210 protein-coding genes, 5 tRNA genes, 3 rRNA genes and 11 pseudogenes (2 of these 229 cut by a window edge) are annotated in these 230,686 nt (G+C 40.9%); 145 read left to right on the plus strand and 84 right to left on the minus strand.

Annotated elements, in window-relative coordinates:
- From ACGTJS_RS05090 to ACGTJS_RS05110, 5 genes are all read left to right on the plus strand, one after another.
- Positions 1–1,364, plus strand: the 3' portion of a protein-coding gene (locus ACGTJS_RS05090) for an SWIM zinc finger domain-containing protein (protein ID WP_410473014.1). 160 nt of this gene lie to the left of the window's left edge; only the last 1,364 of its 1,524 coding nucleotides appear in the window; its start codon lies off the left edge, out of view; it ends in the stop codon at positions 1,362–1,364.
- On the plus strand, positions 1,358–2,851 hold the full coding sequence (locus ACGTJS_RS05095) for a DUF5691 domain-containing protein (protein WP_410473015.1): 1,494 nt from the start codon (positions 1,358–1,360) through the stop codon (positions 2,849–2,851). The genes ACGTJS_RS05090 and ACGTJS_RS05095 overlap by 7 nt, the downstream gene beginning before the upstream one ends.
- A gap of 23 nt (positions 2,852–2,874) precedes the next feature.
- Entirely contained in the window at positions 2,875–3,234 is a 360-nt protein-coding gene (locus ACGTJS_RS05100) for a hypothetical protein (protein ID WP_410473016.1), read from the plus strand.
- Between the two features lie 48 nt (positions 3,235–3,282).
- The gene (locus tag ACGTJS_RS05105) at positions 3,283–4,362 is read left to right on the plus strand and encodes an AAA family ATPase (protein ID WP_315041752.1); all 1,080 of its coding nucleotides are present in this window, start codon (positions 3,283–3,285) and stop codon (positions 4,360–4,362) included.
- A 122-nt stretch (positions 4,363–4,484) separates the two neighbouring features.
- Positions 4,485–6,953: a DUF5682 family protein gene (locus tag ACGTJS_RS05110; RefSeq protein ID WP_410473017.1), complete on the plus strand. Its 2,469-nt coding sequence runs from the start codon at positions 4,485–4,487 to the stop codon at positions 6,951–6,953.
- A 41-nt stretch (positions 6,954–6,994) separates the two neighbouring features.
- On the opposite strand, the gene ACGTJS_RS05115 is transcribed toward ACGTJS_RS05110, so the two are convergent.
- Entirely contained in the window at positions 6,995–7,837 is an 843-nt protein-coding gene (locus ACGTJS_RS05115) for an integrase core domain-containing protein (RefSeq protein ID WP_410471877.1), read from the minus strand.
- 104 nt (positions 7,838–7,941) lie between these two features.
- Between ACGTJS_RS05115 and ACGTJS_RS05120 the strand changes: the two genes are divergently transcribed.
- Complete coding sequence (locus tag ACGTJS_RS05120; RefSeq protein ID WP_410473018.1) at positions 7,942–9,165, plus strand: VWA domain-containing protein; 1,224 nt, start codon at positions 7,942–7,944, stop codon at positions 9,163–9,165.
- 23 nt (positions 9,166–9,188) lie between these two features.
- Here the strand turns inward: ACGTJS_RS05120 and ACGTJS_RS05125 are convergent, their stop codons facing one another.
- From ACGTJS_RS05125 to ACGTJS_RS05150, 6 genes are read right to left on the minus strand one after another with little or no spacing between them, the layout of a single operon-like run.
- A complete protein-coding gene (locus ACGTJS_RS05125; protein WP_410473019.1) occupies positions 9,189–10,031 on the minus strand; it encodes an integrase core domain-containing protein in 843 nt (280 codons plus the stop codon).
- A gap of 44 nt (positions 10,032–10,075) precedes the next feature.
- Positions 10,076–10,204 (minus strand): hypothetical protein, encoded by a 129-nt coding sequence (locus ACGTJS_RS05130; RefSeq protein WP_410473020.1) that lies wholly within the window; start codon positions 10,202–10,204, stop codon positions 10,076–10,078.
- 9 nt (positions 10,205–10,213) lie between these two features.
- Positions 10,214–10,975, minus strand: a complete 762-nt coding sequence (gene cmoA / locus ACGTJS_RS05135) for a carboxy-S-adenosyl-L-methionine synthase CmoA (RefSeq protein ID WP_315041748.1) — start codon at positions 10,973–10,975, stop codon at positions 10,214–10,216.
- A gap of 36 nt (positions 10,976–11,011) precedes the next feature.
- The gene (locus ACGTJS_RS05140; RefSeq protein ID WP_410473021.1) at positions 11,012–11,467 is read right to left on the minus strand and encodes a PIN domain-containing protein; all 456 of its coding nucleotides are present in this window, start codon (positions 11,465–11,467) and stop codon (positions 11,012–11,014) included.
- The gene (locus ACGTJS_RS05145) at positions 11,467–11,685 is read right to left on the minus strand and encodes a hypothetical protein (protein ID WP_410473022.1); all 219 of its coding nucleotides are present in this window, start codon (positions 11,683–11,685) and stop codon (positions 11,467–11,469) included. The genes ACGTJS_RS05140 and ACGTJS_RS05145 overlap by 1 nt, the downstream gene beginning before the upstream one ends.
- A gap of 54 nt (positions 11,686–11,739) precedes the next feature.
- Entirely contained in the window at positions 11,740–11,958 is a 219-nt protein-coding gene (locus tag ACGTJS_RS05150) for a DUF2788 domain-containing protein (protein ID WP_315042653.1), read from the minus strand.
- Between the two features lie 288 nt (positions 11,959–12,246).
- Between ACGTJS_RS05150 and argS the strand changes: the two genes are divergently transcribed.
- The gene (gene argS / locus ACGTJS_RS05155) at positions 12,247–14,064 is read left to right on the plus strand and encodes an arginine--tRNA ligase (RefSeq protein WP_410473023.1); all 1,818 of its coding nucleotides are present in this window, start codon (positions 12,247–12,249) and stop codon (positions 14,062–14,064) included.
- A 58-nt stretch (positions 14,065–14,122) separates the two neighbouring features.
- On the plus strand, positions 14,123–14,869 hold the full coding sequence (locus ACGTJS_RS05160; protein ID WP_315042655.1) for an SPOR domain-containing protein: 747 nt from the start codon (positions 14,123–14,125) through the stop codon (positions 14,867–14,869).
- 65 nt (positions 14,870–14,934) lie between these two features.
- On the opposite strand, the gene sat is transcribed toward ACGTJS_RS05160, so the two are convergent.
- A complete protein-coding gene (gene sat, locus ACGTJS_RS05165) occupies positions 14,935–16,176 on the minus strand; it encodes a sulfate adenylyltransferase (protein ID WP_410473024.1) in 1,242 nt (413 codons plus the stop codon).
- A gap of 198 nt (positions 16,177–16,374) precedes the next feature.
- Here sat and ACGTJS_RS05170 point away from each other — a divergent pair, with 198 nt between their 5' ends.
- The 6 genes and pseudogenes from ACGTJS_RS05170 (at position 16,375) to ACGTJS_RS05195 (ending at position 23,454) form a co-directional block, all read left to right on the plus strand.
- Positions 16,375–18,072, plus strand: a complete 1,698-nt coding sequence (locus ACGTJS_RS05170) for a nitrite/sulfite reductase (protein WP_410473025.1) — start codon at positions 16,375–16,377, stop codon at positions 18,070–18,072.
- Positions 18,073–18,074: 2 nt separating this feature from the next.
- On the plus strand, positions 18,075–18,653 hold the full coding sequence (locus ACGTJS_RS05175) for a DUF934 domain-containing protein (RefSeq protein WP_410473026.1): 579 nt from the start codon (positions 18,075–18,077) through the stop codon (positions 18,651–18,653).
- Between the two features lie 62 nt (positions 18,654–18,715).
- Entirely contained in the window at positions 18,716–19,372 is a 657-nt protein-coding gene (locus ACGTJS_RS05180) for a phosphoadenosine phosphosulfate reductase family protein (RefSeq protein WP_410473027.1), read from the plus strand.
- 128 nt (positions 19,373–19,500) lie between these two features.
- Positions 19,501–20,319, plus strand: a pseudogene (locus ACGTJS_RS05185) (IS5 family transposase).
- A 56-nt stretch (positions 20,320–20,375) separates the two neighbouring features.
- Positions 20,376–21,776: a siroheme synthase CysG gene (cysG, locus tag ACGTJS_RS05190; RefSeq protein WP_410473028.1), complete on the plus strand. Its 1,401-nt coding sequence runs from the start codon at positions 20,376–20,378 to the stop codon at positions 21,774–21,776.
- Between the two features lie 160 nt (positions 21,777–21,936).
- On the plus strand, positions 21,937–23,454 hold the full coding sequence (locus ACGTJS_RS05195; protein ID WP_410473029.1) for an NAD-dependent succinate-semialdehyde dehydrogenase: 1,518 nt from the start codon (positions 21,937–21,939) through the stop codon (positions 23,452–23,454).
- A gap of 60 nt (positions 23,455–23,514) precedes the next feature.
- Here the strand turns inward: ACGTJS_RS05195 and ACGTJS_RS05200 are convergent, their stop codons facing one another.
- Positions 23,515–24,066: a hypothetical protein gene (locus ACGTJS_RS05200; protein ID WP_410473030.1), complete on the minus strand. Its 552-nt coding sequence runs from the start codon at positions 24,064–24,066 to the stop codon at positions 23,515–23,517.
- Positions 24,067–24,277: 211 nt separating this feature from the next.
- On the opposite strand from ACGTJS_RS05200, the gene argA reads away from it, so the two are divergent.
- The 8 genes from argA (at position 24,278) to ACGTJS_RS05240 (ending at position 30,898) form a co-directional block, all read left to right on the plus strand.
- Entirely contained in the window at positions 24,278–25,684 is a 1,407-nt protein-coding gene (argA, locus tag ACGTJS_RS05205; RefSeq protein WP_410473031.1) for an amino-acid N-acetyltransferase, read from the plus strand.
- Positions 25,685–25,702: 18 nt separating this feature from the next.
- Entirely contained in the window at positions 25,703–26,128 is a 426-nt protein-coding gene (locus ACGTJS_RS05210; RefSeq protein ID WP_410473032.1) for a YraN family protein, read from the plus strand.
- A 186-nt stretch (positions 26,129–26,314) separates the two neighbouring features.
- Positions 26,315–27,328 (plus strand): lysozyme inhibitor LprI family protein, encoded by a 1,014-nt coding sequence (locus ACGTJS_RS05215; protein WP_410473033.1) that lies wholly within the window; start codon positions 26,315–26,317, stop codon positions 27,326–27,328.
- 35 nt (positions 27,329–27,363) lie between these two features.
- Positions 27,364–28,044, plus strand: a complete 681-nt coding sequence (pgsA, locus tag ACGTJS_RS05220; protein ID WP_410473034.1) for a CDP-diacylglycerol--glycerol-3-phosphate 3-phosphatidyltransferase — start codon at positions 27,364–27,366, stop codon at positions 28,042–28,044.
- 62 nt (positions 28,045–28,106) lie between these two features.
- Positions 28,107–29,405 (plus strand): TolC family outer membrane protein, encoded by a 1,299-nt coding sequence (locus ACGTJS_RS05225; protein ID WP_410473035.1) that lies wholly within the window; start codon positions 28,107–28,109, stop codon positions 29,403–29,405.
- Between the two features lie 78 nt (positions 29,406–29,483).
- Positions 29,484–29,957 carry a phosphate signaling complex PhoU family protein gene (locus tag ACGTJS_RS05230; protein WP_410473036.1) on the plus strand — a complete coding sequence of 158 codons (474 nt, stop codon included), beginning with the start codon at positions 29,484–29,486 and terminating at the stop codon, positions 29,955–29,957.
- Positions 29,897–30,199 (plus strand): phosphate signaling complex PhoU family protein, encoded by a 303-nt coding sequence (locus tag ACGTJS_RS05235; protein WP_410473229.1) that lies wholly within the window; start codon positions 29,897–29,899, stop codon positions 30,197–30,199. The genes ACGTJS_RS05230 and ACGTJS_RS05235 overlap by 61 nt, the downstream gene beginning before the upstream one ends.
- 33 nt (positions 30,200–30,232) lie before the next feature.
- Entirely contained in the window at positions 30,233–30,898 is a 666-nt protein-coding gene (locus ACGTJS_RS05240) for a phosphoglycolate phosphatase (RefSeq protein WP_315044098.1), read from the plus strand.
- A gap of 69 nt (positions 30,899–30,967) precedes the next feature.
- Here ACGTJS_RS05240 and ACGTJS_RS05245 read toward each other — a convergent pair whose 3' ends face one another.
- Positions 30,968–31,336, minus strand: coding sequence for a DUF2147 domain-containing protein (locus tag ACGTJS_RS05245; protein WP_315044101.1), 369 nt, complete (start codon positions 31,334–31,336; stop codon positions 30,968–30,970).
- Between the two features lie 148 nt (positions 31,337–31,484).
- Complete coding sequence (locus ACGTJS_RS05250) at positions 31,485–32,393, minus strand: DNA/RNA non-specific endonuclease (RefSeq protein WP_410473037.1); 909 nt, start codon at positions 32,391–32,393, stop codon at positions 31,485–31,487.
- A gap of 101 nt (positions 32,394–32,494) precedes the next feature.
- Here ACGTJS_RS05250 and ACGTJS_RS05255 point away from each other — a divergent pair.
- From ACGTJS_RS05255 to ACGTJS_RS05275, 5 genes and pseudogenes are all read left to right on the plus strand, one after another.
- Positions 32,495–32,585, plus strand: a tRNA-Ser gene (locus ACGTJS_RS05255).
- 95 nt (positions 32,586–32,680) lie between these two features.
- Positions 32,681–33,358 (plus strand): annotated as a pseudogene (locus ACGTJS_RS05260) (IS1595 family transposase).
- 126 nt (positions 33,359–33,484) lie between these two features.
- Complete coding sequence (locus ACGTJS_RS05265) at positions 33,485–33,601, plus strand: MerR family DNA-binding transcriptional regulator (RefSeq protein WP_410472895.1); 117 nt, start codon at positions 33,485–33,487, stop codon at positions 33,599–33,601.
- A gap of 1 nt (position 33,602) precedes the next feature.
- Positions 33,603–34,772, plus strand: coding sequence for an RNA-guided endonuclease InsQ/TnpB family protein (locus tag ACGTJS_RS05270; RefSeq protein ID WP_410473038.1), 1,170 nt, complete (start codon positions 33,603–33,605; stop codon positions 34,770–34,772).
- Positions 34,773–35,226: 454 nt separating this feature from the next.
- Positions 35,227–35,505 carry a GNAT family N-acetyltransferase gene (locus ACGTJS_RS05275; RefSeq protein WP_410473039.1) on the plus strand — a complete coding sequence of 93 codons (279 nt, stop codon included), beginning with the start codon at positions 35,227–35,229 and terminating at the stop codon, positions 35,503–35,505.
- 83 nt (positions 35,506–35,588) lie between these two features.
- Here the strand turns inward: ACGTJS_RS05275 and ACGTJS_RS05280 are convergent, their stop codons facing one another.
- The 4 genes from ACGTJS_RS05280 to ACGTJS_RS05295 form a co-directional block, all read right to left on the minus strand.
- Positions 35,589–36,809 (minus strand): NAD(P)/FAD-dependent oxidoreductase, encoded by a 1,221-nt coding sequence (locus ACGTJS_RS05280; RefSeq protein WP_315042847.1) that lies wholly within the window; start codon positions 36,807–36,809, stop codon positions 35,589–35,591.
- A complete protein-coding gene (locus ACGTJS_RS05285) occupies positions 36,796–37,302 on the minus strand; it encodes an acyl-CoA thioesterase (protein ID WP_410473040.1) in 507 nt (168 codons plus the stop codon). Before ACGTJS_RS05285 ends, ACGTJS_RS05280 begins: the two co-directional genes overlap by 14 nt.
- Positions 37,303–37,339: 37 nt before the next feature.
- Positions 37,340–37,480 carry a hypothetical protein gene (locus tag ACGTJS_RS05290; RefSeq protein ID WP_410473041.1) on the minus strand — a complete coding sequence of 47 codons (141 nt, stop codon included), beginning with the start codon at positions 37,478–37,480 and terminating at the stop codon, positions 37,340–37,342.
- A 64-nt stretch (positions 37,481–37,544) separates the two neighbouring features.
- Positions 37,545–38,444: an acyl-CoA thioesterase gene (locus tag ACGTJS_RS05295; RefSeq protein WP_410473042.1), complete on the minus strand. Its 900-nt coding sequence runs from the start codon at positions 38,442–38,444 to the stop codon at positions 37,545–37,547.
- Between the two features lie 125 nt (positions 38,445–38,569).
- Between ACGTJS_RS05295 and plsB the strand changes: the two genes are divergently transcribed.
- Entirely contained in the window at positions 38,570–41,206 is a 2,637-nt protein-coding gene (gene plsB, locus ACGTJS_RS05300; RefSeq protein ID WP_410473043.1) for a glycerol-3-phosphate 1-O-acyltransferase PlsB, read from the plus strand.
- Positions 41,207–41,232: 26 nt separating this feature from the next.
- Here the strand turns inward: plsB and ACGTJS_RS05305 are convergent, their stop codons facing one another.
- Positions 41,233–41,592 (minus strand): hypothetical protein, encoded by a 360-nt coding sequence (locus ACGTJS_RS05305; RefSeq protein ID WP_410473044.1) that lies wholly within the window; start codon positions 41,590–41,592, stop codon positions 41,233–41,235.
- 119 nt (positions 41,593–41,711) lie between these two features.
- Here ACGTJS_RS05305 and ACGTJS_RS05310 point away from each other — a divergent pair, with 119 nt between their 5' ends.
- Complete coding sequence (locus tag ACGTJS_RS05310; RefSeq protein WP_410473045.1) at positions 41,712–43,172, plus strand: phosphomannomutase CpsG; 1,461 nt, start codon at positions 41,712–41,714, stop codon at positions 43,170–43,172.
- Between the two features lie 93 nt (positions 43,173–43,265).
- On the opposite strand, the gene ACGTJS_RS05315 is transcribed toward ACGTJS_RS05310, so the two are convergent.
- The 4 genes and pseudogenes from ACGTJS_RS05315 to ACGTJS_RS05330 form a co-directional block, all read right to left on the minus strand.
- Entirely contained in the window at positions 43,266–43,619 is a 354-nt protein-coding gene (locus ACGTJS_RS05315) for a hypothetical protein (protein WP_315042836.1), read from the minus strand.
- Between the two features lie 119 nt (positions 43,620–43,738).
- A pseudogene (gene lnt / locus ACGTJS_RS05320) lies at positions 43,739–45,316 on the minus strand (apolipoprotein N-acyltransferase).
- A 29-nt stretch (positions 45,317–45,345) separates the two neighbouring features.
- A complete protein-coding gene (locus ACGTJS_RS05325; protein WP_315042851.1) occupies positions 45,346–46,227 on the minus strand; it encodes a CBS domain-containing protein in 882 nt (293 codons plus the stop codon).
- A 135-nt stretch (positions 46,228–46,362) separates the two neighbouring features.
- On the minus strand, positions 46,363–46,854 hold the full coding sequence (locus ACGTJS_RS05330) for a YcgN family cysteine cluster protein (RefSeq protein ID WP_315042834.1): 492 nt from the start codon (positions 46,852–46,854) through the stop codon (positions 46,363–46,365).
- A gap of 109 nt (positions 46,855–46,963) precedes the next feature.
- On the opposite strand from ACGTJS_RS05330, the gene ACGTJS_RS05335 reads away from it, so the two are divergent.
- The 3 genes from ACGTJS_RS05335 to ACGTJS_RS05345 all read left to right on the plus strand — a co-directional run bounded on the left by ACGTJS_RS05335 (position 46,964) and on the right by ACGTJS_RS05345 (position 50,725).
- On the plus strand, positions 46,964–47,698 hold the full coding sequence (locus ACGTJS_RS05335) for a dienelactone hydrolase family protein (RefSeq protein ID WP_315042832.1): 735 nt from the start codon (positions 46,964–46,966) through the stop codon (positions 47,696–47,698).
- A gap of 333 nt (positions 47,699–48,031) precedes the next feature.
- Positions 48,032–50,089, plus strand: coding sequence for a PIN domain-containing protein (locus ACGTJS_RS05340; RefSeq protein ID WP_410473046.1), 2,058 nt, complete (start codon positions 48,032–48,034; stop codon positions 50,087–50,089).
- Between the two features lie 276 nt (positions 50,090–50,365).
- Positions 50,366–50,725, plus strand: a complete 360-nt coding sequence (locus tag ACGTJS_RS05345; RefSeq protein ID WP_410473047.1) for a helix-turn-helix domain-containing protein — start codon at positions 50,366–50,368, stop codon at positions 50,723–50,725.
- 111 nt (positions 50,726–50,836) lie between these two features.
- On the opposite strand, the gene ACGTJS_RS05350 is transcribed toward ACGTJS_RS05345, so the two are convergent.
- Positions 50,837–52,000 (minus strand): RNA-guided endonuclease InsQ/TnpB family protein, encoded by a 1,164-nt coding sequence (locus ACGTJS_RS05350; RefSeq protein WP_410473048.1) that lies wholly within the window; start codon positions 51,998–52,000, stop codon positions 50,837–50,839.
- 1 nt (position 52,001) lies between these two features.
- Positions 52,002–52,139, minus strand: coding sequence for a MerR family transcriptional regulator (locus ACGTJS_RS05355; RefSeq protein WP_410473049.1), 138 nt, complete (start codon positions 52,137–52,139; stop codon positions 52,002–52,004).
- Here ACGTJS_RS05355 and ACGTJS_RS05360 point away from each other — a divergent pair.
- A complete protein-coding gene (locus tag ACGTJS_RS05360; protein ID WP_410473230.1) occupies positions 52,130–52,978 on the plus strand; it encodes an RNA-guided endonuclease TnpB family protein in 849 nt (282 codons plus the stop codon). The genes ACGTJS_RS05355 and ACGTJS_RS05360 overlap by 10 nt on opposite strands.
- Positions 52,979–53,388: 410 nt before the next feature.
- Here the strand turns inward: ACGTJS_RS05360 and ACGTJS_RS05365 are convergent, their stop codons facing one another.
- From ACGTJS_RS05365 to trpR, 5 genes are all read right to left on the minus strand, one after another.
- Positions 53,389–54,042, minus strand: a complete 654-nt coding sequence (locus tag ACGTJS_RS05365; protein WP_410473050.1) for an anthranilate synthase component II — start codon at positions 54,040–54,042, stop codon at positions 53,389–53,391.
- Between the two features lie 12 nt (positions 54,043–54,054).
- On the minus strand, positions 54,055–54,798 hold the full coding sequence (locus ACGTJS_RS05370; protein ID WP_315043174.1) for a hypothetical protein: 744 nt from the start codon (positions 54,796–54,798) through the stop codon (positions 54,055–54,057).
- 2 nt (positions 54,799–54,800) lie between these two features.
- A complete protein-coding gene (locus ACGTJS_RS05375) occupies positions 54,801–56,189 on the minus strand; it encodes an anthranilate synthase component I family protein (protein ID WP_315043175.1) in 1,389 nt (462 codons plus the stop codon).
- 473 nt (positions 56,190–56,662) lie between these two features.
- Complete coding sequence (locus tag ACGTJS_RS05380) at positions 56,663–57,505, minus strand: integrase core domain-containing protein (RefSeq protein ID WP_410471877.1); 843 nt, start codon at positions 57,503–57,505, stop codon at positions 56,663–56,665.
- A 122-nt stretch (positions 57,506–57,627) separates the two neighbouring features.
- Positions 57,628–57,927: a trp operon repressor gene (gene trpR, locus ACGTJS_RS05385; RefSeq protein WP_410473051.1), complete on the minus strand. Its 300-nt coding sequence runs from the start codon at positions 57,925–57,927 to the stop codon at positions 57,628–57,630.
- Positions 57,928–58,212: 285 nt separating this feature from the next.
- Here trpR and ACGTJS_RS05390 point away from each other — a divergent pair, with 285 nt between their 5' ends.
- Positions 58,213–59,697, plus strand: coding sequence for a C13 family peptidase (locus ACGTJS_RS05390; protein ID WP_410473052.1), 1,485 nt, complete (start codon positions 58,213–58,215; stop codon positions 59,695–59,697).
- 9 nt (positions 59,698–59,706) lie between these two features.
- Here the strand turns inward: ACGTJS_RS05390 and ACGTJS_RS05395 are convergent, their stop codons facing one another.
- The 3 genes from ACGTJS_RS05395 to rpmB all read right to left on the minus strand — a co-directional run bounded on the left by ACGTJS_RS05395 (position 59,707) and on the right by rpmB (position 61,528).
- Entirely contained in the window at positions 59,707–60,924 is a 1,218-nt protein-coding gene (locus tag ACGTJS_RS05395; RefSeq protein ID WP_410473053.1) for a glycosyltransferase family 4 protein, read from the minus strand.
- Positions 60,925–61,094: 170 nt separating this feature from the next.
- The gene (rpmG, locus tag ACGTJS_RS05400) at positions 61,095–61,250 is read right to left on the minus strand and encodes a 50S ribosomal protein L33 (protein ID WP_019519042.1); all 156 of its coding nucleotides are present in this window, start codon (positions 61,248–61,250) and stop codon (positions 61,095–61,097) included.
- Positions 61,251–61,291: 41 nt separating this feature from the next.
- Positions 61,292–61,528: a 50S ribosomal protein L28 gene (rpmB, locus tag ACGTJS_RS05405; RefSeq protein WP_315043180.1), complete on the minus strand. Its 237-nt coding sequence runs from the start codon at positions 61,526–61,528 to the stop codon at positions 61,292–61,294.
- Positions 61,529–61,988: 460 nt separating this feature from the next.
- On the opposite strand from rpmB, the gene nhaA reads away from it, so the two are divergent.
- A complete protein-coding gene (gene nhaA / locus ACGTJS_RS05410) occupies positions 61,989–63,215 on the plus strand; it encodes a Na+/H+ antiporter NhaA (RefSeq protein ID WP_410473054.1) in 1,227 nt (408 codons plus the stop codon).
- 109 nt (positions 63,216–63,324) lie between these two features.
- Here the strand turns inward: nhaA and uvrC are convergent, their stop codons facing one another.
- Positions 63,325–65,172, minus strand: a complete 1,848-nt coding sequence (gene uvrC, locus ACGTJS_RS05415) for an excinuclease ABC subunit UvrC (protein ID WP_410473055.1) — start codon at positions 65,170–65,172, stop codon at positions 63,325–63,327.
- A gap of 168 nt (positions 65,173–65,340) precedes the next feature.
- On the opposite strand from uvrC, the gene ACGTJS_RS05420 reads away from it, so the two are divergent.
- Positions 65,341–65,487 carry a hypothetical protein gene (locus tag ACGTJS_RS05420; protein WP_315043183.1) on the plus strand — a complete coding sequence of 49 codons (147 nt, stop codon included), beginning with the start codon at positions 65,341–65,343 and terminating at the stop codon, positions 65,485–65,487.
- Between the two features lie 10 nt (positions 65,488–65,497).
- A complete protein-coding gene (locus ACGTJS_RS05425) occupies positions 65,498–66,274 on the plus strand; it encodes a hypothetical protein (RefSeq protein WP_410473056.1) in 777 nt (258 codons plus the stop codon).
- Between the two features lie 32 nt (positions 66,275–66,306).
- On the opposite strand, the gene yjgA is transcribed toward ACGTJS_RS05425, so the two are convergent.
- Positions 66,307–66,816, minus strand: coding sequence for a ribosome biogenesis factor YjgA (gene yjgA, locus ACGTJS_RS05430; protein ID WP_410473057.1), 510 nt, complete (start codon positions 66,814–66,816; stop codon positions 66,307–66,309).
- Between the two features lie 337 nt (positions 66,817–67,153).
- On the opposite strand from yjgA, the gene ACGTJS_RS05435 reads away from it, so the two are divergent.
- Both ACGTJS_RS05435 and ACGTJS_RS05440 read left to right on the plus strand, forming a co-directional pair.
- Entirely contained in the window at positions 67,154–67,273 is a 120-nt protein-coding gene (locus ACGTJS_RS05435) for a helix-turn-helix domain-containing protein (RefSeq protein WP_410473058.1), read from the plus strand.
- The gene (locus ACGTJS_RS05440; protein WP_410473231.1) at positions 67,270–67,788 is read left to right on the plus strand and encodes an RNA-guided endonuclease TnpB family protein; all 519 of its coding nucleotides are present in this window, start codon (positions 67,270–67,272) and stop codon (positions 67,786–67,788) included. The genes ACGTJS_RS05435 and ACGTJS_RS05440 overlap by 4 nt, the downstream gene beginning before the upstream one ends.
- A gap of 181 nt (positions 67,789–67,969) precedes the next feature.
- Here ACGTJS_RS05440 and rapZ read toward each other — a convergent pair whose 3' ends face one another.
- The 4 genes from rapZ to ACGTJS_RS05460 form a co-directional block, all read right to left on the minus strand.
- A complete protein-coding gene (gene rapZ, locus ACGTJS_RS05445; protein ID WP_410473059.1) occupies positions 67,970–68,842 on the minus strand; it encodes an RNase adapter RapZ in 873 nt (290 codons plus the stop codon).
- Between the two features lie 2 nt (positions 68,843–68,844).
- Positions 68,845–69,705 carry a pantoate--beta-alanine ligase gene (panC, locus tag ACGTJS_RS05450; protein ID WP_315044065.1) on the minus strand — a complete coding sequence of 287 codons (861 nt, stop codon included), beginning with the start codon at positions 69,703–69,705 and terminating at the stop codon, positions 68,845–68,847.
- Between the two features lie 17 nt (positions 69,706–69,722).
- The gene (panB, locus tag ACGTJS_RS05455) at positions 69,723–70,556 is read right to left on the minus strand and encodes a 3-methyl-2-oxobutanoate hydroxymethyltransferase (protein WP_410473060.1); all 834 of its coding nucleotides are present in this window, start codon (positions 70,554–70,556) and stop codon (positions 69,723–69,725) included.
- Between the two features lie 79 nt (positions 70,557–70,635).
- Positions 70,636–71,655 (minus strand): 5'-nucleotidase, encoded by a 1,020-nt coding sequence (locus tag ACGTJS_RS05460; protein ID WP_410473061.1) that lies wholly within the window; start codon positions 71,653–71,655, stop codon positions 70,636–70,638.
- Between the two features lie 218 nt (positions 71,656–71,873).
- Between ACGTJS_RS05460 and ACGTJS_RS05465 the strand changes: the two genes are divergently transcribed.
- A complete protein-coding gene (locus tag ACGTJS_RS05465) occupies positions 71,874–73,109 on the plus strand; it encodes a sugar transporter (RefSeq protein ID WP_410473062.1) in 1,236 nt (411 codons plus the stop codon).
- A gap of 330 nt (positions 73,110–73,439) precedes the next feature.
- On the opposite strand, the gene ACGTJS_RS05470 is transcribed toward ACGTJS_RS05465, so the two are convergent.
- Positions 73,440–74,516 carry a lysylphosphatidylglycerol synthase domain-containing protein gene (locus ACGTJS_RS05470; RefSeq protein WP_410473063.1) on the minus strand — a complete coding sequence of 359 codons (1,077 nt, stop codon included), beginning with the start codon at positions 74,514–74,516 and terminating at the stop codon, positions 73,440–73,442.
- 166 nt (positions 74,517–74,682) lie between these two features.
- Here ACGTJS_RS05470 and ACGTJS_RS05475 point away from each other — a divergent pair, with 166 nt between their 5' ends.
- The 4 genes from ACGTJS_RS05475 (at position 74,683) to ACGTJS_RS05490 (ending at position 79,352) form a co-directional block, all read left to right on the plus strand.
- Entirely contained in the window at positions 74,683–75,297 is a 615-nt protein-coding gene (locus tag ACGTJS_RS05475; protein WP_315043884.1) for a YqiA/YcfP family alpha/beta fold hydrolase, read from the plus strand.
- Between the two features lie 267 nt (positions 75,298–75,564).
- Positions 75,565–75,852 carry a barstar family protein gene (locus tag ACGTJS_RS05480; RefSeq protein ID WP_315043882.1) on the plus strand — a complete coding sequence of 96 codons (288 nt, stop codon included), beginning with the start codon at positions 75,565–75,567 and terminating at the stop codon, positions 75,850–75,852.
- A gap of 150 nt (positions 75,853–76,002) precedes the next feature.
- On the plus strand, positions 76,003–77,889 hold the full coding sequence (parE, locus tag ACGTJS_RS05485; protein WP_315043880.1) for a DNA topoisomerase IV subunit B: 1,887 nt from the start codon (positions 76,003–76,005) through the stop codon (positions 77,887–77,889).
- Between the two features lie 182 nt (positions 77,890–78,071).
- On the plus strand, positions 78,072–79,352 hold the full coding sequence (locus ACGTJS_RS05490; RefSeq protein WP_410473064.1) for a lytic murein transglycosylase: 1,281 nt from the start codon (positions 78,072–78,074) through the stop codon (positions 79,350–79,352).
- A 243-nt stretch (positions 79,353–79,595) separates the two neighbouring features.
- Here the strand turns inward: ACGTJS_RS05490 and ACGTJS_RS05495 are convergent, their stop codons facing one another.
- The gene (locus ACGTJS_RS05495; protein WP_410473065.1) at positions 79,596–80,678 is read right to left on the minus strand and encodes a zinc-dependent alcohol dehydrogenase family protein; all 1,083 of its coding nucleotides are present in this window, start codon (positions 80,676–80,678) and stop codon (positions 79,596–79,598) included.
- Positions 80,679–80,881: 203 nt separating this feature from the next.
- Between ACGTJS_RS05495 and ACGTJS_RS05500 the strand changes: the two genes are divergently transcribed.
- Positions 80,882–81,931, plus strand: coding sequence for an ATP-grasp domain-containing protein (locus ACGTJS_RS05500; RefSeq protein ID WP_410473066.1), 1,050 nt, complete (start codon positions 80,882–80,884; stop codon positions 81,929–81,931).
- A 36-nt stretch (positions 81,932–81,967) separates the two neighbouring features.
- Here ACGTJS_RS05500 and ACGTJS_RS05505 read toward each other — a convergent pair whose 3' ends face one another.
- Entirely contained in the window at positions 81,968–83,065 is a 1,098-nt protein-coding gene (locus ACGTJS_RS05505; protein WP_410472852.1) for an IS4 family transposase, read from the minus strand.
- Positions 83,066–83,470: 405 nt separating this feature from the next.
- Positions 83,471–84,367 (minus strand): IS982 family transposase, encoded by an 897-nt coding sequence (locus tag ACGTJS_RS05510; protein WP_410471537.1) that lies wholly within the window; start codon positions 84,365–84,367, stop codon positions 83,471–83,473.
- Between the two features lie 176 nt (positions 84,368–84,543).
- Here ACGTJS_RS05510 and ACGTJS_RS05515 point away from each other — a divergent pair, with 176 nt between their 5' ends.
- Positions 84,544–85,395 (plus strand): restriction endonuclease subunit S, encoded by an 852-nt coding sequence (locus ACGTJS_RS05515; RefSeq protein WP_410473232.1) that lies wholly within the window; start codon positions 84,544–84,546, stop codon positions 85,393–85,395.
- A gap of 135 nt (positions 85,396–85,530) precedes the next feature.
- On the opposite strand, the gene ACGTJS_RS05520 is transcribed toward ACGTJS_RS05515, so the two are convergent.
- Together ACGTJS_RS05520 and ACGTJS_RS05525 are read right to left on the minus strand one after the other, a co-directional pair.
- Positions 85,531–85,791, minus strand: a complete 261-nt coding sequence (locus tag ACGTJS_RS05520) for a type B 50S ribosomal protein L31 (protein ID WP_315042901.1) — start codon at positions 85,789–85,791, stop codon at positions 85,531–85,533.
- A gap of 213 nt (positions 85,792–86,004) precedes the next feature.
- Entirely contained in the window at positions 86,005–87,849 is a 1,845-nt protein-coding gene (locus tag ACGTJS_RS05525) for a M61 family metallopeptidase (protein WP_410473067.1), read from the minus strand.
- A gap of 190 nt (positions 87,850–88,039) precedes the next feature.
- On the opposite strand from ACGTJS_RS05525, the gene ACGTJS_RS05530 reads away from it, so the two are divergent.
- From ACGTJS_RS05530 to ccmE, 3 genes are all read left to right on the plus strand, one after another.
- Positions 88,040–88,843, plus strand: coding sequence for a heme ABC transporter permease (locus ACGTJS_RS05530; protein WP_410473068.1), 804 nt, complete (start codon positions 88,040–88,042; stop codon positions 88,841–88,843).
- Positions 88,844–88,849: 6 nt separating this feature from the next.
- The gene (gene ccmD / locus ACGTJS_RS05535; RefSeq protein ID WP_410473069.1) at positions 88,850–89,044 is read left to right on the plus strand and encodes a heme exporter protein CcmD; all 195 of its coding nucleotides are present in this window, start codon (positions 88,850–88,852) and stop codon (positions 89,042–89,044) included.
- A gap of 280 nt (positions 89,045–89,324) precedes the next feature.
- A complete protein-coding gene (gene ccmE / locus ACGTJS_RS05540) occupies positions 89,325–89,798 on the plus strand; it encodes a cytochrome c maturation protein CcmE (protein WP_315042916.1) in 474 nt (157 codons plus the stop codon).
- Between the two features lie 72 nt (positions 89,799–89,870).
- Here ccmE and ACGTJS_RS05545 read toward each other — a convergent pair whose 3' ends face one another.
- Complete coding sequence (locus ACGTJS_RS05545; RefSeq protein WP_315042906.1) at positions 89,871–90,761, minus strand: LysR family transcriptional regulator; 891 nt, start codon at positions 90,759–90,761, stop codon at positions 89,871–89,873.
- 258 nt (positions 90,762–91,019) lie between these two features.
- On the opposite strand from ACGTJS_RS05545, the gene ACGTJS_RS05550 reads away from it, so the two are divergent.
- The 9 genes and pseudogenes from ACGTJS_RS05550 (at position 91,020) to ACGTJS_RS05590 (ending at position 103,555) form a co-directional block, all read left to right on the plus strand.
- Positions 91,020–92,735, plus strand: a complete 1,716-nt coding sequence (locus ACGTJS_RS05550; RefSeq protein ID WP_315042907.1) for an AMP-binding protein — start codon at positions 91,020–91,022, stop codon at positions 92,733–92,735.
- A gap of 70 nt (positions 92,736–92,805) precedes the next feature.
- A complete protein-coding gene (locus ACGTJS_RS05555; RefSeq protein ID WP_410473070.1) occupies positions 92,806–94,572 on the plus strand; it encodes an AMP-binding protein in 1,767 nt (588 codons plus the stop codon).
- A 133-nt stretch (positions 94,573–94,705) separates the two neighbouring features.
- Entirely contained in the window at positions 94,706–95,602 is an 897-nt protein-coding gene (locus tag ACGTJS_RS05560) for an IS982 family transposase (protein WP_410471537.1), read from the plus strand.
- 164 nt (positions 95,603–95,766) lie between these two features.
- Positions 95,767–96,483 carry a ribonuclease PH gene (gene rph / locus ACGTJS_RS05565; protein WP_410473071.1) on the plus strand — a complete coding sequence of 239 codons (717 nt, stop codon included), beginning with the start codon at positions 95,767–95,769 and terminating at the stop codon, positions 96,481–96,483.
- 1 nt (position 96,484) lies between these two features.
- Complete coding sequence (locus ACGTJS_RS05570) at positions 96,485–96,964, plus strand: hypothetical protein (RefSeq protein WP_410473072.1); 480 nt, start codon at positions 96,485–96,487, stop codon at positions 96,962–96,964.
- A 223-nt stretch (positions 96,965–97,187) separates the two neighbouring features.
- A complete protein-coding gene (gene recA, locus ACGTJS_RS05575; RefSeq protein ID WP_410473073.1) occupies positions 97,188–98,246 on the plus strand; it encodes a recombinase RecA in 1,059 nt (352 codons plus the stop codon).
- A 98-nt stretch (positions 98,247–98,344) separates the two neighbouring features.
- A complete protein-coding gene (gene parC / locus ACGTJS_RS05580; protein WP_410473074.1) occupies positions 98,345–100,573 on the plus strand; it encodes a DNA topoisomerase IV subunit A in 2,229 nt (742 codons plus the stop codon).
- A 429-nt stretch (positions 100,574–101,002) separates the two neighbouring features.
- Positions 101,003–102,140 (plus strand): annotated as a pseudogene (locus ACGTJS_RS05585) (ISAs1 family transposase).
- Positions 102,141–102,289: 149 nt separating this feature from the next.
- Positions 102,290–103,555, plus strand: a complete 1,266-nt coding sequence (locus tag ACGTJS_RS05590; protein ID WP_410473075.1) for an RNA-guided endonuclease InsQ/TnpB family protein — start codon at positions 102,290–102,292, stop codon at positions 103,553–103,555.
- Between the two features lie 50 nt (positions 103,556–103,605).
- On the opposite strand, the gene fghA is transcribed toward ACGTJS_RS05590, so the two are convergent.
- Together fghA and ACGTJS_RS05600 are read right to left on the minus strand one after the other, a co-directional pair.
- Complete coding sequence (gene fghA, locus ACGTJS_RS05595; RefSeq protein ID WP_410473076.1) at positions 103,606–104,445, minus strand: S-formylglutathione hydrolase; 840 nt, start codon at positions 104,443–104,445, stop codon at positions 103,606–103,608.
- An 18-nt stretch (positions 104,446–104,463) separates the two neighbouring features.
- Positions 104,464–105,573, minus strand: coding sequence for an S-(hydroxymethyl)glutathione dehydrogenase/class III alcohol dehydrogenase (locus tag ACGTJS_RS05600; RefSeq protein WP_410473233.1), 1,110 nt, complete (start codon positions 105,571–105,573; stop codon positions 104,464–104,466).
- A 152-nt stretch (positions 105,574–105,725) separates the two neighbouring features.
- On the opposite strand from ACGTJS_RS05600, the pseudogene ACGTJS_RS05605 reads away from it, so the two are divergent.
- Positions 105,726–106,041: pseudogene (locus ACGTJS_RS05605) on the plus strand (IS1595 family transposase); the annotation flags it as partial.
- 382 nt (positions 106,042–106,423) lie between these two features.
- Here ACGTJS_RS05605 and ACGTJS_RS05610 read toward each other — a convergent pair.
- The 3 genes from ACGTJS_RS05610 to rlmD form a co-directional block, all read right to left on the minus strand.
- Positions 106,424–106,500, minus strand: a tRNA-Val gene (locus ACGTJS_RS05610).
- Between the two features lie 86 nt (positions 106,501–106,586).
- Positions 106,587–107,000 carry an Ohr family peroxiredoxin gene (locus ACGTJS_RS05615; protein ID WP_315043306.1) on the minus strand — a complete coding sequence of 138 codons (414 nt, stop codon included), beginning with the start codon at positions 106,998–107,000 and terminating at the stop codon, positions 106,587–106,589.
- A gap of 86 nt (positions 107,001–107,086) precedes the next feature.
- Positions 107,087–108,610 carry a 23S rRNA (uracil(1939)-C(5))-methyltransferase RlmD gene (gene rlmD, locus ACGTJS_RS05620; protein ID WP_410473077.1) on the minus strand — a complete coding sequence of 508 codons (1,524 nt, stop codon included), beginning with the start codon at positions 108,608–108,610 and terminating at the stop codon, positions 107,087–107,089.
- A 211-nt stretch (positions 108,611–108,821) separates the two neighbouring features.
- On the opposite strand from rlmD, the gene ACGTJS_RS05625 reads away from it, so the two are divergent.
- The 46 genes from ACGTJS_RS05625 (at position 108,822) to ACGTJS_RS05850 (ending at position 145,206) form a co-directional block, all read left to right on the plus strand.
- Complete coding sequence (locus ACGTJS_RS05625; RefSeq protein ID WP_315043304.1) at positions 108,822–109,466, plus strand: glutathione S-transferase family protein; 645 nt, start codon at positions 108,822–108,824, stop codon at positions 109,464–109,466.
- Between the two features lie 199 nt (positions 109,467–109,665).
- Positions 109,666–111,027, plus strand: a complete 1,362-nt coding sequence (locus ACGTJS_RS05630) for an MFS transporter (RefSeq protein ID WP_410473234.1) — start codon at positions 109,666–109,668, stop codon at positions 111,025–111,027.
- A gap of 215 nt (positions 111,028–111,242) precedes the next feature.
- Entirely contained in the window at positions 111,243–111,968 is a 726-nt protein-coding gene (ssb, locus tag ACGTJS_RS05635) for a single-stranded DNA-binding protein (protein ID WP_315043303.1), read from the plus strand.
- 110 nt (positions 111,969–112,078) lie between these two features.
- Positions 112,079–112,720, plus strand: coding sequence for an HAD-IIIA family hydrolase (locus tag ACGTJS_RS05640; protein WP_315043302.1), 642 nt, complete (start codon positions 112,079–112,081; stop codon positions 112,718–112,720).
- 29 nt (positions 112,721–112,749) lie between these two features.
- Positions 112,750–114,240: a ribonuclease G gene (rng, locus tag ACGTJS_RS05645; protein ID WP_410473078.1), complete on the plus strand. Its 1,491-nt coding sequence runs from the start codon at positions 112,750–112,752 to the stop codon at positions 114,238–114,240.
- Between the two features lie 353 nt (positions 114,241–114,593).
- Positions 114,594–114,905, plus strand: a complete 312-nt coding sequence (gene rpsJ, locus ACGTJS_RS05650) for a 30S ribosomal protein S10 (protein ID WP_007115544.1) — start codon at positions 114,594–114,596, stop codon at positions 114,903–114,905.
- 54 nt (positions 114,906–114,959) lie between these two features.
- On the plus strand, positions 114,960–115,598 hold the full coding sequence (rplC, locus tag ACGTJS_RS05655) for a 50S ribosomal protein L3 (protein WP_410473079.1): 639 nt from the start codon (positions 114,960–114,962) through the stop codon (positions 115,596–115,598).
- Between the two features lie 14 nt (positions 115,599–115,612).
- Positions 115,613–116,215 (plus strand): 50S ribosomal protein L4, encoded by a 603-nt coding sequence (rplD, locus tag ACGTJS_RS05660; RefSeq protein WP_410473080.1) that lies wholly within the window; start codon positions 115,613–115,615, stop codon positions 116,213–116,215.
- On the plus strand, positions 116,212–116,535 hold the full coding sequence (gene rplW / locus ACGTJS_RS05665) for a 50S ribosomal protein L23 (protein ID WP_410473081.1): 324 nt from the start codon (positions 116,212–116,214) through the stop codon (positions 116,533–116,535). The genes rplD and rplW overlap by 4 nt, the downstream gene beginning before the upstream one ends.
- A gap of 12 nt (positions 116,536–116,547) precedes the next feature.
- On the plus strand, positions 116,548–117,378 hold the full coding sequence (gene rplB / locus ACGTJS_RS05670; RefSeq protein WP_410473082.1) for a 50S ribosomal protein L2: 831 nt from the start codon (positions 116,548–116,550) through the stop codon (positions 117,376–117,378).
- Positions 117,379–117,389: 11 nt separating this feature from the next.
- On the plus strand, positions 117,390–117,665 hold the full coding sequence (gene rpsS, locus ACGTJS_RS05675) for a 30S ribosomal protein S19 (protein ID WP_410473083.1): 276 nt from the start codon (positions 117,390–117,392) through the stop codon (positions 117,663–117,665).
- A 10-nt stretch (positions 117,666–117,675) separates the two neighbouring features.
- Positions 117,676–118,005: a 50S ribosomal protein L22 gene (rplV, locus tag ACGTJS_RS05680; protein ID WP_410473084.1), complete on the plus strand. Its 330-nt coding sequence runs from the start codon at positions 117,676–117,678 to the stop codon at positions 118,003–118,005.
- A 1-nt stretch (position 118,006) separates the two neighbouring features.
- Complete coding sequence (gene rpsC / locus ACGTJS_RS05685) at positions 118,007–118,780, plus strand: 30S ribosomal protein S3 (protein WP_410473085.1); 774 nt, start codon at positions 118,007–118,009, stop codon at positions 118,778–118,780.
- Positions 118,781–118,783: 3 nt separating this feature from the next.
- Positions 118,784–119,197: a 50S ribosomal protein L16 gene (rplP, locus tag ACGTJS_RS05690; protein WP_410473086.1), complete on the plus strand. Its 414-nt coding sequence runs from the start codon at positions 118,784–118,786 to the stop codon at positions 119,195–119,197.
- Entirely contained in the window at positions 119,197–119,388 is a 192-nt protein-coding gene (rpmC, locus tag ACGTJS_RS05695; RefSeq protein WP_009767225.1) for a 50S ribosomal protein L29, read from the plus strand. Before rplP ends, rpmC begins: the two co-directional genes overlap by 1 nt.
- Before the next feature lie 2 nt (positions 119,389–119,390).
- Complete coding sequence (gene rpsQ / locus ACGTJS_RS05700) at positions 119,391–119,663, plus strand: 30S ribosomal protein S17 (RefSeq protein ID WP_410473087.1); 273 nt, start codon at positions 119,391–119,393, stop codon at positions 119,661–119,663.
- A gap of 117 nt (positions 119,664–119,780) precedes the next feature.
- Complete coding sequence (gene rplN, locus ACGTJS_RS05705; RefSeq protein WP_007115555.1) at positions 119,781–120,149, plus strand: 50S ribosomal protein L14; 369 nt, start codon at positions 119,781–119,783, stop codon at positions 120,147–120,149.
- Between the two features lie 8 nt (positions 120,150–120,157).
- Positions 120,158–120,472, plus strand: coding sequence for a 50S ribosomal protein L24 (gene rplX, locus ACGTJS_RS05710; protein WP_410473088.1), 315 nt, complete (start codon positions 120,158–120,160; stop codon positions 120,470–120,472).
- A 19-nt stretch (positions 120,473–120,491) separates the two neighbouring features.
- Positions 120,492–121,031 carry a 50S ribosomal protein L5 gene (gene rplE / locus ACGTJS_RS05715; protein ID WP_410473089.1) on the plus strand — a complete coding sequence of 180 codons (540 nt, stop codon included), beginning with the start codon at positions 120,492–120,494 and terminating at the stop codon, positions 121,029–121,031.
- An 18-nt stretch (positions 121,032–121,049) separates the two neighbouring features.
- The gene (gene rpsN / locus ACGTJS_RS05720; protein ID WP_410473090.1) at positions 121,050–121,355 is read left to right on the plus strand and encodes a 30S ribosomal protein S14; all 306 of its coding nucleotides are present in this window, start codon (positions 121,050–121,052) and stop codon (positions 121,353–121,355) included.
- Between the two features lie 11 nt (positions 121,356–121,366).
- On the plus strand, positions 121,367–121,765 hold the full coding sequence (gene rpsH, locus ACGTJS_RS05725; RefSeq protein ID WP_410473091.1) for a 30S ribosomal protein S8: 399 nt from the start codon (positions 121,367–121,369) through the stop codon (positions 121,763–121,765).
- Between the two features lie 75 nt (positions 121,766–121,840).
- A complete protein-coding gene (rplF, locus tag ACGTJS_RS05730) occupies positions 121,841–122,374 on the plus strand; it encodes a 50S ribosomal protein L6 (protein WP_410473092.1) in 534 nt (177 codons plus the stop codon).
- Positions 122,375–122,385: 11 nt separating this feature from the next.
- Positions 122,386–122,736 carry a 50S ribosomal protein L18 gene (gene rplR, locus ACGTJS_RS05735; protein WP_410473093.1) on the plus strand — a complete coding sequence of 117 codons (351 nt, stop codon included), beginning with the start codon at positions 122,386–122,388 and terminating at the stop codon, positions 122,734–122,736.
- 2 nt (positions 122,737–122,738) lie between these two features.
- Positions 122,739–123,236: a 30S ribosomal protein S5 gene (gene rpsE, locus ACGTJS_RS05740; protein WP_315042043.1), complete on the plus strand. Its 498-nt coding sequence runs from the start codon at positions 122,739–122,741 to the stop codon at positions 123,234–123,236.
- An 18-nt stretch (positions 123,237–123,254) separates the two neighbouring features.
- On the plus strand, positions 123,255–123,434 hold the full coding sequence (gene rpmD / locus ACGTJS_RS05745) for a 50S ribosomal protein L30 (RefSeq protein ID WP_315042045.1): 180 nt from the start codon (positions 123,255–123,257) through the stop codon (positions 123,432–123,434).
- Positions 123,434–123,874, plus strand: coding sequence for a 50S ribosomal protein L15 (rplO, locus tag ACGTJS_RS05750; protein WP_315042046.1), 441 nt, complete (start codon positions 123,434–123,436; stop codon positions 123,872–123,874). Before rpmD ends, rplO begins: the two co-directional genes overlap by 1 nt.
- Before the next feature lie 6 nt (positions 123,875–123,880).
- Positions 123,881–125,197 (plus strand): preprotein translocase subunit SecY, encoded by a 1,317-nt coding sequence (gene secY, locus ACGTJS_RS05755; protein ID WP_315042048.1) that lies wholly within the window; start codon positions 123,881–123,883, stop codon positions 125,195–125,197.
- A 28-nt stretch (positions 125,198–125,225) separates the two neighbouring features.
- A complete protein-coding gene (gene rpmJ, locus ACGTJS_RS05760; protein ID WP_009767238.1) occupies positions 125,226–125,342 on the plus strand; it encodes a 50S ribosomal protein L36 in 117 nt (38 codons plus the stop codon).
- Positions 125,343–125,484: 142 nt separating this feature from the next.
- The gene (gene rpsM, locus ACGTJS_RS05765) at positions 125,485–125,841 is read left to right on the plus strand and encodes a 30S ribosomal protein S13 (protein WP_410473094.1); all 357 of its coding nucleotides are present in this window, start codon (positions 125,485–125,487) and stop codon (positions 125,839–125,841) included.
- Between the two features lie 20 nt (positions 125,842–125,861).
- Entirely contained in the window at positions 125,862–126,251 is a 390-nt protein-coding gene (rpsK, locus tag ACGTJS_RS05770) for a 30S ribosomal protein S11 (protein WP_410473095.1), read from the plus strand.
- 10 nt (positions 126,252–126,261) lie between these two features.
- On the plus strand, positions 126,262–126,903 hold the full coding sequence (rpsD, locus tag ACGTJS_RS05775; RefSeq protein ID WP_410473096.1) for a 30S ribosomal protein S4: 642 nt from the start codon (positions 126,262–126,264) through the stop codon (positions 126,901–126,903).
- 33 nt (positions 126,904–126,936) lie between these two features.
- Complete coding sequence (locus ACGTJS_RS05780) at positions 126,937–127,944, plus strand: DNA-directed RNA polymerase subunit alpha (protein ID WP_315042061.1); 1,008 nt, start codon at positions 126,937–126,939, stop codon at positions 127,942–127,944.
- 18 nt (positions 127,945–127,962) lie between these two features.
- Complete coding sequence (gene rplQ, locus ACGTJS_RS05785) at positions 127,963–128,322, plus strand: 50S ribosomal protein L17 (RefSeq protein ID WP_315042063.1); 360 nt, start codon at positions 127,963–127,965, stop codon at positions 128,320–128,322.
- A 173-nt stretch (positions 128,323–128,495) separates the two neighbouring features.
- A complete protein-coding gene (locus ACGTJS_RS05790; RefSeq protein WP_410473097.1) occupies positions 128,496–129,062 on the plus strand; it encodes a DUF4126 domain-containing protein in 567 nt (188 codons plus the stop codon).
- 191 nt (positions 129,063–129,253) lie between these two features.
- The gene (gene folC, locus ACGTJS_RS05795) at positions 129,254–130,540 is read left to right on the plus strand and encodes a bifunctional tetrahydrofolate synthase/dihydrofolate synthase (protein ID WP_410473098.1); all 1,287 of its coding nucleotides are present in this window, start codon (positions 129,254–129,256) and stop codon (positions 130,538–130,540) included.
- A 113-nt stretch (positions 130,541–130,653) separates the two neighbouring features.
- The gene (locus ACGTJS_RS05800) at positions 130,654–131,910 is read left to right on the plus strand and encodes a LysM peptidoglycan-binding domain-containing protein (protein ID WP_410473099.1); all 1,257 of its coding nucleotides are present in this window, start codon (positions 130,654–130,656) and stop codon (positions 131,908–131,910) included.
- A gap of 77 nt (positions 131,911–131,987) precedes the next feature.
- Positions 131,988–132,063: transfer RNA gene (locus tag ACGTJS_RS05805), tRNA-Trp, on the plus strand.
- Positions 132,064–132,128: 65 nt separating this feature from the next.
- Positions 132,129–132,593: a preprotein translocase subunit SecE gene (secE, locus tag ACGTJS_RS05810; protein WP_410473100.1), complete on the plus strand. Its 465-nt coding sequence runs from the start codon at positions 132,129–132,131 to the stop codon at positions 132,591–132,593.
- Positions 132,594–132,697: 104 nt separating this feature from the next.
- Positions 132,698–133,231, plus strand: coding sequence for a transcription termination/antitermination protein NusG (gene nusG, locus ACGTJS_RS05815; protein WP_315042074.1), 534 nt, complete (start codon positions 132,698–132,700; stop codon positions 133,229–133,231).
- Positions 133,232–133,391: 160 nt separating this feature from the next.
- The gene (rplK, locus tag ACGTJS_RS05820; RefSeq protein ID WP_410473101.1) at positions 133,392–133,823 is read left to right on the plus strand and encodes a 50S ribosomal protein L11; all 432 of its coding nucleotides are present in this window, start codon (positions 133,392–133,394) and stop codon (positions 133,821–133,823) included.
- Positions 133,823–134,521 carry a 50S ribosomal protein L1 gene (gene rplA, locus ACGTJS_RS05825; RefSeq protein ID WP_410473102.1) on the plus strand — a complete coding sequence of 233 codons (699 nt, stop codon included), beginning with the start codon at positions 133,823–133,825 and terminating at the stop codon, positions 134,519–134,521. The genes rplK and rplA overlap by 1 nt, the downstream gene beginning before the upstream one ends.
- A gap of 253 nt (positions 134,522–134,774) precedes the next feature.
- Entirely contained in the window at positions 134,775–135,278 is a 504-nt protein-coding gene (gene rplJ, locus ACGTJS_RS05830; RefSeq protein ID WP_315042080.1) for a 50S ribosomal protein L10, read from the plus strand.
- Positions 135,279–135,341: 63 nt separating this feature from the next.
- Positions 135,342–135,713, plus strand: a complete 372-nt coding sequence (rplL, locus tag ACGTJS_RS05835; protein WP_315042082.1) for a 50S ribosomal protein L7/L12 — start codon at positions 135,342–135,344, stop codon at positions 135,711–135,713.
- A 395-nt stretch (positions 135,714–136,108) separates the two neighbouring features.
- Positions 136,109–140,227, plus strand: a complete 4,119-nt coding sequence (gene rpoB / locus ACGTJS_RS05840; RefSeq protein ID WP_410473103.1) for a DNA-directed RNA polymerase subunit beta — start codon at positions 136,109–136,111, stop codon at positions 140,225–140,227.
- A gap of 97 nt (positions 140,228–140,324) precedes the next feature.
- Positions 140,325–144,560 (plus strand): DNA-directed RNA polymerase subunit beta', encoded by a 4,236-nt coding sequence (gene rpoC / locus ACGTJS_RS05845; protein ID WP_410473104.1) that lies wholly within the window; start codon positions 140,325–140,327, stop codon positions 144,558–144,560.
- Positions 144,561–144,681: 121 nt separating this feature from the next.
- The gene (locus ACGTJS_RS05850) at positions 144,682–145,206 is read left to right on the plus strand and encodes a DUF6586 family protein (protein WP_410473105.1); all 525 of its coding nucleotides are present in this window, start codon (positions 144,682–144,684) and stop codon (positions 145,204–145,206) included.
- 52 nt (positions 145,207–145,258) lie between these two features.
- Here the strand turns inward: ACGTJS_RS05850 and ACGTJS_RS05855 are convergent, their stop codons facing one another.
- The gene (locus tag ACGTJS_RS05855) at positions 145,259–147,970 is read right to left on the minus strand and encodes a penicillin-binding protein 1A (protein ID WP_410473106.1); all 2,712 of its coding nucleotides are present in this window, start codon (positions 147,968–147,970) and stop codon (positions 145,259–145,261) included.
- Between the two features lie 200 nt (positions 147,971–148,170).
- Between ACGTJS_RS05855 and ACGTJS_RS05860 the strand changes: the two genes are divergently transcribed.
- The 11 genes and pseudogenes from ACGTJS_RS05860 to ACGTJS_RS05910 all read left to right on the plus strand — a co-directional run.
- Complete coding sequence (locus ACGTJS_RS05860) at positions 148,171–149,223, plus strand: pilus assembly protein PilM (protein WP_410473107.1); 1,053 nt, start codon at positions 148,171–148,173, stop codon at positions 149,221–149,223.
- A complete protein-coding gene (locus ACGTJS_RS05865; RefSeq protein WP_410473108.1) occupies positions 149,223–150,047 on the plus strand; it encodes a PilN domain-containing protein in 825 nt (274 codons plus the stop codon). Before ACGTJS_RS05860 ends, ACGTJS_RS05865 begins: the two co-directional genes overlap by 1 nt.
- A gap of 3 nt (positions 150,048–150,050) precedes the next feature.
- A complete protein-coding gene (locus ACGTJS_RS05870; protein WP_410473109.1) occupies positions 150,051–150,803 on the plus strand; it encodes a type 4a pilus biogenesis protein PilO in 753 nt (250 codons plus the stop codon).
- On the plus strand, positions 150,790–151,317 hold the full coding sequence (locus tag ACGTJS_RS05875) for a pilus assembly protein PilP (RefSeq protein WP_410473110.1): 528 nt from the start codon (positions 150,790–150,792) through the stop codon (positions 151,315–151,317). The genes ACGTJS_RS05870 and ACGTJS_RS05875 overlap by 14 nt, the downstream gene beginning before the upstream one ends.
- Positions 151,318–151,341: 24 nt before the next feature.
- Complete coding sequence (gene pilQ / locus ACGTJS_RS05880; protein WP_410473111.1) at positions 151,342–153,504, plus strand: type IV pilus secretin PilQ; 2,163 nt, start codon at positions 151,342–151,344, stop codon at positions 153,502–153,504.
- 104 nt (positions 153,505–153,608) lie between these two features.
- Complete coding sequence (locus tag ACGTJS_RS05885) at positions 153,609–154,202, plus strand: shikimate kinase (protein WP_315042229.1); 594 nt, start codon at positions 153,609–153,611, stop codon at positions 154,200–154,202.
- 36 nt (positions 154,203–154,238) lie between these two features.
- The gene (gene aroB, locus ACGTJS_RS05890) at positions 154,239–155,309 is read left to right on the plus strand and encodes a 3-dehydroquinate synthase (RefSeq protein WP_410473112.1); all 1,071 of its coding nucleotides are present in this window, start codon (positions 154,239–154,241) and stop codon (positions 155,307–155,309) included.
- A 17-nt stretch (positions 155,310–155,326) separates the two neighbouring features.
- Complete coding sequence (locus tag ACGTJS_RS05895; protein WP_410473113.1) at positions 155,327–156,301, plus strand: hypothetical protein; 975 nt, start codon at positions 155,327–155,329, stop codon at positions 156,299–156,301.
- Between the two features lie 196 nt (positions 156,302–156,497).
- Positions 156,498–160,967: a glutamate synthase large subunit gene (gene gltB, locus ACGTJS_RS05900; RefSeq protein WP_410473114.1), complete on the plus strand. Its 4,470-nt coding sequence runs from the start codon at positions 156,498–156,500 to the stop codon at positions 160,965–160,967.
- An 83-nt stretch (positions 160,968–161,050) separates the two neighbouring features.
- Positions 161,051–162,472, plus strand: a complete 1,422-nt coding sequence (locus ACGTJS_RS05905) for an FAD-dependent oxidoreductase (protein WP_410473115.1) — start codon at positions 161,051–161,053, stop codon at positions 162,470–162,472.
- 110 nt (positions 162,473–162,582) lie between these two features.
- Positions 162,583–162,795, plus strand: a pseudogene (locus ACGTJS_RS05910) (lipocalin family protein); the annotation flags it as partial.
- A gap of 60 nt (positions 162,796–162,855) precedes the next feature.
- Here ACGTJS_RS05910 and fdxA read toward each other — a convergent pair.
- The 3 genes and pseudogenes from fdxA to ACGTJS_RS05925 form a co-directional block, all read right to left on the minus strand.
- Positions 162,856–163,179, minus strand: a pseudogene (gene fdxA / locus ACGTJS_RS05915) (ferredoxin FdxA).
- A 70-nt stretch (positions 163,180–163,249) separates the two neighbouring features.
- Positions 163,250–166,207 (minus strand): DNA mismatch repair protein MutS, encoded by a 2,958-nt coding sequence (mutS, locus tag ACGTJS_RS05920; RefSeq protein WP_410473116.1) that lies wholly within the window; start codon positions 166,205–166,207, stop codon positions 163,250–163,252.
- A gap of 9 nt (positions 166,208–166,216) precedes the next feature.
- Positions 166,217–167,215 carry an adenosine deaminase gene (locus ACGTJS_RS05925; RefSeq protein ID WP_315042241.1) on the minus strand — a complete coding sequence of 333 codons (999 nt, stop codon included), beginning with the start codon at positions 167,213–167,215 and terminating at the stop codon, positions 166,217–166,219.
- A 193-nt stretch (positions 167,216–167,408) separates the two neighbouring features.
- Here ACGTJS_RS05925 and secA point away from each other — a divergent pair, with 193 nt between their 5' ends.
- The 13 genes from secA to ACGTJS_RS05990 all read left to right on the plus strand — a co-directional run bounded on the left by secA (position 167,409) and on the right by ACGTJS_RS05990 (position 184,294).
- On the plus strand, positions 167,409–170,216 hold the full coding sequence (gene secA / locus ACGTJS_RS05930; protein ID WP_315042245.1) for a preprotein translocase subunit SecA: 2,808 nt from the start codon (positions 167,409–167,411) through the stop codon (positions 170,214–170,216).
- 21 nt (positions 170,217–170,237) lie between these two features.
- Positions 170,238–170,648, plus strand: a complete 411-nt coding sequence (locus ACGTJS_RS05935; RefSeq protein WP_315042248.1) for a hypothetical protein — start codon at positions 170,238–170,240, stop codon at positions 170,646–170,648.
- A 126-nt stretch (positions 170,649–170,774) separates the two neighbouring features.
- Entirely contained in the window at positions 170,775–171,464 is a 690-nt protein-coding gene (gene phoB, locus ACGTJS_RS05940; protein ID WP_315042251.1) for a phosphate regulon transcriptional regulator PhoB, read from the plus strand.
- A gap of 108 nt (positions 171,465–171,572) precedes the next feature.
- Positions 171,573–171,995, plus strand: a complete 423-nt coding sequence (locus ACGTJS_RS05945; RefSeq protein WP_410473117.1) for a hypothetical protein — start codon at positions 171,573–171,575, stop codon at positions 171,993–171,995.
- Positions 171,996–172,493: 498 nt separating this feature from the next.
- Positions 172,494–174,021: ribosomal RNA gene (locus tag ACGTJS_RS05950) — 16S ribosomal RNA — on the plus strand.
- A gap of 54 nt (positions 174,022–174,075) precedes the next feature.
- Positions 174,076–174,152 (plus strand) — tRNA-Ile (locus ACGTJS_RS05955).
- A 3-nt stretch (positions 174,153–174,155) separates the two neighbouring features.
- Positions 174,156–174,231: transfer RNA gene (locus tag ACGTJS_RS05960), tRNA-Ala, on the plus strand.
- Positions 174,232–174,523: 292 nt separating this feature from the next.
- A 23S ribosomal RNA gene (locus ACGTJS_RS05965) occupies positions 174,524–177,375 on the plus strand.
- 124 nt (positions 177,376–177,499) lie between these two features.
- Positions 177,500–177,612: ribosomal RNA gene (gene rrf, locus ACGTJS_RS05970) — 5S ribosomal RNA — on the plus strand.
- Together the 16S, 23S and 5S rRNA genes with 2 tRNA genes alongside form the textbook arrangement of a ribosomal RNA operon.
- 166 nt (positions 177,613–177,778) lie before the next feature.
- Positions 177,779–178,672 carry a restriction endonuclease gene (locus ACGTJS_RS05975; protein WP_315042944.1) on the plus strand — a complete coding sequence of 298 codons (894 nt, stop codon included), beginning with the start codon at positions 177,779–177,781 and terminating at the stop codon, positions 178,670–178,672.
- Entirely contained in the window at positions 178,669–182,955 is a 4,287-nt protein-coding gene (locus ACGTJS_RS05980; RefSeq protein ID WP_410473118.1) for an Eco57I restriction-modification methylase domain-containing protein, read from the plus strand. Before ACGTJS_RS05975 ends, ACGTJS_RS05980 begins: the two co-directional genes overlap by 4 nt.
- A gap of 20 nt (positions 182,956–182,975) precedes the next feature.
- A complete protein-coding gene (gene ccmA, locus ACGTJS_RS05985) occupies positions 182,976–183,590 on the plus strand; it encodes a heme ABC exporter ATP-binding protein CcmA (protein WP_315042948.1) in 615 nt (204 codons plus the stop codon).
- 11 nt (positions 183,591–183,601) lie between these two features.
- Positions 183,602–184,294, plus strand: coding sequence for a heme exporter protein CcmB (locus tag ACGTJS_RS05990; RefSeq protein WP_315042950.1), 693 nt, complete (start codon positions 183,602–183,604; stop codon positions 184,292–184,294).
- Between the two features lie 27 nt (positions 184,295–184,321).
- Here ACGTJS_RS05990 and ACGTJS_RS05995 read toward each other — a convergent pair whose 3' ends face one another.
- Entirely contained in the window at positions 184,322–185,083 is a 762-nt protein-coding gene (locus tag ACGTJS_RS05995; protein WP_315042952.1) for an endonuclease/exonuclease/phosphatase family protein, read from the minus strand.
- Positions 185,084–185,232: 149 nt separating this feature from the next.
- Here ACGTJS_RS05995 and ACGTJS_RS06000 point away from each other — a divergent pair, with 149 nt between their 5' ends.
- The 6 genes from ACGTJS_RS06000 (at position 185,233) to ACGTJS_RS06025 (ending at position 192,032) form a co-directional block, all read left to right on the plus strand.
- Positions 185,233–187,359, plus strand: a complete 2,127-nt coding sequence (locus ACGTJS_RS06000) for a M3 family metallopeptidase (protein ID WP_410473119.1) — start codon at positions 185,233–185,235, stop codon at positions 187,357–187,359.
- A gap of 11 nt (positions 187,360–187,370) precedes the next feature.
- Positions 187,371–187,610: a YheV family putative metal-binding protein gene (locus tag ACGTJS_RS06005; RefSeq protein ID WP_410473120.1), complete on the plus strand. Its 240-nt coding sequence runs from the start codon at positions 187,371–187,373 to the stop codon at positions 187,608–187,610.
- Positions 187,611–187,789: 179 nt separating this feature from the next.
- On the plus strand, positions 187,790–189,013 hold the full coding sequence (locus ACGTJS_RS06010; RefSeq protein ID WP_410473121.1) for a hypothetical protein: 1,224 nt from the start codon (positions 187,790–187,792) through the stop codon (positions 189,011–189,013).
- Positions 189,014–189,047: 34 nt separating this feature from the next.
- Positions 189,048–189,542 carry a hypothetical protein gene (locus ACGTJS_RS06015; RefSeq protein WP_315042959.1) on the plus strand — a complete coding sequence of 165 codons (495 nt, stop codon included), beginning with the start codon at positions 189,048–189,050 and terminating at the stop codon, positions 189,540–189,542.
- Between the two features lie 381 nt (positions 189,543–189,923).
- Positions 189,924–191,366 (plus strand): lipopolysaccharide biosynthesis protein, encoded by a 1,443-nt coding sequence (locus ACGTJS_RS06020; protein WP_315042960.1) that lies wholly within the window; start codon positions 189,924–189,926, stop codon positions 191,364–191,366.
- Positions 191,367–191,477: 111 nt separating this feature from the next.
- A complete protein-coding gene (locus ACGTJS_RS06025; RefSeq protein ID WP_315042962.1) occupies positions 191,478–192,032 on the plus strand; it encodes a c-type cytochrome in 555 nt (184 codons plus the stop codon).
- 55 nt (positions 192,033–192,087) lie between these two features.
- Here ACGTJS_RS06025 and ACGTJS_RS06030 read toward each other — a convergent pair whose 3' ends face one another.
- Positions 192,088–192,381, minus strand: coding sequence for a hypothetical protein (locus ACGTJS_RS06030; protein ID WP_315042964.1), 294 nt, complete (start codon positions 192,379–192,381; stop codon positions 192,088–192,090).
- 80 nt (positions 192,382–192,461) lie between these two features.
- Here ACGTJS_RS06030 and ACGTJS_RS06035 point away from each other — a divergent pair, with 80 nt between their 5' ends.
- Together ACGTJS_RS06035 and ACGTJS_RS06040 are read left to right on the plus strand one after the other, a co-directional pair.
- A complete protein-coding gene (locus tag ACGTJS_RS06035) occupies positions 192,462–192,599 on the plus strand; it encodes a MerR family transcriptional regulator (protein ID WP_410472593.1) in 138 nt (45 codons plus the stop codon).
- 1 nt (position 192,600) lies between these two features.
- Entirely contained in the window at positions 192,601–193,764 is a 1,164-nt protein-coding gene (locus tag ACGTJS_RS06040) for an RNA-guided endonuclease InsQ/TnpB family protein (protein ID WP_410473122.1), read from the plus strand.
- A gap of 98 nt (positions 193,765–193,862) precedes the next feature.
- Here the strand turns inward: ACGTJS_RS06040 and ACGTJS_RS06045 are convergent, their stop codons facing one another.
- The 24 genes and pseudogenes from ACGTJS_RS06045 to ACGTJS_RS06160 all read right to left on the minus strand — a co-directional run bounded on the left by ACGTJS_RS06045 (position 193,863) and on the right by ACGTJS_RS06160 (position 217,269).
- Positions 193,863–194,429 (minus strand): NAD-dependent epimerase/dehydratase family protein, encoded by a 567-nt coding sequence (locus tag ACGTJS_RS06045; RefSeq protein WP_315044250.1) that lies wholly within the window; start codon positions 194,427–194,429, stop codon positions 193,863–193,865.
- A 254-nt stretch (positions 194,430–194,683) separates the two neighbouring features.
- Positions 194,684–195,313: an ATP-binding cassette domain-containing protein gene (locus ACGTJS_RS06050; protein ID WP_315044252.1), complete on the minus strand. Its 630-nt coding sequence runs from the start codon at positions 195,311–195,313 to the stop codon at positions 194,684–194,686.
- A gap of 13 nt (positions 195,314–195,326) precedes the next feature.
- A complete protein-coding gene (gene modB, locus ACGTJS_RS06055) occupies positions 195,327–196,016 on the minus strand; it encodes a molybdate ABC transporter permease subunit (RefSeq protein ID WP_315044255.1) in 690 nt (229 codons plus the stop codon).
- A 3-nt stretch (positions 196,017–196,019) separates the two neighbouring features.
- Positions 196,020–196,769, minus strand: coding sequence for a molybdate ABC transporter substrate-binding protein (modA, locus tag ACGTJS_RS06060; RefSeq protein WP_315044258.1), 750 nt, complete (start codon positions 196,767–196,769; stop codon positions 196,020–196,022).
- A 43-nt stretch (positions 196,770–196,812) separates the two neighbouring features.
- Positions 196,813–197,655: an integrase core domain-containing protein gene (locus ACGTJS_RS06065; RefSeq protein WP_410471877.1), complete on the minus strand. Its 843-nt coding sequence runs from the start codon at positions 197,653–197,655 to the stop codon at positions 196,813–196,815.
- Positions 197,656–197,706: 51 nt separating this feature from the next.
- Positions 197,707–198,198, minus strand: coding sequence for a molybdenum cofactor biosynthesis protein MoaE (locus ACGTJS_RS06070; RefSeq protein ID WP_410473123.1), 492 nt, complete (start codon positions 198,196–198,198; stop codon positions 197,707–197,709).
- A 1-nt stretch (position 198,199) separates the two neighbouring features.
- Entirely contained in the window at positions 198,200–198,451 is a 252-nt protein-coding gene (gene moaD, locus ACGTJS_RS06075) for a molybdopterin converting factor subunit 1 (RefSeq protein ID WP_410473124.1), read from the minus strand.
- Positions 198,438–198,923: a cyclic pyranopterin monophosphate synthase MoaC gene (gene moaC / locus ACGTJS_RS06080; protein ID WP_410473125.1), complete on the minus strand. Its 486-nt coding sequence runs from the start codon at positions 198,921–198,923 to the stop codon at positions 198,438–198,440. The genes moaD and moaC overlap by 14 nt, the downstream gene beginning before the upstream one ends.
- A gap of 60 nt (positions 198,924–198,983) precedes the next feature.
- Positions 198,984–199,652, minus strand: a pseudogene (locus tag ACGTJS_RS06085) (IS1595 family transposase).
- Between the two features lie 32 nt (positions 199,653–199,684).
- Positions 199,685–200,272, minus strand: a complete 588-nt coding sequence (locus ACGTJS_RS06090) for an AAA family ATPase (protein WP_410473126.1) — start codon at positions 200,270–200,272, stop codon at positions 199,685–199,687.
- Positions 200,273–200,521: 249 nt separating this feature from the next.
- Entirely contained in the window at positions 200,522–200,755 is a 234-nt protein-coding gene (locus ACGTJS_RS06095) for a hypothetical protein (RefSeq protein WP_315042291.1), read from the minus strand.
- Positions 200,756–200,764: 9 nt separating this feature from the next.
- A complete protein-coding gene (locus ACGTJS_RS06100) occupies positions 200,765–201,355 on the minus strand; it encodes a molybdenum cofactor guanylyltransferase (RefSeq protein WP_315042293.1) in 591 nt (196 codons plus the stop codon).
- Entirely contained in the window at positions 201,348–201,878 is a 531-nt protein-coding gene (gene moaB / locus ACGTJS_RS06105; RefSeq protein ID WP_315042295.1) for a molybdenum cofactor biosynthesis protein B, read from the minus strand. Before moaB ends, ACGTJS_RS06100 begins: the two co-directional genes overlap by 8 nt.
- Before the next feature lie 157 nt (positions 201,879–202,035).
- Positions 202,036–202,725: pseudogene (locus ACGTJS_RS06110) on the minus strand (MOSC domain-containing protein).
- Between the two features lie 13 nt (positions 202,726–202,738).
- Positions 202,739–203,224: a hypothetical protein gene (locus ACGTJS_RS06115; RefSeq protein ID WP_315042297.1), complete on the minus strand. Its 486-nt coding sequence runs from the start codon at positions 203,222–203,224 to the stop codon at positions 202,739–202,741.
- A gap of 3 nt (positions 203,225–203,227) precedes the next feature.
- Positions 203,228–204,343 carry a GTP 3',8-cyclase MoaA gene (moaA, locus tag ACGTJS_RS06120; protein ID WP_410473127.1) on the minus strand — a complete coding sequence of 372 codons (1,116 nt, stop codon included), beginning with the start codon at positions 204,341–204,343 and terminating at the stop codon, positions 203,228–203,230.
- 125 nt (positions 204,344–204,468) lie between these two features.
- Positions 204,469–205,758: a gephyrin-like molybdotransferase Glp gene (gene glp, locus ACGTJS_RS06125; RefSeq protein ID WP_410473128.1), complete on the minus strand. Its 1,290-nt coding sequence runs from the start codon at positions 205,756–205,758 to the stop codon at positions 204,469–204,471.
- Positions 205,759–205,794: 36 nt separating this feature from the next.
- Positions 205,795–206,691 (minus strand): peptidylprolyl isomerase, encoded by an 897-nt coding sequence (locus ACGTJS_RS06130; protein WP_410473235.1) that lies wholly within the window; start codon positions 206,689–206,691, stop codon positions 205,795–205,797.
- Positions 206,692–207,225: 534 nt separating this feature from the next.
- Positions 207,226–207,933 (minus strand): respiratory nitrate reductase subunit gamma, encoded by a 708-nt coding sequence (gene narI, locus ACGTJS_RS06135; RefSeq protein ID WP_315042302.1) that lies wholly within the window; start codon positions 207,931–207,933, stop codon positions 207,226–207,228.
- Complete coding sequence (gene narJ, locus ACGTJS_RS06140) at positions 207,930–208,820, minus strand: nitrate reductase molybdenum cofactor assembly chaperone (protein WP_315042304.1); 891 nt, start codon at positions 208,818–208,820, stop codon at positions 207,930–207,932. The genes narI and narJ overlap by 4 nt, the downstream gene beginning before the upstream one ends.
- 6 nt (positions 208,821–208,826) lie before the next feature.
- Complete coding sequence (narH, locus tag ACGTJS_RS06145; RefSeq protein ID WP_315042307.1) at positions 208,827–210,362, minus strand: nitrate reductase subunit beta; 1,536 nt, start codon at positions 210,360–210,362, stop codon at positions 208,827–208,829.
- 230 nt (positions 210,363–210,592) lie between these two features.
- Complete coding sequence (locus tag ACGTJS_RS06150) at positions 210,593–214,348, minus strand: nitrate reductase subunit alpha (RefSeq protein WP_410473129.1); 3,756 nt, start codon at positions 214,346–214,348, stop codon at positions 210,593–210,595.
- Positions 214,349–214,485: 137 nt separating this feature from the next.
- Entirely contained in the window at positions 214,486–215,832 is a 1,347-nt protein-coding gene (locus ACGTJS_RS06155; RefSeq protein ID WP_410473130.1) for a NarK family nitrate/nitrite MFS transporter, read from the minus strand.
- A 189-nt stretch (positions 215,833–216,021) separates the two neighbouring features.
- Complete coding sequence (locus tag ACGTJS_RS06160; RefSeq protein ID WP_410473236.1) at positions 216,022–217,269, minus strand: MFS transporter; 1,248 nt, start codon at positions 217,267–217,269, stop codon at positions 216,022–216,024.
- A gap of 322 nt (positions 217,270–217,591) precedes the next feature.
- Between ACGTJS_RS06160 and ACGTJS_RS06165 the strand changes: the two genes are divergently transcribed.
- Together ACGTJS_RS06165 and narL are read left to right on the plus strand one after the other, a co-directional pair.
- Positions 217,592–219,577 carry a histidine kinase gene (locus ACGTJS_RS06165; RefSeq protein WP_410473131.1) on the plus strand — a complete coding sequence of 662 codons (1,986 nt, stop codon included), beginning with the start codon at positions 217,592–217,594 and terminating at the stop codon, positions 219,575–219,577.
- 82 nt (positions 219,578–219,659) lie between these two features.
- Positions 219,660–220,325, plus strand: coding sequence for a two-component system response regulator NarL (gene narL / locus ACGTJS_RS06170; protein WP_410473132.1), 666 nt, complete (start codon positions 219,660–219,662; stop codon positions 220,323–220,325).
- A gap of 9 nt (positions 220,326–220,334) precedes the next feature.
- Here narL and ACGTJS_RS06175 read toward each other — a convergent pair whose 3' ends face one another.
- A complete protein-coding gene (locus ACGTJS_RS06175; protein ID WP_315042315.1) occupies positions 220,335–221,156 on the minus strand; it encodes a Crp/Fnr family transcriptional regulator in 822 nt (273 codons plus the stop codon).
- Between the two features lie 232 nt (positions 221,157–221,388).
- On the opposite strand from ACGTJS_RS06175, the gene can reads away from it, so the two are divergent.
- The gene (can, locus tag ACGTJS_RS06180; protein WP_410473133.1) at positions 221,389–222,045 is read left to right on the plus strand and encodes a carbonate dehydratase; all 657 of its coding nucleotides are present in this window, start codon (positions 221,389–221,391) and stop codon (positions 222,043–222,045) included.
- 27 nt (positions 222,046–222,072) lie between these two features.
- Here can and ACGTJS_RS06185 read toward each other — a convergent pair.
- The 4 genes and pseudogenes from ACGTJS_RS06185 to ACGTJS_RS06200 form a co-directional block, all read right to left on the minus strand.
- A pseudogene (locus ACGTJS_RS06185) lies at positions 222,073–222,216 on the minus strand (IS5/IS1182 family transposase); the annotation flags it as partial.
- 24 nt (positions 222,217–222,240) lie between these two features.
- The gene (locus tag ACGTJS_RS06190; RefSeq protein WP_410473134.1) at positions 222,241–223,224 is read right to left on the minus strand and encodes an IS256 family transposase; all 984 of its coding nucleotides are present in this window, start codon (positions 223,222–223,224) and stop codon (positions 222,241–222,243) included.
- A 62-nt stretch (positions 223,225–223,286) separates the two neighbouring features.
- Positions 223,287–223,613, minus strand: a pseudogene (locus ACGTJS_RS06195) (transposase); the annotation flags it as partial.
- Between the two features lie 325 nt (positions 223,614–223,938).
- Positions 223,939–224,460, minus strand: a complete 522-nt coding sequence (locus tag ACGTJS_RS06200; protein WP_410473135.1) for a GbsR/MarR family transcriptional regulator — start codon at positions 224,458–224,460, stop codon at positions 223,939–223,941.
- Positions 224,461–224,618: 158 nt separating this feature from the next.
- Here ACGTJS_RS06200 and era point away from each other — a divergent pair, with 158 nt between their 5' ends.
- The 3 genes from era to pdxJ are packed head-to-tail and all read left to right on the plus strand — an operon-like array spanning position 224,619 to position 227,156.
- Positions 224,619–225,626, plus strand: coding sequence for a GTPase Era (era, locus tag ACGTJS_RS06205; RefSeq protein ID WP_410473136.1), 1,008 nt, complete (start codon positions 224,619–224,621; stop codon positions 225,624–225,626).
- Between the two features lies 1 nt (position 225,627).
- Positions 225,628–226,395 carry a DNA repair protein RecO gene (recO, locus tag ACGTJS_RS06210; protein ID WP_315041155.1) on the plus strand — a complete coding sequence of 256 codons (768 nt, stop codon included), beginning with the start codon at positions 225,628–225,630 and terminating at the stop codon, positions 226,393–226,395.
- A 17-nt stretch (positions 226,396–226,412) separates the two neighbouring features.
- Positions 226,413–227,156, plus strand: a complete 744-nt coding sequence (gene pdxJ / locus ACGTJS_RS06215; protein WP_410473137.1) for a pyridoxine 5'-phosphate synthase — start codon at positions 226,413–226,415, stop codon at positions 227,154–227,156.
- Between the two features lie 7 nt (positions 227,157–227,163).
- Here the strand turns inward: pdxJ and ACGTJS_RS06220 are convergent, their stop codons facing one another.
- Complete coding sequence (locus ACGTJS_RS06220; RefSeq protein WP_410473138.1) at positions 227,164–227,697, minus strand: Tfp pilus assembly protein FimT/FimU; 534 nt, start codon at positions 227,695–227,697, stop codon at positions 227,164–227,166.
- Positions 227,698–228,101: 404 nt separating this feature from the next.
- Here ACGTJS_RS06220 and ACGTJS_RS06225 point away from each other — a divergent pair, with 404 nt between their 5' ends.
- Positions 228,102–229,391, plus strand: a complete 1,290-nt coding sequence (locus ACGTJS_RS06225; protein WP_410473139.1) for an OmpA family protein — start codon at positions 228,102–228,104, stop codon at positions 229,389–229,391.
- 82 nt (positions 229,392–229,473) lie between these two features.
- A protein-coding gene (gene typA, locus ACGTJS_RS06230; RefSeq protein WP_410473140.1) for a translational GTPase TypA crosses the window boundary here: on the plus strand, positions 229,474–230,686 show its 5' portion. It continues 629 nt past the right edge of the window; only the first 1,213 of its 1,842 coding nucleotides appear in the window; its start codon is at positions 229,474–229,476; its stop codon lies off the right edge, out of view.

The following is a 230,686-nucleotide window of genomic DNA, read 5'->3' on the forward strand; positions in this document are numbered from 1 at the left end:
ATTACACGGTGGTGGATTTGGGCGATAACGGCTACAAATGCACCTGCCCTTCTCGCAAATTCCCCTGCAAACACGCTTTAGCACTCATGATGTTATACGTTGCCGATGCCACGCCTTTTGTGCCAAGCGACACGCCAACATGGGTTGTTGATTGGCTTGGCAGACGCAGAAAAACCAACAAAACCGCCACGCTTGCCGAAAAAACAGACAACAGCGAAAATGTGCAAAATAGCGACAACAGCCCAAGTCTTGCCGACATGATAACGATGGGAAATGCCGAGCCTGTGCTATCGGCAGAAGAGCTTGCCAAAAAACAACAAGCCCAAGCCAAACGTGCCGAAAAAACCAAAGCCGACACGGACGCAAGAATTAGTGCAGGACTTGTTGAGCTACAAAACTGGCTACAAGACCAGTTACGCATGGGCATCATGGCGTTTATGGACAACGCCAGTAGCAAATGCCGACAAATTTCCGCTCGCCTAAACGATGCCAAAGCGTCCACCCTTGCCAGTCGCATTGATGAACTGCCTGCTCAGCTTGCCGAGTGCGAACGAGCCAATCAGCCAAACCTTGTCATTCAAGCCTTTGGCAAATGGGTGCTACTGTGTCAAGCGTGGTTTGCCAATCCTGACGACCCAGACACACGCCGAGCCATTGCCACCAGTGAAACCAAAGACAAAATTTTGGCAAATGACAACGCCCCAAAACAAACAGGCATTTGGCACAACGTGGGCGAGATTAGCGAAGTTCGCAAAGACGGCTTAATCAGTCATGCCACTTGGCTTGTCAAAATGAATGACGTCAATACCACCAACAATTCACCGCATTTTGCCCTACTCTTAGATTATCATCACCCCAGTACAGGACAAGGTCATATCGGTATTGGTGTGGGTGATTTTGTCGTGGGTGAGCTGTGTTTTTATCCCAGTCGTCAGCCACTTAGGGGATTTTTTATTCAGCAAGAAATAGTGTCTTGTGAAATTGACAAAACCTTTAGTCCACTTGATGGTGAACCAAATCACACGATTAGTCCAACCAAAAATTTATTACCACCGAGCTTAATCTATCCCACACCGTCTTTATCTTTGTTTGAAAGTTATCAACAATATTTGAGTAATTTGCCGTGGGCGGAAGTCATGCCGTACATTTTGACCAAAGGGCGTGTGGTGAAAACCCATGAAAAATCCAACAAACAGCCCTATTGGTGGGTGGGCGATGATGGCACAACGGTCAAACTTAGCAACGCCGATTTGCCAAAATTAACCCAAGCCACGCCCATCAGCCACGCCTTTATCCTGTGGGACGGACTGCACGGACGGCTACTTGGGATCGCAAGCGATGAATGGGGATTTTTGTCATGTTAAACACCACAAACACAGCCACCACCACGTACGCCCAATTGCAAAAAATCTACACTCGTTGGCTGGTGGGCGATAATTTGGGCGTATCTGTTGCCGATTTGCCGTCCGATTTTGCCGAGATTTTGCAAGCGTGCGATGATGACAAACACGATTTGTTTTGTTTGGCACTTGCCAGTCAATTTCAAAGTTTGATGTATTTGCACACGCCAACAGGCAAATTAAACGCCTTGCCAGTTTTGCCGACTTTGGATAAATTAACCGTTTTGCCAAAAGACTTGCAACCATTAGCAAGACGCATTCTCAAAAATATGTCCAATAAACATTATCAACATTGGTATTTGTTTTTGCGATTTTTGGCAAATCGTGGCTACGCTCTACCGCCAACCGACTGTTTGGACATTTTATCTGCCTTGCAAAAACGCCTTGATGACAAAATTCCGATTGGCTATTTGCCGTGGCTAAACTGGTTAAATGGCGATAAATCTGGGCAAGCGATTGACGATGAAGTCAATGGCGACAACTGGGACGAGTGGTATCCTGCCGAGCGAGCCAAACGCCTAAAACAAATGCGAAACACCAACGCCAAAGGCGTGCTTGAGCTTTTTGACACCCATTTTGGCAAACACCCTGCTGATGAACGCTTGCGACTGCTTGAGTGCATGGCGGTCAATTTGTCGCTTGATGATGAAACGTTTTTGCGTGGTTTGTTGTCCGACCGCTCGCAAAAAGTTGCTAATCTTGCTAGGCAGTTTTTGGCACGGCTTGGCTCATCTGATGGCACACAAGGTGGCACGGACGCAGAAAAAGAGCAATTTGCCAAAGAGCTTGCCGAAATGTTTGAGCTAAAAACCAACCCTTTAAACAAACGCTATTTAGCCCCCAAAAAACTCAAAAGTGGCAAACAAATATCAATCCGTACCGAGCAGTTAAAAACGGTGCATTTGCCTTATTTTGCCAAAGCGTTTGGGCTAAGTATCACCGAGTTGATACAGCTTTGGGAGTTTAGGGGCAATGATTATCGCCAAGAAAATGACAATCTTAGTCTGGTGCAAAACATGACAGCGACTTTGACGGACGCTGATTTTGCGGTATTGGTGGAGCAGTTGTGCAAACAGTTAAAAAATGACAACCAAGTGTATTCATTGATTGTTGTTTTGGAAAAACGACTTGATGAGCCACTGCGAGAAATGCTCACCAAGCGTTTATTGCACATCGGTGCCGAGTTTGAAAACATTGCCAATTATGCCAGTGAGCAATGGGTGTTTGATGATTTTGATAAATTGATGCAATCGCCAAGCTGGAAAAGTCTGTCAAAACGCATTAGCGACTGCCATTGGATTGGCGTTGAGTTATATACGTTGAGCATGATGGTGTCGCAACAGGTGGCAAGGGCATTGTTTGATAAGCTCATTGAGATGGGCGTGCCAAGAGCGGATAATGGTTTGATGGTGTTAAATTTAAATCAACGATTGAGAGAAGTGGAGAATTAAAAATAGCGAAATTAAAAAAGACCTTGCCGAAAAATGTACTGGATTTAGTTGTTAATAAAGACTGGGATACGTTAAAAGAAGAACTTTTAAAATGTGAGCCAATGGCGTATCAGCATTTTGGTGCAGGCAATAGCTTAAAAGCGAAGCATATTTTATTTGTCTGTGGGTCAGGAGATATTAAAGCTAATCATTTTGATTTTAATGATAAATTTTGGCAAAGTTTACTCAATTATTATATTTCAATGAATCAAACTGACGTTGTTAAAGTTTTACTAGAAAAAGGCTTTGACCCAAATTTAAATGACGATTTAGAAAACAAACTCAATCAATTAGAACAATTTGAACTTAAACTTTACGAACTAATGCAATTTGAACCGCAATAATTTTTACCATTTTCACCAAATTTTAAACCTTTAAAAAGGAAAACTTGCATGACCGACATTTTACGCCAACCAGCCGAAATCATCTACCAAGGCGAACTAGACGCACTAAAACGTGATGACACAGGCAATAAACCTGCCAACTGGCAACTCTCGCCCCAAGCTGTTGTCAAATACCTGATGGGTGGCACAACCAGCGATGGCACAGTCATCAGCGAAAAATACGTGGGCAATCGCCGACTGATTGAAACGGCAGTCGCCACGCTTGCCACCGACCGAGCGTTACTTTTGCTAGGCGTACCGGGAACGGCAAAATCGTGGGTGTCCGAACATTTGTCAGCAGGTATCTCAGGCGACAGCACTCGTGTTATCCAATGCACCGCAGGCACGGACGAAAACCAAATCCGATACGGCTGGAACTACGCCCAACTGCTCGCCAAAGGCCCTAGCCGTGAAGCCCTTGTCCCCACACCGCTATACCGTGCGATGGAAGAAGGCACGCTTTGCCGACTAGAAGAGCTTACTCGCATGGGATCGGACGTGCAGGACACCTTGATTACCATTTTGTCCGAAAAAATGTTGCCAATTCCAGAGCTTAATGACGCAATTTTTGCCAAAAAAGGCTTTAACATCATCGCCACCGCCAACAACCGTGATAAAGGCGTAAACGAACTGTCGTCCGCTCTCAAACGGCGTTTTAACGTGGTGGTGTTGCCCTTGCCAGACGATATGCAAGAAGAAATCCGTATCGTGGCAAGACGAGTCAGCGAAATGGGCGAAAGTCTTGATTTGCCTGTGCCAAAAAATGCGGTGGACGAGATTGAAAAAGTCATCACCATTTTCCGTGAACTGCGTGGGGGCGAAACCCTAGACGGCAAAACCGTGCTAAAATCACCGACAGGCAACCTATCTACTGCCGAAGCCATTGCGGTGATGGTTGGCAGTCTTAGTCAAGCCAACTGGTTTGGCAAGGGCGAATTGTCAGCCGAAACCATCAGCACCAATTTGATTGGGGCGATCGTCAAAGACCCTGTGCAAGACAAGGCGGTATTGGAAGAATATTTGGAAACGGTACTCAAAAAACGCAAAGATTATGCCCAGTTTTATCATCATTTGAATGATGTTTTATAAAAACTAATGTGCCAAAAAAATTTACCCCCACCCCAGCCCTCCCCCAAAGGTGGAGGGAATTCCCTTCCCTAATGGAGGGGTTAGGGGAGGGAAAAGATTAACACGCTAAAAGGTTATTTATCGTGTCAAAACCAAACAAAAACACCTATTATCTTGGCATTCGTCATCATGGCGTTGGTTCTAGCACTCGGCTGTTGTCGGTGTTAAACAAACTCAAACCTGCCAAAGTGCTGATTGAAGGGGCGAGCGACTGTAGCGAGCTTTTAGCCCTGCTTGCCCATCGGCAGATGAAACCACCTGTTGCCTTGCTTGCCTATGCCACCGATTATCCAGAATCGCATTTTTATTATCCTTTTGCCGAATTTTCGCCAGAATATCAAGCAACTGTATGGGCGATGAAATATGGGGCAGACGTGGCGTTTATTGATTTGCCTGTGGCGGTCAAACTTGCCAAACAAGTGGCGGACATTGAAAAAGCCAAACAAGCCCAATTGGACAATGAAAACCAAACGGACAATGATGGCGAAACTGACGAAACCGAAACGGACGCTAACACCGATTTTGCCGAAACACAAAAAAGTGAGTTATCAGACGATGATAAATTGACCTTACGCCTAAAACATGACCCCATTTGCGTGTTGGCACAGTTGGCAGGGTATGGCGATGGTGAAGATTGGTGGAATGACACCATTGAGCAAAATCGTGAAGCGGACGATTTAGCCGATGATTTGGCAACTTTTGATGCGGTGGGCGATGCCATGTTTGCCTTACGCCAAAAACTCTTAGAACGTGATGACATTCAAACCCATCTTGATGATGACATTGGTGATGATGAGCGTGAAGCCTATATGCGTCAGCAAATTGCTAGTCATCAAAAAACTGCCCACAATGATGACGTGATTGTGGTGGTGTGTGGGGCGTGGCACGTCCCTGCTCTTGACCCTAAGCGGTTTGCCGAATTGACCGACAAAGACGGCAACGCCCTAACTTTTAACAGCAAAAACGACAACGCCATCATCAAAACCTTGCCAAAAAAACTTGCCCAATCAAAGGTAAAAACCACTTGGATTCCGTGGACTTCACCACGTTTGGCAAGCTCGCAAGGCTATAGGGCAGGGGTAAAAGCCCCCATGTGGTACTTACACCTGTGGCAAAACCGAGAATATGCTGAAATTTATGAACATTGGCTCAGTCTTGTCGCCAATCGTTTGCGTGAACAAGGTCATGTCATCTCTACAGCGTCCGTCATTGAAGCGGTACGCCTAAGCCAGATGCTTGCGGTGGTGCGTGGTCGCCCATCGGTCGGCTTTGAAGAGTTGATTGACAGCAGTATCGCTTGTTTGTGTTTTGGCGAGCCGTTGTTGTGGCAACAGCTTGAACAATCGCTACTGCTTGGCAATCAGGTCGGACAAATTCCAGACGATATGCCCCTTGCACCGCTGTTGGAAGATTTACAGCGTTTGCAAAAACAAACCAAACTTGCCCCAGAGAGCCTTGCCAAAGAAATTTCGGTAGATTTACGCAGTGAAATTGGCTTAAAAAAATCGCACTTGTTGCACCGTTTGCAAATTTTGGGCGTGCCTTGGGGCAAAGTGCTGAACAGCGGTGGCAGTCGTGGTACGTTTCGTGAAAAGTGGTTGTTAAAATGGAAACCTGAATTTGCGGTGGCGTTGGTGGAAAATTTGGTGTACGGCAACACCATTTTGCAAGCGTCCGCCAACAAACTTGCCGAAACCATGCAAAAAACCACCAAATTAAACCAACTGGTCAGCGATGTACAGCTTGCCCTACAAGCCGATTTGACCCATACTGCAAGCGTGGGACTGGAGCGACTTGGCGTATTGGCAAACCAAACGGACAATACCGATGAGCTTTTGCAAAGCCTATCGCCTTTGGTGCATTTAGAGCGTTATGGGACGGCTCGTGCCATGTCGCTTGCTCAAGTGGGCGAATTGGTGCGACAGCTTGCCATTAAAGTGGCAATCGCCCTGCCGTATGCGTGCCGAAATCTTGACAACGAAACCGCCGAACGCCTGCACGAGCTGATAAAAAACGCTCATCATGCCCTACTACTTGGCGAAGTGGAAAGCGATGTCATGGACGTGTGGTGGCAAGCGTTGGCGGAGATTAGCGATGGTTTGCACCAACACAGCCAAGCCAGCAAAATGTTGGTTGGTTTGTGTAATCTATTGCTATATCAAGCGGAAAAAATTGACAGCGAACAACTAGAAGAGCGACTACAAAAAGCCCTATCGTCCGCTTTTGCTACCCAAGATTCGGCACAATTTTTTGTGGGGTTTTTTAAGGGCGTGAGCAAAAATTTGTTGTATGATGACGTGTTGTTGCAAGCGGTGCAAAATTGGCTCACTCGTTTAAATGGTGATGAATTTGTGGAATATTTGCCCCTGTTTCGCCGTGTGTTTGCTGACCTTGACCCCATCGAACGCAAGCATTTACTAGAAAAAGCCACCAAAGGCAAGGCGGTGGAAAATACCCAGCAACTTAATCAAGCCATGTATCCGCTTTTGCAAACGCATTTAACGGTTTTGCAAAAATTGCTGGGTGGGGATAAAAATTGGGCGAGTGGTTAAATTTTGAAAAATAATTGCATTTAGCCTAAAGTGTAAGAACCTCAAGCGTTATTTACACTTTGTTTAAAATAAAACTCCAACCACTCATAAGGAGTAAAGGTTTGAGTTTTGCCAGTAATATCATCTTTTTTAGTTAAAGATGAATGGGGTTTAACGGTATTATAGAAATTAAGAAATCTTGTTAATTCTTGCTTTCTATGTTCACTACCTGTAAATTCACATTGTTCATGCCACATTTCCATGAGCGTACGTATTACTCGTTCTGCTTTACCATTGGTTTGTGGTTTGGCAACTTTGGTGAATTTCTGATTGATGTTGTTATCATAACAGGCTTTGACAAATTCATGGTCTTTTGTGCCTTTATATTCTGTGCCATTGTCAGAATAAATCACCTCAATCGTATAAGGGCAAGGTTTAATAACTTGTTCTGTCAGAAACTTAGCCGCACTAAAAGCTGTTTTGTCTGGCATAATACAAGCATACAGTTCACGAGAATAATCATCAATGGCAACAAACAGATATTCTCTAGGGCTGTTGCTATTTTGTCCTTTGAGCAGTGGTAGGCGTTTTGTATCTACGTGTACCATCTCACCAGGATAGGATTTATTATAACGCTTGGCTTGTTTTTTGAGTTTGTCTTGTATACTCTTTTCAACTTTAGCTAAGCGTTTAATGCCAAATTTCGCTTGTTTAAAGCGATTATTGACACTGGTTTGTGGTTTTAGTAACTTCACTCTAGCAAGTTTCAATACCTTGTAGATTGTTGGTCTTGATACTTTGTATTCTTCAGCAAGTGATGTTACGCTTTGTTTGTTTTGATGATAGGCTATCCAAATAGCTTCTCTTTCAAACGGTAGCAGTCTGGTGTTTTTATGTATGTTCATTTGCAGTATTTTATCCTAAATACTGTAAATAACGCTAGGATATCTTACACCTAAAGTTTATGGAAAGCCCCTACATTTCAATAACTTAAAAAAAGAAAACCATTATGAACGACATCACCGAACCACAACTTGACGAAACTCAAACCCCAACCAATCAAGACGAACAATCCCGCCGTTGGCAACTGGTATTAGGCGTTGATGACGACCAACGCCCCCTAAACAGCCACGACCAACGTCTATCCCAAGCCCTAAATATGCTTTATGACAACGATTCATCTGGCAAAAAAGGACGTGGCGGACTGGGACGCTCTGCCCCAAACGTTGCCAAATGGCTAGGTGATATCAGAGAATTTTTTCCAAGCTCGGTGGTGCAAGTGGTGCAAAAAGACGCTTTTGAGCGGTTAAATTTGACCCAAATGCTCTTAGAACCTGAATTTTTGGCAGTGATGGAAGCGGATGTGCATTTGGTGGCGGATTTGGTGAGTTTACGTTCCGCCATGCCAGAAAAAACCCTAGAAACCGCTCGCCAAGTGGTGAAAAAAGTTGTTGATGAACTCATGGCTCGCCTTGAACAACAAACCACCGAAGCCATTCGTGGGGCGGTCAATAAATCCAAACGCACCCACCGCCCACGTTTTAACGACATTGACTGGACAAAAACCATCGGAGCAAACCTACGCCATTATCAGCACAGCCATCAGACCATCATTCCTGAAAAACTGGTCGGCTATCTTCGCCAAAGCAAACGCATGACCGACCTTGATGAAGTGGTGCTGTGCGTTGACCAATCTGGAAGTATGGCAAGCTCAGTGGTGTATAGTGCGATTTTTTCGGCGGTGATGGCATCAATTCCTAGCGTCAAAACCAAACTGGTGTGCTTTGATACGGCGATTTTTGACTTGACTGATGATTTAGAAGACCCTGTCAGCGTGCTGTTTGGCGTGCAATTGGGCGGTGGCACGGACATCAACCAAGCGGTGGCGTATTGTGCCAATAAGATTGAAACGCCAAGCAAAGCCCATTTGGTGCTAATCACCGATTTGTACGAAGGCGGAAATGCCAAAGAACTGGTGAGCCGTGTCGCCACCTTACAAAAACAAGGGGTAAATGTGATAATCCTGCTTGCTCTAAGCGATGACGGCAGACCGTCTTATGACGCTGATTTGGCAGGCGTGTTTGCCAGTATGAGAATCCCTGTGTTTGCCTGTACGCCAGACCAATTTCCAGACTTGATGGCAACGGCTCTAAAACGTGAAGACGTGATGGCGTGGGCATCTGACCAAGATATTAAGGTGGTGAGAGGAAGTGATGAGGTAAAGGTAGTGTAGGTATTACATAAACTGTAAGAACCTCAAGCGTTATTTACACTTTGTTTAAAATAAAACTCCAACCACTCATAAGGAGTAAAGGTTTGAGTTTTGCCAGTAATATCATCTTTTTTAGTTAAAGATGAATGGGGTTTAACGGTATTATAGAAATTAAGAAATCTTGTTAATTCTTGCTTTCCATGTTCACTACTTGTAAATTCACATTGTTCATGCCACATTTCCATGAGCGTACGTATTACTCGTTCTGCTTTACCATTGGTTTGTGGTTTGGCAACTTTGGTGAATTTCTGATTGATGTTGTTATTATAACAGGCTTTGACAAATTCATGGTCTTTTGTGCCTTTATATTCTGTGCCATTGTCAGAATAAATCACCTCAATCGTATAAGGGCAAGGTTTAATAACTTGTTCTGTCAGAAACTTAGCCGCACTAAAAGCTGTTTTGTCTGGCATAATACAAGCATACAGTTCACGAGAATAATCATCAATGGCAACAAACAGATATTCTCTAGGGCTGTTGCTATTTTGTCCTTTGAGCAGTGGTAGGCGTTTTGTATCTACGTGTACCATCTCACCAGGATAGGATTTATTATAACGCTTGGCTTGTTTTTTGAGTTTGTCTTGTATACTCTTTTCAACTTTAGCTAAGCGTTTAATGCCAAATTTCGCTTGTTTAAAGCGATTATTGACACTGGTTTGTGGTTTTAGTAACTTCACTCTAGCAAGTTTCAATACCTTGTAGATTGTTGGTCTTGATACTTTGTATTCTTCAGCAAGTGATGTTACGCTTTGTTTGTTTTGATGATAGGCTATCCAAATAGCTTCTCTTTCAAACGGTAGCAGTCTGGTGTTTTTATGTATGTTCATTTGCAGTATTTTATCCTAAATACTGTAAATAACGCTAGGATATCTTACACATAAACATTTATCACAAAAACATTTAAAAATACCGCCAAGTTTTGTGCATAAATTGGATAATGTCGTTTAAACGGCAACAAAAATTTGCCATGAATGTCAGCAAAAATCGCAAAACGGAGCATTTTTCTCTCCTACTTAAACGCCACCACAGACGCAAAATTTAAAAACATAAACCACGTCAAACTTCGCTCAAACCCTGCCTCTGCCAGCCTTTCGTGATGAAATTCTAGCGTGTCGGTAATTAGCACATTTTCTAGGGCGTTGCGTTTGCCACTGATTTCCATTTCACTATAGTCATTGGCTCGTTTAAAATCATAATACCGCTCCACACGCCACGCATCGTCTTGCTCGTCCGTTAGGTGCGTTTTTTCGGTCAAAATCAAAATGCCACCGTCTGTAAGTGCATCATAACATTTTTTTAATAAAATCAACCGCTTATCCACAGGCAAAAACTGCAAAGTCAAATTTAGCACAATCATATCGCACGGCTCAAACACCACATCGCACACATCAGCACAAACCAAATTAATGTCATGCGTGGGAAAATGCTCATCAAGCACGGTTTTTGCCTTGTCAATCATCGGCTGTGAAATGTCAATGGCAAAAATTTGCAAATCATCTGGGGCAAACTCCCCTGCCAAAGCAAAGCTCACCGCACCGAGCGAACAGCCCAAATCATACACACGGCTGACTTTTTTGCCATTGGTGCCAACTTGACGAAAATTGCAATGGCGTTTGGCAAAAATCGGCAACATCGCAAGCATTTGCCCATACCCCGGCACGCTACGGCGTATCATATCAGGAAAACAGGCGACCACTTGTTCATCAAAGCTAAAGCGAGCAGATTTGTCAAGCGGTGTGGTAAATAAGGTATCGTGGTTATTTTTTTTCATGGTTTTTTATGGTTTTTTGTCATCAAGTTTTTGGATTTATTCTAAACTGTCTAAAATTAACAGATGATGTTGCGTTGCATTTTTGACAATATGATAATCAATTCGCTTGTCAAAAGTTACCAAAACGGCTTGATTTGCCACCGCCAAAGCGAGCAAATACCCATCGGTCAGTTGTCTATGCCCTTGCAAATGTCGCCAATTAAAAATTTCATGTTGAATCACATCTAATTCACAAGTCAAAAACTGATGACGAGTCTTAACAATTGCCTTATCAAAAATCTGTTGAATATCACTAAAACTATAATTTGCAGGATAACTTGGCAAAGACAAAATCCTTAAACACGCCATTTGCGTGATTGTACAACTCAGCCATACTTTATTTTGAGCAATAATATGATGAGAAAACCACTTTTTTACCAACGAATGATTGGCATTTTTATTGTCAAATAAAGCCACTAAAACATTGGCATCAAGTAAAAATTTTGTCGTCATTAAATGCCTTCTTGTTCACGAAGCTGGTTAATAAAATCATTCGTTACAACTTGTCTAGTTTGCGACAATACTTCAAACGGCAATTCAATTTCAGGATTTTTTCTATTTTCTAAATAATTTTTTAATAAATCGGCAATGACCGATGAGCGTTTGTTTTCGGGGACTTGTTGATAAAAGTCATGAATTAACTCATCAGAAAAATCTAACGTCATTTGCATGATTTGCTCCTTTTTGATGAAATTGATAAAGTGATAGAAAATTTAAACAAAAGTTTACAACGTGCGTGAAAAATAATATTCCAACACCATTTTTATCAAAAATCCAAAAAATCCACCGCCCAATGCGACAAAAATCCAAAACGTGCCTTGTTTGCCCGCTTTATTTTTTTTGGATAAATCCCACATAATAAAAAATAAAAATGCAATAAAAACAGGAACTAACACATTCATACCAAGTTTGGTAATGGTTTCATTTGAAATAAGAAATAACATTCGTTCACCTTTTTAATCATGTTATGTTGGGCGATTTTTTACTTTTTTTAATAGGCTTGTATAATTTTTTTGTAAAATCATTCGCCCAAATGGTTGCTAAAAAATTTAAAATTGCGGTTATTATACTCCAAAATTAACCTGACTGCTTTATCACTGACAATTTATCATGGAAAAACCATGAAAAATTACGAAAAATTACCGAAAAAATAATTATTTTGTTATAATTTAGCACGTTTATTTTTTTAACAATTTTTTTATACATTTTACAAAATTTTAATGAGAAATATTATGTCAGAACAAGTTCCTGTGATTGAAGAATCTTTACAAGCGGTGATTGAGACGCTAAAAGCACAACAAGTTTTGCCAGAAGATTGGCAAAATAACAGCACGATTAGTCGCACCAAAGACCAAGCCCACGGCGATTTTGCCAGTAATTTGGCGATGGTCGCCTCAAAAGTGGCTGGGATGAAACCACGAGAGCTTGCCGAAAAAATCGTAAGCCTAATCCCAAGTCATGACAATATTGCCAAAATTGAGATTGCTGGGGCGGGTTTTATTAACTTTTTCTTAAATGACAATGCACGTTTTGCGGTGCTTGACAACATTATGCAGTTAAAAGGCGAGTTTGGCACGAGCCAAGATTTTGCAGGCAAAAAAATTCAAGTAGAATTTGTGTCCGCCAACCCAACGTCAAGCCTACACGTGGGACATGGGCGTGGGGCGGCGTTTGGCATGAGCGTTGCCAATTTGCTTGAAGCGGTCGGCTACCAAGTCGGACGTGAGTATTACGTCAATGATGCAGGTCGTCAGATGGATATTTTGGCGACCAGCACCTATTTGCGTTATCTTGAGTTGTGTGGTGAGCCGATTGTTTTCCCAACAAATGCCTATCAAGGTGATTATGTCAAAGACATTGCCAAGCCGATTTTTGCTGATTTTGGCGATAAATTAAAAACTAATTGGCAAAATATGCTTGCCAATGTGCCTAATGATGCGGTGTACAAAACTGATGACAAAGGTGAAAAAGCACTGGTTTCTGGCGATAAAGAAGGGCATATTGACGGTTTAATTGACAATGCCAAAGCCAATTTGGGCGACAATTACAAGATTTTTCATGAAAAAGCCTTATACAGCATTTTGACCGATATTCAAGATGATTTGGCAGATTTTAACGTACATTTTGACCAATGGTTTAGCGAAAAATCAATTCAAGACGACATTTTGCCTGCGTTGGATTTGCTTAACGAACGTGGTTTTTTGTATGAAAAAGACGGCAATTTGTGGTTTAAATCTACCGAATTTGGCGATGAAAAAGACCGTGTCGTTCGCCGTGCCAACGGACAATTTACCTATTTTGCGCCCGATATCGCCTATCACAAAAATAAACTTGACCGTGGTTTTGACCGCATTATTGACGTGTGGGGGTCAGACCATCACGGCTATATCAAGCGTGTGAAATCAGCACTCACAGCGATGGGCTATGACGAAAATAAAATGGACGTGATTTTGGTGCAGTTTGTGACGCTATGGCGTGGCGAAGAGCAAGTACAAATGTCTAGCCGTTCTGGGCAGTTTGTGACTTTGCGTGAACTGCGTGAAGAAGTTGGCAACGATGCGGCACGTTTTTATTATGTCGCTCGCAAACCTGAACAACATATTGATTTTGATTTGGAATTGGCAAAATCGCAAAGCAAAGATAATGCCGTTTATTATATCCAGTACGCTCACGCACGGATTTGTAGTATCTTGGAGCGACTAGAAACGCATGGTCTAAGTGCCGATGATACGCTCGGCAAACAGTACCAATCGCTTTTAACCAAGCCGATTGAAACCGATTTAATCAGCCTGTTATCCGCCTATCCAGACACGCTCAAACGCTCGGCAACCCAATATGAACCCCATATTTTGACCAATTATCTAAAAGATTTGGCAAGTTTGTTTCACGCATGGTATAACGACAATCGCATTTTGCCAAAAGAAGACGAAATCGGCGACCAAGACAAGCTACACCTAATGCAAGCTCGTTTGCGTTTGTCAAAAGCGGTGCGTCAAGTGGTGCAAAATGGCTTAACATTGTTGGGGCTTTCTGCACCGACCAGTATGTAGTTTTATTTATCATATTGTTAATAAATTTTATCAATCTAAACCCCACAAGGAGCAAATCATGTCAAAACAAGGAGCGACCCCAAAAGAGCCGTCAAACAGTATGGCAACCTTTGCAAAAATCTTGGTGGGGTTTTTGATTGCGGTATTGGTTGGGCTGTTTTTGTATTTGTTAAATCCATCGGACAAAAAGCCAAACGTTGTAGCTGATGACATCGTCAAACCCAAACAGACCCAAACCGAACAGCCCGAATACGACTTTTATGAACTGCTACCAGAGCAACAAGTCACAGGCGTGCCGACAAAGCCGATTGCCAGTCAAATCGCACTATCAACCAAACCTGATGCGGTAGTAACAGGCAAACAACAAGCCAAATCCCAAAAAACAGACGACAATAAAACTGACACCGTCAACACCGATAAAAATCCAAATTCTGCCGAAACTGACAATCCAATGATGGCAGATGTGGCGATTGAAAATCCCACGGATAATCCAATTTTATCCAACAAAAGTCAGCTAGAAATACAAACCAGTAAAAAAGTCGTGATTGTGAATAGCGAACCGTCAAAAACGTATATTTTGCAGATTAACAGCTTTGACAATGCGGACGAAGCTGATACACGCCGAGCCGAAGTGTTGATGGCAGGGGTAGATGCCCAGATTGTCAAAAAACGTTTGGACGATGGCAGTATGCTTTATCAAGTGATTTCACGACAAATGCCGAATAATGAAATGGCAACCCAAGCCCAACGCCGATTACAAAACAGTGGCATTGACTCATTGATTGTGGAACAGCGTAGAAAATAATAAAAAAACCGATAGCAATTATCGGTTTTTTTATGGCTTAATGGTCTACAAATTTTAAAAAAAGTTTATAAACCTTGATAATATTCTTTTAAAATCGCTAAAACTTCTGGACGGCTAAAGGTGTCTGGCACGTCTTCGCCATTGCTAAGGGCGGTGCGTAGTTTTGTGCCAGAGATTTTAACGTGATTGCTCTCGTCATGTGGACAGGTTTTGGTGCTTGCCATGCCGTTACACGCTGTGCAATAAAACGTCCAGTCAATTTTTAAAGGTTTGGTCAAAAGAGCATCTTTTGGCAAGGTGTCAAAGATTTTTTGTGCATCAAACGCCCCATAATAATCGCCCACGCCTGCATGGTCTCGCCCCACAATCAAATAACTACAGCCATAATTTTGGCGGAACAGGGCATGAAGTAGGGCTTCTTTTGGGCCTGCGTAACGCATATCAAGCGGATAGCCTGCTTGTATCACGGTGTCTTTTTTAAAGTAATTGTCAATAAGCGTGGCAATGGCTTTTTGGCGGACGCTTGCAGGAATGTCGCCAGCTTTTAGCTTGCCAAGTAATGAGTGAATCATCACACCATCAGTAATTTCTAGGGCGATTTTGGCAAGATATTCATGCGAGCGGTGCATCGGATTGCGAGTTTGGAACGCTGAGATAGTTTTCCAGCCTTTTTGTTTAAACAAGGCACGAGTTTGGGCAGGGGTTTTGTAAATTTCTGGATAATCTTTGACAAATTCGCCTTGACTAAACACTTGCACTTTGCCACCGATATACACTTCACCGTTATCCAACACTTGTTTGACACCAACGTGGGCAGTGTCGTCCGTGCCAAAGACTTGACGGCATTCGTGGGCTTTGTTTGGCGTAAAAATACTGCTAACGGTGATTGTTCCCATCAATTCATCACCATCATCGGCATGAGAATAAAGGGCAAGCGTATCGCCAAGTTTAATGGTGTCGGCTGTGGCTTTATCCACGCTTAGGGTAATGGGAATTGGAAAGAAAACACCTTGATAATCGCCGTCCACACCGCCTTGCGTTAAGGTCATGTTGTCCACCACGCCTTGATAATCGGTTTCGCCCATAAAGCCATCAAGCGGTGTAAATCCGCCAATGCCTAGCATAATCAAATCGCCACGCTCACGAGATGATAGGGTGATTTTTGGCAAAGTTTTGGCGGTGCTAATGGCATTGGCAAGCTCATTGCCTGTTAGGGCAAGGGGTTTTAAAACAGGACTGCCGTGCGGTGGCACAAGTTCGGTATAAATGTCGTCATTGCTAAAAATGTTGGCGTTGGTTTGGCTCATAATTTTTCCTACTGTTTTTTTGCTTAAAGTTTTTTTGCTTAAAATTGGTGAGTATAGGCTAATCTATTTTTTTTAAAAATACCTATGCAGTAAACGCCTTTTTATATGCCGTTATAGAATTTAGAGATATAAAAAATTGGCATTAACATAATAAGCAATTTTTAGCCAAATCGCCATAAAAAAATATTAGGATTTATCATGTACGTATATTCTTATGCCGACCAAGCATTGGTCAATGAACGAGTGGCTCAGTTTCGCCACCAAACTGAGCGTTTTTTGGCAGGGCAGGTGCCAGAAGAGCAGTTTTTGCCCTTGCGATTACAAAACGGCTTATACATTCAACGCCATGCCCCCATGCTCCGTATTGCCATTCCTTATGGATTGCTTGCAAGTTATCAACTTCGCACGCTTGCCAACATTGCCACCGACTTTGACCGTGGTTATGGGCATTTTACCACTCGCACCAACATGCAGTTAAATTGGGTAAAATTAGAAGACGTGCCAGACATTTTGCAAGTGCTTGCCGACAACCAAATGCACGCCATTCAAACATCTGGCAACTGCATTCGCAACACCACCACCGACCCTTATGCGGGTATTCATGCTGATGAAATTGCTGACCCACGTCCGTATTGTGAAATTATCCGTCAATGGAGTACCTTTCACCCAGAGTTTGCCTATTTGCCACGCAAATTTAAAATTGCGGTGATTGGCACAACTGCCGACCGTGCCGCCACGCAAGTGCATGACATTGGATTGCACATTGTCAAAAATGACGCAGGTGATATTGGTTTTGAAGTGATTGTGGGCGGAGGTCTTGGGCGTACACCGATGATTGGCAAGGTGATTAACGAATTTTTGCCAAGAGAACATTTGCTGAGCTATCTTGATGCGATTTTGCGTGTGTATAACTTGCAAGGCAGACGTGATAACAAATTTAAAGCCCGTATCAAAATTTTGGTGGAAAGTGTTGGTAAAGAAGAATTTGCACGGCTTGTTGATGAAGAATGGCAATACAGCAAAGATGGCGATTTGACCTTGAGCGATGAACATTTTGCCAAAGCCGAAAGTTATTTTACCGAGCCAAATTATCAAAGTTTTGACGTGCTTGCTGTCAACGGCGAACTGCAAAAACATCTTGATAATGACAAAGATTTTGCCGACTGGTACAAGCATAACACCCAAGCCCACAAAATTAGCGGTTATAAAGCGGTGATTTTGTCGCTAAAAGCTGGCGTAGTTACCCAAAATGGCGTGTCAAAATATATACCAGCTGGCGATTTAACCAGTGAACAAATACTGGTACTTGCGGACTTGGCGGAGGAGTATAGCTTTGGTGAAATTCGCATTACTCATCAGCAAAATATGGTATTGGGCGATGTGGAAATTGGCAAATTATATGATGTTTGGCAAGCCTTACAAAAAATCGGCTTGGCGCGTGCCAATATCGGCACGCTGACTGACATGATTGTCTGCCCTGGCTTTGACTACTGTGCGTTGGCGAATGCGACCACGCACAACATTGCCGAGTCCATTGAACGTAAGTTTGACGATTTGGATTATTTGTACGATTTGGGCGAGATTCGGCTCAATATGTCAGGCTGTATGAACGCCTGTGCGCACCACCATGTGGGCGATATTGGCATTTTGGGCGTGGACAAAAAAGGCGAGCATTGGTATCAAATCAGCCTTGGCGGTAGCTCTGGCAGTGATGCCAAATTGGGCGATATTTTGGGCAAAGCCGTCCCTGCCGATGAAGTGGCAAACACCATCGCCACCATCATGACAGTGTACAAAAACGAGCGTCAAGACAATGGCGATGAGCCAGAAAGCTTTGGTGAGATGCTGAAACGAGTAGGGATTGCACCGTTCAAATCAGCGGTTTATGGGGGTTAAGCATGAACATTATTTTTGCCAATAAAAATGGCGACAGTTATCAAAAATCAAGCCAAATTTATCTCATTGCAAATACCGAGCCAACTGCCGATAACAATGCGTGGGCGGGATTTGAGCCAAATTTTATCAGCACAAGCCAAGCCCAAACGCTTGTGAAAGATGACAATACGTTGGTGTTAAATGTGCTAAGTGATGAGATTGACGGCAATGCCAATGGTTTGTTATTAACCGCTGACGACAGTTTTGCTCAAGTGCAAACAGTTTTACAAACGCATCAATTGGCAAACGCTTTGCCAAACATTGTCATTTATCAAAAAGTGTTTAGTGATGGGCGAGTGTTTAGTTTAATTCGTCAATTACGCAAGCATGGCTTTGATGGCAATATTTTTATCGCTGGTAATTTTGGACACGACCAAACCGCTTATTTTAGTAATGCAGGCGTGTCGGCATTTGTCGTGGCAGATGATGATGTTGCCTTAGCCCAAATTGTGCTAAAAACACTAAACGACTTAGCGTCCGCCCATCATGGCACATCGGTAAACAGTTTGCCAATGTTTCGTCAATTTTCAAATTTATTTTAAAAACCGTAACCGTAGGGGCGTAATGCTTACGCCCAATCAATTTTTCAAAACAGGAGACAGTCATGTCAAAAACCATCGTAACCGAGCAAAACCTTGCCGAATACAACGCCAAACTTCAAGGCAAAACCCCAAAAGAAATTGTGGAATGGGCATTATCCATCGCCAAAAACCCAATCATCACCACCAATTTTCGCCCATTTGAAGCGTCTATTTTGCACCTTGTCAGCGGTGTTAAGCCTGACATCACGGTGCTGTTTGTGGACAGTGGTTATAACACCGTGCAAACCTACCAACACGCCCAAAAAATCATCAAAGATTTAAACCTATCGGTCAAAACCTTTATCCCTGCCCAAACTCGTGCCTTTCGTGATGTGGCAATGAACGGCATTCCAGATGTGGACAGCGATTTGCATGGCGAATTTACCGAGCAGGTCAAACTTGAGCCGTTTCGCCGAGCCTTAGCCGAGCTTGCCCCAGACGTGTGGTTTAACGCCATTCGAAAAGACCAAACCGAGTTTCGTGGGGCGTTGGACGTGCTGTCTTTGTCAAAAGATGGCGTGCTAAAAGTTGCGCCGCTGTTTAACGCTACCGCAGACGAGCTGGACGCTTATCAAAAAGATAACGGCTTGCCAACCCTTGCCGAGTATGGCGAAGATGATTATTTTGACCCAACCAAAGCCCTTGCCCACCGTGAATGCGGTTTGCATACGCAAATTTGATTTACCGTAGGGGCTTATTGCATAAGCCCTTTTGACGCATATTCAATATTTTATTTTAAAATAGACCTCTTTCCAAACCTTAATAGTGATTTGGTATAATACTGATTTTTAGAAAAAACAGCAAAAGCATGATACCCGAACAAGCAGAAAAACTCAGTGACGCACAATTTAAACGCTACTTTGGCATCCAAAGAAGTACCTATACTCATATGCTCACCATACTACAAGAAGCATACAACGAACAACACAAAAAAGGTGGCAGGAAAAATGAAATCAGCCTAGAAAACAAGCTCATGCTGACTTTGAGTTACTACCGAGAATATCGCACCCAATTTCACCTAGGGCAAGACTTTGGTATCAGTGAAAGTGCTGTCTGTAAAACCATCAAATGGGTAGAAAGCATACTGATAGCCCACAAAGACTTTGCCCTACCTAGCAAAAAGGCTTTATGGCAAGACCCAAACCTTGAAACCGTACTGATAGACGCAACCGAAGTACCTTGTGAGCGACCCAAAAAAGCAACGCAGGCAATACTCAGGTAAAAGAAACACCACACCTTAAAAGCACAAATCGTTGTCGATAAAAACAGCAAAAAAATACTTTGTACCCATTTTAGCAAAGGTAAAACCCATGACTTTAAACTTTACCAATACTCAAAAATGCGTATAAAGCCTAGTATCTTAATCCAAGTAGATTCGGGCTATCAAGGCATACACAAACACCATGCCAATAGCAAATTCCCAAAAAAGAAAACCAAGCTTAATCCACTATCTAAAGTTGACAAACAAGCCAATCGAGAATTAGCTTCTGAACGGGTAACCAATGAACATGTTATCGGCAAAATCAAACGTTTTAAAATCCTAGCCTGTCGTTATCGTAATCGCAGAAAACGCTTTGGCTTAAGGGTTAATTTGATTTGTGCCATTTATAATTTCGAGTTGGGTTAGTTTGGAAAGAGGTCTAATGATTGAAAAGTTGTAAAAAAGTTGTAAAAAGGAAACTCATGAACACCTTGCCCTTATTTTTTAATTTGACCAATAAAGACGTGCTTATTGTTGGCGGTGGCGATGTCGCTTATCGTAAGGCAAGCCTTGTCATGTTGGCAAGGGCAAGGGTATTTGTGGTGGCAAAATCCGTTGATGAGAAGTTTTTTGAACTTTTACCAAGCGAGCAGATTTTGCAAAAAAGCTATGATAAGGAGGATTTAGCCCTTGCCAATTTTGCCATCATCATTGTGGCAACGGACGACAACGCCTTAAACCGCCAAATTTATACAGATGCTCACGCCAAACATATCCCTGTCAATGTAGTGGATACCCCAGAGCTTTGCGATTTTATTTTTCCTGCCATTGTCGATAGAAGTCCTTTGGTTATTGGCATAACGAGTAACGGCAAAGCCCCTGTGTTAGCAAGGCTTGTGCGTGCCAAAATTGAGAGTATGTTACCGCAAAACTTAAGCCACATTGCCAAAGTGGCAGGGGAATTTCGCCAAACGGTCAAAGAGAAATTGCCAAATATGAATTTAAGACGCAAATTTTGGGAAAAAATCTTTGCCGATAGTCTAAACGAAACAGCGGTAAACCCACGTTTAAACAACGCCACAACGCACGGCAAGCAAGCATTGACGGCTGATGATTTGGCGGTCGCTTTGGCGGATTTTGAACAAAATTTAACCGGTACGCACACAGGCGAAGTCTATATCGTTGGTGCAGGGGCAGGTGGGGCAGATTTGCTGACTTTTAAAGCCTTGCGTCTCATGCAACAAGCCGATATCGTGCTGTATGATGCCCTTGTGCCACAAGAGATTGTGGATTTGTGTCGCCGTGATAGCGATAAAATTTTTGTGGGCAAAAAACGCAGTAACCACACCAAAACCCAAGACGAGATTAATGAACTGCTTGTGTTTCATGCCAAAGCGGGTAAGCGAGTGTTACGCCTAAAAGGGGGCGACCCGTTTATTTTTGGGCGTGGCGGTGAAGAAATGCTGGCGTGCCGTCAAGCAGGCGTGCCGTATCAAGTGGTGAGTGGCATCACGTCTGCTTTGGCGGCATCAAATGGGGCAGGCATTCCGCTTACTCATCGTGGCGTGGCAACGTCTGTGCGGTTTTTGACAGCGTGTTATCAAAGCGATGAATATCTTGATGAGCTAAAAAGTCTATACCACAAGGACGAAACGTTGGTGTTTTATATGGGGCTACACGCCTTAGCACCGCTTTGCCAAAACCTTGTAAAGGCAGACGTACCACAGCATACGCCTGTTGCCATTGTGTCTAATGCAGGGCGAGAAAATCAGCAGGTTTTGACAGGCACGCTTGATGATATTGTTGCAAAGCAAGCGGTCGCTCAATTACCTGCCCCTGCGGTGATTATTGTTGGGGAAGTGGTGGCTTTATATGGTGCTTAAATCCAAAAATGTTCCACGTGGAACATTTTTTTTGGAAGTTTTTTACATGAACACTACATTTGATAAATTTTTGCAACGCATAGCCTAATGACGAAAAGCGGTTTTGGGTGTAAACTTTATGCAAACTCATTTGTAAAATTTGTAAAAAAGGAAAACCATCATGGCAAAATCAAGTAAAACTTCCAAAAAAACCGCAAAAACTGCAAAACCCAAAAAATCCACTTTAAAATTAAAAAACAAAGCCTTGTTAAAACAAGCCTGTTTTATCAATAATGACTGGAAAACTGCCAAAACAGGCGAGATGATAGATGTCGTCAATCCCTTTGACGGTAGCCTTGTCGGACAAGTACCGAGCCTATCCAAAGCCGAAGTCAAAAAAGCCGTTACCCATTCACAAAAAGCCCAAAAAGACTGGGCGAAAAAAACCGCCTTTCACCGTGCTGAATTGCTCCACAAATGGGCGGATTTGATTGAACAAAACAAACAAGACCTTGCCATTATGATGACTGCCGAGCAGGGCAAACCCATCAAAGAATCGCTTGGCGAGATTGATTATGCCAATAGCTATATCCGCTTTTTTGCCGAAGAGGGCAAGCGAGTGTACGGCGACACCTTGCCAAATGACAAAGACGACTTGCGTTATGTCGTGCTAAAACAGCCTGTGGGCGTGTGTGCTTCGGTGACACCGTGGAATTTTCCGTCCGCCATGATTACTCGTAAAGTCGCCCCAGCCTTGGCGGTCGGCTGTAGCATGATTGTTAAACCTGCCACCCAAACGCCTTTTTCGGCATTGGCATTGGGCGAATTGGCATTGCAAGCGGGCTTCCCTAAAGGATTATTGCAAATCGTTACTGGCAAATCGGACGTGGTCGGCGGGGTTTTGACTAGCGATGAACGCATTGCCAAATTTTCATTCACAGGCTCAACCGAAGTTGGGCGAAAGCTGATGGCACAATGTGCAGAAACTGTCAAAAAAATGTCTATGGAATTGGGTGGAAATGCCCCATTTATCATTTTTGACGATGCCGATTTGCAAAAAGCGTGTGATGGCTTAATTGCATCAAAATACCGCAACGCAGGGCAAACCTGCGTGTGTGCCAACCGCATTTATGTGCAAAACAGCATTAAGGATAAATTTGTAAAACTTTACCAAAAACAAGTTGAACAATTAAAAGTCGGCAACGGCATGAACAAAAACACCGACATTGGGGCGTTGATTAACCAAGATGCGATGAAAAAAGCCCAAAGCCTAATCAAAGATGCCACCGACAAAGGGGCAAAACTTGTAACAGGAGGCAAGGTGCATTCATCATCAAAACTGTGCTTGACCCCTGCAATTTTGGACAATGTTGATGAGAGCATGGCGATGGCAAGCACCGAGATTTTTGCCCCTGTAACTGCCATTTATGGCTTTGATACTGAAGACGAAGTGATACAGCGTGCCAATGATACCATTTTTGGGTTGGCGTGTTATTTTTATACCAATGATTTACAGCGGTCTTGGCGAGTGTCCGAGCAGTTGGAATACGGCATTGTTGGACAAAATACAGGGCTGATTTCTACCGCTGTTGCACCGTTTGGTGGGGTGAAACAGTCAGGTTTTGGGCGTGAGGGTTCAAAATATGGCGTGGAAGAATATTTAACCACCAAATATTGGGCAATCAATGTTGCTGATTAAATTAAATAGAACGTACGCAAAAAAAAGGTTTGTTAAAAAACAAACCTTTTTTTATAAACTTTATTTTACACGAACACGGTATTTCACCGTTGCCACTTCGTTTAATCCCAAGCCTTCAATGTCCCATTGAACCGCTTTATAAAAATGGGTTGCCACAGGTTGCATAACGCCACCGACGTTGGTTCTTAATGGCAAATACTGAAAATTCACGCCATCAATGCTACCTTTGGCACGATTTGGTGATAAGGTCTCAGTGCTAAGTAGTTCGGTATTCGCAGGGATATCCAGCGTTACAGTCGCATTGCGGATACGCTCTGGGCTGTTGTTCACCACATAGCCACGGTACTCAATCACATTGCCTGATGTCAGTTGGGTTTGGTTGGTGATTGGGCTTAGCACTTCTTGCCCTTGTGCATCCGTTGCCACGGCTGAAGCCAAAATACGGGTGTTGAGCTGGGTGTTAGCCGTTGGCATGGCAGTAGGGTTTAAATCGGTGGTGGCAAGCCCTGATGCAGGTAGTACTGCCAATGCTTGAGCCGATACAAGGCTTGCAACGATGCCAAGGCTTGCCAGTGTGCTGTTTTTTGTCAAAGATTTGTTGAATAATTTCATAAAAACTCCAAGATTTATTAAAAAAATTTTCGTTAGCATAACAAAATTTTGGCAAAAACACATCATAAACTTGTTAAAATTGACAGCGTTGTAACAAATAAAAACAGGCGAGCGAAATTTTGTAATATTTTTTTGAAATTTTTAAAATAAAACTTGTTTTTTTGGCAAAATTTGTTACCTTATTTTTTTTGATAAAAACTAAAAAAACGCCATGAACCAACACTTATCACCAAATTCTACCAACCTTGAAAATAGCGACCATATTCACTGGTTTCGCCATGTCGCTCCTTATATTAACACGCACCGTAACAAAACCTTTGTGGTGATGTTTGGTGGTGAGGCGGTCAGTCATGCCAATTTTCATGATATGATTTATGATTTTGCGTTGCTTCACAGTTTGGGGATTCGCCTTGTGTTGGTGCATGGTTCTCGTCCGCAGATTGATGGCAATTTGCAACAGGCGGATATCACCACGCCTTTTTATAAAAATTTACGCATTACCCCAAAAACTGCTTTACCCCATGTGCTAAATGCGGTCGGCTCAATACGGCTACAGATAGAGGCGTTGTTTTGTATGGGCTTGGCAAATTCACCCATGTACGGCTCAAAAATCAACGTGGTGTCGGGCAATTTTGTGACCGCACGTCCTTATGGCGTTCATGATGGCGTGGATTATCAATTCACAGGCGAGGTGCGGAGCATTGACAGCCAAGCGATTGCCAACAGTTTATCACAAGGGCATATCGTGCTGTTAGGCTCAATGGGCTATTCGGCGACAGGCGAGGTGTTTAACCTACTTGCCGAAGAAGTGGCGGTACAAACGGCGATTGCCTTGCAAGCGGATAAATTGATTTTACTTGGCAAAAATGCAGGCGTGTACGATATTAGCCAACATTTGATAAGAGAAATAACCGATAAACAAGCCCAAATTTTGCTAAACGATTTGACAAATGTTAAACAAATGGAAGAAACTGCAAATTTTGAACAGCTAGAAAGCCAGCGTTTTTTACAATCGGCAATCACCGCTTGCCAAAAAAATGTGTCACGCACCCATATTTTATCTTATGCAAAAAAAGGGGCGTTGTTAGAAGAATTGTTTACCCATGATGGTTCAGGCACGTTGATTAGCCAAAGTGCGTATGACGAAATCCGCCCTGCTAGCATTGCCGATATTGGTGGTTTGTTACAATTATTAGAACCATTGGAACAGCAAGGGATATTGGTTCGCCGTTCCAAAGAACGCCTTGAAAGTGAGATTGACAAATTTTGTATCATTGAGCGAGATGGCATGGTGATTGGTTGTGGGGCGTTGTATCCGCTACAGGCGGACGTAGGCGAGATTTTTCAAGGCGAAATCGCCTGTATCGCCATTCACCCAAACTATCGGCAGGGCAATCGTGGGGCGGATTTGATAGCATTTTTGCAAAAACAAGCAAAAATCCAGCACATCAGCGAATTATTCGTTTTGACCACTCGCACCGCCCATTGGTTTATGGAATTAGGCTTTGCCGAAGTCCCTGCTGAACGCTTGCCAAAGGCACGGTTTGCCAATTATAACCACGAACGAAAATCCAAAGTATTGTTAAAAGTGTTAAACCAAAACACCGTAAAAATTTAAAAAAAATAAACAAAAATCATGAAATTAACCGCACCAAAACAACGACAAGGCGAATATTTTGAACAATTGGCTTGTGAATTTTTACAACAGCAAGGCTTGGTTTTGGTATGTCAAAATTGGCATTACAAAAATATGGGTGAGTTGGATTTGGTGATGATAGACAACCAAAAACAGTACCCAAAACAGCCTGATTGCCTTGTTATTGTAGAAGTGCGACAACGCAAAACCGGTCAATTTGGCACAGCGGACGACAGCATTACCAAAACCAAACAAAAAAAATTAATCAAAACCACGCAAGCCTTTTTGCAATGTTTTCCACAATATCAGGACTTTGACGTGCGGTTTGATGTGGTGAGTTTTGATGGTGTAAATGATGGTAATAAGGGCGAAAAAGCCTTGTTATTACCCAGTTGGCTAAAATCAGCGTTTATTGTCGGTGAATAATTTGCTACAATAAATCAAATTCTAATCTCAACTTAAAATATAAGTCATTAAGTTTATTACCCCCTCCCCCTTGCGAAGCAGTGCTTCTCACCCCCAAAGGTGAAGGTAACTCCCCTCCCTATGAGAGGGGCTGGGGGAGGGTGTTGAGAATGAGATAAATTCAAATACACTTTTAAGGAAAATGGTATGTTAAAAAAATCTGTATTCGCTTTGGCGTTGGTGTCCGCTTTGGGTTTGACAGGGTGCGACAAAATCAAAGCCATGACCCAAAAAACGGTGGCGTGTAACGACCCTGTCGCCTTAGAATTGATTGAAGAACAATTACAAAAAGACATTTTATCCGCCACCAAAAATTATTTGCAATTTAACAATAACAATGTGGATATCGCCTTGATAAAACAGGCGGTCAGCCATTTAAAAGTGAGTGTGGATAACATTGGCAACGGTGAAAAAGATGGCAATAGCAGTAAAAACATCTGTACAGGCGAGCTGATTGTCGGATTAAACAAATCCATGCTAGAACGTGCCGAAGAGGTGCGTAAAGCCAATGGCGAGTTACCGATTCAAGATTTTGCCTTTCGCCAAGACATTGAGCTGTTAGGTACACAAGTTCAGCACCAGTTAAAATACAGCACACAGCCGACAGACACCGCCGACAAAGTCAGCGTTGAGCTGATGGACGTGAATAATCTACAAGAATTTATTGCCAAAATCATCGTGGATGCAAGCCAACAAGGGGATTTGTTACCTATTGAAAACACCGCATCAGCAGTCGCCAGTACAACAACGGTGGCTTCAGTGGTCGTTGCATCTGCACCAACGCCAACTGTACCGCAGACACCATCAGCAGTCGGGCCTGCAGGGACAACTGCCGATGACGAAGCAGAACCAGAAATAGACACAGAAGCCATCAGCCAAGCGGAATTGGCAAAAATCAAACGTGAACAGGCAAAAGCCAAAGCCCAAGTGGATTTTAAACGCAAAGAATTTAATGAATTGTGGAATTCTGCCAGTGCCGAAGCCCAAGAGTCTTTGACCGATGACCAAAAACAATGGGTGATTGACCGTGATGCCACCTGTACCGAAGAAGCCCAAGATGCCGAACCCGCTTATCAAGAAACCGTCAGAATGCAATGCGTAGCAAGACTGCTGGGCGAGCGGTATTATGAAGTTAAAGAATATTTTAATAATTATGAATAATACAAAACAACCATGAATAATCAAGGCAACTACCCATGAGCCAAACCGACAAACAGCCAAATTCAGCCAGCCAAGCTGTCGCCACCGCTCAGACGAGTATTTTTAATCTGCCCAATAATCTCACCATTGCACGCATTGTGATGATTCCGTTATTTGTGGCGATTGCGTACTGGCCGCCTGCGATGGGGATTAATCAGCCACCGATTAGCGATAATACCATTGCCAACATCGGTATGTATCACTTTAGCGACAGTCTATTACGGCATTTTTTATTGACGGCGGTGTTTGTGTTGGCGGCGATAACCGATTGGCTAGACGGTTATTTTGCCAGAAAATTAAACTTAAGTTCGGCATTTGGGCGGTTTCTCGACCCTGTGGCGGATAAGTTGATGGTGGCAGGCGCTTTGATTATCCTTGTGCAATGGCACCCTGATATTATCATGGCGATTTCGGCAATTGTGATTATTTCTCGTGAAATTGCGGTGTCAGCGTTGCGAGAGTGGATGGCAGAGCTTGGCAATCGCACCAGTGTGGCGGTGTCGTATGTTGGCAAACTCAAAACCACCTTTCAGATGATAGCCATTACCGTATTGTTGTTAAATTGGCAATCGTTGGAAAAACTTGGTTATATTTTGATGATAATTTCGGTGGTTTTGACCTTGTGGTCTATGATGATTTATTTAAAAGCGGCGTGGCCGTATCTAAAACAGCCCTAAGGCTGTCAGTTTTTTGGGCTTTTTATAATATGCATTTTTTATTAAAAAATCTTGCAAAATCATTGGGTTGTGTTTTTTTAACCATCGGTTTAAGCACATCTGTATATGCAGAAAACCTGTGGCAACTGTACCAATCTGCCCAACGCTACAACGGCAGATGGGCAAGCCAACAATATGACTACCTTGCCAATGCGGTAAATGAAGATTTGGCAAAGGGGGATTTGTTGCCACAAATTGGCTTGCAAGCAGGCATAAAGCGTAACCATTTTTACCCAGAAAATGACAACATTCCTGATATGGGTAGCCAAACCAGTCAAATTGGGGTAGGGCTACGTCAAGCCTTGTTTCGTGCGGACAAATGGGCGACTTTGGAAAAAGCCAAAATTAGCCAAGATATCAACGAAATTCAACTGTTACAGCAACAGCAAACCTTGGCAGAACAAGTTATCAAAGCTTATTTTGGTGTGCTACAAGCCCAAGCGATGACCGAAAGTCTGACCGCTGAATACACCGCTTTAAAAGCCCAAAATGACATGATGCAAGCTCGCTTACAGCAAGGCGTGGTCGCACGTGTGGACACCGAAGAAACTTACGCCCAATTACAAAGCGTGCAAGCCTTGTTAGCCAACAATGATGTGGCGATTTTGAACGCCAAACAGCAGTTGTCGCTTTTGACAGGCAAGGTGATTGACGAAATTTCGCCTTTAAAAACAGATTTTAAGGCGGATTTGGTTGCCGAAAAAAGCCTTGAAAACTATTTGAACATTGCCCAACAACAAAATTTTGATTTGTTATTAGCCCAAGCCCAAGTCGCCCTTGCCCACAAAAATCAAGATTATTTAAAATCCAACTTATACCCAAAAGTTGACCTTGTTGCCGATGTCGGCTGGCAAGACACGGATAACAATGCGTTATTAACCAGTAACGGCACAAATTATGGCATTGGCGTGGAGCTTGAATTACCGCTTTACACAGGCGGACGCACGCTCAAAGGACTGCAACAAGGGGCGTATCAGACCGAATCGGCAATCAGCCAATTACGCTTTGCCAACCAAAGCGTGATGACCCAAACCAGCCAAGCCTACCTAAACCTAGTCGCCCAAAAAGCGACCATCACCGCCCAACAAACCGCCGTCAATGCCAATCAAAAAGTCGCCACCGCCACCCAAACAGGCTACGACTTGGGCGTGCGGTCTATGGTGGACACCTTGCTCGCCCAGCGTCAATATCACAATGCCAAACGTCAGTTGATAACGGCGTATTTTGATTATCTGACCGCCTATGTGGACTTGCAAAAAGCCACAGGACAGCTTAATAATGACACTGTACAACGCCTAAATGCCGTTTTAAAAACTGATTAAACTTTTGTCATCATTTTGTCTTATTTGTTCGTTAAAATTTAGCATGAATTTTTTTAACAATTGATAAACGGAGTGATGATGAATATTATTGGTGAACATTTGTCAAAAAGTTATGACAACGATTTAAAAAATTTGGTGAAGCAATTTTTAAACATGGACGAAATGGCTCAAGCCAACGTTACCGAAGCTCTGCAAGCCTTGATGGACACAGACGGCACTGGCACTTTGGCAAACAAAGTCATTGACGCTGACAGTCATATCAACCTTGCTGAACAAGAATTGAACGATATGGTCGTCAAAGTTTTGGTAAAATGCCAACCTGCCACCACCGATTTACGCCTGATTATGGCGATTAGCAAATGCGTGCGGACGTGGAACGCATTGGCGATGAAACCAAAAAAATCGCCAAAATGGCACGCAAAGACACCAAAACAGGGCAAGCCCCCATCGGTTATTCAGAAGCCTACCAAATCGGCAAAAACGTGCAAAATATGCTCAATGACGTGCTATATGCCTTTGCCAAATTTGATGCCGACACCGCCCAAAAAGTGATAGCCCAAGACCAAGAAATTGACGATATGTACAAATCTGCTTCTCGTGCCGTTTTGACTTACGTCATGGAAGACAGCCGAAATGTCGCCAAAATCATTGATATCATGTGGGTATTACGCTCGCAACATGGCAGAACAGCTACTTTACTGTATCACAGACGAAGATGTGCGTTACCAAAAATCCGCTGCAACAAACCACAAATAACTAAACAAACATTGCCAATTTCACACGCTTTTTGTTAAACTGTTGTTTTGATTAAAACAAAGGATAAACGTATGAAAAATGCCTTGTTAATTTTTGATTTGGACGGCACGCTCATTGACAGCGTGCCAGATATCGCCATTGCGGTCAATCAGACCTTAAGCGATTTGCAACGCCAAAATTTTGACGAAAATCAAATCCGTAACTGGGTCGGCAATGGTGCAAAAGTGCTGATACAACGAGCTTTGACCGCAAGCCAAAGCACAGACGTGGATGAAATAATACTTGATAACGCATTGCAACGCTTTTTTTATCATTATGCCCAAAAAACTTGTGAAAAAACAATCCCTTATCAAGGCGTAACAGACGGCTTAAACCGCCTAAAACAAGCGGGCTATACCTTAAGCATTGTTACCAATAAACCTGCACAATTTGTCCCTGCGATTGTACAAACCTTGGGCTGGCAAGGGCTGTTTAGTCATATTTTGGGTGGCGACAGTCTGCCTGTCAAAAAACCCGACCCATTGCCACTGCTGACAACTTGTCAGACCTTAGGCTTTGACGTGGCGGACAGTTATATGATTGGCGATTCAAAAAATGATGTGTTAGCAGGCAAAAACGCAGGCATGACGACTTTGGCGTTGTCTTATGGTTATAATTATGGCGAAGATATTCGCAGTTTTGAGCCTGATATGACTTTTGATAGTTTTGCAGACTTGACACAATATTTATTAAACTAAGATTAAAAACTGACAAAAACAAAAAAACCTTAACAACATTGTTAAGGTTTTTTATGGATTTTGGAAAAATTATTTTAATTTTTTCCAGTTCTGTGTACCTTTTAGGGTAGAAATGGTTAGCGTATTGCCACTGACAGTGATGTTTGCACCCACTGAAAAGCCCCAGCGTGGGTCTTTGGCTTTGCCTTTGTATTTGCCACCGCCTTGAGAAGTCAAGTTCATCAATGCGGTTTTGCCAACGTATTGTTTGGCTTTTTCGGTGTTACCAGCCACGATAGTGCCATTGAAAGCATTGCCAGATTGGGTGATTTTGACTTGGGCTTTGGCTTGACCGTCTTCGTAGGTTTGCCATGTGCCAACGATTGGGTCGGCTGCCATTGCAGAGATACTTAGGGCAGAAAGACCTGCAAAAATGATAGATTTGGTAGATAGTTTCATCACAAATTCCTTTTGGTTGTGAAAAGAAAGGATTGAAGTTTTATTATAGCGAAAATTTAATCTAGGTAAAGCGTTTTTTTAGTTTTTTAGCAGTTATTTTGTAAAAAATGTTACCTATCGTTTACAGTTGTATGCTTTTTGGGTGGCGTCAATTTTTTAGCACACTTGCTAACCATTCTAATAATGCCAATGCAAGATTTATCAAAAATACCCAAAATGTGTGATTGTCTTGGTTTTTGGGTTTGCTTTTTGGTGTGTCATCTAAATTTTCGGTGGGTAGGGGCATGGCGATTTTTTGCACCGATGGGTCAACGCTTGGCATGACATCAACGCTGATACGCATTGCCAATTCGTCCAAACTAATCACTTCTACCAGACCGCTGTCATTATTTGGCGAAAAATAAACGCCCGCTTGGTTAAGACTTGGGATATAAATCGCTTTGTACAAATGGGTCGGTACAAGGATTTTGTTGTTAAGTTTTTTGATATTTTTGCCCCAAAAAGCCGTCCCTGTTACCACATAAACATCGCCATATTTTAAGGTCAAATAGCGAGTGCGAGTTTCAAGACTTCGCCAAAGACTGCGATTGTGATTAGGGTTTTGTGGCACGATATTGGCAAGGCTAAAGCTGTCGTATTGTTGCTCAGGCGTTGCCATATCGCCATTTGGGGCGAGATGTCCACGGTCATAAGGCATTTTTTTATAGTCATTTAACGTTGCTTTAACACGGTTTGGCAGTTGGCTTTCTTCGTGAAAACTGTCTTTTCGCTCAAGGGTTTGGGCTTGCTCCAATCGTTGTTTTGTCAAATGCTCTGCCGACCATAACGCAACCTTACCCACGCCTGTGTAGCCGACGGCAAATCCATCAAAACACAAATAATAAATGTCAAAATTGTTTTGGCTTAAATATTGTGGGGTGGTTTGTCCGTAATACTGATTGCCACAGTCATGGGTGTGTTTTTTTTGGAAAAAAACATCGTCTTCGGCAACGGCTGGATTGATACTGCCAAACGTAATAAAATAAACAAATGTTGTATAAATAAAAGTTTTTGACATGACGGCGTGAATTGATTGAATAATTTTGCTAATTATACATGACAATGGCGAATTTTTTCGGTAAAATATGCTTCTATTCTATACTTTGTTAATTTTCTTTTGGTAACATGGCTGAGTGGTTGAAAGCGCACGCCTGGAAAGTGTGTATACGTTAATAGCGTATCGAGAGTTCGAATCTCTCTGTTACCGCCAAATTTTAAATCTAATTTTACTCTAAATCATCAACAATTCAAAATATTTTAAATTTTGGGGCTGTACTAGATTAGCTATCATATTATACTAAAAATATGAAGCTAACACATTGTAGATTAAGTAAAAAAGTACAGAAAAAACCACTTGAATGTTTTGTACTAGAAGTTACTGCTCGAGCAGCAGCTGATTTACTGCAAATTCAACATAATACAGCAGCCTTATTTTACCATAAAATAAGACTTGTGATAGAATACAATCTTATCCTTGAAGCTCATGAAACCTTTGACGGTGAAATAGAATTAGATAAAAGCTATTTCGGCGGTATTCGTAAAGTCAAACGTGGTCGTGGTGCAGGTGGAAAGACTGCTGTCTTTGGTCTTTTAAAACGTAATGGCAAGGTTTATACTGTCGTTGTCAAAGACACTAAACAAACCACGTTAATGCCCATTATCACAAGTAAAATCAAGCCTGACAGCGTTGTTTACACTGATAGTTATAGAAGTTACAATGCTCTTGATGTCAATGATTTTAAACACTTTAGAATTAATCATTCAAAAGAGTTTGCAGATAAAAGCAACAAGCTAAATCACATCAACGGTATTGAAAACTTCTAGAATCAAGCCAAGCGTGTTTTAAGAAAATACAACGGTATTGACAAGAAAAACTTTCATCTTTTTATTAAAGATGAGAAGCACTGCTTCGCAAGGTTTAGATTTAATTATGGTTCACCATCTAATCAACTTAAAATATTGAGAAAATGGTGTGAAATTTAACTCCAATCTAGTACAGCCCCTTTTTATCAGTTGAGCCATCATTAGATAATCTATGCGGTTTATTATCAAAAATAGGGTTTGAAACTGCTTCTTGAAATCTAACCAAATCCATCTTAGAATATCCAAATGAACAGATTAATTAGTATCAACGAAGCATCAAAACAACTTGGCGTATCTATCTCAACATTACGCAGATGGGACGAAAGCGGTGTACTTGTTGCCGAAAGAACGCCAAGGTACTAGAATGACCCTAATACGTGGACACATCATCGCCCTAGACCCAACGAATAAACAAGCAACCTACTTTGCAAAGGCTTGCGGTGTAGCCCGTCTTGCCTATAACTGGGCGTTAGATAATTGGCAAAAACAATACCAAGCCGATAAAACTTATCGTGATGAATGCTTGAAAAATGGCATAGAAATTGATGAAACCAAACTTAACAAACCATCACAAGGCAAACTTAGAAAACAACTAAATAGCATAAAAAGACAACAATTCCCCTTTATGCTCGAAGTAACCAAATGCAGCCCACAACTTGCCATCATACAACTAGGAGACGCATTCAAACGCTTTTTTAAAGGCGAAAGCAAATACCCACAATTTAGAAAAAAAGGCGTAAATGATAGATTTAGCCTATCTAACGACCAATTTAAACTTATTGACATCAATAACAAATCTTTTATCAAAGTCCCTAATCTTGGACTTGTTAAAATGCGTGAAAACTTGCGTTTACAAGGTAAAATATTATCCGCCAAAATCTTTAAACAAGGCGAAAAATGGTTTGTATCAGTTGCCGTTGAATTACAAGACATCATCAAACCACAACCCAAAACAGACAAACAAGTTGGTATTGATTTAGGAATAACAGACCTTGCCACCTTGTCAAATGGTGAAAAAATCCAAGCACCAAAACCATTAAAAAACAAACTCAAACAACTAAGACGATTAAATAAAAGTTTAAGCCGAAAACAAAAAGGCTCAAAAAACCGTGAAAAAGCAAAAACCAAGCTATCACGGCTACACTTTAAAATCAGCAATATCAGAAAAGACTTTTTACACAAGCTAACCACAAGCCTTGTTAAGTCTTATGATGTGATTTGTCTTGAAAACTTAAATATCAAAGGCATGGTAAAAAACCGTAAACTTAGCCGTGCGATTAATGATTTGGGTTTTTACGAATTTAAAAGACAACTGATTTATAAAGCGAACCAATGGGGCAAGACCATTAAAGAGTTAGACCGCTTTTATCCATCAAGTAAAACCTGTTCATGTTGTGGCTTTATCATGGATAAAGCAAATTTGACACTGGCTGTCAGATATTGGACTTGCCCGAACTGTCAAACACTCCACGACCGTGATGTGAATGCGAGCATTAATATTTTAAATCATGCAACTAAGGTTTTAACCAATTAGCCGTAAGTTCTACGGTGATAGCCTATGGAGTTGATGTAAGTCCAAGTTCAAATGAATAAGGCAAACAACGGTAAAGTAGGAAGAAAACGCTAAATTTGCCTATAGGTAGATTTGGATAGGTTTTTCGGAACGGTGTCCAGCTTCAACAGTAATACCGTTTGCCATTAAATAGTTTGCAAAATCTTGTTCAGGAGTTGGCACGCTTGGGCGAATCGTCCATTTGGCAACAGCTTCTTTATTTTGTTCATGGGCATACCAAATCTTATGCTAGTTATCAAATTTTACAATAATCACTGTTATCTAACCTGCTCATTATTTTAATCTTTACAAAAAACGCTCCAACATTTGGGGCATTTTTTTACGAATTTTTAACAAAAAACAGCTACCACAAAAACGACCAATTTGTTAAATTGATAACATAATTAACCACAAATGAACGAATAAGGATACAACCATGACCATCACCCACAACACCACAACCCACCGCTTTGAAACCACCATAGACGGACACACCGCCTACCTAAGCTACCGCTCCCTAAACGATGACCTATTAGACTACGACCACACTATTGTTCCAGACGCACTCGGCGGACGTGGTATCGGCAAACAACTGGCACAAACTGCCTTAGACTACGCCCAGCAAAACAACAAGAAAATCCGCCCCAGTTGCTCATTTGTCGCCCATTTTATCAACAAAAATCCACAATACCAAAACCTTGTTGATAACGCTTAAAGATAGTTTTTTGTGCTAGCATAAATGTTGTAGGGGCGTATTCAATACGCCCCTACAGTATGAAAATAATTGAATGCAGATGTTTAGACCACTTCCCCAGCGACAAAGCCACTCGCCCATGCCCATTGAAAATTATAACCGCCAAGCCAGCCTGTCACATCCAACACTTCGCCAATAAAGTACAAGTTCGGTTGCAGTTGGCTTTGCATGGTTTTTGATGAAATATGACTGGTATCCACACCGCCACGCGTGATTTCTGCGGTGCGATAGCCTTCTGTGCCTGATGGTTTTAGTTGCCATGCGTTCAGCGTTTTGCCGATATTTTGTAGCGTTTCGTCTTTGATATTGGCAAGTTCAATGTCGCTAAATTTATCAAAAATAAAATTTTGTAAAGTATTTACTAATTTTTTTGGCAAATCAAAATTGTTATGAATGACGGTGCGAATCAACTGTTTTGGGTGGCTTTTTTTGTGTTTTAATAAAAAATCTGCCATGTTTTGTTGAGCAAATAAATTGATAAAAATCGGCTCGCCCATTTGCCAATAATTTGACAATTGTAAACAAGCAGGACCTGACAAACCACGATGGGTAAACAATATCGGCAACGCAAAACTGGCTTTATCATTAAAAGCGATAATATCAAGGCTCGTGCCTGCTAGGGTTTTAAAGGCTTCGCCAAGTTTGTCAGTAAAGGTAAACGGCACAAGCCCTGCGGACGTGGGGACAATCGTATGTCCAAACTGCTCGGCGACTTGGTAGCCAAAACCTGTCGCCCCCATCGTGGGAATAGACAGCCCGCCTGTGGCAATCACCAATGATTGACAAGTCACCGTCATTTTGTCGGTAGTGATGTGAAAGCCTTGATTGTCCGCTTGTGCGGTGATTTGGTTGATTTGGGTTTTTAGGCTGATTTTGACGTGATTTTGTTCGCATTCGTTTAACAACATTTGTAAAATATCATTGGCAGAATTTTCACAAAATAATTGTCCATTATCCTTTTCTTGATAAGCAATGCCGTGTTGGTTTACCAAACCGATAAAATCCCAGTTCAGATAACGGGACAATGCCGATTTGCAAAAGTGCGGATTTTGGCTCAGATAGTGGCGGTTTTCAATGTCATAATTGGTAAAATTACAGCGTCCGCCACCGCTCATCAGGATTTTTTTGCCTGCTTTGTTGGCGTGGTCTAGCACCAGCACCTTGCGTCCACGTTTGCCTGCGGTCATCGCACAAAACAGCCCAGACGCACCTGCACCGATGATGACGACATCGGTTTCAACCGTTGTTAAATTAGGATTGTGCATGAGAAATGGTATTGTTGTCTAGTTGCATAAATTGTTGTTTTTCGGTGTCGGTAATGGGGCGTTTGTTTTCGCCTTTTTCATCAAAAAATACAATCACCGTTTCGGCGGTTGCCACTATGGCTTGTTGTTTTTGGCTAAAAAACAGATACTCATTGACAATGCTCGTGTTACCGATTTTTTTGCAACGAATACCGATAAATAACGTGTCTGGAAAGGTGACAGGGCGTAAATATTGACATGATGAACTCGCCAAAATAGTGTAGCTATTTTCATCAAATAAGTGAAGCTGTTCTAAATAATGAATACGAGCGGATTGGGCGTAATCGTAATATCGCACGTTATTGACGTGGGCGAATGCGTCCATATCGCCCCATTGCACTTTCTGTTCGTAAATCACGCCAAAGTCGGCAAGTGGGTGGCTTTCGCCTTGATTTAGGTGGTCTTGGATAGATTGGGCGATGTGTTCGTTGATGGCGGGTTGTTTAAATGGCATGGTTGTTTCCTTGTTTTTTTGATAAATTTTTATGCAATTAAGAACCTGTATTCACAACATTATGCAATAAATTTTTACAGGTTTTTAACAAATATTTATTGGCTTTTGCATGAAAAATGGCTAAATCTTGCTTTTCTTCGTCAAAAACTTGTTTGATAGAATAACTATCAAACTGCATTTTTTCCTTGAAAAGCTGGCGATTTATCTTATTTTTCATTGAAAAAACGTTATGAATACAGGTTCTAAAGCGTTTGGTTTAATCGCATCAGTCCTTCTTGTTGGGTGGTGGCAATCAGTTTGCCATTTTGCCAAAATTGCCCATGATTTAAGCCTTTGGCGTTGGATGTGGTATCGCTCCACATATCGTACAACAGCCAGTCATTTAAGTCAAAAGGGCGGTGAAAGTGCATACTGTGGTCAATGCTCGCTGCCTGTAGCCCTTTGGTCATGTAGCTGACACCATGCGACATAAAACCTGTGCCGACCAAATAAAAATCGGACGAAAACGCCAACAACGCCTGCTGAATCTGAATAGACTGCTTGCCAAGCTCCACAATGCGTAGCCAGTTGGCTTGTTTTGGGGGCATGGGGGCTGGGTGAATGGGGTCACGTGGGGCGACAGGCTTGATTTCTACATGGCGTTTTCGCATATAGCGAGCCTGTAGTGCAGGCGGAATTTTGCCGACAAATTGGTCTTTGAGTTGTTGTTCATTTAACAATTGTTCGTGATTTGGATAATTTGGCATGGTTTCTTGATAATCCAAGCCATCTTCATAACGCCCAAACGATGCCATCATGCTAAAAATAATTTGTGGTTTTTGGTTATCATCGTACTGCCGAGCCGTTACCCTACGAGCGGACAAACTTTTACCATCTCGCATTTTTTCCACTTGATAGAACACAGGGCGAAACGCATCACCGCCCCGCAAAAAATAACCGTGCAAACTGTGGCAAGGGCGGTCATTATCCACCGTATGGCTCGCTGATATCAAGGCTTGCGCCAAGACTTGCCCGCCAAAAATTCTTGTCCCAACATAGTCATGACTTTGACCGACAAACACATCATCGTCATGGGGAATGAGGGTTAAAGTTTCTAATAATTGTTCAACAAGTGTTAATTCTTCTGGTTTTTTATTTAACATTTGTTCAGCCTTTTACAAATTTTTCAAAAAAAACCTTATTATACATCAAAAATTTTCCTATAATATACGCAAATTTGTTAATCTATGCCACATCTATTCACGATATCTTTTTATCAAGGTCAATCATGCAAAATCAAAAAAACGGCTCAATGTTGAATAATTTGTATAAAAAAATTTCAGGCAACCTGCTAGGGCTGGCGGTCAAGTCGCAGTTAATTGGCGATATTCCAACGCTTAACCCAACGACAACACCTGACAACCCAAACAGTGATGACACCGCCGTTTTGACTTTTTATGTGCTAAAAGAATATTCTCGTAGCAACAGTTTGTTAATTGACCTTGAAACCGCAGAGCATAATTTGCCAAAGGCTTTGAACCCTGTGCAAGCCTCAGCATTTGGCATTGATGAAAACAGTGCGATGATTTTTTTGCACCACCCAAAAAGCAAAAAACACAATGGCAAAACTTTGTATTCACCACGTCTGTTGCGTTTGATTGAAGCGGTGAAAAACCACCCAACTTTGCAAATTCAGTTTATTCCTGTGTCTATTTTGTGGGGGCGAGCACCTGAAAAAGAGGATTCTTGGTTTAATTTATTGACCGCTGACGAATGGAAAGCACCAAGCATTAGCAAACAATTGTTTAATATTGGGGTAAAAGGACGTGATACCTTTGTGCAGTTTCATCAACCCAAAGATTTACGCACCATTTTGCAAAGTGAAAATGACAAATTTGCCGAAATGCAGGTTTCTCAAGATTTGGTGTCGCATGATATGGCAGTAGAGTTGGTCGCCCAAAAAATTCATGCACGTTTGCTCGGTTATTTGGACAAGCAACAAGAGGCGATTTTGGGTCCTGATTTGTCCGACCGCCGTAATGAGTTGGACAAGATTTTAAACACGTCTGCCATTCGTCATGCCATTGAAGTGGATAGCCAAGAAAATAACCGCCATCTTCACGAAAGTCGCCAGTTGGCTCGTGGTTATTTAAAAGAGATTACCAGTGATTATTCGTATGCGATGATTCGGTTTTTTGACCACTTTTTGACATGGCTTTGGACGCAGTTGTACGATGGCGTTCAAGTACAGCATTTTGAGCGTGTGCGAGAGGTCGCCTTAAACCATGAAGTCATTTATGTGCCGTGTCATCGCAGTCATATTGATTATTTGTTACTGTCGTATGTGATTTATAAGCGAGGTTTGCGTATTCCAAACATTGCTGCGGGCGACAATCTAAATATGCCTGTGGTCGGGCAGTTGTTGCGAAATGGCGGGGCGTTTTTTATGCGTCGCAGTTTTCGTGGTAATGCCTTGTACAGTGCGGTGTTTCGTGAATATATGCACAGTATGATTCAGCGTAATACGCCGATTGAATATTTTATTGAAGGCGGTCGTTCTCGCTCTGGTCGCTTATTGCCACCCAAAAAAGGCATGATTGCCATGACAGTGCAAAGCCATCTTCGCCAAGCTGGCAAGCCGATTGTATTTATTCCAACCTATATCGGCTATGAACGGATTGTGGAAGGGGCAACTTATGTTGATGAATTAAAAGGCAAACCCAAAGAATCCGAATCATTATTGGGCTTGTTAAAAACGGGCAAAAAATTAGAAAAAATTTTTGGTACAGTTCATGTCAGTTTCGGTCAGCCGTTGCACCTTGACGACTTTATGCAAAAATACCACGTCGCTCCAAACAGTCTACCAAACGACCGTAGCGACAGTGAAATCCCAGACAATATCAGCCAAATGATTGACAACATCGGTGTCAAAATCATGCAACGCATTAACCGCTCGGCGGTGATAAATCCTGTTACCTTGCTGTCGCTGGTGCTACTGGACACGCCACACGGTGCATTGGACGAACAAAGCTGTCTTGAGCAGCTTGCCCTGTATCAGCGATTGGCTCGTACCTTGCCGTATGACGAAGATGTTACCATTACGGACGCATCGCCACAGTCCATTATCAATTATGGCATTCAGCTAAAACTGATTGAAAAAACGCCACACGTGTTGGGCGATTTGGTACGCATTGCCGAACGCCAGGCCCCATTGTTAAGTTATTTTCGCAACAACATTTTGCACGTATATATCTTGTTGTCGCTGTGTGCAAGCCTTGTTAAACGTAACGGTCATATCACCGTCGCCAATATTGAAAACGTGGTGGGTATCATTTATCCGTTTTTACAAGCCGAATTATTTTTAAAATATCCTGCTCGCACTTTAAAAGATAACTTAAAAGAACATTTAACCACATTAATCAATGAAAACATCATCGTGGATAAAGGCATGAATGACAAAGGCGAACATTGGCTCACCACACCTGACCCAAATACTCGCAATTATCAACAACTAACCGTGCTTGCCAATGCAGTAGAGCACAGTCTTGAGCGGTATTTTATGATATTAGCCTTGTTAAGTCAGCAAGGCTCAAACAAACTTACCAAAGAGCAAGTCGTGGACTTAGGGCATTTGCTCGGTCAGCGGTTGTCGGTGATTTATGAAGATGATATTCCCGACTTTTTTGATAGAGCGTTGTTTGCAAGCTTTTTGGACACGTTGGAGCGACTGGAATATATCCGCCTAAATGATGGCGTGATTAACTTTGATAATCGCATTGACAAAATGGCAAAAAGTGCTGGCTTTATTTTAGACCTTGATGTCATGCACATTTTGCAACAAATTGCCCAATTAAATGATGAGGAAATTGGACGCACCTTGCAAGAAATCCAAGCCAAAAAACAAAAAAAATCCAAGAAAAAATAAACACAAATAGGTTAATGAAGATTAACCTATTTTTTTATCTTTTTTTTGGTGTGTTGTAACATTTCCATCAATTTTTCAATGCGAGTGGTGGCACGGTACGCCAACAATGCCAAAATCATATTGACAAGCATCACCACGCCCAACGCCATCGGCACAGCTTGGCTACCTGCTTGGGCGTAATAAATCCCTACTGCCAGACACAGCACCGCACCGATGTAGTGAAAGTTGCTCACTTTGCCCATACGTTTGTACATATGTTGAATTTGATTGACGTTGATGACATGAATTTTGACATTGCTGTTTAATTCTTCACGCACTTTTTTGATGATTTCTTCTAACTCTTGTTCACTAGGGGGTTTTTTTTGGGGATTGTTGTTTTCGCTCATGGCTGACTTTTGCCTATATTTTTTGTTGATGACATATTATAATGGGTGTTGTGATATGATAATACAAGCCAATTTCTTTTGGCAAATTTTAACACAAATCATTGTAAAAAGGTAACATCATGCAAAACTTCCCCCCAATCTCAATCACTTGTTTCAAAGCCTACGACATTCGTGGCGAGTTAAACGTAAACCTTGACAACGACATCGCCTACCGTGTCGGACGAGCGTTCGCCCAATATCTAAAAATGAGTGAACAAGCCAACAGCCAAACCAAAAACGCCATTGTCATCGGCTCAGACATTCGCCAATCTAGCGAAAGCCTAAAAAAATCTGCCATTGACGGCATTTTGGACGCAGGCGTGGACGTGATTGACTTGGGCATGACAGGCACAGAAGAAGTCTATTTTTTCACCAGCCACTATCAAGCCATGGGCGGTATTGAAGTAACCGCAAGCCACAACCCCATCAACTTTAACGGCATGAAACTGGTACGAGAGAACTCAAAACCAATCAGTAGCCAAACAGGGCTTGCCGACATTCAAAAAATCGCTGAAAGTGGCGAATTTGCAGACGTTGCCAATCGTGGCGATTACCAACTAAAAACCGACAAAACCGCCTATATAGACCATTTGATGAGTTATATTGATATAAAAAATGTATCAAACCTTGCCAACCCATTAAAAATCGTTATCAATAGCGGAAACGGCAGTGCAGGGCCTGTGGTGGATTTATTGGTGGAGCGTTTGGAAAACACAAGTTTAGAATTTATCAAACTTCATCACGAACCAGACGGCAGTTTTCCAAACGGTATCCCAAACCCAATGATTATCGCCAATCGCAAACCAACCGAAGAAAAACTGCTTGCCGAAAAAGCGGATTTGGCGATTGCGTTTGACGGTGATTTTGACCGTTGTTTCTTTTTTGACGAAAATGGACGTTTTATTGAAGGCACATACCTTGTTGGCGTGTTGGCACAGGCGTTTTTGGACAAAGAGCAGGGAGCGAGCATTGTCTATGACCCACGCAATATTTTGAACACCGAAAGCATTATCCACAACGCCAACGGCAAGGCGGTGATGAGCCAATCTGGGCATTCATTTATCAAAGAAATCATGCGTCAGACAGAGGCGGTGTACGGTGGCGAAATGTCGGCACATCACTATTTCCGTGATTTTAACTACTGCGATAGCGGTATGATTACTTGGCTATTGGTGGTGGAATTGTTGGCAAAATCTGGCAAAAAATTCTCACAATTGGTTGATGAAATGATTGATAGTTTCCCAATTTCTGGCGAAATTAATTTTAAACTAAACGGCATTACCGCCAAAGAATTGTTGGCAAAATTAAAAGAAAACCCAAATCAATTTGACGAAAATTCCCAAGAAAATGCAAAGCTAGATGAACTAGACGGTTTATCGGTGAATTTTGACAAATGGCGATTTAATATGCGTGCGTCAAATACCGAGCCGTTGGTGCGGTTAAATGTGGAAACGATTGGCGATAAAGAGTTGTTAAATGCCAAAACCACGCAAATTTGCGATTGGATTATTGCCAATGGTGGGGTGAATGCCGACCATTAAGCGTTTAGTTTTATCACAAAAAAAGCCATTCAATTAAGAATGGCTTTTTTATGGTTTTTTGAAAAAAATTGAATTTGTCAAAAAATGTTTAGATTAGTTGGTCGCTGAAGCAATCGGTGCTTGTACATCAACGGTTTCGTCAGTGTTGGCTTCAATTTTTTCGGCAGCTGATGCAACTTTTTCTTTGTTTTCTTCAACCACTTCGGCTTTGGCGGTTGCCGTTGTACTTGCTGGGGTGCTTGCAGCAGCAGTTGCGGTGGCTGTTTCGGTAACGGCTGGCGTGCTTGCGTTAGCGTTTAATTGCTCTTTGGTGAAGTGCTGACCTGCTGGACGCATAAATGCCGTTACGCCAACCAACGCCACAATAGCTAAAAACGCTACTGAACCGATTAAGGTGTGTAGCAGTTCTTTTTTGATATCATTTTCCACAACGTCATGATGAGACATGATAAACCTCACTTAAATTTTTAACCAGATGGTAATATTATACGAAATTTCTGTATCATTATATACTAAATTTTTACAGCATTGTATAAAACCTTATTAATTTTATGGTTTTTTTTGTATTATCGGCGTTTTTTTGGGCTATTTTGCTTGCTTAATACACTGATAAGGAACAAAAAACCGCTTAACAGTAATATCGGATAACTGCCCCAACGCATAAATGGCGTGTTGCCTGTGCGAGATTGGATTTCGCCACGCAGGACAGTTGATTGAAACTGTGGTGCTTTAGCAACGATTTGTCCTTTGTCGTTGATGATGGCGGTTACGCCTGTGTTGGTGGCACGCACGAACCAGCGTCCTGTTTCTATCGCACGCATTTGCACCATTTGTAAGTGTTGCAACGGGCCTGCCGATGTGCCAAACCATGCATCATTAGAAACGGTTAGCAAAAAGTCGCTGTGTTTGGCATTTTGGCGAGTGGTGTCAGGATAAGCAACTTCATAACAAATTGCCACGCCAACACGGTTATTTTTGGCGGATAAAGGCGGTTGATTGGCTTTGCCTTCGCTAAAACTAATCGCACCGCCCATCAAGTCTGGCAATGCCCAATTTAACAAGCCTTCAAACGGTACATATTCGCCCACAGGGACAAGGTTTTGTTTTTTGTACAAGCCTTCGGCATTCGCCCCCAACGCAATCACGCTGTTATAATACGGTGGGTGTTTGTCGGTTGCCGAGTTATATTCGCTGTTATCCACATAGGGTATGCCTGTTATCCAACTGGTGTTGGTTTGTTTGGCAATATTGGCAACTTCGCTGATAAACTCCCAAGCGTCAAGCTGGGTCATCGGAATGGACGCTTCTGGCTAGACCACGATGTCTTGCCCCCATTCGCTTTGCGATAACGTGGCGTAGATTTCTAGGGTTTTTGATTGATAAGAGGTAAGCCATTTTAAATCTTGCGGAATGTTGCCTTGAATTAATGACACCTTGAGATTTGGGCTGTTTTTGGCTTGCGTCCACGCAGGATTAATCAACCACAACGCCACACTTGCCACCAATAGCACACTGGCTAAAATGACAAATTGATAACGTTTGCGAATGGTTTCTACCAAACTTGCCGATACAAATACCGACAAAAAACTAATCGCCAATACGCCAAAAATTGGAGCAAGGCTATTTATCCACATTTGTTCGGTATAAGCATAACCCACAAATAACCAAGGAAAACCTGTAAAAAGCCAAGTTTTTAGCCATTCTTGTAGCACCCAAAGCGATGCAAAGCTAAAAGGTTGTTTGGCGGTATACTTGTTAAAAACCCATGCCAACAAGCCATGAAACAAGCCCATGACAAGCCCCATCACCGCAATCATCAAAACTGCCAAAACCGCAGGCGTGTTGCCATATTGGTGAATGGACGTGTACAGCCAAAACGCCCCCACGCACCAAAGCCCCATGCCGTACATCTCACCAATCAAAAACGCACGAGCATGCGTCATCGGTGCTAGTAGCAAGGCATACAGCACCAAAGGCGAAATCAACGCAACGAACCACAATTGATAAGGGGCTAACGCAAACATAAACATCGCCCCAGCCAGCCATGCAATTATCAAACGTGGCAACAGGGCAAATTCATTGATACCGCTGTCATGGCTTTGGGCGGTCAGTTGTTTTTTTAAAGATTGGGTATTTAAACGCATAATTTACAAAATCAGATTGGTTGGCAAGACTAACCATTATACCCTTTTACCAATTCAATTTCTTGAATAAATCGCTCATCAGCCGATAAAACCGTTAATTGACAATCATCAATCAGCACTTTTTGTCCCAACAAGTCATTGACTTGCCCCAAACTGTGCATTACCAAACCGCCCATGCTATTGACTTCATTATGCAAAAACGTTGTGCCAAGCTGTTGATTACACAGCTCAATCGGCGTGATGGATTGCACAATCCAAGTATCGGTTTTGCCGACCACAGGGATGATGTGATTGGTTTCGTCAATACCTGCGATGTCGTCATGTTCGTCTTCAATGTCGCCCACGATTTCTTCTAACAAATCTTCTAGTGTTACCACGCCTGCGGTATTGCCAAATTCGTCAATGACGATAGCCATGTGCATTTGGTTTTTTTGAAAAAGGCGTAATAAATTATCCGAACGAGCGGTTTCACTGATAAAAATCGGCCGACGTAACACGCTGTCTAAGTCAAAATATGCGGTACCGCCACGGGCTTTTTCCACCAAAAACGGAATCAAATCTTTTGCCAATAAAATGCCGATAACATTGTTTTGGCTATCATCTTCAAACACAGGATAGCGAGAATGCGTCGTCTCTAGGTAGGCTTGCATAATGTCTGGTGGTGTGGCATGAATGGATACGCCTGTTACTTGGCTCATCGGTGTCATGATTTCGTGGACTTGCGTGGCAGGTAGCTCAAGCACGCCCTCTAACATCGCAACCGTATCAGGCTCAAGCAGTCTGCGAGAATCATGAATGATTTTTACCAGTTCATCACGGGTTTCTGGTGCGGTGGATAGCCAGCGTTTTAGCCCTTTTGACCAAATGCTGGAAGTTTGTTGGTTACTCTGGTGTGAGTTGTCGTCTGACATGACGGACATAGACCTCTTGTTGCGAATATTGCTTGCAACTTTAACCCAACTTGCGTGGGCTTGCAATCTTTTTTTTAAAAAATTAACAAAATTTTGTCAAAATGATTGTCAAAAATTGCAAACAGATGTTAAATCTTATTGCTCAATCCAATAAATAACTCGCTCTTCTTGGTCTATTTCGGATATTTTGGTTTCGGACACACAGCGACCTGCAACGCTGACGTTATTTTGGTACATCAATTGCTTGGTTTTGGCTTTATCCTTGGTAATTAACAAATGCCAATCGGGCAAATCTTGTCCACGGTATAGACGTTTGTACGCACAAGTGGCAGGCAACCACGGCAAATCCGCCAAAATCTCCACCGTCAAACTGATACAATCAGGCACATAGGCACGCCGTTCGGCATAGCGTGAACAACTGCCCGTTTCACAGTCCAGCAGTCGGCACGCCACATCGGTGTATTCCACTTCGTCCGTGTCTTCGTCTTGCAATTTTACCAAACAGCATGCCCCACAGCCATCGCACAGGGCTTCCCATTCGGCGGTGGTGAGCATATCTAGCGGATATTTTTGCCAAAAATTTGGGCGAATATCGGTTTGGGCGGGCGAGGTGTTATTGCTTGGCATAGGATAGTAAGTCTTAATAAAAATTCACATTATTATAACGGAAAATTTTGTTAAAATGGTATATTGTAAATTTTTAGCCAACATTTTTAACCAACAAAAGGACAATGGCATGCAAATCCAAACTTCAGAATTACAATCCACCACGCCAGATGGCACAACGCTAAAAAGCTACGTTTGTTCGCCAAACGACAGCTTAGCAACCAAACTACCTGCGATTTTGGTCGCACCTGAATGGTGGGGTGTGAGCGAACACCCAAAAAATGTTACCGAAAAACTTGCCAAAGCGGGCTTTGTCGCTGTGGCGATGGACATTTATGGCGATGGCAAATTAACCACCGATGCCAGTCAAGCCAACGAATGGATGAGCCAAATGCTTGCCGACCAAGACAAACTGATGGCTCGTTGTGCATTGATTTTAAAAGATTTTTGTCAATTGGACAATGTGGATAAAGACCGTATCGGTGTAATTGGGTTTTGTTTTGGTGGTAAAATTGCGTTGGATATGGCTCGTGAAGGCTTTGATATCAAGGCAGTTGCGACTTTTCACGGCAACCCAATGCCAAAACAACCCGCCCAAAAAGACAAATTTATAGCCAAAGTCTTGGTTGCACATGGCGAAGCTGACAGCATGGTGTCTATGGAGGCGATTGAGGGCTTAAAACAAGAGCTGGACAATGCCCAAGTGGATTATACCATTGATGTGTACGAGGGGGCAAAGCATGGTTTTAGCAATCCGCACGCCGATGAACGTGCCAAACAAAATGGCGTGGATTTGGGCTATGATGAAGCAGCCACCACGATTAGTTGGGATAATATGATTGAATTTATGAATAAAAATTTGTGATGGGTGATAGCGATTGCTTATCAAATTTGACAAGCAACAATTTATAATCAGCAAACACTTTTGTGGTTTGCTGATTTTTTATGCGTACTAAAAAAAATTTGCGATATTATACACAAGTGTTTAAAAAACACAATAAATAAATATGTTAAATGTATGTTTATTATTCTTAAAAAGTTTTATTAAATTAAAATAAATATTAAATATATATTTTCAAATAAAAATAAACAATAAAATTGGCTTAACGACAAATTTTACAGGATAAATAGCCTTAATTTATCCCAAAAAATCGGTTAGGATAAAGATATCTTTATTCACCCGACAAGGAACAAAGCCATGGCAAATTACAGCTTTTATTCACAGTTTGACAACCAAACGAACCGACCGAGTAACAAACAACCGCAAATCGCACTGTTTATTGACGCAGAAAACGTACCAGCTCAGCACATGGACGATGTGATGGCAACCTTGCAACAGCAAGGCGAAATCGTCATCAAACGTATCTATGCCAACTGGAGCAAGCCACAAGTGCAAGGCTGGCGTGATGCGATTGTGTTACATGGTCTGACGAGTATTCACCAATTTGACCATGTGGTCGGCAAAAATGCCAGCGACATCAGCATTTGTATTGATGCGATTGAAACTTGTTTTAAAAAGAAAATTGACATTTTTTGTGTGGTGACTTCTGATAGCGATTTTACGCCTTTGTGCTTGCGTTTGCGTGAATATGGCAAGCAAGTGATTGGCATGGGCAATATGAACAGCTCAAAATCGCTGGTGAATGCGTGCAATAGTTTTAAATATTTTGTCAAAGAAAACCAAAGTTTGCCAGCACCGATTGCCAAAAATCCTGTCAATTTGCACAACAAAAAATCCCCAAATCCAAACGAAAGCAAAAAATTGATTGCCTTTATCAAAGAATTGATTGCGAGCAAAGGCAAAGATGGCGTGTTAAACACAGCAACTTTGGGTTCAGCATTGCGAAATCACCCAACACTGGATATGAGTACCTTTGGTTATAGCAAAATTGGGGATTTGCTAAAAGTGATGCACGATTTTGACACCTTTACCGAAAATTCGGCATTGTATGTCAAAGTGCATGGCGAACAACCAAAAGCCCAACCACAAAATCAAGCAAAACCACAACCAAAAGCCCAAACTCAAACAATCCCAGAGCCACCGCCGACTTATCAATCAAGTATGCTACAGGACAAAATATCCAGCGACATGATGTTAAAAGACACCGCCTTAACCAATGCGTTAAGCAATGCGATTGCCACTTATCAAAAAGACAACTTTGCCAAAGTATCTGATGTGAATAGCTATCTTTACGCCACTTTTGGAATTCGTTGTGAAAACTATGGCTACAATGATATGGTAGAATTACTAAAAAATCTTACCACTTTTGAAGTCAAAAAACAAAAAGACCCAAAAACCCAACAATCGGTGTACTATGTCGCTGACAAACGCTTTTTGACCGACAATGACACCGCCAACGCCGAACCACAAACCAGCACGCCCAACACACCCAGCAAAGCCACTTGCCAAGAGTTGCGTGACAATAACCATTTGGTTGAAAACATTCGTCAAGCGATGGAAAAACACGAACAAAACAACAATGGTTGGGTAATGTTGGCACATATCGGACAAGCATTGCGAGAAAATGGAGTGTCGCACAAAGAGTTTGGTTTTAAAACATTGGCGGAATTGTTAAAAACCATGGATTTGTTTGACATTGAACAAAAAAACTCATCAACTTATGTCAAAGACCCATACTTTAAACCAAAAAAATCGATGAAAACTGAAGAAACCACCACAACCCAAACGCTTGACATTGAACCAGTTGCAAACAAAGGCGTTGAAATCACAGAAATTGAAAATGCTGAAATCGCAACAGCTCAAAATGATGTGGTGGAAATGATTGAAACATCTGAAAGCCTTAATGTTGTGGCAGAAAGTAGCGAAACCGTTGCAGAAGTGACAGCAGAAACCACAGCAGACGAAATGGCAGAAGAAACAGCCGAAACAACGCCAACATCAACCACAGACGAATTGATTAAATTGTTAAGCGATTCGCAAAATGATGAAAACTTTGTCAATGATGCCAATGATGATAGCGACAGAGATGAAGAAGAAATTTCATTGGGTGAAGCGATTGATATTGCTATTGAAAGCACCGCCCAATCAGATGGCTGGACAAGTTATAGCGATATTGGCAAATTTTTGTACAAAGAATTTGGCGTGCGTTGCTCGGATTATGGTTGCAAAAACTTTATTGAATTTGTCAAACAATATGCCGATTTTAATGATACTGACATTGAAGAGCAAAAAGTTAATAGCAAATTGTGTTTAAAATTATCGGACTATACCAATCCCATTCTTTATAGCTCATAGAAAAAGAATGTTATAAAAATGGGGAAAATTGGTTTTAACTTATCGTGCGTAATTCTCCACCTATAATCTTTCTTGCGAAGCAGTGCTTCTCAGGTGGAGATGTAAGCACTAACGCCCCAATCAGGGCGTTCTTGTTTTTCGATATACTGTCTAATTGTATCAATGGTAGCACCACCAGTCGTTAGCAAACAAATGGGATTTTAGTTGATTATTCATAATTGACACCAAATAAAAACAATGCTAGATTATACCCATATTTCAATTGCCTAACAAGCCATGCTCAAAGCCTACAAATACCGAATTTACCCAAACAGTGAACAAGCCTTGCTAATTGAAAAGCATTTTGGCTGTAGTCGGTTTGTGTTCAACTGGGCGTTGGCATTGCAAAATAGATATTACAAAATCTTTGGCAAATCATTATCACGCACCCAAATTCAAAGTCAGTTAGTCAAAAAGAAAAAGTCTGCCAAATACGCATGGCTAAACGAAGTCAATAGCCAATCATTACTTAATGCTTTACTAAATATCTACACCGCCTTTACCAATTTCTTCAAAGGACGTAGCCGTTTTCCACGCTTCAAATCTAAAAAAATACCAGGGCGTAGCTACCAATGCCGTTCCAAAAAACCTACCTAAATCTACCCAAGAGCAAATTTAGCGTTTTCTTCCTACTTCAACGTTGTTTGCTCTTGTCATTTGACTTAAGACTTACATCAACTCCATAGGCTATCACCGTAGAACTTACGGCTAATTGGTTAAAACCTTAGTTGCATGATTTAGGATATTGATACTAGCGTTTATATCTCTATCATGCGTAATATGGCAATTTGGGCATCGCCAATTTCTCATACTAAGTAGCAAGTTATCCAATTTATAATTACAATTGTGGCAAGTTTTCGAACTGGGATAAAATCTATCTAATTCTTTCACTATTTTACCCCATTGGTTCGCTTTATAAATCAGTTGTCTTTTAAACTCATAAAAACCTAAATCATTAATCGCACGGCTAAGTTTTTTATTCTTTACCATGCCTTTAATGTTGAGGTTTTCAAGACAAATCACATCATAAGACTTAACAAGGCTTGTGGTTAGCTTGTGTAAAAAGTCTTTTCTGATATTGCTGATTTTAAAGTGTAGCCGTGATAGCTTGGTTTTCGCCTTTTCACGGTTTTTAGAGCCTTTTTGTTTTCTTGATAAACTTTTATTTAATCGTCTTAGTTGTTTGAGTTTGTTTTTTAATGGTTTTGGGGCTTGAATTTTTTCACCATTTGACAAGGTGGCAAGGTCTGTAATGCCTAAATCAATACCAACTTGTTTGTCTGTTTTGGGTTGTGGTTTGACAACATCGTTTAATTCAACAGCAACCGATACAAACCATTTTTCGCCTTGTTTAAAGATTTTGGCGGATAATATTTTACCTTGTAAACGCAAGTTTTCACGCATTCTAACAAGTCCAAGATTGGGGACTTTGATAAAAGGTTTGTTATTGATGTCAATAAGTTTAAATTGGTCGTTGGATAGGCTAAATCTATCATTTACGCCTTTTTTGCGAAATTGTGGGTATTTGCTTTCACCTTTAAAAAAGCGTTTGAATGCGTCTCCTAGTTGTATAATGGCAAGTTGTGGGCTACATTTGGTTACTTCTAGCATAAAGGGGAATTGTTGTCTTTTTATGCTATTTAGTTGTTTTCTTAATTTGCCTTGACTAGGCTGGTTAAGCTGGTTTTTGTCAATTTCTATGCCATTTTTCAAGCATTCATCACGATAAGTTTTATCGGCTTGGTATTGTTTTTGCCAATTATCTAATGCCCAATTATAGGCAAGACGGGCTACACCGCAAGCCTTTGCAAAGTAAGTTGCTTGTTTATTCGTTGGGTCTAGGGCGATGATGTGTCCACGTATTAGGGTCATTCTAGTACTTATCGTAACGTCTGTGTCCTTTTGGCGTTCTTTTGGCAACAAGTACACCGCTTTCGTCCCATCTGCGTAATGTTGAGATAGATACGCCAAGTTGTTTTGATGCTTCGTTGATACTAATTAATCTGTTCATTTGGATATTATAAAGTAGATTTAGTTAGATTTCAAGAAGCAGTTTCAAACCCCCAACACTGCACCGTAAACTTTGAGCAAGGTATTATCAACTTACCCAAACTCAAGGGCATTAAAACTGTATTTAGCCGTGAATTTATTGGCAATATCAAAACGGTTACGATTAGCAAAACTGCTACAAGCAAATACTATGCAAGCGTATTGGTAGAAAATACTGATATATTGCCAACACCAACCACCATTGAACCTAGCTTAACAATTGGTATTGACTTAGGTATCAGTCATTTACTAAATCTATCAGACGGTAGCAAGTTTGATAATCAAAAACATTTAGCCAAATCTAGCCAAAGGCTTGCTATAGAACAAAAAATCTTTGTTCGCAAACAAAAGACCAGTAAAAACCATCAAAAACAAAAATTAACCGTTGCTCGTATTCATGAAAAAGTACGCAACCAGCGTTTAGACTTACACCAAAAAATCACGCATAAACTGATTTGCGAAAACCAAGCTACCAGTTATGCACTTGAAGATTTAGCGGTAAAAAACATGGTAAAAAATCGAAAACTTGCCAAAGCGATTAATGATGCAGGCTTAGGTCAATTTGTTACCTTACTTACCTATAAGGCAAAATGGTATGGTAAAAACATTCTAAAAGTCAATCGGTTCTTTGCCAGTAGTAAAATTTGTTCGCATTGTCATCACAAATTAGACAGTCTGCCGTTGTCAGTCAGAAATTGGACGTGTCCTAACTGTCAAACACACCATGACCGTGATATCAATGCAGCAAGCAATATACGCTATCAAGCGTTAGCTGATATAGCAGGACTTGCTATTGTGTAAAGAGTTCCCCCAGCACAATACTTATCAGCGTAAGTGTGCTGGCGAAAGGTAACAACTCAATCTAGGCTTAAGTTGTTATGGGTCGCAAAGATTCTCACGCCTACCGCTAGGTTTGGTGGTGGGAGTATGTCAAATGAGGATAAATGGGAATAAAAAGGAACTAAAATCTTAACAAAGAAAAAAATCATAAATTGGGATAAATAGGAAAATATTCTCATTTTGCTAATCCTCCTACCAAATACAATTGCTCATAACTGGTGTTAGAATAGATATGAGCAATTCCACTTTACAACTTGCTGTAGAAGTTGGCTTACAGACTAAAAACTTTAAAGAGTTAGACCAGCTTTCCACTGAGCTAAGAGAGGCTGGAATAGGTGTATCAAATTTAACAAAAACAAGGCTTAAAAAATTTAAACCTGCACCAAAAAATTTTTTAACAAATTTCTCGCCCCCTCGGTGGCAAACGATTCTGGGTGATATTGCACGCCTTGAATGGGGTATTCTTTGTGGCGAATGCCCATAATCTCATCACCGAGCAAACTTGCGTCTTTCATGGATTTATCAAGGTTTTTATCATTTTGCACAAGGCTTGTAATCTCTAAACAATCTGGCAAACTCATAGCTTCCACCATCAGCGAGTGATACCGCATGATGTCAATATTTTGTGGCAAACCATGATAAACGCCCTTGCCGTCATGGCGAATGGGGGACGTTTTGCCGTGCATGGGCGTGTTCGCTCGCACCACTTTTCCGCCAAAAAAATGGGCAATGCCTTGCATTCCTAAGCACACACCAAGTAACGGCACGGTTTTGCCAATCTCGGTAATCACCTCACCGCACACGCCAAAATAAGCAGGGTCGTCTGGCGAACCTGGGCCTGGGGAGATGATGATACGGTCTGGGTTTAGGGCTTTGACATCGTCTAAGGTAAGTTCGTTGTTGCGTTTGACGGTGATGGTAAAATCATTGCCGTTTTTGTTTTTGATGTCGGTTAAAATCTCGCCAATATATTGGTAAAGGTTAAAGGTAAAGCTGTCGTAGTTGTCAATGATAAGTACGTTCATTTTGTTCTCTTTTTATTCTGGTAAAAATCCTGCAATGCCTTTATCTTTGACTTCATCAATAGAAATTTCATCAAAAGTTAAAGGATTTTGCCCTGTCAAAATTGCGTTTAATTTGGCTGGTGTTTCTTCATCAATCATGGTTAAATATAATGGGTCTCTGTTATTTTCTTCAAATTTTTCACAAATTTTATCTATTGCCTGTTCTTTATCTAACCCACTAATATCAGGTAAGTCCAATTGCTTTTCTGCTTGAGTTTGTTTGCCATAATTATGAAAAATAAAACCATCAGCATAGCTAAAATACCGCTCTATGTGATTGTTTATAACAATTTTCCAAGCAACTCCATCAGCCACTCGGTAACTTGAAAATCCATAATAATTGTCAATCACATTATCCAACAAATTTAATTCGTCATTGATTGAACAAACAATATAAATTTTATTTTCTAAACTTGGCATGATAAAGCAACTGTTTCGGTTGTAATAATTGGTAAAACTCCAACTTAATCCATCATTCCAAGATAATGTCTCTTGGTTTTGCAATTTTAATTGATTGGCTAAATCTTGAATGTTCATATTTTTACGTTTGAGTTCATTTTCATCAAATACATACCAATTGGCTTTATAACCAAACGGCACTAGAAAGTTATCAGCCGTATCATTTTGCAAAGTTTCAATGGTTTGCGGTGCTTTTTCAACAGCATTAGCATTGGTAAAACCAAACAATCCAAATAAACTTGCTAAAATTTTTTTCATTTTTAACCGTCCATAAAACAGCTCAAAACAACCTTCATCGCCGACAACTTCCGCACAATCTCTTCATACTCATCTTCAGGATTACTGTCATACACATTACCGCCACAGGTCTGGGCGTACGCCTTTGTGCCATTGACAAACAACGAACGAATGGGAATGGCAAAAATACAATCGCCATTGAATGAAAACTGCCCCAACGCTCCACCATACGCCCCACGTCCGTCTGGTTCAAGCTCATTAATAATCTTAATCGCTTCAATCTTGGGCGCTCCAGACAGCGTGCCTGCAGGAAAATTACTCGCCAAAGCACTAAACATATCCTCGGACGGGTGAATGATACCGACAATCTCGCTAGAGATGTGCTGAACGTGCGAAAAACGCTTAATGTCCATCAAATTTCGCACTTTCACCGTGCCAAACTGAGCCACACGCCCAATGTCATTGCGGTGCAAATCCACGAGCATATTATGCTCGGCAATCTCTTTGGGGTCGTTGAGCAATTTGCGAGCAAGTTGCCTATCTTCGGTCGTATCCTTGCCACGCTTAGTCGTGCCAGCAAGCGGAAAAGTTTCCATCTCGCCATTACGCAAGCGAAACAGCAGTTCTGGGGACGCACCGATGATTTTTTGCTCACCAAATTTGACAAAATACATATGCGGAGACGGATTAATTTCACGCAATTTTTCATAAATTGGCAAGGTGTCGCCCACAATGGTGTAATGCGATTTAAAACCAACTTCACATTGAAAAATCAAGCCTGCCTTGATGTCTTCTTTGACTTTTAGCACGGTTTTGGCGTGTTCGTCTTTGGTCATGCCATCGCCCAAAAAACGCACCTTTGGTGGTGTGTGGCATGGCGGTGGCAAGTCTAGCAAAGCTTTAATCTCATCAATGCGATTTTGTTCATAATAAAAATAAAAAATCTCACCTGTCATTTTATCAAGGCTTAAACCGTCCAAATACAAGCCAAATTTAAACGGCTCAAAGTCGCTTGAGCCTTGCACATTAAGGCTTTTTTCAAAAAAATTGATACAATCAAAACCCAAATAACCAACCAGTCCGCCTGTGTGATTGCGTGCGATGACGTGCTGTGGCGTGATTTCTTGCAAAAGTTGGTAGGGATTTTCACAAGGATAATCGCAGGTTTCGCCATTTTTTTCGCTGATTGACAAGGTATATTTGTCTTTGGCAAAAATGATTTTTTGGGGGTCAAAACCGATGATGTGGTGGCGTGAAATGTGGCTTTCTTCGCCTAAGGATTCAAACAAAAAACAGGTGTCGTATTTTTGTTCAATGTTTTTAAATAGTTCAAAAAAATCAATGTCTTGGGCAAGTTTGATTAGATTTGGTTTGCTGGCAAGGGTGATTTTGGGTGGTTTTGGTGTTGTCATTTTAACGCTCATTTTTTAAGGATTTAATCATGAATTTGTGAAATTTTTTGGTTTATTTTTTCAACCCATGCTAAAGTTTCAGGATTTTTATGGGGCATAACTTTTAATTCTTTTTGATAATTTGCTGTATCAGCCCAACTGATAAAACAAATTGAGTTGCCAAAAATTGTTTTTTCTTTAAAGTTAATTTTTACACAAGGATTTTTAAAGCTGATTAAAGGTTTAAATTCGCAAGTAACAGAACAGATGTTTTGATATGGAACTTCTTATTCTATATTGTTTCTTTTGATTTTTAAGCTTAAACCCGTATCCCACACTTCATCAGCAAGCCTAAAAATAGTTTTACTCATCAATTGATATTGAGCGAAAGCAAATAAACCAAAAAATATTGCATTAAAAACATAGGTGTATTGTGATGTTACAATACTGTACACAAAAAAACCAATACAAATGATGGATAATATGTAAGAACCTCAAGCGTTATTTACACTTTGTTTAAAATAAAACTCCAACCACTCATAAGGAGTAAAGGTTTGAGTTTTGCCAGTAATATCATCTTTTTTAGTTAAAGATGAATGGGGTTTAACGGTATTATAGAAATTAAGAAATCTTGTTAATTCTTGCTTTCTATGTTCACTACCTGTAAATTCACATTGTTCATGCCACATTTCCATGAGCGTACGTATTACTCGTTCTGCTTTACCATTGGTTTGTGGTTTGGCAACTTTGGTGAATTTCTGATTGATGTTGTTATCATAACAGGCTTTGACAAATTCATGGTCTTTTGTGCCTTTATATTCTGTGCCATTGTCAGAATAAATCACCTCAATCGTATAAGGGCAAGGTTTAATAACTTGTTCTGTCAGAAACTTAGCCGCACTAAAAGCTGTTTTGTCTGGCATAATACAAGCATACAGTTCACGAGAATAATCATCAATGGCAACAAACAGATATTCTCTAGGGCTGTTGCTATTTTGTCCTTTGAGCAGTGGTAGGCGTTTTGTATCTACGTGTACCATCTCACCAGGATAGGATTTATTATAACGCTTGGCTTGTTTTTTGAGTTTGTCTTGTATACTCTTTTCAACTTTAGCTAAGCGTTTAATGCCAAATTTCGCTTGTTTAAAGCGATTATTGACACTGGTTTGTGGTTTTAGTAACTTCACTCTAGCAAGTTTCAATACCTTGTAGATTGTTGGTCTTGATACTTTGTATTCTTCAGCAAGTGATGTTACGCTTTGTTTGTTTTGATGATAGGCTATCCAAATAGCTTCTCTTTCAAACGGTAGCAGTCTGGTGTTTTTATGTATGTTCATTTGCAGTATTTTATCCTAAATACTGTAAATAACGCTAGGATATCTTACAGATAATATAATGCTAAAGATTTTAAATTTTATCTTCTCAAAATGGCTAAAATCACTCGCTAAACTTTTCATCGTTAAAACTTATCTTTTAAATTCGGCAATAAATTCGCCACATCATTGGCTTGATACGCCTTTGCACCCCTTGACACAGTGGCAATGCCCACGCCAAGCCGTTCGGCAATTTCTCGTTGTGGCAAACCTTGTTGCAATAAGGCAAAAATCTGCATGCGATTGGCAAGCTCGCCTTGCTCTTTTTGGGTCAAAATCGCTGACAGCAGATTTTTTGTGCGGTTTTTATCATCACTTTCACAAAGCAGGTCTATCAAATAGGCGTAGGCTTTTTGGTTACTGGTTTGGGCGTTGTCGGTGTTCATCATTTTATCAAAAATCAACTCAAAAAATAAATGTTTTTATGTTCTAGTATGTTGATACATGATACTGGTTTTTGCAAAAATTTGCAAACAAAATAAAAAAAAGATATCTTTTTATCCAAAAAGTATTATACAATATGTGAATATTTGTTACCTAAGCATTTTTTACCGCCAAAAAAAGGTATAATCTAAACCATCAAAACAGATTTATCAGTTTTGATTAACAATATCACTTTGACAAATCAATTTTACTAAACTCATATTTACCAAATCAATTAACAAACCGCCATGCCAAATTCGCTAAGTCAGTTAGACTTAAAGCCCTTGCAACACTTTTCCCAAAACCTGCTTGCCAATTTGCGAGCCACAGGTTATATGCTGATGGGTTCAACCAAGGCGATTTATTGGGTAAAGCCGACCGTTTGGCAGTTTTTGTTTTTTGGGACGACCGCATTATTTAGCAATCTGTTGTTTTCGTGGCTTGCCAGTGATGAAAGTACGCATTTTAATCAACAAGGCTTGATTAGTTATTTGGTGTGGACGATGGTGATGTTGGTAGCAGGTTTGGTGCTTGCCAAACGCCATACCAATGCCAATTTGATTTTTGTGCCTGCAGTGCTGTGGTTGGTCGCTGATACCTTGATGGCGTTGCTACAAAGCTTGATTCAGTGGATATCGCATTACGGTTGGTTGCCTGCTTGGAGCTATGCGATTTTGCCGATATTTTTTACGGTGTTGTTTGTTTGGCAAGCGTTGGCATTGCTTTGGATTTTTGGTAAACAGTTGCGATGGTCGTGGCTTGAGCGGGGTTTGATTTTGTTTGGGGCGTTTGTGGTGTTTAGCGTTTGGCAACAAAATGTCAAAACACAACCGATTTTCCAAGCCGATGTCATACCGCCAACCATCAGCGAAGAGGCGTTTTACGCACAACAAAATTTGCTAGAAAATACCTTAAAAGATATATTGCCAGAGCGTCCAACGGTGCGTGATTGGTACTTTTTGGGCGTGGCAGGTTATGGCGAGCAAGACGTTTTTCGTGCCGAAATTGAGCTAACCACCGAATTTTTGAACAACCAATTTGGCATGATGGGGCGTTCGGTCAATTTGATTAATAATCCGATGACCTTGCAAGTATTGCCAATCGCCAGTAAAACCAGTATTGACAGGGCATTACAAGCGATTGCCAAAAAAATGAATGTAACCGAAGATGTGCTATTTTTGACCTTAACATCGCACGGTGGCGATAAACTGCTGGAAATGTCCAATCCACCGCTAGAGCTTGATGAAGTTGATGCCAAATGGTTACGCCAAAGCCTTGACAAATCTGGGATAAAATGGCGTGTCATCGTGGTATCTGCTTGTTATTCTGGCTCGTTTATTGATGATTTAAAATCGCCAACGACTTTGGTTATCACCGCATCAGCAAGCGACAAAGCATCTTTTGGTTGCACCAACGAAGCGGAATACACTTATTTTGGACAAGCATTTTTTGCCGAAAGTTTGCCAAAATTTCGCCGTTTTCAACCTGCCTTTGAAGAAGCGATTGTCAATATCGGCAAACGTGAAAGGTTGATGGGTTTTGAACCGTCCGAACCGCAATTTGTCATCGGTGAACAGATGAAAAGAATGTTGTCAGAGTTTGAAAAAAATCTAAAACCATTGGCACAAGACAATCCGCAAAAACCTGAAATCACCGAACAGCAACACAGCGAAACGACAACTTTACAGTTAGATAAACTTGATGAAAAAAGTTTGGCAAAATTGGTAGAATGATGGTTTAAATCATTGTTTTGGCAAGGTTTGGCTTTCGTTACGGCACAATTTTCGCTCGCTGATTTCGCTATTTTTGGGTTTTGGTTTGGTAGGTTTAGCCACTTTTTCTGGGTGGGTGATTTTTAACAATTCTTCATATAAGTCAATGGTTTGTTCAACGGTTTGTTGTTGGGTAAATTCATTGCTCATCTGTGGGCGAGAGACGTTTTTGAGCTGGGTTTTTACCACTTTACAAAGCGATTTTGCGGTAATATCTTTAACCAAACCTTGTGGAAACAGCTCGCTTAACAGTTCGCTATAAATCCCCAAATTCCATGCCACCACAGGCGTACCTAGATGAATGGCTTTTAGCACGTTGATACCGATACTTTCAGGCTGATTGGCAAGACCGACCACGACATTGGCGGCAGACAGCCACTCTCGGCTATCGTTAAAGCGTTTGCCAACAAAAGTAAAGTAATTATCCAAATTTAACGCACGACTGCGTTGCAAAAACTGCTCCACATACAGATTTTCTCGACCATCATCGTCCATGATAATCACATGAATGTTGGGAATGCTTTCTTTTAGATTGCCAACGATGTCAAATAGCCATTGTTGCCCTTTGCCATAGTCCAGCGTATTGGGAAATATCACCCATTTTTTGTGCTCAAGATTGGGATATTCGGCAAAAATTTGACGTAACCAATACACAGATGGGTGATGGCGATAAATAAATTTGCGAATATCTACGCCACGATAAATACGAGTAATCGTGGTATCATCATACTCATCGTGATGGGCTTTGATATATTCAGTTACGCTGTTTGATACGCTAATCAGATGGTCAGCCTCAAAAATCGCCTTATTATAAGCGGTGGTCGAATAATAACCGTAAATGGTCGCAATGGTAATCGGACGATACGCTATCGGCACAAGTTGTAACGCCCATTTTAGCACCCACGCAGGCGTGCGAGAATGCACATGAATAATATCAGGGCGATGGTGATTAATCAGCCGAACCAACGGAATCACCGACCACAGCGAAGACCAAGTATGTTTTTCCATAGACAAAGGAACATACACACCGCCATCACGCTTTAGGCGTAAAGCCAGTTCATTGCTTTTTGGGGTGCTTGCCACAATGACGGATTGATGACCTTTTTTGATTAACAAGCGATTTAACGAAAAAATACCACGTTCATCTTCATCATGATACAAAGATGACAGCAGTCGCATAACTTTCATGGTGTGTTTAACCCACGCTACAAATTTTTTATCAGTCTAATTTTTTATCAATTTAAAAATAAAAAAGCGAGCCTAAAATAGACTCACTTATCATATCATACAACTGCCAAAAACGTCATCAAAAAACCAACGCTAAGTAAGCTGTGAAATTGGCATAAAAAAACTGCCAATTATTTGATTTTTGCTTCTTTAAAAATCACGTGCTGACGTACAACTGGGTCAAACTTTTTGATTTCCATTTTGTTTGGCATGGTACGTTTGTTTTTGGTCGTGGTGTAAAAATAACCCGTACCTGCTGACGAAACTAATTTGATTTTATCTCTCATCGCTATTGCTCCAAATAAATATTAAGTTTTGGCAAAAAAAATTAAATTTTTTCGCCACGAGCACGCATGTCCGCTAAAACTTGGTCAATACCAACTTTATCAATCATACGCATACCTTTTGCAGATAAACGTAGGCGAACAAAACGGTTTTCGCTTTCAACCCAAAAGCGATGGTTGTGTAGGTTTGGCAGAAAACGACGGCGGGTTTTGTTGTTTGCGTGAGAAACATTGTTACCTACCGCTGGGCGTTTTCCAGTCACTTGACATACTCGAGACATGGCTTACTCCTAATCGGTGTGCATGAGGGTCGCTCATGCCAAAATCTGGTTGATAAATAAGGTACGCTATTATAACATAGCCGATACGATATCTTATCAAAGTTATCTATTAATATTTTTTATCAAAAATCTTATTTGTAAAAGTTTTTTCAATAAAAAATTTAAGGTTAATTTAAAGGGGCTATTTATACCATTTTTTGCCACAAAAAGCAATAAAAAACTTATAAAAAGTCTTGATTTTGGATAAAGTTCACTTTTTTATTTAAGTTTGGTTTAAATAAAAACAACCATTTTTGCACATAAAAAGGCTAGATTATGGTGGGTTTTTGTGCTAATATGATTTTATTTATCAAATATGTATATATTTTGCTATTATTTTTCTTTTTTTATAAAAATGTGTTAATTTTTATCGTTTTTAGTGGTTAAGAATGTTCGTAAAAGTTTGCCAATAGGGGGTATGATGACTTATCAAAATGTTAGACAAAAAATTAAGGCGTTTTTTGCCCTTGATATGGCAGGTGGCATTGTGCTGGCGTTGTCGGCTATTCTTGCGATGATTGTGGCAAATTCGCCTTTATATAGCTTGTATAATCATTGGCTTGAGTTGCCGATTATTGTGCAGATTGGCAGTTTAAAGATTGACCATGATGCGGTGCATTGGATTAATGATGGCTTGATGGTGATTTTTTTCTTTTTGGTGGGGCTTGAGTTAAAGCGTGAGGTGCTGATAGGCGAGCTGTCTGATGTCAAAAAGGTGATTTTGCCTGCGTTGGCGGCGGTGGGTGGTATGTTAGTGCCTGCGTTGTTTTATGCGGGATTTAATCAGCATGATGCAACTTTGTTAAAAGGTTGGGCGATTCCTGCGGCGACTGATATTGCCTTTGCGTTGGGTGTGTTGATGTTGCTTGGCAAGCGTGTGCCGTTGGCGTTAAAGGTGTTTTTGGCATCTATTGCGATTTTTGATGACATTGGGGCAATTTTGGTGATTGCTCTGTTTTATTCGCATGGTCTGTCTTGGACGGCATTGGGGATTGTGGCGGTTACGTTGTTGGTGCTGTATTTGATGAACCGCATGAACGTAACTCGCACGACTGCATATGTTATGGTCGGTTTAATTATGTGGGTGGCGATGTTAAAATCGGGTATTCATGCGACATTGGCTGGCGTGTTGCTTGCGATGTTTATTCCTTTAACCAATGATAATGACCCAAATCATTCGCCTTTAGAAACCTTGGAGCATGATTTGCATGAAACGGTTACGTTTGTGGTATTACCGATTTTTGCGTTTGCCAATGCAGGCATTCATCTAAGTGGTAGCGGTGTGGGGCAGCTATTTCACAGTGTACCGCTTGGCATTGCGTTGGGATTGGTGCTTGGCAAGCCAATTGGCGTGATGGTGTTTAGTTGGCTTGGCGTGAAGTTGGGCTTGGCAAGTTTGCCGGAAAATGTGTGTTGGAAACAAGTGCTGGGCGTGGCGTTGCTGTGTGGTATTGGTTTTACCATGAGTTTGTTTATCGGTGGGCTTGCATTTGGCGGTATTGAAGACAAGGCATTTGATGAGCGATTGGGTATTGTGATGGGGTCGGTGATTGCTGGCGTGTTGGGCTATGTTTGGTTAAATAAAGTGTTGCCAAAAGTTGAAAACAATGAATTTGAAGCGTCAAAAGACCACACTTATATTCCTTGATGTTTGTTAAATAAACTGAAAAAAGCCAAGATTGTCTTGGCTTTTTTTGTTAAAATTTTAGGACAAATGTAAAGTTTTTATAAAGCGAAACGAGTCATCAGCCTAAAAATCAGCCATGCAACACTTTATAAATGGTATTTGCCATCACTTTGCCAATGCCATTGACTTGTTCAATTTCATCTTGCGAAGCCCCGAGCAACTGTTGTAATCCGCCAAAATGATTCAACAAATCTCGTCTGCGTTTTTCACCCAAGCCCGGAATCACTTCTAAAACCGAACTAGAACGGCGTTTGTCCCGCTTTTTGCGGTGAGCAGTGATGGCAAAACGGTGGGCTTCGTCCCGAATGTGCATAATCAAATGCAACGCCTTGCTATCGGACGGTAAATCCATTGGTTCATGATGGATAAAATGTAGCACTTCTAGCCCAGCTTTTCGCCCTTCGCCTTTTGCCACGCCAATTAGTAAAGTTTGATTTAAAATGCCAAGCTCGGTTAGCACATCTTTTGCCATATTAAGCTGACCCTTACCACCGTCAATCAGTAACACATCAGGCAACGGATTTTTGCTATATCGGCGTGTCAAAGCCTGTTTCATCGCCCCATAATCATCGCCCCCTGTGATACCATGAATGGCGTACTGGCGGTAATCTCGTTTTCGCAATCCGCCTGTATCGCAGACCACGCAACTGGCAATGGTTGCTTCCCCCATCGTGTGCGAAATGTCAAAACACTCAATCCTATCCAAAGTTTTGCCGTTTAACACATCGTGTAAAACGCCTTGTAAGGCTTGATAACGCTGATGAATTTCCAAATAATCGCCGAGTTTGGTTTGCAACGCATTTTTCACATTCATGTTAGCAAGGGTCAGCCATTCGGCACGTTGTTCACGAACCTTTTGTTTTAACACGACTTTTTTGTTAAAAGTTTGGCTTAACGCTTCGGTCATCGCCTGTTGGTCTGGAATGTCGTGGCTTAAAATAATTTCGTCTGGCAAATCATCGCTAATTTGAAAATAAAATGAGCTGATAAATGCCGACAAATTTTCGCCAATATCATTATGGCTATCCACATCAGGAAAATAACTGTTACCACCGAGCATTTGTCCGTTTCTTACATTCATCACATGAACGCAAGTCATGCCCGCCTGCGTGTCAATAGCGATGATATCGGCTTCGCCTTTGACGGTATAGACCGCCTGTTTGGCTTGCACATCACGAATCATGGTCAGTTGGTCACGGTAAAAAACCGCCTGTTCAAAGTTTAATTCTTCGGCAGATTTTTCCATTTTGGCAATGATGGCTTGTTGAATATCGTTGCCTTCGCCTTTTAAAAAACGAATGGTATTATTGACATCGTCAAGGTATTCTTCTTGAGATACCAAGCCGACACAGGGGGCTTTACAGCGTTTGATTTGGTATTCCAAACAAGGGCGTTTGCGAGCGGAAAAAAACGCATTGGAACATTGGCGAACCATAAACATTTTTTGCATAAGTAGCAAGGTTTGTTTTGCTGAATGGGCGGATGGAAAAGGTCCAAAAAATTTGCCTTTTTGGTGCTGACCCTTGCCACGCCCATAGGCAAGGCGTGGAAATTTGTCGGTAGAAACAAATACATACAAATACGATTTGTCATCACGTAACAGCACGTTGTAGGGCGGACGATGCAGTTTGATAAGATTTTGTTCCAGCAATAATGCTTCGGTTTCACTGCGGGTGATGATGGTTTCAATGTTGTCAATGCGTTGCACCAAGGCACGAGTTTTTGGGTGGTCAATGGTTTTGGCAAAGTAGCTATTGACACGGTTTTTGAGCGATTTGGCTTTGCCGACATAAAGAATATCGCCATTTTTGCCAAGCATTTTATAGACACCGGGTAAGTTTGGCAGACGTTTTAACAAGTGGTTTAGGTGTTGTTTTTTTTCGGTTTGAGAATTTGGTGGGGTTGTGTTATTTGGCATTTTTATTGATATGTTTGACAATTTTATTCTATATTACGTTAATTTGATGATTTTTCAATAAAAATCGTATGCAAAAATCACACAAAATCACACTACAAACATTGATAAAATGTTTTTAAAATGATATAAAAGTTAATTTTAACTTGTGTTTAAAAGTTGGAGATAATCATGCTGGCACATTACACTTTAACCATTGAACAGCCTTTAATAGAGCAAGCCAATCATTATGCAAAAGCACATAATGTTAGTATCACGGTGATGTCACCAACTGCGTTTTTACAAACAACAAATCTAAAAACAACAAACTACAATTAAACCAAGTATCATGAAACCATCAAAAAAAACACTTACCGCATTATGCTTAATATTCGCTACGGTTAGCCACGCCGAAACGTATGTCGTAGATACCTTAGGCGGTGAAAGCCTGCAACCGATTATCCAAAATCAGCTTAACCAACTGCCAAATGGCGGTAACGTCATGGTTTATCAACAACGCCTGATTATCAACACCACGCCCCAAAACTACCAACAAATCAGCCAATTTATCCGTCAAATTGACATATTACCACAGACTTTAACTGTCTCGGTGCGTGTCGGCAGTCGTGGCTATAGCCATCAAAATACAGGTTATGGACAAATCGGCATGGTGAACAGCCAATTGTATGTCAATGGACAATGGCAAAACAACCAATCTCAAAGTCAGTCGCAACAGTTTTTTCAAATAAAAACGCTATCAGGCAAACCTGCCCAAATCGGGCTGTCGCAACTCATGCCCACCACACAAATCTACACCCGCTATCGTAACTATCGCCCACAAGTGTGGATAGGAAAAACGTTACTGACGGCAGAGCAGGGCATTAGCGTATTGCCAACCGCTTTGCCAAATGGTCAAGTATCGCTCAATATCAGCCAAAGTAATGGCAAATTTAGCCAGTATAATGGGCAAACCATGCTGAACAGCCAACAATTAAGCAATAGCATAGTGCTATCGCCAAATCAGTGGACGACTATCGGTTTTATCAGTACCCAAAGCGAGCAAAATGGCAGTTATGGCAATGTGTCGGTTAATGAACAATTGCCGATAGAAATTATGGTGAATTAAGAAATGGATAAACAAAACAAGTAAAAAACTGGTTATTTGTTTTTTGATAAAATCGCCACTTGACGGATATAGGTGTGTAAATCATTGACACTCTCAATCATTAATTCATCGTCTTTTGTATAATCGGCATAGGCAATCCAAATCAATAATTGTTTAACACTGTTAAATTCACTATTAAAAAAAGTTTTGGTAAATTGTTTTAGCGTGTTTTCATCTTGCAAGTTTAAGCGAGTTTGCCAACTTTCAATTTTGGCTTGTTGCTCTGGGCTAAAGGTCGCACGGAATAGATATTCAACAATAGCGTGCGGTTCTTCTTCTGCTAAGAGTTTACCCATACGTTTGATATGGCGTTTGCGGGCTTCATGGCTTGTAATGTCGTTAAGTTGTAACAAATCGTCTAAAAAAAACTCACTTGCAGGTAGGTTTTTCATTTGTTTTTTGGATAGGTTCGCCAGTGGTTCGGCAAGTTGTTGCAGGCGTTCACGGGCTTTTTTTTGTTCGGTACGACTGACGGTCATATCCATTTCGCCAAAATTTAGCATTTTTGGTTTCCTATTATTTTGTTTAAAATCGTTGTCGGCTATCGCTAACCGCTTGTAAAATATCGTTTTGGCTAATGCTTGGTACGTCAATGCCTTTAACTTATCGTGCGTAATTCTCCACCTATAATCTTTCTTGCGAAGCAGTGCTTCTCAGGTGGAGATGTAAGCACTAACGCCCCAATCAGGGCGTTCTTGTTTTTCGATATACTGTCTAATTGTATCAATGGTAGCACCACCAGTCGTTAGCAAACAAATGGGATTTTAGTTGATTATTCATAATTGACACCAAATGGAAGTAATGCTAAATTATACCCATATTTCAATTGCCTAACAAGCCATGCTCAAAGCCTACAAATACAGAATTTACCCAAACATCGAACAAGCCTTTCTAATCGAAAAGCATTTTGGCTGTAGTCGGTTTGTGTTCAACTGGGCGTTGGCATTGCAAAATAGATAAAACATTTAGCCAAATCTAGCCAAAGGCTTGCTATAGAACAAAAAATCTTTGTTCGCAAACAAAAGACCAGTAAAAACCATCAAAAACAAAAATTAACCGTTGCTCGTATTCATGAAAAAGTACGCAACCAGCGTTTAGACTTACACCAAAAAATCACGCATAAACTGATTTGCGAAAACCAAGCTACCAGTTATGCACTTGAAGATTTAGCGGTAAAAAACATGGTAAAAAATCGAAAACTTGCCAAAGCGATTAATGATGCAGGCTTAGGTCAATTTGTTACCTTACTTACCTATAAGGCAAAATGGTATGGTAAAAACATTCTAAAAGTCAATCGGTTCTTTGCCAGTAGTAAAATTTGTTCGCATTGTCATCACAAATTAGACAGTCTGCCGTTGTCAGTCAGAAATTGGACGTGTCCTAACTGTCAAACACACCATGACCGTGATATCAATGCAGCAAGCAATATACGCTATCAAGCGTTAGCTGATATAGCAGGACTTGCTATTGTGTAAAGAGTTCCCCCAGCACAATACTTATCAGCGTAAGTGTGCTGGCGAAAGGTAACAACTCAATCTAGGCTTAAGTTGTTATGGGTCGCAAAGATTCTCACGCCTACCGCTAGGTTTGGTGGTGGGAGTATGTCAAAACAACCGTTAAGAAAATGTTGGTATCAACAATAATATTTTTCATTTATCACCAACGACTTTTTTCACGATGTTTAACATTGACACGCATCGCATTTGGTAAAGTTTCCGCCAACATTTTGGCGACCATTTCAGTCATATAAACCGACCGATGTTTACCCCCAGTACACCCAATCGCAATTGTAACCGTATGGCGATTGTTATGCAAAAAAGTCGGTAACCATTTTGCCAAAAACTGCCCAATGTCATTCGCCATATCATCAACTTCTGGGTATTTGGCAAAAAACGCTTTCACACCGTCATCAAGCCCTGTCTGACTGCGAAGTTCGGCTTGCCAATGCGGATTTGGCAACACACGCACATCAAAAATAAAATCCGCATCAATCGGCGAACCATGCTTAAAACCAAACGACAGCACATTCACCGTTACCACATTGTCAACGCCTAGATGGTTGCGGATTTGCTCTTTTAACTCGTGAATATTGAGCAAACTTGTGTCAATTTTGACATCGGCATTGGTGGCAATCGGCTCAAGCAGTTGGATTTCTTGCTTGATGGCATTTGGCAAGTTTTGTACGCTACCGCTCGCCATCAGCGGATGGACACGGCGAGTTGCGTCAAAGCGTGCGACAAGCGTGCTTTCTTGGGCGGTGGTGTAAATAATGATGACGTGATTTTGCCCAAAATTTTTAACAAGTTCGTCATGCACTTCGCCAAATTTTGACAAATCCGCTTGTGGTGTCCGCACATCAACGCCTAAGGCGATTTTGTGAATTTGGCTTTCGGTCAATTTGGCGACCGCCATTGGCACAAGCGACAAGGGCAAATTGTCAAGGCAATAGTAGCCAAAGTCTTCTAAAATGTTGAGAACGGACGTTTTGCCAGAGCCTGAACGCCCCGATACAATCACAATTTGGGTCATTTTTAGTTCCTTGTAAATTCCAAATTATCCAACAACCGAGTTTTATCACCCAGATAGCAAGCAGTCAAAATCACCAATCCCTTATCATCGGCTTTTGGTGGTTGCAAATTTTGGTTGAACACTTCCAAATAATCTACTTTAAAACGCACATTATCAATATTTGTGCTGTTTAAATTATCAATCGTTTTGGCAATGATATTGTCAAAATCGGCAAAATTGGCGGTTTTAAGTTCATTTGCCAAATTTTGTAAGGTTTTTTGTAATAATGGAGCGTGTTTGCGTTCGGTTTCGGTCAAATATTGATTGCGAGATGACAATGCCAAACCATCATCAGCACGCACGATTTCCGCTCCGATAATCTCAATCGGAAAGTTTAATTCGGCAACCAATTGGCGAATAATCGCAAGTTGTTGGTAGTCTTTTTTGCCAAAAATGGCGATGTTAGGCTGAACAATGTTAAACAATTTACTCACCACCAAGCCAACACCGTCAAAATGCGTTGGGCGAGTTTTGGCACACAAAATTTTGCTAATATCACCTGATAACACTTGTACGTTTGTCGGTAAGATTGGGTACATTTCTTCAACGCTTGGGGCAAAAACATAGTCGGCGTTTACACTTGTGAGTTTTTCCACATCAGCGTCTAGGGTGCGTGGGTAAGTGTCAAAGTCTTCGCCTACGCCAAATTGGGTGGGATTGATAAAAATGCTAACGACTACGATGTCGGCATTGGCACGAGCTTTTTTGACAAGGTCTAAATGTCCGTTGTGCAAATTGCCCATTGTCGGCACAAGTGCAATGGTTTGGGTGCGTAACGGTTGTAATGTTTCTCGTAATTCTTTAATTGTGTGGAAGATTTTCATTTTTTTATCCTTAAAAATCAAAAACTATGTTCTGCCGTTGGAAATGTCCGTTCTTTCACCGCTTTATGATACGCTTTAAACGCCCCTGTAATATCTTTGGTTGCGTTTTCTTCCGCCGTCAAAAAGTCTTTGACGAACTTCGCAGGTTTACGAGTATAAACCCCTAACATATCGTGCATAACAAGCACTTGACCATCACAATCCACGCCCGCACCAATGCCAATTACAGGCACGTTAAAGGTCTGCGTTACTTTTTTGGCAAGTTCGCTCGGCACGCATTCCAATAATAAAATTGACGCACCTGCATTCACTACTGTTTCGCAGTCTTTTAGCAGTTTTTCGGCTTGACTTTCGGTTTTGCCTTGTACTTTATAACCGCCAAACACATTCACCGATTGCGGTGTTAAGCCTAGATGAACACAAGTCGGCACGCCATTTTTTACCAAAACTGACACAATCTCGGCAAGTTCCGCACCGCCTTCAATTTTTACCACATTCGCCCCTGCTTGCATGACGGCTTTGCTATTGGCAATCGCATCGGTTAAAGTCGCATAACTCATAAACGGCAAATCGCAAATAATCAATGCATGATTGTTAGCACGAGCCACGTTTTTGGTGTGATAAACCATGTCTTCAACGGTAACAGGCAAGGTGGAAGTCTGCCCTTGCACCACCATGCCAAGACTATCACCAATCAAAATCGTATCAATATCAGCGACTTGCATGGCGTGGGCAAAACTTGCGTCATAACAGGTTAAGCAAGAAAAGGTTTCGCCATTGGCTTTTAATTTGTTTAATGTGGATAAAGTGATAGGTGGTTTTGATTTTTGTTCGGTTGTTAAGTAGCCCATTTTATTGCCTTATAAATTTTTAATTTCTTCTATTAAAATGCGTTGCTTGTGCAATGTTTTCAACCACATTTTAACATAATTAAGGCGTATTTTTGGTTTTTTTCGCTTTTTCCGCTCGTTTTTGTTGCATTTCTGCGTTTAATTCCGAGTGGCTTTTATACGGCACAAGCCCAGACGGTACAAAGGATTTGGCACGGTCAAAATGCGTTAAAGAATCATCAAAAAAGATATGCGGTCTAAACGTTTTTAACACATTGGTTTTTTCCAATCCACCCAAAAAAAACGCCAAATCCACATTCACACCCCAATTTCGCAAAGTTTTAATCGCTCGCATATCGGCAGGGGCATTGCGTGCAGTAACAAGGGCAATGCGGATAGGTGAGTTTTTGAGTTTACTTGGCAAACGGTTTTGCAAATTAGATAATTTGATTAAAAAATCGGCATATGGCACTTTATTCATGGGCGTGTCGCTCATTTTGGCTTCGTGTTCGTGAAAGGCTTGTAAGCCTTTTTGTTGAAAAATCAACTCGCCAGATTCATCAAACAACACCGCATCACCATCAAACGCAATCCGCAATTGCTCTGTGTCAAGCTCAGTCATATCAATGGGTGGAGCGTCCAAAATCGCACACGCACACACACCTGTATCGGTTACTTTTTGGGCATCATCATGGTTGGTTGTCAAAAACAAATCCACGTTAAAATCCGCCACATATTTCGCCACGCCTTCGCCAGACGTGAATGCCGAGCGAGTAATCGGCAAGCCGTGCGAGCGAATGGCGTTAAGCACTTGTATGCCTGTGTCTGGGCTGTTTTTTGACATGATGACGACTTCCACCAATGGGGTGATTATGCTATCTTTGGTTTCGGTTTGTGGTAAAAATTTGTTGATATTGAGCAAGGCTTTTATCAGATGATAGCCTGTACCTGTTTTTAAATTTTCGTTTTCATGCTCAATCATGTAGGCACGAAACTTGTCCACCGCTGTGTCTGGGTCGTCTTTGATAGCGTTTTGAAAAAATTGTTCGGATTCGGACAAATCAAAAAGTGCGGTTGCCGAAATGGCGACAATTAAGGTTTGTGAAAAATCAACAGCCATGTTTTTTCCTTATGTTTAAAAAAAATTAACAAAATTATACGTCAAAATTTGGAAAAAATTTGTTGTTTTATTGCTAAGCGTGCATATTTTTTGACGAAACAATGCTGACAAAGCAATGTTGATAAAACAGTTTTTGAAAAATCAATTTTTAATAAAGCAACAACAAAAAAATATTGCAAAAATCTGTTATAATAGCCATTTAACCACTATTCAAAATTATGTCAAATCCATTACAAAAACACACCACAAACTTTGGCAAAATCCGCCAAACATCTCAACAAAAATATAACTATATCAATAATTTACGACAATGGCGAGTGATTGTCTTAGCCTTGTCCGCCTTTATTTTTAACACCACCGAATTTATTCCGATTGCCTTATTGTCGGATATCGGCAAAAGTTTTGCCATGCCTGTGGAAGATGTCGGCATAATGATGACAATTTATGCGTGGATTGTGGCGGGGCTGTCGCTACCTGCCATGCTTGCCACTGCCAATATTGAACGCAAAAAGTTGTTGTTGTGCTTGTTTGCGCTGTTTGTGGGTGGTCATGTGCTGTCGGTGGTGGCAACAAGTTTTATGATGTTATTGGGTGGGCGAGCGATGATTGCGTTGGCTCATGCGGTGTTTTGGTCAATCACGGCAAGCCTTGCGGTGCGTGTCGCCCCAAAAGGACGACAAACCAAGGCGTTGGGCTTGTTGGCGATGGGGAGTGCGTTGGCGACCGTGCTTGGGCTACCGCTTGGGCGTATGATAGGGCAGTGGTTGGGTTGGCGAATGATGTTTGGTTTGATTGGTGTGCTTGCGTTGGTGGCGATGGTGGTTTTGTGGCGGATTTTGCCAAAATTGCCTAGCCGAAATGTCGGCTCTATCAAAAGTTTACCAGAAATCGCCAAAAATATACCGTTAATGGTGGTTTATGTGTTGATTATGCTGATGGTAACGGCACATTTTACCGCTTATAGCTATATTGAGCCGTTTATTATCCAAATTAACCATTTTAGTGAAGGTTTTGCCACAGCGATTTTGTTGGTGTTTGGCGTGGCAGGCTTGTTGGCAAGTTTTTTATTTGGGCGTTTTTATGATAAAAAACCTGACACATTTTTGTTGGGTGCGATGATGGGCTTGTTGGGTGCGTTACTCATGGTGACAGGCGTGACAGGCAGTCAAGGCTTGTGGGTGGTGTTGGGACTTGTGTGGGGCGTGGCGATTACTTGTATTAGTCTTGCCTTGCAACTGCGTGTGTTAAAGCTCGCCCCGAATGCGACTGATGTGGCGATGTCGATTTTTTCTGGGATTTATAATATCGGCATTGGTGGTGGTGCGTTGCTGGGTTCTGTGGTGATTGGTCGGTATGGTTTGGGCTTGGTCGGTGATGTGGGGGCTGGTGTGGCAGTTTTGGCAATTATAATTTTTGCTGGATTTTTATTGATAAATCGTCAAAAATCTCATTAAACAAAAAAACCGTTTAAAAAAATTAAGATTAAGAATGTTGTAATTTTTTCATGTGTTGTTGGTTTGGTTTGTCAAATTGTTTGGCTTATTTTTTGTGGTTTTTTTTGACAGATTGTTTTTTGACATCTTTTTTTACCGATGGTTTTTGATTGTTTTTTTAACATCTTTTTTAGAGAATTTTTGTTGATTATTTTGTTTTTTTGCCGTGTCTTTTTTAAATTGGCTAGACTATGATGTGGCTATTATGCAATTTTTTTGCCTTACAAAATAACGTGATTTGGTTAAAAGTTTAACCACAACAACGCACTTTGTTAATAACCATCAAACAACTTACCGTAATGTATCTGCTTCGTCCAACACCGCCTGTGGTGTGGGATACAGATACAAATATACTTCATAAGCGACCAACAAAAACAACGCCACCAAAAACGGTGCGATATAATACATCAAACGAAATACCAACAATATCGCAAGCATTTGTGCCTTGTCCACCTGTGGCATGGCGGCAATCATGGTAACTTCAAATACGCCCAAACCACCTGGAACATGGCTTAAAATCCCCACCGCAATGGACTGAATAAACGCCGAAAACGTCGCAAAATAGCCAATATGCTCAGACGGTGGTAACAACAAATACAGCACCAACGCCACCGTGCTTAAGTCCAAAATAGAAATAATAATCTGTTGAATCAATACCTTAGCAGGGGGCAAGTCAAACCGCCAGCCTTTTAGTACCACATGGCGACCGTGTTTGCCAGCAAAAATCACACAGCCTGCAATCAGTGCCAGCATGACAAGCCCCAAGCCACGAATATACATGGCATTGTCAAAAAAGCCCAATGATTTGTCCAGTTGGCTTAACAATTGTAAGGTAATTTCGGGGTGAATACTGAGCGACAAGCCAATCAACGTGGAAATACCAAAGGTAAACGCCATAGAAACAAGCCAAACAATGTTGGCAATTTCATGATGATTTAGCCCAGATTGGCGATAATGACGGTAACGAATGCCTGTTGCTGTTACCAAATTTGCCCCAACGGTGTGACTAATGGCATAAGCGGTAAAGGACGTTAAAGCGACCGTTGGATAATGCAGTTTTTTACCGATTTGACGTAACGCAATAAAATCATACAAAGTCAATAGCACATAACCAAATGCCACCACCAAAAACGCAATAATCAGATGGCTTAACGGAATGTTGGCTAATGCGGATAAAACCTCTTGATAATCAATAGTTTGCACCAGATTGTACAAGGTTTTCATGGCAAGATAAAATATAAAAACAGCCACTACCGCCAGTAGTAGTTGCCATATTTTCTTTAACCATGTCGCCTGCATAATCAACCTTTGTTTAATATTTTCTTTCAAAATAAAATAATGGGCTAGTTTAACATTTTTTAACGACATTTTGCCAATAAATCCGCTTGATGGTTACAACTTAACACATTTTTTTGACAAAATATGATTTTTGCGACACCGTTTGACGTATTGTTTTAAATTTTTGGCTCGGTGCATGGCTATTTTTGTCAAGCAATGATAAGATATAGCAAGTTTTCACAGTCAGGAAAAAATCATGCAACTTATCTATATTCACGGATTAGACAGCAATCATTTGGCAGAAAAAGGGCAAAAATTACGCCATTTTTGTGAAAAAAACTTTCCACAAATCAAGGTTGTTACTCCAAATTTAAACTGCCCACCACAAGAAGCGATTACGTTATTACAACAACTTATCGCCCAAGATGAGAATACAGGCTTGGTCGGTAGTTCGCTTGGCGGATTTTATGCCAATATTTTGTGCAATTTGACAGGCAAAAAAACGGTATTGTTAAACCCAAGCGTGCATACGGGCAACAGTTTAAAACGCTTTTTTGGCGAAGATTTTGACAGTTTGCCCGATGATTTTGTGGGGCATACCACGCCAGACGGCTGGACTATTACCAAAACTGATATCAATTGGTTGGTGGCAAATCGCCCAGATAAATCGCTCAATCCGCAAGATGTGTTGGTGATTTTGAAAAAAGGTGATGAATTGCTCAATTATCAAGATGCTGTGGCTTATTTTAGTCAGCAAGACGCTCAAAGCCATATTATTGTTGAAGACGGTGGCGACCATAGAATGACGGATTTTGAAACCAAATTAGAGCAAGTCGTGCAGTTTTTGTTTGGGTTGCCGTTGATTAAATAATGATTAATACGGAATTTAGAGAAAGAGTTTAAGATATATCAAAAGTCTTGCGAGACTACTATGAGTAAATGCAATGGAAAATAGGAAGATAATAATTATTTTATTGATTATAGCAATTTTAGTACCACTTATTTATCATTTCGTTTCTATAAATGTGTTAAGTCGTTATTAGGGTTTAAAGTTATTAAGAAAAATAGCGTTGTAAGGTCTAACATCACATTAGAAAATTAGTTGATGATTTATGGTTTAAAAAGACTTGAAATGTAAATGATTGTTTTTATTAAAGGTAAAGAAATTTTTTTAGCAATTGATTTTCACAAACAATTAGCAAAAGCATTAAATGTTGAACAATATTACGGTAAAAATTTAGATACACTATGGGATTTATTAAGTTTAGGAATTGAAAGACCTTTAACAATTATTTGGAAAGATTCTCATATTTCAAAAGCAAATTTAGGTGAAGATTTTGAAAAAATTATAACGGTTTTAAACAGAGTTAAAGAATTTGATAATTCATGTAGTTTTATAGATAAATTTGAATTGGAATTAAAATGAATTTTTCTAATAAAAACAAAAAGTTAATTTTTATATTATTTGCTTTAATTTTGTTGTTTTTACCTTCTTGGTTTTGGCAATTTATAAGATTGATATTTGCTTTTACAAACACGAATTTTTAATTGTAAATTTGAAAAAAATAGGAAAACCATGTCATACACCAGTCAAAATTTAGAAGTTTTAACAGGACTTGACCCAGTCCGCAGACGTGCAGGAATGTACACCGACACGCAACGCCCCAACCACCTAGCCCAAGAAGTCATTGATAACTCAGTTGATGAAGCGTTAGCAGGCTTTGCCAAAAATATCACCGTCATTTTGCACGCTGACAACTCGCTGTCGGTCGAAGATGACGGACGTGGAATGCCGACCGACATTCACCCAGAATTTAACCAATCTGGCATTGAAATCATTTTGACAAAACTGCACGCAGGGGGCAAGTTTAGCACCGACAATTACCAAGTATCGGGCGGTTTGCACGGCGTGGGGATTTCGGTGGTCAATGCCTTATCGCACAAAGTTGCCGTTACCGTTTGGCGAAATGGTGAAGAATTTCGCATGGATTTTGCCGATGGTGAACCTGTCGCACCGCTTGCCGTTGCCCCAAGCAGTAATAAGAAAAAACGTGGAACAAAAGTGCAGTTTTGGGTGAATGAAAAATATTTTGACAGCCCAAAATTTAGCATTAAACAATTAAAACACCATTTAAAAGCCAAAGCTGTATTATCAGCAGGCTTAACCATTACTTTTATCAATGAAATTGACGGTGAAACGGACGTTTGGCAATTTGACAATGGACTTTCGCAGTATTTGACCGAGCAATTAGCCGACAATATCACCTTGCCAGAGTTACCGTATGTCTTTGATTATACAGCAAAACAAGGCGAGCGAGCAGGGCTGAATTTTGCGATTTGTTGGAATGGCGAGGGTGGTCAGACCGTACAAGAAAGCTATGTCAATCTGATTCCCACCATTCAAGGCGGTACGCACGTCAATGGTTTGCGAACAGGGATTACGGAGGCGTTGCGAGAGTTTTGCGAACTGCACAATCTATTGCCACGCAATGTAAAAATCACCGCAGATGACGTGTGGGACGGTGTGAATTATATCCTGTCGCTGAAATTTTCTGAACCGCAGTTTAGCGGGCAAACCAAAGAACGCTTGTCAAGCCGTGAGGCGGTGGCTGTGGTGCAAAATTTTGCCAAAGATGGCTTTAGCCTGTGGCTGAACCAAAATACCGAAATCGCCAAACAAATCGCCGAAATCGCCATTAGCAAAGCAGGCTCACGCCTAAAAACTGCCAAAAAAGTAGAACGTAAAAAAATCACGCAAGGCCCTGCCTTACCAGGAAAATTGGCGGATTGTCGTGGTGATTTGCGAGATGGGGCAGAGCTGTTTTTGGTGGAGGGCGACTCGGCAGGTGGCTCGGCAAAACAGGCTAGAGACCGCCATTTTCAAGCGATTATGCCGTTGCGTGGCAAGATTTTGAATTCGTGGGAAGTGTCGCATGATACGGTGCTTGCGAGCGAAGAGATTCACAACATCGCCATTGCGATTGGCGTAGACCCAAATTCGGACGATTTGAGCGAACTTCGCTATGATAAAATCTGTATTTTGGCGGACGCAGATTCGGACGGTTTGCATATTGCGACTTTGTTGTGTGCGTTGTTTGTTAAGCATTTTTCGGCTGTGGTGGAGGCTGGACATTTATTTGTGGCTATGCCACCGCTTTATCGCATTGATATTGGTAAAGATGTGGAATACGCCCTTGATAATGATGAGCTTGAGGCGATTTTGAAAAAAGTACCAAAAAACAAAAAAGCCCAAATTACCCGTTTTAAAGGTTTGGGTGAGATGAGTGCGGAGCAGTTGCGTGAAACCACGATGAATCCTGATACTAGACGTTTGGTTCAGCTTGATTTGGACGACCACCAAGCGACTGATGGCATTATGGATATGTTACTTGCGAAAAAACGTGCAGGCGACCGTAAGGTGTGGCTTGAGCAAAAAGGGGATTTGGCGGATATTGGGGTTTGATAAGTAAATGTTGAACAAGGAATGTGTGATGAAAAATGCAATATTTATTTAGATAAATTACAAAAACAATTTAACACTTGCAAAAAACTCAATCAAAGTTTTTGATAGTTACCAAAATACACTTTTTATTTTGGCAAAAATTTTATACTCTACATATTTTTAACAACATAAAAGGTATTTTTATGCGTTTGTCAACGATTTCATTGGCTGTTTTAAGCCTAGCAGGACTTGCGACAACTGCCCATTCCGCCCCACAAGACCCACCAAATCTTAGCAACACCCAATTTCAACAATGCTTAAATGGCTTAAAAAACTCTAGCACATTCAAAGGCGTATCGGCATCAACATTTGAAAACTACCGCCCAAGCGAGCCAGACCCAAGCGTTATCGTATCGCTCAATTATCAGCCAGAATTTCAAAAAGAAATTTGGGATTATATGGCAGGCTTGGTTGATGAAGAGCGTGTGCAAGACGGTATTTCGGCAAAAAATCGTTTACAATCAACGTTAAACCGCATTGAGCAGCGTTATGGCGTGCGTGCCGAAGACGTGCTTGGCGTGTGGGGCGTTGAGTCCAATTTTGGCAAACAACTTGGCAAAAAAGACTTGTTTCAATCATTGGCGACTTTGTCGTGTTTTGACCGCCGTCAGTCGTATTTTCGTGGTGAATATGCCAGTGCGTTAAAAATCGTGCAAAATGGCGACATTCGTCCGCAAGATATGACAGGTTCATGGGCTGGGGCGTTCGGACAGACGCAATTTATGCCGAGTACGTTTTTGCGTTTGGCGGTGGATTTTGATGGTGATGGGCGTAAAGATTTGGTGAATAACGAAGCCGATGCGTTGGCATCAACGGCGAACTTTTTGGTAAAATCAGGCTATCGCAGTGGCGAGCCGTGGGGCTATGAAGTCAAATTGCCGTCAGGTTTTTGGGGTGAAAGCAATCGCAAAAACAAACAACCTATCAGCCATTGGCGAAATCAAGGCATTACGCTTGCCAACGGTCAGCCATTGCCAAACACGCTAAGCAGTGCAGGTTTGCTATTACCTGCAGGCACAAACGTCCCTGCATTTTTGGTCGGCAAAAATTTTGACACTTTTTACAGTTATAACGCATCAGAAAGTTATGCGTTGGCAATCGCCCATTTATCAGAAATGATTCGCCAAAATCGCACGACAAATGTCGGTTTTGCAACGCCTTGGCCAACCGATGATGCAGGAATTAGTCGCCGTGAAGCTCGTGAAATTCAGCAAGCTTTAATCAATCGTGGCTACAACATCGGTGCGGTGGACGGTATGATTGGTGATAATACTCGCCGTGCGATTCAAGATTTTCAACGCTCGCAAGGCTTAACTGCGGACGGACGTGCAGGGCAAAAACTGTATCGTTTGTTGGTCACCAATGGGGCAAATAGCAATGTCAATATCAGCAACAATGGGAGCTTTCGGCAACAAATCTGGTAATGCCGACACTCAAGCTAATACTGACGTTACACCAACTGCTAAAACTAAGTTTTTACAAACAACAATAGGCTTAGCGGTTGGGGTTTAAAACGTTTCGTTTAGTCCTGTTCGGTCTTGACAAATTGAGTGATGTGGACGGTACGGTCAATCGTTTTAACACGGCATTACAAGCGGTTTTGGCAAAATAATTGACGATAAAAAACCTGTTTCACAAAAATGTCAAGCAGGTTTAAAAATACTTAATTAATATTCAATAATCACTTTCATCGCTTTGGTCTCTGATGCGTGTTTAAATACATCGTAGGCTTGTTCAATTTCGCTAAATTTAAAATGATGGGTCGCTAATTTATTCATCGGCAATTTACTACATTCACACGATTTTAACAGCATTCCTGTGGTATTGGCATTCACCAAGCCTGTGGTGATGGTCAAGTTTTTAATCCACAATTTTTCTAAAGCAAAACTCACTGGCTGACCGTGTACGCCCACATTGGCAACGTGTCCGCCTTCTTTCACCGAATGCTGACAAATATCCCACGTTGCAGGCACGCCCACCGCCTCCATCGCACAATCCACGCCACGACCGCCCGTAATTTCCAAAATCCGAGCCACCGCATCTTCTTTTGACGGATTGACCGTGTGCGTTGCCCCCATTTCTTTTGCCATTTCAAGGCGGTTGTCGTCCATATCCACCACGATGATGGTTGATGGCGAATAAAATTGAGCGGTCAATAAACAGCCCATGCCCACAGGTCCTGCACCGACAATGGCAATATCGTCCCCTGGTTTCACATTACCATATTGCACGCTAATTTCATGCCCTGTTGGCAAAGCGTCCGATAAAAACACCGCCGTGTCGGTATTTAAGGTTTCTGGTAATAAATACAATGAGTTATCGGCAAATGGCGTACGCACATATTCGGCTTGCGTGCCGTCAATCATATAACCCATAATCCAGCCACCGCCTTGACGGCAATGGGCGTACAGTTGTTTTTGGCAATTTTCGCACGAACCGCAACGGCTCACGCACGATACGATGACTTTATCGCCTTTTTTAAAATTTTTCACCGCAGAGCCGACTTCTTCTACAATGCCAATGCCTTCATGCCCCAAGATACGCCCTGTCCATTCGCCTGTTTTTTCACGAGCGGTAGCTTCAATTTCAGGATTTTTGCCTTTCCAAATGCCCAAATCCGTCCCACAAATGGTGGTTTTGGTCATGCGAATAATGGCATCGGTTGGAGCAAGAATGGTGGGGATAGGACGGTCTTCAAAACGAATGTCGTTTGCACCGTAATAGGTCATGGCTTTCATGGTCTTGCTCATGGTTAAATTCCTTATGTTAAAGGGTTTTTGAGATAAAACTTAAGGGTAAAACATAATTAAAATTGGAATTCCATGAGACCATTGTAGCACTTTAGCCAACAAAAAACAGCCATTTTATAAAAAATATAACCAGCAAATTGTTCAACAAATTTTGTTATAATAAGCATTTATATTAAGAATTTTGTCAAAAATTTGAGAACGCCATGCCGACCACTTTTTATCTTGCCGAAGGGCAATCTAGCCAACGAGATATGTTGTTATCCTTACAACAATTAAAACCCCACCACGATATCCAAATCATCGCATCGCACCGCCATGCTCGCCCAGAGATTTTAAGCTGTGCTGATATCGCTTATCAAGAGCCATTTTATGCCGATTTAAAACCCAAAGACTATGCCGATGAACGCTGTGAATTTGTGATACAACACGCCAAAGCCCATCATGCCAAGGTGCTTTTGACAGGGCGAAACTGTGCCGACTATGAACCCCACCGAGAGAGCCTGTCGGAGTACGGTATTCGCCTTTTGACAGGGGCGAGTAGCCTTGAGATGTTAAAAAAGATTGATGACAAATTTGCCTTTACCCAACATTGCCAACAGCACAATATCCCTGTGGCGACCGCGTGGCAGTTTAACAATACTGATGAATTGCTTGTTTTGTTAAATCAACATCAAGGCGAACGGCTTTGTGTCAAACCTGTGTCAGGTATTTTTGCTCAAGGCTTTTGGAAATTAGAAGATGTGGACAGTTTTGAGCATTTGTATTTGACTGATAACAAAAAAATCGCGACCGAACAATTTGTCAATGCCTATCAAAACAGCCAAATGGTGCATGAAAAGCCCATTCCCATGCTACTAATGCCGTATTTGTCTGGGCGAGAATATTCCATTGATGTGGTGTGCGAACGTGGCGAAGTGATGGGGGCGGTTACTCGTTACAAAGAGGGCAGTGTGCAGTATCTGGGCTGTGAGGCGGACGAGATGGCGGTGGTTGTGCCGTTGATTGCGACTTTTGGCTGTGATGGTATCGTGAGCGTGCAGACCAAGGCGGACGACAGCGGACGACATCATGTGCTGGAGATTAACAGCCGTCCATCTGGCGGTATCGGCTATACGGTGCATAGTGGTGTGGATTTGGTGCAGTTGGCGTTTTTGTATTTTGGTGGTTTGATTGACAAGCCAAATTTTGAAGAGATTGCCAATCAAGTTACACCTTGTGCGGTGCGACCTTTGATGACGAGTGTTAAAATTTAAGTTTTTAAAAATTTTCTCTGCACACGACAGAAACTACTAAAACAAAGTTGATTTTCTTTTAAAACTGAGAAAATCAACCAACCTATTAAAAAAAGCAAAATCACCACACATAATAAACCATCTAAATCCATCAATCAGAAAATCTAACCCCAAAGCAAAAACACTTGACTGAGGACGACCATTAGACTTAAGGCAACGTTTATAATGACTAGGCTTATCATCAATGACCGCCAAGCCAGTCAAATAAGCCCAACAAAAGGCTAACGCATTTACCGCAACCAATTTACTCACTCTGTCTTGTTTAGTCAAATGCGTATCCTCAAGATTAAAACCACGCCCCTTTAAACAAGAAAACAGCGTTTCAATCTGCCAACGCATCGCATAAGTTGCCATAGGGTCAATATCATCAAAATCATTGGTAGCCACAATCACATAATCATTATCACTATCAAGCTTTGCCGATACCTTGACAGGACACTTATCAACAAAGAGTGTTCTAGCATGGTGATAAGTATCTTGCTGGTTTAAATTATGAAATAGTGTTTTAATTTGTACGCTTTGTCCTTGTGTATTGGTCACTTTACTGTCTTTTTTAATGCGTATGGCAAATTTAATATTTTGTTTTGTTAGCCAGTCAAACCATGCAGAACCCACAAATTCTCTATCGGCTAATACTTTTTGTATTTTATCTTTACCAAAGGTGTGAATGAATTTTTCAATGAGTTGTGTTCTCTCTAGTGTTTTTGAGTTGCCTTGTTTGTCTAGCATTGTCCAGTATAAGGGTATGGCAATGCCTTTGTGTACAACAGCTAACATGAAGATGTTGATGTTGCTTTTTCCCCATTTCCAGTTGGTACGGTCAATGGTGAGTGTGACTTTGTTTAGTCCAAATAGTTGAAAGATAAGGCGTGCTATTTGGTGTTCATTTAGGGGTGTTTGGGCGAAAAAGCGTTGTATTCTTCGGTAGTTGCTGTCATTTGTTGTGCTGTTGGTAAAGTGTCTGGCTATCTTTTTTAGGTTACTGCTTTGGGCGGTAATGATGGCTATTATCATTAGACTTAAGCAGTTGATTTTTGCCTTGTGTATTGTTAGGTTTTGCGATAAAATTCTTTTTAGTCTGATAAGGTTTGGCATGGTTTTAATTCGTCGGAAAAATTACTATTATGCCATTGTTTTATCAGACTTTTTTGTTTTTTTGTCGTGTGCAGAGGTTTTTAAATTTAAAATATTGGTATTATTTTTTCTCATTTAAGGGATTTAAAAGTGTAATTACAGGTTCAGCACAACCGCAAATTACAGCTTCTAATTTAACCTCAATTCGATATAAAAAATCATTTAACTTATTGAAAAAATATAAACAAATAAGAAACCTACAATAAAGAATGCCCCAACAGAACATTTTTTAATGTAGGCTTCTTTGTTTGATGACAATAAGCAATCAACCCTGCCAACAAATTACTCATAAACCCAACATAACTAACCTCAATTCGATATCAAAAATCATTTAACTTATTGAAAAAATATAAACAAATAAGAAACCTACAATAAAGAATACCCCAACAGGACATTTTTTAATGTAGGCTTCTTTGTTTGATGACAATAAGCAATCAACCCTGCCAACAAATTACTCATAAACCCAACATAACTACGATGCCTTGAATGCTCAATTTGACACATATTCTTTAACTCATCAAACACAGTTTCAATCAAAAAACGGCGTTTAAGCAATCGTCTATTTAACCATGAAATATCTTTAGATTTCATATTCTTTTTAACATTCGTGATTAACTCAATATCTAAATGCTCATCAAGCCAATCTGTCAATGATTTATCAATATAACCTTTATCAGCAAAGAGTTTACCAAAAACATGAGATTCACAAAGTCTTTTCACAGGTTGCCTATCATCAACATTGCCTTTGGTTACGGTTAGATTGACCAATTCACCTTTATCATTGATAATGACGTGTAGTTTAAAGCCAAAAAACCACCCCATACTGCTTTTACCTCGCTGTGCTGTTTCTGCAAATACTTTGTTGCGGTTGATACGGTGATTATCACATACGGCTAAACTGGTTGAGTCAATGTAGTTTATGCCTGTGCAGTTGTTTTGCATGAGAGATTGTAGGTAGTCACACATGGGAACTATTGCTTTTTCCATGAGTTCTACCATTCTTGTGTAGCTTGGTAGGTTTGGAAAGGCAGGTTTTAGCCATTGGGTGAGGTAGTTGTAGTAGAAGGCTTTAAATTCTCTGTATTTTATTTGGTGAAATACTACCAATATGGTGATGATTTCTGATAAACTAATACGGCATGGTTTGTTTCGTGTTTTTTTACTGCTTTTGCTCTTTTGGGTTAGCATTTTCTTCTGTTGTTCGTTTGTGTATGTTTTGCAATAGTCGTCTATGTGGCAGTATAGTGCTTCGAGGTTGTCCATGTAAGAAGTCCTTGTTAGGGTTGTTTGTGGTGAATTTACTTTAACATATTGGGCTTCTTTTTTTTAGTTTTTTCTTATGTCGAATTTAGGTTAATTTAAAAAATTATGATTTAACCTTAACTCCAAAAGCCGAACAAGAAAAAATTGCCGAGCTTTTAGACAATCATTTGGCACAGGTGGAAGAAATTAAAAACCGTTTAAACGCCATTTTACCAATTTTAAAAAAATTCCGTCAGTCGGTTTTGGCAAATGCCGTGAGTGGGAAATTGACTGGAATTGAAAGTGAAATTGATAAAATAGAGCCAATTAAGTTGGAAAAAATTATTGTAAAATCGGGTAATGGAATTGCCAAAAGAAAAGGCGAAACGGGTAAAAACGTAACGGTTTTAAGATTGGCTGATTTTAAAGACGCTGAACGCATATACGGCAATGAAAGGGAGATTATTTTAACGGAAAAAGAAATTGAACAGTATCAACTTCATCAAAATGATATTTTGGTAATTCGTGTTAATGGTAGCACTGATTTGGCAGGAAAATTTATTTTTTACAATCAAAGCGAAAAAATTGAAGCGTATTGCGACCATTTTATTAGATTTCAATTAGATATAAATCAAATTTTGCCTAAATTCTTAATTTATATTGCTAATTTTGGTGATGGTAGAAATTATTTAAAAAATAGTTTATCTACCAGTGCAGGGCAAAACACGATTAATCAAACATCAATTAAAAATTTAACTTTAAAAGTCCCAACAATCCAAGAACAAACCGAAATTGTAAAACGAGTGGAACAGCTTTTCGCCTATGCCGACAACATAGAAACCCAAATAACCAACGCCCTACAACGAGCAAACAACCTAACCCAATCAATCCTATACCAAGCCTTTACAGGAAAACTCACCGCCAACTGGCGACAACAAAACACCGACCTAATCACAGGCGAAAACAGTGCCGAAAACCTATTGGCAAAAATCCAACAGGGAAAACAAAAAGCCAAACCCAAAAAAACAACCAAAAAAATGCAAAAATAGGATAGGGGACAGGACACTACCAAAAATTTTTAAAACATCATCAAATCACCTTTTACCAAATTCCAAAACCCCAAAACCATAAAAAAACCCTTTAAACCAAATGATTTAAAGGGTTTTTTGCAAAAAGATAAATGATTATTTTTTGCCACGGCTTGCAAATGCACCAAAACGTTTGTTGAATGTCGCAACACGACCTTCGTTTTGTGCTTTACGTTGTTCACCTGTGTAAAATGGGTGAGAAGCACTTGATACGTCAAGGGCGACGTATGGGTATTCTTTGCCTTCGTATTCACGAGTGTGTTTGGTTTTGATGGTTGAACGTGTCAAAAAGTACACGTCAGCGTTGGTGTCATGGAACAATACTTCGTTGTATTCTGGGTGGATATCTGCACGCATGGTGAAGCTCTCTATATCTGCGTTCTGCCGTATGGTCTGCGGTTAGTATGGTTAGCATGATGGTTTGATTTTTTAAACAAAAGTTTATCAAAAATCGTAAAATCACCTAACAACCCAACCGATTAAAGCCAACACAGAACTGGTTAAAATAATATGTAAAAAATGAGCCAATATTCTATGTGAAATTTGCCAAAAAATCAACTTGTTTATTGATTAAAAATGCAAAAATTCCAACGATTTTTGGGCGGATAAATGCCAATTTTCTGGCTGTACAAATTGACTTTTATCGCTTGGATTAACGGTAAGCACAAGCAATTCATCACGTCTAAACACATGACACACAATCGGCTCGCCTGTGATAGTTTGTAATTTTTGCAGATGTTTTAGCTGTTTTTCGCTTGCCTTGATACCATTCATCGCCACAATCACATCATGAGCCGACAGCCCTGCGTGGCTGGCTTGACTGTTACGAATCACTCGCTGAATTTTTAAGCCCATTGGGTCATTGACGGTTTTTATCCCCCAAATCACAAGGTCAGACTGTCGTTTGACATGGACACCTTCACGGTTTAACAGCTCAAACAAGGGCAACTCGGTCGTGCCGTCAATATAATTGGCACGAAAATCTTGCCAAACATCGGCAGGCATGAGCGTTTTTATCACGCTATCAAGGTTTTCATTGTTCATACCAAAGCGTTGATTGGGCTGATTTTTTGCCATTTGATAAAAGATTTTTACAATATCAAATAAACGTTTGCCAAATTGTTTTAACGTCAAATCCAAACACAAAGCGACCAACGCCCCTTTATTATAATAACTAATGCCTGCGTTGGCGGTATTTTCATCGTTGCGATACAGTTTTAGCCATGCGTCATAGCTAGATTCGGCAACAGTTTGCAATGCTCGTCCTTGAGTTTGATAATAACGATTAATTTGTGTGTTTAATAATTTTAAATAACTGTCTTGTGAAATCACGCCACTTTTTTGAAGCATAAAATCATCAATATAACTGGTAAAACCTTCAAATACCCACAACAATGGGCTTGGGGCTTCATGGCTAAATAGTTGATTTAAATCAGCATTTAGCATAACATCAGGACGCACGGTTTTTACCCACCACGCATGAAAATATTCATGACTGCACAGTCCCAAAAAAGTTTGATAGGCTTCGCTGGGTTCTTTTTGTTCGGCAAAAGTTGGCAAATCATCACGGGGCGTTACCAAGCTAGTACTAGACAAATGTTCTAAACCGCCATACTCCGACCCAGTCGCCAAAGTCATAAAAGTATAATCGGCAAAAGGCGTATCGCCAAGCCAATTCACATAAGTTTGGCAAATTTTGCTTAAGTCATTATGTAGTCGTTCTAAATAACTGTGGTGCTGACCTGACACAAAAAAACGGTGGGGAATGCTGGTTTCTTCGTTATTTTTTTTGACAATCACATCAAGATCAAAGCTGTCTTGCACCGCAATTTCAAACGGAGAATCGGTCAAATGCTCATAATTATCCGCTCGCAACTGATAAATGGTCTGTTCTCGTTGTTGGTGCATTTTTTCGGGCAAAGCGGTGGTTAGGCTCACTTCGTTGCCATCATGATAGGCGTTGTCAAAAAACGCATTGGGGCAAATCAGCTCCACTAAAATCGGACAGCTCTCAAGCCCTGCGACCGCAACAGCAAGGGACGTAAAGTTACCGTACAAACGAGTTTGGTCAAAATAAGCGGTTCGCACCGACAAATCATAAGCATACACTTCGTAATGTAAGGTGATTTTTTCGCCTGTTTGGGCGGTGATTTGCCAATGGTTTTTGTCAATTTTTTGGCAACGTTCCACACGGTTATCACCTTTTTCATCGGTTTTATCACCAATATTTGCCGTTAAAACGGTAATATTGCGGGCAAATTCTCGAATTAAATAACTGCCTGCAATCCAAGTCGGTAGCCAAACGGTCGGATTGTCTGTGTGAGCGGTAAAAGTTAAACTCACTTCGGCAATATGTTCGTGATAACGGCTAAAATCTAGTTGATAATGCAAGGTTTGTGGTAAAGTTGGGTACATGGGTTTTCCTGATTTTCATTTTTGATATTGATGTATTGTAACGTAAAAACGCAAGCGGATATTATTTTTTTGGTGAAAAAATACAAAAAATCAAGTAGAATAAGTATTTTGTAGATATTTTTTATCAAAATAATTTTAGCAATATCACAAGACATTACATTGACACATTTACCCCAACAGGCAACACGCAATGGCAAACAATCAACTGGATAATACGGTATCATCAGCTGGCTTTTTTTCTAGGCTTTGGCAAGGTTTTTTAAAAACCGTTGGCACAAAAGAGTTTTATCGTATTTTTTCGCCTTGGGTCAAATATTTGTCCACGATTGCCTTGTTGTTGATGGGCGTGGGCGTGGTGTGGGGCTTGGGTTTTGCTCCTGCCGATTATTTACAAAAAGACAGCTATCGTATTATTTTTATCCATGTGCCGACCGCAGGGCTTGCCATGTCTATTTATTTGGGCTTGGCGATTTTGGGGGTGATTTTTTTGGTTTGGAAAGTCAAAACTGCCAATCTGGTTGCCCAAGCCATCGCACCGATTGGGTTTTTGCTGTGTGTACTAAGCCTTGTTACAGGCTCAATCTGGGCAAGACCTACATGGGGAACGTACTGGGTGTGGGACGCACGTTTGACCAGTATGCTGATTTTGGCGTTTTTGTACGCAGGCGTGATGGCGTTGTTTGCTGCCTTTGAGCATACGGCAAGCCGTGGCAAGGCGGCGGCGATTTTGTCCATCGTTGGGGCGGTGAATTTGCCGATTATCAAATATTCGGTAAACTGGTGGAATACGCTCCACCAAGGGGCGACTTTTACCGTTACCGAACGCCCAAAAATGCCCGCAGAGATGTGGATTCCGCTGTTGATTACCATGATTGGGTTTTATTTTTTGGTGGCAAGTTTGGCGATTTATCGTACCAATACCTTGATTTTAAAGCGTGAAAGCAATAAACAATGGGTGATTGATGAATGTAAACGGTTGGCAAAAAAGGGGTAAATTAATATGAATTTTCAGTTTAACAGTTTTGCAGAATTGATAAATATGAACGGTCATGGTAGCTATGTTTGGGCAAGCTATGGCATTACCTTGGTCGTGATTATTGGTCTAATTTTGTACAGTCGTGGGCAACGTGGCAGTTTGTTAAAACAAATCAACACCCAACAAGCCCGACAAACACAACGCCAACGCCAAAAATAATAAGAACCTGCATTCACAACATTACGCAGTAAAATTTTACAAGTTTTTAACAAACATTTATTTGCTTTTTCATGAAAAATGGCTAAATCTTGCTTTTTTTCGTCAAAAACTTGTTTGATAGAATAACTATCAAACTGCGTTTTTTCCTTGAAAAGCTGGCAATTTATCTCATTTTTCATTGCAAAAACGTTATGAATACAGGTTCTAACATTTTAAAAACTAAAAAGCTCGGTCAAACCTAGCCAAACATTTTAGCGATACAAAGGGTACTCTTATGGCAATGAATGCAGTTCGTCAAAAAAAATTAATGTGGGTCATCGCAACCCTTGTCGGTGCGATAATTGCGGTCGCTTTGGTGCTGTATGCCGTGCGACAACAAACTGACTATTACTATGACCCAACCGCCATCAGCGAAGGCAAAGCCCCCCAAGAAAAACGTATCCGTGCAGGTGGCATGGTGGTGCGTGGTAGCGTACAAAAAGGCGATGTTGTCAAAAAATTTGAAATCACCGACTACAAAGCCATCGTCCCTGTAGAATACGAAGGCCCGTTGCCCGACTTGTTTGCCGAAGGCTCTGGCATTGTGGCAACAGGCGAGTTAAAAGGCAAAACATTTATCGCAAGCGAAGTATTGGCAAAACACGATGAAAACTATATGCCACCTGAAGTCGCAAAATCGTTAAAAGAAGAACACCAAAAACGTGGCACAGACACCAATGGCGAACAATTTATCCCTGCAACGCCTGTGAAATAACGTTTGTAAAATTAAATAGGGCGTATGCAATATGCCCCTACTGTATTATTTTCAATCACTATAAAAATGGCTTTAACTCGGTTTTACCACCGTTTTTAACAATGCCAAAAACCCTTGTATATAAGCAAGCTCGCTACTGTCCGCTCGTGTGCCTGCGTATAATTGACAATACACGCCATCGCCCAGCGGACGGCTCACCACCCAGCCTTTTTTCTCATATTCTGCCACCACCCAATCAGGCAATGACGCTACGCCACGTTCGCTTGCTACCAGTTGAATCAGCATGGCGGTCATCTCGGTGGTGCGGATTTTGGCAGGCATGACATCGGCAGGCGACAAAAAATGTGCCATAATGTCAAGGCGTTTTTGCTCCACAGGATAGGTGATTAAGGTTTGATTGATTAAATCTATCGGCAAAATTTTACTTTTTTCGGCAAGTAAATGCGTAGGCGACAGTACCAGTCGGCTTTCATATTGAAACAAAGGCAAATACACAATGCCATCAATCGGCAATTTGCTCGCTGTAATCAACACATCAATTTCGTTATCCATCAGCATTTTGTGCGGTTCTGGCTCAAATCCTGACGAAAAATCCAAATCCACATCGCTCCATTGTTTGCGATACAAATTTAAAATCGGCATAAGCCAATCAAAACAGCTATGACACTCACTGGCAAGACGCAGTTGCCCTGTTTGTCCATGTGCTAGACGCTTGATATTGGTGGTGGTGCGAGCCACCAAAGGCAAAATCGTGTCAGCAAGTCGCAACATCTCTTTGCCTGCTGGGGTAAAACTGAGCGGACGAGAACGCCGATTTACCAATTCCACATCATAAAAACTCTCAATGTCTTTTAATTGGTGCGAAATGGCAGAAGCGGTAACGTGCAATTCTTCGGACGCACCTGCCAATGAGCCTTGCGACCGCAGAGCGACCAACATTTGTAAATGACGAAGTTCTATCATGACAAATTTTCTCCATCAATTTTTTTGATTTTTATTTGATTTTGATAAAATCTTGTATAATATGAACAATTTTAACAAAATTTGCCAAAAAAATGAATTTTTTTCAACTATAATTACCAAAAAATTAAAAAACTGACACACCAGTCGGATTTTTTAAAAAATTGCTTGTGAGTTGCTAAAATTTTTAGTAATGTAGTGTTGCACTTTATTTAAAATTTTTGTGTGTAAAATCAATGGATAAATTAAGGAAAATTTTTTATGACCGACACCGTAAAACTTGCAACCGAACACCAAAAGCCTTGGTTGGCAACCTATGAAAAGTACAATCTCAATTATAACTTGCCAATTCCTGATAACAATACCACTTTGATTGATATCTTTGAACGCAGTTTTAACAAATTTGGCGACAATGACGCTTTTGTCTGTATGGGGGCAAGGCTGACTTATCGTGAATTGGATATCAAAAGTCGTCAATTTGCCAGTTATTTACAAAGTTTAGGACTTAAAAAAGGCGATGGCGTGGCGGTCATGATGCCAAATATTTTGCAGTACCCTGTGTGTATGATTGGCGTGGTACGTGCAGGTTTGACCTTGATTAATGTCAATCCACTTTATACTGCGTCAGAGCTGGAACATCAGCTTGATGACGCTGATGCCAAAGTGTTGGTGATTTTGGAAAATTTTGCCAAAACTTATCAAGATATCGGCAAAAATTTGGTGGAACACGTGGTAGTCTGCTCTATGGGCGAGTTGATGAGTCCGTTAAAAGGCTTTATTGTCAATTTTGCGGTGCGTCATATCAAAAAAATGGTACCTGCGTGGCACATTGATGATTATACCACTTTTAAAGATGCGATTAACAGCGTATCTGCCAGTCAGTACAAACGCCCAACCGATATCAAAGGCGAAGACATCGCCGTGCTACAATACACAGGTGGTACGACAGGCGTTGCCAAAGGTGCGATGCTAACACATACCAACCTTGTGGTGAATTTGTATCAGTGTTTAGAATTTGCCCATCAAGTATTTTCTGATGATGAAATCCAAGGCGAATACAGCGTGATTGCGTTACCGCTTTATCATATTTTTTCGCTTACCGCTTGTGCGTTGTTGGGTATGCACTTAGGACTTATCGGCGTGTTAATCCCAAATCCACGAGATTTGGACGGTTTTGTCAAAGAATTGGACAAATATAAACCGATATTCTTCCCTGCGGTGAATACCTTGTTTAACGGTTTGGCACATCATGCAGGGTTTAGAGCGTTAGACCATAGTAATTTAAAGGTATCCCTTGGCGGTGGTATGTCGGTGTTGCCATCAACTGCCGAAGAGTGGAAACGTATCACAGGTACGGTGATTTTTGAAGGTTATGGCTTGTCAGAAACGTCGCCTGTTGCTACTTTAAATCCGTTAAACCAAGAAACTTTTAGCGGAAAAATCGGCGTGCCATTCCCACAAACCGATGTCAAACTGATTGACGATAACGGACGAGAAGTGGCGATGGGCGAACGTGGTGAAATCGCCATCAAAGGCCCGCAAGTCATGAAAGGCTATTGGAAACGCCCAGAAGCGACAGCCGAGACCATGACCGCAGATGGTTATTTTAAGACAGGCGATATCGGTATCATGGACGAGCAAGGCTATTTTAGAATCGTGGACCGCAAAAAAGACATGATTTTGGTATCAGGTTTTAACGTGTATCCAAACGAAGTTGAAGAAGCTTTGGCAAGCCACCCCAAAGTGCTAGAATGTGGTGTGATTGGCGTACCACATGATAAAAGTGGCGAAGTGCCAAAAGCCTATGTCGTGCGTAAAGATGTCAGCTTAAGCGAAAAAGAATTGTTAGATTATGCCAAAACCGTTTTGACAGGGTATAAACGTCCAAAATATGTCAAATTTGTGGATGAATTGCCAAAATCCAATGTCGGCAAAATCTTGCGTAAAGAAATTCGCAAATTAGAAGAACAAAGCTAATCATTTTCACAAGCAACACAATAGGGATAACTTTTATCCCTATTTTTCATTGTATCAAAAAATATCAAATATGATGGACAATCAAACCGACTGGTATCACTTTTGGCAACATTTTGCCGACACACAATCTGCCAATCCACCGCCTTGGTGGGTAACTTATGAACGTTACAAAATTCCGCCGTTTATCAATTTGCCACCTTATGATTATTCATTGGTGGATTTGTTGGAAAACAGTTTTCAACAATTTCACAAACGCACCGCCTACATTAGCGATAACCAAACTTTAACCTACAAACAACTGGATTTGCAAAGCAAAATCGTAGCGACTTATCTACAATCACAAGGCTTGACGATAGGCGAGCGAGTGGGGGTCATGTTGCCAAATTTACTGCATTATCCTGTGATTGCTTGCGGTATCATACGAGCAGGCTTGACGTTGGTGAATATCAATCCGACTTATACCCATCGTGAACTGGTACATCAACTTGCTGACAGCAGTATTAAATTTTTGTTTTTATTGGATAAATTGCAAAATAATATTGCCAAAGAATTGGATAATTTACCAAGTTTGCAACAAGTGATTATTTGCCGTGATACTGATTTTCAATCACACATTTATAGGCAAGTGATTTCGGCGGTGAATATTGGCTTTGGCGTGCAGTTGCAACAAAAAATCGCATGGTTTGGCAAACGCCAAATTCAGCGAGTGGATTTTAGCCAATTACAAAAATTAAGCCAAACTTTTATTTATCAAAAACCATCTTGTACCCTTGATGATGTGGTGCTGGTACAATACACAGGTGGCACAACAGGAACAGCAAAAGGGGCAATGCTCAGTCATGGCAATATCATCGCCAATATTTTGCAAATTGATAATCTGCTGATGTCGGCGTATGATGATGACTTGGATAATGATATTTTGCTGACCGCCTTGCCTTTGTATCATGTCTTTGCGTTTAGTATTTGTTGTATGTTATTGATTTATCGTGGTTTTTGCGGATTGTTGGTTGCCAATCCGAGCCATATTCAAAATATCATTACCGCCATTAAACATCACCCACCAAGTTTTATTTTGGGGGTGAATACCTTGTTTCACGGTTTGTTAAAACAACGCAGTTTTCGCAGTTTGGATTTTTCGGCATTAAAGGCAAGTATTGGCGGTGGTATGGCGATTTTGCCAAAGACCGCTCACACTTGGCAATATGTGACTGGCACGCCGATTGTGGAGGGTTATGGGCTGTCCGAAACCGCTCCAATTGTTACGTTTAATCCTTTGACGATTGCCCATTTTACCAATAAAATCGGCATTCCCACGCCTTTGACCGATGTCAAAATCGTTGATGAAAATCAGCAAAAAGTAGCGATTGGCGAACGTGGCGAAATCGTTGTTAAAGGCCCACAAGTGATGATAGGCTACCAAAATTTGCCCGAAGAAACCAAACAAGTTTTTACCCATGATGGTTATCTTACCACAGGCGACATTGGCATTATGGACAATTATGGCTTTATCAAAGTGGTGGACCGCAAAAAAGACATGATTTTGGTGTCAGGATTTAGCGTATATCCCAACGAGATAGAAACGGTGATGTGTGAACACCCTGATGTGCTAGAATGCGTGGCGATTGGCGTGCCAAGTGTAGAGCGTGGCGAAGAGCCAAAAATTTTTGTGGTAAGTCGCAATCCACACTTGACCGAGCAGGATTTGTTGGATTTTGGCAAACAAAATTTGACAGGTTATAAACGCCCACGTCATGTCGCATTTTTGGAAGATTTGCCAAAATCGGCTGTTGGCAAAGTGCTAAGAACCGAATTGCGAAAGCGAGAAGGCTTAGCATAACCCACGCTACCACAGTGCAATGCGTAACTTCTAGTTATTTTAACCTGAATTCGACATAAGAAAAAACTAAAAAAAAGAAGCCCAATATGTTAAAGTAAATTCACCACAAACAACCCTAACAAGGACTTCTTACATGGACAACCTCGAAGCACTATACTGCCACATAGACGACTATTGCAAAACATACACAAACGAACAACAGAAGAAAATGCTAACCCAAAAGAGCAAAAGCAGTAAAAAAACACGAAACAAACCATGCCGTATTAGTTTATCAGAAATCATCACCATATTGGTAGTATTTCACCAAATAAAATACAGAGAATTTAAAGCCTTCTACTACAACTACCTCACCCAATGGCTAAAACCTGCCTTTCCAAACCTACCAAGCTACACAAGAATGGTAGAACTCATGGAAAAAGCAATAGTTCCCATGTGTGACTACCTACAATCTCTCATGCAAAACAACTGCACAGGCATAAACTACATTGACTCAACCAGTTTAGCCGTATGTGATAATCACCGTATCAACCGCAACAAAGTATTTGCAGAAACAGCACAGCGAGGTAAAAGCAGTATGGGGTGGTTTTTTGGCTTTAAACTACACGTCATTATCAATGATAAAGGTGAATTGGTCAATCTAACCGTAACCAAAGGCAATGTTGATGATAGGCAACCTGTGAAAAGACTTTGTGAATCTCATGTTTTTGGTAAACTCTTTGCTGATAAAGGTTATATTGATAAATCATTGACAGATTGGCTTGATGAGCATTTAGATATTGAGTTAATCACGAATGTTAAAAAGAATATGAAATCTAAAGATATTTCATGGTTAAATAGACGATTGCTTAAACGCCGTTTTTTGATTGAAACTGTGTTTGATGAGTTAAAGAATATGTGTCAAATTGAGCATTCAAGGCATCGTAGTTATGTTGGGTTTATGAGTAATTTGTTGGCAGGGTTGATTGCTTATTGTCATCAAACAAAGAAGCCTACATTAAAAAATGTCCTGTTGGGGTATTCTTTATTGTAGGTTTCTTATTTGTTTATATTTTTTCAATAAGTTAAATGATTTTTTATATCGAATTGAGGTTATTTTAACTTTTTCGTTTACGTTTTTTACTTGTCAAAAACAATTTAGCAAGGTAGTATAGGCGAGGTTTATTTTTTATATTTTTAAAATCTTTGAGGAAAATCATGCGTAACGACAACCGTGAAAATCACCAATTACGCCCCATCAGCTTTCAACGCAACTACACTAAACACGCCGAAGGCTCAGTACTCGTCTGCTATGGCGACACCAAAGTTCTTTGCACCGCAAGTGTAGAAACTCAAGTCCCACGATGGCTCAAAGGCACAGGCAAAGGCTGGATTACCGCCGAATACGGTATGTTGCCACGAGCCACGCACGAACGCACCCAACGTGAAGCCGCCAAAGGCAAACAATCTGGACGCACCCAAGAAATTCAGCGTCTTATCGGTCGTAGTCTGCGTGCGATGGTGGATTTGGAAAAATTGGGTGAAAACACCATTCACATTGACTGCGATGTCATTCAAGCCGATGGCGGTACTCGCACCGCAAGCATTACAGGGGCGGCGGTGGCGTTGGTTGATGCCTTAGAAAAACTGCAAGCCAACAAAAAACTTAAAGCTGACCCATTGGTCGGTTTGGTGTCTGCTGTGTCGGTTGGCATCAAAAATGGCGAAGTGTTGCTAGATTTAAATTATGAAGAAGATTCTAGCTGTGATACCGATTTGAATGTGGTGATGACCCAAAAAGGCGAATTTATTGAAATTCAAGGCACAGCCGAAGAAAAACCGTTTACCAGAGCCCAAGCGGACGAAATGTTAGCCGTTGCTGAGCAAGGCATTAAGCAGTTGATTTCGGCACAACAAACAGTTTTGGGTTGGTAATATGCTCACCGTTACCGAAAATGGCGTAAAAATCGTCCTAGAAGCCAATGCTTCTGCCAATCCACTATTACTGCTTATCATGGCAACGGCGATTTTGCTGTTTATGGTCGGCGTGGCATTGGCGTGGGGTTTTTTATCGGTGCGAGCGAGCATTGGAGCGTTGGCGGTGATTGCGGTAATGTCGTATATTTGGCGATATGTCAAACAAAAAAGCGAAATCCCAGTGATTACAGGCGGACAGGTGTTGTTGTCCGCTTATCGCATTGAGCATCAGGGTTTGACTGGCAAAAAAGTGTATCAAATTCAAGCGGATGATGTCATTCAAATTCATCAAAATCATTTGATGATTTTGTCAAAAAACAAGCCAAAACTTGTCATCACAGGCTTTAGCCAAAATCAACACATCGCCATTAGCCAATCGGTTTTGCAAGGCAAACAAATCCAAACTCAAGGCAAAGCAATAAAAATGCAAAGCAATTAAAAATTCAAGAACAATACGTCATCATCTGTCGTATTGTTACGATTTCCCCCTTTTTTTTCTGTCAAAATTTGCTATCATAGGCACATCAAGTTAAACAATTCAATAATTCAAATTTTTAATTAATATCAAAAATCGGACAATTTGTAGGGGAGTATTGCATACGCCCAAAAATGCAAAGTATGATTTTTAATTTAATTGATTATAATTGTAAAGGAAATTCATTATGAATGAAGATAAAGAAAAAGCCCTCACCGCAGCACTAGCCCAAATTGAAAAAGCCTATGGCAAAAACACCATCATGCGTCTTGGTGATGAATCCGCTCGCCAATTGGTAGACGTGATACCAACAGGCTCGCTAGGGATAGACATTGCATTGGGGATTGGTGGTTTACCAAAAGGGCGTATCGTAGAGATTTATGGACCTGAAAGCTCTGGTAAAACTACCTTAACGCTACAGACCATCGCCCAATGCCAAAAACAAGGCGGTACGTGTGCGTTCATTGACGCAGAACACGCCCTTGACCCTGTATATGCCAAAAAATTGGGCGTAGATGTAGACAATCTTTTGGTAACACAGCCAGATAACGGTGAACAAGCCCTTGAAATCGCTGATATGCTGGTGCGTTCGGGTGCGGTGGACATGATTGTGGTGGACTCGGTGGCGGCACTGACCCCAAAAGCCGAAATTGAAGGCGAAATGGGCGACAGCCACATGGGTCTACACGCTCGTCTGATGAGCCAAGCCTTGCGTAAAATCACAGGTAACGCCAAACGCTCAAACTGCATGGTGGTGTTTATTAACCAGTTGCGTATGAAAATTGGCGTAACTTTTGGTAGTCCAGAGACCACCACAGGCGGTAATGCGTTAAAATTTTATGCGTCGGTGCGGATTGACATTCGCCGAATTGGTTCGGTAAAAGATGGCGATAATATCATCGGTAACGAAACCAAAGTCAAAGTCATCAAAAACAAACTTGCACCACCATTTAAAGAAACCAAATTTGATATTTTATACGGCCAAGGCAGTAACTTTTTGGGTGAAGTGCTTGATTTTGCAGTAGATTTGAACTTTGTCAAAAAATCAGGTGCGTGGTACAGCTACAATGATGGCAAAATCGGACAAGGTCGTATTAAGGCGATTACCTTTTTGGAGGAAAATCCACAAATAGCCCAAGAGCTTGAAGCCAAAGTACGAGAAGCCAAATTGGGCAACTTAGACGATTTACTTGTTCATCATGATGACGACAGCCACGAAGAAATGCCAGAAGAAGTGGAAGAGTAATTCTGTGTATCAAATGATACATGATGATAAATGTAATACATACCAAAAGCATAAGTGATTGAATTTCTTGTGCTTTTGTTTTTTTAAAAGTATAAAATATGACAGAAATTTCAAAAAACCACGATTTACAAACTCGCTCTATTGCCGAATTTACCGAAAATGCCTACCTAAATTACGCCATGTACGTCATCATGGACAGAGCCTTGCCCCACGTTGCGGACGGCTTAAAGCCTGTGCAACGCCGTATCGTCTATGCCATGAGCGAATTGGGCTTAAAAAACACCGCCAAACCAAAAAAATCCGCCCGTACTATCGGCGATGTTATCGGTAAATACCACCCGCATGGCGACAGTGCCTGTTACGAAGCGATGGTGCTGATGAGCCAGCCATTTAGCTACCGTTATCCATTAATTAGCGGTCAAGGCAACTTTGGTTCGCCAGACGACCCAAAATCGTTCGCCGCCATGCGTTACACCGAAGCCAAATTGTCAAATTATGCCAATTCTTTATTAGCCGAACTTGGACAAGGTACGGTGGATTGGCAAGACAATTTTGACGGTACATTAAGCGAGCCTGTAACCTTGCCTGCACGTTTGCCCAATATTTTGTTAAACGGTACGACAGGCATTGCTGTGGGTATGGCGACCGACATCCCACCGCACAATCTCAACGAAGTGGTAAAAGGCTGTATCGCTTTGTTAAAAAATCCTGAAATGTCTGATAAGCAATTATTAAAATACATTCCTGCTCCAGACTTGCCAACCAATGCCGAAATCATCTCTACAAGCGAAGATTTGTACGCCATGTACAGCACAGGGCGTGGTAGTTACAAAATGCGAGCGACTTATTATGTTGATGAAAAAGAAAAAAATCTAGTTATTATCAATGCCTTGCCTTATCAAACGTCTGGTAAAAAAGTCATTGAACAAATCGCCCAGCTTATCATTAACAAAAAATTGCCTTGGGTGGTGGATATTCATGATGAATCCGACCACGAAAACCCTTGCCGTATTGTGCTAGAACTGCGTTCTAACCGTGTGGACATTGACAAGGTGATGAGCCATTTATTTGCCACCACCGACCTTGAAACCAGTTTTCGTGTTAATCTGAACATGATAGGCACAAACGGCAAACCGCAAGTAAAACCGCTAAAAACCATTTTGACCGAATGGCTATCGGTTCGCCGAGATACGGTCATTCGCCGTTTAAATTTTCGCTTAAATAAAATCAACGACAGACTGCATATTATCGCAGGTTTGCTTGTGGCGTATTTGCACATTGACGAAGTCATTCGCATTATTCGTGAAGAAGACGACCCAAAACACGAGCTGATGAGCCGTTACGCTTTGACCGACATTCAAGCCAATGCGATTTTGGACATTCGTTTGCGTCAATTGGCAAAATTAGAAGAAATTGAGCTCAATGCCGAACGTGATGAATTGCAACAAGAAAAAGAAAAAATTGAAAATTATTTAAAAAATCCTGAACAATTAACCAATCTGATGATTGAAGAATTGACAGCCGACATGAAAGAGCATGGCGACAAACGCCAATCGCCAATCGTGGAACGTGAGCAAGCCGTTGCCATTACCGAAAGCGACTTGACCCCAAGCGAAGCGGTAACGGTTGTTGTATCGCAAGCTGGCTTTATCCGATCGGCAAAAGGGCATGACATAGACCCAACGACTATGAGCTACCGATCGGGCGACAATTATCTCACCCACGCACAGGGCAAATCCAACGAAAAAGTCTATTTGCTAGATAGCACAGGGCGTAGCTACCGCCTTGATGTGCATGGCTTGCCGTCCGCTCGTGGACAGGGTGAGCCTTTGACAAGCCTGCTAAAACCGCCAAGTGGGGCAAGTTTTGTCAAAGCAATTATGGGGGCTGATGACGGCAAAATTATTTTGGCAAGTTCTCAAGGTTATGGTTTTGTCAATCAAATTGGCGAATTGGAAACCAACCAAAAAGCAGGCAAAAATATCATTAATTTTGACGAAAAAGCTGAATTAATAACGCACCAAATCGCTGAAAATGATACGCTCGTGGCGGTGGTGAATTCGTCTGGGTATTTGCTTGTGTATCCGCTTGCTGACTTGCCAATGATGAAAAAAGGTAAAGGCAATAAGCTGATTGATTTGAAAAATGATGAAACGGTGGTGGCGATTACCACGTTAAAAGATGGTGATAATTTGGCGGTTATGGCTGGTAAACGCACGATTACGCTCAAAGTTGATGATGTGAAAAACTTTATGGGTAATCGTGGGCGACGTGGGGGGCTGTTGCCGAAAGGGTTTCAGAAAGTGAGTGGGGTGGAGAAAATTTAGTGGAAACAAAATTGGAGTTTGAGTATATTCGTTATGGCAATCGTTAGTATGACATTCAAAAAAGGGTGATGAAAAAGCCTTAACGATTGAAACCGATAAACATTTGGTAGAAGATTTTACCAAAGTTTGTCAAAGCCAACGTTTAAGCATTAATGAAGTCATTAGCCAATTTATGCAATCTTATATAAGACAATTTAATACAATCTAAAATGAAATGATTTGCCAAAATTTTACAAACAATAACATCATACAGAAATTTTAGTGATAGTAAAAAATCTCCAAATGGAAATTTTAAAAACTGACACTATTTTCATCAAGTATAATTTAACTTCATTTAAATAACAGGGCAAAATCAAACTTAATAAAATAAAGTTTACAAATTGTCAAAAAGACAAAAAACTCATAAAATACTTCTAAAAAGGAGAACCCATGAGCTTTATAGAACATTTCAGTATCATCGAAGATCGAAGACCGAAGAACAGACATCAACATCAAACACAGACTAATAGACATACTATTTTTAACACTATGTGGCATATTATCTGGAGCAGAAGGCTGGGAAGAAATTAGCGAATTTGGCAAACAAAAACAAACATGGCTAAAAAAATTTTTGGGCTACGACAAGGGCATCCCATCCGCCTCAACCATAAAACGAGTAATAAGCCTAATTGAAGCTGAAACATTACTAAACAGCTACATCAACTGGATAAACAGTATCAGAGAACAACAAGACCTAACCATCATCGCCATTGATGGCAAAACCTTAAAACAAAGCTACCAAAACAGTGATGACAAACTAACCGCCCTCCACTCAATCAGTGCCTATGCCACCGAAGAAGGAATCACATTAACACTAACAGACTCAAAAACCAAAACAAATGAAATACAAGGCGTACTTGAACTAATTGAAATATTAGAACTCAAAAGCACAATCATTACCGCAGATGCCATGAGTTGCAACAAAAAAATAACCAAAGCCATTACGGATAAACAAGGAGACTACGTTTTACAGCTAAAAGCCACTCAAAGTAAACTACTAGCAGAAGTCAAAGCCTACTTTCACAAAATACGCCGAGATGAACCAAACTTAATTGAACAAGGCTATCATGAAAACATTGATGCAGGGCATGGACTGATTGAAACAAGACAATGTACACAATTGGCTATTAGTGACTGGATTGAGAATGCTAAAGAATGGACAAATCTAAACAGTATCATTGAGATTGTCAGAATCAGACATGATAAAAAAACAGGTGAACAGACGACCCAAACTGCGTATTACATTAGCTCATTATCTATTAATTCAGAACAGCTTAATTATGTTATCAAACGACATTGGGCGATTGAAAATAGTTTACATTATGTGCTTGATGTGACTTTTAAAGAAGATAGCTGTCGTATTCGTGAGCAACAAGCGACTAAGAATATGGCTTTGTTTAGAAGGGCTTCGGTGTCTTTAATTAAGTCTTCAGGTATCAAGGGTAGTGTTAAGTCTATTGTTAAGCGTTGTGGTTGGAATCATGATATTCTTGAGCAAGTTGTATTCGGTAAAACTTTTGTTGGGTAAGTTTGATTTTGCCCTGATTTAAATAACAGAAAACCACGGAAAATACTTGTAAAAATTTCCATATTTTGACATGATAAATAATCATTACCAAATCATCAGTTATTGAATGAAATACAAAATATCCGAAATTGCAGGACAAATAAACCACCATGTACTTAACCCACACAATCCGCATTAAGATGGCACACAAGCATTACAAAATGCTTGATAACTATGCGTTTTTGTGCAAAAACTTATTCAATGTGGCAACCTATCACAATAGACAAGCAGTTATCACCAATAACAAAACACCAACCGCCTTCAATCTCATCAATCAATTAACCAAAACTAAACAACAAGATTACAAAGCCATTCCTGCTAAAGTTGCACAGCAAGCCATCAAACAAGTTTACCAAAACTTTGGGTCTTTTTGGGCGGTTATTAAATCTTACCACAAAGACAAAAGTAAATTTTTAGGTCGTCCTAAATTACCAAAATATTTAAACAAAACCAAAGGGCGAGCCAATATTATTTTTACCAAACAGGCTATATCAAAACGTGATTTAAATAAAGGCATATTAACCCTTTCAAGCTATTTTGATACGCCCTTGTCTTTTGATTTGGGTAAATTAAGCGATGTGATTACTTTTGAAAGTTTACAAGAAGTCAAAGTCGTTAAAATTGCCAATGGTTATGACATCAAAATCACTTATAAAACCCATGAACCTAGTTTAAAACAAAACAACAATCGTTATTTAGCGGTGGATTTAGGCTTAAATAATCTTTTAACGGTTGTGAGTAATACGAACGATACACCTTTTATTATAACAGGCAAAACCGTTAAATCCACCAATCAATTTTTTAATAAAATTAAAGCAAAATTAACATCAACCAAAGACAAATTAAAAAATAAAGCGGTCGCACAAAAACATTTTATAAACAAAAAATTAAGTCAGTTATCAGCCAAACGCAACAATCAAATTAATGATTATTTGCATAAAGCAAGCCATTATCTTATCAACCACGCAGTTGCCAATGAGATAACAACAATTGTTATCGGTCATAATAAAGATTGGAAACAAGGGATAAATATTGGTAAAAGAAACAATCAAAGTTTTGTCAGCGTGCCTTTTGCAAGATTGGTACAAATGGTACAGTATAAAGCTAAATTACAAGGCATTGATGTGATTGTTACTGAAGAAAGTTATACAAGTAAATGTAGCTTTTTGGATAATGAACCATTACAAAAACACACAAGTTATCAAGGCAAACGCATCAAACGTGGGCTTTTTGAATCAAGCAATAACACACTTATCAATGCTGATGTCAATGGTGCTTACAATATTTTAAGAAAAGTAATTGGGAATTTTAAGTTTGACCCAATAGTGGTGTGTAGTACGCCTAAGATGATTAACCCTTTAAAGGCTAATCCTTGAACTTAAATTTCCGTATTTTTCCGTGGAATTTGGAACTATTGTCTATCTGTTTAATTCTCCAAAGCCTTGGCATGATGTTCAAAATGGTCTTTGATAAAGCTTGCAATAAAATAATAACTATGGTCGTAGCCTTCATGTAGTCTTAAAGTGATGGGGTAATTCACTAATTTAGCAGATTTTTCAAACAATTGAGGTTTTAGCTGTTCCATCAAAAATTCATCTGCCTTGCCTTGGTCAATTAAAATTGGCAAATGCTTTCGTTTAGCCGATTGTTTCATCCACTCCAGACTATCATAATTTGCCCAAAGTCTTTTATCTTCACCTAAATATGCACTAAAAGCTTTGTGCCCCCAAGGTACTTGAGAAGGAGCAACAATCGGCGAAAAGGCGGAAATGCTAGTGTATCTATCAACATTTCTTAGCCCAACCAATAAAGCCCCATGCCCGCCCATGCTATGTCCAAAAATGCCACGTTTATCATTGGTAGGGAAATTTTTCTCAATTAAATCGGGTAATTCATCAACAATATAGTCATACATTTGAAAATGCGTTGCCCAAGGCTCTTGGGTCGCATTGACATAAAATCCTGCCCCTTGTCCCAAATCATAAGCACTGTCATTTGCCACATTTTCTCCACGTGGACTGGTATCAGGCGACACCACAATGATATTGTACTGACTGGCAAACTGCTGAAATCCTGATTTGGTGATAAAATTTTGCTCGTTACACGTCAAGCCCGATAGCCAATACAATACAGGACACGCTTCGCCTACAATGGCTTTAGGTGGTAAATATATGCCAAATTTCATTGGTATGTGGGTTGTGGTGCTGTCATGTTGCCATACTTCTTGGCGACCAGCAAAACTTTGGTGCGATTCGATACGTTGCATTTTTTTCTCCCTTTTAAATTAAAAATGAATGACAGAACGAATCGATTTGCCTTCGTGCATCAAATCAAACGCTTGGTTAATGTCTTCAAGTGGCATGGTGTGGGTGACAAATGGCTCAAGTTGAATTTCACCGTGCATGGCTTGTTCAACCATATTAGGTAGTTCACTGCGACCTTTCACACCACCAAACGCCGTACCAAGCCAACGGCGACCTGTCACTAATTGGAATGGGCGAGTACTAATTTCTTGCCCTGTCCCCGCCACACCAATAATCACGCTTTGTCCCCAACCACGATGAGCCGATTCAAGAGCCGAACGCATGACATTGACATTGCCGATACATTCAAAGCTATGGTCAACGCCCCAGCCAGTCATTTCGACAATCACTTGTTGAATCGGTTTGTCGTAATCCTTTGGATTGATACAATCGGTTGCTCCAAATGAACGAGCCAATTCAAATTTTTCGGGATTGGTGTCAATGGCGATAATGCGTCCCGCTTTGGCAAGTTTCGCCCCTTGCACTACCGCAAGCCCAATACCGCCCAAGCCAAACACCGCTACGCTGTCGCCTTCTTGCACTTTGGCGGTATTTTTGACCGCACCTAAGCCTGTCGTTACGCCACAACCAAGCAAACAGACTTGTTCTGGATTGGCTTTGGGATTAATTTTTGCCAAAGACACTTCAGCAACCACCGTATATTCGCTAAAAGTTGAACAGCCCATATAATGATAAATCGGCTGACCTTGATAGCTAAAACGAGTCGTGCCGTCTGGCATTAAGCCTTTGCCTTGGGTGGCACGCACCGCTACGCACAGATTGGTTTTGTTACTTTGACAAAATAAACATTCGCCACATTCTGCCGTGTAAAGCGGAATGACATGGTCGCCAACAGCAATGCTTGTTACGCCTTCACCCACCGCCATGACAATGCCCGCTCCTTCATGCCCCAATACCGCAGGGAATACGCCTTCGGGGTCGTCACCGCTTAGGGTAAAGGCATCGGTATGACACACGCCTGTGTGGGTGATTTTTACCAAAACTTCGCCTTTTTTGGGTGGGGCAACGTCAATTTCCACAATTTGTAATGGCTTGCCTGCTTCAAAGGCAACGGCAGATTTGCTTTTGATAACGCCATTTTTGGCAAATTCGTTTTGAATGGTTTCAAAAAGTTGGGTCATGGTTTTTCCTTGATGTTAAAAATAAAGTTGTTAAAAATAATGCTTGTAACGTGATAAAATTTGGGGCTGTACTAGATTAGCTATCATATTATACTAAAAATATGAAGCTAACACATTGTAAATTAAGTAAAAAAGCACAGAAAAAACCACTTGAATTTTTTGTACTAGAAGTTACTGATCGAGCAGCAACTGATTTACTGCAAATTCACCCTAATTCAGCAGCCTTATTTTACCATAAAAATAAGACTTGTGATAAAATACAATCTTAGCCTTGAAGCTCACGAAACCTTTGACGGTGAAATAGAACTTGATGAAAGCTATTTCGGTAGTATTCGTAAAGGTAAGCGTGGTCGTGGTGCAGGTGGAAAGACTGCTGTATTTGGTCTTTTAAAACGTAATGGTAGAGTTTATACCGCAGTTTAAAATATTGAGAAAATGGTGTAAAATTTAACTCTAATCTAGTACAGCCCCTTTTTTAAAATTAGGACTTACGCATTTTAAAACCTTTCCGTTCATGGTGAGCTTGTCGAACTATAGGAAACGTTACCCTTCGACAAGCTCAGAGCGAACGTTTCTCATAATTTTGCGTAAGTCCTACAAATAACAATAAAGTGGGTGTCATCAAAAATTTGCTCAAAAAATAGTCAAGGCACATTTTGGGCACATAAGATTTTTAAACGGTTTTTTTGAGCCCAAAATGATAAAAGTGGTCAAAGCTTTCAACTTACAAAAACCTTTGATCCCCTTGATTTTACAAGCAATAAAAAACCCCAATTATAAAATTAGGGTTTTTAAAATATGGTAGGCGTAAACGGATTCGAACCATCGACCCCCACCATGTCAAGGTGGTGCTCTAACCAACTGAGCTATACGCCTAAAAGTGCGACTATTTTAACAACTTTTTGATAATTTGCAAGTGATTTTTCACATTTATCAAAAATTAAATATCAAGAACCAAGGCATTAAGCCACTTCAGCGCTTAATGCAATGTCAATATTACCTTTAACAGCCTTTGAATAAGGGCAGATTTCATGGGCTTTTTCAACGATTTTGGTTAAATCGTCTTGGCTGATTTGGGTGTTTTTGGCGACGACATGGATTTTGAGTGATAGGTTAAAGTCAGTATCGCCTGCTTTATTCAAATCCACTGACACTTGTACTTCATCATCAAAGCTGGCATTGGCTTGTTTTTTTGCTAAACCTAACGCACCGTCAAAACACGCCGCATAGCCAATGGCAAACAGTTGTTCTGGGTTATTGCCTTGTCTATTTGATGCAGGTGGCACGATGTTAAAGGTGGTGTCCGAGTCGCTTAAGGTGGCTTTACCATCTCTTGCCCCTGTTGCGGTGGCGGTTGTGCTGTAGATTACGCTCATAATTTTATCCTTATTTTGGGTTAAAAAAGTTTTTAAAATGCATCTTTAGCTTAACAAATTTTTTGAATAATTGTGTCGTGATTTTGTTAATCTTTTTCACCAATGTTTTCATCAACTTTTTCAAACCGTGCGATACTTTCCACATGACCTGTATGGCTAAACATATCCATCACGCCAGCATGGGTTAGGCGGTAGCCTGAGTCAATCAAGGCTTTGGTATCACGAGCGAGCGTAATCGGATTGCATGACACATAGACGATACGTTTTGCATTAAATTTTGGTAAATACGCCATCACTTCCCACGCACCGCTTCTTGGTGGGTCAATCAGCAATGCATCCACGCCTTGTACCCACTCTTTGTCCGAAAAATCTTGGGTCAAATCCTGTGCATAAAATTCAGTATGGTGCAAGCCGTTAGCGGTGGCGTTCATTTTGGCACGTTCAGTCATCTCGGTGCTACCTTCCACACCAATGACAAAGCCTGTTTCACCGACCTTTTTTGCCAAAGGTAAACTAAAGTTGCCAAGTCCGCAGAACAAATCCAACACTTGTTCACCCTTTTGCAAATCAAGCAAATCACACGCCAATTTTATCATTTTGCGATTGACCGATAAATTGACTTGGGTAAAATCAAGCGGTGAAAATTCAAACGTAATGTCAAACTCTGGCAAATGATAAAATAATCCGCCTGTCGGTGGCGTGGTTAGGCTTGTTGCACGACCGTTGCTATCGTCAATACGGTGAACTGTATCCGAACCTTTTGGCTGTAACAGCAGTTGCCAATTGCGTTTGGCAAAAAAGTCTTGTAATTTTGTCAAATCATTATCCGACAAAGGTGACATATGACGCACGATAACGGCAACCGATTTTTGGCTATCAGGTTCAAAATCTAGCGTTTCTCCCATCGCAACTTCTAATTGCGGAATATCGTTGCGAGCGTCAAGTTCGGTAATTAGCTGTTTTAAAGCGGTGATTTCTTGACCGATACGTTTGTCCAAAATATGACATTTGCTCAAATCCGCCAAAAAATTACTCGCACGCTCACGAAAACCGACCAATGCCGAGTTTTTCTTTTCCACATATCGCACACCCATACGAGCCTTTGTGCGGTAGCCTAGACGGTCGGCAACGAGCGGTTCAAGCCAATTATCAGGTTGCACGCCTGCATGATGTTGCAACAATTCCGCCAAAACCGACTGTTTAAAGGTAATTTGTCCGTCTGCTTGCCAATGTTGCAAACTGCAACCGCCACACACGCCAAAATGCGGACACGGTGGCGTTTGGCGTTCTGGGTGGGCGTTTGCCAATACTTCAAGCGTATCACCTTCTTCAAAGCCTTTTTTGCTGTTGGTGATTTTTACCGACACGGTTTCATTTGGCAAGGCAAAACTTGCAAACACTTTTTTGCCATTTTTTTCGCTGATATGGCTGTCATCTGTGCCATACACGGCAACGCCACGCCCATCGTGGGCTAGATTGGTGATGACAAACGGTAGGGGTGGGGCATCGGCTAGGCGTTTTCTGGTACGTGCGGTGGGTTTGCCTTTTTTGCTTGGGGTGGCGGTGAGTTGGTTATTTTGTTGAGTTGCTGGCGTTGGGCTTGCGGTCATAATGTTCTCAAAGTTTAATCAAACAAATAGATAAAAAATTGTGTGCATGATAACCGAAAATACAAAATGTTTAAAGGCGGATTAGGTTAATAATTGCATATTTACAAAATCACAAAACACTTCTCATCAATAAAAGCGTAAAATAAAGAAAAACTTAACAACGGTTTTTTAAATTTTTACAAATAAAATTTTAACAAAAAAAGGAAAAAACATGAGCCAAATCAAACTTCATGTACTACAAGGTGCTTGCCCACTTGTACCGCACACCGCTTTAGCGATGGCAAAAGCGAGCGATAATATTGATTATGACATCATTATAATGAGCCGTGAAGCTCTAAAATCCGCAGAATACCTAGCATTAAATCCAAAAGGTTCAGCACCATTATTGCGTGATGGCGAGTTTGTGTTGTCGCAAAACTTTGCGATTTTAAGCTATATTAATGCAAAATTCCCAAAAGCACATATTTTTGGTAAAGGCGATGAGCAACATATCGCCAAAACATTGCAATGGTTAGCATTTGTCAATTCCGATTTGCATCCATCATTTAAAGCGTTATTTAATCCAAATGCCGTTTTGCCAAATGCTGATGAAAATTTAGTAAAAGCCTTGCAACAACAAGCGAAAGAAAATATTGTCAATTTGTTAAGATTACCAAATGACGAGTTAAATAATAAAGATTTTTTAAATGGTGAGTTTACCATTGCTGATATGTATTTGTACGTTACGCTACGTTGGGCGACTGCGATGCAGATTGATTTTAGCCAACATACGAACCTTGCTAAATTTATCAAAAATGTAGAAAACCTACCATTTGTATTGCAAACGTTAAAAGAGCAAGAATTGGCAGTTTTGTAAGTAAAATTTAACAATTTTGATAGTGGCACTAAAAATACACCAATATTGATGAATTGGTGTGTTTTTTTATATTAGCCGAATTTGGCTTTTTTTAAAAGCGTGTTTTTTTGACAATTGTATTTTATAAAATACAAAATTTCGCCTATAATAGGCATTTTTATCATGAAAATAATTAAAAATGTCAAAACAACTTTCACAACTGAACACCACCGAAAAAAAAGCCATCGCAGGGCTTGGGGCGATTTTTGCGTTTCGTATGCTGGGGCTTTTTATGATTGTGCCAGTTTTTTCGGTGTATGGACAACATTATCAGCACGCCACGCCATTTTTGACTGGGCTTGCCATTGGTATGTATGGCTTGGGACAGGCGATTTTTCAGATTCCGATGAGTATTTGGGCGGACAAATTTCCTAGAAAGCCGATTATTATCGCAGGGCTTGCCTTGTTTGCGTTGGGAGGGGCGATTTGTGCGTTGGCGACTGATATTCACGTGGTGATTTTGGGTCGGCTGATTGCAGGCAGTGGGGCTGTGTCGGCGGTAGCGATGGCACTGCTTGCTGATGTAACACGAGAGCAAAACCGCACCAAAGCTATGGCGACGATGGGGCTAACCATTGCGATGTCTATTATGGTGGCGTTTGGGCTAGGACCGATTTTGACCAAGTTTTTGGACATTTCAGGCTTGTTTTGGCTGACATCTATTTTGGGCGTGTTGGCGATGTTTTTGTTGCTGATTGTGCCAACGCCAGAACGCAAACTCAAACACAATGTCAGCGAAAAATCCATTGGCAAACAATTGCTTGATGTGTTAAAAAACAGCCAATTAAACCGTTTACATTTGGCGATTTTTAGTTTGCATTTGAGCATGACAGCCATGTTTACCCTGCTGCCACAGCAGTTTAGTCATGTGTTAAATTTGGGCGTTGCTGAGCAAGGCTATGTGCATTTGCCTTTGTTGTTGTTGGGGTTTGTCATTGCCGTGCCTTTGATTATCATTGCCGAAAAAAAACGCAAAATGCGAAGTGTGTTTTTGGCAAGTCTTGCCATGCTGATTGCTGGATTGGGCGTTTTGGCGGTTGGCAGTAGCACGAGTATTGGCTTGATTTTGGGTTTGGCAATTTATTATATCGGTTTTAACAGCCTTGAAGCGACCATTCCATCATGGATTTCTAAGCAAGCCCCCGTTGCCAACAAAGCCACAGCGATGGGAATTAACTCATCAAGTCAGTTTTTGGGTGCGTTTTTTGGTGGGGCGTTGGGCGGTATTTTGTTGTCGCAGTCGGCAAGTTTGTCTTGGTGGGTGTTGGCAGGCGTGATGTTGCTGTCGTTGGTGCTGATTTTACCGATTGTGCAACCACCTTATTTAACCAGTTTTACCATCACTTTGCCAAAACAAAACAGCGATGATTTTTCTGCCAAACTGTTAAACATAGACGGCATAGACGAAGTGGTGATGATGCCAAAAGAAGGCATTGCTTATTTAAAAGTGGACAAAAATCAACTTACCGATGAAATACGACATCAACTGTCGCAAATAATCGGCTCGCCTGTGAATTTTTAACAAAACCACTAGCAAAATTTTAACGAAAATAGTATATTATTCATTGTGAATTTGCAAATATGAAATCAAACCTTGAAACCAACTTTGTAAATAACGACAATCAAAAAAACTTCAACGTAATCAATAACATCGCTGTCAGATTAAGATTAAAATACAATTTAATACTCGTGCAAAAATGTTAAAATACTTCAATGTGAAAAATAAAGGAAAAACCTATGCGTGGTGTCAATAAAGTTATTATCGTGGGACGTTTGGGCAACGACCCTGTTACTCGCCAATTTGCCAATGGCGGTGGCGTAACCAATATTTCCGTTGCCACATCAGAACAGTGGACAGACAAACAAACAGGCGAACGCCGTGAAGCCACCGAATGGCATCGTATCAGCTTTTTTGGCAAACTTGCCGAAATCGCCGCTCAGTACTTACGTAAAGGCAGTTCGGTTTATGTAGAAGGTAGCTTACGCACCAACAAATACACCGACCAAAACGGCATTGAACGCTATTCAACCGAAATCCGTGCCGACAATTTACAAATGTTAGACAGCAATCCAAACAACCAAAATGGTGGTTTTAACCAAAATAATGGTGGCTTTGGCGGTTATCCAAACAACGGTTTTGCTAACAACAACCAAAATTTTGGCAACAATAGCAACTATTTAAACAATGCCAATAACAACAATAACAACCGTTATCCGAATAATAATCAAAATGTCCAAAACGGCTATTCAAATAACAATCAGCCAAATAACCAATTTAATCAAGGCTTTGGCAACCCATCGGACAATCAAGGCTATCAAAACAATAGCTTTATGCAAAGCAGCCCAAACAATCCGCTAAATGCTCAAGCAAACAACCCAACGGCTCAACATTCTGCACCGACCGCAGGGGCAACGCCAAGTTTGCCAAAAACGGAAACGCCTGATGATGACATTCCATTTTAAATTAAATTGTTAAAAAAACTAAAAAGCGTTCATGGTGGACGCTTTTTTGCTTTGTTGTGGTGATAAAATGTTGATAATAAAAATTGTGATGATAATAAATTGAGAAAATCATGTTAAAAAACAAAAGTTTAATTATTTTTGATTGGGACGGCACATTGATGGATTCTATCGGTTTAATCGTCAAAGCTATGCGATATTCTGCCGAAAAAAACGGCGTTAGCGTAACCGATGAAGCGACCAAATCCATCATTGGCATTGCACTTGTTGAGTCTATCGCCTTGTTATTTCCCGATGTACCACAAAAACATGAACAAATTTTAAACGATTATGCAAGCTTTTATGTAGAACATTGTGATGATGACAAATTGTTTGACGGTGTGCAAACATTGATTGCAACTTTGCACCAACAAGGCAAAATTTTGGCGATTGCCACAGGTAAAAAACGTCAAGGGCTTGAGCGAGTGTTGCCAAATTCTGGCATTGAACATTTTTTTAGCATTACCAAAACCGCTGACGAAACGGCAGGTAAGCCCAATCCGCTGATGCTTGAACAGATTTTAGCCGAAACAGGCAAAAGCCTTGAAGACGCAGTGATGATTGGTGATAGCGTGCATGATATCAATATGGCAAATAATATCGGCATGGATAGCGTTGCGGTGAGTTATGGCTGTGAAAAAGCGGACGTGTTGGCAGGCAAAAATCCGACAGTTGTCATTCATTCTGTGGTAGAATTAAGTAATTTATTCATATAGTTTATTTAAAATTTTAAAAGAAAATAAAAATGACCGAAGAGCTGTTAATCAATATCAACCCAACCGAAAGCCGAGTTGCCTTATTAGAAGATGGGGTTTTGAGCGAAATTTATATTGAACGCCACACCAAACTTGGCACAGTGGGCAATATTTATATCGGTACGGTGGTGCGTGTGTTGCCGGGTATGCAGGCGGCGTTTGTGGATATTGGGCAGGCTCGCACCGCATTTTTGCATATTAACGATATGCAGGTGAACGTACAAAATAACCAAGTACAAGAACATTTAAACCATACCGACAAAAATTTGATTGAAAATCAGCTTTATGAAGGACAAAAAATCCTTGTCCAAGTCATCAAAGACCCACTTGGAACAAAGGGGGCAAGGCTTACCACCGATATTTCTCTGCCATCTCGTTATTTGGTGTATTTGCCGTTTAGCAGTAATATTGGCATTTCCCAACGCATTGACGGCGATGAGCGAGAACGGCTCAAACGTGATTTGAGCGAAATCGCTTATCAAGTCAATTTAACAGGCGGTCTGATAGCCAGAACCGCCACCGAAAACGTGCCACGCCACAAATTAGAATCCGACATTTATTATCTATTGCAACTGTGGAAAATGGTACAGGCAAGGCGTGCCAGTTTTAACAAAAAACACCGTTCTGTCCTGATTTATCAAGAATTATCTTTGCCAATGCGGGCGATTCGGGATTTTATTGGTGAAAATACCCAACGAGTGTTGATTGATGATAAAAATATTTTTGAACAAATCGGACAATTTGCCAAAGAATTTGTGCCGTTAATTTATCCACGTTTGCAATTGCACGAAAGTGAGCAAACATTATTTGATATTTTTAGGGTGGAAGACGACCTAAAAAATGCGTTAAATCGCCGTGTGGATTTAAAATCTGGCGGTTATCTGATTATTGACCAAACCGAAGCGATGACGACCATTGATGTCAATACAGGTTCGTTTGTTAATGGGCGTTCACAAGAAGAAACCATTTTTAAAACCAACCTTGAAGCGACCCATGCCATCGCTCGGCAGTTGCGATTGCGGAATTTGGGCGGTATTATCATTCTTGATTTTATTGATATGCAAGCCCAAGAACACCGTGATAAAATTTTGGCAAGCTTACAAGAACAACTGTCAAAAGACTATGCCAAAACCAATATCAGCGAAGTGTCAAATCTTGGTTTGATTGAGATGACCCGCAAACGCACACGTGAAAGCCTGCAACAACAGCTTTGCGAGCCGTGTCCGACTTGTGGCGGTAAAGGTTTTGTTAAAACCAGCGAAACCGTGTGTCTTGAGATTTTCAGAGAGCTGATGCGGTGTGCCAGAACCTATAACACGCCCAAAAAATTTACTGTGATTGCCAATGCAACAGTGATTGAGCTGTTACAAAGTAGTGAAGCGGATACGATTGCCGAGCTTGAATATTTGCTTGGGCGACCGATTGGGCTGGAAGTTGAGAATCGTTTTAATCAAGAACAATATCATATTTTGTTGGATTAATTTTTTAGAGCATATTTTAAATCTAATTAATGAAATAAACATATAAAAAACCATTAAAGCCCTTGCATTCATCCAAAAAATGTGTATAATAGCTGTACTTAAAAAATTGCAGGGTGATAGTTGTGTGCCAAACATCAAACTATCAATAAAAACCCTTATACAGTCGCTCCATTGATTGCGACACAAAACACAAAAACACAGTTTCACCGCTATTGATTAATATAGCAAGTGAGACTGGAATTTTTTTTGTTTTAAAAAGATGCAAGTAAGTGATTTTATTGTATAACAACATATCAACACCCAACGCATAACATTAACCCATATCTATAACCATATTTTAGGAGCTTACTGGCATGGCTAACCAGAAAATCCGTATCAGACTAAAATCTTTTGACCATCGTCTGATTGACCAATCAGCTCAAGAGATTGTTGATACTGCAAAACGTACAGGTGCTCAGGTTCGTGGTCCAGTACCGCTACCAACTCGCATTGAACGCTTTAACATCTTAACCTCACCACACGTGAACAAAGATGCCCGTGACCAATACGAAATTCGCACATTTAAACGTATGGTGGACATCGTTCAGCCAACTGACAAAACAGTGGATGCACTGATGAAGTTAGACTTGGCGGCGGGTGTTGATGTACAAATCGCATTAGGCTAACCCCATAGGGTAAAACCTATCTTGAATAACAGTAAAAATTAAGAGGTTAACAACATGGCGATCGGTTTAGTCGGAAAAAAATGCGGCATGACTCGTATCTTCACAGAAGCAGGTGTATCTATCCCTGTTACCGTTGTTGAAGTTACTGCCAACCGTATTTCTCAAATTAAAACACAAGACACAGATGGCTATCAAGCAATCCAAGTAACCACAGGTGTTCGTCGTGATTCTCGTGTAACTGCTGCCCAAAAAGGTCATTTTGCCAAAGCTGGCGTGGCTGCGGGTCGTGGTACTTGGGAATTTCGTGTAGAAGACAGCGAACTTGAAGGTCGTGAAGCAGGTAATGAAATCCTTGCTGATTTATTCCAAGTTGGTCAAATCGTTGACGTAACTGGAACAAGCAAAGGTAAAGGTTTCCAAGGTGGCGTAAAACGTCATAACTTCCGTACCCAAGACGCAACGCATGGTAACTCAGTTTCTCACCGTGTACTAGGTTCTACAGGTCAAAACCAAACACCAGGTAAAGTCTTTAAAGGCAAAAAAATGCCAGGTCAAATGGGTAACAAACGTGTAACCGTACAAGGCTTAGAAGTGATTTCAGTTGACGCTGAAAAAGGTATCCTAGTTATCAAGGGTGCAATTCCGGGTGCCAACGGTGGCGATGTGATTGTACGCCCATCAGTTAAAGCTTAATCAAGGGGATTAACGTGAATCTAAATACAGTATCAGGTTCGGCGGTTGAGCTATCAGACGTAGCATTTGGTCGTGAATTTAACGAAGCCCTAGTGCACCAAGTCGTTACCGCATATTTAGCAGGTGGTCGTCAAGGTAGCCGTGCTCAAAAAACTCGTGGCGAAGTATCTGGCGGTGGTAAAAAACCATGGCGTCAAAAAGGTACAGGTCGCGCCCGTGCAGGCTCAATCCGTAGCCCAATTTGGATCGGTGGTGGTCGTGCATTTGCTGCTAAACCACAAGATTGGTCACAAAAAGTGAACCGCAAAATGTATCGTGGTGCAATGCAATGTATCCTAGCAGAATTGGTACGTCAAGAGCGTCTAGTTTTGGTAGATGATATCAAAGTATCAGCACCAAAAACCAAAGAATTAATCGGCAAGCTAGCAGAATTAAACGCACCAAAAGCGTTAATCGTAACCAACGAAGTAGATGAAAATCTATATCTAGCTGCTCGCAATATTCCACACGTCAATGTACTAGGTAGCACTGAGATTGACCCAGTCAGCCTAATTGCATTTGACAAAGTCATCATGTCTGTCGCAGCTGCCAAAGAAATTGAGGGAGTGTTAGCATGAATAACGCAAGACTGTATCAGGTACTAAAAGCACCTGTATTTTCAGAAAAATCTCAAATCTTGGGCGATACACTTGGTGTGCAAGTTTTCAAAGTTGACACCAATGCGACTAAAAAAGAGATTAAAAAAGCAGTAGAATTAATGTTTGACGGTGTTGAAGTAGTCAAAGTCAATACCCTAAACGTTAAAGGTAAGACAAAGCGATTTGGTCGCACGGTAGGTCGTCGTCAAGACTACAAAAAAGCCTATGTGACCTTAAAAGCTGGTCAAGATGTTCAAGTAGCAGAAGTAGCGGAAACCGCTGCGGCTGATAACGAATAAGGATAATTTACAATGCCTATCGTAAAAGCAAAACCGACATCACCAGGTCGCCGATTTGTCGAGAAAGTGGTGCATCCACACCTTCATAAAGGTCGTCCTTATGCAGCATTAGTAGAGTCAAAAGGTAAAACTGGTGGTCGTAACAACAACGGTCGTATTACCACTCGCCACATTGGTGGTGGTCATAAACAACACTATCGTTTGGTTGATTTTAAACGTAACAAAGACAATATTTCAGCCGTAGTAGAGCGTATTGAGTATGATCCAAATCGTACTGCCCATATTGCCCTATTAAAATATGCGGATGGTGAGCGTCGTTACATCATTGCACCAAAAAAACTACAACAAGGCGATACTGTGATTTCAGGTGAAACTGCACCAATTCGTCCAGGTAATTGCTTACCACTGCGTAGTATTCCAATTGGTACAATTATTCACAACATTGAACTAAAAATTGGCAAAGGCGCACAAATTGCTCGTTCAGCAGGTGCAGCTGTTCAATTATTAGGTCGTGATGGTATTTACGCAATCGTACGTTTACGTTCAGGCGAAACTCGCCGTATCCATGTAAACTGCCGTGCGGTGATTGGTGAAGTATCAAATACTGAAAACAACCTTAAATCACTTGGTAAAGCAGGTGCAAACCGTTGGCGTGGTGTTCGTCCTACCGTTCGTGGTACTGCGATGAACCCAATTGACCACCCACACGGTGGTGGTGAAGGTCGTAACTTCGGTAAACACCCAACCAGCCCATGGGGTCAAAAGGCTAAAGGTCTTAAAACACGTTCTAACAAACGTACTGACAACATGATTATCCGCCGTCGTCGCGTCAATAAGAAATAAGGAATAATTTCATGCCTCGTTCATTGAAAAAAGGTCCATTCATCGATGCGCACTTATTTGCCAAAGTTGAACAAGCGTTAGAAACTAACTCACGCAAACCAATCAAAACTTGGTCACGTCGCTCAATGATTCTTCCACAAATGGTCGGCTTAACTATTTCTGTTCATAACGGTCGTACACACGTGCCTGTTATTGTAAACGAACAAATGGTAGGTCATAAACTTGGTGAATTTGCCCCAACCCGTACATATCGTGGTCATGGCATTGACAAGAAAGCAAAAAAATAAGGTGCTAACTATGGAAGTAACTGCAAAATTACGCGGTGCCGCCATTTCGGCACAAAAAGTACGTTTGGTTGCGGATGAAATCCGTGGAAAAGACATCGAACGTGCCCTAGACATTTTGACATTTAGCAACAAAAAAGCCGCTAAATTGGTAAAAAAATGCCTAGAATCAGCAATCGCAAATGCTGAACATAATAACGGTTTAGATATTGATACCTTGCGTGTTTCTACTATTTATGTTGATGAAGGCATCACGTTAAAACGTATCATGCCACGTGCCAAAGGACGTGCTGACCGTATCAGCAAACGTACTTGCCACATCACAGTTAAAGTAGGGGTATAACATGGGACAAAAAGTTCATCCAATTGGTATTCGTCTAGGCGTTATTCGTAAAGCTAACGCTAACTGGTACGCAGAGCCAAAAAAATACTCTGAATACTTAATCAATGATTTACAAGTGCGTAAATTTATTGAGAAAAAATTAAACAGCCGTGATACAGGTAAAGAAAAAGCTGTGAACGCAATGATTAGCAACATCAACATTGAACGTTCAAGCGGTACTGCGAAAGTAACCATTTCAACAGCTCGTCCGGGTGTTATCATTGGCAAAAGTGGTGCAGACATTGAATCTTTACAAAAAGATTTAACCAAAATCATGGGCGTGCCAGCACAAGTTAGCATTGAAGAAATTACTCAACCTGACTTAGATGCTCGTTTAGTTGCAGAAGGTATTGCCTCACAACTTGAACGTCGCGTGATGTTCCGTCGTGCTATGAAACGTGCTGTACAAAATAGCATGAAAGCAGGTGCAGAAGGTATCAAAGTAGAACTTTCAGGTCGTCTAGGCGGTGCAGAAATTGCTCGCTCAGAATGGTACCGTGAAGGTCGTGTGCCACTACATACTTTGCGTGCTGATATTGACTATTCAAACGTACGCGCAGAAACCACTTACGGTACAATCGGTGTTAAAGTGTGGATTTTCCGTGGTGAAATTCTTGACGGTATGAACCGCATTTATAATCCTGTAAAAGAAGAAAAGCAACCACGTGGACAAAAACAACGTCGCACTCGTAGCGACCGCCCACGTAGTGAGCGTCCAGCTAAAGACAGAGGTTAAGATATGTTACAACCAAAACGTACCAAGTTTCGTAAAGTACATAAAGGACGTAATACGGGGTTAGCTCACCGTGGTAGTAGCGTATCTTTTGGTACAATCGGACTTAAATCAATTGAGCGTGGTCGTATGACTGCTCGCCAAATCGAAGCTGCTCGTCGTACGATTTCTCGTCGTATCAAACGTGGTGGTAAAATTTGGATTCGTGTATTCCCAGACAAACCAATTACCGAAAAACCATTAGAAGTTCGTATGGGTAAAGGTAAAGGTCCTGTAGAATACTGGGTCTGCGAAATTAAACCAGGCAAAATGCTATATGAAATCGAAGGTGTTTCAGATGAGCTAGCAACTGAAGCTTTCAAGCTTGCTGCTGCAAAATTGCCTTTCAAAACTACTATTGTTAAACGGACGATAATGTAATGAAGATCAGTGAATTACGTGAAAAATCAGTAGAAGAACTGACCCAATTACTAGATGAAAAGCAAGTTGAAGCGTTTCGTCTTCGTATGGCAAAAGCTACTGGTCAATTAGGCAATACCCATGAAATCAAAGGTAACCGTCGCACAATTGCTCAAATTAAGACGCTTATTACTGAAAAACAAGGGGCCTAATCATGAGTGAACAAAACACCAACCAAGAAATTGGCACAGTAACTGGTAAAGTTATTAGTGACAAAATGGACAAAACCATCACAGTATTGGTAGAACGTCGTATTCGCCATGCCAAATATGGCAAAATGATTCGTCGTTCAACAAAACTTCATGCACATGATGAAGACAATACTTGTGGCATTGGTGATATTGTCCGCATTAAACAATCTCGCCCACTATCAAAGACCAAAACTTGGGCATTAGTGGAAATTGTTGAAAAAGCGGTTAATATCTAAATTAACTAAAAATAATTAGTAATAATTGCAAAGCAAGTCAAATACTGCTACAATATGTCACTTTTAAAAATGGCTAATTGTGGCAAGACTTGTTTTGCCAATTTATGGAGTAACGCGATGATTCAGACTGAAACAATGCTGGAAGTTGCAGACAACAGTGGTGCAAAACGAGTAATGTGCATTAAAGTGCTAGGTGGTTCTCATCGTCGTTATGCATCCGTAGGCGACATCATTAAAGTGACTGTGAAAGAAGCAATTCCTCGTGGTCGTGTTAAAAAAGGTGATGTAATGAACGCGGTAGTCGTACGCACTAAATTTGGTGTACGTCGCCCAGACGGTTCAGTACTACGTTTTGATGATAATGCAGCCGTGTTGTTGAACAACAACAAAGCGCCGATTGCAACACGTATTTTTGGACCAGTAACCCGCGAACTACGTGGCGAACAATTTATGAAAATTGTTTCATTAGCCCCAGAAGTATTGTGAGGTAAACAATGGCTAAATTACGCAAAGGCGACCAAGTGATTGTAATTGCTGGCAAAGATAAAGGCAAGCAAGGTATAATTCTAGCAGTAAAAGAAGACCGTGTAAAAGTTGAAGGTATCAATATTGTTAAAAAACACCAAAAACCAAATCAAATGACTGGTAAAGAAGGTGGCATTATTGAGCAAGAAGCATTTTTACATATTTCAAATGTTGCAATTTTTAATGCAACAACCCAAAAGGCAGATCGTATTTCTTACCAAGTGAATGATGGCAAAAAACAACGTGTTTATCGCTCATCTGGTGAAGTAGTGGCGACTGCATAACCATCTGAGGGTATTGGTAATGGCAAGACTTAAAACACAATATAACGAAGAGCTTAAGCAAAAGTTGCAACAAGAGCTTGGCTTAACTAACGTTATGGAAATCCCAAAAATCACCAAAATCACTTTAAACATGGGTGTTGGTGCAGCAGCTCAAGACAAAAAAGTACTTGAAGGTGCATTGGCTGATATGACTGCAATCGCAGGTCAAAAACCAGTCGTAACTAAAGCTCGCAAATCAGTTGCAGGCTTTAAAATTCGTGAAGAATGGCCAATCGGTTGTAAAGTTACACTTCGTGGCGAACAAATGTACGAATTCTTAGACCGTCTTATTGCAATTGCAATTCCACGTATTCGTGACTTCCGTGGTTTTTCAGACAAAGCATTTGACGGACGTGGTAACTATTCACTAGGTATCAAAGAACAAATCGTTTTCCCAGAAGTTGATTTTGATAAAATTGACCGTCTTCGTGGTTTAGATATCACCATTACCACTACTGCAAAAACTGATGAACAAGGTCGTGCGTTGCTTAAAGCATTCGGCTTTCCGTTTAAAGGCTAATAGCAAGGATTAAGGCAAATGGCAAAGAAAAGTATGATTAATCGCGAATTAAAACGCGAAGCGACCGTTGCTAAATATGCTGAAAAGCGTGCTAAGCTTAAAGCAATTATTAGCGACATTAATGCAACTGATGAAGAAAAACTAGATGCAATGCTTGCTCTACAAGCATTACCTCGTAATGCTTCGCCAGTTCGTTTACGTAACCGTTGTGCATTGACAGGTCGTCCACATGGTTATTTCCGCAAATTTGGTCTTTCACGTAACATGATTCGTGAAAAAGTAATGCAAGGTGATGTACCTGGCGTTCGCAAAGCAAGTTGGTAAGGGGATAAACTATGAGTATGCAAGATACCGTTGCTGATATGCTGACCCGTATCCGTAATGCACAAATGGCTGAAAAAGCGTCTGTAACGATGCCTAGTTCTAACCTACGTAAATCTATTGCAGATTTATTGGTAAGTGAAGGCTATGTTGCTTCAGCAAGTATTGAAGAAGTAGCAAAAGGCAAGTCAGAGCTAAGCATTGAATTAAAATATTTTGAAGGCAAACCTGTAATTGAAACAATTAAACGTTACAGTCGTCCAGGTTTGCGTCAATATCGTGGTAAAGATGAGTTGCCTAGTATCAAACAAGGTTTGGGTATCGCTATTATTTCTACGAATAAAGGTATTATGAGTGACCGTGAAGCTCGTAAACAAGGATTAGGCGGCGAAGTTATTGCATTCGTTGCATAATCCAATTTTTACACGAACAGGCAACATTTTGTGTGTCTGTTCATTTTTTTATTAACTTTTATAGGAATTACCCGTATGTCTCGTGTGGCTAAAGCCCCTGTAACACTGCCAAATGGTACAAGTGTTGCGTTGAACGGTCAGCAGGTTGAAGTTAAAGGTAAAAATGGTTCATTATCTTTACGCCTGCATGATTTGGTCGAGCTAAAACAAGAAGAAAACGTTGTGACTGTTTCTCCTGTTAAAGAAAGCAAAGAAGCGTGGATGCACACTGGTACAACCCGTGCATTACTAAACAACATGGTGAAAGGTGTGTCTGAAGGTTTTGAACGCCGTTTACAATTGATTGGTGTTGGTTACAAAGCTGCTGTTGCTGGTAACAAAGTAAACTTGAACTTAGGTTATTCACACCCAATTGAATATGTGTTGCCGGAAGGTGTAACTGCTGAAACACCAACAGCGACTGAAATTGTGTTAAAATCTAACGATAAACAAAAGCTTGGTCAAGCAGCCGCTAATATTCGTGGTTATCGCCCACCTGAGCCTTATAAAGGCAAAGGCGTTCGTTATAGCGATGAGTATGTCGCTCGTAAAGAAGCTAAGAAAAAATAAGGTGAAATGATATGTTTGATAAAAAAGCTGCTCGCCTTCGCCGAGCTAAAAAAACTCGTGCACATATCCGTGGTTTAGGTGTAAATCGCTTATCTGTAAACCGTACAAATGCGCATATTTATGCACAAATTATTTCACCAACGGGTGGTGAGATTTTGGCACAAGCCTCTACTTTAGATGCAACATTACGCTCTGGTCAAACCAGTAACATTGAAGCTGCAACTGCGGTAGGTAAATTGATTGCTGAGCGTGCAAAAGCTGCTGGTATTAGCAAAGTTGCTTTTGACCGTAGTGGTTTTAAATATCATGGTCGTGTTAAAGCATTGGCTGACGCAGCCCGTGAAAATGGATTGGAGTTCTAATCATGGCAAAAGTTGAACAAACAGATGGTTTAGTAGAACGCTTGGTAGCCGTTGATCGTGTTGCAAAAGTGGTTAAAGGTGGTCGTATCTTTTCTTTCACAGCATTGACTGTTGTGGGTGATGGTAATGGTCGTGTTGGTTTTGGGCGTGGTAAAGCACGTGAAGTACCGGCTGCAATTTCTAAAGCACTAGAAGCAGCAAAACGTAATATGATTACAGTTGAATTAGATGGTACGACTTTACAACACCCAATCAACGCCCGTCATGGTGCAAGCCGTGTATATATGCAGCCTGCTTCTGAAGGTACAGGAGTTATTGCTGGTGGTGCGATGCGTGCAGTTTTAGAGGTTGCTGGCGTTGAAAACGTTTTGGCAAAATGCTATGGTTCAACCAATGCTGCAAACGTTGTACGTGCAACATTTAATGGTCTTAAAGAAATGTCTTCTCCAGAAAAAATGGCTGCAAAACGTGGCAAATCTGTTAAAGAAATTTTGGGCTAAGAGATAAGGTGAGTTATCATGAAAAAAATGAAAGTTACTCAAACAAAATCGAGTTCTCATCGCCTTGAAAGCCATAAGGCTTGTTTGAAAGGTTTAGGGTTACGTCGTATTGGACATACTGTAGAAGTTGAAGACACCCCTTCTACCCGTGGTATGGTTAACCGTGTTAACTATATGGTTAAAGTGGAGGAAGCATAATGGGACTTCGTTTAAACGAATTATCACCTGCTGAAGGTTCTAAAAAATCAAAATTACGCCGTGGTCGTGGTATTGGTTCTGGTATTGGTAAAACTGGTGGACGTGGTATCAAAGGTCAAACTTCACGTTCAGGCTCAGGTATTCGCTCAGGTTTTGAAGGTGGTCAAATGCCTTTGTACCGTCGTTTACCAAAATTTGGTTTTACTAGTAAATTGGCGATGGTAACTGCTGAAGTGCGTTTATCTGAGCTAAACCAAGTTGAAGGTGATGTTGTTAGCCTAGAAACTTTGAAAGGTGCGAATATTATTCGTCATGATATGCAACGTGTACGTATCATCCTGTCAGGTGACGTGACAAAAGCATATACTTTTAAAGGTGTTAAAGTTACAAAGGGTGCTAAAGCCGCTATTGAAGCTGCTGGTGGTACTATAGAGGAGTAATCCTACATGACAAAGCATTCAGCCTCAATGAACCCACTAAGCTTTATTCGTAAATATGATGAGTTGTTTAATCGCTTGTTGTTTTTGCTGGGTGCTTTAGTCGTCTATAGATTTGGTTCTCATGTGCCGATTCCGGGTATGGACCCAGATAGTCTGGCAAATTTCTTTCGTACCAATGAAAATACCATTTTGGGACTTTTTAATATGTTCTCAGGTGGTGCGTTGGAACGAATGTCAGTAATGGCATTGGGTATTATGCCATATATTTCTGCCTCGATTATTGTGCAAATGATGTCGGCTGTGATTCCTTCTTTAGAAGCGTTAAAAAAAGAAGGGCAAGCAGGACAACGCCAAATTAATAAATATACAAGACAACTAACACTGTTGCTTGCTTTCGTGCAGGCTGTCGGCATGTGTACAGGATTAATCAGCCAAAATTTAACCCTTTCAACAGGACTAACATTTTATGTGCCAGCTGTAACTTCTTTGGTTGCAGGTTCAATGTTTTTGATGTGGCTTGGTGAGCAAATCACAGAACGAGGTATTGGTAATGGTATTTCAATGTTAATTTTGGCAGGTATTGTTGCAACTTTTCCAACCGTGATTACACAATCTATAACCTCTGTTCAACAAGGGCAGATGAATATGATTGCGTTGTTTGTTTTTGCCATTTTGGCATTGGTGGTTGTGGCTGGGATTGTATTTATTGAAAGAGCACAACGCCGTATTCCTGTAAATTATGCACAAAAACCGATGACTGATGGGCGTAAAATCTACGCGCAACAACAATCACATTTACCATTAAAAATTAACATGGCAGGTGTGATTCCAGCAATTTTTGCAAGCTCATTATTGTTGTTTCCAGCAAGCTTAGGGCAGTGGGTTGGGCATTCTGCCAATCCAAATATGTTCCAAACTTTTTTGCAAAATATGGCATTGGTTTTGTCACCTGGGCAACCATTATATTTGGTAATTTTTGCTGCTTTAATCATATTCTTCTGTTATTTTTATACGGCGTTGGTATTTAGCCCAAAAGAAGTTGCAGAAAATTTGAAAAAAAGTGGTGCATATATTCCTGGTATTAGACCAGGACAGCAGACTCAGCGTTATTTAGACCATGTGTTGAATCGCTTGACCTTTATTGGTGCTGTTTATATGACAGTGATTTGTTTGATGCCAATGATTTTACAATCAGCATTTGGCATACCATTCCAGTTAGGTGGCACATCGGTTTTGATTAGTGTTGTTGTAATTATGGACTTTATTGCTCAAATTAAAGCACATTTGATGACCAATCAATATCATGACTATTCGTTGTTATAATGCAACGGATTTATTTTAGGAGTTTAAAATGAAAGTACAAGCATCTGTAAAAAAAATTTGTGGTAGCTGTAAAATCGTACGCCGTAAAGGTGTTGTTCACGTAATTTGCAGTTCAGAGCCACGTCATAAACAACGTCAAGGCTAAAATAGTGCTTGCAAAAAGTTAGCGGATAATGTATTATCCGCTACTTGTCGTAATTTTAAAATTTGCAGATAACCATTTTTTAAAATTACAGATAATTGTTAGATGAAATTTTCATCTTATCTTTGAAATTGGAGAAATGTCAATGGACCGTATTGCCGGTGTAAACATTCCGGACAACAAACACGCTGTCATTTCACTAACTTACATTTTTGGTATTGGTCGTACCACTGCTGCAAAAATCTTAGAAGCAGTCAATATCGCACCAACCACTAAAATTGGTCAGTTAGATGATGTACAGTTAGATGCTGTTCGTTCAGAAGTTGCAAACTACACGACTGAAGGTGACTTACGTCGTGAAATCTCGATGAATATCAAACGTTTAGTAGACTTAGGTTGCTATCGTGGATTGCGTCATCGTCGTGGTTTGCCAGTTAATGGTCAACGTACCAAAACAAATGCGCGTACCCGCAAAGGTCCACGCAAAGCAGTTAAAAAATAATCAACTTAGGAAGCTAAAAGATGGCAAAAGACACTCGTAGTCGCAAAAAAGTAACACGCCGCTCAGTTTCTGAGGGCGTAGCACATATCCATGCGTCTTTTAATAATACCATTGTAACCATTACTGACCGTCAAGGTAATGCTTTGGCTTGGACCACCGCTGGTGGACAAGGCTTCCGTGGTTCACGTAAATCAACACCATTTGCTGCACAGGTTGCGGCTGAAGTCGCTGGTAAAGCTGCTCAAGAATATGGTGTAAAAAATGTTGATGTCTTGGTTAAAGGTCCAGGACCTGGTCGTGAGTCTGCGGTAAGAGCATTAGGTGCATTGGGTTATAAAATTAACAGCATTAGCGATGTAACCCCGATTCCTCATAACGGAACTCGTCCACCGAAAAAACGTCGCGTATAAGGAGACTTTCATGACCCGTTATCTAGGTCCTAAATTAAAATTATCACGTCGTGAAGGCACTGATTTACAATTAAAATCTGGTGTAAAAGCGTATGAAGAAAAAACCAAAAAAGCAGGTCGTGCACCTGGACAACATGGTAACCCTCGTAGCAAAACTTCCGAATACTCAGCACAGTTACGTGAAAAACAAAAAGTAAAACGTATTTATGGTGTTTTAGAGCGTCAATTCTCTAACTACTATAAAGAAGCTGCTCGTATGCGTGGTGCTACAGGTGAAAACTTGTTGCAAATGTTAGAACGTCGTTTAGACAATGTTGTATACCGTATGGGTTTTGGTGCAACACGTGCTGAAGCACGTCAATTGGTCAGCCACCGTGCTATTTTGGTTAAAAAAGCTGGTCGTGACGAATTTGTTCGTGTGAATATTCCATCAATTCAATTACAAGATGGTGATATGATTGCTGTTCACGAAAAAGCGAAAGAGCAATTACGTATTAAAAACGCAATTGAGTTAGCGGGACAACGTGGTACACCAGCTTGGTTAGAAGTAGACCACAGTAAACTACAAGGTACTTTTAAACAAGCACCTGACCGTTCTGAATTGCCAGCAGAAATCAATGAAAACTTAATTGTTGAATTGTATTCTAAATAATTAATTTATACTAACTAAAAGTCGAGGTGACATATGATGCTAAATGCTACTGAGTTTCTAACACCGAAGGCCATTCATGTGGATACGGTCAATGAAACACAAGCCAAAGTCACGCTCGAACCGTTAGAACGTGGCTTTGGGCATACCTTAGGTAATGCTCTTCGCCGTATTCTTTTATCTTCATTGCCTGGTGCGGCAGTTGTTGAAGCTGAGATTGAAGGTGTTGACCATGAGTATTCAACACTAGAAGGTTTGCAAGAAGATGTGTTAGACTTGTTACTAAACCTAAAAGGCTTGGCAATTCAACTACACGACCAAAATGAAGTATTCCTAACACTGGATAAACAAGGTCCAGGTGAAGTATTGGCATCTGACATTGAGCTACCGCACAATGTTGAGATTATCAATCCTAACTTGGTTTTGGGTACATTAAGTGAGCGTGGGCATTTAAAAATGCGTCTTCATGTTGCTATGGGACGTGGTTATGAGCCAGCGAATACTCGTAAAGAATCAAGTGATAGCAAAGCCATCGGACGTTTAAAACTAGATGCAAGCTATAGCCCAGTTGTGCGTGTGGCTTATCAAGTTGAAAATGCTCGTGTTGAACAACGTACTGACCTTGACCGTTTGGTGATTGAGCTTGAAACTAATGGTACGATTGACCCTGAAGAGGCGATTCGTAAAGCAGCGACTATCTTGCAACAACAAATCGCTGTGTTCGTTGATTTAGAAGCAGAACAAACACCAGAGCCTGTGAAAGAAAAAGAAGAAGTTGACCCTGTGCTTTTACGTCCAGTGGATGACTTGGAATTAACGGTTCGCTCAGCAAATTGCTTAAAAGCGGAAAACATTTATTATATTGGCGATTTGGTACAACGCACCGAAACTGAGTTGTTAAAAACCCCAAATCTTGGTAAGAAATCATTAACAGAAATTAAAGATGTCTTGGCTTCTAAGGATTTAGAGCTGGGTATGCGTCTTGATAATTGGCCACCTGCTGATTTGCGTGTTGATGACCGTTTTTCTTATCGTAGCCGTTAAACTTGAAGGAAATTGACCATGCGACATCGTAACAGTGGAGTAAAGCTGGGTCGTACCAGTAGCCATCGTAAGGCTATGTTCCAAAATATGACGAACTCACTATTTGAACATGAACTTATTAAAACCACATTACCAAAAGCTAAAGAATTACGCCGTGTGGCTGAGCCACTTATCACTTTAGCAAAAGAAGATTCAGTTGCAAACCGCCGTTTAGCGTTTAGTCGCTTACGTAGTAAAGCATCTGTTGGTAAATTATTCACCGTTTTAGGACCACGCTACAAAGCTCGTCCAGGTGGTTATTTACGTATCATCAAATGTGGCTATCGTGATGGCGATGCAGCACCGATGGCTTATGTAGAATTGGTTGACCGTGACTAATTTGAATTGAGCTTTCAAAAAACCCCATAAGCCAAACGTTTGTGGGGTTTTTATTTAGCCATTTTTTCATACAAAAGCAAATAAATATTTGTTAAAAAATTCGTAAAATTTTACTGCGTAATTTTGTGAATACAGATTCTAAATATTGCTTTAAAAATAAAAGAGAAATTGTCATGATGATGGAAATGGTTTTTAGTGTCTTGTTGGGTGTTGGCTTGGCGGCAAGCTCTGGTTTTCGGGTATTTGTGCCGTTATTTGCGTTAAGCTGTGCCTCATATTTTCATATCATTGAGCTCAATGCGGCTTGGGCTTGGGCAGGCTCTATCACAGCGTTAATCATTTTGGGCGTGGCAAGTATTGTGGAGTCGGTCAGCTATCTTGTGCCTGTGGTGGATAACTTGTTAGATACCATTGCCGTGCCATTGGCAGGGGTAGCAGGAACGCTGGTGATGGCTTCAACTTTGACCGACATGAGCCCTGCGATGACGTGGGCGTTGGCAATCGTGGCGGGCGGTGGTGCGGATGCTAGCATTAAAGGCTCGGTGGCTGCGACACGTGTGGTCTCCACCGCAACGACGGGCGGTTTGGCAAATCCTGCGGTATCTGTTGCCGAAACAGGTACGGCGATTGGGCTATCCGCTTTGTCAATTTTTGCACCGATTTTGGCAATGGTGGCATTATTTGTTGGTTTGATTTTCTTTATTTTTTTAATGACAAAATTAAAAAATCGTAAACACTAGGGCGTGTCCCTATTTGGATAATGCGTCTAAAAATTGACTAAATCGTCAGCAAAACAAGGCAAATTGTGCAGATAATATTGGAATATTAGCAAACAATTTAACGACGTTTTGCCAGATTTAGGCATTTTTAGAGCATTAAAATACTTTGTTTTAAATTAGGGAAACGTCCTAGATTTTGATTGGAATTTTTTATGCAAACACCTACGATAAATAGCTCGTTAAATGCTTGGCTAGATTATATGCACACCATTCACGTATCAGCGATTGATATGGGTTTGGAGCGAGTATTGCCTGTGTTTGACAAACTTGCGATTGATTACCAAAATACTTATATTTTTACGGTAGCAGGGACGAATGGCAAAGGCTCAACGACTGCCACGATTGCCAAAATCTGTGAGCAAGCAGGCTATAAAGTAGCTTTGTATCAATCACCGCATCTCATTGATTTTAATGAGCGTGTTAAAATTAACGGTGGAATGGTTGATGATAACACCTTGATTGAAGCTTTTGCCAAAGTGGAACAAGCTCGGCTAGATTGTGGTTTGACCTTGTCGTTTTTTGAAATGACAACGTTGGCAAGTTTTTGGATTTTTGGCAAACAACAATGTGATGTTTGGGTGCTTGAAGTAGGGCTTGGCGGGCGTTTAGATGTGGTTAATATCATTGACCCTGATGTCGCTGTGATTACCAATGTTGGCATTGACCATGTGGATTGGCTAGGCGATACCCGTGAAAAAATCGGCATGGAAAAAGCGGGTATTTTACGAAAGAATATTCCGCTAATTTATGGTGAAACGGATATGCCAAGTACGGTTTTGCCGTTGATTGAACAACACCAAGCCAAACTGTTACAATTTGGCACCGATTATTTTTATCAAGCAGGGCAGGGAAGTTGGCAATATAGCAACGCCAGCGTTACCCTTGATTTGCCGTTGCCATCGCTGTCTTTGCACAACACAGCGACTGCGATAACCGCAGTTTTGGCAAGTGATTTACCCATCACGCAGGAAAATATTGCACAAGCATTGCCAAACATTACGTTGGCAGGGCGATTTGACCAACGTATCATTCATGACCACCAATGGTTGTTTGATGTCGCACATAACGAACATGGCATACGCTTTTTATTGTCGCAATTTGTGCCTTTTTGGCAAAATTACCAACAAAAATTTCCTAGTGCCAAATTATATTTGATTTTTTCTATGTTGGCGGACAAAGATATAGACAATGTTTTGTTAAATTTGCAAACATTGCCAATTGAGAAAATCTTTTGCGGTGAAATTGACTTTTTTAGAGCCTTGCCAAAGGCAGAACTACAAACAAAACTCGCTAAATTTTTTGATAATTTTGTGGTAGTTGATAACCTTGAACAAGCAACCGAACAAGCCATTTTACAAAGTGAAAAACATGATTTGATGTTGGTTTGTGGTTCGTTTCACACGATTTCGGAAGTTTTACAAAGTAAAATTATGCAATAAAAAACGCACATTATCCGAAATTTAACAAAAAAATATTTATTATTTTAACGTTTTACGTTAATATACGATAAGCAAGATATCTATTGTAATTTTTAAATGACTTGGACTGTATCATGAAATTGAGAAATAAAGCCATATTGGGAGCGAGTGTTTTATTGGGCGGTAGCGTGCTATTGTACGCAACGGTCAACCAAGTCATTAATGATAAGCAACAAATTGCCAATGGTGAAACGACCGTGTTGCAAGCACCTGAAGACAGCTCAACGGAAGAACAACCATTGACGGCGGATATTCAAACAGAACAAAATATCTTAGCACAAAAGAAAAAAGAACGAGAAGCACGTGTACAAGCACAAGAACAAAACGCCCAACAATATCTGACAGAGCAACAACGCATTGATGCAGCAGCATTGGCAAAATCTCGTGCAGAAAATCAACTTTATGTTAAAGAAGATGAAATCGCACGCCCTGTGGTAACGCCACGACCGATGGATACAACGAAGCAAGTATCACAACAACCCACACAAATGCTTGACGTTAGCCCAACCGACGCAGAAAAAAAAACAACTGAAGAACCTACTTTTCACAGTGTAACACCAAAAACCCAACAAACATCTGCTAAAATTATTGATAATAACCAACAAGTTGCTGAACAACGTCAAAAAGCCCAAGATGATGAAAAACAGCGACTTTTGGTAAAACAACGTGAACAACAAAAAATCAAGCAACAAGCAGAAAAACAGCTTGAAAAACAAAAACGTGAACAAGCCCAAAAACAACAAGAAAAATCAAAACAAGAAAAAATTGAAAATAGCAAACGTCCAACGACCTATCAAGTACAGCGTGGTGAAGGTTTAATTCAACTCTCTCGCCGTTATAATGTACCTGTAGAAGCTTTGGCACAAATGAACAATTTGGATAAAAATAGCACGTTGAACGTAGGACAAAAAATCAATATTCCAAATGATGCCCAAATTAAACGCCTACAGCGTGAAGCGACCGAAAAAGAGCAAAAACGTCAACAAGAAGTGATTGCTAAACAAAAACAAGCCCAAGCCGAAGCACAACAAAAACAACAATACCAAACGGCACAACAAAAACTCAAAGAAGCACGCCAAACCGCCAAAAAAACCGATGCTAAAGGCACATTTGGAGTACAAGTCAGCTTAGCAACTGACCAGAAAAAAGCCGATGAAATCGTTAAACAACTCAAATCAGCAGGTTATTCTGCCAAAACTAGCCAAACCAGCCGTGGTGTACGAGTTGTTGTAGGTCCTGAAAAAGGCAAAGAAGCCGCCTTGGCACTCAAAGACAAAATCAACGCCGACCCAAAATTAAAAGCCAATGAAGCATGGGTTTTATACTGGTAAAAAAATCATCAAATTTTTAATAAAAAACACTTGCTTTTTATCAAAATATCTTTATAATACCAAATTCCAACGATTAAAGGCGATTAGTTCAATTGGTAGAGCGTCGGTCTCCAAAACCGAATGTTGGGGGTTCGAGTCCCTCATCGCCTGCCATTTATTCGTTTTGTTAAGATAATGTTTTATCTTAATGTGTCAAAAAAAGTCAAATAGGACAACCTATGAAAAAAATGCTAGAAAACAAACTAGCAGAGCTTGAGGGCAAAAGGGTGTCTGGCGAACCAACAATTATTCACAAAACTGCTGCGATTGAAGTTGCCAAAAGACATTCTGCAAAAGATATTGCATTATGGTTATTTGCTGTTGTTGCCTTAATTTTAGCAACTTTGGTAAACCAATATTTACCAGCTTATTGGCAACCTGCTAATAATATTTGGACACGCATTGGTGTTATTGGTGCTTTAATTATTTCTGCCTTAATTGCTTTGGCATTAACCAATCAAGGTAGTGCATTTAAAACCTTATTATTAGATTCTCGTATTGAGCTACGTCGTGTAACCTGGCCATCAAAAAATGAAACGGTTCAATATACATGGCAAGTCACAGTCGTTAGTTTGGTTTTAGCTTGTTTGGTTTGGATATTGGATTTAGTTTCATCTCAAATTATTCAACTCATCATTGGATAAAAACGACTATATTAAATAGTTAAAAAATGCAAAAGCCCACCTATGTGGGTTTTTATATATTGATTGTAAATAAGTTGATTACAAATAAAGATAGGAAGTGAGCAATGCGTTGGTATATCGTTCAAGCATTTTCTGGTTTTGAAAAACAAGTACAGCGTTCGTTGATTGAGCGTATCAATCGTAGCGAATATAAAGAATCATTTGGTCAGGTACTTGTGCCAACCGAAGAAGTGATTGAAATGCGTGATGGTAAAAAACGTAAAAGCGAACGCAAATTTTTTCCTGGTTACGTGTTGATTGAGATGGATATGAATGACAATACTTGGCACTTAGTCAAAGATTGTCCACGTGTGATGGGCTTTATTGGTGGTACACCTGAAAATCCTGCACCGATTACCCCAAAAGAAGCAGACACGATTTTAAACCGTTTGAACACAGGCGAAAATAAACCACGTCCAAAAACTTTGTTTGAACCGGGTGAAGAAGTACTAGTGATTGATGGGCCATTTACTGAGTTTAGAGGCTTGGTTGAAAAGGTGGATTACGAAAAATCACGTTTACAATTAACGGTCAACGTGTTCAACCGCCCAACGCCTGTAGAACTTGAGTTTAAACAAGTTGAAAAAGTTACAAATTAATGTTTTGTTATCATTTGATACAAAAATAATAAAACAAAGCTTTACCTTTTTTAAAAAATCATTATAATACGTATGTTTAAAAATACGTTTGTATTGATAAGAGTTTTATTTCACAGGGGAGCTTATTTTAAGCGTTATCACCCACCATTAGGAGTTTATCATGGCTAAAAAGATTGATGGTTACATCAAACTACAAGTGCCAGCTGGCAAAGCAAATCCATCTCCACCAATTGGTCCTGCGTTGGGTCAAAAAGGTGTGAACATCATGGCGTTCTGTAAAGAGTTTAACGCTGCAACTTCAAACATGGAGCCAGGTTTACCAGTTCCAGTTGAAATCACCGTTTATAATGATAAATCATTTACATTTATCATGAAATCACCACCTGCCGCTTTCTTGATTCGTAAAGCAGCTGGCGTTGCAAAAGGCTCTGGCGTACCAAACAAAAATAAAGTTGGTAAAGTAACACGTGCCCAGTTAGAAGAAATCGTAAAAACCAAACAAGCTGAATTAACCGCTGCTGAATTGGAAGCTGGTGTGCGTACTATCGCAGGTACAGCACGTTCAATGGGTATTGATGTGGAGGGTCTATAATGGCTAAATTAACAAAACGCCAAAAGGCAATCGCTGAAAAATTTGATGCGAACAAACAATACACCCTTGAAGAAGCGGTAGAAATCTTAAACAGCTTACCGCCTGCAAAGTTCAAAGAATCTGTTGATATCGCAGTAAACTTGGGTGTAGACCCACGTAAATCTGACCAAGTGGTTCGTGGTGCAACCAACTTACCAGCAGGTACAGGTAAAACTAAACGTGTTGCTGTGTTTGCACAAGGTGCAGCGGCTGATGCAGCCAAAGAAGCGGGTGCGGATATTGTCGGTTTTGAAGACCTGGCAGACAGCATCAAAGCAGGCAACATGGATTTTGATGTGGTAATCGCTTCTCCAGATGCTATGCGTATTGTAGGTCAATTGGGTACAATTTTAGTCCCACGTGGTTTAATGCCAAACCCTAAAGTGGGTACAGTAACACCAAACGTTGCTGAAGCCATTAAAAATACCAAGGCAGGTCAGGCACAATACCGTGTTGATAAAGCAGGTATTATCCATACCACGATTGGTCAAGTTGGCTTTACTGCTGAACAAATCCAACAAAATGCTAATGCATTGATTGCAGATTTGAAAAAAGCAAAACCTGCGACTTCAAAAGGTATTTATATCAAAAAAATCACGCTATCAACCACCATGGGCCCTGGTCTAACATTAGACCCAGTACCATTCCGTTTGGCGTAATTTTATCATTTTTAAAAAATTTAGTTCAGCACACGGGTTGTGCTGTCTAAGACCGTAGGTTCAAAATTATTTTTTTTAATTTTGTCTAATTGTGAAAACAGCCTACGCAGACGGAAAGATTGGTTTTTTTATTGTTTGCTATTTTACTATTAAAGTCAATCACCGTAATGAAGCGTAGTTAATTTTTTATAAAAAATTAACTATAAATTTAGGTTTATTAATGATTTATCATTAGTAATATGGAGACAACCCAATGGCATTAAATCTTCAAGATAAACAAGCGATTGTTGCTGAAGTAAGTGAATCTGCCAAAGTTGCCCTTTCTGCTGTTGTTGTTGATGCACGTGGTGTTACCGTTGGTAAAATGACCCAACTTCGTAAACAAGCCCGTGAAGCAGGTGTAGAAATGCGTATCGTGCGTAATACTTTGTTACGCCGTGCGTTAGAAGGCACTGACTATGCAGTTTTAAATGATATGTTTGTTGGTCCAACATTGATTGCATTTTCAAATGAACACCCAGGTGCAGCAGCACGTTTGTTCAAAGAGTTTGCAAAAACCAATGACAAATTTGAAATTAAAGGTGCGGCATTTGGTGGTGAGTTGATTTCGGCTAAAGACATTGACCGTTTAGCAACACTACCAACTTACGACGAAGCGATTGCACGTTTGATGGGTACAATGAAAGAAGCTGCAGCTGGCAAACTTGTACGTACTCTTGCGGCATTACGCGACAAAAAACAAGAAGAAGCTGCTTAATCTTTGTTTTAAACAAACAAGTAGCTTAATTTACACAAATTCACTTATTTTAGGAATATTATCATGGCATTAACTAACCAAGAAATCCTTGATGCAATCGCTGAAAAAAGCGTAATGGAAATTGTAGAACTTATCTCTGCAATGGAAGAAAAATTTGGCGTATCTGCTGCAGTTGCAGTAGCTGCTGCTCCAGCTGGTGGTGATGCACCTGCAGCTGAAGAAAAAGACGACTTCACTGTTGTATTGACTGGTGCTGGCGATAAGAAAGTTGGCGTTATTAAAGCTGTTCGTGAAATCACAGGCTTAGGTTTGAAAGAAGCAAAAGACCTAGTTGAAGGCGCTCCACAGCCAGTTAAAGAAGGCGTAAACAAAGCTGAAGCTGAAGAATTGAAGAAAAAATTAGAAGAAGCAGGTGCAACTGTAGAATTGAAATAATTCTAAAAGTTTATTTGCTTTTGACAGTTTTTTGTCAAAATAAAAAGCCATTATTGCACTTGCAATAGTGGCTTTTTTTGTGTATAATTGAGTACTTGACCTTTCGTGTCAGACGTGGCACACATACAAAGGACTCTTTTGTTTCATGCAAAAAAATAATCTTGTTAATCATTAGTTATTTTCGTTTAAGCTAAATGCCTTTATTGGTGTTTGGCTTTTGTCGTTTTTTGTGATTTTGAGATGATTTTTATTCCATTCTAATTATTTTACTATTTTTGGTAAGATAATTATTTTAATTTTGTTGTCATGATTTTTCATGATACTTAAAAAACTCCAATATCAGATAAGTTCTGGTTTGGGTAGGCATTAACGCTTTGAATGTTTAAGGACTTTTAATGGCATACTCGTATACTGAAAAAAAACGCATTCGTAAAAGTTTTGCTAAATTGCCCACTGTGATGGATGTGCCGTATTTATTGGCAATTCAGGTGGATTCTTATGAGCAATTTTTGCAAGAAAATAAAAAGCCAAAAGGTCGGGATAACATTGGTTTGCAGGCGGCTTTTAATTCAATTTTCCCGATTGAAAGCCATACTGGTAACGCTGAGTTACAGTTTGTTGAGTATTATTTAGGTACGCCTGAGTTTGATGTTCGTGAGTGTATTTTGCGTGGTTCAACCTATGCGGCACCCTTGCGTGTAAAAATCCGTTTGGTGATTAAAGATAAAGACGCTAAAGACAAAGAGTCTAAAGCGGCGATTAAAGATATTCGTGAGCAAAGCGTCTATATGGGCGAAATCCCATTGATGACAGAAAACGGTACGTTTGTGATTAACGGTACTGAGCGTGTGATTGTGTCGCAGTTGCACCGTTCACCAGGGGTGTTCTTTGACCATGACAAAGGCAAATCACATTCAAGTGGCAAGGTACTTTATAATGCGCGTATTATTCCTTATCGTGGTTCTTGGTTGGATTTTGAGTTTGATGCCAAAGATTTGGTGTTTGCTCGTATTGACCGTCGTCGTAAATTGTTGGCAACGGTGATTTTGCATGCCATTGGTATGACCAATCAAGAAATTCTTGATGCGTTTTATGAAAGTATCAATGTGTATAAAGGTGCAGAGCAGTTTGAGATTGACCTTGTTGCAGAGCGTTTGCGTGGTGAGATGGCACAGTTTGACATTGTTTCACCTGATGGCAAAGTGATTGTAGAACAAGGTAAACGTGTGAATGCACGTTCAATCCGTGAGATTGAAAAATCAGGTATGGCTCGTTTGCCTGTACCTGATGAGTACTTGTATGAACGTATTTTGGCAAAAGATATCGTGGTCGGTGAAGATGTGATTGCTCGTGCCAATCAAGTGCTTGACCATGAAACCTTGGTAAAAATCAGTGCCAATGGTGTGTCTGAGTTTAGTTTGTTATTTACCAATGACATTGACCACGGTTCATATATTGCTGATACGTTACGTGCGGATACAGCTTTGACACGTGAAGAAGCGTTAATTGAAATTTATAAAGTCATGCGTCCAGGTGAGCCACCAACGCTGGATACGGCTGAAAAATTGTTTGAATCGATGTTCTTTAGTGCTGACCGTTATGACTTGTCAAATGTAGGTCGTATGAAGTTTAACCGTCGTTTGGGACGCAGTTTTGAGCCAACCAATGACCCAGAATTACAACGTGAACGTGGCGTTTTGACCAATGATGATATCATTGATGTGGTTAAAATGTTGGTAGATATCCGTGATGGTCGTGGTGTGGTTGATGATATTGACCATTTGGGTAACCGCCGTGTACGTTCGGTCGGTGAAATGACAGAAAACCAATTCCGTGTTGGTTTGGTGCGTGTTGAACGTGCAGTCAAAGAGCGTTTAAGCTCGGCTGAATCGGACAATTTATCACCACAAGATTTGATTAATTCAAAACCTGTGGCGGCTGCGATTAAAGAATTTTTTGGTTCTTCACAATTATCACAGTTTATGGACCAAAATAACCCATTGTCAGAAATCACACATAAACGCCGTGTTTCTGCTTTAGGGCCAGGTGGTTTGACACGTGAACGTGCGGGCTTTGAGGTGCGAGACGTACACCAAACGCATTACGGTCGTGTGTGTCCAATTGAAACGCCAGAGGGTCCAAATATTGGTTTGATTAACTCGTTGGCAGTATTTGCAAAAACCAATGAGTATGGCTTTTTAGAAACCCCTTATCGTAAAGTGGTTGATGGTCAAGTCACTGACGAAATTGAATATTTATCAGCGATTGAAGAAGTTGGTACAGTGATTGCACAAGCGGATTCTCCTGTTGATGCACAAGGCAATTTATCAGAAGATTATGTGACGGTACGTAATTATGGCGAATTTGTGCGTATGCCAAAAGAAAAAGTGACGCATATGGACGTTTCACCACGTCAAGTTGTGTCGGTGGCGGCAAGTTTGATTCCATTCTTGGAGCATGACGATGCGAACCGTGCTTTGATGGGTTCAAACATGCAACGTCAAGCCGTGCCTACTTTGCGTTCTGATAAGCCACTTGTCGGTACGGGCATGGAGCGTCACGTGGCTCGTGACTCTGGCGTGTGTGTGATTGCCAAACGTGGCGGTACGATTATGGACGTGGACGCAAGCCGTATTGTGGTGAAAGTCAACGAAAATGAAATGACCGCAGGCGAAGCAGGTATTGATATTTATAACTTGATTAAATATACTCGCTCAAACCAAAATACTTGTATTAACCAACGTATCATCGTGAATTTGGGTGATGAAATCGCACGTGGCGATATCCTTGCCGATGGCCCTTCAACCGATTTGGGTGAACTGGCTCTTGGTCAAAATATGCGTGTGGCGTTTATGCCTTGGAATGGTTATAACTTTGAAGACTCGATTTTGTTATCAGAGCGTGTGGTTAAAGAAGACCGCTTTACCACCATTCACATTCAAGAATTAACCTGTGTGGCTCGTGATACCAAATTAGGTCAAGAAGAAATCACCGCCGATATTCCAAATGTGGGTGAAGCTGCATTAGCAAACCTTGACGAAGCAGGGATTGTTTATATCGGTGCGGAAGTTGAGACAGGCGATATTTTGGTCGGTAAAGTGACACCAAAAGGCGAAACCCAATTAACACCAGAAGAAAAACTTCTGCGTGCAATTTTTGGTGAAAAAGCTGCTGATGTGAAAGACACATCTTTGCGTGTACCATCATCTACCAAAGGTACGGTGATTGACGTGCAGGTATTTACTCGTGATGGTGTGGAAAAAGACAGTCGTGCCAAAGCGATTGAAAAAGCACAACTTGACAGCTACCGTAAAGATTTAAAAGAAGAGTTACGCATTTTTGAAGATGCGGCTCGTAGTCGTGTGATTGGCTTACTAAACGGTCAAGCGGTGAGTGGTGGGGCTGGTTTAAAATCAGGTACAGTTTTGACAACCGATAGCATGGCAGATATGTCGCTTGAAACTTTGCTTGACATTCAACCAATCCAAGAAGAAACCGCCGAGCGTTTGAGTCAAATTGCAGAGTTCTTAAAAGACAAACAAACTGAAATTGACGAAAAATTCACCGAGAAAAAACGCAAATTAACCGCAGGCGATGATTTGGCACATGGTGTCCAAAAAATCGTTAAAGTGTATCTAGCCGTTAAACGCCGTATCCAACCAGGGGATAAAATGGCAGGTCGTCACGGTAACAAAGGGGTTGTTTCTCGTATCATGCCTGTAGAAGATATGCCTTACGATGAAAACGGCAACCCTGTTGATGTGGTGCTAAACCCACTGGGTGTACCATCTCGTATGAACGTGGGACAGGTACTAGAAACGCACTTAGGCGGTGCGGCTCGTGGTTTGGGTATCAAAATTGACGAAATGCTAAAAGCACAACGTGCGGTCAATGATTTACGTGAATTTTTAGACAAAATTTATAATCAAATCGGTGGCGAAAAAGTAGATTTAGACAGCATGAGTGATGATGAAATCATTGCTATGTCAAAAAATCTGCGTGCAGGTGTACCGATGGGTACAGCCGTATTTGACGGTGCCAAAGAAACCCAAATCAAAAACTTGCTAGAGCTGGCTGGTATGTCTACTACAGGTCAGCAAGTCTTGTATGATGGTCGTACAGGTGAGCAATTTGACCGTCCTGTAACGGTCGGTTATATGTATATGTTAAAACTTAACCACTTGGTTGATGATAAAATGCATGCCCGTTCAACAGGTTCTTACTCACTTGTAACACAGCAACCATTGGGCGGTAAAGCCCAGTTTGGTGGTCAGCGTTTTGGTGAGATGGAAGTTTGGGCATTAGAAGCCTACGGTGCTGCTTACACACTACAAGAAATGCTAACGGTCAAATCGGACGATGTGGAAGGTCGTACACGTATGTACAAAAACATCGTGGATGGTGAGCAAAACATGGCACCGGGTATGCCTGAGTCATTTAATGTATTGACCAAAGAGATTAAATCTTTGGGTATTAACATTGAGTTAAAAGACCATAGTAAAATCAAAAACTAAGCAAAAAACTGCAATCATCAATGATGGTTGCAGTATTCGCGTGTTTTAACAAATTCGCTTTAAAAAATTGATAATTTACTCACGATGGAGAAGTAATTTGAAAGATTTATTAGATATCATGAAAAGCCCTGTGGACTCTACAAATTTAGAGTTTGACAGCATTCAAATTTCTTTAGCATCGCCAGACACCATAAAATCATGGTCGCATGGTGAAGTGAAAAAACCTGAAACCATCAATTACCGTACCTTTAAACCAGAACGTGATGGTTTATTTTGTGCCAAAATTTTTGGTCCAGTCAAAGACTATGAATGTCTTTGTGGCAAATACAAACGTCGTAAATTCCAAGGCGTTATCTGTGAAAAATGTGGCGTAGAAGTTACTGCAGGAAAAGTTCGCCGTGAACGTATGGGTCATATTGAGCTTGCCAGCCCTGTTGCTCATATTTGGTTTTTAAAATCATTGCCAAGCCGTATCGGCTTGTTGCTTGATATGACCTTGCGTGATATTGAGCGTGTGTTATATTTTGAAAGCTATGTCGTGACTGACCCTGGTTTGACCAGCCTTGAAAAATATCAACTGCTTGATGACGAAGATTATTTTAAAGCCCTAGAAGAATTTGGCGATGAATTTACCGCCAAAATGGGTGCAGAAGCGGTTCAAGATTTATTGCGTGATATTGATGTGGATTTGGAAATTGACCAACTTCGCGAAGAAATTCCGAACACAGGCTCAGAAACCAAACTGAAAAAAATGTCAAAACGCTTAAAATTGTTGGAATCTTTCCGTGATTCTAACAACAAACCTGAGTGGATGGTAATGAATATTTTACCTGTATTGCCACCAGATTTGCGCCCGTTGGTACCACTGGAAGGCGGTCGTTTTGCAACTTCAGATTTGAACGATTTGTATCGCCGTGTGATTAACCGTAACAACCGTTTAAAACGTTTATTAGAATTAAACGCACCTGACATTATCGTGCGTAACGAAAAACGTATGTTACAAGAATCGGTTGATGCCTTGCTAGATAATGGCTGTCGTGGTCGTGCGATTACTGGCTCAAACAAACGTCCTTTAAAATCTTTAGCGGATATGATTAAAGGTAAACAAGGTCGTTTCCGTCAAAACTTGTTAGGTAAACGTGTAGACTATTCAGGTCGTTCGGTGATTACCGTAGTCCCATACTTGCGTTTGCATCAATGCGGTTTGCCAAAGAAAATGGCGTTAGAATTATTTAAACCATTTACTTACGCAAAACTATTACAAAAAGGTATCGCAACAACGATTAAAGCTGCCAAAAAAATGGTTGAGCGTGAAGAACCAGCCGTTTGGGATATGCTTGCCAGTGTGATTCGTGAACATCCAGTACTATTGAACCGTGCACCAACACTGCACCGTTTGGGTTTACAAGCGTTTGAGCCTGTGTTGATTGAAGGTAAAGCCATTCAGTTGCACCCATTGGTGTGTTCAGCGTTTAACGCCGACTTTGACGGTGACCAAATGGCGGTTCACGTGCCATTGACGTTAGAAGCACAGCTTGAAGCGCGTGCCTTGATGATGTCTACCAATAATATTTTGTCACCTGCCAACGGTGAGCCGATTATCACACCATCGCAAGACGTTGTGTTAGGTCTATACTATATCAGCCGTGGTAAAGTGAATGCCAAAGGCGAAGGCATGACTTTTTCTAATGTCAAAGAAGTGTATCGTGCTTTGGGTGCGAATAAATTAAGTGTCAATGCTAAAATCAAAGTGCGTGTTACCGAAACTACTTTTGATGAAGATGGCACAGAACATACTGCCACTCGCATGATTGAAACAGTTGCAGGTCGTTGCTTAATTTGGAACATCACGCCAAAAGGCATGAACTTTGACGAAGTAAACAAAGAGATGACCAAGAAAAACATCTCAAAACTGATTAACTCATGTTACCGTAAAATGGGCGTAAAAGACAGCGTTATGTTCGCTGACCAATTGATGTACTTAGGTTTTGCCCAAGCGACCTTGTCAGGCGTTTCTATTGGTATGGAAGACATGGTCATTCCACCAAGCAAAAACCAAATCATTGAATCGGCTGATGCAGAAGTACGTGAAATTGAACATCAATTTGAACAAGGTTTTGTAACCGCAGGTGAACGTTATAACAAAGTGATTGATATTTGGTCTCGTACCAATGAACAAATCGCCAAAGCGATGATGGACAACCTATCATTTGACACCGTGATTAACCGTGATGGTAATGAAGAAAAAGAAAAATCTTTCAACTCAATTTACATCATGTCAGACTCAGGTGCTCGTGGTAGTGCGACACAGATTCGTCAGTTGGCAGGTATGCGTGGCTTGATGGCAAAACCTGACGGCTCTATTATTGAAACGCCAATTAAAGCAAATTTCCGTGAAGGTTTGAGCGTTTTGCAGTACTTTATCTCAACGCACGGTGCACGTAAAGGTCTTGCGGATACCGCATTGAAAACCGCAAACTCGGGTTACTTAACTCGCCGTTTGGTGGACGTAGCACAAGACTTGGTGATTACCCAAGAAGACTGTGGCACAGAAAAAGGCATTTTGATGAAGCCACACATTCAAGGTGGTGAAATCATCGAACAACTGGGCGACCGTGTATTGGGTCGTGTAACCGCCAAAGACGTGATGTCAAACAAAACAGGCGAAGTTGCTATTCCAGCAGGTACATTGCTTGATGAGCATTGGGTAAAAGTACTTGATGAACATGGTATTGATGAAGTTTGGGTACGTTCGGTCATTACTTGTGATGTACCATATGGCGTGTGTGCAAAATGTTACGGTCGTGATTTGGCTCGTGGTCATCGTGTCAATATCGGTGAGTCAGTCGGTGTTATGGCAGCTCAGTCAATCGGTGAGCCGGGTACACAGCTTACCATGCGTACATTCCACGTAGGTGGTGCGGCATCTGCTGAATCCGTTCAAAACAGCATTCAGGTAAATAACGCAGGTACAGTACGTTTCCAAAACTTAAAATCAGTAAAACACACTGATGGACATTTGGTGGTGGTTTCTCGTTCTGCTGAAATCAGTGTTACCGACGATTTGGGTCGTGAGCGTGAGCGTTATAAAGCACCATACGGTTCATCTGTCTTGGTAATGGACGGTGAAACGGTAAGTGCAGGTCAAACCATTGCAAAATGGGACCCACATACCCACCCAATTATTACCGAAGTATCAGGTAAAGCTCGCTTTAACGATATCACCGATGGTATCACAGCGACCATGAAGATTGATGAAGCCACAGGTATGAGTTCTTACGAAATCTTGGCGACCAAAGACCGCCCAAGCTCTGGTAAAGACTTGCGTCCTGCGATTATTCTTGACACCAAAGATGGCAAAGAGGTGATTTACTTCCTACCACAACAAACCATCATTCGTGTACACGAAGGTGATGAAGTTGCCACAGGCTCGGTGTTAGGTCGTGTTCCACAAGAATCATCAGGTACAAAAGATATTACGGGTGGTTTGCCACGTGTCGCCGACTTGTTTGAAGCCCGCCGTCCAAAAGATCATGCGATTATGGCTGAAATGAGTGGTACAGTCAGTTTTGGTAAAGATACCAAAGGCAAAAACCGCTTTATCATTACCAATGATGATGGTGAAATCCACGAAGAGTTGATTCCAAAATGGCGACAAATCAACGTGTTTGAAGGTGAGCGAGTGGAGCGTGGTGAAGTGATTGCCGATGGTCCTGCCAACCCACACGATATTTTACGCTTAAAAGGCGAAACCGAATTGGCAAACTATATTGTCAATGAAGTACAAGACGTTTACCGTTTACAAGGCGTAAAAATCAATGACAAACACATTGAAGTCATCATTCGTCAAATGCTTCGTAAAGTAGAAATTATCGAAGGCGGTGATTCAAGCTACTTTAAAGGTGACCAAGCCGAATACGCTGATATCGTGGCATTAAACCAAAAACTTGACAGCGAAAATAAATTCCCTGTGAAATTTGAACGTTTATTGATGGGTATTACCAAAGCATCGCTTGCAACCGAAAGCTTTATTTCGGCAGGATCGTTCCAAGAAACCACACGTGTCTTGACAGCCGCTGCGGTAATGGGTAAAGTTGATGACTTGCGTGGTCTAAAAGAAAACGTGGTTGTCGGTCGTCTTGTACCATCAGGAACAGGTTTGGCGTATCATACCTATCGCCAAAATACGGTGAATACAGCAGACGAAATCATCAACACTGATGTGTTAGACAATGCGTTGGTTGAAGGTGTGATTCCTGCTGATGTGGATAATTTCACCGAAGAGTTCCAAAACAAATTTGCAGAAGAATTTAACAGTCAAGAAAACAAATAATTTGATTGTCAAATATTTAGCAAAACAAAAGGGTCAGTTCGTAAGAATTGACCTTTTTGTTTGGCGTTTTTTTGTGAAAAGTGCTATAGTTGTGTTTATTTGTAAAATTTAGGAAAAAATTATGGCAAACCGTGTCGCACGTTATCAAGCGGATAGAACCAACCAAAAATTTTATTTTAGCCGAATTTATTGCCAGCTGGCAGAAGAAACACCCCAAGCCCAACTGCAAACTGCTCATGTCGAATCGGCAATTTTGCATTTGTACGGTGGTTATTTGGCATTTTTACAGGAAATTTCCCATTATTATCATGTCAATTTGGCAGAACCCAGTTTGACAAACATTGAAAAAGCATTGGCAGAGCGAACCCAAATTTCACCAGAAATTGTGCGTTTAAAAAAACTTTTACAAACAGACTTTTTAGCAGACATTGAACAAGCCGTAAAACAAGTTGATTTTAAACCTGTCCCCAAAGAAAAAACTGAAAACAATGAAAAGCTTGTATTAAATGGCAAATTGCCTGTGGTGGACGTGATGGCAAAGGCAATGACTGATGGCTTGGTGATATCGGTGGATATGGTACGTCAGTGGCGTGGGCAGTTGCTTGAAGTGGTGGAAAGTTTGCGAGAAGGTATGGTTGAATTTTAATCAAAAAAAATCCCAAAGTTGTTTTGGGATTTTTTATTTGCAAAATAACGGATTATTCTTCGGCAGATTTGACTCGGCGGTTGGATTCAATTTGTGCCATGTTGCGGTTTTGTTTGGGTTGTTCGCTTGGCATATCGTCAGTTGTAGAGTCGATGTCAGGCTGTTGTTCAGGACGTTTTTGGGTAACGCCTTTCGGGGGTTTGGTTTCATCTTTGATTTCGTTGCCTTTGCTGTCCAAACGTCTTTCGCCATTGTCGGTTAGTTCAATGGTTTCTTGTTCTTGTTTTTTGGATTTGGCACGGTTGTTAACAGATACCCATTGTACAGGTTTGTCTTTGAGCATTTTTGAGGTAAAATCCATCCACACAGGCAGGGCTGCCACACCACCAAACTCACCACGTCCTAAGCCGACAGGTTGGTCAAAACCAATCCAAACGATGGTCGCCATCGTTGGGTGAATCCCTGCAAACCATGCGTCTTTGGCATCATTGGTGGTACCAGTTTTACCGCCGACATCAGAGCGTCCAATCGCTTGGGCTTTTTTGGCAGTACCAAGCTGAATCACATCGCGCATCATGTTTGCCATTTGAAAAGCCGAGCTTGAGGCGATAATGCGTGGTGCTTGTTGTGAAGGCTGATATTGGATAGCACTTGGTTTTAATCGGTCAGATTCAGGGCCAGCATCATAAAGCTGAGCTTCTAAATCGGCTCGGCGTTTTAGCAAATCTTTTTTGGCTTTTTCTTCTTTGCTTAATTTTGTGTTTTGTTTTTTATCGGTTGGTTCTTCGGCATCGTCATTTGGCTTGCTTTCTTCTTCATCAATTGGATTTTCGTTGAGTAAATCCGCTTTTTTGGTTTCGTTGTTGTTTTTGCCGTCTTTTTGTAATTGTTCAAATGCTTTGAGCGTGTCAGCATTGAGTTTTTTGAGTTGGCTGTTAAAGCAAGTCGCACACGCATTTTGTGGATTAGCTTGGAAAATTAATTTGCCATTATAATCAAATATTTGTTCAATAAAATAAGGTTGAATACGATGTCCACCATTGGCAATCGTTGAATAAGCGGTCGCCATTTGTACGGGTGTGGCTTCGCCAGAACCCAATGCCAATGATAGCGTGGTCGGCATACGGTCTTTTTCAAGCCCCAGTTGGCTCAACATTTCTCGGGTATCAGGAATACCTGCTGAACGTAAGACACGAATAGATACCAAGTTTCTGGATAAATAAAGCCCTGTACGCAGTGGAATTGAGCCTAAAAAGCGTCCATCAGCATTTTTTGGGGTCCAGTTACCAACCTTTAACGGTCCGTCCGATACCAAAGTATCAGGGCTAAAGCCTTTTTCTAAAGCGGCGGTATAAACCAAAGGCTTGATGGTAGAACCTGGCTGGCGATAGCCTTGTAAGGCACGGTTAAATTTGCTTTTGTTAAAGTCAAAGCCACCAACGGCGGCAATTAACGCCCCTGTATCAGGCTCAACAGAGACTAAAGCCCCTTCTACCGCAGGCAGTTGAACCAAGTTCCATTTTTCGGAATCGTTTTCGTTTTGTGTTACATATACCACATCATGCTGACGCACACTGACACTGCCATAAGACTGACGTACGTATGACAATGAGCCTGTGATTTTTGTGCCGTTTTTCATTTGGGCTTCAAACTGATTACCAGAAATCAGTTTGGTAACTTCAACGGGATAAAAAGGTGGAATATCTGGAAAATTGGCAAATACTGCAGGTTTTGACTTTTTATCTTTGGCATATTTGGTGTTGGGTGGTCTTCGCCAACCATGACGGCGGTCATACGCAAACAAGCCACGTTTTAACGCATTGTCGGCGATTTCTTGTTCTTTACTGTCAATGGTTAATTTCACACGCCAACCAGAATCCATCACGCTTTCGCCATATTGCTCAACCAAGGCAACACGAGTCATTTCGGCAAGATAAGGAAAGTTTTTATCCAGTTTTGCTTGATAAAGTTTTAAGTTAATCGGTGCATTGACTGCTTCGTCATATTGGGCTTGGGTGATAGCACCATTTTTGAGCATTTGTCCCAAAATCCAGTTGCGGCGTTCTAAGGCACGTTCAGGATTGACGACAGGATTGTATTTTGATGGGGCTTTTGGCAAACCTGCAATCATTGCCATTTCGGCAATGGTTAAATTGTCCAAAGATTTGCTATAATATTGTTTGGCAGCAGCCTTAATCCCATATGCCCCTTGACCCAAATAAATTTTATTCACGTATAAAGTAAAAATTTCATTTTTGGTCAATTTTTCTTCAATTTTTCTAGCTAAAAATAACTCAACCAATTTACGGTTTAAGGTTCGCTCAGGCGATAAAAAATAATTTTTGGCAACCTGCATGGTAATGGTAGAACCGCCCGTTTGTCCTTCATCATCGCTCACCGCTTCGGTTACGGCACGTCCAATCCCTTTGACACTGATGCCGCTATGCTGAAAAAAACTGGCATCTTCGGCAGCCAAAAACGCATTCACCAAATCTTTTGGTACATCTTCATAGGCGACAGGCAAAGACATGGTATTACCATACTGTCCGATGAGTTGGTTATCGCTTGTGTAAATTTGTAAAGGCATGGCAAGTTTGGCTTGTTTTAGCTCATCAAGACTCGGCAAACTTGGCGTGATATACATCGCCATACCATAAAAACCAATCGGAAATGCTAAAACCAATACAATTGCCAATGCAACAATGGCTAAAATCAAATTAACAAAAAACTTTAACAATGAAAAAGAAGTGGCATTTTTAGACATACAGATTAACATAGGAAAAATAAAATGCTATTATACCCAAAAAATTTCAACAGCAGTAAAAATTCTTTGCCATTTATCCTATTTTTATTCCATTTATTAGATAAAATTTAAAAAATGGTTGAATATTGTTAATCAATGCAGTATTGTATACACTGTAGAAATTTTCTGTTACCGACACTAGCATATTAAGGAACATTGTTGTGAGGTTCTTAACAAAAAGCAACAAACAAATTATCGGTGTTGATGTTACTTCAACATCGGTAAAAATGGTTGAAATTGTCCGCCAGCAAGGACTATTTCACCTAAAAAATTATGGTATTGAACCGCTCAATCGGGGTGCTGTGATTGATAAAGAAATCAAAGACCCAGAAGCGGTAGGCGATGCGATTAATAAACTTAGTCGCTCGTTGAGTTTGTCTAGCAAAAACGTGGCAACAGCCGTTTCGGGTGCATCTGTGATTAGCAAAATCATTGAGATGGATACTGCCATGTCAGATACTGACCGTGAGGCTCGTATTCGTCTGGATGCTGACCAATATATTCCATATCCTTTAACCGAAGTTAATTTGGATTTTGAAGTATTAGGGCCTGCAGCTGATGAAGGCAAATCTCGTGTGCTGTTAGTCGCATCACGCTCTGAAAATGTGGAGCAACGTGTTGAAGTGATGACGCTTGCAGGACTTGAGACAAAAGTGGTTGATGTGGAGTCTTATGCTATTGAGCGTGCATTTCAGCTCATCGTGGACAGCCTGCCAGGACAACCACAGAATGTCGCCTTGATTGACATTGGTCATAGTCAAACGACTTTGTATATCGCCAAAGATGGTGATTTTGTTTATAGTCGCGAACAATTGTTTGGCGGTGGACAGCTCACAGAAAGTATCCAAAATCGTTATGGCTTAACTTATGAAGAAGCCATGACAAACAAGAAAAACATGACATTACCAGATGATTATCAATCAGATGTGTTAATGCCATTTTTGGATTCAATTGTTCAACAAATCACCCGTTCGTTACAATTTTATTTTTCTTCAAGCCAAAGTCATCAGGTTGATTATATCTTGTTATCGGGTGGTACAGCAAGTTTGCCCGGCTTGGCAAGCATGGTTGAACAAAAATTGGGTAGTCGTACCAGCATTGCCAATCCATTTGCCAATATGACGATTGGTAATCAAGTCAATACTGAGTCATTGTTGGTTGATGCACCTAGCTTGATGGCAGCGTGTGGTTTGGCATTAAGGAGTTTTGACTGATGGCAAGAATTAATTTACTGCCTTGGCGTCAAGAGGTTCGTGAACGTAAAAATAAAGAGTTTATGACCTTGATTGTGGCTGTGTTGTTATTATCATTACTCGCCGCTTTTGCTGCTTGGAGTTATTTTAATAATCAATTAACAGACCAACAAGCCGCCAATGAAAAAATCAAACAAGAAAATACCAATCTTGATAAAGCATTAACCGAGATTGAAACCTTAGAGCAACAGCGTGATGATATCATTGCACGTATGAAGGTGATTCAAGATTTGCAAGGTCGTCGTCCTGTGCCTGTGCGTGTTTGGGACGATATTGCACGTTTAATCCCTGCACAAATGTATTTAACCAATATGAAGCGTGAAGGTGATTTGATTACTTTTACAGGACAGGCGAGTGATAATACCGTTGTTGCGAATTTTATCCGTGCGTTAGATGGCTCTGAATGGTTGCAAGATTCTGCTGTGGTGAGTTTGCAACAGCCTGATGCAGTTGCTTATAAACAAGCCACGACTGCACCGCAATCAGTGAATGGTAAACCACCTAGACCGACCTATCCAGAAGACAGTTATTTGACATTTGTGGTAACCACCAAAATTAGTCAAGGTGTTGCCAGTGGCACAGCAAGCACGGCTAGTCCAGTCGCATCAGCACCAGCACCTGTGATGGCACAGCAACAAGTTGCATCAACTGTTCCAAGTAGCCAAGCATCAGCGGCTCAAGTGGCACAAGCACCTGTTGCGAGTGGTGCATCTGTGGCAAAGCCTGCAAGCACTGCAACAGTTACCAATCCAAAAGCATCAACTGCTAGCACGGCAAAGGAGTAATCAATGGTTAAATTAAACAAACCAACGAAAAAGCCGTTACTATCTAAAAAGGCAAAAAAAGTTGTTGATAAAAAACCAAAGAAATCATTTGATTTTAAAGAGTTTGCTGACAGTTTTAAATCGTTAGACCAAAATAACTATGGTAGCTGGCCTTTGCCTGTCAAAATCACGACCTTGGTGTTTATTGTGGGCTTGGTAGCAGCATTAACATGGGCGTTGCCTATTAGTAGTAAGCGTGAAGAAATTGCTTCTGCGGAAGCAGAACAGCAAACTTTGTTAGACCAATACAAAGAAAAAGAATCAAAAGCTCGTCATTTGCAAGCATATAAAGACCAAATTGCTAAAATGGAAGCAGATTTTAAAGAGTTGTTAAACCAATTACCAAAAGAAACTCGTATTTCGGATTTGGTAGATGGTATTACGATGGTTGGTTCTGGTAGTAATATTAAGTTCCAAGATATTAAGGTTGAGCCTGAAGTTTCACAAGAGTTTTTTATTGAACAGCCTATTCGCATTGCTGCTTTGGGTAATTATCATGAGTTCGGTTCGTTTTTAAGTGGTTTAGCACAGTTGCCTCGTATTGTAACGTTACATGATTTTGAAGTAACCAATACTAAGCCAAGCTTAGACGAAGTGCCACAAACAACTATGGTGTTAAATACCAAAACTTATCGTTCAAAAGATGTAACAGAAGCAACTGCCAAAAAAGATGGTAAAGATGATGCCAAAGCAGGAGACAATAATGAGAGTAAATAATTATATTGTATTATCCCTGCTCGTATCTTTTGGCTTAACTGCTTGTGCGGATAGAGTGGGACTTGCCGAACAAAAAATGCAGGAGATTCGTAATCAACCTGCACAGCCTATTCAGCCACTACCTCAGCCACAAGTGGTACAAGCATTTAATTATAGTGCTGGACAGCTTAGAAGTCCATTTATGCCACCAAGTTTGATGTTGCGAGCCACACAAGAAGCTGAAATTCAAGGCGTTCGTCCTGATGAAACTCGTATTAAAGAGCCATTAGAGCAATTTGATTTAAATGAACTCACGTATCGTGGTATTGTTGTTTCTGAAAACGGTGAGCTTTATGCCCTTATTCAGACACCTGAAGGTCGTATTGCCAGTGTCAAAGTTGGTAACTATTTGGGTAAAAACTATGGGCGAATTACAGAAATCACGCCAACTCAAATTAATCTAATTGAAATCGTACCAGACAGCCGTGTTGGGTTTATTGAGCAACCAACTTCTATTGCTGTTACAGCAAGTTAAGACTAAGTATTTAAGGATAATTTTATGAATTTTTTAACCTATCCATGCCGTACCTCTCTATCAAAGCTTGCTGTTGCAGTGGCTACTGCGACTATCACCAGTGTTGCAATGGCGAATGGTACAATCAATCAAGTATCCGTTGGACAAGTAACAACGGATAGCACCACGTTGAATATCGGCTTTAGCCAAGGTGCTGTAAAACCAACGGCTTATCAAATGGCAAATCCAAATCGTTTGGTTTTGGATTTTTCAAATGTCGATAGTCAAGGTATACCCCGTGTTCAAGCAGTTAATCAAGGTCAGATTCATAATGTAACAACTGTTACAAGTGGTAATACCACGCGTATGATTGTAGAGTTAGATGAAAATGCCAAATTCACCAATGCCAATGTGCAAAATGGTCAAGTTGTCGTGACTACTCAGTCATTGCAAGGCAAAATGATTCAAGCACCTGCTATCGCACCTGTGGTTGCCACAACCAATATGCCAGCACCTGCTGAAACGATGGTTGTTAAAGTCAATCCATTATTAAACCCAGCAGTGGCAACCTCTCGTCAATATAGCTATGATGGCTTAACCGCTATCAGTCTAAATGGCTCTGCCAACGGTGGTGCGAGTGTGGGCATCAATTTGGTGAATGACAGCATTCCTGTAGATGTACAACGTACAGGCGATGAATTGGTTATCCGTTTGACAGGTGCAACGATTCCTAATCATTTGCTAAAACAAATGGCAGGTACAGGCTTAGTTGGTAATATCACAGCCAATAATCAAGGACGCAATGGCGTGATTCGTATCGCTATGAATGGTGATTATGAGTATAAAGCCTATCAAACAGGTAGCCAATTAAGCATTAATATTGAACCACCAAAAAAACTGCGTGAACCAACGCTAGAAGAGCGTACCTATACAGGAGCACCACTATCTTTGGAATTCCAAGATGTGAGCGTTCGTCAGATTTTGGAAGTATTGGGTCAACATACCAATACCAATATTATTGCCAGTGATAGCGTATCAGGTAATATTACTTTGCGTTTAATCAATGTGCCTTGGGACCAAGCCTTAGACATTATCTTAAAAAGCAAAAACCTTGACAAACGTGTTAATGGCAACGTGATTTGGATAGCCCCAGCCGCCGAACTCACTAAACAAGAGAATGATGAGCTACAAGCAATTAAAGATAAACAAGAACTTGACCCAGTACGCCCAGAATATATCCGTCTCAACTATGCTAAAGCTGAAGATGTTCGTACAATGATTGAGTCAGATAAAGGTGGAAATGGTGGTAATCACTCTACATCTTTATTATCTTCTCGTGGTACAGTTACCATTGATGCGCGTACCAACACCTTGATTATCAAAGATACCAATGCCAGTATTGCCAATATTCGTGATTTGATTAGCAAAATTGATATCCCTGTAAAACAAGTAATGATTGAAGCACGTATTGTGAATGCAAGCGATAGCTTTAGCAAAGAAATGGGTGTGAAATGGGGTATCTTGGGTGCGAAAAAAGATTTTATTGTCGGTGGTACAGAACAGACACTTTGGGACGTACAAACTACTAACGCAGGCGAAAAACTGAACGTTACTCGTCCAAATAACCTTAACGTCAATTTGGGTGCATCTAACCCAACGGGCTCTGTTGCATTTGGTTTGCTAAATATTTCAGATATGTTGCTAGATTTAGAGTTATCAGCCATGCAGTCTGATGGTCGTGGTGAAGTAGTTTCTAGTCCAAAAGTTTTGACAGCAGATAAACAAAAGGCTAAAATTATGTCTGGTACACAAATACCTTACCAAGAAGCCTCAGCCAGTGGAGCAACATCTACTAGCTTTAAAGATGCTGTTCTTAGTTTGGAAGTAACACCTAATATTACCCCAGAAGGTCGAGTAGGTATGGGTTTAGCTATTACCAATGATAGTGCGAATCTGAATACATCGCCACCAACGATTACTACAAGAGCTATACAAACTAACGTTATTGTAGATGATGGACAAACCGTTGTATTAGGTGGTATTTTTGAAAACACCACTGGTAATAATATGCAAAAAGTTCCTTTTTTAGGCGATATGCCCGGCATTAAGAGTTTGTTTAGACGTACTTCTAAAACAAATAGTAAAACAGAAATGTTGATTTTTGTTACACCAAAAATTGTTAATGATGGTGTGAGTCGTATGAATTAATAAAAAACAACTATCATTTGACAAGTTTTTGGGAAATGATAGCGATTTACCACAAATCATCGTATAATATCCCCCGATATGATAAGATGATTTGTGGTTTTTTTATGGTGAATAATTGGCAACCGCCTTTGATAATATTGGTCGGACCGATGGGGGCTGGCAAAACAACGATTGGCAAACTATTGTCTAATCAATTAAATTATACGTTTTATGATAGCGACCATGAAGTTGAGCGTTTGACAGGGACAACGATTAGTTGGATTTTTGACAAAGAGGGCGAACAAGGCTTTCGCCAACGAGAAAGTAAAACCCTTGATGATTTAACAAAACTTTCGCACGCCGTGATTGCGACAGGTGGTGGTGCGGTGATAACACCGATAAACCGTGATTATTTAAAGCGTGGCGTGGTGGTCTATTTGCGAGCAGAAGTTGATGTGCAGTACGAGCGTACCAAGCATGACCGTAGCCGTCCGCTACTCCAAAATGACAACCCCAAAGCATGTTTAGCTGAGCTGTTTGCGGTGCGAGACCCGATTTATCAATCGCTTGCGGATATTGTGATTACCACTGGCTATTTAACGCCAAAAAAAATGGTAAAAGAAATTTTGCACCAATTACAAAATTTTACCCAACATTATGGCAAAAATAAAGACAATCCGATTGTGTCCATTCAAGTGACCAAAATTAAACGTCATTAGGGTAAGAGTTTATTTGTGTTAATATAGGATTTTAGTATGGCTAAAGAATTGATTGTTACCACACGTTTACACGATTATCCGATTGTGATTGGTGAAAATTTATTAACAAGTTTTGATTTTTCGCCTTTTATCAAGGGTAAACAAATTTTAATCGTTACCAATGAAACGATTGCACCGTTATATTTGCAACAATTAATTGATAATTTGCCAACAGACAAAAAAATCGCAACCTGTATTTTGGCTGATGGTGAACAATACAAAAACCAAGACAGCATTAACCAAATTTATGACGTGTTAATGCGTGAGCATTTTAGCCGTGATTGTACGTTGATTGCGTTGGGCGGTGGTGTGATTGGTGATATGGTCGGTTTTGCGGCGGCAAGTTTTATGCGTGGCGTGAATTTTATCCAGATTCCAACGACTTTGCTATCACAGGTGGATTCTAGTGTTGGTGGTAAAACAGGTATTAATCACCCACTTGGTAAAAATATGATTGGGGCGTTTTGGCAGCCAAGACTTGTGCTTGCGGATATGGCGTTATTGACGACTTTACCGCAACGTGAATTGTCGGCAGGATTGGCAGAAGTGATTAAGTATGCCTTGATTACTGATTTAGAATTTTTAAACTGGCTTGAGAAAAATATGCAAGGCTTGGTGAGTTTGGACATGAGTTTGCTTGGCGAAGCTGTGTTAAAATCTTGCCAACACAAAGCCAATATCGTCGCTGAAGATGAATTTGAAAATGGCAGACGTGCCTTGTTAAATTTTGGGCATACGTTTGGTCATGTGATTGAAACGCACGAAGGTTACGGCAATTATCTGCACGGTGAAGCGGTGGCGATTGGCATGGTGCAAGCGATGAAATTGTCGCAAAAAATGGGCAATGTCAGTCTTGATGATGTCGCTCGTGTGGAAATTTTACTAAAAAATGCCAATTTACCAATTTTACCGCCAAAGATTGCGGTGGAAACGGCGTTGGATTTGATGAGCCATGACAAAAAGGTCAAATCTGGGCAAATTCGTTTGATTTTGTTAAAAACATTGGGCGATGCTTATATTACCGCAGATTATGATGCAAGCAGTTTACAACAAGTGCTACAGAATTGATTTAAAAAAGGTTAGATATGTTAAATTTTTTATCAACACGTTATCGTTCATTGGCTGCTCAAGCCAGTGTTTGGCTGATTTTTACAGCAGTGGCAGGTGGCTTGACTTTTATGGTGTGGGTGTCATCAGCGGTAAAACCTGAAGTCAAAAAGAACCAAGATAACGAGATTTCAACGGTTATAGACCCGAATATTTTGTTGTTAAATCACAATCCTGATGAACTCAATAAAATGGTGCAACCGATTAAGTTTGATGCGATTATTCGGGATAAGCGCAACTACCCAAAAGAGTTCAAAGACAGCCGTTTTATCAAAACCAATCTTGGTAAATGGACGGTGCAAGTCATGAACGTGGTGCAACATGAAGTGATTACCGATTATTTGGCGAACCGTTCTGACCGTGATAAGTTTAACTATTTTCGCATTGTTGATGAAGACAATCAAAAACGTTTTGTATTGACTTATGGCACGTTTGGTTCAGCCCAAGAAGCGATTGGGGCGAGTAAATTAACCAAGTTTAATTTGCCAAATAATGTGCAAGCATTTCCTGAAGAATTTAAGCTATATCTGGCACAAATGGACGAGTATGAAATCAGCCCACCATTACAAGATATTGGGCGTGATACGCCAAAATCGGTGAATCTAAGCAAAGCCAAGTCTGAGTTGCCAGCACCAAAAGCCCAAGAAACGTCAGCGACCGAAGAAAAACCCAAAGAAAGTATTGAAAAATCTAATAATACCAACGATACTTTGGCGGTTGAAGAAAAACGGGTTGCCAAAAATCCCAATGCTGAACTGAATGAAGCGATTAGACAAAATCAAGACTTTAGTCAAAGATTGCCAGAACCAAAACCTGTTGAGCAAAAATTGCCAGAGCCAAAACCGACTGGAAACATAGAAAAAACCGAAAAGCCAAGCGAAAAAAAACAAGCTGAGAAAAAACCAGTGGAAAAAACAGAACGTCAAAAAGCTGATAATAACAACGAGGAATAAAAAAAGCCTGTTTTAGCAAAAAACAGGCTTTTAACTATTTGAAAACCCTACGCAAAAAATTCGGAATTAATCAATCAATAAAAATAGTAGCTTTTTTGTTATCAATTCGTTAAGATAGACGGTTGTATTGATTGTATTTTACAGTAGCCTTCGCCAACTGTCCATTTTTTCAGTTTTGCATTTAGGGAATACGCCTATGTCCTCACACTTATATTCTTCTCAACATAACCTTTATCAACCTGATGAATTTAAAGACAATTGTGGTTTTGGTCTGATTGCCCATACGCACGGCGAAGCCAGTCATGATTTGGTTGAAACCGCTATTCACAGTCTAAGCTGTATGACGCACCGTGGTGGTGTGGCAGCCGATGGCAAGACGGGCGATGGTTGTGGTCTATTAATGGCAATGCCAAAAGATTTTTTTCAAAAAGTCGCATCGGACAATGGTTTTACCCTTAATCCGATTTTTGCCGTTGGTACAATTTTTGTCAATTTGGATAAAGATTTAGCCCAAAAATCACAAGATATTTTAAATAAAGAAATTGAAAATCAAGGTTTAACAGTCGCTGGCTGGCGTGATGTGCCTGTGGATTTGTCAATTGTTGGTGAAATCGCTCGTGAATCGTTGCCAGCGTTTAAACAAATTTTAGTCAATTGTCCGACTGATATGGACGAACCGACTTTTAACCGTAAATTATTTATCGCTCGTAAAAAAGCCGAATTACAACTCACTGATGACCCATTGTTTTACGTTACCGCTTTAACTTCACAAACCGTGATTTATAAAGGTTTGGTGATGCCTGCGGATTTACCTGCGTTTTTCTTGGATTTACAAGATGAGCGTTTGGCATCGCATATTGTGGTTTTCCACCAACGTTTTTCAACCAATACCTTACCACGTTGGCCGTTGGCACAACCGTTCCGCTACTTGGCTCACAATGGCGAATTAAACACCATTGAAGGCAACCGAGATTGGGCGGTGGCTCGTACACCAAAATTCGTTACTGATTTAATCCCAGAATTGCAAGAATTGCACCCATTGGTAAACCGTGTTGGTTCGGACTCATCAAGCCTTGATAATATGCTTGAAGTGTTGGTATCTGGCGGTATGGACTTGTTCCGTGCCTTGTCTATCCTTGTGCCACCTGCTTGGCAAAATGTGGACACAATGGACATGGATTTGCGTGCGTTTTACGAATTTTATTCACAACACATGGAAGCGTGGGACGGTCCTGCAGGCTTGGTAATTCAAGACGGTCGTTATGCCGTGTGTATGCTTGACCGTAACGGCTTGCGTCCATCTCGTTGGGTAACGACCAAAAACGGCTATATCACAGTTGCATCAGAAGTTGGCACTTGGGATTATCAACCTGAAGATGTGGTTGCAAAAGGGCGTGTCGGGCCTGGGCAAATGCTTGTCATTGACACAGAAACAGGCAACATCATGGACACAAAAGCGGTCGGTCGTCAGTTGAAAAAAGCCTATCCGTATCGTTTGTGGTTGCGTGAAAATGCGGTACGTCTGCGTAATGATGAACGTTTGGAAGAAGAAGCGTTAAAATCTGCGATTAAAGGCGATGAGCTTTTTGCTTTACAAAAAATGTTCCACATTACCAATGAAGAACGCACCGAAATCTTACGTCCGTCTGCCGAAAACGGTCAAGAAGCGGTCGGTTCAATGGGTGATGATACACCAATGGCAGTTTTGTCAAAACAAATTCGCCACATGGCGGACTTTTTCCGTCAGCAATTCGCTCAAGTTACCAATCCACCGATTGACCCATTGCGTGAAGCGATTGTTATGTCGCTAGAAACGTGTTTAGGCACAGAAAAAAATATTTTTGACCCAACACCAGACCACGCTAATCGTATTGTATTGTCATCACCTGTGTTGTCGTCAAGCAAAATGGCACAAATCCAAAACATTGACAAAAAAGGTTTTGCCCTACAAGTTATTGATTTAAATTATGATGAAACACAATCATTAGAAAAAGCTCTAAAAAATATCTGCAAACAAGCCGAAAAAGCAGTAAAAGCAGGTAAAGTAATTTTGGTGTTGTCTGATAAAAACATTGAAAAAGGAAAAATCCCTGCCAATGCGATTATGGCGACAGGGGCGGTGCATCACCACTTGATTAACGTGGGCTTGCGTTGCGATGCCAATATCGTAGTGGAAACAGGCTTAATGCGTGATTCACACCATTTAGCGGTATTGCTTGGCGTGGGTGCGACTGCGGTTTATCCATATTTGGCGTACAGCGTCATTGCCGATTTGGTGGAAAAAGGTGAACTATTGGGCGACCCATTATACGCACAAGAAAACTTCCGTAAAAGTATGGACAAAGGTTTGTTAAAAATCTTGTCAAAAATGGGGATTTCAACCATTTCATCATATCGTGGTGCACAATTATTTGAAGCGGTTGGCTTGTCAAAAGAAGTCGTGGACTTGTGTTTTGATGGCGTGGAGAGCCGTATTCAAGGGGCGACTTTTGACGATTTACAAGCCGACCAAAAAGCCTTGGCAAATAACGCCTTTAGCAAACGCACACCGATTGACCAAGGTGGTTTGTTAAAATTTGTGTTTAACAAAGAATATCACGCCTTTAATCCTGACGTGATTCAAGCCTTGCACAAAGCGGTTCGCACAGGCGATTACACCAATTATCAAGCCTATGCCGATATTGTCAATACTCGCCCTGTTGCGACCATTCGTGATTTGTTAAAATTAAAAACCGACAATCCGATTAAACTTGACGATGTGGAAAGCGTTGAAAATATTTTAAAACGTTTTGACTCAGCAGGTATGTCATTGGGTGCATTGTCGCCAGAAGCCCACGAAGCGATTGCCATTGCCATGAACACAATTGGCGGTCGTTCAAACTCTGGGGAAGGTGGTGAAGACCCTGTGCGTTACAACACCGTGCGTAACTCAAAAATCAAACAAGTGGCATCGGGACGTTTTGGGGTAACACCTGCGTATTTGCGTTCGGCAGAAGTCATGCAAATCAAAGTCGCTCAAGGGGCAAAACCGGGGGAAGGCGGTCAATTGCCGGGTGGTAAAGTAAACAGTTTAATCGCTCGTTTGCGTTATTCTGTGCCGGGTGTTACCTTGATTTCTCCACCACCGCACCACGATATTTATTCAATTGAAGACTTGGCACAGTTGATTTTTGACTTAAAACAAGTCAATCCTGATGCGTTGGTGTCGGTAAAACTCGTATCTCGCCCAGGTGTTGGCACAATTGCGACAGGCGTGGCAAAAGCCTATGCCGATTTGATTACCATTTCTGGTTATGACGGTGGTACAGCCGCATCGCCGTTATCATCAATTCATTATGCAGGTTCGCCTTGGGAATTGGGTCTGTCAGAAGCTCATCAGTCGCTTCGTGTCAATGGCTTACGCCACAAAGTGCGTATCCAAACCGATGGCGGTCTAAAAACAGGTCTTGACGTGGTAAAAGCGGCTATCTTGGGTGCGGAAAGTTTCGGCTTTGGTACAACGCCAATGATTGCCGTTGGTTGTAAATATTTGCGTATTTGCCACTTGAACAACTGTCCAACAGGCGTTGCCACCCAAAAAGCGGAACTTCGTGATGAACATTTTATTGGTGAAGCCGAAATGTTGATTAATTTCTTTAAATTTGTAGCGACAGAAACTCGTGAATGGCTTGCTAAATTGGGTGTGCGTTCAATGGAAGAGTTGGTCGGTCGTACCGATTTGTTAGAAATTTTGGAAGGCGAAACCAGCAAACAACAACATTTGAATTTGCAACCATTATTGTTTAGCCACCCAATCGCAGACGGCAAACCACAAACGTGTCAAGTAGATAAAAACGAACCGTTTGACAAAGGTTTACTTGCGGAAGAAATGGTGAGCGATATGATGGAAACCATTCGTTCAGGTTCTGGCGGTGATTTTAGCTATCGTATCGGTAACTGCGACCGCTCAATCGGTGCAAGAATTTCGGGTGAAATCGCCCAAATCTACGGCAATCTTGGCATGAGTGGTTCACCGATTAACCTACATTTGACAGGCACAGCAGGGCAAAGTCTTGGTGTGTGGAATGCAGGTGGCTTAAACATTGAGCTTGAAGGTGATGCCAACGATTATGTTGGCAAAGGCATGGCAGGCGGTGAAATCGTCATTTACCCACCAAAAGGCTCAACATTTGCAAGCCAACAAACCGCCATTGTCGGTAATACTTGCCTATACGGTGCGACTGGCGGACGTTTGTTTGCCGCAGGTACGGCAGGCGAGCGTTTTGGCGTGCGTAACTCAGGCTGTCATGCCGTTGTAGAAGGTGCAGGTGACCACTGCTGTGAATATATGACAGGCGGTATCGTAACGGTACTTGGCAAAACAGGCTTGAATTTTGGGGCAGGTATGACAGGCGGATTTGCCTATGTACTTGATTTAGATGGGGATTTCTTTGACCGTTGTAACCACGAGTTGATTGATATTCACCGTATTTCTAACGAGCAAACTGAAAGCCATCGTATTCATTTGATGCAAATTATCAAAGAACACGTTGCCAAAACAGGTAGCCAATGGGGGCAAACCTTGCTAGATGATTTTGAGCATTATGTGCGTAAATTCTATTTGGTGAAACCAAAAGCAGCAAGCATTACTTCGTTGTTAAAATCAACCATGGCAGACCCACAATAATTTAAAATTTAAAATTCTCGGCAGGTGGGCGTTTTTACAAAGTTATTTTAATGTTAAAAACGCCACTCACTTAGGAAAATATTATGGCAAAACGTTTACACAACGACTTTCAATTTCTTGACGTAGAACGCACCGACCCTACCAAAAAAGACATTGAAACACGCAAACACGACTTTGTAGAAATTTATTACCCATTTCAAAGCGAAGAAGTTACCCAACAAGCACACCGTTGCCTAGAATGTGGCAATCCTTACTGCGAATGGAAATGCCCTGTGCATAACTATATCCCAAACTGGCTAAAACTCGCCACCGAAGGGCAAATCATGCAAGCGGTGGAATTATGCCACCAAACTAACACCTTGCCAGAAGTTTGCGGTCGTGTCTGCCCACAAGACCGTTTGTGTGAAGGGGCGTGTACCCTAAATGACGGCTTTGGTGCGGTAACAATCGGTAATGTAGAAAAATACATCACAGATACCGCCTTTGCATTGGGTTGGCGACCAAATACGTCCAATGTTGTTTGGACGGATAAAAAAGTTGCAATTATCGGTGCAGGGCCAGCAGGGCTTGGCTGTGCGGATATTTTGGCAAGAAATGGCGTAAAACCGATTGTTTTTGACAAACGTCCTGAAATTGGTGGGCTTTTAACCTTTGGTATTCCAGAATTTAAAATGGAAAAAAACGTCATGGCTCGCCGCCGTGAAGTACTTGAAGGCATGGGCGTAGAGTTTCGTTTAAATACCGAAATCGGCAAAGATATTCAAATTGAAGAAATTTTGAAAGAATACGATGCTGTATTTATAGGCATGGGAACTTATACCTATATGCGTGGCGGTTACACAGGCGAACATTTGCAAGGCGTTTACGATGCGTTGGACTTTTTGATTGCCAATGTAAATCGTTGTCAAGGTTGGGAAAAAGACCCAAGCGAATACATTGACGTAGAAGGCAAAAATGTCGTGGTGCTAGGCGGTGGCGATACCGCAATGGACTGTAACCGCACCAGTATCCGTCAAGGGGCAACAAGCGTAACGTGTGCCTATCGCCGTGATGAAGACAATATGCCAGGTTCTCGCCGTGAAGTCAAAAATGCCCGTGAAGAAGGTGTAAATTTCTTATTTAACCGCCAGCCTGTTGAAATTATGGGCTTAAACGGTAAAGTAACAGGCGTAAAAGTGATTACCACGCAACTTGGACAACCTGACAATCGTGGACGCAGAAACCCAGAACCTGTACCAAATTCAGAAGAAATTCTACCTGCTGATGCGGTGATTATGGCATTTGGTTTCCGTCCTAGCCCTGCTGATTGGTTCGCCACACAAGGTATTGAGCTTGACAATAGCGGACGTGTGATTGCCCCAGAGCATCAACAATTTGCATTCCAAACCAAAAATCCAAAAATCTTTGCGGGCGGTGATATGGTGCGTGGTTCTGACCTTGTCGTAACTGCGATTTGGGAAGGTCGCCAAGCGGCAAAAGGTATTTTAGATTATTTGAATGTTTGATAAAAATTGTCAAATCATTTAAAACACCAAAAAATTTAAAACACCAAATAACAAAAACCCAATATTCATGATTGGGTTTTTTGTTCATGATATGATAAATTTGACAAAAACGGTGGTTGCCTTTTACCAAAGCGGATTATTGGGTGTTGGAATTAGATAATGATTATCAATATGCGTTGGTCGGCACACCAAATCAAAAATATCTGCGGTTACTGTCACGCACGCCAACCATGAGTGAAGCGACTTATCAGCAATTGGTAAATACCGCCAAAAATCAAGGCTTTGATGTCAGTCAATTACAAAAAACCGCCCAATACCAATAATAATGCACAATAATAAAAAATACCGCTATCAAAGTGGTATTTTTTATTTTAAATTGCAAATTACTTTTCTAAATATTGCAATTTATTTGGCACACCGTCCCATTCTTTATGGTCTGGTAGTGGGTCGTGCATGGCTGTGATGTTTGGCTATTTGTCGGCAAGCTCAGCATTTAGCTCAATGTAAATTTCTTGACCTTTTGGCACTTCATCTTCGCTAAAAATCGCATTGGCAGGGCATTCAGGCTCACACAATGCACAATCAATACACTCATCTGGGTGAATGACCAAAAAGTTTGGGCCTTCGTAAAAGCAGTCCACAGGGCATACTTCTACGCAGTCAGTATATTTACAACGTACACAGTTATCAGTTACAACAAAGGTCATGGCGATGGCTACCTTTTATCAATTTACATTTAAAAAAACAAAAAATTTAACGTTATATTTTAAACCTTTATCACGCATTTAACAATTCTTTTAAGGAATAAATTAATTCTAACGCTTGCCTTGGGGTCAAATCGTCCACTTGAGTGTCTTGAATTTTTTGGATAAGCGGTTGATAATTAGGGTTATTTTGCAAAATTCTATCATTTTGGCAATTGTTTTGATACATGGTGTGTGGACTTTTTACCAAATTTTCCGATAAACTGTCAAATAAATCCAAATTAACGTTATCATGATGTTGAACTGATTTTAACGGTTTGTGTAAAATCGCATTGTCAGCCGATTCTTTGCTTAAATTTGCCAAAAATTTTTGAGCATTTTGCAAAATTTCATCAGGCACGCCTGCCATTTTTGCGACATGAAGTCCAAAACTGCGGTGCGTGCTACCTTTGGCAATTTTGTGTAATAACAACAACTTACCGTCAATTTCTTGCGTTACCAAATGCTGATTAAACATTTGTTCGTGATTATCGGCAAGTTCGGTCAATTCAAAATAATGGGTGGCAAATAGGGTCAAACAGCCGATTTTTTCCGCCAAAAAAGTTACGCACGCATGAGCAATTGCCAAGCCGTCCTGGGTACTTGTGCCACGTCCGACTTCGTCCATCAGCACAAGCGAGTTGGCGTGGGCTTGGTTCATGATGTTGGCGGTTTCAATCATCTCAACCATAAAGGTGGATTTACCGCTTGCCAAGTCGTCCGCCGAGCCAATGCGAGTAAAAATCCGCTCAATTCGCCCAAAATCCGCCATTTCGGCAGGGACAAATCCGCCACAATGTGCCATCAGCAAAATCAAGGCAGTTTGTCGCATATAGGTGGACTTTCCGCCCATGTTTGGGCCAGTGATAAGCATGAGTTTTTCAGGTTGATTTTGCGTTGCTAATTGGCAATCATTGGCGATAAAATTTTCTTTATTTATTTGATTTTTAACGGTTTTATTTTTCTTAAGATTGCCTAGTTCTACGACAATATGCCGACCGTTTTTGATGTCAATATAGGCTTTGTTTTTGTCAAAATTATTTGATAAATCGTGTTCAAAATGTTTGCCAAAAGTCGGACGACACCACTGGCTATTTGGCAATAGGCGAGTGATACTGACCCAGTTTGCCAAAATATCTAAATAGGCAACAGATTTTGCTAATTGTTGTAAATTACTTAATTGTTTTTGTAAATTATCTAATAAACCTTGGTAAAGCTGTTTTTCCAACGCAATTGCTTGACCTTGTGCAAGTAGATACGCTTCTTCCACGTCTTTAAGTTTTGGCGTAATGTAGCGTTCCGCATTTTTTAGCGTTTGACGGCGACTAAAATGGGGTGGGGCGTTTTTGGATTGCAAACTGCTTAACTCAAAATAAAAACCGCTTACCTTATTAAATCCGACTTTTAACATCGGCAAATTGTGGGTTGTGCGTTCTTCATTGGCAAGGTTTTCAAGGGTTTGCTCTATGTTGTCGTGCAATTCTCGCAATTGGTCAAGCTCGGCATGAAACCCACGCTGTATCATACCGCCATCACGGATATGGCTTGGTGGCTCGGCAACGATGGCTTGATTAAGTTGTTGATAAATATCACAAAAAATATCGTCTTTATCCAAACTCGGCAGTTGTTTGGCAAGCATGGTTAAAAGTGGCGTATTTTCATTGATTGTTGTGGCAAAATCAAACGTAAAAATCGTGTGTAAAAACTGATTTAATTGTAAACATTTATCTATACTTTCGGCAAGTTTTACCAAGTCAGTTGGTTTTGCCGAATTTAGTCCAATACGTCCGCCAATGCGTTCAATATCGCCAATTTGGTGCAAAATTTCACACAGCGTGTCAAATTGAGCGTTCGGCAAATTTTTTAAACTTTCCACCGCATCTAGCCTGCGATTGATTAAATGCGTATTTAACAATGGACGGTGCAGATGATGTGCCAACGCTCGCTTGCCCATAGGCGTTTGGCAATGGTCAATGACGGATAACAGTGAAATGCCAGATGTCAAAACAGGCTTAAAAATTTCCAAATTTTGTTGGCTGATACTGTCTAATTGTAAAAAATCATCGCCATTTTCTAGGCTAATATGGCGAATGTGAGCAAGTGTTGATTGTTGCGTTTGCTTGCCATAATGTAGCACCACCGAGCAACAGGCGGTCGCAAGCGGTTTGTCATCAAGCCCAAAGCCTGACAAGGTCGCAACTTGTAAATGTTGGCACAAATGTTCGTTCGCATTGTCAAACAAAAACAAACTGTGAGCTTGAGCGACAATCGGCACGTCTTGCGACAGGCTATCTTGCAAGCAATGTAGCCAAGTATCACTTAATTGTTCGTCAATCAAAATTTCGCTAGGGTCAAAACGGATTAACAAATTGGTTAATTCTAATTTTAAATTTTCTAAAGAATTGCAATTAATTTGACTACATCTAATCGTGCCATGTGCCAAGTTTAATTCGGCAACACCGACTGACATTTGACTTTTGGCAAAACTTAATGCAATGACGTTGGGAATTTGCCCTTGATGAATTAAACTGTCATCGGTCAAAGTCCCTGCGGTCAAAGTGCGAACGACTTTGCGTTGCATGATTTTTGGGGGATTAGTTTTAGATTTTTTTACCGATTTTTTAGCGGTTTTTTCATCAGTAGTGTTGTCTAAATTGTCATAATAAACGGTTGAATTTTGTGCTTGATTTTCTTCATTTTCATCGCTAACTTGTTCACAAATCACCACAGTTTGCCCAGCACTAATCAAGCGAGCAATGTAGCTATCCGCAGAATGAAACGGCACACCCGCCATAGGAATGGCGTTGCCTTGCTTGTCGTTGCCACGTTTGGTTAAGGTAATCCCCAAAATCTGATTGGCAAGTTTGGCATCGTCAAAAAACAATTCGTAAAAATCGCCCATACGATACAGTACCAACGCATTCGGATAGTCCTTTTTTAGCGTCAGATACTGCTGCATCATGGGGGTGTGGTCGTTAAGGTTGTAGTTCATTTTTTATCCTTAATACGCCTTGATTTTGCTTATCCAATACTGTTTTTCATCATCGCTGATAAAAGATGCATTAAAACTGTTAATCGCCAATTGTTTTAACTCATCAGATGTCAAGTTTAACGCTGTATCAATGGCGATAAAATTATCATTCATATAACCGCCAAAATACGCAGGGTCGTCCGAATTTACCGTAACGCACACGCCTTGATTGAGCATACGTTTGATATTATGGTCGGTTAAGTTTTTCACAACACATAATTTAAGATTGCTTAACGGACAGACTGTTAAAGGCATTTGTTCAGCAATTAAGCGTTGCATCAGTTTGTCGTCTTCTTCCGAGCGGACACCGTGGTCAATGCGGTTTACTTTTAACAAGTTCAACGCTTGCCAAACATAGTCAGGGTCGCCTTCTTCGCCTGCATGAGCGACGGTCAAAAAGCCCAATTCTCGTGCTCTGGCAAACACTCGTTCAAATTTTGATGGCGGATTGCCAACTTCGCTAGAATCAAGTCCAACACCAATGATTTTATCTTTAAATGGCAAGGCTTGTTCCAACGTGTTAAACGCACTTTCTTCACTTAAATGACGTAAAAAACACATAATCAAATGCGATGAAATATTTAACTTTTGTTTGGCATCTTGGCAAGCTCGGTATAAACCGTTAAAACAAGTCGCAAAATCCATGCCACGCTCGGTGTGCGTCTGTGGGTCAAAGAAAATCTCGGTATGCACGACATTGTCTGTCGCACATTTTTCAAAATACGCCCACGCCAAATCATAAAAATCCTGTTCGTGAATCAGTACATTCGCCCCTGCATAATAAATATCCAAAAACGATTGCAAATTGTGAAAATTGTAGGCGTTTTTGACTTCTTCCACAGACGAGTAGGGAATAGCGATTTGGTTGCGTTTGGCAATGGCGAACATCAGTTCTGGTTCAAACGTACCTTCAATGTGAACGTGTAGTTCGGCTTTGGGTAAATTTTTGATAAGGGCTAAATTTGACATGGTAAAACTTTGTTTGTTGTTGATTTGACAGTAATTTTTGCTAAAATGATTTAAAAGCGTGCATTTTACAGATTTCTTACTTTTTTGCAAAATTTTTTTTGTTGAAAAAAATCCGCATACAAAACTTGTATCTAAAAAAGCTAAACCCATATATAATAGCAAAATTTAATATGATTGTAGGATTTAATTCGTTATGTTAGGCAAAGTAATCGGCAAAGTTGTCGGCACAAAAAACGACCGTGAACTCAAACGTATGCGTAAATTGGTTGATAAAATCAATGCGTTAGAACCCAGTATCCAAGCGTTAAGTGATGAACAATTAAAACAAAAAACCAGCGAGTTTAAACAAAAGTTTGAAAATGGTACAAGCCTTGATGATATGCTTGCCGAAGCTTTTGCCGTCTGCCGTGAAGCGTCTTTGCGTGTACTAGGTATGCGACATTACGATGTGCAGTTGATTGGCGGTATTACCTTGCACGAAGGCAAAATTGCCGAGATGCGTACAGGTGAGGGTAAAACCTTGATGGGAACGCTTGCCATTTACTTAAATGCGTTGAGTGGCAAGGGCGTTCACGTTGTAACCGTCAATGATTATTTGGCAATGCGTGATGCGGAGTTAAACCGTCCGTTGTTTGAATTTTTGGGTTTGACCGTTGGTGTGATTTATTCACAGCAAAATCCGATGGAAAAATTTGGGGCGTATCAAGCGGATATCACTTACGGCACAAATAACGAATACGGTTTTGACTATTTGCGTGATAACATGGTATTTAGCATGGACGAGAAAAAACAACGTCCGCTTAACTACTGTATCATTGACGAAATTGACTCAATTTTGATTGATGAGGCTCGTACACCGCTGATTATTTCTGGACAAGCTGAAGATTCTGCTGAAACCTATGCTTTGATTGACACCATTGTGGAGCGTTTAAAAGCGTCAAAAACCGAAGAGGGCAATCGTGATAATTTGGAACATGATTTTTGGATTGATGAAAAAAATCGCCAAATTGAAATCAGCGAAAAAGGTTACGAAAAAATTGAAAAATTCTTGGTAGAAAAAGGACAAATGGGCGAAAAAGAAAGTCTGTACAGCCCAGCACGTTTGCCATTGTTAGCCCATGTGCAATCGGCATTAAAAGCCCATCATTTGTTTGTCAAAGATATTAACTACATTGTCCAAGATGGCGAAGTGGTTATCATCGATGAAAACACAGGGCGAGCCATGCCGGGCAGACGTTGGTCGGAAGGCTTGCACCAAGCGGTAGAAGCCAAAGAAGGCGTAGAAATCCAAGCCGAAAACCAAACGCTTGCGACCACGACTTTCCAAAATTATTTTCGTTTGTATGACAAATTATCAGGCATGACAGGGACAGCCGATACTGAAGCTGCTGAGTTTAAACAAACCTATGACATGGACGTGGTGGTCATTCCAACGCATAAGCCGATTCAACGTGTGGATTTGAACGATCAGATTTTTTTAACAAAAATGGGCAAATACCACGGCATTATCAAAGAAATCAAACGTATCAAAGAAAAACACGCCCCAATTTTGGTTGGGACTGCGACCATTGAAGCCAGCGAAGTGTTGTCCGAATTGATGAAACACGAAGGTATCGCCCACAACGTGCTGAACGCCAAACAACACGAACGTGAAGCCGACATCATCGCCCAAGCAGGTAGCCCTGACGCAGTCACGATTGCTACTAACATGGCAGGTCGTGGTACGGATATTATTTTGGGCGGTAACTGGCAGGCAGAGCTTGCCAAATACGACAATGTAACGGACGCAATGCGTGAACAGGCAAAAGCCGAATGGCAAGTGCGTAACAAACAAGTCTTAGAGGCAGGCGGGCTACATATTATCGGTTCAGAACGCCACGAATCACGCCGTATTGATAATCAGCTTCGTGGACGTGCAGGACGACAAGGCGACCCCGGTGAATCTCGCTTTTTCTTGTCATTAGAAGATGACTTGATGCGTATTTTTGCAGGCGACCGTGTTGTTAATATGATGCGTGCAATGGGCTTAAAAGAAGATGAAGCGATTGAGCATAAAATGGTTTCTCGCTCTATTGAAAACGCCCAAAGTAAAGTAGAAAGCCGAAATTTTGATGCACGTAAAACCTTGCTAAAATATGATGACGTTGCCAACGAACAACGTAAAGTGATTTATCGTCAGCGTGATGAATTGTTAGAAGCGACAAATTTACAAACAACCATTGAACAAATGCACAACGATGTTTATAATGCGGTGATTGACCAATTTATTCCAAAAGGCTCAATTGACGACCAATGGGACGTGGACGGACTAGAAGACGAACTAGAAGATGAGTTTCGCATTGCCATGCCAATCAATGACTGGTTGGACGATGACCGTAGGCTTGATGAAGAAGGCTTACGTGAAAAAATTATCCATGCCGCCATTTTAAATTATCGCCATCGCCGTGAACAAATGGGCGATGACGCAGGGCGATTAGAACGCCACTTTATGCTCCAAAACCTTGATAAACACTGGAAAGAACATCTGAACCAAATGGACCAATTGCGTAAAGGTATTCACTTACGCAGTTATGCTCAAAAAAATCCAGAACAAGAGTACAAATCTGAATCGTTTAACCTATTTCAAAGTATGCTTGGGGCGATAAAATCCGAAACGGTGCAAGATTTATCCATCATGCACATTCCAACGCCTGAAGAAATCGCCATGTTGGAAGAACAACAACGTGAGCAAGCACGCCTTAAGCAGTTAAACTTTGAACACCAAGAAATCAATGGTTTAACAGGCGAAGCCGAAAGTCGCCCACGCCAAGCCCGTCCACAAGGTCGAGCAAACTATCAATTTAACATGGGAACGGTATTGCCAACAGCGGTAGAAAGCGTTGCCAACCCAACGGACACCACCGAAGAAAACCCATACGCAAACCTAAATTTAAGTCGCAACGCCATGTGTCCTTGTGGTTCTGGTTTAAAATACAAACAATGTCATGGTAAAATTGCTTAACATTGATAAAAGGATAAAAAAATGAAAACAAAACTTATCACCAGTCTATTCATAATGACCGTACTTGGGCTAACGGCTTGTAGCAAATCAGAACCCACCGAAAACACCCAAGCCAATACCGCCTCTGTCGCAGAAGCCCAAGCCATACCAATGTCTGCTGCCCCTGCTGACGACAAAAACGCGCCAGTCGTCATCAATGACAGCAATGCCACTGCCGATTTAGGTGGCGAAACCGCCGAAACCGTAACCGAAAATGAACCGAACGCAAGCGTAGCTGTCGCAGTAGAAGGCGGCGATAACAACATAGATAACTCAGCGATGGAACATATCAGCGAAGATGCCGAAGTCATTGACAGCGAACCTGCCTCACCCAATGCACCAAAAGCGACCGATTCCCAAGAAAAATCGGTGAATCAAAAAGTCGCCCCATAATTTTAGCAATAAAAATTGACATTTGTCATCATTTTGTCATACAAATTGGATTAAACTGCAATAAATTGCTGTAAAAAACACAAAAATATTTGCCAATTTAACCCAAATAAAAAAGTTGAAAAAGTTATGGAAACCATTTTAGTCGTTGAAGATGAAGTCGCCATTCGGGATATGATTGTTACTGCATTGGATTTGGCAGGATTTCACTGCCTAGAAGCAGGCGATGTTTCCCAAGCCCATCATTTGGTTGTGGACAACCGACCCAGTTTAATTTTGTTAGATTGGATGTTGCCAAATGGCGTATCAGGCATTGACTTTTGTCGCAGACTAAAAAAAGATGACACCTTGAACGAAATTCCCATCATCATGCTAACAGCAAAAGGCGAAGAAGACAATAAAATTCAAGGCTTAGACGCTGGTGCAGATGACTATATTACTAAACCCTTTTCTACCAGAGAACTGATTTCACGTATCAAAGCGGTTTTACGTAGAAGCAATGCTTTAACATCAGAAAAATTGATTAATATCAATGGTTTAATCCTGGACCCAGTCGCCCAACGTGTCCGAGCAGGCGACACATTTATTGACATCGGACCTACCGAATACCGCTTACTTGCCTTTTTTATGACCCACACCGAGCGAGCTTACACCCGTTCACAGTTATTAGACCACGTTTGGGGTGGCAACGTCTATGTAGAAGACCGCACCATTGACGTACACATTCGCAGACTTCGTAAAATCTTAGAACCATATGGATTTCAAGACTATGTCCAAACCGTGCGAGGCACAGGTTACCGCTTTTCTACACAAAGCTAAATGCTGTTAAAAATGGTTAATAAAAATTAACGTAAAAGCTAAAGCCAAAATCAAACAGTTGCGTTATGATAAACCTTTTAAACAGATTAAAAGCTAAAAGGACAACACATGACACACGAAAAAAAACAACACTCACTATTATATAAACTTGCCAAAGTAAGTCTTATTACCACCGCAACCCTTACTACCGCAACAGGTGTAGGTGTTTTTGGTACTTACAAATACCTACAAAAACAAGCCCAACAACGCCGACAAAATACCCAAACTGCCACCATCATGGCAAAACCATACAAAGGGCGAATCCAAAAAGTTGGCAACCACATCAGCTTTACCAACCAATCTGCCACCTACAGTATCAACGACCCCATGTCAATCACTGACACACTTGCCAAACAGGCCAACATCACAATGACAAATGACAACCAAGTCCTAGATTTCCAAACCGAATTTTTGGCGGAATTGAGTCCAAAAGGTAATTATGGCAAACTTGGGCAACACGAATACCAACTCACCATCATTGACAAACTATAAAACATAAAAATAAAACTCTTTTAAAAACAAAAACTTATACAAAAATCATAAAAATATTTGAAAATAACCCAAAAAACTATTGACACCCCCAGCTAAAAACTATAAAATACGCACCCACAGACGGACGAGCTAACTAAAGGCGAAAACAAAGCTTTAACAGAGTGAGAAAGTCAAAACTTTTGAAAAAAAGTAAAAAATACATATTGACAACATAAAATAACATGATAAAATATGTATCTTTCCTATTCAGACGATGAAAGGAACAAAAAACTCAATAAAAGACAAGAAACACAAAGACAACTTGTGTAGGTTTTCATACTTGTGAAGAAATAAATGGATAGAGAAGTTAAAGTCTTTTTTAGTAGATAAGCTAGCAATAGTTTATCTATTAAGCAGGAATAGCGAAGCACTATAGAAATAAGTTTATTTATAAATTACGAGTAAGAAGAACTTCGGAAGATGAATTTGAGCTAGTAATAATAAATGAGCGAGAAGATTGAACTGAAGAGTTTGATCATGGCTCAGATTGAACGCTGGCGGCAGGCTTAACACATGCAAGTCGAACGATGAACCCTAGCTTGCTAGGGGGATTAGTGGCGAACGGGTGAGTAACATTTAGGAATCTGCCTCATAATGGGGGATAGCTTGGGGAAACCCAAATTAATACCGCATACGACCCATGGGTGAAAGATGGCATAAGCTGTCGTTATGAGATGAGCCTAAAATGGATTAGCTAGATGGTGAGGTAAAGGCTCACCATGGCGACGATCCATAGCTGGTCTGAGAGGATGATCAGCCACACTGGGACTGAGACACGTCCCAGACTCCTACGGGAGGCGACAGTGGGGAATATTGGACAATGGGGGGAACCCTGATCCAGCCATGCCGCGTGTGTGAAGAAGGCCTTTTGGTTGTAAAGCACTTTAAGTAGGGAGGAAGACCTAATAATTAACACCTATTAGGAATGACGTTACCTACAGAATAAGCACCGGCTAACTCTGTGCCAGCAGCCGCGGTAATACAGAGGGTGCGAGCGTTAATCGGAATTACTGGGCGTAAAGCGAGCGTAGGTGGCTAATTAAGTCACATGTGAAATCCCTGGGCTTAACCTAGGAACTGCATGTGATACTGGTTAGCTAGAGTATGTGAGAGGGGTGTAGAATTCCAGGTGTAGCGGTGAAATGCGTAGAGATCTGGAGGAATACCGATGGCGAAGGCGGACCCTGGCATAATACTGACACTGAGGTTCGAAAGCGTGGGTAGCAAACAGGATTAGATACCCTGGTAGTCCACGCCGTAAACGATGTCTACTAGCCGTTGGGGTCCATGAGACTTTAGTGGCGCAGTTAACGCGATAAGTAGACCGCCTGGGGAGTACGGCCGCAAGGTTAAAACTCAAATGAATTGACGGGGGCCCGCACAAGCGGTGGAGCATGTGGTTTAATTCGATGCAACGCGAAGAACCTTACCTGGTCTTGACATAGTGAGAATCCTACAGAGATGTGGGAGTGCCTTCGGGAATTCACATACAGGTGCTGCATGGCTGTCGTCAGCTCGTGTCGTGAGATGTTGGGTTAAGTCCCGCAACGAGCGCAACCCTTTTCCTTACTTGCCAGCGGGTAAAGCCGGGAACTTTAAGGATACTGCCAGTGACAAACTGGAGGAAGGCGGGGACGACGTCAAGTCATCATGGCCCTTACGACCAGGGCTACACACGTGCTACAATGGTTGGTACAGAGGGTAGCTACACAGCGATGTGATGCCAATCTCAAAAAGCCAATCGTAGTCCGGATTGGAGTCTGCAACTCGACTCCATGAAGTCGGAATCGCTAGTAATCGCGGATCAGAAAGCCGCGGTGAATACGTTCCCGGGCCTTGTACACACCGCCCGTCACACCATGGGAGTCTATTGCACCAGAAGTAGTTAGCCTAACTTAGGAGGGCGATTACCACGGTGTGGTCGATGACTGGGGTGAAGTCGTAACAAGGTAGCCGTAGGGGAACCTGCGGCTGGATCACCTCCTTAACGAAAGCGAGTATGAGAATCTACAACAAGTTGTGAATGTGTTTTACACTAAAGGGGTCTATAGCTCAGTTGGTTAGAGCACTGCCTTGATAAGGCAGGGGTCATAAGTTCAAGTCTTATTAGACCCACCATATGGGGTTATAGCTCAGTTGGTAGAGCGCCTGCCTTGCACGCAGGAGGTCAGGAGTTCGACTCTCCTTAACTCCACCACATAAAGCAGACAAAGTGATTTTAATAATAAAGACCACTTCAATCTGTTTTATCAGAAAATAAATCATTACCTGACGAAGGAATGATAAATCAATAACAACATAGAGAAATGAGTCTGGGTTAACTATTAGTTCCAACAAATAGTTAACCTTAGTAATCAGCTAATCAGTCCCAAACTGGTTAGATAAAAGTGATTACTTAAAAGTAAAGAGAACTGAATCAAGCGTAAACTTAGGTATAAAATCGTTACGAATAATTACCTATATGGCTTTAAGCATACTTAAGGTTGTATAGTCAAGTAATGAAGTGCACATGGTGGATGCCTTGGCAGTCAGAGGCGAAGAAAGACGTGACAGCCTGCGAAAAGCGTCGGGGAGGTGGCAATATCCTGTGATCCGGCGATATCTGAATGGGGAAACCCGACTATCATAAGATAGTCATCGTATATAATACGAAGCGAACCGGGAGAAGTGAAACATCTCAGTACCCCGAGGAAAAGAAATCAACCGATATTCCCCAAGTAGCGGCGAGCGAACGGGGAGGAGCCGACTGATTATAACTTAGAAGAACGAGCTGGGAAGCTTGACCGTAGAGGGTGATAGTCCCGTATTTAAAAGGTTATAAGAAGCATATTAAGTAGGGCGGGACACGAGAAATCCTGTCTGAAGATGGGGGGACCATCCTCCAAGGCTAAATACTCCTGACTGACCGATAGTGAACCAGTACCGTGAGGGAAAGGCGAAAAGAACCCCTGTGAGGGGAGTGAAATAGAACCTGAAACCGTGTGCATACAAGCAGTCGGAGCGGACTTGTTCCGTGACGGCGTACCTTTTGTATAATGGGTCAGCGACTTATATTCTGTAGCAAGGTTAACCGAATAGGGGAGCCGTAGGGAAACCGAGTCTTAATAGGGCGTCTAGTTGCAGGGTATAGACCCGAAACCGAGTGATCTATCCATGAGCAGGTTGAAAGTGACGTAACAGTTACCGGAGGACCGAACCCACTGTCGTTGAAAAGCCAGGGGATGACTTGTGGATAGGGGTGAAAGGCTAATCAAACTCGGTGATAGCTGGTTCTCCCCGAAAGCTATTTAGGTAGCGCCTCGGACGAATACCATTGGGGGTAGAGCACTGTTTCGGCTAGGGGTCATCCCGACTTACCAAACCGATGCAAACTCCGAATACCGATGAGTAATATCCGGGAGACAGACAGCGGGTGCTAACGTCCGTTGTCAAGAGGGAAACAACCCAGACCGCCAGCTAAGGACCCAAATTCCTAGTTAAGTGGGAAACGATGTGGGAAGGCACAGACAGCTAGGAGGTTGGCTTAGAAGCAGCCACCCTTTAAAGAAAGCGTAATAGCTCACTAGTCGAGTCGGCCTGCGCGGAAGATGTAACGGGGCTCAAACTAGGAGCCGAAGCTGCGGATTTAATTGTTTCAATTAAGTGGTAGGGGAGCATTGTGTAAGCCGATGAAGGTGTATTGTAAGGTATGCTGGAGGTATCACAAGAGCGAATGCTGACGTGAGTAACGACAAAACGGGTGAAAAGCCCGTTCGCCGGAAGACCAAGGGTTCCAGTCCAACGTTAATCGGGGCTGGGTGAGTCGACCCCTAAGGCGAGGCCGAAAGGCGTAGTCGATGGGAAATTGGTTAATATTCCAATACTTGTTTATGATGCGATGGAGGGACGGAGAAGGTTATGCCAGCCTGGCGATGGTTGTCCAGGTGGAAGGATGTAGTTAGATTGAGTAGGCAAATCCGCTCGATTAGTAATGAGATCTGATAGCAAGCTGTACATGTACAGCGAAGTGGCAAATACCCTGCTTCCAGGAAAAGCTTCTAAGCGATAGTCATAAAGAAATCGTACCCGAAACCGACACAGGTGGTCAGGTAGAGAATACTAAGGCGCTTGAGAGAACTCTGCTGAAGGAACTAGGCAAAATGGTACCGTAACTTCGGGAGAAGGTACAGCGCCGATGGTGAGTAGTCATGCACTACAAAGCTATTGGCAGTCGCAGATACCAGGCTGCTGCAACTGTTTATTAAAAACACAGCACTCTGCAAACACGAAAGTGGACGTATAGGGTGTGATGCCTGCCCGGTGCTGGAAGGTTAATTGATGGGGTTAGCGTAAGCGAAGCTCTTGATCGAAGCCCCAGTAAACGGCGGTAACTATAACGGTCCTAAGGTAGCGAAATTCCTTGTCGGGTAAGTTCCGACCTGCACGAATGGCATAATGATGGCGGCGCTGTCTCCAGCAGAGACTCAGTGAAATCGAAATCGCAGTGAAGATGCTGTGTACCCGCGACTAGACGGAAAGACCCCGTGAACCTTTACTACAGCTTTACATTGAACTTTGACCTAACTTGTGTAGGATAGGTGGGAGGCTTTGAAGCAGATACGCCAGTATTTGTGGAGCCAACCTTGAAATACCACCCTGGTTATGTTGGGGTTCTAACTTAGAATTAACAAATTCAAGGACAATGTATGGTGGGTAGTTTGACTGGGGCGGTCTCCTCCTAAAGAGTAACGGAGGAGTACGAAGGTGCGCTCAGAACGGTCGGAAATCGTTCGAAGAGTATAAAGGCAAAAGCGCGCTTAACTGCGAGACCCACAAGTCGAGCAGGTACGAAAGTAGGTCTTAGTGATCCGGTGGTTCTGTATGGAAGGGCCATCGCTCAACGGATAAAAGGTACTCTGGGGATAACAGGCTGATACCGCCCAAGAGTTCATATCGACGGCGGTGTTTGGCACCTCGATGTCGGCTCATCTCATCCTGGGGCTGAAGCAGGTCCCAAGGGTATGGCTGTTCGCCATTTAAAGAGGTACGCGAGCTGGGTTTAGAACGTCGTGAGACAGTTCGGTCCCTATCTACCGTGGGCGTTGGAAATTTGAGAGGATCTGCTCCTAGTACGAGAGGACCAGAGTGGACGAACCTCTGGTGTTTCGGTTGTGACGCCAGTCGCATTGCCGAGTAGCTATGTTCGGATGGGATAACCGCTGAAAGCATCTAAGCGGGAAGCCCACCTTAAGATTAGATTTCCCTAAAGAGCCGTTGTAGACTACGACGTTGATAGGTTGGGTGTGGAAGCATGGTGACATGTGTAGCTAACCAATACTAATTGCTCGTTTGGCTTGACTATACAACGCTTAAGTGTGTTGTTAGTTATTCTGATTTTATATCACCTTGATTTAGTTCAATTTTATTTGCTTTACTTAATATCTTATATGATATAAGTATATCAGACCATTCCTCTATCCCCTTTTGCTGACGATTATAGCTTGTTGGTCCCACCTGATCCCTTCCCGAACTCAGAAGTGAAACAACAATACGCCAATGATAGTGTGGTTCTCCATGTGAAAGTAGGTCATCGTCAGCTCCTTATATCCTAAGCCCCCACCCAAAAGGTGGGGGCTTTTTCAATAGATTATCACATTTTATTATGTTAGAATATAATCCATTTTTTACTAATAGATATTATGCTTAACATCTCTCAAATAAGTTTGTTATCCCTTGGTGAAAGACCCTTGTTATTAGATAATCCAATGTTTGATATTGATTTTAGCGTTGCCAATATTTCCGAAAATTCTTTATATCAATTTTTGCCAGAAATTTTAGAAATTTTGTTAAAAGACCGAACCACTTCTTTTTACAGTAAAAAGAAAAAGAATATTATTTGGGCAAATGACAATTATATTGGGCTTGGTAAAAAGTATGGAGAAACTTGCCCCATCACCCCTGATTTGATTACAGGCAATCAGGGGAATTTAATTATTCCCAGAGCTTTAAAATCCAAAGCACAACAAAAAGAACGCACCAAATCTAAGGCAGAGGTTTTTACCCCCAGTTGGATTGTCAAAAAACAAAACGATGCTTTGGACGAAAATTTTAAAGATGATGATTTAAAAACCTATATTGGGAGAACTTGGCTTGAAATCACTTGTGGTGAAGCCCCTTATCTTGCCAATCGCTATGAAATGGCAACAGGTGAATTGATTGAATTGAATGAGCGAGCAGGATTTTTGGATAGAAAATTAAGGCGAATCAATCAAGAAATTGATAATCCAAAACAATGGCAATATTGGGCTAAAAAAGCCTATCAAGCAAGCTATGGATTTGAATGGAATGGTGATTCTTTATTATTGGCACGAGAAAATCTATTATTGACCTATTGCGATTTTTATTTTGATAAATGGCGATGTCAGCCAAAATTTGAGTTATTACAACAAATCGCCCAAATCATCAGTTATAACATTTTTCAAATGGACGGATTGACTTGCACCATTCCTTTATCACAAATTGAAAAAATCATTATTCAGCCAGCCGATTTATTTAATGATAAGGAAATAAAAACAGTGATTAAATCAGCAGGTATTCTTGTCAAAATCAAAGATTGGCAAACAGGAAAATTGGTTAATTTTATGGAGATAACATCGTGAATCATCAAATCGATAAAACCAAAATCAATACCAGTAAACCCATTTATCCACAAATTTATGCTTACATTTTGCCAGATGTCAAAAGCAAAGAAGGCTGGATAAAAATCGGCTACACCGAACGCGAAGATATCAATATACGCATTAAAGAGCAGGTGGGTACGGTAGATTTGGCGTATGACTTACTGTGGTACAAAATAGCACGATTTGCCGATAATCGCATTTTTAGCGACCACCAATTGCATCATTATTTAAGAAAACACAAACAGATAGAAAACAAGCACAATACCGAATGGTTTTTTTATAATGGTACACCCAAGCAAAGTTTGGTGGATTTTAATGATTTTATTGCCCAAAATTTTAATCAAGCAAGCAAACAATTAGAATATCAATTACGGCAGGAACAATCGGAAGCCGTTAATCAAACTTTGGCATATTTTCAAAATAATCCAAATGGCGAATTTTTGTGGAATGCCAAACCCCGATTTGGCAAAACTTTAACCACTTATGATTTAATCAGAAAGTTAAATGCCAAAGCGGTTTTGATTGTTACCAATCGCCCAGCTATTGCCCATTCTTGGTTTGATGATTTTGAAAAATTCATTGCATGGCAAAGCGATTTTGCGTTTGTTTCAACGGCGGATACCCTAAAAGAACGCCCTGTTTTAACTCGTGATGAATTTCTTGACCAAATAAGTAAACCCAATGGCAAAAAACAAATGATTGCCTTTATTTCGCTGCAAGATTTAAAAGGGGCAATTTGTTTTGGGGGAAAATTTCATAAATTAGAATGGGTTAAATCATTAAAATGGGATTTACTCGTGATTGATGAAGCCCACGAAGGGGTGGATACCTTTAAAACAGATTTGGCATTTGAACAAATCAATCGTGATTTTACCTTGCATTTGTCGGGAACACCCTTTAAAGCATTGGCAGGTGGACAGTTTGCCCAAGATGAAATCTACAACTGGACTTATGCCGATGAACAAAAAGCCAAATTACAATGGCAAGGCGAAGGGCATAATCCTTATGCCACTTTGCCAACTTTAAATTTGTTCAGCTATCAAATGAGCCAAATGATAAGCGATAAAGTCGGTCAAGGGGCGGATATTGATGGCGAAAATAGGGATTTTGCGTTTGATTTAAATGAGTTTTTTGCCACCGATGATAAAGGGCATTTTATCCGCAAAAAAGAAGTGGAAAAATGGCTTAATACATTAAGTCAAAATGAAAAATATCCATTTTCTACCAAAGAATTAAGAGATGAAATTAAACATTCATTTTGGTTATTAGATAGAATTGATAGTGCAAAAGCCTTAGCCAAATTATTAGAAAAACACCCAGTATTTGAACATTACAAAATCATTCAAGCGGTGGGTAATGTCAATAATGACAATGAATTAACAGGTAAGGCATTAGACCGTGTTAAACAAGCCATTCAAAATCACGATAAAACCATTACGCTATCGGTTGGGCAATTAACGACAGGTATTACTGTGCCTGAATGGACAGCCGTTTTGATATTGTCTAATGTCAAATCGCCTGCTTTGTATATGCAAACAGCTTTTCGGGTGCAAAATGCGTGGCAATATGAACAAAATGGGCAAGTTTATCAAAAGAAAAATGCCTATGTCTTTGATTTTGCACCTGAACGCACGCTGATTATTTATGATGAATTTGCCAATAATTTGTCCAAAAACACGCAAGGCGGTGGCGGTACAAGTAGCAATCGTGAAGACAATATTCGTGAATTATTGAACTTTTTTCCTGTGATTGCCGAAGACAGTGAAGGCAAAATGGTAGAGCTTGATGTCAATCAAGTTTTAACCATTCCCAAAATGATTAAAGCCAATGAGGTGGTCAAAAAAGGCTTTTTGAGCAATTTGTTATTTCAAAATGTGGGGCGGATTTTTGGGGCAAACAATGAAGAAATTCGTCAAATTTTGGAACAACTCAATCCTGTTGAGGAAGGCAAAATCACACCCAACAAAACCCACTCCCCGATTGATACAAAAGGCGTTCAATTAGATGAAAATGGCAAGGCGTTGGTTGATAATGAAATCGTGGTAAATACCAATAACGCTCGTTTTGGCGAAAAAGTGTATGGTGATATTAAAACCGCCACGCACGATATTATTCATACAGCAAATTTAGATAATCAAAATTTGGCAACTCAATTAACCGATGTCTTAACACAAAATACGCAAAGTACCTTTAAAGATTTGGCAAAAGAAATAGGCGTAAGTGAAAAATTTGCCGCAAAAGTGGTGAAGGAACAAAGCAAAATCATCGCCCATGAAGTGCAAAAACTTCAAGAGCAAAGCAAAATTGAGCAAAACACCGCCAAAAATGAGTTTGAAAAACAACTTAAAATTGCCAAAACCGATGATGAAAAACAGCAAATCCAAAATGAGTATGAGCGAAAAACACAACTCATTCATCAAAATTTGCAAGAAAAACTAAGCCAAACCGTCAGCACCCAAGCGGCACAATTTACCGAGCAATCCACCGCTACTATTTTGCAAAAAGCCGAGCAAAATAAGCAAGATAAAGTGGAAGATGACATTCGTGGGCATTTACGAGGGTTTAGCCGTACCATTCCGTCTTTTTTGATGGCATATGGTAATGAACACACCACTTTGGCAAATTTTGATACGCATATTGATAATCAAGTATTTAAAGAAGTAACAGGCATTACGCTTGACCAATTTCGCATTTTGCGAGACAAACATCAACTTTTTGATGAACAGGTGTTTGATACTTCTGTGCAAGAGTTTTTGAATAAACGCCAAGCATTAGCCAACTATTTTGATGAAAATCAAAGCGAAGACATTTTTGATTATATTCCTCCACAAAAAACCAATCAGATTTTTACACCAAAATGGGTGGTAAAAATGATGATGGACAAATTTGAAAGCGAAAATCCTGATATTTTTAGCAATCCTAATATTACATTTGCCGATTTGTATATGAAATCAGGGTTGTATATTACCGAGATTGTCAAACGCTTGTATCAAGGTTTAAAAAATCATATTCCTGATGATAAAGCAAGGCTCAAACACATTTTTGCCAATCAAATCTATGGTTTTGCCCCCAGCGAAATCATTTATCACATTGCCAAAAACTTTATTTTGGGATTGGATAAGGCTGGTGAGTTTGACCATAGCCATATTGTGCATTTGGATACCACACCATATGCCAAAGGCGAATTGGATTTTAATGAAAAATTAACTAAAATTTTTGGGAAAACAATGAAATTTGATGTTGTGGTGGGCAATCCGCCTTATCAAGAAGGTGCTAAAGGCGAAAGTACAAAAGACACACCTGTTTATCATCATTTTTATCAATTAGCAGAGCAATGTTCAGATAAATATTGTTTAATTTCACCTGCAAGATTTTTATTTAATGCGGGAAGTACGGATAAAAATTGGAATGAAAAAATGCTTAATGATAAGCATATCAAAGTGGTTTATTTTGAACAAAAATCCGAAAATGTTTTTGCCAATACTGATATTAAAGGTGGTATTGCGATTTTATGTCGTGATATACATCAGGAGTTTGGGGCGATTGGTACATTTACAACATTCAATGAATTGAATACCATTTCTCAAAAAGTTGGCAAATTAACGAAAAATACATTAGATGAAATTGTTACCAATCGTGGACAATATCGTTATTCGGATAAAATTTATAGAGATTATCCAAAAGATATGGAACAAATTTCAGATAGACGAATTGCTTCCAATGCGTTTGTGAAATTACCACATTTATTTACCGATGAAAAACCCAATGATGGGTTGGAATATATTCAAATTTTAGGAAGATTTGAAAATGAAAGATGCTTCAAATGGCTTTATAGAGCTTATCTAAGCGAGCCTGAAAATTTGGGGGCTTTTAAGGTCATTTTACCCAAAGCCAACGGTTCTGGGGCAATTGGTGAAGTTCTAAGCACACCCCTAATCGGGGAACCCCTAATCGGGGAACCCCTAATCGGGTATACCGAAACCTTTGTAGCTATTGGTTGTTTTGACAATCGTTTGGAAGCGGAAAATTGCTTAAAATATGTCAAAAGTAAATTCGTACGGACAATGTTGGGCGTACTTAAAATCACTCAGGATAATACCAAAGAAAAATGGGCAAAAGTCCCCCTACAAGACTTTACCGAAAATTCCGATATTGATTGGTCCCAATCCATTGCTGAGATTGATAAACAGCTTTATGCCAAATATGGGTTAAGCGATGATGAAATTGCGTTTATTGAAACTAAAGTCAGAGTGATGGAATAGCCAAATTGGATAAATATATTATGTTAAAATGTGAAAATATCACCGTTGAACGTGGCGATTTTCCTTTATGTCAAGCAGTGGATTTGTCCTTATCACAAGGTGATATTTGTCATTTGATTGGTGAAAATGGTATGGGAAAGACCACATTTATCATGCAATTGGCAGGATTAATTCCTATTTTAACTGGTCAAGTTTTTTGGCAAGGTGTTGAGCAGTTACCTGTTCAGCCATTGTACATTTCACACCAAGTGGGTATTCATTTACAATTGACTGTTGAACAAAATTTAAAATTTTTACTGGGGCTTTATGGCATTAAACCCACAGATAATGAGTTGGCTGATGCGTTAAATTGGGTCGGTTTGTCAGGTTATGAAGATATTTTTTGTTATCAATTGTCCGCAGGACAAATTCGGCGTGTTGGTTTGGCTCGGTTGTGGTTTGGATTAAAGTATGTCAATGATTTCTCGTTTTGGCTGTTAGATGAGCCTTTGACGGCTTTGGACGTGCAAACCATTGATAAAATTGAAAAAATCATGCAAGATTTTGTCAATCAAGGCGGTACAGTGTTATTAACCAGTCATCAGCCTGTTTCTGTGGCAAATAGACAGCTAAATTTGACCGAATTTATGGTATAATTGTGAAAATCATGCGTAAAGAAAATGAGTTAATGACGGTGGATTTTTCAACTTTGTGGCGACGTGAATGGCAAATTCGCCAACAAAATAAGGTGCAATGGCTGTATCCGTTGGTGTTATTTTTGATGATAATCACTTTGTTTCCGTTGGCGATAGGGACTGAAGCAAAGTTGTTACACCAGTTGGGTGTGCCAGCGGTATGGATTGCAGGTTTATTGTCATTGTTGATGGGTATGGAAAATATGTTTCGCCCTGCATTGGATAATGGCACATTGGCTCAACTGGTGGTTTCTCGTGCGTCTTTGCCGTTATGGGTATGGGTGCGGTTGGTAGTGCATTGGCTAACCAGTGCGGGTATGGTGGCGATTTTAGCATTTTTGGCAATGCCATTATTTGGTTTGACAGTGAACGAAACGGCGATTTTAAGTGTGTCTATCATGGTTGGCAGTCCGATTTTGTTGTGTTTGTCAGCGATTGCTAGTAGTTTGACCTTGTCGTTAAAAAATGGTGCGGTGCTTGTGCCTTTAATTGCGTTACCCATGCAGTTGCCTGTGTTGATTTTTGCCACAGGTGCGGTGGATTTGTTTGCCACAGGCATGAACGGCTTGCCGATTTTGGCGTTATTATTGGCAGGCAGTATTTTTGCGGTGATTATTTCACCTTTTGTCATTGCATTTTCGTTAAAATTGGCTTGGTTAAGTTAATTTAAAGTTAATTTTGTTTTAATAAAATCAAGTCAATATAAGTTCTGCAGAAATGGGTAAATGGTCAGATAATTGCCGAAAAATTGGGCTATTGTTTACCCACGCATTTTTTACCGTCAAATTTTTTACATAAATTCTATCCAAACTTAACACAGGCAATCTTGCAGGAAAAGTCGGCAAAAGTCTGTCATGACAAGCACGAAATGCTTCGGTAAATCCCAAATTTTTTGCCAATTTATCACAAGAAACTTGTTGCCAATCGTTAAAATCCCCTGCCAAAATCAACGGCATAGTTGGGTTAATCTGCTCGTTTACATAGCCGCTAATCGCTTGATATTGTTTGGTTCTATCTTTTTCTAACAAGTTTAAATGGGCGTTTAACACAGTAACAGGCGTGTGCCAATCACTCGGCAAAATTTCACAATGTAAAACGCCCCTTTTTTCCAATCGGTTCACCGTAATATTGACATTGTGCTTGGGGTCAAGCGGAAAACGGCTTAGCACCGCATTGCCATGATGTCCGTGTGGATATTCACAATTTTTGCCGTATTCGTGCGACACCGCCAAATATTCGCCAAACCATTCGGACTGCGATTGCTGTGGAAATTCGGCAAATTTTACCGTACGTTTGAGATTTTGCCCTTGAACTTCTTGTAGGCAATAAATGTCGGAATTGAGATTTTTCAAGGCTTTAGCAATCGGTTCAATGATAACTTGACGGTTAAAAGGCGACATACCTTTGTGAATGTTGTAGCTCGTAATGGTTAATTTTTGTTCGTTGTTTGACATTTTTGACAACCAAATTTTTAAAAAATTTTACACTCATTGTAAAATATTTTGCCAAAAAATCCTGTAAAAAACCGTTAATATTTGCAGTTTTTAGCAGTTTTTGTTAAAGTGATAACCATTTATAACTTGTTAAAAACTAGGAAAATTTTATGCCACACAACAATGAAAAAAATTTACATCTCGTCAATTTTAACCAATTAAAACTTGAACAATTACAACAACATATCACAGATGCGTTGGACAATGGTTTGGCATTTTTGGCAATGCTTGACGAAGAAAAACAAAATAATGAAAAAACTTGCGAAACTGCTGAACAAGCGTTGAATGATATTACCGCTTTTGAACACGTTAATATTGCGTTAGACCGCAGTTGGGGCTTACTGTCGCATTTGAACAGCGTGGTTAGTACAGATGAGATCCGTGAGTTACATCATAGCCTTCTGCCAAAAATTTCTGATTACGGCACGCAAGTTGGGCAACATCAAATTTTGTTTAGCCGTTATCGTCAAGTAATTGATAATCAAGATTTTTTTGAAAAACTTGACCCTGCTCGCAAGCGTGCTTTAACTTTATCTTTACAAGGTTTTGAATTGTCTGGAGTGGCATTGGCTGATGATAAAAAGGCGGAATTTGCCAAATTATCCAGTGAATTATCTACTTTATCGGCAAAATTTTCGGACAATTTATTAGACGCAACGCAAAGTTATTTTTTACCTTTAGTTGAAAGTCAATTAAGCGGTTTGCCACAATCCGCCCTTGCTATGCTCAAAGATGCAGGCGAACGTTACCGTACAAAATTTAACCAATCAACAGCAACTTTATACGTTGCAACGCTTGATATTCCTGTATATTTGGCGGTCATGACTTATGCGGACGATAGGGATTTGCGTGAAAAATTGTACCGAGCGTACGTTACTCGTGCATCAGAAAAAAGTGAGCAAACCGAATTTAACAATGCCAATATTATGGTACAAATTTTGGCAAAACGTGAGCAAAAAGCCAAAATTTTGGGTTTTGACAATTATGCTGAAGTATCGCTTGCCACAAAAATGGCGGACGATGTGGCAACGGTGGAAAAATTTTTGCGAGATTTGGCAAATAAAGCCACGCCTTACGCCAAAGCCGATGTGAAAACCTTGCAAACTGAAGGCTTGGCGTTTGATATTGATGAGTTAAAGCCTTGGGATACGGCATATTTGGCGGAAAAAGTGCGTGAACGCAAGTTTAATCTGTCGCAAGAAGCGGTTCGTCCGTATTTTCCTCTGCCAAAAGTGATTGACGGTTTGTTTGAAATTGTTCAACGTTTGTACGGTGTTAACATTGTAGAAAAAACGCAAGACGTGGAACGTTGGCATGATGAGGTGCGTTTTTATCAGTTGTTTGATGAATATGAACAATTGCTTGGCGGTTTTTATTTTGACCTTTACGCTCGCACAGGCAAGCGTGGCGGTGCATGGATGAGCGGTTTTCAAGCTCGTTATCAAAGTGCGGACGGTGCATATCATCAGTTGCCTGTGTGCTTTATGGTGGGCAATTTTTCCCCTGCCATTGACGGTAAACCAAGCCTTTTAACCCATGATGAAGTCTTGACATTATTCCATGAATTTGGGCATGGTTTGCATCATCTTTTGACAGAAATCAGCATTTCGGACGTGGCTGGGGTCAATGGCGTGGAATGGGACGCTGTGGAATTGCCAAGTCAATTTATGGAAAATTGGGCGTGGCACAAGGACGGCATTGCGTTGATTAGTGGTCATGTGGACACAGGCGAAACCTTGCCAAATGAGATGCTCAAAGCCATGTTAAATGCCAAAAATTTCCAAAGCGGTATGCAGACGTTACGTCAGTTGGAATTTGCCTTGTTTGATTTGTTGTTGCATTCTCAATCGCAAGCCGTTGATTATCAAGGGATTTTGGATTTGCTTGATAGCGTGCGTGCGGACGTGGCTGTCATGCCAGCGACTGATTATAACCGTTTTGCCAACAGTTTTAGCCATATTTTTGCGGGCGGTTATGCGTGTGGTTATTATTCGTACAAATGGGCGGAATTGTTGTCGGCTGATGCGTTTGACCGTTTTGAAACGGACGGTATTTTTAACCAAAATACAGGCAAAATTTTCCGTGAAGAGATTTTGGCAAAAGGCGGTTCTCGTTCGGCAAAAGAGAATTTTGAAGCATTTCGTGAACGCCCTGCGGATATTGATGCGTTGCTGCGTCATTCGGGATTTTATGAAGAGATTTTGAGTGATAATATTAATAATACGCAGTCTTGGTAAAAGGAAAAAATATGCGATACCAATCCAACCGCCCAAAACGCCAATTTTTGGCAGGGGTAAAATGCAAACAATGTGGCGAAATAGACAAAATCGTCCAAATAGAAATCTTTGAACCTGTGCCAGACGAATACATTGAATGCGTATCGTGTGGCTACACCGAAAGACGACCAACCCCAGAAGATTTACCATTAATCCAACAACAAAACGCGGAAGAAGATAATATCGTGCAAGTCGTCAAATTTAAGCCATAATTGTTTGACAAAAATAAAAAAATCGCCAAAAAATACCATTTAAGTAAAATATTGTTTCATTTTATCCTAAAATTACTGGGAAATATTGTTATTTTGGTGCTAATTTTGCTATAGTATGACATAATTGAAAGAACTTGTAAGAACAAGTGAATTTTCCACACAAATTGGTAGAAAAAATCATGACAGATATTAACCGTAATCAAGACACAATGGACGAATTTTCATTAGATGCACTGGATTTGGATTCGTTGGAATTGAATGACAATGCCCCAACGACACCAAACAGCACGGCTAACGACATCAATTTAGATGCGTTTAACTTGGATGAATTGGATTCTTTGGACAATCACGCACCCACCACACCCAATACAGATGTTACGGTAAATTTTGACGATTTTGACCTTGATGTGCCTGCAACGCATGAAAATATAGATGTCAATGCGGTGGATTTGGATAGTGTTGATTTAAATGCTGTTGATTTAAATACCCCTGACATTGACACGTTAAATCCAAATAGCAATGTTGCCACAGACGCACCTGTTAGCACGCATTCAATGATAAATGATATTGATGAATTAGACCTTGATGACTTGCTTGCACCTGCTGCGGCGACGGCTGTCGGTGCGGGTGTTGCTACGGTTGCACTGAATAACGATGACAAACCAACCGCTGCAACCAATGCCAAACCTGAGAAAAAAGGTTTGTTTGGCAAAGGTGCAAAAGTGGATAAACCAAAAGTTGAGAAAAAAGGTCTATTCGGCAAAAATACCAAAGAAGTAAAACCAAAAGCAGAAAAAAAGCCACTGTTTGGTGCGAAAAAAGCCACGCCAAAATCGTATAAAGCAACTTTGGTAAAATCACCAAAACCGATAGGTGCAAAAAATAATAACCTATTATATGCGATTTTGGCATTGTTAATTTTGGGTGCATTGGCATGGTTCTTTATGAATCAAGGCAGTGAAGAACCTGCACCAGCTCCAACGCCAGTGCCAACCCCTGCGAAAGTTACCCCTGTTGCATCTACACCTACAACAGCGAGCAGTGTTGCAAGTACTGCCAGTGCGGTGGCGGTCGCAAGTGTGGCTTCAACTGTCGCTGAAACGGCTAGCACCCCTGTTGAGACAGTATCAACACCAGAAATTACCACGACAGCACCTGTCGTAACACCTGAGGAAGTCTTGAATGCCGAAACACCAAACGACCCAGCTTTAGCAAAAGAAGAGATGGATAGACTTGAAGAACAAGCGACCCAACTGGCTGAACAAGAAAAAATGATTGAAGAACGGCTAAAAATGATGAATGAGCTAAGTGGCAAAAAAGAAGAGCGTATCAAATTGTTAGAACAACAAATCGCCCAACTTGAGCAACAAAAAGCCCAAGAAAAAATGGCTCAAGGCAAATAATTGCTGAGCCGTTTTAAAAAGTTGATGGTTATTGATGATTAGCCTTGCTGATAAAAAAACCTTGTTTCAAGACCGCTACCAAGCGTTGATAATGCCTGTCCCAGTGTCAGGCATTTTTCGTCATCGTCTGCTGTTACGCACGCAGATGTTGTACCCTGAATATTATCAAGTGTACGAACAAGCCTGTGAACGCTCCGAGTTGGCATTGGGTGAGAACCTTGTGTACGAAACCAACCGAGATTTAGCAGGCGTGGGTGGGGCGTTGTCAAAGCCTAAGTTTATCGTGGCGATGGCGACCACCGAATTTGCCGAAAATTCACCGCATTTGGACAGTATTTGCACCTGTTTGCAACAGCTTGAGCTTGTTTTGTACCAATGGGGGCGTTATGATGGCATTCGCCGTGTCGCTGTGATTGGCGTTGATGAGCTGATTTTGCCAAATGACGCTGAATTTGACGTGGATATTTTGCCGTTATTGGAAAAATATTTGCAACCAGTTTCAACCCTTAATACCGTTATTTATCGTTAATGGTTGTTTTTAAAAATAATTTTTATGGAAAATGGATAAAGGAAAATCTGATGTTTGCCAAAAAAATAGCGATTACCGTTATGTTGTTTGCCAGCAGTTTGCCAAGTGTCGCCCAAGATTTTTATTGGCAATCATTCAAAGCGTTGTGAACACGTTGGTAATGCCGTTCCGCCACCGCTTGCCAATGCGATTGCAAAGCAGTGTGTTGAGTTTCTTGAAAAGAATAACAAATAACATTTATTTAAATGTAATAAAAAGCCACACATCGTGGCTTTTTTATCACCAAATTGACAAAAAAAATGACATTTCTCCAAAAACCGATTAAACTAACCCACATTTTCAATTCAAGCAAATTAAGGCAAATTTAAACCAAGGTGAACCGTGAACATCAAACGTTTATTAGGCGAAACGATAATCTATGGCATTGGGGCGATTTTGCCACGAGTCATCACATTTTTACTAAACCCCTTATATATCAACTATATAGACAAACAAGCTTTTGCCATTTTCACTAGCCTATATGCGTGGATAGCCTTTATCAACATCATGCTCACATTCGGCTTTGAAACGTCGTACTTTCGCTACGCATCAGAAGACGGTATGCACAAAAAAGTTTTTAACACGTCTTTTTGGTTCGTAACCGCCCTTGCCACCGTATTTTTGCTTGCCATACTGCTGTTTAACTATCCGCTTGCCACCTTAATGGACTATGCGAGTAACCCAGAATACCTGTGTTGGTTTGCGTGGATAGCGTTTTTTGATGCGGTTTGCACCATTCCGTTTGCCTATTTGCGATTTCACAACAAGCCTGTCATGTACTCCGCCATTCGTGTGTCGTCCATTCTTATTCAGACCGTGTTAGTCATTGCGTTATTCCGCTTTGTTCCTGTGGATTTTGCCAAAAGCATTGGGCTAAAACAGCAAGTTTCTTATCCATTTTTTAGTAATTTAATCGCAAGTATCTCAACTTTTGTTATGCTTTTACCAATTATATTAAAAGTAAAACTCGGTTTTGATAAAGTATTATTTAGAAAAATGTTAAGCTATTCTTATCCTGTTATGTTGGCGGGCTTGGCGTTTATGGTCAATGAAAATTTTGACAAAATCATTCAATACTACATGATTGACAAAGGCGATGCAGGGGCGTATGGCGGTGCGTACAAATTGGCGGTGCTGATGACGCTATTCGTAACGGCATATCGTATGGGGATTGAGCCATTTTTATTCAAACAAATGAAAAACGCCGATGCCAAAAACACTTACGCCAAACTCACCGAATATTTCACCCTGTTTGCGTCTGTGGTGGCGTTAGGCATTATCGCCAATATCTCGTGGCTAAAACGCCTGTTTATCACCGACAGTAGCTACTGGACAGCGATTGACATCGTGCCGATTATCGTCATTGCCAATCTGTTTTTTGGCATTTATTACAACCTGTCTACTTGGTACAAAGTCACCGACCGCACCAAAATCGGCACAGCGATTTCGTGGTTTGGGGCGGGCTTGACGATTTTGTTACATTTGCTATTTTTGCAAAAATACGGCTTTATGGTGTCCGCTTGGGTTACGCTTGCGGTATATGCGACCATGACGGCAATTTCCTATGTTTTGGGGCAAAAAATGTACCCAATTCCGTACAAAACCAAAAAAATTGGCGGATTTTTGGCAATTTTAATCGCTTTTAGCTTAATGATTGTCAATGTGTTTGAAATGAACTTTTGGTTGTCAAACGCCTTGTTAATCGTGTATATGGTGATGGTGGCGTATGTTGAGCGAGATTTGATTCACAAATTGTTGAACAAAAGCAAAAAAGCGGTAAAATAACCATAGATTTTTGCTTACGTTTTCCCTTATAATAGTAGGGAAAAATTCTTACCCGCATTACATATATTTTATGTTTTGTGAAAACATGACAAAAATAAGAGAACGTGCCGAATGAAAAAAGTAGTTATGTTATCAGCCATTGCCCTGCTAAGCACAGCGGGCATTGCTGTCAGCCAAGCCGAAACCGCCAGCACTGCATCTGCAACCGCATCAACTGCTAGCCAACCTGCAACCGCTTCTGCACCAGCCACAGAAGCTAAAAAACAACCAGAAGTGCCAAAAGACCCACCCCAAGTGCAAAAATTGATTGCCTTGTATCCAAACTTGATTGCCCGTATCGCCCCACAAGGCAAAGTGTGCTTTGAAGGTCAAGATTGCGATATCACCATTGCGGCAACGCTGGGTGCAGCCGACCCAAACAACCCACGTGACGGTAAAGCCATCTATGAAGGCGTGTGCCATACTTGCCACGCAACAGGACTTTTGGCATCACCAAAATTTGGTGACAAAGCAGGCTGGGCACCACGTATTGCCAAAGGTGCAGCGACTTTGCATGACCATGCCATCAAAGGCTTTAACGCTATGCCTCCCAAAGGTGGTAAAGCGGACTTGCTAGACCAAGAAGTTATCAACGCTGTCGATTATATGATTGAAAATGCCAAATAACTGATTGCATATTTCCAATCAAAAAAGCGAATAATGGTTAAATTATTCGCTTTTTTTATGGCAAAATTTGGGTAAAATCTCTGTTTAATAACCGCAAAAAATTCGCATTATCCGCCACATTACCATTTTCTAGCAAAATCAAACTATCCACGCTTATCATCTTGCTAAACGGTTGTAAAATACTGGCAAAAAACTTGGCAATCGGCATGGGAATATTGACAATAACAGGCGAATTTTTGTGATAAAATTTTACTCGTAAACCGCTTAAATACTCAGCTAAGGTCAAAGCTTTCTCGCCTGTAAAATTAATCACTTTGGGTAAATTGTCTGTTTTTGTTAAATTGACCAAGCCCAACGCCACATCATCAACGTGAATGGGGCTTGAAACTGTTTCTTGAAAACTAACTAAATCTACTTTATAATATCCAAATGAATAGATTAATTAGTATCAACGAAGCATCAAAACAACTAGGTGTGTCTGTCTCAACATTACGCAGATGGGATAAAAGTGGCATGCTTGTTGCCCAAAGAACGCCAAAAGGACACAGACGTTACGATAAGTACTAGAATGACCCTAATACGTGGACACATCATCGCCCTAGACCCAACGAATAAACAAGCAACCTACTTTGCAAAGGCTTGCGGTGTGGCTCGTCTTGCCTATAACTGGGCGTTAGCCGAATGGCAAAACCAATACGAACAAGACAAAAAATACAGTGACGAATGTTTAGCAAATAGCATAGAAATTGATGAAACCAAACTTAACAAACCATCACAAGGCAAATTAAGAAAACAACTAAATAGCATAAAAAGACAACAATTCCCCTTTATGCTAGAAGTAACCAAATGCAGCCCACAACTTGCCATCATGCAACTAGGAGACGCATTCAAACGCTTTTTTAAAGGTGAAAGCAAATACCCACAATTTAGAAAAAAAGGCGTAAATGACAGATTTAGCTTATCCAACGACCAATTTAAACTTATTGACATCAATAACAAACCTTTTATCAAAGTCCCCAATCTTGGACTTGTTAGAATGCGTGAAAAACTGCGACACACAGGCAAAATCCTATCTGCCAAAATCTTTAAACAAGGCGGTAAATGGTTTGTATCAGTTGCCGTTGAATTACAAAACATCATCAAACCACAACCCAAAACAGACAAACAAGTTGGTATTGATTTAGGCATTACAGACCTTGCCACCTTGTCAAATGGCGAAAAAATCCAAGCACCAAAACCATTAAAAAACAAACTCAAACAACTAAGACGATTGAATAAAAGTTTATCAAAAAAACAAAAAGGCTCAAAAAACCGTGAAAAGGCAAAAACCAAGCTATCACGGCTACACTTTAAAATCAGCAATATCAGAAAAGACTTTTTACACAAGCTAACCACAAGCCTTGTTAAGTCTTATGATGTGATTTGTCTTGAAAACCTAAATGTAAAAGGCATGGTAAAGAATAAAAAACTTAGCCGTGCGATTAATGATTTAGGTTTTTATGAGTTTAAACGACAATTGATTTATAAAGCGAACCAATGGGGCAAAACAGTGAAAGAATTAGATAGATTTTATCCCAGTTCGAAAACTTGCCACAATTGTAATTATAAATTGGATAACTTGCTACTTAGTATGAGAAATTGGCAATGCCCAAATTGCCATATTACGCATGATAGAGATATAAACGCTAGTATCAATATCCTAAATCATGCAACTAAGGTTTTAACAACCTAATATTTTTGGCGGTGAGTTCCACCGTGTCAGCCTATGGAGTTGATGTAAGTCTTAAGTCAAATGACAAGAGCAAACAACGTTGAAGTAGGAAGAAAACGCTAAATTTGCCTATAGGTAGACTTAGGTAGGTTTTTCGGAACGGTAATGTCAAAATTTCCGCCATTTGGCAAAAACAAAATCGGTAATTTTGCCATTTTTAAAAACATCTCGGTACTTGCACCACCTTGCCCAAAAACAAGCGAAGGACGAGCGATTTTTACACTAAAATTAGCATCAGCTAAATTTAAAATGGCATTATCGCCACGCCCTTTGCTACCGACAAAGGCGACTTTTTGCGTTGGGTCTGCACTGAGTGCGGAGAGATTTATCCATTGTTTGACGTTTTGGCTTTTGCTATGCTTTTTAAATAAGTTGGCAAGTCGTGCAGGCGTGTGGTGGTGGACATTTTCCATGAGCGTTTTGTCGTTTGACATCACGCCTACCATGTTGATGATGATGTCGGTTTTGGCGAAAATCTGAGCGATTTTGGCGACATCTAATTCATTGGGTTTGGTGAAATCAATCTCACGGTTTGATAAGGTGATGACGTTGTGGTTTTCGTTTTTTAACAAAGTAAATACTTTTTTGCCGATAAAGCCACTTCCACCAAAAAGTAAAATGTTCAATCTTGCCACCAAATCGTTGTTTCAATATCCATAATCTACTCTTTTAATAGGCACAAAAAAGCCCACAGGTAAGGCATGGAAATTATTAAGAAACCAAACATAAGCTGTGGGGGTTACAGTCTTTATTATAACAAATAAAGTGTAAATAACGCTAGGATATCTTACATCTTACACTTTATCTATTTTTAAAAATACTCGACTAAATTTCTTAGTATATTGCTTTTTGAAACCCTTTGCTACCTTGCATTAATATTTTACAAAAAATAAATCTCACTCGCCAGTTGCTCGATTTCACCTTTATCATGGCTGACATACAGCATAGGGATGTTGGAGGTGGCGATAATTTGCTGAAAAAACGGCAAAATCTCAGCTTTATGAATACTATCAAGAGCGGATAGCGGTTCATCTAGCAACAGCACATTGGGCGAATACAGCAAGGCTCGCCCCAACGCCACCCGTTGTTTTTCACCGCCAGAGAGTTTGGTCGGCATACGCTCGGTTAAATCATTGAGTTTTAACAAGTTAATAATCGTATTTGGGTCAAAACGCCTATCTTGCTCGCTGATATTGCGATAGCCAAATAATAGATTATCCATGACGTTTTTATGCGGAAAAAGCTGGGCATCTTGAAACACTAGCCCGACTCGTCTTTGTTGTATGGGTAGATTGATTTTTTTGTCAAAGTCAAACCACGTTTGTCCATTGATATCAATTTTGCCGAAAATTGGTGTGTGAATCCCTGCAATGGCGTGCAAAATACTGGTTTTGCCAGAGCCAGACACGCCAAACAAGCCGACAACGGATTGCTCGGATTGTAAATTGACGTTTAACTGTTTTTTGCCGAGTTTTAAGCTAAATTGACAAGCAAATAATAAGGGTTGCATTTTTTCTACTTTTCTATTGTAATTTTTTCTTTTGATAACGGGCGTACCATTGCGACAGCCATAACGCCAAAAAGGCGATACTGACCGAAATCACAAGCAATCGCATGATTTGGGCATCGCTGTCAGGTTGTTGCAATAGGCTATAAATGGCAAGCGGTAGAGTGCGAGTTTCGCCTGCGACATTACCAACAAAAGTTATGGTCGCTCCAAATTCTCCCAAACTGCGACAAAACGACAAAATTGCCCCAATCAAAATCCCTGTCCCCGCCAATGGCAAGGTAATCTGAAAAAATGTCTGAAGCCATGTCGCTCCGAGCGTCATGGCGGTGATTTCAAGGCGTTTATCGACCAATTCTATGGCTAGGCGAACCGCTTGCACCATGAGTGGAAATCCCATGACCGCAGACGCAAGCACCGCCCCTTTCCAGTTAAAAGCAAATTCCAAACCAATTGCCAATAAATATTTGCCAATAATCCCTTCATTGCCAAATAGCACCAATAGGATATAACCTGGTACGACAGGCGGTAACACAAGGGGCAAAAATGCCAGCGTTTCAACCAACGATTTGCCCCAAAACTCTTTGCGAGCGAGCAACCAACCGACCGCTATGGCAGGAACAAGGTTGAACAATAGGCTAAACCCTGCAACTTGGCACGACAGTTTGATAGCGTCAATTTCTTCGGCGGTTAGGTTAAATATCATGGGTTATTGCAATACATTAAAGCCATATTTTTGATAAATTGCTTTGGCGGATGAGCTTTGTAAAAACGCATAATACTGTTGAATTTCAGTATTTTGTTCATTGTTTTTGACTATGCCAATTGGATAGACAATCGGTGTGTGGGTTGTCAAAGGAAATACGCCAAGGGTTTTGACATTATCCACGACAGCCACATCGGTGGCATATACGATGCCTAGCTGACATTCGCCACGATTGACAAAATTGAGTGCCGAACGCACGTCTTCGGTTTCGACCAAATGCGGTTGCACACTTTGCCACCAACCTAGATTGGTTAAGGCTTGTTTGGCGTATTTGCCAACTGGCACGGTGGTGGTGTTGCCTGTGCAAAGTTTACCTGTCAAAGCCTTGCTGATATCAAAGTTTTTATCCATAACAATGCTAGGTGAATGGCTTGCTTTTGGGGCGATTAACACCAAGTTATTTCCCAAAAAATTTTTGGTTGTGCCTGCGACCAGTTTATTTTTTTGTTGTAAATAATTCATCCAAGCGGTATCTGCCGAGATAAAAATATCGACTTTTGCCCCTTGTTCGATTTGTTTGGCTAAGGTTGCCGAAGACGCAAATGAGGTTTTGACATGGGTATGGTATTGATTTTCATACAGTTGATTGATGTCGTTGATAGCGTTAGTCATGCTGGCGGCGGCATAAATGGTAACAGTTTTTTCTTTGTTATCACAGCCTGTGATGTTTGACAATAATAACAATAATGCCATGATTTTATGCGTATTTTTCATAAAGTTTTAACCTGTAAGAACCTCAAGCGTTATTTACACTTTGTTTAAAATAAAACTCCAACCACTCATAAGGAGTAAAGGTTTGAGTTTTGCCAGTAATATCATCTTTTTTAGTTAAAGATGAATGGGGTTTAACGGTATTATAGAAATTAAGAAATCTTGTTAATTCTTGCTTTCTATGTTCACTACCTGTAAATTCACATTGTTCATGCCACATTTCCATGAGCGTACGTATTACTCGTTCTGCTTTACCATTGGTTTGTGGTTTGGCAACTTTGGTGAATTTCTGATTGATGTTGTTATCATAACAGGCTTTGACAAATTCATGGTCTTTTGTGCCTTTATATTCTGTGCCATTGTCAGAATAAATCACCTCAATCGTATAAGGGCAAGGTTTAATAACTTGTTCTGTCAGAAACTTAGCCGCACTAAAAGCTGTTTTGTCTGGCATAATACAAGCATACAGTTCACGAGAATAATCATCAATGGCAACAAACAGATATTCTCTAGGGCTGTTGCTATTTTGTCCTTTGAGCAGTGGTAGGCGTTTTGTATCTACGTGTACCATCTCACCAGGATAGGATTTATTATAACGCTTGGCTTGTTTTTTGAGTTTGTCTTGTATACTCTTTTCAACTTTAGCTAAGCGTTTAATGCCAAATTTCGCTTGTTTAAAGCGATTATTGACACTGGTTTGTGGTTTTAGTAACTTCACTCTAGCAAGTTTCAATACCTTGTAGATTGTTGGTCTTGATACTTTGTATTCTTCAGCAAGTGATGTTACGCTTTGTTTGTTTTGATGATAGGCTATCCAAATAGCTTCTCTTTCAAACGGTAGCAGTCTGGTGTTTTTATGTATGTTCATTTGCAGTATTTTATCCTAAATACTGTAAATAACGCTAGGATATCTTACATTTTAACCATTATTGGATAGCCAAAGGCTCTTGCTACTGTCAGCATAAAATTCTTGTTTCCACACGGGAATATCGGCTTTAATGGCATCGAGTAGCCAATGGCACGCATCAAAGGCAGGGTAGCGGTGAGCCGACACCACCCCAATCCACACCGCTATATCGCCAATCGCCAAATTGCCAATGCGGTGAATGGCAATGACTTTTTCAATGTCAAATTGGGCTTTGGTTTGTTCGACCAGTTTTTTGCCTTGATTAATCGCCAGTTTTTCGTAGCCGTAATAGGTCAGTTTGGTGACGTGGCGAGCGTTGTTGTGGTTACGCACCCAGCCCTCAAAGGTCGCTAATGCTCCACAAGTGTCGCTCATCAAGGCTTGTTTGAGCCGTCTATCGTCAATGGGACGGTCGAGTAGGGCAAACCCTTGTAAAATGGCGGTTTGGTAGGCTTCATCTTCGGTAATGCTGATGATTGATGAACCTTTGTGCAATGCGTTCATATTAACCCCCAGCCACAGGCGGAATAAAGGCGATGATATCACCGTCATGAATCGGTGCGTTCCAATCGGTGATTTCGTGGTTAATGGCAACGGCAAGTTTGGCTTGTGCAAGGCTAAAGCCGTATTGCTCGCTTAATGTTTGGTAAAGCTCGGGCAAATTATCACCGTCAAAGCTAAATTTTTCTTCGTCTTTGCCTGCTTGTTCGGCGAGACTGGCAAAGTATAAAATTTCTAAGTTTTTAGTTGCTGGCATAATCGGATTTGCCCCCAGTTTTTTGTAACAGTTTGATATCGTTAATAATAATGTCGTGCGATAACGCCTTTGTCATGTCGTAAATGGTCAAGCAAGCGACCGATACGGCGGTTAGGGCTTCCATTTCCACGCCTGTTTTGTGGGTGACTTTGGTGGTGGCGGTGACGTTAATTGAATGGTTTTCGTCATCGTAGGCAAAAGCAATTTTGACACCGTCTAGCGGTAGTTGGTGGCATAGCGGTATAAGTTCGTGGGTGCGTTTGCTTGCCATGACCCCTGCGATATGGGCAGTTTGGGTAATTGAGCCTTTTTTTGTCATGCCGTCTGCGGTTTTTATCGCTTGGTAAATGTTGGCAGGAAAAATGACTTGCCCTGTGGCAGTAGCGGTGCGGTGGGTGGGGGTTTTGGCGGATACATCGACCATTGATATATCGCCATTTGCGTCTAAATGGGTTAATTGTGAATCAGTCATTTCTAGTTAATTTCTTCTGTAATAATTTGATTGGCTCTAGACTATCAAGAACTAAAAAACTCACTTAATCAAATCCCATAAATAGCGTTGTAATTCATTCAAATCTTTATTCCAACGCCACCTTACGAAATGCCACCTTGCGAAACGGTGTTTCTCATCTTTTAAGTGAAGTTCAACATTGGCAGTTACGCCATTAAATTTGGCAAGCCTTCTTTTAGCAAAACTCCAAAAGCTCTCAATGCCATTAATATGACAATTACCGTGTGCAAACTTATTTTTACTGTGGTTTACCCTAAAATGCTTATCATAACCAACATCAACTAAGCCATTATCGCCACGAAAGCCTCTGAATAAATAATGCTATTCGCATCAACCCTACCTAGTATCAATGCTTGTAGCGTGCCTTTTTTGCAATCTGGTACAATTTTTAGTATAAACCCTACCATCACGCTCAAAGATACCAAAAACAGGTTGTTTAAGTTTACCATGAAAACCACGTTGGCGTTTTGCTCCAAAATAGCTTTCATCAAGTTCTATTTCACCGTATAATAAGCGTTTTTGATTAACTTGATAGTCATATATTTCTTGACGAAAGATATTATACCATCGGTTGATGGTGTTGCGATTTAATTCAAGTAAAATCGCTGTTTTTGTAGCATCTATATCAGTGCAAAAGAATTTTATGATTTTTTTGACTTTACAGATGCTTAACTTACTGTTATATTTCATGTTTCTAGTCTAGCATGGGTTGTGTTGCTAGTCTAGAGCCTTTGATTTTTAATTGCAGTTTTAATATTTTCATTACCTTTTTTCAAAAGGTTAATAACCAGTTTTTTATAAACATCTGGGTTATTCAAACCTAGTAAATTTGTTATTTTAGAATTAGCAATCATCCCTTTTTGGTTAAATACTTGCTGAAAAATTTGATAGTCAAGGCTACTTTTGCCACCTTCTATAAATAATACAGGTTTTCTACTTCCCAAGATTTCATAATAAATCTGCTCTGGAATTTCGCTGTCATTCTGTAAAATTTCATAATCCCACTGAGTACCATCCAATTCTTTAATCCAATTTTTTTGAGCGTCTTGTCTTGAGAAAGCAAAATCAATATTGTGGGTTAAATAGATAAATGAACAATCTGTTCTTTCAATCTCAATCAAATCAAAAAAACTTTTGATAAGTGACGGATGAGTGTGCATTTCTAGTTCATCAATGATAATAATTGAGTTATTTGGCACAGCCAAAATAGAACCCGCTAAATAAAAAATTACACGCTCACCATCACTCATTTTGGAAGCATTATAAAGTCTATTTTCTTTGCCTTTTGCCATTGCTTCTATCTTACTCACACTAATTTTTAGCTCTCGATGCGGTAAAACTTATTCCCAAACTTTCTTAATTTTGTCTAATTTAGTTATAGGTCGAATACCACTATTATTTTTATAATTGATTGATTCTTCAGCTTCTTCAGTGTGCAATAGAATCATCAACTTATCACAGTCATTAAGTAAATTAGCATTTTGCTTATTATTCCAACGACTATTTAATTTAGCAGACGTTGTAAGCCAATTATGATTCTCTTTATTATCTGTATAATATCAATATAAAAACTCTGCTGATGCAACTTCTTTTGATGTAGTATTTACATGGTCAGGTAGCATAAGAGATTTTTGAGCAGAAATTCTGTGAGTTACTTTTAAATTATTTTTTTCTATTTCAGAGCCAAATCTAGTCTTTCCTGCACCATTTGCACCAATGATTACTAATTTCTCAAATTCAATTTCTTGGCTTTGACCTTGCTTGTTTAGTGGTAAACTAAGTTTACTCATCATTTTTATTCCTCAATTTTTTACAGCCAAATTAAATTCATCTAACGTATTAAAATTCGCCAATTTCCCCCATTCGTTTGGCAAATCAACCGTTTTAACTTTTTTATCACTTAAAAACTTCATCACCGAGCGATTGCCCTTATCCAAAAAATCTTTTAATGTTAGCAATAAATCCACACGATACAGCCCCAACAACGGATAATCTTTTTCGCCTTTAAAATAAATCACATCTTCATCAATTATTTGATGAACTAACTTAGCAAAAACCAAATCCGCCTCAATCAAACAATCACAACTTATCACCATTAAATAACCATTTTGACTGATTAAATTCTCTATCGCCCCTGCTATTGCCGATAACGCCCCAGCACCTTTGCCAGCTTCGTCATTCTTAATATAATCATCAATGATTTTGACGGATTTATTTTGGCAAAAATGTTTACTATTATCAGCGACCATGACAGGTGCGTTCAAATTTTTAGCATGGCGAATGTGAAACTCAAGCAATGTTTCGCCATTTGCCAGTTTTAACAAGGCTTTGGGCGAACCCATACGAGACGATTCACCCCCAGCCAAAATGACAATCCCTAATAAATCAACCATGTGTTGGATTTTCACGCATCAAATGCGGTACAAAGTTGCACGGACGAGTACGGTTGTCGAGTTGATCTTTTAAAATCCCTTCCCACCCTGTACGGCACGCCCCTGTCGAACCAGGTAAGCAAAAAATCGCCGTGTTGTTCGCCATACCTGCCACCGCACGAGATTGGAGCGTGGACATCCCAATTTCATCACGAGATAACGCTCGAAACATCTCGCCAAAGCCTTGCACTTCTTTGTCAAACAGGGGTGATACTGCTTCTGGCATACTGTCACGGATATAAAAACCTGTGCCACCTGTGGTAATCACCGCATGGACGGCGGGGTCGGCTATCCATTTGCTTACCATTGCACGGATTTGATAAATATCATCGGTGGTCAAGGCTCGCTTGGCTAGGATGTGACCTGCTTGCACAAGGCTATCGGCAAGGTATTTGCCAGAGGTATCTTCTTCTAGCGTGCGTGTGTCCGATACCGTCAAAACGGCGATATTTAGCGGAATAAAGGGTTTTTCGGGTTTGCTCATTAGGTTTTCCTTATTAAATCAACAGACTTTTTTTAAACGTTTAAAATTAGAGAAAACCGTTCACCCTGAGCTTGTCGAAGGGTAAGTTTTCTGGGTTTCCATCATGGTTCGACAGTCTCACCACGAACGGAAACTTTAGATTGCAAAGAGCTCTAATTTATTGTTCACGTTTTTTATACAATTTTTCTTTCCAACTATCTTCCAAACAATCAATCGCTAGCCATTGATTGACAGTATCGACAGGGATTTTATCTTTTTGGTTGGCAAGTTGCCAAAGCGTGGCTAAATCGGCAAATGGATAAGGCCGCTCGACCAAATACACAGGCAGATTTTGGGTCAAATTGCCGTCTTGCACCACTTGAAAATACCACCCTGCCATGCCTTACTCGGTGATAAAGGAAGCGACTTCATAACGCCCTAATTGGTCGTTGATTTTGTAGCAAGGTCGGCGTGGCTGTACGATTCGCAGTTTGACGCTAGTTGTATCGTCTTCGCCATAGCGATAAACATCGCCAATGTAAACGTTGGACTCTGACATGGGTTCGCCGTCTGTCATCACGGTTAAATTTTCGCCCAATGTGCCAATCGCCATGTCCATGCCAAAGTTTTGGTAAGTGGTAATCGGCATTTGATGCACGGCTTTTAGGTGTCCACCGTGATGTTTGCGGTCGGCTTGTTCATCGGTGACAAGTCCGAGATAATTTACTGCCATTTCGCCTTTGACTGGGTATTTATTAATGGCGGATAACTTGTCACGAGCGAAATAGTCAGCTTTGCCTGCTCGTACTTCGGTTAAAGTTCCGATAAATTGGGGGCGTTGAATAGCGTTTGGCATGGTAATTCTCATTTAATAAAAAGGGTTAAAGTTTGCTTAACTGCCATTCTTGCATATTTTGAAAATAATAAAAGTCATTAATATACCAACGCTTTTTTAGCCATTTCAACGTGAATTTATAAAGGAGTAGTCCCTTTTTATTGATAAAGAACACATCACAAGTCGTTTTATTCAATTCTAAATGATGAAAATCTTTCATTTCGTAATCAAAACTACCCGCATAATCATGATAAGACACATAATCTAAACGTGAACGTTTTTTAGCTGTACAAAGTAGTTTGAAGATAGTGATTAACGTTTTCTTAGGTTTATCTTGTTGAAAAAAATTATAAAAATCTCTGTGAGTGTGATACTGTTTTGATACCGCATAGCATTCTTTAGAGCATTTTCTCATCACATAGATATATTGCAAAACCAAATGCTCTGGATTTTGTTGCCAATCGGTAATTTGTGGGTCAAAATACAGCCCAACATCAAACGGAAACAACGTTTCATCAACTTTTAATACCATTCATTAACCGCCCACCATAGAAAGATTCGCCATGATACCACTATTATTATCAGTTAAAAAATGATGTTCTGGCTTAATTGGCATCAAACTTTGCAATGCCATCACCAACCCAGCCGTGTCGCCACTCGTCAAAAACTCACGCACATCATAATTAAGCTGGTCAAACAAACACAAATGCACCTTGCCTTGACTACTCACTCGCAAACGATTGCAACTGTCGCAAAACTGCGGGGCATACGGCTCGATTAGCCCAATTTTGCCGACATAATCCGCATGACAAAACTCAATCGCAGGACCGCTATCGGCTTGCCGCTGTATCGCTTGCCAACCATTTTCAATCAAATACTGTTTAATCGTTTTTCCACTAGCGTGTTCGGAAAAAAACAGCTCGCTATTATCAGACGTTTGCATAAACTCAATAAAACGGTAGGTCACAGGGTAAGTTTTGACATACGCCAACGCACTTTGCAAATTATCAAACGCCGTTTCCGCCATTAAAATACCGTTTAATTTTAGACGAATATCGGTGGTTTCCAGTAATTTATCCAAGTCACTGAGCAAAGTCGGCAACATATCAAAGCCTGTAATTTGCTGAAAAATTGTCGGATTAAAACTATCAATACTGACGTTTAATTGCGAAAGCCCAGCACTTTGCCAAGCGGATAAATGTTTGGCAAGTTTGTAACCATTGGAACTGACGGCAACGGTTTTGATACTGTCATGGCTGTTGGCAATGCGGATAATATCGGCTAAATCGTGGCGAATGGACGGCTCGCCCCCTGTTAGGCGGATTTTAGTCGTGCCAAGAGCAGTAAAGCCGTCAAATAACGTGGCGATTTCATCAAGGGAGAGTTCATTGTCGGGGCGTTTGCCACCGTTGGCGGTGTAGCCGTTGGGCAAGCAATAGTTACAGCGAAAATTGCAAAAATCAGTCACCGAAAGGCGTAAATAGGTCAATCGGCGGTGAAAGGGGTCGATTAACGAAGCAGTATCAATCACAGGGGAAATGATGGAAATATCAGAAGAGTGTGGCGAATGGGCAGATGTTTTACCATTAAAATCAAAGGGCAAATCATCTAGCCCTGTGCCTGTTGGTTGGGCGATTGATAAAGTTTTCATGGCGGTGTCTGCGTAAAGCATTGCCTCGGTAATGGGTGAGAGCTTACTTTAGCAAAATTACGCTGGTTTCACCATTCACCAAAAGCACAGTCGCTACTACTTTGGGGGTAGTTCCCTAAAAATGCTTACCCCAACTGCCACTCAAATGGCAAAATCTCAACCATTTCGCCTTGAGCCACATCGCCACGTTCCACCGTCAAAACGAGCAAACAATTGGCTCTGGTAAGCTGTTTAACACGGTGTGAATCTTGCCCAGTAAAGGGCGTGACGATAAATTGACCGTCATCATGTTGGCTAAAGTAAGCTCGCTGAAACTCTTGACGACCGCTATTTTTGCGAATGGCAGATTGGCAAATCGCTTGCAAGCGTAATTGTTTTAGCAAATCAATCTCGGCACAGCCTGTCAAACGCCAAATCGCAGGACGCACAAATTGCAAACAGCCGACAATGGTAGAAAGTGGATTTCCTGGTAAACCAAAATATAAAACTTGTTTGTTATTTTTAGCAAATTCACCAAAGACAAACGGTTTTCCGGGTTTCATCGCCACTTTATAATGGTTAATTTTACCCAGTTTATCAACGACTTGGGTCAAAAAATCATAATCACCGACTGACACCCCAGCACTTGAGATAATTACATCGCATTCATCAATCGCTTGCTCAACTGCTTGGGTGGTTTTGTCTAAATCGTCTGGGATAATGCCATAATCTTTAACAATAATCGGTAAATCTTTAAGCAATGTTTTGAGCGTTGGCGTATTTGAGTTATAAATTTGGGCAAGGTGGGTCAAAGGCTCTCCCAGTTGCACCAATTCATCACCAGTTGCCAAAATTCCCACCGTCAAAGGCTTAGCAACGGTGACATTTGCCACACCCAAATTAGCCAGTAGGCTGATATCGGCGGTATTTAGGCGTTTGCCTGTGCTGAGTAAGGTTTCGCCTGTTTGCACTTCTTCGCCTTGCTTGCGGATATTTGAGCCGTGATTAGCAGTTTTGGCAAGGGTAATTGTATAGGGTTGGGATTTATCCAATGTGCTTTGAATATCGGCAAAATTGGTATTTTCTTGCATGACCACCGTGTCGCAATCGCTTGGCACGACCGCCCCCGTAAAGATACGCACCGCTTGTCCTGTGGTCAGCGTGCCTGTAAAAGGCGAGCCTGCACACGATTCGCCGACCACGTCAAACACGCTGTTCTCTGCCAAATCGCTACCTATGGCAAGGGCAAAACCGTCCATTGCTGATAAATGTTGGCGTGGAATGTCAAAACTGGCGGTGATGTCTTTTGCCAAAATATGGTTGGACGACTCAAGCAATGGCAGTTCAATGGTGGCACGTTTCGCCAAAGGATTGTCGATTAAATAGGTTTGGCAACGTTGGGTAATGGCGGATTTTAAATCTTGGACGGATATCATACTTAATCTCTAATAAATTATTTTTTAAAAATTTCATCACCCACGATACACGTTTTCTTCGCTCATTTGCAAGTCAATATTTTCGATATCGGCTTGCTGGCTTAACCCAAACAGATAATCGGTCAAAGCATGGTGAAACGATTGTTGGGTCAAATGGTTGGCTATCATGGGCTTGGCTTGCTCATAGCTCAAGGCGTGTCCGTCTTGGCGAGTCAAAACTTCCACCACATGAACGCCAAACCGAGTTTCAATCGGATTGACCGCAACGCCTACAGGTAGGGCAAACACCGCATTTTCAAACTCTGGTACGGTCTGACCTTTAATAATTTCGCCCAAATTGCCACCATCATCTTTTGACGGACAAAACGAATATTGTTGGGCAAATTGGATAAAGTCGGCATCACGGTTTTGGCTAGTTTGTAAAGTTTTTATCAAGTCCAATGCTTGTTTTTTGAGTTCAATACGCTCTTCGCCTTCATCAGGTGCAGAAGCCAGCAAAATATGCCGTGCTGTAATCAGCGGTGGCGTAACATAACGCTCTGGGTTGCTGTCAAACAATTGACGGCAACTGTCTTCATTGGGAATGGTGGGCTGAACGTTTTTGTCAATCAACTCGCTAATGGCGGTTTCTTCGTCCGTTTGCCATGCTGTTTCACCCAAATCGGTATCGGCAAGGACGGCTTGTTTGAGTAATTCTCGCACCACAAGGGCATGAGCCGATTGGTACAGGGCTTCGTCTTGGCTATTGGCAGGGTGGTATTGCACTTCTTGGGCAATGGCTTTGGGGTCGATAGTCACGCCATTAACTCGAATGGTGGGAATGGTTTGACGGCTGGAGGCGATAAGATTGCTTGAGCGGTTCATCTCTGCCATAGCTTCGTCAATCAATTCTTTTTCGCTGTGGGGGCGTTTTAGGTCATCGGAAGTCGGCATAATACGAATGTCATCATCAAATTCATCATGATGATGGTGGTGATGGTCATGTTCGCCATGATGATGGTGATGACCGCCACAACTACAGTTGCCACAGCCACAACCTGTGGATTGGGTTTCGGTTGGTTCGACTGGTTGGGTTTGTTTTGGGTTAAAAGTTGAAACGGTCATATGTCACCCTTAGATAAGTTAAAGTTTTTATTATTATTTATTTTATTAGCTTTTTTTACTATACCGCTTTAGCATTATAAAGAAATTTACTTAATTATCTTTAACTTATCGTGCGTAATTCTCCATCTATAATCTTTCTTGCGAAGCAGCGCTTCTCAGATGGAGATGTAAGCACTAATGCCCTAATCAGGGCGTTCTTGTTTTTCGATATATTGTCTAATGTGTAAGATATCCTAGCGTTATTTACAGTATTTAGGATAAAATACTGCAAATGAACATACATAAAAAAACCACGAACAGTCGGCTGGGGGAGGATGACCTATTCGTGGAAACTGGAAAATTCGTTTTTTAAAAATTAAACAATCAAGCTTGAGCTGTTTTTCGACGTACAACTTGATAACGTCTGCTAAGATACCAAATTGGGGCAGAGATGATATGTACCAAACGAGTAAATGGCACAAGCAAAATTAAAGTCGTACCCAAGAACATATGCAGTTTATAAACTAAACCTACTTGCTCTACGAGCGAGGCTGCATAAACAGGGCGTAAAATTGCCAAGTTTTGAGCCCAGCTAGCAAGGTTCATCATCATCACACCGTCAAGGTGACTGGTCGATACCACAATGGTGCATAAACCTAGAATTAATTGAGCCAATAAAACCAAAAGTAACAATTTATCACCAAAACTTGAGGTATGGCTAACACGTGGGTCGGTAAAACGGCGAATAATCAGCATAACCAGACCAACCAAACAAATCAACCCTGCAATACCACCAACCGCCATGGCTAACACTTGTTTTTGCGGGGCGGTGATAAACACGCTATAAACTGCATGGGGCGTGAACATCCCAAAAAAATGCCCAAGTAATATAATCAAAATCCCCACATGAAATAGGTTGCTCGCCATTCTCATGCCTTTGGGCTGGAGCATTTGGCTTGAACCTGTTTTCCAAGTGTATTGTGATAAGTCAAATCTTGCCCAACAACCAAAAACACACACGGTCAAGGCAATATAAGGATAAATACCGTATAAAAAAACATTTATCCAGTCGCTGGGATTGGTTGTATTCATAATATTTCTTCCTGTTTGTTACTTAGCTGGGCGTTATTTTTGAGGGATTGATTTTGCTCGCCTTGATTAAAATCGACCCAATGCACAGGTACGGTCGCTTGGCGTTGGGCTTGTTCACCTTGTAGGCTGGCAATGCGTTGTTTGGTTTGGCTTGACGGGCAGTTTTCTTGTTCTGCTCCCAAAAAGTCCACCATTTCTTCTTCCCATTCTTTGTCAATGGCTTCGGCGGTATCGTCCGCAGGTTTGTTATCTTTTTGCAGTTTGGCAAGTTCATCATCGATAACTGACAACGGTTCGCCTGCTATTTGCAATAAGGCTTTAAAAAGGCTGACGTATTGGCTATTTTTATCAACCAGACGAGCCGATAAAACCGTGACAATATGGCTAATATTACTAATTTCTTCACGAATATGGCGGTAATTGTCCGACTCATCGCCTGTCATTTGGGCTTGGTATGCCAAAAATTCTAGATACATGGGCAGATAGTCGGGCAGTTCTTTGGCGTTGATTTCAAAACCTGCGTCTTCGTATTGTGCCATTAAATCGACCATAGCTTGCCCACGGTCACGGCTTTCGCCATGCACGTGTTCAAATAGCCAAAGCGACAATGAGCGACCCCGTTCAAATAAACTGTCATATTTGGCTTGGGTTTCCATTTCGCCAAGTTCGAGCATTTCATCAATCAAACTTGCGATTTCGCTACGCACTTGGGGGCTAATCAGCCGACTGGTCATGACCAGTTGTTTGCATTCGTCAAGATTGCCATCTATAAATAGCTCGTGACTTGGGTAATCCATCAGCAAACTTAGCACTTTAAGCAGTTTCATGTCGTTTTGCATGGCTAAATTTGGTGTGGTTGGATTGGCTTGGGAAACTTGCGTTGTCATGATGCGTTACTCCCAAGTTTGTACCGTTTGGCTAAAGTTGCGTTGGTTATTTTTCTTTTGCCCAAACATATGGGTGTCAGATTCACCACCACAACCATTGCCAAAGCTAAAGCCACAGCCATTTTTCTCGGCAAACGCATCGCTTAATGCTTCTTCACGGTGGGCGGTTGGGATGACAAAACGGTCTTCGTAATTGGCAATCGCAAGATAGCGATACATATCTTCAACTTGTAACTGGGTCAAGCCGACATCGTCAAGCACTTGTTTGAGTTCGACATTATCAACTTGTTGAGCCCGTTTGTACGCGCGCATGGCAAGTAGGCGTTTAAGTGCCAAACGTACAGGCGCTTCATCGCCTGCGGTGAGCATATTGGCAAGGTATTTAAGCGGAATACGCAAGCTATCCACATCAGGTAAAATGCCATTCATACCGACTTTGCCTTGTTCGGCGGCGTTTTGAATCGGTGATAGGGGTGGCACATACCAAACCATTGGTAAGGTGCGATATTCTGGGTGCAGTGGTAATGCCAATTTCCAATCGACCGCCAGTTTATACACAGGTGATTTTTGAGCCGATTCAATGACTGACATATCAATGCCGTCTTTTAACGCTTGCTCAATCACGGCTGGGTCGTGCGGATTTAGGAAAATATCAAGCTGGGCTTGGTACAAGTCTTGCTCATTGGGCAGACTGGCGACTTCTTTGATTTTATCGGCATCGTACAATAACACACCAAGATAACGGATACGTCCCACGCAAGTTTCCGAACAAACCGTTGGCAAGCCCGCTTCGATACGTGGGTAACAGAAGATACATTTTTCGGATTTGCCTGTTTTCCAGTTGTAGTAGATTTTTTTGTAAGGACAGCCAGAAATACACATCCGCCAGCCACGACATTTGTCTTGGTCAATCAGCACAATGCCGTCTTCTTCACGTTTATAAATCGCCCCACTAGGACAAGAAGCGACACACGTTGGGTTTAAGCAATGCTCACACAAACGTGGCAAATACATCATAAAGGTGTTTTCATATTGACCATAAATGTCGGCTTGGATTTGGTCAAAGTTTTTATCTTTACGGCGTTTTTCAAATTCCGAACCCAAGATTTCTTCCCAGTTGGGGCCCCATTCGATTTTTTGCATTCGTTTGCCTGTAATCAGCGAGCGTGGGCGAGCAATCGGCTGGTGTTCGCTGATAGGGGCGGTGTGAAGGTGTTGATAATCAAAATCAAACGGTTCGTAATAGTCGTCAATACTTGGTAAATCTGGGTTGGCAAAAATATTGGCAAGCACACGGAATTTGCCACCGATACGTGGATTGATTGAGCCGTCTGCGTTGCGAATCCAGCCACCTTTCCATTTGGCTTGATTCTCCCATTCTTTGGGAAAGCCGATGCCAGGCTTGGATTCGACATTGTTAAACCAAGCATATTCCATACCTTCACGGCTGGTCCAGACGTTTTTACAAGTGACCGAGCAAGTGTGACAGCCGATACATTTGTCTAGGTTGAGTACCATACCGACTTGTGATCGAATTTTCATAAGGTTGCTCCGAGTTATTTTTATCCCTGCCTTGTGGGTGGGGCGAATTGTTAGAAAATTGTAGTGGGTTTTATCCTACTTTTACCGTATTTTGCCAATAAAAGTAGGACAAACCAATTATGCGAAAGTTGTTAAAGTGATAACTGTTTATCCGTCTAAAGTAGTAGATAAACTTTTTGGTTATTTTGGGTTATGCTCTGATAACCCACTTTACAAATGTTTTAACAAAATTAATCGAGTGTCGTTGGCAATGGGCGGGGCAGTTCGTCATCAGGTTTGCCTTCTAACCAGTCGATTTTGTTCATTTTTCGCACGATGACAAATTCGTCACGGTTACAGCCAACTGTGCCATAGTAGTTAAAACTATAGGAGAATTGGGCATAACCGCCAATCATGTGCGTGGGTTTAAGAATCGCACGAGTGACCGAGTTATGGATACCACCACGAGTACCAGATTGCTCAGACCCTGGGATATTGACCAGTTTTTCTTGGGCGTGGTACATCATACTCATGCCTTCTTTGATACGTTGGGAGACGACGGCACGAGCGGTAATTGTCCCATTGTGGTTAAAGACTTCAATCCAGTCGTTATCTTCAATCCCTGCTTTTTTGGCATCGATTTCGCTTATCCAGACAATAGGACCACCACGAGAAAGGGTCAGCATCAGCAAATTTTCAGAGTAGGTACTGTGGATACCCCATTTTTGGTGAGGGGTTAAGAAGTTCAGTACGATTTCTGGGTTACCATTAGGTTTGGCATCTTTAAACAAGTCGGTGGTTTTGGTGTTGATCGGCGGACGGTATTGTTGCATTTGTTCGCCAAAGGCTTGTATCCAAGGGTGTTCGACATAGAACTGCTGACGACCTGTCAAGGTACGCCAAGGAATCAGTTCATGCACATTGGTGTAGCCTGCGTTGTAGCTGACTTTTTCCGATTCTAAGCCTGACCACGTTGGGCTTGAGATGATTTTGCGAGGCTGTGCAACGATGTCGTTAAAGCGGATTTTTTCGTGTTCGCTGGATTTTGCCAAATGGGTGTGGTCACACCCTGTTTTTTGTGATAATCCTGCCCACGCTTTGACCGCCACATGACCGTTGGTTTCTGGGGCGAGCATCAGTACCGTTTCAATGGCATTGACCACGCTGTTCATGTTGGGGCGACCTTTGGCACTGGTTTCGTCTGTGATACGGTAGTTCAAATCCCCCAATTGGTGGACTTCTTCTGTGGTATCCCAGTCGATGCCTTTGGAGTTGTTGCCCAATTTGTCCATTAATGGACCTAAAGACGTGTATTTGTTATAGGTATTTGGGTAATCACGTTCGACCACTTTAATCAGTGGACAGTTAATGCCGGGGATTGGTTTTTCACCAGCGGTTTTCCAGTCGCTACCGCCAAATGGCTGTGCCAGTTCATCGGCACTGTCGTGTTGCATTGGCAAAGTTACCACGTCAGTTTCTGTTCCCAAATGTCCGACTGACACACGAGAGAATTCTTTGGCGATGTATTTGTAGATTTCCCAGTCAGTTTTTGATTCCCACGCAGGGTCGGTGGCTGCGGTAAATGGGTGAATAAAGGGGTGCATATCTGACGTGTTGATGTCTTCTTTTTCATACCATGTGGCGGTTGGCAACACGATATCTGAATACAGACAAGTGCTAGACATACGGAAATCTAGGGTAGTGACAAGATCAATTTTGCCTGTTGGGGCATTTTCGACAAAGTCAATTTCTTGGGGTCTAAAGCCGTCTTGTACGGTTTCTTCACCAAGCAAGCCGTTTTTTGTACCCAATAAATATTTGAGCATATATTCATGCCCTTTACCTGATGAGCCAAGTAGGTTTGACCGCCAGATAAACATATTTCTTGGGAAGTTTTGTGGGCTGTCTGGCTGTTCGCAAGCAAAGCGTAATGAGCCGTTTTGTAGGCTTTCAACCACATAATCTTCCACTTTCATGCCTTTGGCTTGGGCTTCTTTGGCAATGGTTAAAGGGTTGCGATTCAGCTGTGGGGCAGACGGTAACCAGCCTGCACGTTCGGCTTGAATGTTGTAATCAAGCATATGCTCTGGGAAGTGGTTTTTGTTGGCGTGAGCCGAGAGTAGTTCGTGAGCCGATACCGATTCATGTCGCCATTGGCTAGAATGGTTGTAGAAGAAACTTGTGCCGTTCATGTGGCGTGGTGGACGATGCCAATCTAACCCAAAGGCAACAGGAGCCCAGCCAGATTGCGGACGTAGTTTTTCTTGACCGACATAGTGAGCCCAACCACCGCCCGACTGACCCACACAACCGCACAGCATCAGCATATTAATCACGCCACGATAGTTCATGTCAAGGTGATACCAGTGGTTCATACCTGCACCGATAATTACCATTGAGCGACCGTGGGTTTTGTGGGCATTTTCGGCAAATTCACGAGCGATTTGAATCACTTTTTCACGGCTTACGCCTGTGATTTTTTCTTGCCATGCAGGTGTGCCTGCAATGTTGGCATCGTTGTAATCATCGGTAACGTGCAAACCACCATGACCATTATCCACGCCCAAATTGGCAACCATTAAATCAAAAACGGTCACGACTTTGGCAGTTTGCCCATTGGCAAGGTTAATGGTACGGCAAGGTAGGGTTTTGTACTGGATTTCTTCGCCTTGAGCTGTGGTAAAGTAAGGGTGAACATCGCCCCCAAAATAATCCAAACCGACTTCGACCGTGTCGCCACTGCCTTTTTGGCTTAACATCAAATCAACTTCTTGCCCTGTTGTGCCGTCACGAGCTTCCAAGTTCCAACGCCCATTTTCGCCCCAACGGTAGCCGATAGAGCCTTGTGGTGAAACCAGTTCGCCGTTTTGATTTAATGCAACGGTTTTCCACTCTGGGTTATTATCTTGACCCAGATTGCCTGTTAAATCAGACGCACGCAAGAAACGCCCTGCACGCAAATCACGACCTTCGCCTTCGACCATAACGAGCATTGGCAAGTCGGTGTAGCGTTTGGCATAATTTTGGAAGTAATCGCTTTGCGATTTTAGATAAAACTCTTTGATAATCACATGGCTAAAGGCTTGAGCCAAGGCAGCATCTGTGCCTTGTTTTGGGTTTAACCAAAGGTCGCACAATTTGGCGATTTCGGCATAGTCAGGGGTAATGGCAACGGTTTTTGTCCCTTTATAACGCGCTTCGGTGAAAAAGTGAGCGTCTGGTGTACGGGTTTGTGGGACGTTTGACCCCCAAGCGATGATGTAGTTTGAGTTATACCAGTCGGCAGATTCGGCAACGTCCGTTTGTTCGCCCCATACCATTGGACTTGCTGGTGGCAAGTCACAGTACCAGTCATAAAATGATAAACATGTTCCGCCAATTAACGACAAATATCTCGCCCCAGACGCATAACTGAGCATCGACATCGCAGGAATCGGCGAGAAACCGACAATACGGTCGGGACCAAATTGTTTAGCGGTATAGACGTTGGCAGCGGCGATGATTTCGACACATTCTTTCCATGAAGAACGCACAAAACCGCCCAAGCCACGTTTGGATTTGTATTCGACCGCTTTGACTGGGTCTTCGACAATGCTTGCCCACGCCAAGACAGGGTCGGAGTGTTTGGCTTTGGCTTCACGCCAGAGTTTTAGCAAGGGTTTACGCACTTTTGGATATTTGAGACGGTTAGCTGAGTACATATACCAGCTATAGCTTGCCCCACGAGGACAGCCACGAGGTTCGTGGTTGGGTAAGTCTGGGCGAGTGCGTGGATAGTCGGTTTGTTGGGTTTCCCAAGTGACCAGTCCGTTTTTGACGTAGATTTTCCATGAACATGAACCTGTACAGTTCACGCCGTGGGTGGAGCGGACGATTTTGTCGTATGACCAACGGCTACGGTAGCCGTTTTCCCATTCACGGTTTTCGTTACGTACTTCACCATGTCCGTCAGCGAATTCGCCTGTTTTTTTCTTAAAAAATCGAAGTTGGTCGAGTAGATGGCTCATATTGCTATCCTTATCGTGATTTTGGATGTACTTAAAAATAGTTTAGTTTGACCTAGTATTAGTATAGATAATTGGCTATATTTTGCTATTGGCTAGTGGTTGATGGGGATACTACTTAGGAGGTAGCTTTAATAAGCTTAACACGGATACTCCGCCCCTTTACGGCTGTAGTAGAACCACGTCAAAGCGATACAAATCACATAAAACACCACCAAAGCGATAAACGTGCCATTCACCCCAAGACCTGAACCGAACATTTTGGGAATAAAAAACCCACCATACGCCGCAAACCCACCTGCAAAACCAACCACCGCTGCCGATTCTTTGCGAGCTTGATTGACCAAATCTGGCGAATTAAGACGTTCGTGCATGGTACGGAAAATCACAGGTATCATACGGAACGTTGAACCATTGCCAATCCCTGTGGTGATAAATAGCACCATAAAACATGCAAAATAGCCCACAAAACTGCCGACTTTTAAGAAATACATTACTGCAAAAACTGCCAATGCCATCACGATATAGTTCCACAAGGTCACCTTTGCACCGCCGATTTTATCAGCAATCCAGCCACCTACAGGGCGAAACAACGCACCGACCAACGTCCCTAAAAACGCCACTTTTAACGGGTCAATATCAGGAAATGACTGTTTAATCACCATTGGAAACGCTGCCGAAAAGCCAATAAATGAGCCAAAAGTCGCCAAATACAAAATACACATAATCCAGTTATGTTGGCGTTTAAAAATCACCGCTTGGTCTTTAAAAGACGCATTGGCAGATGTCAAATCATTCATCATAAACCACGCCAATACCGTGATAATCACAACCGAACCAATCCACACAAACCCTGCATTTTGCAGGTACAAAGTTGTGCCTTTGGTCGTCACTTGACCGTCACCGCCCAACGCCCCAAACAGGCTAAAACTAATGGACCAAGGAATGACAAACTGCATGACCGACACACCCAAATTACCCAAACCAGCGTTTAAACCTAATGCCATGCCTTGTTGTGATTTTGGATAAAAAAACGAAATATTGGACATACTAGACGAAAAATTCGCCCCACCAAAACCACACAGCAAAGAAATAGTTGCAAACACCCAAAACGGCGTATTCACATCTTGAATCGCAAAACCCAACCAAACAGTCGGAATTAACAGCGAAGCGGTGGAAATCGTTGTCCAACGTCTGCCCCCAAAAATCGGTACCATAAACGAATAAAAAATCCGCATCGTTGCCCCAGACAACGCAGGCAACGCAAGCAAGGTTGATAATTGACCCTTGTCAAATTTAAACCCAGCCTCTGGCATACGCACCACAATCACCGACCAAATCACCCAAACCCCAAAGGCTAACAACAAGGCTGGAATCGAAATCCACAAATTGCGTTTGGCGACTTGTTTGCCGTGCTGTTCCCAAAAGACAGGGTCTTCAGGTCGCCAATCAGTGATTTTGCGACCCCCTTTATATTCATTGCTCATTTTATTCTCCGCCTAGTATTTTATAGACTTAAATGCATTGTATTAGTCTAAGATTTTAGTCAGTTTAATTCCCTTATCACATCGCATATTTAACCAAAGGATTAGTTATCCTTTGGGAGTAGAAAGAGGAGTGAGTTGACTAAAAACAAAAAATTCCCCTATCCTGTGATAGGAGAATTTTTATCAAAATTATGAAGTTGCTTGTGTACGGGCTTTTTCAGCTTTATTCGCTTGGTGACTTGCTTCCATTTGTGGACGCACTTCGGACAGATAAATCCAAATCAAACTGACCCAAATCACCCCAAACATAATCATAAACGCTGAGCTACGTACGCCTGTGATATCGACCGCTTTACCAAACATAATTGGTAATAAAAATCCGCCCAAACCACCAAACAACCCCACCACACCAGATACTGCACCAATATTTTGTTTATAATCATTTGACAAATATTTGAACACAGACGCCTTACCAATGGCAAAAGTAATCCCCAATGCAAAAATCAAAATGGTAAATACAGTAGAATTTAAGCCGAAATGCAACGCTTGTTCGCCTTTCACGGTATGAATGACCAAGTCGGTTTGCGGATACGATAGGATAAACAAAATAATCATCGCCACCCAAAGCACCCACCAAGTCACGGTATGAGCCGAGTATTTATCAGACAACCAGCCACCCAACGCACGAAGCACGCCCCCTGGTAAACTAAAACAGACTGCCAAAAAAGCGGCGGTTTTTAGGTTAAAGCCGTATTCATCGACATAATAATGGGTCATCCACAACGCCAACGCCACATAACCACCAAACACAATCGAATAATATTGCGAATACCGCCACACGTTTTTATCTTTTAATACGGCTAATTGACTGCCAATGCTCGCTTTGCTGGCGGTACGGTGTTCTTTGTTATCAAAACTGCCAAACCAAAAACCAATCGCCGTAATCAGCATCAACCCCGCATACACTTTTGGCATCAACTGCCAGCCACCAATGGCGATAATGGTAGGGGCTATCAGCTTGGTCAAAGCCGAACCTGCATTCCCAGCCCCAAATACGCCCATGGCAAGCCCTTGATTTTGTGGTTCAAACCATTTGGCGACATAGGCAATCCCCACCGAAAACGAGCCACCTGCCAATCCAACAAACAAACCCAAAATTAAAAATTGCCAATACTCATGGGCATACGACAACAGATAAATCGGAATCACAGTGGATAACATCAACACAAAAAACACGATTTTGCCGCCAAATTTGTCGGTCATCATGCCCAGTGGCAAACGTACCAGCGACCCTGTCAAAACAGGCAACGCCGCCAATAGCCCAAATTGGGTCTCAGATAACGACAACATTTTTTTGATAGGAATACCGAGTACCGCAAACATCATCCAAATCATAAAACACACGGTAAATGCAATGGTGGATGACGTAAGTACCATATATTGTTTGGTTTTTAGACTTGCCATGACAACCTCCAAAATCGACGAAATCTTATCTTTGATAAATTCCAATAAGAAGTTAGCTAATAAGATGTATAATAAGCGTATCTTTTTTATTTTTAATTGATTTGAATCAATTATATTTTGAAAAAATTTGATAAAATATCATTAATACCCCCAAAGTAGTAGGCATGGTTTTTTGGGGATTCTCTCGATAAATCTATTATTTATCAAATGGTTAAATTATCGTCATCGAATAATTTAAGAATTTTTTACTGTCCTTTTGCTACATTAAAATCATGGTAACTATTTAGGAGTAGCTTTGCAAAAATCATCTGCGATTTCGCCAAAATTATTGACGACTCTATCGAATAGATTGCATAAAGCGGTGGTTAATTCGTTGCCTGTGCGTGCATTGTCAGCGGTGGTGGTGATTGCTAGTCTTGCATTGATGACGGCGATATCAAGTGGTTTGTTGGCTTGGGTGGCAGAGTCCGATGCCAAAGCGATTAATACCGCAGGGTCGATTCGGATGGCGACTTATCGGATGAATTATTTATTGGCAAGTCATTATCAAAATTTGGATAATTTGGATAATAATTTCCAGGTTAATCATCAAAAGCCGATTGCTACCCAATTAGCCGAAGATATGCGGTTACGTTTGAACAATTTAGAGATTTATGAGCAATCCAGAGGTAATCAGGACAAGGCAATTAACGCTCAAATTGAGAAAATACAGACAACATGGTATTCTAAACTTGAGCCGTTGTTGATTCATAACAATGGTCAGCAATTTTTTGCGGTTTCGACCCAATACATCAACAGCGTGGATGATTTGGTCAAACAAATCCAAGCTCGCAATGAAGCACGCCAAAGCTATCAGCAAACTTTACAAATTAGCTCGTTGGTAGTGACGCTAATCATCATGCTGATAGGGTTATACGAACTGCAACAAAACGTGCTGGTTCCTGTCAAACGCTTGCAAAAAGCAACGAACCAGTTCCGTGAAGGCGGAAGACCTCAAGTAGAGATTGAGGGCTATGAAGAATTTATCGACTTAGGTAAGTCGTTTAATGATATGACCCGTGCGTTGAGTAGTTATCAAGATGACCTTGAAGCGGAAGTGGCTCGCAAGACGTTTCATTTGACCCAAAGCAACCAAGCATTGACGCTACTTTATAATTTTGCCAAAGAATTGAGTAACCAAAATATTTCATTCCCAAAATTGCAGCTGTTAATCAATCAGTTTGCTGAACTTATGCCTCATTTGCATCTGACGCTGTGTCTAAATAATGAGCAATACAAAACCAAAGATGTCATTGCCCTAAAAAGCACAACTTTGGATGGGAGTTTAGGGAGTTTTTGTCAGCAACAACACTGTGATGAATGTCATCTTAAACAGCAAAGTAAAAGTTGGATTTTTCCAATTCATCATCAACAAACAGAATTGGGGGAGCTGATTGTTACCCCAAAAAATACGGCTGTTTCGTCCCCAACTAAGGCTCACGTTGCTTTGCATACTCAAAAAAACAAGATTGAATTGGTCGAAACTGACCCAAATTGGGTGGATAACAAGCCATCTTTTGATGAAACCGAATTGTTAAATACCTTGGCTAACTTGATAGCCATGGTATTTAGCAGTCAAAAACAACGAGAACAAGAACATCAATTGATTTTATTTGAAGAACGCAATACCATCGCCCGAGAATTACATGATTCTTTGGCTCAATCGCTGTCGTATCTTAAAATTCAAATCGCTTTATTGTCCACGTTACTCAAACAATCAGATGACAATAGCCATGAGCGAATAGAACAAATCATGGATCAAACCAAAGAGGGATTGAACAGTGCGTACAGCCAATTACGAGAATTACTAGTCACATTCCGCCTTAAGATTGAAGAAGGGGATTTTGACCAAGCCTTACAACAAGCCTGTGATGAATTTTCTCAAAAAGGCGGATTTATCATTCATCTTGATAACCGTCTGACTAGCAGTAATTTGACTGCCAATGAACAGGTTGACTTGCTCCAAATTACCCGTGAAGCATTGTCCAACATTAACCGCCATGCCAATGCCAAAAATGCCCATGTTAGCTTGAGCCAAAGCCAAATAGGTGCTGTCACCCTGCGAGTACAAGATGATGGGCAAGGTTTGGTGCAAGGTTTTGACCAATGCCAACATCACGGGCTAAAAATTATGCAAGAACGTAGCCATAATTTAGATGGCGAATTTGCTATCAATAACGTGCTACCGCATGGCACAGCGATTTTGGTCAAATTTATGCCAAAATTATTTGTCCTAACCTAAATTATAAATTTAATTTTTTTAACTAAAAATTAAATAAAACTAAACAAATATAAAAATCTTTTACAAAATTCGAGGAAACACCATGTCGATTACTGTTTATACTTCCGTTAATCCTGCTCGTCTGTTACTAGTCGATGACCACCCCATGATACGGCGTGGCTTGAGTGACTTATTAAGTCTAGAAAATGATGTCAAAGTCGTGGGCGAAGCCAATAATGGTCAAGAAGCGATTGATTATTTGCAACACAATAGCGTGGATTTGGTCGTGCTTGACAACAATATGCCCATCATGAATGGTATCGAAACACTCAAAAAAATTCGAGAACTTGAGATTGAAGGCAAAGTGCTACTCTTTACCGTATCCGATAGTGGCAAAGACGTACAAGATGCGTTGGAATACGGCGTGGACGGCTATTTGCTCAAAGATAACGAGCCTGAGGACATCATCAAAGATATCCGCAAAATTCTGCGTGATGAATTGGTGATTAGTCCAAGTCTTGCACCCATACTTGCCCAAGCTATGCGAAAACCCACCAAAAACGAAAGCAATTACGACTTGACCGACCGAGAACTACAAGTGCTACAAATGATAGCCGAAGGCTTAAGCAACAAAATGATAGGCAACAAACTCGGCATTGCCGAATCCACCGTCAAAGTCCACGTCAAGCACATTCTAAACAAAATCGGACTGCGTAGCCGAGTCGAAGCCGCTGTTTGGGCAGTCAGCGAATTTAAACAACCAAAATAAGGATTTTTATCAATCATTGATAAGTGCTAACAACCCTGTGATATCTAACAACGAAAAGTGTTCGCCTTGGCGTTCAATAAGTCTTTGCTGTTGAAGGGTTTGTAAGGTTCGGTTTAATGTCTCTGGGCGTAACCCCATTTGATTTGCCAATTGTTTTTGACTTATAGGTAGCACAAACGACGTATTGGGCGGAAAATGGGTGAGCAAATAATAGCTGACCTTGGCTTTGGCACTTTGAAATGTGAGCAAATCACTGCTTAATAAATGTTGATACAAGCGTTTACTCACTTGGCTGGTAAACCATGTCAACAGCTCCCCAAGTTCAAACTTTCCCACCCAATAAAAATAATCACTGACAGGCAATGTCGCCACGATACTGGTTTGGTTAGCTTTGGCAGTCAGTTGGTGTAAGTTACCTTGATTGAGTAATAATTGTAATTGTTTAGATTGAGTATGTTGGGTCACTGCATAACGAGCTGATAATAATGATTTTTTTTGTTCATGCAATTGACTATCATGGATATCGTATTGCCATAGGACGCTTTCATTGAGCAAGTTGGGCTTGTCGTATAGTTGGATAATACATTCTTGACCATTGGGCAGTTGGCGATGACAGCTCACCACACCGCTAAGCAAGAAGTAGAGATAATTGACTTGGTCATGTTGCAAAAAAATATGTTGGTTTTTGTGGTATTGGGTGAGTGATACTTTATTTAACAAACTTTGTTTGGCTTGATTACCAAGGGGACCGTCAGGTAATAAGTGAATTAATGGATGCTGACTGAGTGAGTGTAAGTATTGGGATTTATTTTTGTCGACATTTTTTAACATGATAAAAACAACCTAATGTTGGTTATACTAGACTTATGATAGGGGGGCTTTACTCAAAAAAAGAGTCGTCAGAAGTAGCAGTTATTTTTAATAAATACTACTTTTAGCGTATTCAGACCGTGATAAAGCGTACTTTTTGGGCATTGGTGGTTTAAATTTTTTTGGTTAAGCTAGTTCTAACAAGCTAGATTTTATCAATTCAAATTTTACCCAATCAAAACCAAGGTTAATCATGAGCCAAATTAATGTACCTGAGCATTCTTTAGCTGATTTGTTGGATAATAATAAATTTTGGTCAGATGCGCTCAATGCTCGTGATCCTACCTATTTTGCACGCCTTGCTAAACAGCAAAATCCCAAATATCTATGGATAGGGTGTTCTGACAGCCGTGTACCTGCCAATGAAGTTGTTGGGCTAATGCCAGGTGAGCTATTTGTCCATCGCAACGTCGCCAATATGATAGTGGCTACTGATATGAATTTACTGTCGGTGTTGCAATATGCAGTCGATATTCTAAAAATTGAGCATATTATCATCTGCGGACATTATGGGTGTGGCGGGGTCAAAGCGGCATTGGGACATGAAGAATATGGTTTGATTGATAATTGGCTTAGGGCATTAAAAGGTATGCGGTATCAATATACTGATAGTTTTGAGGATTTAACCCCTGAGCAAGAAGTGGACTTGCTGTGTGAAATCAATGTCAAACGCCAAGTGACCAATACTTGTCATACCACAATTGTGCAAAATGCGTGGCATCGTGGTCAGCCATTATCGGTGCATGGTTGGATTTATGGGTTAGAAAATGGACTGATAAACGATCTAAACGTCAGTATCTCGAATCTTGACCAACTGGCAGATTCTTTTGTGTATCATGCACCAGTATAGCATAGTCACATTAGACCTCTTTCCAAACTACCTTAACTCAAAATTATAAATCGCAGAAATCAGATTGACCCTTAATCCAAAACGTTTTCTGCGATTACGATAACGACAAGATAATATTTTAAAACGTTTGATTTTACCAATAACATGCTCATTTAACACACGTTGGAGGGCGTTCAAAACTCTGTGTCAGTTAAATTATAGTTTCATCACAGTATCTAAACGACCAGGGAAATAGATAGACAACTGCATCATTGATTGACCCCAATTATTAATTGGCATCGTCCATTTCTCTGACGCATTTAGCATACCAACATACAGTAATTTTAGCAAGCTTATTTCGTTTACCGCCTTATAGACAGGCTTTAAATCACGCATAAAGGCTTTTTGGTCACGACTTGCCACATAACGCAGACTATTGCGAATTTGATGAATCACACACAATTGCACCTCCGTATTAGGGAAGACAGCCTGTATCGCCTCAGGAAAGCCTTTTAAGCCATCAACGCAAGCAATGAGAATATCTTGTACGCCACGATTGTGTAAATCAGTGAGTACCGATAGCCAGTAGTTTGCTCCTTCACTCTCAAAGCAGTATAGACCGATGAGTTCTTTTTTACCTTCGGTATTAAGTGCTAGAAGCGTGTAAACCGCTTTATTGACATAGCGTCCTTCGTCTTTGACCTTGTAGTGAATAGCATCGAGCCAAACAAAGGGATAAACACTATCAAGTGGTCGTGATTGCCATGCTTTAAGCTGTGGTATCAGTTGGTCAGTAATACTGCTAATGGTGGCTTCGGAAACCTCAAGTTGGTAAATTTCAGCGATATGGTTTTTGATTGCGCCATAGCTCATGCCATGAGAAAATAGCGATAAGATACGGTTATCAATTTCAGGCGTGAGTTTGGTTTGGTGTTTCTTGACCAATACAGGCTCAAATTCACCATTGCGGTCTTGGGGTGTTTCTAGCTCAAAGCTACCGACTGTGGATTTGATAGTCTTTTTACTATAACCGTTACGGCGGTTTTTACTAGGATTCTGCTCTAAGTAGCTGTCGATTTCGGCTGATAAGGCAGCTTCAGTGAGTTGTTTGATGAGCGGGGTAAGTACCCCATCACTGCCTGTGATGGGTTTGCCTGATTGGATTGCTTTTAAGGCTTCGTTAAAGTCAAAGTTTTGCATGGTGTCTTTCCTGTTTTTTTGTTAGTTTACAGAATTGACACAGTTTTTTGAACACTACCCCCCCCCATACTGCTTTTACCTCGCTGTGCTGTTTCTGCAAATACTTTGTTGCGGTTGATACGGTGATTATCACATACGGCTAAACTGGTTGAGTCAATGTAGTTTATGCCTGTGCAGTTGTTTTGCATGAGAGATTGTAGGTAGTCACACATGGGAACTATTGCTTTTTCCATGAGTTCTACCATTCTTGTGTAGCTTGGTAGGTTTGGAAAGGCAGGTTTTAGCCATTGGGTGAGGTAGTTGTAGTAGAAGGCTTTAAATTCTCTGTATTTTATTTGGTGAAATACTACCAATATGGTGATGATTTCTGATAAACTAATACGGCATGGTTTGTTTCGTGTTTTTTTACTGCTTTTGCTCTTTTGGGTTAGCATTTTCTTCTGTTGTTCGTTTGTGTATGTTTTGCAATAGTCGTCTATGTGGCAGTATAGTGCTTCGAGGTTGTCCATGTAAGAAGTCCTTGTTAGGGTTGTTTGTGGTGAATTTACTTTAACATATTGGGCTTCTTTTTTTTAGTTTTTTCTTATGTCGAATTTAGGTTAAATAAAGTTAAAATGATGGCACTTGTTAAACCACCGAAAAAGTTAAATTGCCACAATGTATTTAATACAGGATAATCAGTTTTTTCAGTCATAATCAATTCTCATTCATCATTTATTTCAAAAACTTTTGAATCGTAGCCCCAAGTTTTAAGATACGATTAAGGGTCATTGTAGAAAGTTTTAACATTTCATTCGCCCAAGTCGTCAGCGTATCTACAAAATTATGCGTATCTTTAATGCGTTTTTGCACATCAGCATTCTCATTGCTAAACTCAGGGTCATCAATCAAATTCGCCAAAAAATCCACCGTTGGGGCAAGCTCACGGCGATAACGCTGTTCCACAATCGCTTTGGCAAGCTCCCACACATCATTACTGGCACTAGTAAAATAATCCCGTCTGTCGCCCATGATATGCACGGTTTGCACCAAATTTAGGCTTTGCAATTCCTTGATACTGTTGCTCACGTTGGAGCGAGCCACGCCAAGCGTGTCTGTGATTTCTTCGGCATTCATCGGTTTATCCACCAAATACAATAATGCATGAATCTGCGACACGGTGCGGTTTACGCCCCATTTGTTGCCCATTTCGCCCCAATGTAAAATGAATTTTTCCATCGTTGGTGTGAGTTTCATAAATTTCCCCAGTGTGTTAAGATTTTCTATATTTTGCATTTTTTATTAATTTCTGTCAATACAGAAATTAATAAAAATTTTAACTTATCAAAAAATTACTGAAAAATTTAATAAATTCGCCTACAATAAGCACAATCAACCCAAATTTTGAGAAAACCATGAACGACAATCACAACCACAATGACAACCAAAACAATGACATCATCAGCCAATTTTTTAACCCAAGCGAAAGCGAACCACAGCGAGCCGAAGACTTTCGCACAGGCTATGTGGCGATTGTCGGTCGCCCAAATGTTGGCAAATCTACCTTGATGAACCATGTTTTGGGGCAAAAACTCTCTATCACATCTCGCAAACCACAGACCACTCGCCACCGCATTACGGGTATTTTTACCAATGAAGAAATGCAGGCGATTTTTGTGGATACACCGGGTATTCACAGCAAAGAAGTCAAAATGATTAACGAGCGTATGAACCAAACCGCTACTTCAGCATTGGCGGACGTGGACGTGGTGCTGTTTGTCATTGACAGTTTAAAATGGGTGGGCGATGATGAGTTGGTGTTCGCCAAAATCCAAAACCTTGACGTGCCTGTCGTTGCGGTGATTAACAAAAGCGACACGATAAAACAAAAAGGCGAATTGTTTCCATTGTTAGAAAAACTGCACAATACAGGTGTATTTGCCGATATTGTGCCGATTTCTGCCTTGCGTGGGCATAATTTGGACGAACTTGTTAAAGTGATTGGCAAATATTTGCCGATTGCCGAGCCGATTTATGATAGCGAGCAGATTACCGACCGTTCTGAGCGGTTTTTAGCGAGCGAAATTATCCGTGAAAAAGTCATGCGAACGTCAGGCGATGAAATTCCGTACGATTTGACCGTGCAAATTGACACTTACAAGGACGAACCTGCCCACCAAGACCCAAAAACAGGCAAATGGCGAAAAGCGGTAACGTTCGTTGATGCGACTATTTTTGTGGAGCGACAAGGGCAAAAAGTGATTGTGATTGGCGATAAAGGCGAAAAAATCAAACAAATTGGTATGGATGCTCGTCTTGATATGGAAAAAATGTTTGGTAAAAAAATCATGCTCACGCTTTGGGTAAAAGTCAAAAAAGGCTGGAGCGATGATGACAGAGCTTTGACAAGTTTGGGTTATTGATTTGCGAAATCAACCCCTAACAGGCTATGTACTTCACCAAAAACCTTACGGCGAAAATCGTAGCCTAATTTACTTTTTTTCGCAAGAATTGGGCTTGGTGCATGGCATTGGCAAAAAAAACTTACCCTTATTTTATCAAATTCAGCTTTTCGCCACAGGCAAAAACAGTCTAAAAACTTTTAGCCAAAGCCAAATTATTTATCAAAATAACCAACAAATTTTTAGCAGAAATCACGGCAAAAGCAATTTAGCAGGTTTGTATATTAACGAACTTTTGTTAAGAATTTTTGGCATATCCAACGTAGAAGACGCAACGCCAAACCTTTGGCAACAATACGCCCAAACGATTAACGCCATTTTTTTATTATTTCAAGATGACAATCAAAATGACAAATGGAGATTGCATTTTTATTTACGCCATTTTGAAACGGTATTGTTAAATGAACTTGGCTATGCCATTGATTTTTCACAAGATAACTTGCAAAATTCCATTGAAAAAACCTGTTTTTATCACTATCAATTAGAACAAGGTTTTTGTTTTAGCAATGAAAGGCAAAAAAATGCGATTTTGGGTGAAAATTTGTTAATTTGGCAAAATTTATTGGATAATCCGCAAACTTTTGATGAGTTTTTTTGCCAAAATTTAACGAAAACGCCGATATTATTAACCGATTTTGCCAAAATTTATCGTAATATTTTGGATAATTTACTCAATTATCAACCACTCAAAAGCCGTGAATTGTGGCAACAAATGATAAAATATCAATAGCTTACAAAGGAAAAATCATGAATAAAAACAAACCTTTACTCGGTGTAAATATTGACCATATCGCTACTTTGCGAAACGCTCGTGGCGTGGATTACCCTGACCCTGTACAAGGGGCGTTGATTTGCGAGCAAGCAGGAGCGGACGGCATTACGCTACATTTGCGAGAAGACCGCAGACACATCAAAGATGCGGACGTGTACGCCATGAAAAAAGCCTTAAAAACCCGTATGAACCTAGAAATGGCAGTAACGGAAGAAATGCTCGCTATTGCCTGTGATGTTAAGCCAGAATGGGTGTGCCTAGTACCAGAAAAACGCCAAGAAGTCACCACCGAAGGCGGACTTGACGTGATTGGCAATAGCGAAAAAATCGCTCATGCCATTGCAAAATTGCACCAAGTTGGCACGCAAGTTTCGCTATTTATTGACCCAGACATCGCCCAAATTGAAAAAAGCATTGAACTTGGAGCAGATGCGATTGAACTGCATACAGGGGCATATGCTGAATATTGGCTAGAAAAAGACACCACAAAAATTGATAAAGAGCTACAACGCATAAAATTAGCGGTTAATCTCGCCAAAGACAGAAAGCCAAGTTTACTGGTAAATGCAGGACACGGTTTAACTCGTGAAAATGTCGCACCGATTACCGAAATTGACGATATTCACGAACTGAATATCGGTCATGCCATTATCGCCGATAGCGTGTTTATGGGGCTTGACAATGCGGTAAAAGCGATGAGAAATGCTTTTGATAATTAAGAAAAACTTAACAACCTGTCGCATCTTCGCTATGCTTTTTGGTTTTAATCATACCTGTTTTGCTAAAGGTAACTTTAAACATATTTTGAGTTTCTAAATCATTGGGGCAGTATTTGATATGCCCCATATGCCCAATCGGATTGCCATTTTGTGGTTTAAAATCCACATAAATCCTGTTTAAACCGACACTTAAGCGTATCTTGCCATAACGATTTGGCACAGCTGTAAACTCACGCAATGCATCCACGCCATCATCAAAACGATGATTGCCATTTTTATCAATAAAACTTAATAAAAATTCACCATTTCTCGCAACACAGACCCGATTGGCATCAGCGGCACATATGGTTAAGATATTTTGATAAATCATCGCATCTTGCTTGGCATTTACCAAAAAAGTTTGCAATATATTATTGACACTTTGGGCTTCCATTTTTTTGAGCTGTTCTACAAAGCTCGGCACGGCAATCGCAGCGACAATCCCAACAACTGACATCGTTATCAAAAACTCAATCAAAGTAAATCCACAAGTTTTTTTCAAAATAAAATTCCAAAGCAAAAAATCATCACTATCATAAGAAAAAAAATCATAATTTTCCACAAAAAAATATAAAAACGTAAAAAAATGTAAAATAATTGTAGTTTTTCGTGATAAAATATCACAGATGACTAGCAAAAAAAATCTTTTTGCATTAAAATTCCACCATATCAACAACTGGTATAGTCTATCTATTATTGGTGTGCATTTTTTAATCAAATTTATACAAAAACCATAAAGATTTTAAGGTTTTTTGTAATAATTTGACGAAAAAATAAAAAAATGGTTGTTATTTTAATGATAAAACGTTAAGCTATTAACAACTGAAGTTTTAGGGTGGGTTTGCACTCACTTACGATAGGTAGACTATCATTTGTAACTTAAAGACAAATCCTTCTGGAGGAATTATGAAAGTATATAACAAAATCGCGCTTGCGATTCTAGCTTCTAGTGCCGCTGCTACTGCATCTGCTGGCGTAACTGTAACCCCATTAATGTTGGGCTATCATGTATCTAACGATATCTCTGACACTGCTAAAAAACAACGTGGTACTTTAGATGCTGGTACTCAAACTGTTCTAAGCACTCAAGTAGCTAATGACCCTAAAATTAGTGGTCGTGGTAACGGTGTTGCATTAGACAGCGATTTGTATGTAGGTGCAGGTATCGGTATTGAGTTAACTCCAACTATCGCATTAGAGCTTGAATACGGCGAAAAAAATACTGACGCTTATGCAAATGAAGTTTCAAAAAATGCTGGTTTAGATTTTGACGCAAAACAAAAAATGTACTCAGGTAACGTTACCGTTGGTACAGAAACTTTCACAGGTTATACTAACAGCCCATTCAAACCATACGTATTAGTTGGTGCGGGTGTGTCTGATATCTCTGTAAAAAACAAAAAAGCTTACACTAAATCAAACGGTCAAAATGTTGCAGCAGGTACTGAAGTTGCAGAATCTAAAGATACAATTGGTAACTTAGGTCTAGGTGCTTACTACCGTATCAACGATGCATTAAGCCTACGTGGTGAAGCACGTGCTATCCACAACTTTGACAACAACTGGTGGGAAGGCATGGCATTGGCTGGCTTGAACGTTGTTCTAGGTGGACACTTAGCACCAGCAGCAGCTGTTGTTGAGCCAACAGTTGTACCAGTTGCACCAGTTGCACCAACTATCGTAGCTGAAGGCGACGAAGACCAAGACGGCGTAGTAGATAGCCTAGACCAATGTCCAGGCACACCATTAAATGTCGTTGTTGACGCACAAGGCTGCCCACAACAATTGGTAACAGATGACCAATTACGTATGGAATTGCGTGTATTCTTTGACAATGACAAAACTATCATCAAAGACCAATACAAACCAGAAATCCAAAAAGTTGCAGAAAAAATGAATGAATATCCAAATGCAACTGCTGCGATTGAAGGTCATGCTTCTAAAAACTCTAAACGTTCAAGTGCAAAATACAACCAACGTTTATCAGAAGCTCGTGCAAACGCAGTTAAAGGCGTGTTAGTGAACCAATTCGGTATTAACCCAGCACGTATCAGCACAGTAGGTTATGGTTTTGACCGTCCAATCGCTGACAATGCGACTAAAGAAGGTCAAGCAATGAACCGTCGTGTATACGCAACTATCTCTGGTAACAAAACTCAAACAGTTACCCAAACTAAAGATATGAACGTACAATAATCTTTAGCATGAGAAACCAGAAAAGCTACCCCTTGAACGGGTAGCTTTTTTGTTATTTTATAAAATTTATCAAGAGAAATTTATGTCAGATTCTATCAAAAATCTTCGCAATATTGCGATTATTGCCCACGTTGACCATGGTAAAACCACTTTGGTTGACAAACTTCTACAACAATCAGGTACTTTTGGTGAGCGTGCCGCCGAGGTTGAGCGTGTGATGGACTCAAACGCCCTAGAGCAAGAGCGTGGGATTACTATTTTAGCCAAAAACACTGCAATCCGTTGGACCAATCCAAAAGACGGTCAAGAATACCGTATTAATATCGTGGATACCCCCGGTCACGCCGACTTTGGTGGCGAAGTTGAACGTGTGATGTCGATGGTGGACTGTGTTCTATTGCTGGTTGATGCGGTTGATGGTCCTATGCCACAGACACGTTTTGTTACATCAAAAGCCTTTGCGCGCGGCTTAAAACCAATTGTTGTGATTAACAAAATTGACAAACCATCGGCACGTCCAGACTGGGTGATGGACCAAGTGTTTGATTTGTTTGATAATTTGGGTGCAACCGATGAGCAGTTGGATTTTCCGATTGTTTATACATCAGCGATGAACGGCATTGCAGGATTAGAGCCTGACGCATTGGCGGAAAATATGCAACCGTTGTTTGAAACGATTGTCAATGTGGTAGAACCACCGCACGTGGATACCGAGGGCCCGTTCCAAATGCAAATTTCTAGCCTTGATTATGACAATTTTAAAGGTTTAATCGGTATCGGTCGTATTCAACGTGGCTCGGTAAAAACCAACACGCCTGTAACCGTGATTGACAAAGAAGGCAACAAACGCAATGGTCGTATTTTGCAAATCATGGGTTATCACGGTCTGGAGCGTATTGAAGTGCCGATGGCACAAGCAGGTGATATCGTGTGTATCACAGGTATTGATGCGTTAAATATCTCGGACACGATTTGCGACCCACAAAATGTCGAAGCCTTACCAGCGTTAAGCGTTGATGAGCCGACTGTTTCGATGACTTTCCAAGTAAACAACTCACCATTTGCAGGTAAAGAAGGCAAATTCGTGACTTCTCGTAATATCCGTGAACGTCTTGAGCGTGAATTGATTCACAATGTGGCGTTGCGTGTGGAAGATACCGACAGTCCTGATAAATTTAAAGTGTCTGGTCGTGGCGAATTGCATTTATCGGTATTGATTGAAAATATGCGTCGTGAAGGTTTTGAACTTGGCGTTTCTCGTCCAGAAGTGATTGTACGTGAAGTTGATGGCGAAA

It is taken from the genome of Faucicola mancuniensis, from assembly GCF_046523945.1.
GTDB lineage: Bacteria > Pseudomonadota > Gammaproteobacteria > Pseudomonadales > Moraxellaceae > Faucicola > Faucicola mancuniensis.

Bases quoted from the DNA above. Each gene is read 5' to 3' on its own strand.
- ACGTJS_RS05095 (WP_410473015.1), top strand. From the start codon at position 1,358: ATGTTAAACACCACAAACACAGCCACCACCACGTACGCCCAATTGCAA.
- ACGTJS_RS05105 (WP_315041752.1), top strand. From the start codon at position 3,283: ATGACCGACATTTTACGCCAACCAGCCGAAATCATCTACCAAGGCGAA.
- ACGTJS_RS05115 (WP_410471877.1), bottom strand. From the start codon at position 7,837: ATGAACATACATAAAAACACCAGACTGCTACCGTTTGAAAGAGAAGCT.
- ACGTJS_RS05120 (WP_410473018.1), top strand. From the start codon at position 7,942: ATGAACGACATCACCGAACCACAACTTGACGAAACTCAAACCCCAACC.
- ACGTJS_RS05125 (WP_410473019.1), bottom strand. From the start codon at position 10,031: ATGAACATACATAAAAACACCAGACTGCTACCGTTTGAAAGAGAAGCT.
- ACGTJS_RS05130 (WP_410473020.1), bottom strand. From the start codon at position 10,204: ATGCTCCGTTTTGCGATTTTTGCTGACATTCATGGCAAATTTTTGTTG.
- cmoA (WP_315041748.1), bottom strand. From the start codon at position 10,975: ATGAAAAAAAATAACCACGATACCTTATTTACCACACCGCTTGACAAA.
- ACGTJS_RS05140 (WP_410473021.1), bottom strand. From the start codon at position 11,467: ATGACGACAAAATTTTTACTTGATGCCAATGTTTTAGTGGCTTTATTT.
- ACGTJS_RS05145 (WP_410473022.1), bottom strand. From the start codon at position 11,685: ATGCAAATGACGTTAGATTTTTCTGATGAGTTAATTCATGACTTTTAT.
- ACGTJS_RS05150 (WP_315042653.1), bottom strand. From the start codon at position 11,958: ATGTTATTTCTTATTTCAAATGAAACCATTACCAAACTTGGTATGAAT.
- argS (WP_410473023.1), top strand. From the start codon at position 12,247: ATGTCAGAACAAGTTCCTGTGATTGAAGAATCTTTACAAGCGGTGATT.
- ACGTJS_RS05160 (WP_315042655.1), top strand. From the start codon at position 14,123: ATGTCAAAACAAGGAGCGACCCCAAAAGAGCCGTCAAACAGTATGGCA.
- sat (WP_410473024.1), bottom strand. From the start codon at position 16,176: ATGAGCCAAACCAACGCCAACATTTTTAGCAATGACGACATTTATACC.
- ACGTJS_RS05170 (WP_410473025.1), top strand. From the start codon at position 16,375: ATGTACGTATATTCTTATGCCGACCAAGCATTGGTCAATGAACGAGTG.
- ACGTJS_RS05175 (WP_410473026.1), top strand. From the start codon at position 18,075: ATGAACATTATTTTTGCCAATAAAAATGGCGACAGTTATCAAAAATCA.
- ACGTJS_RS05180 (WP_410473027.1), top strand. From the start codon at position 18,716: ATGTCAAAAACCATCGTAACCGAGCAAAACCTTGCCGAATACAACGCC.
- cysG (WP_410473028.1), top strand. From the start codon at position 20,376: ATGAACACCTTGCCCTTATTTTTTAATTTGACCAATAAAGACGTGCTT.
- ACGTJS_RS05195 (WP_410473029.1), top strand. From the start codon at position 21,937: ATGGCAAAATCAAGTAAAACTTCCAAAAAAACCGCAAAAACTGCAAAA.
- ACGTJS_RS05200 (WP_410473030.1), bottom strand. From the start codon at position 24,066: ATGAAATTATTCAACAAATCTTTGACAAAAAACAGCACACTGGCAAGC.
- argA (WP_410473031.1), top strand. From the start codon at position 24,278: ATGAACCAACACTTATCACCAAATTCTACCAACCTTGAAAATAGCGAC.
- ACGTJS_RS05210 (WP_410473032.1), top strand. From the start codon at position 25,703: ATGAAATTAACCGCACCAAAACAACGACAAGGCGAATATTTTGAACAA.
- ACGTJS_RS05215 (WP_410473033.1), top strand. From the start codon at position 26,315: ATGTTAAAAAAATCTGTATTCGCTTTGGCGTTGGTGTCCGCTTTGGGT.
- pgsA (WP_410473034.1), top strand. From the start codon at position 27,364: ATGAGCCAAACCGACAAACAGCCAAATTCAGCCAGCCAAGCTGTCGCC.
- ACGTJS_RS05230 (WP_410473036.1), top strand. From the start codon at position 29,484: ATGAATATTATTGGTGAACATTTGTCAAAAAGTTATGACAACGATTTA.
- ACGTJS_RS05235 (WP_410473229.1), top strand. From the start codon at position 29,897: ATGCTCAATGACGTGCTATATGCCTTTGCCAAATTTGATGCCGACACC.
- ACGTJS_RS05240 (WP_315044098.1), top strand. From the start codon at position 30,233: ATGAAAAATGCCTTGTTAATTTTTGATTTGGACGGCACGCTCATTGAC.
- ACGTJS_RS05245 (WP_315044101.1), bottom strand. From the start codon at position 31,336: ATGAAACTATCTACCAAATCTATCATTTTTGCAGGTCTTTCTGCCCTA.
- ACGTJS_RS05250 (WP_410473037.1), bottom strand. From the start codon at position 32,393: ATGTCAAAAACTTTTATTTATACAACATTTGTTTATTTTATTACGTTT.
- ACGTJS_RS05265 (WP_410472895.1), top strand. From the start codon at position 33,485: ATGAACAGATTAATTAGTATCAACGAAGCATCAAAACAACTTGGCGTA.
- ACGTJS_RS05270 (WP_410473038.1), top strand. From the start codon at position 33,603: ATGACCCTAATACGTGGACACATCATCGCCCTAGACCCAACGAATAAA.
- ACGTJS_RS05275 (WP_410473039.1), top strand. From the start codon at position 35,227: ATGACCATCACCCACAACACCACAACCCACCGCTTTGAAACCACCATA.
- ACGTJS_RS05280 (WP_315042847.1), bottom strand. From the start codon at position 36,809: ATGCACAATCCTAATTTAACAACGGTTGAAACCGATGTCGTCATCATC.
- ACGTJS_RS05285 (WP_410473040.1), bottom strand. From the start codon at position 37,302: ATGCCATTTAAACAACCCGCCATCAACGAACACATCGCCCAATCTATC.
- ACGTJS_RS05290 (WP_410473041.1), bottom strand. From the start codon at position 37,480: ATGCAGTTTGATAGTTATTCTATCAAACAAGTTTTTGACGAAGAAAAG.
- ACGTJS_RS05295 (WP_410473042.1), bottom strand. From the start codon at position 38,444: ATGTTAAATAAAAAACCAGAAGAATTAACACTTGTTGAACAATTATTA.
- plsB (WP_410473043.1), top strand. From the start codon at position 38,570: ATGCAAAATCAAAAAAACGGCTCAATGTTGAATAATTTGTATAAAAAA.
- ACGTJS_RS05305 (WP_410473044.1), bottom strand. From the start codon at position 41,592: ATGAGCGAAAACAACAATCCCCAAAAAAAACCCCCTAGTGAACAAGAG.
- ACGTJS_RS05310 (WP_410473045.1), top strand. From the start codon at position 41,712: ATGCAAAACTTCCCCCCAATCTCAATCACTTGTTTCAAAGCCTACGAC.
- ACGTJS_RS05315 (WP_315042836.1), bottom strand. From the start codon at position 43,619: ATGTCTCATCATGACGTTGTGGAAAATGATATCAAAAAAGAACTGCTA.
- ACGTJS_RS05325 (WP_315042851.1), bottom strand. From the start codon at position 46,227: ATGTCAGACGACAACTCACACCAGAGTAACCAACAAACTTCCAGCATT.
- ACGTJS_RS05330 (WP_315042834.1), bottom strand. From the start codon at position 46,854: ATGCCAAGCAATAACACCTCGCCCGCCCAAACCGATATTCGCCCAAAT.
- ACGTJS_RS05335 (WP_315042832.1), top strand. From the start codon at position 46,964: ATGCAAATCCAAACTTCAGAATTACAATCCACCACGCCAGATGGCACA.
- ACGTJS_RS05340 (WP_410473046.1), top strand. From the start codon at position 48,032: ATGGCAAATTACAGCTTTTATTCACAGTTTGACAACCAAACGAACCGA.
- ACGTJS_RS05345 (WP_410473047.1), top strand. From the start codon at position 50,366: ATGCTCAAAGCCTACAAATACCGAATTTACCCAAACAGTGAACAAGCC.
- ACGTJS_RS05350 (WP_410473048.1), bottom strand. From the start codon at position 52,000: ATGACCCTAATACGTGGACACATCATCGCCCTAGACCCAACGAATAAA.
- ACGTJS_RS05355 (WP_410473049.1), bottom strand. From the start codon at position 52,139: ATGAACAGATTAATTAGTATCAACGAAGCATCAAAACAACTTGGCGTA.
- ACGTJS_RS05365 (WP_410473050.1), bottom strand. From the start codon at position 54,042: ATGAACGTACTTATCATTGACAACTACGACAGCTTTACCTTTAACCTT.
- ACGTJS_RS05370 (WP_315043174.1), bottom strand. From the start codon at position 54,798: ATGAAAAAAATTTTAGCAAGTTTATTTGGATTGTTTGGTTTTACCAAT.
- ACGTJS_RS05375 (WP_315043175.1), bottom strand. From the start codon at position 56,189: ATGACAACACCAAAACCACCCAAAATCACCCTTGCCAGCAAACCAAAT.
- ACGTJS_RS05380 (WP_410471877.1), bottom strand. From the start codon at position 57,505: ATGAACATACATAAAAACACCAGACTGCTACCGTTTGAAAGAGAAGCT.
- trpR (WP_410473051.1), bottom strand. From the start codon at position 57,927: ATGAACACCGACAACGCCCAAACCAGTAACCAAAAAGCCTACGCCTAT.
- ACGTJS_RS05390 (WP_410473052.1), top strand. From the start codon at position 58,213: ATGCCAAATTCGCTAAGTCAGTTAGACTTAAAGCCCTTGCAACACTTT.
- ACGTJS_RS05395 (WP_410473053.1), bottom strand. From the start codon at position 60,924: ATGAAAGTTATGCGACTGCTGTCATCTTTGTATCATGATGAAGATGAA.
- rpmG (WP_019519042.1), bottom strand. From the start codon at position 61,250: ATGAGAGATAAAATCAAATTAGTTTCGTCAGCAGGTACGGGTTATTTT.
- rpmB (WP_315043180.1), bottom strand. From the start codon at position 61,528: ATGTCTCGAGTATGTCAAGTGACTGGAAAACGCCCAGCGGTAGGTAAC.
- nhaA (WP_410473054.1), top strand. From the start codon at position 61,989: ATGACTTATCAAAATGTTAGACAAAAAATTAAGGCGTTTTTTGCCCTT.
- uvrC (WP_410473055.1), bottom strand. From the start codon at position 65,172: ATGCCAAATAACACAACCCCACCAAATTCTCAAACCGAAAAAAAACAA.
- ACGTJS_RS05420 (WP_315043183.1), top strand. From the start codon at position 65,341: ATGCTGGCACATTACACTTTAACCATTGAACAGCCTTTAATAGAGCAA.
- ACGTJS_RS05425 (WP_410473056.1), top strand. From the start codon at position 65,498: ATGAAACCATCAAAAAAAACACTTACCGCATTATGCTTAATATTCGCT.
- yjgA (WP_410473057.1), bottom strand. From the start codon at position 66,816: ATGCTAAATTTTGGCGAAATGGATATGACCGTCAGTCGTACCGAACAA.
- ACGTJS_RS05435 (WP_410473058.1), top strand. From the start codon at position 67,154: ATGCTCAAAGCCTACAAATACAGAATTTACCCAAACATCGAACAAGCC.
- rapZ (WP_410473059.1), bottom strand. From the start codon at position 68,842: ATGACCCAAATTGTGATTGTATCGGGGCGTTCAGGCTCTGGCAAAACG.
- panC (WP_315044065.1), bottom strand. From the start codon at position 69,705: ATGAAAATCTTCCACACAATTAAAGAATTACGAGAAACATTACAACCG.
- panB (WP_410473060.1), bottom strand. From the start codon at position 70,556: ATGGGCTACTTAACAACCGAACAAAAATCAAAACCACCTATCACTTTA.
- ACGTJS_RS05460 (WP_410473061.1), bottom strand. From the start codon at position 71,655: ATGGCTGTTGATTTTTCACAAACCTTAATTGTCGCCATTTCGGCAACC.
- ACGTJS_RS05465 (WP_410473062.1), top strand. From the start codon at position 71,874: ATGTCAAATCCATTACAAAAACACACCACAAACTTTGGCAAAATCCGC.
- ACGTJS_RS05470 (WP_410473063.1), bottom strand. From the start codon at position 74,516: ATGTCGTTAAAAAATGTTAAACTAGCCCATTATTTTATTTTGAAAGAA.
- ACGTJS_RS05475 (WP_315043884.1), top strand. From the start codon at position 74,683: ATGCAACTTATCTATATTCACGGATTAGACAGCAATCATTTGGCAGAA.
- ACGTJS_RS05480 (WP_315043882.1), top strand. From the start codon at position 75,565: ATGATTGTTTTTATTAAAGGTAAAGAAATTTTTTTAGCAATTGATTTT.
- parE (WP_315043880.1), top strand. From the start codon at position 76,003: ATGTCATACACCAGTCAAAATTTAGAAGTTTTAACAGGACTTGACCCA.
- ACGTJS_RS05490 (WP_410473064.1), top strand. From the start codon at position 78,072: ATGCGTTTGTCAACGATTTCATTGGCTGTTTTAAGCCTAGCAGGACTT.
- ACGTJS_RS05495 (WP_410473065.1), bottom strand. From the start codon at position 80,678: ATGAGCAAGACCATGAAAGCCATGACCTATTACGGTGCAAACGACATT.
- ACGTJS_RS05500 (WP_410473066.1), top strand. From the start codon at position 80,882: ATGCCGACCACTTTTTATCTTGCCGAAGGGCAATCTAGCCAACGAGAT.
- ACGTJS_RS05505 (WP_410472852.1), bottom strand. From the start codon at position 83,065: ATGCCAAACCTTATCAGACTAAAAAGAATTTTATCGCAAAACCTAACA.
- ACGTJS_RS05510 (WP_410471537.1), bottom strand. From the start codon at position 84,367: ATGGACAACCTCGAAGCACTATACTGCCACATAGACGACTATTGCAAA.
- ACGTJS_RS05520 (WP_315042901.1), bottom strand. From the start codon at position 85,791: ATGCGTGCAGATATCCACCCAGAATACAACGAAGTATTGTTCCATGAC.
- ACGTJS_RS05525 (WP_410473067.1), bottom strand. From the start codon at position 87,849: ATGTACCCAACTTTACCACAAACCTTGCATTATCAACTAGATTTTAGC.
- ACGTJS_RS05530 (WP_410473068.1), top strand. From the start codon at position 88,040: ATGGCAAACAATCAACTGGATAATACGGTATCATCAGCTGGCTTTTTT.
- ccmD (WP_410473069.1), top strand. From the start codon at position 88,850: ATGAATTTTCAGTTTAACAGTTTTGCAGAATTGATAAATATGAACGGT.
- ccmE (WP_315042916.1), top strand. From the start codon at position 89,325: ATGAATGCAGTTCGTCAAAAAAAATTAATGTGGGTCATCGCAACCCTT.
- ACGTJS_RS05545 (WP_315042906.1), bottom strand. From the start codon at position 90,761: ATGATAGAACTTCGTCATTTACAAATGTTGGTCGCTCTGCGGTCGCAA.
- ACGTJS_RS05550 (WP_315042907.1), top strand. From the start codon at position 91,020: ATGACCGACACCGTAAAACTTGCAACCGAACACCAAAAGCCTTGGTTG.
- ACGTJS_RS05555 (WP_410473070.1), top strand. From the start codon at position 92,806: ATGATGGACAATCAAACCGACTGGTATCACTTTTGGCAACATTTTGCC.
- ACGTJS_RS05560 (WP_410471537.1), top strand. From the start codon at position 94,706: ATGGACAACCTCGAAGCACTATACTGCCACATAGACGACTATTGCAAA.
- rph (WP_410473071.1), top strand. From the start codon at position 95,767: ATGCGTAACGACAACCGTGAAAATCACCAATTACGCCCCATCAGCTTT.
- ACGTJS_RS05570 (WP_410473072.1), top strand. From the start codon at position 96,485: ATGCTCACCGTTACCGAAAATGGCGTAAAAATCGTCCTAGAAGCCAAT.
- recA (WP_410473073.1), top strand. From the start codon at position 97,188: ATGAATGAAGATAAAGAAAAAGCCCTCACCGCAGCACTAGCCCAAATT.
- parC (WP_410473074.1), top strand. From the start codon at position 98,345: ATGACAGAAATTTCAAAAAACCACGATTTACAAACTCGCTCTATTGCC.
- ACGTJS_RS05590 (WP_410473075.1), top strand. From the start codon at position 102,290: ATGTACTTAACCCACACAATCCGCATTAAGATGGCACACAAGCATTAC.
- fghA (WP_410473076.1), bottom strand. From the start codon at position 104,445: ATGCAACGTATCGAATCGCACCAAAGTTTTGCTGGTCGCCAAGAAGTA.
- ACGTJS_RS05615 (WP_315043306.1), bottom strand. From the start codon at position 107,000: ATGAGCGTAATCTACAGCACAACCGCCACCGCAACAGGGGCAAGAGAT.
- rlmD (WP_410473077.1), bottom strand. From the start codon at position 108,610: ATGACCGCAAGCCCAACGCCAGCAACTCAACAAAATAACCAACTCACC.
- ACGTJS_RS05625 (WP_315043304.1), top strand. From the start codon at position 108,822: ATGAGCCAAATCAAACTTCATGTACTACAAGGTGCTTGCCCACTTGTA.
- ssb (WP_315043303.1), top strand. From the start codon at position 111,243: ATGCGTGGTGTCAATAAAGTTATTATCGTGGGACGTTTGGGCAACGAC.
- ACGTJS_RS05640 (WP_315043302.1), top strand. From the start codon at position 112,079: ATGTTAAAAAACAAAAGTTTAATTATTTTTGATTGGGACGGCACATTG.
- rng (WP_410473078.1), top strand. From the start codon at position 112,750: ATGACCGAAGAGCTGTTAATCAATATCAACCCAACCGAAAGCCGAGTT.
- rpsJ (WP_007115544.1), top strand. From the start codon at position 114,594: ATGGCTAACCAGAAAATCCGTATCAGACTAAAATCTTTTGACCATCGT.
- rplC (WP_410473079.1), top strand. From the start codon at position 114,960: ATGGCGATCGGTTTAGTCGGAAAAAAATGCGGCATGACTCGTATCTTC.
- rplW (WP_410473081.1), top strand. From the start codon at position 116,212: ATGAATAACGCAAGACTGTATCAGGTACTAAAAGCACCTGTATTTTCA.
- rplB (WP_410473082.1), top strand. From the start codon at position 116,548: ATGCCTATCGTAAAAGCAAAACCGACATCACCAGGTCGCCGATTTGTC.
- rpsS (WP_410473083.1), top strand. From the start codon at position 117,390: ATGCCTCGTTCATTGAAAAAAGGTCCATTCATCGATGCGCACTTATTT.
- rplV (WP_410473084.1), top strand. From the start codon at position 117,676: ATGGAAGTAACTGCAAAATTACGCGGTGCCGCCATTTCGGCACAAAAA.
- rpsC (WP_410473085.1), top strand. From the start codon at position 118,007: ATGGGACAAAAAGTTCATCCAATTGGTATTCGTCTAGGCGTTATTCGT.
- rplP (WP_410473086.1), top strand. From the start codon at position 118,784: ATGTTACAACCAAAACGTACCAAGTTTCGTAAAGTACATAAAGGACGT.
- rpmC (WP_009767225.1), top strand. From the start codon at position 119,197: ATGAAGATCAGTGAATTACGTGAAAAATCAGTAGAAGAACTGACCCAA.
- rpsQ (WP_410473087.1), top strand. From the start codon at position 119,391: ATGAGTGAACAAAACACCAACCAAGAAATTGGCACAGTAACTGGTAAA.
- rplN (WP_007115555.1), top strand. From the start codon at position 119,781: ATGATTCAGACTGAAACAATGCTGGAAGTTGCAGACAACAGTGGTGCA.
- rplX (WP_410473088.1), top strand. From the start codon at position 120,158: ATGGCTAAATTACGCAAAGGCGACCAAGTGATTGTAATTGCTGGCAAA.
- rplE (WP_410473089.1), top strand. From the start codon at position 120,492: ATGGCAAGACTTAAAACACAATATAACGAAGAGCTTAAGCAAAAGTTG.
- rpsN (WP_410473090.1), top strand. From the start codon at position 121,050: ATGGCAAAGAAAAGTATGATTAATCGCGAATTAAAACGCGAAGCGACC.
- rpsH (WP_410473091.1), top strand. From the start codon at position 121,367: ATGAGTATGCAAGATACCGTTGCTGATATGCTGACCCGTATCCGTAAT.
- rplF (WP_410473092.1), top strand. From the start codon at position 121,841: ATGTCTCGTGTGGCTAAAGCCCCTGTAACACTGCCAAATGGTACAAGT.
- rplR (WP_410473093.1), top strand. From the start codon at position 122,386: ATGTTTGATAAAAAAGCTGCTCGCCTTCGCCGAGCTAAAAAAACTCGT.
- rpsE (WP_315042043.1), top strand. From the start codon at position 122,739: ATGGCAAAAGTTGAACAAACAGATGGTTTAGTAGAACGCTTGGTAGCC.
- rpmD (WP_315042045.1), top strand. From the start codon at position 123,255: ATGAAAAAAATGAAAGTTACTCAAACAAAATCGAGTTCTCATCGCCTT.
- rplO (WP_315042046.1), top strand. From the start codon at position 123,434: ATGGGACTTCGTTTAAACGAATTATCACCTGCTGAAGGTTCTAAAAAA.
- secY (WP_315042048.1), top strand. From the start codon at position 123,881: ATGACAAAGCATTCAGCCTCAATGAACCCACTAAGCTTTATTCGTAAA.
- rpmJ (WP_009767238.1), top strand. From the start codon at position 125,226: ATGAAAGTACAAGCATCTGTAAAAAAAATTTGTGGTAGCTGTAAAATC.
- rpsM (WP_410473094.1), top strand. From the start codon at position 125,485: ATGGACCGTATTGCCGGTGTAAACATTCCGGACAACAAACACGCTGTC.
- rpsK (WP_410473095.1), top strand. From the start codon at position 125,862: ATGGCAAAAGACACTCGTAGTCGCAAAAAAGTAACACGCCGCTCAGTT.
- rpsD (WP_410473096.1), top strand. From the start codon at position 126,262: ATGACCCGTTATCTAGGTCCTAAATTAAAATTATCACGTCGTGAAGGC.
- ACGTJS_RS05780 (WP_315042061.1), top strand. From the start codon at position 126,937: ATGATGCTAAATGCTACTGAGTTTCTAACACCGAAGGCCATTCATGTG.
- rplQ (WP_315042063.1), top strand. From the start codon at position 127,963: ATGCGACATCGTAACAGTGGAGTAAAGCTGGGTCGTACCAGTAGCCAT.
- ACGTJS_RS05790 (WP_410473097.1), top strand. From the start codon at position 128,496: ATGATGATGGAAATGGTTTTTAGTGTCTTGTTGGGTGTTGGCTTGGCG.
- folC (WP_410473098.1), top strand. From the start codon at position 129,254: ATGCAAACACCTACGATAAATAGCTCGTTAAATGCTTGGCTAGATTAT.
- ACGTJS_RS05800 (WP_410473099.1), top strand. From the start codon at position 130,654: ATGAAATTGAGAAATAAAGCCATATTGGGAGCGAGTGTTTTATTGGGC.
- secE (WP_410473100.1), top strand. From the start codon at position 132,129: ATGAAAAAAATGCTAGAAAACAAACTAGCAGAGCTTGAGGGCAAAAGG.
- nusG (WP_315042074.1), top strand. From the start codon at position 132,698: ATGCGTTGGTATATCGTTCAAGCATTTTCTGGTTTTGAAAAACAAGTA.
- rplK (WP_410473101.1), top strand. From the start codon at position 133,392: ATGGCTAAAAAGATTGATGGTTACATCAAACTACAAGTGCCAGCTGGC.
- rplA (WP_410473102.1), top strand. From the start codon at position 133,823: ATGGCTAAATTAACAAAACGCCAAAAGGCAATCGCTGAAAAATTTGAT.
- rplJ (WP_315042080.1), top strand. From the start codon at position 134,775: ATGGCATTAAATCTTCAAGATAAACAAGCGATTGTTGCTGAAGTAAGT.
- rplL (WP_315042082.1), top strand. From the start codon at position 135,342: ATGGCATTAACTAACCAAGAAATCCTTGATGCAATCGCTGAAAAAAGC.
- rpoB (WP_410473103.1), top strand. From the start codon at position 136,109: ATGGCATACTCGTATACTGAAAAAAAACGCATTCGTAAAAGTTTTGCT.
- ACGTJS_RS05850 (WP_410473105.1), top strand. From the start codon at position 144,682: ATGGCAAACCGTGTCGCACGTTATCAAGCGGATAGAACCAACCAAAAA.
- ACGTJS_RS05855 (WP_410473106.1), bottom strand. From the start codon at position 147,970: ATGTCTAAAAATGCCACTTCTTTTTCATTGTTAAAGTTTTTTGTTAAT.
- ACGTJS_RS05865 (WP_410473108.1), top strand. From the start codon at position 149,223: ATGGCAAGAATTAATTTACTGCCTTGGCGTCAAGAGGTTCGTGAACGT.
- ACGTJS_RS05870 (WP_410473109.1), top strand. From the start codon at position 150,051: ATGGTTAAATTAAACAAACCAACGAAAAAGCCGTTACTATCTAAAAAG.
- ACGTJS_RS05875 (WP_410473110.1), top strand. From the start codon at position 150,790: ATGAGAGTAAATAATTATATTGTATTATCCCTGCTCGTATCTTTTGGC.
- pilQ (WP_410473111.1), top strand. From the start codon at position 151,342: ATGAATTTTTTAACCTATCCATGCCGTACCTCTCTATCAAAGCTTGCT.
- ACGTJS_RS05885 (WP_315042229.1), top strand. From the start codon at position 153,609: ATGGTGAATAATTGGCAACCGCCTTTGATAATATTGGTCGGACCGATG.
- aroB (WP_410473112.1), top strand. From the start codon at position 154,239: ATGGCTAAAGAATTGATTGTTACCACACGTTTACACGATTATCCGATT.
- ACGTJS_RS05895 (WP_410473113.1), top strand. From the start codon at position 155,327: ATGTTAAATTTTTTATCAACACGTTATCGTTCATTGGCTGCTCAAGCC.
- gltB (WP_410473114.1), top strand. From the start codon at position 156,498: ATGTCCTCACACTTATATTCTTCTCAACATAACCTTTATCAACCTGAT.
- ACGTJS_RS05905 (WP_410473115.1), top strand. From the start codon at position 161,051: ATGGCAAAACGTTTACACAACGACTTTCAATTTCTTGACGTAGAACGC.
- mutS (WP_410473116.1), bottom strand. From the start codon at position 166,207: ATGAACTACAACCTTAACGACCACACCCCCATGATGCAGCAGTATCTG.
- ACGTJS_RS05925 (WP_315042241.1), bottom strand. From the start codon at position 167,215: ATGTCAAATTTAGCCCTTATCAAAAATTTACCCAAAGCCGAACTACAC.
- secA (WP_315042245.1), top strand. From the start codon at position 167,409: ATGTTAGGCAAAGTAATCGGCAAAGTTGTCGGCACAAAAAACGACCGT.
- ACGTJS_RS05935 (WP_315042248.1), top strand. From the start codon at position 170,238: ATGAAAACAAAACTTATCACCAGTCTATTCATAATGACCGTACTTGGG.
- phoB (WP_315042251.1), top strand. From the start codon at position 170,775: ATGGAAACCATTTTAGTCGTTGAAGATGAAGTCGCCATTCGGGATATG.
- ACGTJS_RS05945 (WP_410473117.1), top strand. From the start codon at position 171,573: ATGACACACGAAAAAAAACAACACTCACTATTATATAAACTTGCCAAA.
- ACGTJS_RS05975 (WP_315042944.1), top strand. From the start codon at position 177,779: ATGTTTGATATTGATTTTAGCGTTGCCAATATTTCCGAAAATTCTTTA.
- ccmA (WP_315042948.1), top strand. From the start codon at position 182,976: ATGTTAAAATGTGAAAATATCACCGTTGAACGTGGCGATTTTCCTTTA.
- ACGTJS_RS05990 (WP_315042950.1), top strand. From the start codon at position 183,602: ATGCGTAAAGAAAATGAGTTAATGACGGTGGATTTTTCAACTTTGTGG.
- ACGTJS_RS05995 (WP_315042952.1), bottom strand. From the start codon at position 185,083: ATGTCAAACAACGAACAAAAATTAACCATTACGAGCTACAACATTCAC.
- ACGTJS_RS06000 (WP_410473119.1), top strand. From the start codon at position 185,233: ATGCCACACAACAATGAAAAAAATTTACATCTCGTCAATTTTAACCAA.
- ACGTJS_RS06005 (WP_410473120.1), top strand. From the start codon at position 187,371: ATGCGATACCAATCCAACCGCCCAAAACGCCAATTTTTGGCAGGGGTA.
- ACGTJS_RS06010 (WP_410473121.1), top strand. From the start codon at position 187,790: ATGACAGATATTAACCGTAATCAAGACACAATGGACGAATTTTCATTA.
- ACGTJS_RS06015 (WP_315042959.1), top strand. From the start codon at position 189,048: ATGATTAGCCTTGCTGATAAAAAAACCTTGTTTCAAGACCGCTACCAA.
- ACGTJS_RS06025 (WP_315042962.1), top strand. From the start codon at position 191,478: ATGAAAAAAGTAGTTATGTTATCAGCCATTGCCCTGCTAAGCACAGCG.
- ACGTJS_RS06035 (WP_410472593.1), top strand. From the start codon at position 192,462: ATGAATAGATTAATTAGTATCAACGAAGCATCAAAACAACTAGGTGTG.
- ACGTJS_RS06040 (WP_410473122.1), top strand. From the start codon at position 192,601: ATGACCCTAATACGTGGACACATCATCGCCCTAGACCCAACGAATAAA.
- ACGTJS_RS06050 (WP_315044252.1), bottom strand. From the start codon at position 195,313: ATGCAACCCTTATTATTTGCTTGTCAATTTAGCTTAAAACTCGGCAAA.
- modB (WP_315044255.1), bottom strand. From the start codon at position 196,016: ATGATATTTAACCTAACCGCCGAAGAAATTGACGCTATCAAACTGTCG.
- modA (WP_315044258.1), bottom strand. From the start codon at position 196,769: ATGGCATTATTGTTATTATTGTCAAACATCACAGGCTGTGATAACAAA.
- ACGTJS_RS06065 (WP_410471877.1), bottom strand. From the start codon at position 197,655: ATGAACATACATAAAAACACCAGACTGCTACCGTTTGAAAGAGAAGCT.
- ACGTJS_RS06070 (WP_410473123.1), bottom strand. From the start codon at position 198,198: ATGAACGCATTGCACAAAGGTTCATCAATCATCAGCATTACCGAAGAT.
- moaD (WP_410473124.1), bottom strand. From the start codon at position 198,451: ATGCCAGCAACTAAAAACTTAGAAATTTTATACTTTGCCAGTCTCGCC.
- moaC (WP_410473125.1), bottom strand. From the start codon at position 198,923: ATGACTGATTCACAATTAACCCATTTAGACGCAAATGGCGATATATCA.
- ACGTJS_RS06095 (WP_315042291.1), bottom strand. From the start codon at position 200,755: ATGATGAGTAAACTTAGTTTACCACTAAACAAGCAAGGTCAAAGCCAA.
- ACGTJS_RS06100 (WP_315042293.1), bottom strand. From the start codon at position 201,355: ATGGTTGATTTATTAGGGATTGTCATTTTGGCTGGGGGTGAATCGTCT.
- moaB (WP_315042295.1), bottom strand. From the start codon at position 201,878: ATGAGCAAACCCGAAAAACCCTTTATTCCGCTAAATATCGCCGTTTTG.
- ACGTJS_RS06115 (WP_315042297.1), bottom strand. From the start codon at position 203,224: ATGGTATTAAAAGTTGATGAAACGTTGTTTCCGTTTGATGTTGGGCTG.
- moaA (WP_410473127.1), bottom strand. From the start codon at position 204,343: ATGAAAACTTTATCAATCGCCCAACCAACAGGCACAGGGCTAGATGAT.
- glp (WP_410473128.1), bottom strand. From the start codon at position 205,758: ATGATATCCGTCCAAGATTTAAAATCCGCCATTACCCAACGTTGCCAA.
- ACGTJS_RS06130 (WP_410473235.1), bottom strand. From the start codon at position 206,691: ATGCCGACTTCCGATGACCTAAAACGCCCCCACAGCGAAAAAGAATTG.
- narI (WP_315042302.1), bottom strand. From the start codon at position 207,933: ATGAATACAACCAATCCCAGCGACTGGATAAATGTTTTTTTATACGGT.
- narJ (WP_315042304.1), bottom strand. From the start codon at position 208,820: ATGACAACGCAAGTTTCCCAAGCCAATCCAACCACACCAAATTTAGCC.
- narH (WP_315042307.1), bottom strand. From the start codon at position 210,362: ATGAAAATTCGATCACAAGTCGGTATGGTACTCAACCTAGACAAATGT.
- ACGTJS_RS06150 (WP_410473129.1), bottom strand. From the start codon at position 214,348: ATGAGCCATCTACTCGACCAACTTCGATTTTTTAAGAAAAAAACAGGC.
- ACGTJS_RS06155 (WP_410473130.1), bottom strand. From the start codon at position 215,832: ATGAGCAATGAATATAAAGGGGGTCGCAAAATCACTGATTGGCGACCT.
- ACGTJS_RS06160 (WP_410473236.1), bottom strand. From the start codon at position 217,269: ATGGTACTTACGTCATCCACCATTGCATTTACCGTGTGTTTTATGATT.
- narL (WP_410473132.1), top strand. From the start codon at position 219,660: ATGTCGATTACTGTTTATACTTCCGTTAATCCTGCTCGTCTGTTACTA.
- ACGTJS_RS06175 (WP_315042315.1), bottom strand. From the start codon at position 221,156: ATGTTAAAAAATGTCGACAAAAATAAATCCCAATACTTACACTCACTC.
- can (WP_410473133.1), top strand. From the start codon at position 221,389: ATGAGCCAAATTAATGTACCTGAGCATTCTTTAGCTGATTTGTTGGAT.
- ACGTJS_RS06190 (WP_410473134.1), bottom strand. From the start codon at position 223,224: ATGCAAAACTTTGACTTTAACGAAGCCTTAAAAGCAATCCAATCAGGC.
- ACGTJS_RS06200 (WP_410473135.1), bottom strand. From the start codon at position 224,460: ATGAAACTCACACCAACGATGGAAAAATTCATTTTACATTGGGGCGAA.
- era (WP_410473136.1), top strand. From the start codon at position 224,619: ATGAACGACAATCACAACCACAATGACAACCAAAACAATGACATCATC.
- pdxJ (WP_410473137.1), top strand. From the start codon at position 226,413: ATGAATAAAAACAAACCTTTACTCGGTGTAAATATTGACCATATCGCT.
- ACGTJS_RS06225 (WP_410473139.1), top strand. From the start codon at position 228,102: ATGAAAGTATATAACAAAATCGCGCTTGCGATTCTAGCTTCTAGTGCC.